This is a genomic window from Thalassospira sp. CH_XMU1420-2 (assembly GCF_037029325.1).
Classification (GTDB): Bacteria; Pseudomonadota; Alphaproteobacteria; order Rhodospirillales; family Thalassospiraceae; genus Thalassospira; species Thalassospira povalilytica.
In genome coordinates this window covers 57,672-288,357 of record NZ_JAYMEG010000002.1, presented here as the reverse complement: position 1 = coordinate 288,357, position 230,686 = coordinate 57,672, and the positions used below count along the sequence as shown (strand labels likewise).

213 protein-coding genes (2 of these 213 only partly in view) are annotated in these 230,686 nt (G+C 55.7%); 103 read left to right on the top strand and 110 right to left on the bottom strand.

Going from position 1 to position 230,686, the window contains the following annotated elements; genetic code table 11:
• The 5 genes from WA429_RS06015 to WA429_RS05995 all read left to right on the top strand — a co-directional run.
• On the top strand, positions 1-1,130 hold the 3' portion of the coding sequence (locus tag WA429_RS06015; protein ID WP_287465650.1) for a vWA domain-containing protein. 58 nt of this gene lie to the left of the window's left edge; 1,130 of the gene's 1,188 nt are visible here — the last part of the coding sequence; its start codon lies off the left edge, out of view; its stop codon occupies positions 1,128-1,130.
• 135 nt (positions 1,131-1,265) lie between these two features.
• Positions 1,266-2,315: a glycerophosphodiester phosphodiesterase gene (gene glpQ, locus WA429_RS06010; RefSeq protein ID WP_101247533.1), complete on the top strand. Its 1,050-nt coding sequence runs from the start codon at positions 1,266-1,268 to the stop codon at positions 2,313-2,315.
• A gap of 127 nt (positions 2,316-2,442) precedes the next feature.
• Positions 2,443-3,045, top strand: coding sequence for an NAD(P)H:quinone oxidoreductase (wrbA, locus tag WA429_RS06005; RefSeq protein WP_068517507.1), 603 nt, complete (start codon positions 2,443-2,445; stop codon positions 3,043-3,045).
• A gap of 177 nt (positions 3,046-3,222) precedes the next feature.
• Complete coding sequence (locus WA429_RS06000; RefSeq protein WP_287465652.1) at positions 3,223-4,086, top strand: pirin family protein; 864 nt, start codon at positions 3,223-3,225, stop codon at positions 4,084-4,086.
• 177 nt (positions 4,087-4,263) lie between these two features.
• Positions 4,264-5,022: a substrate-binding periplasmic protein gene (locus WA429_RS05995; protein WP_287465654.1), complete on the top strand. Its 759-nt coding sequence runs from the start codon at positions 4,264-4,266 to the stop codon at positions 5,020-5,022.
• Between the two features lie 63 nt (positions 5,023-5,085).
• On the opposite strand, the gene WA429_RS05990 is transcribed toward WA429_RS05995, so the two are convergent.
• The 3 genes from WA429_RS05990 to WA429_RS05980 form a co-directional block, all read right to left on the bottom strand.
• Positions 5,086-6,081 carry a TapB family protein gene (locus WA429_RS05990; RefSeq protein WP_287465655.1) on the bottom strand — a complete coding sequence of 332 codons (996 nt, stop codon included), beginning with the start codon at positions 6,079-6,081 and terminating at the stop codon, positions 5,086-5,088.
• Positions 6,082-6,191: 110 nt separating this feature from the next.
• Positions 6,192-6,968 (bottom strand): hypothetical protein, encoded by a 777-nt coding sequence (locus WA429_RS05985; RefSeq protein ID WP_287465657.1) that lies wholly within the window; start codon positions 6,966-6,968, stop codon positions 6,192-6,194.
• The gene (locus tag WA429_RS05980) at positions 6,965-7,543 is read right to left on the bottom strand and encodes a sigma-70 family RNA polymerase sigma factor (protein WP_287465658.1); all 579 of its coding nucleotides are present in this window, start codon (positions 7,541-7,543) and stop codon (positions 6,965-6,967) included. The genes WA429_RS05985 and WA429_RS05980 overlap by 4 nt, the downstream gene beginning before the upstream one ends.
• Positions 7,544-7,675: 132 nt before the next feature.
• Here WA429_RS05980 and WA429_RS05975 point away from each other — a divergent pair, with 132 nt between their 5' ends.
• The gene (locus tag WA429_RS05975) at positions 7,676-8,500 is read left to right on the top strand and encodes a hypothetical protein (RefSeq protein ID WP_287465659.1); all 825 of its coding nucleotides are present in this window, start codon (positions 7,676-7,678) and stop codon (positions 8,498-8,500) included.
• A gap of 217 nt (positions 8,501-8,717) precedes the next feature.
• On the opposite strand, the gene WA429_RS05970 is transcribed toward WA429_RS05975, so the two are convergent.
• The gene (locus tag WA429_RS05970; RefSeq protein ID WP_114113399.1) at positions 8,718-9,932 is read right to left on the bottom strand and encodes an NADP-dependent isocitrate dehydrogenase; all 1,215 of its coding nucleotides are present in this window, start codon (positions 9,930-9,932) and stop codon (positions 8,718-8,720) included.
• Positions 9,933-9,943: 11 nt separating this feature from the next.
• Between WA429_RS05970 and WA429_RS05965 the strand changes: the two genes are divergently transcribed.
• Both WA429_RS05965 and WA429_RS05960 read left to right on the top strand, forming a co-directional pair.
• Positions 9,944-10,285 (top strand): hypothetical protein, encoded by a 342-nt coding sequence (locus WA429_RS05965; protein WP_156480812.1) that lies wholly within the window; start codon positions 9,944-9,946, stop codon positions 10,283-10,285.
• Positions 10,286-10,363: 78 nt separating this feature from the next.
• Positions 10,364-10,534, top strand: coding sequence for a hypothetical protein (locus WA429_RS05960; protein WP_156480813.1), 171 nt, complete (start codon positions 10,364-10,366; stop codon positions 10,532-10,534).
• A gap of 128 nt (positions 10,535-10,662) precedes the next feature.
• Here the strand turns inward: WA429_RS05960 and WA429_RS05955 are convergent, their stop codons facing one another.
• Positions 10,663-11,301, bottom strand: coding sequence for a TetR/AcrR family transcriptional regulator (locus WA429_RS05955; protein ID WP_068517641.1), 639 nt, complete (start codon positions 11,299-11,301; stop codon positions 10,663-10,665).
• Positions 11,302-11,396: 95 nt separating this feature from the next.
• Here WA429_RS05955 and WA429_RS05950 point away from each other — a divergent pair, with 95 nt between their 5' ends.
• Both WA429_RS05950 and WA429_RS05945 read left to right on the top strand, forming a co-directional pair.
• Positions 11,397-12,500 (top strand): HlyD family secretion protein, encoded by a 1,104-nt coding sequence (locus tag WA429_RS05950; RefSeq protein ID WP_068517516.1) that lies wholly within the window; start codon positions 11,397-11,399, stop codon positions 12,498-12,500.
• Complete coding sequence (locus WA429_RS05945; protein WP_323133576.1) at positions 12,500-14,101, top strand: DHA2 family efflux MFS transporter permease subunit; 1,602 nt, start codon at positions 12,500-12,502, stop codon at positions 14,099-14,101. Before WA429_RS05950 ends, WA429_RS05945 begins: the two co-directional genes overlap by 1 nt.
• A 361-nt stretch (positions 14,102-14,462) precedes the next feature.
• On the opposite strand, the gene WA429_RS05940 is transcribed toward WA429_RS05945, so the two are convergent.
• The 8 genes from WA429_RS05940 to WA429_RS05905 all read right to left on the bottom strand — a co-directional run bounded on the left by WA429_RS05940 (position 14,463) and on the right by WA429_RS05905 (position 22,791).
• Positions 14,463-15,443: an EamA family transporter gene (locus tag WA429_RS05940; RefSeq protein WP_287465661.1), complete on the bottom strand. Its 981-nt coding sequence runs from the start codon at positions 15,441-15,443 to the stop codon at positions 14,463-14,465.
• A 219-nt stretch (positions 15,444-15,662) separates the two neighbouring features.
• Entirely contained in the window at positions 15,663-16,511 is an 849-nt protein-coding gene (locus tag WA429_RS05935) for a carbohydrate ABC transporter permease (protein ID WP_287465662.1), read from the bottom strand.
• Positions 16,508-17,392, bottom strand: a complete 885-nt coding sequence (locus WA429_RS05930; RefSeq protein ID WP_443082675.1) for a carbohydrate ABC transporter permease — start codon at positions 17,390-17,392, stop codon at positions 16,508-16,510. The genes WA429_RS05935 and WA429_RS05930 overlap by 4 nt, the downstream gene beginning before the upstream one ends.
• Before the next feature lie 101 nt (positions 17,393-17,493).
• Positions 17,494-18,759 carry an ABC transporter substrate-binding protein gene (locus WA429_RS05925; protein WP_287465664.1) on the bottom strand — a complete coding sequence of 422 codons (1,266 nt, stop codon included), beginning with the start codon at positions 18,757-18,759 and terminating at the stop codon, positions 17,494-17,496.
• Between the two features lie 16 nt (positions 18,760-18,775).
• Positions 18,776-19,897, bottom strand: coding sequence for an ABC transporter ATP-binding protein (locus WA429_RS05920; protein WP_287465665.1), 1,122 nt, complete (start codon positions 19,895-19,897; stop codon positions 18,776-18,778).
• Positions 19,894-20,679, bottom strand: coding sequence for a DeoR/GlpR family DNA-binding transcription regulator (locus WA429_RS05915; RefSeq protein ID WP_287465666.1), 786 nt, complete (start codon positions 20,677-20,679; stop codon positions 19,894-19,896). The genes WA429_RS05920 and WA429_RS05915 overlap by 4 nt, the downstream gene beginning before the upstream one ends.
• A gap of 260 nt (positions 20,680-20,939) precedes the next feature.
• The gene (locus WA429_RS05910) at positions 20,940-22,010 is read right to left on the bottom strand and encodes a cytochrome-c peroxidase (protein ID WP_068517524.1); all 1,071 of its coding nucleotides are present in this window, start codon (positions 22,008-22,010) and stop codon (positions 20,940-20,942) included.
• Positions 22,011-22,206: 196 nt separating this feature from the next.
• Positions 22,207-22,791, bottom strand: a complete 585-nt coding sequence (locus tag WA429_RS05905) for a TIGR00730 family Rossman fold protein (protein WP_068517525.1) — start codon at positions 22,789-22,791, stop codon at positions 22,207-22,209.
• A gap of 397 nt (positions 22,792-23,188) precedes the next feature.
• Here WA429_RS05905 and WA429_RS05900 point away from each other — a divergent pair, with 397 nt between their 5' ends.
• The 4 genes from WA429_RS05900 (at position 23,189) to pssA (ending at position 27,316) form a co-directional block, all read left to right on the top strand.
• Positions 23,189-24,166, top strand: a complete 978-nt coding sequence (locus WA429_RS05900) for a hypothetical protein (protein ID WP_287465668.1) — start codon at positions 23,189-23,191, stop codon at positions 24,164-24,166.
• Positions 24,167-24,461: 295 nt separating this feature from the next.
• Positions 24,462-25,580, top strand: a complete 1,119-nt coding sequence (locus WA429_RS05895; protein ID WP_206927958.1) for an Ig-like domain-containing protein — start codon at positions 24,462-24,464, stop codon at positions 25,578-25,580.
• A 177-nt stretch (positions 25,581-25,757) separates the two neighbouring features.
• On the top strand, positions 25,758-26,456 hold the full coding sequence (locus tag WA429_RS05890; protein ID WP_068517643.1) for a phosphatidylserine decarboxylase: 699 nt from the start codon (positions 25,758-25,760) through the stop codon (positions 26,454-26,456).
• The gene (pssA, locus tag WA429_RS05885; RefSeq protein WP_068517528.1) at positions 26,456-27,316 is read left to right on the top strand and encodes a CDP-diacylglycerol--serine O-phosphatidyltransferase; all 861 of its coding nucleotides are present in this window, start codon (positions 26,456-26,458) and stop codon (positions 27,314-27,316) included. Before WA429_RS05890 ends, pssA begins: the two co-directional genes overlap by 1 nt.
• Before the next feature lie 114 nt (positions 27,317-27,430).
• On the opposite strand, the gene WA429_RS05880 is transcribed toward pssA, so the two are convergent.
• The 5 genes from WA429_RS05880 to WA429_RS05860 form a co-directional block, all read right to left on the bottom strand.
• Complete coding sequence (locus WA429_RS05880; protein WP_287465670.1) at positions 27,431-28,360, bottom strand: hypothetical protein; 930 nt, start codon at positions 28,358-28,360, stop codon at positions 27,431-27,433.
• Positions 28,361-28,449: 89 nt separating this feature from the next.
• Complete coding sequence (locus tag WA429_RS05875) at positions 28,450-29,376, bottom strand: TIGR02285 family protein (RefSeq protein ID WP_287465672.1); 927 nt, start codon at positions 29,374-29,376, stop codon at positions 28,450-28,452.
• A 340-nt stretch (positions 29,377-29,716) separates the two neighbouring features.
• Positions 29,717-32,920 (bottom strand): efflux RND transporter permease subunit, encoded by a 3,204-nt coding sequence (locus tag WA429_RS05870; protein ID WP_101247511.1) that lies wholly within the window; start codon positions 32,918-32,920, stop codon positions 29,717-29,719.
• Positions 32,921-32,943: 23 nt separating this feature from the next.
• Positions 32,944-34,116 carry an efflux RND transporter periplasmic adaptor subunit gene (locus WA429_RS05865; protein WP_101247510.1) on the bottom strand — a complete coding sequence of 391 codons (1,173 nt, stop codon included), beginning with the start codon at positions 34,114-34,116 and terminating at the stop codon, positions 32,944-32,946.
• Positions 34,117-34,229: 113 nt separating this feature from the next.
• Positions 34,230-34,814, bottom strand: a complete 585-nt coding sequence (locus WA429_RS05860; protein ID WP_068517533.1) for a PadR family transcriptional regulator — start codon at positions 34,812-34,814, stop codon at positions 34,230-34,232.
• A 397-nt stretch (positions 34,815-35,211) separates the two neighbouring features.
• On the opposite strand from WA429_RS05860, the gene WA429_RS05855 reads away from it, so the two are divergent.
• The 3 genes from WA429_RS05855 (at position 35,212) to WA429_RS05845 (ending at position 38,940) form a co-directional block, all read left to right on the top strand.
• A complete protein-coding gene (locus WA429_RS05855) occupies positions 35,212-36,681 on the top strand; it encodes a helix-turn-helix domain-containing protein (RefSeq protein WP_287465673.1) in 1,470 nt (489 codons plus the stop codon).
• On the top strand, positions 36,678-38,009 hold the full coding sequence (locus WA429_RS05850) for a helix-turn-helix domain-containing protein (RefSeq protein ID WP_287465674.1): 1,332 nt from the start codon (positions 36,678-36,680) through the stop codon (positions 38,007-38,009). The genes WA429_RS05855 and WA429_RS05850 overlap by 4 nt, the downstream gene beginning before the upstream one ends.
• A 169-nt stretch (positions 38,010-38,178) precedes the next feature.
• The gene (locus WA429_RS05845) at positions 38,179-38,940 is read left to right on the top strand and encodes a methyltransferase family protein (protein ID WP_287465676.1); all 762 of its coding nucleotides are present in this window, start codon (positions 38,179-38,181) and stop codon (positions 38,938-38,940) included.
• A gap of 149 nt (positions 38,941-39,089) precedes the next feature.
• Here the strand turns inward: WA429_RS05845 and WA429_RS05840 are convergent, their stop codons facing one another.
• The 5 genes from WA429_RS05840 to WA429_RS05820 form a co-directional block, all read right to left on the bottom strand.
• A complete protein-coding gene (locus WA429_RS05840; RefSeq protein WP_068517535.1) occupies positions 39,090-39,437 on the bottom strand; it encodes a hypothetical protein in 348 nt (115 codons plus the stop codon).
• Between the two features lie 523 nt (positions 39,438-39,960).
• Positions 39,961-40,752, bottom strand: coding sequence for a 7-carboxy-7-deazaguanine synthase QueE (queE, locus tag WA429_RS05835; protein WP_287465677.1), 792 nt, complete (start codon positions 40,750-40,752; stop codon positions 39,961-39,963).
• Positions 40,749-41,105 (bottom strand): 6-carboxytetrahydropterin synthase QueD, encoded by a 357-nt coding sequence (gene queD, locus WA429_RS05830; protein ID WP_287465678.1) that lies wholly within the window; start codon positions 41,103-41,105, stop codon positions 40,749-40,751. The genes queE and queD overlap by 4 nt, the downstream gene beginning before the upstream one ends.
• Positions 41,106-41,194: 89 nt before the next feature.
• Positions 41,195-41,947, bottom strand: a complete 753-nt coding sequence (gene queC / locus WA429_RS05825; protein WP_068517649.1) for a 7-cyano-7-deazaguanine synthase QueC — start codon at positions 41,945-41,947, stop codon at positions 41,195-41,197.
• A 180-nt stretch (positions 41,948-42,127) separates the two neighbouring features.
• On the bottom strand, positions 42,128-43,063 hold the full coding sequence (locus WA429_RS05820) for a class I SAM-dependent methyltransferase (RefSeq protein WP_287465679.1): 936 nt from the start codon (positions 43,061-43,063) through the stop codon (positions 42,128-42,130).
• 142 nt (positions 43,064-43,205) lie between these two features.
• On the opposite strand from WA429_RS05820, the gene WA429_RS05815 reads away from it, so the two are divergent.
• Positions 43,206-44,762 carry a hypothetical protein gene (locus tag WA429_RS05815; protein WP_287465680.1) on the top strand — a complete coding sequence of 519 codons (1,557 nt, stop codon included), beginning with the start codon at positions 43,206-43,208 and terminating at the stop codon, positions 44,760-44,762.
• A gap of 100 nt (positions 44,763-44,862) precedes the next feature.
• Here the strand turns inward: WA429_RS05815 and WA429_RS05810 are convergent, their stop codons facing one another.
• The 5 genes from WA429_RS05810 to WA429_RS05790 all read right to left on the bottom strand — a co-directional run bounded on the left by WA429_RS05810 (position 44,863) and on the right by WA429_RS05790 (position 51,205).
• A complete protein-coding gene (locus tag WA429_RS05810) occupies positions 44,863-46,215 on the bottom strand; it encodes a flagellin N-terminal helical domain-containing protein (protein ID WP_287465681.1) in 1,353 nt (450 codons plus the stop codon).
• A gap of 345 nt (positions 46,216-46,560) precedes the next feature.
• Entirely contained in the window at positions 46,561-47,736 is a 1,176-nt protein-coding gene (locus WA429_RS05805; protein WP_287465683.1) for an HNH endonuclease, read from the bottom strand.
• On the bottom strand, positions 47,733-48,443 hold the full coding sequence (locus WA429_RS05800) for an OmpA/MotB family protein (protein ID WP_101247504.1): 711 nt from the start codon (positions 48,441-48,443) through the stop codon (positions 47,733-47,735). Before WA429_RS05800 ends, WA429_RS05805 begins: the two co-directional genes overlap by 4 nt.
• A gap of 3 nt (positions 48,444-48,446) precedes the next feature.
• Entirely contained in the window at positions 48,447-49,970 is a 1,524-nt protein-coding gene (locus tag WA429_RS05795; protein ID WP_114113419.1) for a hypothetical protein, read from the bottom strand.
• Positions 49,971-50,521: 551 nt separating this feature from the next.
• A complete protein-coding gene (locus tag WA429_RS05790) occupies positions 50,522-51,205 on the bottom strand; it encodes a DUF5610 domain-containing protein (RefSeq protein ID WP_206927943.1) in 684 nt (227 codons plus the stop codon).
• Positions 51,206-51,657: 452 nt separating this feature from the next.
• Here WA429_RS05790 and WA429_RS05785 point away from each other — a divergent pair, with 452 nt between their 5' ends.
• Together WA429_RS05785 and WA429_RS05780 are read left to right on the top strand one after the other, a co-directional pair.
• Positions 51,658-54,660, top strand: a complete 3,003-nt coding sequence (locus tag WA429_RS05785) for a leucine--tRNA ligase (RefSeq protein ID WP_287465685.1) — start codon at positions 51,658-51,660, stop codon at positions 54,658-54,660.
• Between the two features lie 134 nt (positions 54,661-54,794).
• Positions 54,795-56,084, top strand: coding sequence for a nucleotide sugar dehydrogenase (locus WA429_RS05780; RefSeq protein ID WP_287465686.1), 1,290 nt, complete (start codon positions 54,795-54,797; stop codon positions 56,082-56,084).
• 8 nt (positions 56,085-56,092) lie between these two features.
• Here the strand turns inward: WA429_RS05780 and WA429_RS05775 are convergent, their stop codons facing one another.
• The 8 genes from WA429_RS05775 to WA429_RS05740 are packed head-to-tail and all read right to left on the bottom strand — an operon-like array spanning position 56,093 to position 64,129.
• Positions 56,093-56,467, bottom strand: a complete 375-nt coding sequence (locus WA429_RS05775; protein ID WP_287465688.1) for an MmcQ/YjbR family DNA-binding protein — start codon at positions 56,465-56,467, stop codon at positions 56,093-56,095.
• The gene (locus WA429_RS05770) at positions 56,464-57,624 is read right to left on the bottom strand and encodes a glycosyltransferase family 4 protein (protein ID WP_287465689.1); all 1,161 of its coding nucleotides are present in this window, start codon (positions 57,622-57,624) and stop codon (positions 56,464-56,466) included. Before WA429_RS05770 ends, WA429_RS05775 begins: the two co-directional genes overlap by 4 nt.
• A complete protein-coding gene (locus WA429_RS05765; RefSeq protein ID WP_287465691.1) occupies positions 57,621-58,373 on the bottom strand; it encodes a glycosyltransferase family 2 protein in 753 nt (250 codons plus the stop codon). The genes WA429_RS05770 and WA429_RS05765 overlap by 4 nt, the downstream gene beginning before the upstream one ends.
• Positions 58,366-59,880 carry a hypothetical protein gene (locus tag WA429_RS05760; protein WP_287465692.1) on the bottom strand — a complete coding sequence of 505 codons (1,515 nt, stop codon included), beginning with the start codon at positions 59,878-59,880 and terminating at the stop codon, positions 58,366-58,368. Before WA429_RS05760 ends, WA429_RS05765 begins: the two co-directional genes overlap by 8 nt.
• Positions 59,865-60,608, bottom strand: a complete 744-nt coding sequence (locus WA429_RS05755; RefSeq protein WP_287465693.1) for a hypothetical protein — start codon at positions 60,606-60,608, stop codon at positions 59,865-59,867. The genes WA429_RS05760 and WA429_RS05755 overlap by 16 nt, the downstream gene beginning before the upstream one ends.
• On the bottom strand, positions 60,605-61,792 hold the full coding sequence (locus WA429_RS05750; RefSeq protein ID WP_287465694.1) for a hypothetical protein: 1,188 nt from the start codon (positions 61,790-61,792) through the stop codon (positions 60,605-60,607). The genes WA429_RS05755 and WA429_RS05750 overlap by 4 nt, the downstream gene beginning before the upstream one ends.
• The gene (locus tag WA429_RS05745) at positions 61,785-63,005 is read right to left on the bottom strand and encodes a glycosyltransferase family 4 protein (RefSeq protein ID WP_287465695.1); all 1,221 of its coding nucleotides are present in this window, start codon (positions 63,003-63,005) and stop codon (positions 61,785-61,787) included. The genes WA429_RS05750 and WA429_RS05745 overlap by 8 nt, the downstream gene beginning before the upstream one ends.
• Complete coding sequence (locus WA429_RS05740; protein ID WP_287465696.1) at positions 62,996-64,129, bottom strand: glycosyltransferase family 4 protein; 1,134 nt, start codon at positions 64,127-64,129, stop codon at positions 62,996-62,998. The genes WA429_RS05745 and WA429_RS05740 overlap by 10 nt, the downstream gene beginning before the upstream one ends.
• Before the next feature lie 170 nt (positions 64,130-64,299).
• On the opposite strand from WA429_RS05740, the gene WA429_RS05735 reads away from it, so the two are divergent.
• A complete protein-coding gene (locus WA429_RS05735) occupies positions 64,300-65,817 on the top strand; it encodes a WecB/TagA/CpsF family glycosyltransferase (protein ID WP_287465697.1) in 1,518 nt (505 codons plus the stop codon).
• On the top strand, positions 65,814-67,940 hold the full coding sequence (locus tag WA429_RS05730) for a GumC family protein (RefSeq protein ID WP_287465698.1): 2,127 nt from the start codon (positions 65,814-65,816) through the stop codon (positions 67,938-67,940). Before WA429_RS05735 ends, WA429_RS05730 begins: the two co-directional genes overlap by 4 nt.
• Before the next feature lie 282 nt (positions 67,941-68,222).
• On the opposite strand, the gene WA429_RS05725 is transcribed toward WA429_RS05730, so the two are convergent.
• On the bottom strand, positions 68,223-69,599 hold the full coding sequence (locus tag WA429_RS05725) for an O-antigen ligase family protein (protein WP_287465699.1): 1,377 nt from the start codon (positions 69,597-69,599) through the stop codon (positions 68,223-68,225).
• 136 nt (positions 69,600-69,735) lie between these two features.
• Between WA429_RS05725 and WA429_RS05720 the strand changes: the two genes are divergently transcribed.
• The 4 genes from WA429_RS05720 (at position 69,736) to hrpB (ending at position 74,856) form a co-directional block, all read left to right on the top strand.
• Complete coding sequence (locus WA429_RS05720) at positions 69,736-70,875, top strand: O-antigen ligase family protein (protein ID WP_287465701.1); 1,140 nt, start codon at positions 69,736-69,738, stop codon at positions 70,873-70,875.
• Positions 70,853-71,929 (top strand): hypothetical protein, encoded by a 1,077-nt coding sequence (locus WA429_RS05715; RefSeq protein ID WP_287465702.1) that lies wholly within the window; start codon positions 70,853-70,855, stop codon positions 71,927-71,929. The genes WA429_RS05720 and WA429_RS05715 overlap by 23 nt, the downstream gene beginning before the upstream one ends.
• A 3-nt stretch (positions 71,930-71,932) precedes the next feature.
• A complete protein-coding gene (locus tag WA429_RS05710) occupies positions 71,933-72,274 on the top strand; it encodes a hypothetical protein (RefSeq protein WP_287465703.1) in 342 nt (113 codons plus the stop codon).
• A 77-nt stretch (positions 72,275-72,351) separates the two neighbouring features.
• On the top strand, positions 72,352-74,856 hold the full coding sequence (gene hrpB / locus WA429_RS05705) for an ATP-dependent helicase HrpB (protein ID WP_287465704.1): 2,505 nt from the start codon (positions 72,352-72,354) through the stop codon (positions 74,854-74,856).
• 14 nt (positions 74,857-74,870) lie between these two features.
• Here the strand turns inward: hrpB and WA429_RS05700 are convergent, their stop codons facing one another.
• The 13 genes from WA429_RS05700 to WA429_RS05640 all read right to left on the bottom strand — a co-directional run bounded on the left by WA429_RS05700 (position 74,871) and on the right by WA429_RS05640 (position 87,788).
• The gene (locus WA429_RS05700; RefSeq protein WP_287465706.1) at positions 74,871-76,142 is read right to left on the bottom strand and encodes an amidase; all 1,272 of its coding nucleotides are present in this window, start codon (positions 76,140-76,142) and stop codon (positions 74,871-74,873) included.
• Positions 76,139-77,272, bottom strand: a complete 1,134-nt coding sequence (locus tag WA429_RS05695; RefSeq protein ID WP_287465707.1) for a M20 family metallopeptidase — start codon at positions 77,270-77,272, stop codon at positions 76,139-76,141. Before WA429_RS05695 ends, WA429_RS05700 begins: the two co-directional genes overlap by 4 nt.
• A gap of 44 nt (positions 77,273-77,316) precedes the next feature.
• Positions 77,317-78,033, bottom strand: a complete 717-nt coding sequence (locus tag WA429_RS05690; RefSeq protein ID WP_206927923.1) for an ABC transporter ATP-binding protein — start codon at positions 78,031-78,033, stop codon at positions 77,317-77,319.
• Positions 78,034-78,035: 2 nt separating this feature from the next.
• On the bottom strand, positions 78,036-78,821 hold the full coding sequence (locus tag WA429_RS05685; RefSeq protein ID WP_068517566.1) for an ABC transporter ATP-binding protein: 786 nt from the start codon (positions 78,819-78,821) through the stop codon (positions 78,036-78,038).
• 1 nt (position 78,822) lies between these two features.
• On the bottom strand, positions 78,823-79,974 hold the full coding sequence (locus WA429_RS05680; protein WP_287465709.1) for a branched-chain amino acid ABC transporter permease: 1,152 nt from the start codon (positions 79,972-79,974) through the stop codon (positions 78,823-78,825).
• Positions 79,975-79,977: 3 nt separating this feature from the next.
• A complete protein-coding gene (locus WA429_RS05675) occupies positions 79,978-80,898 on the bottom strand; it encodes a branched-chain amino acid ABC transporter permease (RefSeq protein ID WP_068517571.1) in 921 nt (306 codons plus the stop codon).
• A 106-nt stretch (positions 80,899-81,004) separates the two neighbouring features.
• A complete protein-coding gene (locus WA429_RS05670) occupies positions 81,005-82,177 on the bottom strand; it encodes a branched-chain amino acid ABC transporter substrate-binding protein (RefSeq protein ID WP_068517573.1) in 1,173 nt (390 codons plus the stop codon).
• A gap of 246 nt (positions 82,178-82,423) precedes the next feature.
• Positions 82,424-82,987 carry a cupin domain-containing protein gene (locus tag WA429_RS05665; protein WP_287465711.1) on the bottom strand — a complete coding sequence of 188 codons (564 nt, stop codon included), beginning with the start codon at positions 82,985-82,987 and terminating at the stop codon, positions 82,424-82,426.
• Between the two features lie 365 nt (positions 82,988-83,352).
• Positions 83,353-83,832 carry a transcription elongation factor GreB gene (gene greB, locus WA429_RS05660; RefSeq protein WP_287465713.1) on the bottom strand — a complete coding sequence of 160 codons (480 nt, stop codon included), beginning with the start codon at positions 83,830-83,832 and terminating at the stop codon, positions 83,353-83,355.
• A gap of 99 nt (positions 83,833-83,931) precedes the next feature.
• Positions 83,932-85,197 (bottom strand): MFS transporter, encoded by a 1,266-nt coding sequence (locus WA429_RS05655; protein ID WP_228194244.1) that lies wholly within the window; start codon positions 85,195-85,197, stop codon positions 83,932-83,934.
• A 78-nt stretch (positions 85,198-85,275) separates the two neighbouring features.
• Entirely contained in the window at positions 85,276-86,223 is a 948-nt protein-coding gene (locus WA429_RS05650) for a LysR family transcriptional regulator (protein ID WP_287465714.1), read from the bottom strand.
• Positions 86,224-86,325: 102 nt separating this feature from the next.
• Positions 86,326-87,492 (bottom strand): DUF3095 domain-containing protein, encoded by a 1,167-nt coding sequence (locus WA429_RS05645; RefSeq protein WP_287465716.1) that lies wholly within the window; start codon positions 87,490-87,492, stop codon positions 86,326-86,328.
• Between the two features lie 77 nt (positions 87,493-87,569).
• Positions 87,570-87,788 (bottom strand): SlyX family protein, encoded by a 219-nt coding sequence (locus tag WA429_RS05640; RefSeq protein WP_068517582.1) that lies wholly within the window; start codon positions 87,786-87,788, stop codon positions 87,570-87,572.
• 66 nt (positions 87,789-87,854) lie between these two features.
• On the opposite strand from WA429_RS05640, the gene WA429_RS05635 reads away from it, so the two are divergent.
• The gene (locus WA429_RS05635) at positions 87,855-88,421 is read left to right on the top strand and encodes a class I SAM-dependent methyltransferase (RefSeq protein WP_287465717.1); all 567 of its coding nucleotides are present in this window, start codon (positions 87,855-87,857) and stop codon (positions 88,419-88,421) included.
• A gap of 27 nt (positions 88,422-88,448) precedes the next feature.
• On the opposite strand, the gene WA429_RS05630 is transcribed toward WA429_RS05635, so the two are convergent.
• The 3 genes from WA429_RS05630 to WA429_RS05620 form a co-directional block, all read right to left on the bottom strand.
• Positions 88,449-88,715: a GDCCVxC domain-containing (seleno)protein gene (locus tag WA429_RS05630; protein ID WP_287465718.1), complete on the bottom strand. Its 267-nt coding sequence runs from the start codon at positions 88,713-88,715 to the stop codon at positions 88,449-88,451.
• Positions 88,702-89,676, bottom strand: coding sequence for an NAD(P)-dependent oxidoreductase (locus tag WA429_RS05625; RefSeq protein ID WP_082817708.1), 975 nt, complete (start codon positions 89,674-89,676; stop codon positions 88,702-88,704). Before WA429_RS05625 ends, WA429_RS05630 begins: the two co-directional genes overlap by 14 nt.
• A 245-nt stretch (positions 89,677-89,921) precedes the next feature.
• Positions 89,922-90,335 carry a tellurite resistance TerB family protein gene (locus WA429_RS05620; RefSeq protein ID WP_082817709.1) on the bottom strand — a complete coding sequence of 138 codons (414 nt, stop codon included), beginning with the start codon at positions 90,333-90,335 and terminating at the stop codon, positions 89,922-89,924.
• 364 nt (positions 90,336-90,699) lie between these two features.
• On the opposite strand from WA429_RS05620, the gene WA429_RS05615 reads away from it, so the two are divergent.
• The gene (locus WA429_RS05615; protein WP_231856672.1) at positions 90,700-93,837 is read left to right on the top strand and encodes a sensor domain-containing protein; all 3,138 of its coding nucleotides are present in this window, start codon (positions 90,700-90,702) and stop codon (positions 93,835-93,837) included.
• A 121-nt stretch (positions 93,838-93,958) separates the two neighbouring features.
• On the opposite strand, the gene WA429_RS05610 is transcribed toward WA429_RS05615, so the two are convergent.
• Positions 93,959-94,603, bottom strand: coding sequence for a Crp/Fnr family transcriptional regulator (locus WA429_RS05610; protein WP_101247479.1), 645 nt, complete (start codon positions 94,601-94,603; stop codon positions 93,959-93,961).
• A 189-nt stretch (positions 94,604-94,792) separates the two neighbouring features.
• On the bottom strand, positions 94,793-95,239 hold the full coding sequence (locus WA429_RS05605) for a DUF2946 family protein (RefSeq protein WP_068517587.1): 447 nt from the start codon (positions 95,237-95,239) through the stop codon (positions 94,793-94,795).
• Positions 95,240-95,639: 400 nt separating this feature from the next.
• On the opposite strand from WA429_RS05605, the gene WA429_RS05600 reads away from it, so the two are divergent.
• Positions 95,640-96,209: an HdeD family acid-resistance protein gene (locus tag WA429_RS05600; protein WP_286886905.1), complete on the top strand. Its 570-nt coding sequence runs from the start codon at positions 95,640-95,642 to the stop codon at positions 96,207-96,209.
• A gap of 123 nt (positions 96,210-96,332) precedes the next feature.
• Positions 96,333-98,243: a heavy metal translocating P-type ATPase gene (locus WA429_RS05595; protein ID WP_287465722.1), complete on the top strand. Its 1,911-nt coding sequence runs from the start codon at positions 96,333-96,335 to the stop codon at positions 98,241-98,243.
• 29 nt (positions 98,244-98,272) lie between these two features.
• Here the strand turns inward: WA429_RS05595 and WA429_RS05590 are convergent, their stop codons facing one another.
• The 6 genes from WA429_RS05590 to WA429_RS05565 form a co-directional block, all read right to left on the bottom strand.
• Positions 98,273-99,529 (bottom strand): PDDEXK-like family protein, encoded by a 1,257-nt coding sequence (locus WA429_RS05590; protein WP_206927915.1) that lies wholly within the window; start codon positions 99,527-99,529, stop codon positions 98,273-98,275.
• Between the two features lie 221 nt (positions 99,530-99,750).
• Positions 99,751-101,127 (bottom strand): PepSY-associated TM helix domain-containing protein, encoded by a 1,377-nt coding sequence (locus WA429_RS05585; protein ID WP_287465723.1) that lies wholly within the window; start codon positions 101,125-101,127, stop codon positions 99,751-99,753.
• A 127-nt stretch (positions 101,128-101,254) separates the two neighbouring features.
• A complete protein-coding gene (locus tag WA429_RS05580) occupies positions 101,255-101,674 on the bottom strand; it encodes a DUF2946 family protein (RefSeq protein ID WP_287465724.1) in 420 nt (139 codons plus the stop codon).
• A gap of 103 nt (positions 101,675-101,777) precedes the next feature.
• Positions 101,778-103,106: a glycosyltransferase gene (locus tag WA429_RS05575; RefSeq protein WP_287465725.1), complete on the bottom strand. Its 1,329-nt coding sequence runs from the start codon at positions 103,104-103,106 to the stop codon at positions 101,778-101,780.
• 100 nt (positions 103,107-103,206) lie between these two features.
• Positions 103,207-105,987 carry an ATP-dependent DNA helicase gene (locus tag WA429_RS05570; protein ID WP_068517595.1) on the bottom strand — a complete coding sequence of 927 codons (2,781 nt, stop codon included), beginning with the start codon at positions 105,985-105,987 and terminating at the stop codon, positions 103,207-103,209.
• 77 nt (positions 105,988-106,064) lie between these two features.
• A complete protein-coding gene (locus WA429_RS05565) occupies positions 106,065-108,350 on the bottom strand; it encodes an AAA family ATPase (protein WP_287465726.1) in 2,286 nt (761 codons plus the stop codon).
• 109 nt (positions 108,351-108,459) lie between these two features.
• Here WA429_RS05565 and WA429_RS05560 point away from each other — a divergent pair, with 109 nt between their 5' ends.
• On the top strand, positions 108,460-109,329 hold the full coding sequence (locus WA429_RS05560) for an AraC family transcriptional regulator (protein WP_287465727.1): 870 nt from the start codon (positions 108,460-108,462) through the stop codon (positions 109,327-109,329).
• Between the two features lie 312 nt (positions 109,330-109,641).
• Positions 109,642-110,673 (top strand): substrate-binding domain-containing protein, encoded by a 1,032-nt coding sequence (locus tag WA429_RS05555; protein ID WP_287465728.1) that lies wholly within the window; start codon positions 109,642-109,644, stop codon positions 110,671-110,673.
• Positions 110,674-110,686: 13 nt separating this feature from the next.
• Here the strand turns inward: WA429_RS05555 and WA429_RS05550 are convergent, their stop codons facing one another.
• From WA429_RS05550 to WA429_RS05535, 4 genes are all read right to left on the bottom strand, one after another.
• Positions 110,687-111,283 carry a LysE family translocator gene (locus tag WA429_RS05550; protein WP_068517600.1) on the bottom strand — a complete coding sequence of 199 codons (597 nt, stop codon included), beginning with the start codon at positions 111,281-111,283 and terminating at the stop codon, positions 110,687-110,689.
• 233 nt (positions 111,284-111,516) lie between these two features.
• Positions 111,517-111,969, bottom strand: coding sequence for a YqaA family protein (locus tag WA429_RS05545; RefSeq protein ID WP_101247471.1), 453 nt, complete (start codon positions 111,967-111,969; stop codon positions 111,517-111,519).
• Positions 111,970-112,088: 119 nt separating this feature from the next.
• Complete coding sequence (pdxA, locus tag WA429_RS05540) at positions 112,089-113,111, bottom strand: 4-hydroxythreonine-4-phosphate dehydrogenase PdxA (protein WP_101247470.1); 1,023 nt, start codon at positions 113,109-113,111, stop codon at positions 112,089-112,091.
• Between the two features lie 33 nt (positions 113,112-113,144).
• The gene (locus WA429_RS05535; protein WP_287465730.1) at positions 113,145-114,149 is read right to left on the bottom strand and encodes a 2-keto-3-deoxygluconate permease; all 1,005 of its coding nucleotides are present in this window, start codon (positions 114,147-114,149) and stop codon (positions 113,145-113,147) included.
• 210 nt (positions 114,150-114,359) lie between these two features.
• Here WA429_RS05535 and WA429_RS05530 point away from each other — a divergent pair, with 210 nt between their 5' ends.
• Both WA429_RS05530 and WA429_RS05525 read left to right on the top strand, forming a co-directional pair.
• The gene (locus WA429_RS05530; RefSeq protein WP_068517607.1) at positions 114,360-115,148 is read left to right on the top strand and encodes a DeoR/GlpR family DNA-binding transcription regulator; all 789 of its coding nucleotides are present in this window, start codon (positions 114,360-114,362) and stop codon (positions 115,146-115,148) included.
• Positions 115,141-116,178, top strand: coding sequence for a four-carbon acid sugar kinase family protein (locus WA429_RS05525; protein WP_287465731.1), 1,038 nt, complete (start codon positions 115,141-115,143; stop codon positions 116,176-116,178). The genes WA429_RS05530 and WA429_RS05525 overlap by 8 nt, the downstream gene beginning before the upstream one ends.
• A 97-nt stretch (positions 116,179-116,275) precedes the next feature.
• On the opposite strand, the gene WA429_RS05520 is transcribed toward WA429_RS05525, so the two are convergent.
• Positions 116,276-116,701: an organic hydroperoxide resistance protein gene (locus WA429_RS05520; RefSeq protein ID WP_068517610.1), complete on the bottom strand. Its 426-nt coding sequence runs from the start codon at positions 116,699-116,701 to the stop codon at positions 116,276-116,278.
• A 148-nt stretch (positions 116,702-116,849) separates the two neighbouring features.
• Positions 116,850-117,893 (bottom strand): alpha/beta hydrolase, encoded by a 1,044-nt coding sequence (locus WA429_RS05515; protein ID WP_287465733.1) that lies wholly within the window; start codon positions 117,891-117,893, stop codon positions 116,850-116,852.
• Between the two features lie 418 nt (positions 117,894-118,311).
• Between WA429_RS05515 and WA429_RS05510 the strand changes: the two genes are divergently transcribed.
• Positions 118,312-118,767, top strand: a complete 456-nt coding sequence (locus WA429_RS05510; protein ID WP_082817715.1) for a MarR family winged helix-turn-helix transcriptional regulator — start codon at positions 118,312-118,314, stop codon at positions 118,765-118,767.
• Between the two features lie 88 nt (positions 118,768-118,855).
• Here WA429_RS05510 and WA429_RS05505 read toward each other — a convergent pair whose 3' ends face one another.
• From WA429_RS05505 to WA429_RS05495, 3 genes are all read right to left on the bottom strand, one after another.
• Positions 118,856-120,919 carry a methyl-accepting chemotaxis protein gene (locus tag WA429_RS05505; RefSeq protein ID WP_287465735.1) on the bottom strand — a complete coding sequence of 688 codons (2,064 nt, stop codon included), beginning with the start codon at positions 120,917-120,919 and terminating at the stop codon, positions 118,856-118,858.
• Positions 120,920-121,146: 227 nt separating this feature from the next.
• Positions 121,147-121,566, bottom strand: coding sequence for a DUF1801 domain-containing protein (locus tag WA429_RS05500; protein ID WP_336107195.1), 420 nt, complete (start codon positions 121,564-121,566; stop codon positions 121,147-121,149).
• The gene (locus WA429_RS05495) at positions 121,566-121,979 is read right to left on the bottom strand and encodes an MAPEG family protein (RefSeq protein ID WP_287465737.1); all 414 of its coding nucleotides are present in this window, start codon (positions 121,977-121,979) and stop codon (positions 121,566-121,568) included. The genes WA429_RS05500 and WA429_RS05495 overlap by 1 nt, the downstream gene beginning before the upstream one ends.
• Positions 121,980-122,401: 422 nt before the next feature.
• On the opposite strand from WA429_RS05495, the gene WA429_RS05490 reads away from it, so the two are divergent.
• A complete protein-coding gene (locus WA429_RS05490; RefSeq protein WP_101247465.1) occupies positions 122,402-123,994 on the top strand; it encodes a lysine--tRNA ligase in 1,593 nt (530 codons plus the stop codon).
• 126 nt (positions 123,995-124,120) lie between these two features.
• On the opposite strand, the gene WA429_RS05485 is transcribed toward WA429_RS05490, so the two are convergent.
• Positions 124,121-124,987: a LysR family transcriptional regulator gene (locus WA429_RS05485; RefSeq protein WP_287465738.1), complete on the bottom strand. Its 867-nt coding sequence runs from the start codon at positions 124,985-124,987 to the stop codon at positions 124,121-124,123.
• 167 nt (positions 124,988-125,154) lie between these two features.
• Here WA429_RS05485 and WA429_RS05480 point away from each other — a divergent pair, with 167 nt between their 5' ends.
• The gene (locus WA429_RS05480; RefSeq protein WP_287465739.1) at positions 125,155-125,904 is read left to right on the top strand and encodes a hypothetical protein; all 750 of its coding nucleotides are present in this window, start codon (positions 125,155-125,157) and stop codon (positions 125,902-125,904) included.
• A gap of 82 nt (positions 125,905-125,986) precedes the next feature.
• On the opposite strand, the gene WA429_RS05475 is transcribed toward WA429_RS05480, so the two are convergent.
• The gene (locus WA429_RS05475) at positions 125,987-127,042 is read right to left on the bottom strand and encodes a hypothetical protein (protein ID WP_206927899.1); all 1,056 of its coding nucleotides are present in this window, start codon (positions 127,040-127,042) and stop codon (positions 125,987-125,989) included.
• A gap of 42 nt (positions 127,043-127,084) precedes the next feature.
• On the opposite strand from WA429_RS05475, the gene WA429_RS05470 reads away from it, so the two are divergent.
• The 3 genes from WA429_RS05470 (at position 127,085) to WA429_RS05460 (ending at position 129,297) form a co-directional block, all read left to right on the top strand.
• Positions 127,085-127,471: a hypothetical protein gene (locus tag WA429_RS05470; RefSeq protein ID WP_336107194.1), complete on the top strand. Its 387-nt coding sequence runs from the start codon at positions 127,085-127,087 to the stop codon at positions 127,469-127,471.
• A 44-nt stretch (positions 127,472-127,515) separates the two neighbouring features.
• A complete protein-coding gene (locus WA429_RS05465) occupies positions 127,516-128,106 on the top strand; it encodes a TetR/AcrR family transcriptional regulator (protein ID WP_068517630.1) in 591 nt (196 codons plus the stop codon).
• A 600-nt stretch (positions 128,107-128,706) separates the two neighbouring features.
• Positions 128,707-129,297 (top strand): DUF4136 domain-containing protein, encoded by a 591-nt coding sequence (locus WA429_RS05460; protein WP_068517631.1) that lies wholly within the window; start codon positions 128,707-128,709, stop codon positions 129,295-129,297.
• A 109-nt stretch (positions 129,298-129,406) separates the two neighbouring features.
• Here WA429_RS05460 and WA429_RS05455 read toward each other — a convergent pair whose 3' ends face one another.
• The 9 genes from WA429_RS05455 to WA429_RS05415 form a co-directional block, all read right to left on the bottom strand.
• Complete coding sequence (locus WA429_RS05455; protein WP_068517632.1) at positions 129,407-130,282, bottom strand: branched-chain amino acid aminotransferase; 876 nt, start codon at positions 130,280-130,282, stop codon at positions 129,407-129,409.
• Between the two features lie 133 nt (positions 130,283-130,415).
• Entirely contained in the window at positions 130,416-133,622 is a 3,207-nt protein-coding gene (locus WA429_RS05450; protein WP_287465740.1) for a CHASE domain-containing protein, read from the bottom strand.
• A gap of 208 nt (positions 133,623-133,830) precedes the next feature.
• Positions 133,831-134,451 (bottom strand): S24 family peptidase, encoded by a 621-nt coding sequence (locus WA429_RS05445; protein WP_068518747.1) that lies wholly within the window; start codon positions 134,449-134,451, stop codon positions 133,831-133,833.
• Between the two features lie 69 nt (positions 134,452-134,520).
• Positions 134,521-135,831, bottom strand: coding sequence for a four-carbon acid sugar kinase family protein (locus WA429_RS05440; RefSeq protein ID WP_287465741.1), 1,311 nt, complete (start codon positions 135,829-135,831; stop codon positions 134,521-134,523).
• 2 nt (positions 135,832-135,833) lie between these two features.
• Positions 135,834-137,105 carry a ribulose-bisphosphate carboxylase large subunit family protein gene (locus WA429_RS05435; protein ID WP_206927896.1) on the bottom strand — a complete coding sequence of 424 codons (1,272 nt, stop codon included), beginning with the start codon at positions 137,103-137,105 and terminating at the stop codon, positions 135,834-135,836.
• Between the two features lie 3 nt (positions 137,106-137,108).
• Positions 137,109-137,648, bottom strand: coding sequence for a VOC family protein (locus WA429_RS05430; RefSeq protein WP_101247457.1), 540 nt, complete (start codon positions 137,646-137,648; stop codon positions 137,109-137,111).
• 10 nt (positions 137,649-137,658) lie between these two features.
• On the bottom strand, positions 137,659-138,936 hold the full coding sequence (locus WA429_RS05425) for a TRAP transporter large permease (RefSeq protein ID WP_287465743.1): 1,278 nt from the start codon (positions 138,934-138,936) through the stop codon (positions 137,659-137,661).
• Positions 138,933-139,469, bottom strand: coding sequence for a TRAP transporter small permease (locus tag WA429_RS05420; RefSeq protein WP_197460778.1), 537 nt, complete (start codon positions 139,467-139,469; stop codon positions 138,933-138,935). The genes WA429_RS05425 and WA429_RS05420 overlap by 4 nt, the downstream gene beginning before the upstream one ends.
• A gap of 132 nt (positions 139,470-139,601) precedes the next feature.
• Complete coding sequence (locus tag WA429_RS05415; protein ID WP_101247455.1) at positions 139,602-140,612, bottom strand: TRAP transporter substrate-binding protein; 1,011 nt, start codon at positions 140,610-140,612, stop codon at positions 139,602-139,604.
• 149 nt (positions 140,613-140,761) lie between these two features.
• Between WA429_RS05415 and WA429_RS05410 the strand changes: the two genes are divergently transcribed.
• The 26 genes from WA429_RS05410 (at position 140,762) to WA429_RS05285 (ending at position 160,672) form a co-directional block, all read left to right on the top strand.
• Positions 140,762-141,796, top strand: a complete 1,035-nt coding sequence (locus tag WA429_RS05410) for a LacI family DNA-binding transcriptional regulator (protein ID WP_068517990.1) — start codon at positions 140,762-140,764, stop codon at positions 141,794-141,796.
• Between the two features lie 87 nt (positions 141,797-141,883).
• On the top strand, positions 141,884-142,372 hold the full coding sequence (locus WA429_RS05405; protein WP_287465745.1) for a hypothetical protein: 489 nt from the start codon (positions 141,884-141,886) through the stop codon (positions 142,370-142,372).
• Positions 142,373-142,774: 402 nt separating this feature from the next.
• Positions 142,775-143,215: a hypothetical protein gene (locus tag WA429_RS05400; RefSeq protein ID WP_101247590.1), complete on the top strand. Its 441-nt coding sequence runs from the start codon at positions 142,775-142,777 to the stop codon at positions 143,213-143,215.
• Positions 143,203-143,739, top strand: coding sequence for a hypothetical protein (locus WA429_RS05395; RefSeq protein ID WP_287465746.1), 537 nt, complete (start codon positions 143,203-143,205; stop codon positions 143,737-143,739). Before WA429_RS05400 ends, WA429_RS05395 begins: the two co-directional genes overlap by 13 nt.
• Positions 143,740-144,009: 270 nt before the next feature.
• Positions 144,010-144,249, top strand: coding sequence for a hypothetical protein (locus tag WA429_RS05390; protein WP_287465748.1), 240 nt, complete (start codon positions 144,010-144,012; stop codon positions 144,247-144,249).
• A gap of 2 nt (positions 144,250-144,251) precedes the next feature.
• Complete coding sequence (locus WA429_RS05385; RefSeq protein ID WP_287465749.1) at positions 144,252-145,889, top strand: portal protein; 1,638 nt, start codon at positions 144,252-144,254, stop codon at positions 145,887-145,889.
• Entirely contained in the window at positions 145,886-146,146 is a 261-nt protein-coding gene (locus tag WA429_RS05380; protein ID WP_287465751.1) for a Bbp19 family protein, read from the top strand. The genes WA429_RS05385 and WA429_RS05380 overlap by 4 nt, the downstream gene beginning before the upstream one ends.
• Complete coding sequence (locus WA429_RS05375) at positions 146,143-146,844, top strand: capsid assembly protein (protein ID WP_287465752.1); 702 nt, start codon at positions 146,143-146,145, stop codon at positions 146,842-146,844. The genes WA429_RS05380 and WA429_RS05375 overlap by 4 nt, the downstream gene beginning before the upstream one ends.
• Positions 146,845-146,982: 138 nt before the next feature.
• Positions 146,983-147,798, top strand: a complete 816-nt coding sequence (locus WA429_RS05370) for a phage capsid protein (RefSeq protein WP_287465753.1) — start codon at positions 146,983-146,985, stop codon at positions 147,796-147,798.
• A gap of 61 nt (positions 147,799-147,859) precedes the next feature.
• A complete protein-coding gene (locus tag WA429_RS05365) occupies positions 147,860-148,135 on the top strand; it encodes a hypothetical protein (RefSeq protein WP_287465754.1) in 276 nt (91 codons plus the stop codon).
• A gap of 89 nt (positions 148,136-148,224) precedes the next feature.
• Positions 148,225-148,839, top strand: coding sequence for a phage tail protein (locus tag WA429_RS05360; RefSeq protein ID WP_287465756.1), 615 nt, complete (start codon positions 148,225-148,227; stop codon positions 148,837-148,839).
• A 78-nt stretch (positions 148,840-148,917) separates the two neighbouring features.
• A complete protein-coding gene (locus WA429_RS05355; RefSeq protein ID WP_287465757.1) occupies positions 148,918-149,517 on the top strand; it encodes a phage tail protein in 600 nt (199 codons plus the stop codon).
• A 73-nt stretch (positions 149,518-149,590) separates the two neighbouring features.
• The gene (locus tag WA429_RS05350) at positions 149,591-150,169 is read left to right on the top strand and encodes a hypothetical protein (protein WP_287465758.1); all 579 of its coding nucleotides are present in this window, start codon (positions 149,591-149,593) and stop codon (positions 150,167-150,169) included.
• A gap of 156 nt (positions 150,170-150,325) precedes the next feature.
• Positions 150,326-152,257 (top strand): hypothetical protein, encoded by a 1,932-nt coding sequence (locus WA429_RS05345; RefSeq protein WP_287465760.1) that lies wholly within the window; start codon positions 150,326-150,328, stop codon positions 152,255-152,257.
• Entirely contained in the window at positions 152,257-152,706 is a 450-nt protein-coding gene (locus WA429_RS05340) for a hypothetical protein (protein ID WP_287465761.1), read from the top strand. Before WA429_RS05345 ends, WA429_RS05340 begins: the two co-directional genes overlap by 1 nt.
• A gap of 4 nt (positions 152,707-152,710) precedes the next feature.
• Positions 152,711-154,147 (top strand): hypothetical protein, encoded by a 1,437-nt coding sequence (locus WA429_RS05335; protein WP_336107190.1) that lies wholly within the window; start codon positions 152,711-152,713, stop codon positions 154,145-154,147.
• Positions 154,148-154,240: 93 nt separating this feature from the next.
• On the top strand, positions 154,241-155,338 hold the full coding sequence (locus WA429_RS05330; RefSeq protein WP_287465764.1) for a phage head spike fiber domain-containing protein: 1,098 nt from the start codon (positions 154,241-154,243) through the stop codon (positions 155,336-155,338).
• A gap of 3 nt (positions 155,339-155,341) precedes the next feature.
• Positions 155,342-155,659, top strand: a complete 318-nt coding sequence (locus WA429_RS05325) for a hypothetical protein (protein ID WP_287465765.1) — start codon at positions 155,342-155,344, stop codon at positions 155,657-155,659.
• A 56-nt stretch (positions 155,660-155,715) separates the two neighbouring features.
• Positions 155,716-157,275 carry a phage terminase large subunit gene (terL, locus tag WA429_RS05320; protein WP_287465766.1) on the top strand — a complete coding sequence of 520 codons (1,560 nt, stop codon included), beginning with the start codon at positions 155,716-155,718 and terminating at the stop codon, positions 157,273-157,275.
• Positions 157,276-157,566: 291 nt separating this feature from the next.
• Entirely contained in the window at positions 157,567-157,872 is a 306-nt protein-coding gene (locus WA429_RS05315; protein ID WP_068517887.1) for a hypothetical protein, read from the top strand.
• A 23-nt stretch (positions 157,873-157,895) separates the two neighbouring features.
• A complete protein-coding gene (locus tag WA429_RS05310; RefSeq protein ID WP_287465767.1) occupies positions 157,896-158,033 on the top strand; it encodes a hypothetical protein in 138 nt (45 codons plus the stop codon).
• A 185-nt stretch (positions 158,034-158,218) separates the two neighbouring features.
• Positions 158,219-158,533, top strand: a complete 315-nt coding sequence (locus WA429_RS05305; protein ID WP_068517888.1) for a hypothetical protein — start codon at positions 158,219-158,221, stop codon at positions 158,531-158,533.
• Positions 158,526-159,002, top strand: coding sequence for a cell wall hydrolase (locus tag WA429_RS05300; RefSeq protein WP_287465768.1), 477 nt, complete (start codon positions 158,526-158,528; stop codon positions 159,000-159,002). The genes WA429_RS05305 and WA429_RS05300 overlap by 8 nt, the downstream gene beginning before the upstream one ends.
• 12 nt (positions 159,003-159,014) lie before the next feature.
• Positions 159,015-159,503 carry a 3TM-type holin gene (locus WA429_RS05295; RefSeq protein WP_287465769.1) on the top strand — a complete coding sequence of 163 codons (489 nt, stop codon included), beginning with the start codon at positions 159,015-159,017 and terminating at the stop codon, positions 159,501-159,503.
• On the top strand, positions 159,500-160,090 hold the full coding sequence (locus WA429_RS05290; protein WP_287465770.1) for a helix-turn-helix domain-containing protein: 591 nt from the start codon (positions 159,500-159,502) through the stop codon (positions 160,088-160,090). The genes WA429_RS05295 and WA429_RS05290 overlap by 4 nt, the downstream gene beginning before the upstream one ends.
• Positions 160,091-160,096: 6 nt before the next feature.
• Positions 160,097-160,672 (top strand): PIN domain-containing protein, encoded by a 576-nt coding sequence (locus WA429_RS05285; protein WP_287465772.1) that lies wholly within the window; start codon positions 160,097-160,099, stop codon positions 160,670-160,672.
• Between the two features lie 12 nt (positions 160,673-160,684).
• Here WA429_RS05285 and WA429_RS05280 read toward each other — a convergent pair whose 3' ends face one another.
• Positions 160,685-161,071 carry a hypothetical protein gene (locus tag WA429_RS05280; RefSeq protein ID WP_287465773.1) on the bottom strand — a complete coding sequence of 129 codons (387 nt, stop codon included), beginning with the start codon at positions 161,069-161,071 and terminating at the stop codon, positions 160,685-160,687.
• A 207-nt stretch (positions 161,072-161,278) separates the two neighbouring features.
• Positions 161,279-162,190 carry a PhzF family phenazine biosynthesis protein gene (locus tag WA429_RS05275; protein WP_287465774.1) on the bottom strand — a complete coding sequence of 304 codons (912 nt, stop codon included), beginning with the start codon at positions 162,188-162,190 and terminating at the stop codon, positions 161,279-161,281.
• Between the two features lie 73 nt (positions 162,191-162,263).
• Between WA429_RS05275 and WA429_RS05270 the strand changes: the two genes are divergently transcribed.
• Both WA429_RS05270 and WA429_RS05265 read left to right on the top strand, forming a co-directional pair.
• Positions 162,264-163,181 carry a LysR substrate-binding domain-containing protein gene (locus WA429_RS05270; RefSeq protein ID WP_287465775.1) on the top strand — a complete coding sequence of 306 codons (918 nt, stop codon included), beginning with the start codon at positions 162,264-162,266 and terminating at the stop codon, positions 163,179-163,181.
• A 37-nt stretch (positions 163,182-163,218) separates the two neighbouring features.
• Positions 163,219-163,587, top strand: a complete 369-nt coding sequence (locus WA429_RS05265; RefSeq protein WP_101247432.1) for a DUF952 domain-containing protein — start codon at positions 163,219-163,221, stop codon at positions 163,585-163,587.
• A 132-nt stretch (positions 163,588-163,719) separates the two neighbouring features.
• On the opposite strand, the gene WA429_RS05260 is transcribed toward WA429_RS05265, so the two are convergent.
• Positions 163,720-163,995 carry a hypothetical protein gene (locus tag WA429_RS05260; RefSeq protein WP_101247431.1) on the bottom strand — a complete coding sequence of 92 codons (276 nt, stop codon included), beginning with the start codon at positions 163,993-163,995 and terminating at the stop codon, positions 163,720-163,722.
• 367 nt (positions 163,996-164,362) lie between these two features.
• The gene (locus tag WA429_RS05255) at positions 164,363-165,475 is read right to left on the bottom strand and encodes an NADH:flavin oxidoreductase (RefSeq protein WP_287465778.1); all 1,113 of its coding nucleotides are present in this window, start codon (positions 165,473-165,475) and stop codon (positions 164,363-164,365) included.
• A gap of 208 nt (positions 165,476-165,683) precedes the next feature.
• On the opposite strand from WA429_RS05255, the gene WA429_RS05250 reads away from it, so the two are divergent.
• From WA429_RS05250 to WA429_RS05240, 3 genes are all read left to right on the top strand, one after another.
• Positions 165,684-166,067 carry a winged helix-turn-helix transcriptional regulator gene (locus WA429_RS05250; RefSeq protein ID WP_101247586.1) on the top strand — a complete coding sequence of 128 codons (384 nt, stop codon included), beginning with the start codon at positions 165,684-165,686 and terminating at the stop codon, positions 166,065-166,067.
• 101 nt (positions 166,068-166,168) lie between these two features.
• The gene (locus tag WA429_RS05245) at positions 166,169-167,332 is read left to right on the top strand and encodes a quinone-dependent dihydroorotate dehydrogenase (RefSeq protein WP_287465781.1); all 1,164 of its coding nucleotides are present in this window, start codon (positions 166,169-166,171) and stop codon (positions 167,330-167,332) included.
• 5 nt (positions 167,333-167,337) lie between these two features.
• Entirely contained in the window at positions 167,338-168,222 is an 885-nt protein-coding gene (locus WA429_RS05240; RefSeq protein WP_287465783.1) for a TIGR01459 family HAD-type hydrolase, read from the top strand.
• A gap of 17 nt (positions 168,223-168,239) precedes the next feature.
• Here WA429_RS05240 and WA429_RS05235 read toward each other — a convergent pair whose 3' ends face one another.
• Positions 168,240-168,938: an HNH endonuclease gene (locus tag WA429_RS05235; protein WP_287465785.1), complete on the bottom strand. Its 699-nt coding sequence runs from the start codon at positions 168,936-168,938 to the stop codon at positions 168,240-168,242.
• An 82-nt stretch (positions 168,939-169,020) separates the two neighbouring features.
• Here WA429_RS05235 and WA429_RS05230 point away from each other — a divergent pair, with 82 nt between their 5' ends.
• Positions 169,021-169,179 (top strand): hypothetical protein, encoded by a 159-nt coding sequence (locus tag WA429_RS05230; protein ID WP_336107188.1) that lies wholly within the window; start codon positions 169,021-169,023, stop codon positions 169,177-169,179.
• 129 nt (positions 169,180-169,308) lie between these two features.
• Positions 169,309-169,767: a pyridoxamine 5'-phosphate oxidase family protein gene (locus tag WA429_RS05225; protein ID WP_287465788.1), complete on the top strand. Its 459-nt coding sequence runs from the start codon at positions 169,309-169,311 to the stop codon at positions 169,765-169,767.
• Positions 169,768-169,796: 29 nt separating this feature from the next.
• On the opposite strand, the gene WA429_RS05220 is transcribed toward WA429_RS05225, so the two are convergent.
• Positions 169,797-170,669 (bottom strand): DMT family transporter, encoded by an 873-nt coding sequence (locus WA429_RS05220; protein ID WP_287465789.1) that lies wholly within the window; start codon positions 170,667-170,669, stop codon positions 169,797-169,799.
• Positions 170,670-170,822: 153 nt separating this feature from the next.
• Entirely contained in the window at positions 170,823-171,677 is an 855-nt protein-coding gene (locus WA429_RS05215) for a D-amino-acid transaminase (protein ID WP_114113490.1), read from the bottom strand.
• A 391-nt stretch (positions 171,678-172,068) separates the two neighbouring features.
• Between WA429_RS05215 and WA429_RS05210 the strand changes: the two genes are divergently transcribed.
• Complete coding sequence (locus WA429_RS05210) at positions 172,069-172,977, top strand: arylamine N-acetyltransferase family protein (RefSeq protein WP_287465790.1); 909 nt, start codon at positions 172,069-172,071, stop codon at positions 172,975-172,977.
• Positions 172,978-173,062: 85 nt separating this feature from the next.
• Here the strand turns inward: WA429_RS05210 and WA429_RS05205 are convergent, their stop codons facing one another.
• The 8 genes from WA429_RS05205 to WA429_RS05170 all read right to left on the bottom strand — a co-directional run bounded on the left by WA429_RS05205 (position 173,063) and on the right by WA429_RS05170 (position 180,989).
• The gene (locus WA429_RS05205) at positions 173,063-173,842 is read right to left on the bottom strand and encodes a substrate-binding periplasmic protein (RefSeq protein WP_287465791.1); all 780 of its coding nucleotides are present in this window, start codon (positions 173,840-173,842) and stop codon (positions 173,063-173,065) included.
• Between the two features lie 245 nt (positions 173,843-174,087).
• Complete coding sequence (locus WA429_RS05200) at positions 174,088-175,203, bottom strand: ABC transporter ATP-binding protein (protein WP_287465793.1); 1,116 nt, start codon at positions 175,201-175,203, stop codon at positions 174,088-174,090.
• Between the two features lie 13 nt (positions 175,204-175,216).
• The gene (locus tag WA429_RS05195; RefSeq protein WP_101247420.1) at positions 175,217-176,068 is read right to left on the bottom strand and encodes a carbohydrate ABC transporter permease; all 852 of its coding nucleotides are present in this window, start codon (positions 176,066-176,068) and stop codon (positions 175,217-175,219) included.
• Between the two features lie 12 nt (positions 176,069-176,080).
• Complete coding sequence (locus WA429_RS05190) at positions 176,081-177,022, bottom strand: carbohydrate ABC transporter permease (RefSeq protein WP_068517908.1); 942 nt, start codon at positions 177,020-177,022, stop codon at positions 176,081-176,083.
• Positions 177,019-178,287, bottom strand: coding sequence for an ABC transporter substrate-binding protein (locus WA429_RS05185; protein WP_250284314.1), 1,269 nt, complete (start codon positions 178,285-178,287; stop codon positions 177,019-177,021). The genes WA429_RS05190 and WA429_RS05185 overlap by 4 nt, the downstream gene beginning before the upstream one ends.
• Positions 178,288-178,319: 32 nt before the next feature.
• Positions 178,320-179,507, bottom strand: a complete 1,188-nt coding sequence (locus WA429_RS05180) for a PLP-dependent transferase (RefSeq protein WP_287465796.1) — start codon at positions 179,505-179,507, stop codon at positions 178,320-178,322.
• Positions 179,491-180,213: a FadR/GntR family transcriptional regulator gene (locus tag WA429_RS05175; protein WP_287465797.1), complete on the bottom strand. Its 723-nt coding sequence runs from the start codon at positions 180,211-180,213 to the stop codon at positions 179,491-179,493. Before WA429_RS05175 ends, WA429_RS05180 begins: the two co-directional genes overlap by 17 nt.
• A gap of 389 nt (positions 180,214-180,602) precedes the next feature.
• A complete protein-coding gene (locus WA429_RS05170) occupies positions 180,603-180,989 on the bottom strand; it encodes a c-type cytochrome (RefSeq protein WP_287465798.1) in 387 nt (128 codons plus the stop codon).
• Between the two features lie 232 nt (positions 180,990-181,221).
• On the opposite strand from WA429_RS05170, the gene WA429_RS05165 reads away from it, so the two are divergent.
• The 6 genes from WA429_RS05165 to WA429_RS05140 all read left to right on the top strand — a co-directional run bounded on the left by WA429_RS05165 (position 181,222) and on the right by WA429_RS05140 (position 187,286).
• The gene (locus WA429_RS05165; RefSeq protein ID WP_287465800.1) at positions 181,222-181,953 is read left to right on the top strand and encodes an enoyl-CoA hydratase/isomerase family protein; all 732 of its coding nucleotides are present in this window, start codon (positions 181,222-181,224) and stop codon (positions 181,951-181,953) included.
• Between the two features lie 265 nt (positions 181,954-182,218).
• Complete coding sequence (locus WA429_RS05160) at positions 182,219-182,701, top strand: sigma-70 family RNA polymerase sigma factor (protein ID WP_068517914.1); 483 nt, start codon at positions 182,219-182,221, stop codon at positions 182,699-182,701.
• The gene (locus WA429_RS05155) at positions 182,698-182,844 is read left to right on the top strand and encodes a hypothetical protein (RefSeq protein WP_287465801.1); all 147 of its coding nucleotides are present in this window, start codon (positions 182,698-182,700) and stop codon (positions 182,842-182,844) included. Before WA429_RS05160 ends, WA429_RS05155 begins: the two co-directional genes overlap by 4 nt.
• Positions 182,844-183,950 (top strand): FecR family protein, encoded by a 1,107-nt coding sequence (locus WA429_RS05150; protein ID WP_287465802.1) that lies wholly within the window; start codon positions 182,844-182,846, stop codon positions 183,948-183,950. Before WA429_RS05155 ends, WA429_RS05150 begins: the two co-directional genes overlap by 1 nt.
• 190 nt (positions 183,951-184,140) lie before the next feature.
• Positions 184,141-186,555 (top strand): TonB-dependent siderophore receptor, encoded by a 2,415-nt coding sequence (locus tag WA429_RS05145; RefSeq protein WP_101247413.1) that lies wholly within the window; start codon positions 184,141-184,143, stop codon positions 186,553-186,555.
• Between the two features lie 143 nt (positions 186,556-186,698).
• Positions 186,699-187,286, top strand: coding sequence for a HupE/UreJ family protein (locus WA429_RS05140; protein WP_287465804.1), 588 nt, complete (start codon positions 186,699-186,701; stop codon positions 187,284-187,286).
• 106 nt (positions 187,287-187,392) lie between these two features.
• Here the strand turns inward: WA429_RS05140 and WA429_RS05135 are convergent, their stop codons facing one another.
• From WA429_RS05135 to WA429_RS05110, 6 genes are all read right to left on the bottom strand, one after another.
• Positions 187,393-188,316, bottom strand: a complete 924-nt coding sequence (locus WA429_RS05135) for an ABC transporter permease (protein WP_068517918.1) — start codon at positions 188,314-188,316, stop codon at positions 187,393-187,395.
• A 7-nt stretch (positions 188,317-188,323) separates the two neighbouring features.
• The gene (locus WA429_RS05130; RefSeq protein ID WP_287465805.1) at positions 188,324-189,103 is read right to left on the bottom strand and encodes an ABC transporter ATP-binding protein; all 780 of its coding nucleotides are present in this window, start codon (positions 189,101-189,103) and stop codon (positions 188,324-188,326) included.
• Positions 189,104-189,202: 99 nt separating this feature from the next.
• Positions 189,203-190,189 carry an ABC transporter substrate-binding protein gene (locus WA429_RS05125; protein WP_287465806.1) on the bottom strand — a complete coding sequence of 329 codons (987 nt, stop codon included), beginning with the start codon at positions 190,187-190,189 and terminating at the stop codon, positions 189,203-189,205.
• Between the two features lie 229 nt (positions 190,190-190,418).
• Complete coding sequence (locus tag WA429_RS05120) at positions 190,419-190,820, bottom strand: VOC family protein (protein WP_287465807.1); 402 nt, start codon at positions 190,818-190,820, stop codon at positions 190,419-190,421.
• A 3-nt stretch (positions 190,821-190,823) separates the two neighbouring features.
• Positions 190,824-191,987, bottom strand: coding sequence for a hypothetical protein (locus WA429_RS05115; RefSeq protein ID WP_287465809.1), 1,164 nt, complete (start codon positions 191,985-191,987; stop codon positions 190,824-190,826).
• Between the two features lie 358 nt (positions 191,988-192,345).
• The gene (locus WA429_RS05110) at positions 192,346-193,014 is read right to left on the bottom strand and encodes a TetR/AcrR family transcriptional regulator (protein WP_068517925.1); all 669 of its coding nucleotides are present in this window, start codon (positions 193,012-193,014) and stop codon (positions 192,346-192,348) included.
• Between the two features lie 181 nt (positions 193,015-193,195).
• On the opposite strand from WA429_RS05110, the gene WA429_RS05105 reads away from it, so the two are divergent.
• Together WA429_RS05105 and WA429_RS05100 are read left to right on the top strand one after the other, a co-directional pair.
• Entirely contained in the window at positions 193,196-194,317 is a 1,122-nt protein-coding gene (locus tag WA429_RS05105; RefSeq protein ID WP_287465810.1) for an efflux RND transporter periplasmic adaptor subunit, read from the top strand.
• Between the two features lie 11 nt (positions 194,318-194,328).
• On the top strand, positions 194,329-197,475 hold the full coding sequence (locus tag WA429_RS05100) for an efflux RND transporter permease subunit (RefSeq protein WP_068517927.1): 3,147 nt from the start codon (positions 194,329-194,331) through the stop codon (positions 197,473-197,475).
• Between the two features lie 228 nt (positions 197,476-197,703).
• Here WA429_RS05100 and WA429_RS05095 read toward each other — a convergent pair whose 3' ends face one another.
• Positions 197,704-199,308, bottom strand: a complete 1,605-nt coding sequence (locus WA429_RS05095; RefSeq protein WP_287465812.1) for an FGGY-family carbohydrate kinase — start codon at positions 199,306-199,308, stop codon at positions 197,704-197,706.
• 193 nt (positions 199,309-199,501) lie between these two features.
• On the opposite strand from WA429_RS05095, the gene WA429_RS05090 reads away from it, so the two are divergent.
• On the top strand, positions 199,502-200,311 hold the full coding sequence (locus tag WA429_RS05090) for an HAD family hydrolase (protein WP_287465813.1): 810 nt from the start codon (positions 199,502-199,504) through the stop codon (positions 200,309-200,311).
• A 402-nt stretch (positions 200,312-200,713) separates the two neighbouring features.
• On the opposite strand, the gene WA429_RS05085 is transcribed toward WA429_RS05090, so the two are convergent.
• Positions 200,714-201,445: a FadR/GntR family transcriptional regulator gene (locus WA429_RS05085; protein WP_068517929.1), complete on the bottom strand. Its 732-nt coding sequence runs from the start codon at positions 201,443-201,445 to the stop codon at positions 200,714-200,716.
• Positions 201,446-201,664: 219 nt separating this feature from the next.
• On the opposite strand from WA429_RS05085, the gene WA429_RS05080 reads away from it, so the two are divergent.
• The 3 genes from WA429_RS05080 (at position 201,665) to WA429_RS05070 (ending at position 204,593) form a co-directional block, all read left to right on the top strand.
• A complete protein-coding gene (locus WA429_RS05080) occupies positions 201,665-202,651 on the top strand; it encodes an aldose 1-epimerase (protein WP_068517930.1) in 987 nt (328 codons plus the stop codon).
• 134 nt (positions 202,652-202,785) lie between these two features.
• On the top strand, positions 202,786-203,502 hold the full coding sequence (locus WA429_RS05075; protein ID WP_068517931.1) for a FadR/GntR family transcriptional regulator: 717 nt from the start codon (positions 202,786-202,788) through the stop codon (positions 203,500-203,502).
• A gap of 191 nt (positions 203,503-203,693) precedes the next feature.
• On the top strand, positions 203,694-204,593 hold the full coding sequence (locus tag WA429_RS05070) for an SMP-30/gluconolactonase/LRE family protein (RefSeq protein ID WP_287465814.1): 900 nt from the start codon (positions 203,694-203,696) through the stop codon (positions 204,591-204,593).
• A 90-nt stretch (positions 204,594-204,683) separates the two neighbouring features.
• Here WA429_RS05070 and WA429_RS05065 read toward each other — a convergent pair whose 3' ends face one another.
• Complete coding sequence (locus WA429_RS05065; RefSeq protein WP_287465815.1) at positions 204,684-205,448, bottom strand: 2-keto-4-pentenoate hydratase; 765 nt, start codon at positions 205,446-205,448, stop codon at positions 204,684-204,686.
• 281 nt (positions 205,449-205,729) lie between these two features.
• Between WA429_RS05065 and kdgD the strand changes: the two genes are divergently transcribed.
• The 9 genes from kdgD (at position 205,730) to WA429_RS05020 (ending at position 215,498) form a co-directional block, all read left to right on the top strand.
• Positions 205,730-206,656, top strand: coding sequence for a 5-dehydro-4-deoxyglucarate dehydratase (gene kdgD, locus WA429_RS05060; protein ID WP_068517934.1), 927 nt, complete (start codon positions 205,730-205,732; stop codon positions 206,654-206,656).
• Positions 206,657-206,900: 244 nt separating this feature from the next.
• Entirely contained in the window at positions 206,901-207,893 is a 993-nt protein-coding gene (locus WA429_RS05055) for a TRAP transporter substrate-binding protein (protein WP_068517935.1), read from the top strand.
• A gap of 108 nt (positions 207,894-208,001) precedes the next feature.
• Entirely contained in the window at positions 208,002-208,547 is a 546-nt protein-coding gene (locus tag WA429_RS05050; protein ID WP_068517936.1) for a TRAP transporter small permease, read from the top strand.
• Entirely contained in the window at positions 208,548-209,837 is a 1,290-nt protein-coding gene (locus WA429_RS05045; protein ID WP_068517937.1) for a TRAP transporter large permease, read from the top strand.
• Positions 209,838-209,871: 34 nt separating this feature from the next.
• On the top strand, positions 209,872-210,666 hold the full coding sequence (locus WA429_RS05040) for an NAD-dependent epimerase/dehydratase family protein (protein ID WP_068517938.1): 795 nt from the start codon (positions 209,872-209,874) through the stop codon (positions 210,664-210,666).
• Positions 210,667-210,814: 148 nt separating this feature from the next.
• Positions 210,815-211,339 (top strand): RNA polymerase sigma factor, encoded by a 525-nt coding sequence (locus tag WA429_RS05035; protein ID WP_068517939.1) that lies wholly within the window; start codon positions 210,815-210,817, stop codon positions 211,337-211,339.
• Between the two features lie 75 nt (positions 211,340-211,414).
• Positions 211,415-212,500: a FecR family protein gene (locus WA429_RS05030; RefSeq protein WP_287465817.1), complete on the top strand. Its 1,086-nt coding sequence runs from the start codon at positions 211,415-211,417 to the stop codon at positions 212,498-212,500.
• 108 nt (positions 212,501-212,608) lie between these two features.
• The gene (locus WA429_RS05025) at positions 212,609-215,008 is read left to right on the top strand and encodes a TonB-dependent receptor (RefSeq protein ID WP_287465819.1); all 2,400 of its coding nucleotides are present in this window, start codon (positions 212,609-212,611) and stop codon (positions 215,006-215,008) included.
• Between the two features lie 79 nt (positions 215,009-215,087).
• Positions 215,088-215,498, top strand: a complete 411-nt coding sequence (locus WA429_RS05020) for a hypothetical protein (protein ID WP_287465821.1) — start codon at positions 215,088-215,090, stop codon at positions 215,496-215,498.
• Positions 215,499-215,533: 35 nt separating this feature from the next.
• Here the strand turns inward: WA429_RS05020 and fhuB are convergent, their stop codons facing one another.
• From fhuB to WA429_RS05000, 4 genes are read right to left on the bottom strand one after another with little or no spacing between them, the layout of a single operon-like run.
• The gene (gene fhuB, locus WA429_RS05015; RefSeq protein WP_287465823.1) at positions 215,534-217,519 is read right to left on the bottom strand and encodes a Fe(3+)-hydroxamate ABC transporter permease FhuB; all 1,986 of its coding nucleotides are present in this window, start codon (positions 217,517-217,519) and stop codon (positions 215,534-215,536) included.
• The gene (locus tag WA429_RS05010; protein WP_287465824.1) at positions 217,516-218,451 is read right to left on the bottom strand and encodes an ABC transporter substrate-binding protein; all 936 of its coding nucleotides are present in this window, start codon (positions 218,449-218,451) and stop codon (positions 217,516-217,518) included. The genes fhuB and WA429_RS05010 overlap by 4 nt, the downstream gene beginning before the upstream one ends.
• 3 nt (positions 218,452-218,454) lie before the next feature.
• Complete coding sequence (locus WA429_RS05005) at positions 218,455-219,402, bottom strand: iron-siderophore ABC transporter substrate-binding protein (RefSeq protein ID WP_287465825.1); 948 nt, start codon at positions 219,400-219,402, stop codon at positions 218,455-218,457.
• 53 nt (positions 219,403-219,455) lie between these two features.
• Positions 219,456-220,232: an ABC transporter ATP-binding protein gene (locus WA429_RS05000; RefSeq protein ID WP_228194149.1), complete on the bottom strand. Its 777-nt coding sequence runs from the start codon at positions 220,230-220,232 to the stop codon at positions 219,456-219,458.
• A 299-nt stretch (positions 220,233-220,531) separates the two neighbouring features.
• Here WA429_RS05000 and WA429_RS04995 point away from each other — a divergent pair, with 299 nt between their 5' ends.
• Positions 220,532-221,443, top strand: a complete 912-nt coding sequence (locus tag WA429_RS04995; RefSeq protein WP_287465827.1) for an SMP-30/gluconolactonase/LRE family protein — start codon at positions 220,532-220,534, stop codon at positions 221,441-221,443.
• Between the two features lie 24 nt (positions 221,444-221,467).
• On the opposite strand, the gene WA429_RS04990 is transcribed toward WA429_RS04995, so the two are convergent.
• Positions 221,468-222,682, bottom strand: a complete 1,215-nt coding sequence (locus WA429_RS04990; RefSeq protein WP_228194147.1) for an ROK family transcriptional regulator — start codon at positions 222,680-222,682, stop codon at positions 221,468-221,470.
• A gap of 128 nt (positions 222,683-222,810) precedes the next feature.
• Here WA429_RS04990 and WA429_RS04985 point away from each other — a divergent pair, with 128 nt between their 5' ends.
• From WA429_RS04985 to WA429_RS04955, 7 genes are all read left to right on the top strand, one after another.
• Positions 222,811-224,049 (top strand): extracellular solute-binding protein, encoded by a 1,239-nt coding sequence (locus WA429_RS04985; RefSeq protein WP_068517948.1) that lies wholly within the window; start codon positions 222,811-222,813, stop codon positions 224,047-224,049.
• Between the two features lie 92 nt (positions 224,050-224,141).
• The gene (locus WA429_RS04980; RefSeq protein WP_068517949.1) at positions 224,142-225,026 is read left to right on the top strand and encodes a carbohydrate ABC transporter permease; all 885 of its coding nucleotides are present in this window, start codon (positions 224,142-224,144) and stop codon (positions 225,024-225,026) included.
• A gap of 2 nt (positions 225,027-225,028) precedes the next feature.
• A complete protein-coding gene (locus WA429_RS04975; protein ID WP_068517950.1) occupies positions 225,029-225,877 on the top strand; it encodes a carbohydrate ABC transporter permease in 849 nt (282 codons plus the stop codon).
• Between the two features lie 5 nt (positions 225,878-225,882).
• The gene (locus WA429_RS04970) at positions 225,883-226,932 is read left to right on the top strand and encodes a carbohydrate kinase family protein (protein ID WP_287465830.1); all 1,050 of its coding nucleotides are present in this window, start codon (positions 225,883-225,885) and stop codon (positions 226,930-226,932) included.
• Between the two features lies 1 nt (position 226,933).
• Positions 226,934-228,031 (top strand): ABC transporter ATP-binding protein, encoded by a 1,098-nt coding sequence (locus WA429_RS04965; RefSeq protein WP_287465831.1) that lies wholly within the window; start codon positions 226,934-226,936, stop codon positions 228,029-228,031.
• 122 nt (positions 228,032-228,153) lie between these two features.
• Entirely contained in the window at positions 228,154-229,722 is a 1,569-nt protein-coding gene (locus WA429_RS04960; protein ID WP_250284260.1) for a YbaY family lipoprotein, read from the top strand.
• A gap of 219 nt (positions 229,723-229,941) precedes the next feature.
• Positions 229,942-230,686: the 5' portion of a response regulator gene (locus tag WA429_RS04955; RefSeq protein ID WP_287465833.1), read on the top strand. The gene runs 1,838 nt beyond the window's last position; 745 of the gene's 2,583 nt are visible here — the first part of the coding sequence; the start codon lies at positions 229,942-229,944; the stop codon falls past the right edge of the window.

Genomic DNA, 230,686 nt, shown 5'->3' with positions numbered 1-230,686 from the left:
AATATCTGACGCTGCTTGAGGCGGTGGAAAAGGGACTGGCGGGCTATTCGGTTGAGGATTTCTATTATCTGGCGCGTGCGGCCCTGGTGAAGGATGAACGCCATCTTGATAAGTTTGACCGGGTGTTTTCCGAACATTTCAACGGCATTGCCGATCTGGCTGCGGGCATGGACGAAGTTGCCCAAACTGATATCCCCGAAGAATGGCTGCGCAAGCTGGCCGAGAAATTCCTGACCGACGAGGAAAAGGCCGAAATCGAAGCCCTTGGCGGCTGGGAAAAGCTGATGGAGACGCTTAAACAGCGTCTTGAAGAACAAAAGGGCCGTCATCAGGGCGGCAATAAATGGATTGGCACGGCCGGAACATCACCGTTTGGTGCCTATGGCTATAACCCCGAAGGGGTGCGGATCGGACAGGACAAATCCCGGCATCGGCGCGCGGTCAAGGTCTGGGACAAGCGCGAATTCAGGAACCTTGATGACAGTGTCGAAATCGGTACGCGCAATATCAAGGTCGCCCTGCGGCGTTTGCGTAAATGGGCGCGGACCGGGGCGGCAGACGAGCTTGATCTGCCCGGTACGATCACATCAACCGCACGTCAGGGATGGCTTGATGTGCAAATGCGCCCGGAACGTCATAACGCGGTCAAGGTCTTGATGCTGTTTGATGTTGGCGGATCAATGGATGACCATATCAAGGTCTGCGAAGAACTGTTTTCCGCGGTTAAAACCGAGTTCAAGCATCTTGAATATTATTACTTCCACAATTGCCCCTATGAAGGGTTGTGGAAGGATAATGCCCGGCGTTGGAACGAGCAGGTTTCGACATGGGATGTGATCAATACCTATGGCGCGGATTACAAGCTGGTGATTGTCGGGGATGCAACCATGAGCCCCTATGAAATCACCTATCCCGGCGGGGCGGTGGAACACTGGAACGAGGAAGCCGGTGCGGTCTGGATGCAAAGACTGCTTGAACATTTCACCCATGCGGCCTGGATCAACCCGCAACCGGAAAACTGGTGGCGCCATCATCAGTCGATCCAGATCATGCATAAACTGATGGAAGGCCGGATGTTTCCGCTGACGCTTGATGGATTGGATCGCATGACCGGGGAACTTAACCGCTAGGCCCGCGTTACCCGGATAGAGTAACAGTTTCATGAAGATTGCCTCGGGAAGCCCGACAGGGATTTCTGAGCCGTGAAACCGCGCCTATAGTCCAGAATCCCCGAAAAAGGGGCCGTGATAAAAAGGAAATCTGGGATGCCGGTGAAAAATTTGATCAAGTCGAGTGTTCTGGCCGTCGGGCTGTTGATGGCTGGTTCTGTCAGCCTGGCCCAGGCGCAGGATATCCAGGCCGAGCAGGTCGTGATCGCCCATCGCGGGGCATCGGGATATTTGCCCGAACATACACTTCCGGCCAAGGCGCTGGCCTATGGCATGGGGGCTGATTACATCGAACAGGATGTGGTGCTGTCCAAGGACGGGGTCCCTGTGGTCCTGCATGATATTCATCTTGATACAACCACCGACGTTGCCCGCAAATTCCCCGATCGCAAGCGGGATGACGGGCGCTATTACGTGATTGATTTCACCCTGGCGGAGCTCAAATCCCTGACGGTGACCGAACGGTTCAAGGCCGATAGCGGCAAGCAGGTCTATGAAAACCGCTTCCCCGGTGATTTCGCCATGTTTGAAATCCCGACCCTTGAAGAAGAAATCAAACTTATCCAGGGCCTTAATCATTCGACCGGCCGCGATGTCGGCATTTATCCGGAAATCAAGGACCCGGCATTCCATCGTGGCGAAGGTCAGGATATTGCCAAAACCGTGATCTCGGTTCTTGAAAAATGGGGCTATAACAACCCGAATTCGAATTCGTTTGTGCAATGCTTTGACTGGGCCGAGACCCAGCGCATTCGCAACGAACTGCATTACCAGGGCAAGCTGGTGCAGCTTCTGGGCGAGAACCGCTGGGGTGCACCGGCAGGAACCGATTATGACTATCTGAAATCGGGCGAAGGCATTGTTGAAATGGCCAAGGTGGTCGACGGCATCGGTCCGTGGTTGCCACAGGTGATTTCAGGCCTTGGTGAAAATGGCAAGGCCACCATGACCCCGACCCTGATTGCCGCCCAGCGCGCGCAACTGCTTGTTCATCCCTATACCCTGCGTGCCGATCAGCTGCCGAAATGGGCCGGGGATATGAACATTGCCCTGACGGCGATTTTTGATGATGCCGGGATCAATGGCATTTTCACCGATTTCCCTGATCAGGTTGTCCAGTTCCTGGCGCGCAATCCGGCATCCTGACCGGTCGGCGCGCCGGTTCGCACGATATTTTCGATTTTCGAAGCAGTCTGTTTCCAATCTGAGCGTTATCAGACAGGCACAGGCAGGTCATCATTGCTGTTCATGAAATTCAACCAAGGAGGCAGAAATGGCAAAGGTACTTGTTCTTTATTATTCGATGTATGGTCACATCGAAACCATGGCAAATGCCGTGGCAGAAGGCGCACGTGGCGTTGCCGGAACGCAGGTCGATGTCAAACGCGTTCCTGAAATCATGCCCGAAGATGCGGCCAAGGCCGCCGGCGCGAAACTTGATCAGGTGGCACCGGTCGCATCCGTTTCCGATCTTCCGGAATATGATGCCATCATCTTTGGCGTGCCGACCCGCTTTGGCAACATGTCCGCCCAGATGCGCAATTTCCTTGATCAGACCGGTGGTCTTTGGGCCAAGGGTGCACTGATTGGCAAAATCGGTTCGGTGTTTGCATCGACCGGCACCCAGCATGGCGGTCAGGAAACCACCATCACCTCGACCCATACGACGCTTTTGCATCATGGCATGGTGATTGTCGGTGTGCCCTATAGCTGTTCGGGCCTGACCAATATGGACGAAATTACCGGTGGTTCGCCCTATGGTGCAACAACGCTTGCCGGGGCGGACGGATCGCGTCAGCCGTCTGAAAACGAACTTGATATTGCCAAATTCCAGGGCAAACACGTTGCCGAACTCGCCGCCAAACTGGCGGGCTGATTTTCAGGCTTTATCACGATCAAATGGCAGTGCCGGTTTCCGGTGCTGCCATTTTTTTGTTGCCGTTCGGTAAACAATCAGATGCCTGATTACGTCTTGTTTGGCGACAGTTTTGTGCGACAGTGATGGATATGAAATTCACCCGGTGGCTGCACCGGCACGCACAGGAGATTTGACATGTCTGACACAGTGGCAAATGCACGCGCCGTCAAACGGGTTTTGCGCGCCATGGATACATCTGATGGTGCGGGGGTGTCGCTGAAACGGTCAATCGGAACGCCGCAGCTTGATATGCTTGATCCGTTTCTGATGCTTGATTCCCTGTCGACCGACAATCCCGATGAATATATTGCGGGCTTTCCCGAACATCCCCATCGCGGTTTTGAAACCGTGACCTATATGGTCGAAGGGGCCATGCGCCACAAGGACAGCATGGGCAATGAAGGCATCCTGCGGTCGGGCGGCGGACAATGGATGACAGCCGGCAGCGGCATCGTCCATTCCGAGACACCCGAACAGGAAAATGGTCTTTTGCAGGGCTTCCAGCTTTGGATCAATCTGCCGGCCAAGGACAAGATGATTGATCCGCGCTATCAGAATATGGAACCCGATGAATTACCGGAAATCGAACCGGTGGCGGGTGCGCAATTGCGCTTGCTTGCGGGATCGATGCATGGGGCAACCGGGCCGATCAACGGCATTTCGACCGATCCGGTCTTTGTCGATGCCAAACTTGATGCCGGGGCCGAAGTCACCGTGCCCCTGCCCAAAGGGCACACTGCGGTGGTTTATGTCTTTATCGGCGATGCGGTGGTTGGCAGTAAGGATGTGCCGACCCATCATCTGGCCATTCTTGACGATGGTGATGGCGTGACCCTTAAGGGCGGCTCGGACGGCGGGCGTATGCTGGTGATTGCCGCCCGTCCGATCAATGAACAGGTGGTCCGCTATGGCCCGTTCGTCATGAGCAGCAAACAGGAACTCATGCAGGCCTTTGACGATTATCAGCGCGGCACTTTCGTGCGCAAGGCGGCATCGTGATGATGCGCTGATCGAAAAAAAATCTCCGATGAATTCAACGCAAAACGCCCTGATTTTCGTGATCAGGGCGTTTTGCATGCGGCTAAAGGATAGCATCGGGTACAGGGCTGTTGCCTTGAAACCGCGCCTCTGCTGTCTAACCTGTAAAAGGAACGCAACAAAAGGATAGCGATCCGCATGAACAGGTCGCACTGGCGCGCATTGAAATGGGTTTTGATCCTGTGGGGGAGCATCCTTGCCGTCTCCGCCCAGGCCAGGGAGTTGCGCTTTGTCACCGGCGATGCCTTTCCCCCCTTTACCGACCGCGATATTGCCGGTGGCGGCATTGTTACCGAGATCGTGCGCACGGTGTTCGAACGCGCCGGATATGAAACCGTCACCATCATCTGGCGTTCATGGCTTAAGGGATATGAATTGACGGTCGAGGGAAATGTCGATGGCACATTCCCCTATGCCTTTACCCGTACCCGCGCCAAATCGGTGCTGTTTTCCGACCCGATCACCAGCCTTAAGGCCTATGGCTGGTATTCGCGCAACGGGGCAAGTTTGGATGACAAGGTCGATCTTCTGGGCAAAAGCCTGTGCCTGCCGCTGGGTTATGCCGAACTTGGCTATGCCGGGCGGCTTTTTGGCAATGGACAGGCAAAACGCGTGTCGCCACCCGATATGAAAACCTGTTTCAAACTGCTTGATGCCGGGCGCGTTGACAGCGTCATCAGCCCGATCCCCGAAGCCCTGGGCGCAATCCAGGCCGCTGGACTGCCCTTTGACGATTTCGGCCATATCGAAGAAGGCCTGTCGGACATGCCGCTTCATTTCATTGTCGGCAAAAACAATGCTGATGCGGCAAAAATCATCGCCGATTTCAATGTTGGCTTGTTGCAACTACGTCAAAGCGGCGAACTGGACAGCATCCTGGCCACGGCGGAATATTGACGGGCAGGGCAGTCGAAAATGCGCCGGATCCGGTTTGCATCCAGTTCAAGGCACCGGCCGATTTCACATCTCTGTTGTCTTCACTTCAGCAACCTGATCTTCAATCACCCAACCCGTTTCCGTACGGCACGCCGATTTGACCTGTTGGCTGGTGCGTTTGCGGGCGGTCAATTCTTGACGATACGTTCTACACCAGATGCCTTTGTCGGTTTGAACGGTTTTGATGGGTGTGACCACAATCTCGATTGATCCGGCATGCGTTTTTTCTGCGTCGCCCGAGTTGTTGTTCTCAAGTGCAGTTTGAACGGTTTTGGCCAACTGCTCCTGTGCGTTTTTCGCTATTTTTGTTGGTGCGGGGCCATAGGTCAGAAGTTCCTCGCTATGATCGGTTCCCGAATTCCAGGAACGATCACGTTTGACATAAAAGCCGATCTCGGGCGCATACCACCATTTGGTGGTTTGCATCCACCACTGCTTATAATAGCGCGAACATTCGATGACATAGGTGTCAAAGGTGCCGGCAGGGACTTCGATCCGTTCGGTTGCGGGCACCTTGCAGGTCAGCCACTGGTCATAGCTGTTGACCTTGCCGGTGTCGGGATCGATGTTTTCGGACTTGGTCGAAACCCGAACCATCTTGTCATATTCAAGTGGCCACAGGGATTGCGAGCCCTCCTTGATGGTTGTGGTACCCGACCGTTTGCGGTCTTCCTTGTCGGTATAGGACCATTCCAGATTGGGGCCGGTGAAATCGGCACTGGTTTCAAAGCGATAGTCGCCACCACCATTCCAGACAAAGTTATCGCCGCTTATTTTTTCGACATAGATTGCACGACCACTATCAAAGACAAAGGCATCACCAATTCCGAAATCGGGGAGGGTGGCGGGCGCCAGTGCGGGACCGGTATTTACCGTCTTCTCGGCATATTGCCCCATACCGTCATTCAGTTCATTCAGCTTGGCACCAAAATCATCAAGGGTCTGACAGGCCCCCAATGATGAAAGGCCCAAAACGCATGAAAGCGCCCCGAAGTGACGCGAAAGTGTCGGCATCTTCATAGTCCTGATCCTGCTTATTCTTTTTGGTCGATATTTGCGTCGTGTTTTTTTGTTGTGTCGTTGAGCATGACAGACAAGGACGAAGCCCCGCCTTCGTCCCAACCGGGAAATTACAATTTATGATCTGGTGCGGGCGGTTCCAGATCAGGCAAATCAACGCCCGGGATCAGGCGATAAACCGTTTCCCATTGACCTTCGCCGGTACGACATGCCCGCCCGTAGAAAGCTGTTTCACTGCCCGTTATCTGGTCACCGGCGAAGCTGACCTGGTATTCGCGGCAGAAACGGCCTCCTTGTCTGAAGGTTCGAAGGGGCTCGATCAAAGTTTCGGAACCGCCTTTCTGGTCGCTATCCAGTGCTACATGGCGAATTTCACCGCTGAGTGTCTTTTCCAAAGTCAGGCTGATTTCCTGATCAAGAACCGGATTGCCGATCGGGGAAAAGGCCGTCATTTGTGCCGCGTTTTGTGATCCGCTTGCCTGCGGGTCATTGACAAGATTTTCGTTAAACCAGTTACCACCAACGAATGCGATCAGGACGGCGGCGGCCGCACCGATACCGGTCCAGATTGCATTATTGTTGTTCGCGGCACGTGGTCCCGGATGCACATTGCCTGCGTCATGCATGGTGCCACGTTTTTCAACCGGCTTCTGATCAAGGATATCCTGGATGCTGTTGCTCAGCTCCGGATAGACGTGATCATCAAGAAGTCGATTGGACTGGTTGCGCAGAACAACTGCCTGTCCGGCCATGATATTGAACTGGCGGCTCAGCTCCGGGCAATTGGCGATCCGGTTTTCAAGCTTTTGGCACTCGGCCGGTGCAAGTTCGCCGTCGATATAGGCTGACAACAGAATGTAGTCCTGTTCCATAAGTTCAGTGGTCATGGCGAACCTCTTTGGATGCCGTCATTATTTGTCAAATTGCTATCATCGTCATGCAGGGCGGAAAGTGTCTTGCGGGCCCGTGCAACGCGGCTCATCACGGTTCCATCGGGCACGCCCAGAATGTCAGCTGCTTCGCGATAGCTGTACCCTTCAATCAAGACCAGTGTCATGGCCGCACGCTGATCTTCGACCAGTGATGCCATGGCAGATTGCAAAAAGATCCGGTCGGTTCCGCCATGTTTTTGCATGGGCATGACGGTGTCACGCGCATCTTCAAACGAAACAACATTGCCGCGTCTTTGGTCGCGACGTTTCTCATCGATCCAGCTTGTCTGGATGATGCGATACAGCCAACTGTCAAGCCGGGTGCCAGGCTCAAACTGATCAATACGTTCGACGGCCTTGATATAAGCAGTTTGCACCAGATCCTCTGCTGCCACCGTATCGCGAGTCAGAGACCTTGCAAATCGCATGGCACGCGGGAGTAGGCCGGTCAATTCTGAGCGAAGTGCAGTCTCCAAACCAAAAGTCCCATTTCCGAATTTGTGGTCCTGTTGTCTAGATAACGCCTGCATGTGGCTATTTCTTCCGTCACAGATGAAAAAAATATTTGGAAATTATTTGCCGGGGGGTGGAAGAAATTGTTCAGCCGGTGCGTTGTCCCTGCAAACAATGCGAAATCCCGGACAATGGACAGGAGACTGAAGATGACGACCGAAATGAAAAAATCACTTCGCACCAAGATTGTGACGGCCGGAATTCTTGGTTTTGGCGCTTTTGCGCTGGTAGCGACGCCGGTCTCTTTTGATCTCTCGAAAATGGATCTGACCGATAACGCAGCCTTTGCGCAGAGCAATGGCAACGGTGGCGGAAACGGAAACGGAAACGGCGGTGGCAACGGAAACGGTGGTGGCAATGGCGGCGGTAACGGAAATGGTAATGGTGGCGGCAACGGCGGTGGCGCGAATGGCGACAGCGGTTCTGGCGGCCCCGATGGTCCGGGTAACAGCGGCAATGCTGGTGGCAATGGTAATGGCGGTGGTAACGGAAATGGCAATAGCGCGGATGGTCCGGGCAACAGTGCCGCTGCACGGTCCAATGCAAAGAGCCTGGGTCTTCAGTCCAATGGTTTAGGTCGTAGCGCTGCGACAACAGACGAAGGTGAAGAAGGCGAGGAAGCCGAGCTTAATGGAAAATCGATGCCACGTGGCATTACCAACGCACCGGGTCTTGCGGGTGCGCTTCCTCCCGGTATCCAGCGTGTCTTTGGCGCACCGGCTGGTCCTGACGTTGATCCTGATGTCGAACAGGAAATCATTACCCATGGCTGGAAAGAACTGACCCGTCCCGACGCTGGTGATGATGGTGATACGTCAGACGATGGCGAACCGGACACTGGTGATACGGGTGACACCGGCGATACTGGGGATACTGGGGATACTGGGGATACGGGAGACACGGGCGATACAGGCGATACCAGTGACACGGGCGATACCGGTGACACTGGAGATACCGGCGAAACTGCCGCATAATAATCCCATTCAAGGCAGCTGATCCTGCTTTGACCGCCGCGACCCGTATCCGGGTCGCAAAACTGGAAACCCCGTTAGGTCCCCCGGCCGACGGGGTCCTTTTTGTTCGGACCAAACAGACATCATTGCCAATCAGGAAATCCGTCGAAAAAAGCCCCTGCCGGTTTCCCGGCAGGGGCTTCTTTATTTTGGCAAACTGCCAGTCTGATCAGATGGATCAGGCCATTGCAGCTTTCAGACCTTCGTCCAGTTTGTCGAGGAACTGGGTGGTGGTCAGCCATTTCTGGTTCGGGCCGATCAGCAGGGCCAGATCCTTGGTCATGAAGCCGGCTTCGACGGTGTCGACGCAAACTTTTTCAAGGGTTTCGGCAAACTTGACGACTTCCGGGGTACCATCGAACTCGCCACGGTACTTAAGACCCTGGGTCCAGGCAAAGATCGACGCAATCGGGTTGGTCGAGGTTTCTTTGCCCTGCTGGTGCTGACGGTAGTGGCGGGTAACGGTGCCGTGTGCAGCTTCTGCTTCGACGGTCTGCCCATCCGGGGTCATCAGAACAGAAGTCATCAGGCCGAGCGAGCCGAAGCCCTGTGCCACGGTGTCGGACTGAACGTCGCCGTCATAGTTTTTACAAGCCCAGACGAAACCACCGTTCCATTTCATCGCACATGCAACCATGTCGTCGATCAGGCGGTGTTCGTAGGTGATGCCTGCTGCTTCGAACTTGTCTTTGAATTCGGTCTGGAAGACTTCTTCGAACAGGTCCTTGAAGCGGCCGTCATAGGCTTTCATGATGGTGTTCTTGGTCGACAGGTAAACCGGCCAACCGAGCGACAGACCATAGTTCATGCAAGCACGTGCAAAGCCCTTGATGGAATCGTCAAGGTTATACATCGACATCGCAACGCCCGAAGACGGGAAGTCGAAGACTTCGTGTTCGATGGCTTCGCCGCCGTCTGCCGGCTGGAACTTGATGGTCAGTTTACCTGCGCCCGGAACTTTGAAGTCGGTCGCACGGTACTGGTCACCAAATGCATGACGGCCAATAACGATCGGCTGGGTCCAACCCGGAACCAGACGCGGAACGTTCGAGCAAATGATCGGCTGACGGAAAACGGTACCGCCGATGATGTTACGAATGGTGCCGTTCGGCGACTTCCACATCTTTTTCAGGCCGAATTCTTCGACGCGCTGCTCATCGGGGGTGATGGTTGCGCATTTGACGCCAACGCGGTGTTCCTTGATGGCATTTGCCGCATCAATGGTGATCTGGTCGTCGGTCTCGTCACGTTTCTGAACCGAAAGATCGTAGTATTTCAGGTCAACGTCGAGATAAGGCAGAATCAGTTTGTTTTTAATGAAGTCCCAGATGATCCGGGTCATTTCATCGCCGTCAAGCTCGACGATCGGATTCTTAACTTGAATCTTGCTCATAGAATACTCCCTTGCTGGCCGCTGCCGACTTGCAGCGCGGCTGCCATTCAAGATGGTTAATCTTTGTCTTCCGGCGCGCGAGGGAGCGCCCTGGCCGCGTCGGGAGCCCGCAACATACAGGAAGCCACCAGAAAATCAAAGAGGGCGACGCAACATCATTACTTTCTTTGATGAAATCGCCGCTTTCTGCGTGCGGAAGCGCCGGTTTTGCCCGCTTTGAACGTGTGAAAAAGGGTAAGTTTGTCCGTGATTTACGCGGTTCTTTTTCAAAAACCGGTCCGGGGGATTTGAAAATGTGTCGTGCAATCATTTTCACGCCCCCTGTGATCAGGATCAAGGAAGCCGTCCTTTAAACAGGTCTAAAGTGATGGCGTGACGGGAAACAGACCAAGACTCCGATATCGTCACATCTGGAAAAAAAGGGGATAGACATGATCATGACGACCGAAAACATCATCATTCTTGTCGTATGTGTGATCGGCTTTTGTCTGCTGGGGTTCGGCTTTAACAACCGCAATCAGAATTGGGGCGTTGCCCTGATGTGGGTTGGGGTTATCACCATGCTGGGTCCGATTGCCTATCGCTTGCTGACCTTGTTCTAAGCCGGCCATCCAGCAAAGAACAAGCAGGCAAGCACAATCAGAAAAAGGGCAAATAAAAGATGGCAAAACAGGGTCGGGGGGCCATGTTGCCGGATGTCTTGGCCCGAATGTCAAACCCGCAATTGGGGTTATTCCATTTTTTGGGGATCAAGCCCGTAACCGCGCAGGAACATGTCAACTGCGGCAATCACATGGGCATGCAAATCCTTGGCCTGCGGTTCCCAGCCGACATAGGTCATCTGCCGGAAATCGTAATCCGCCTTGAGCAGACTGGTAAAGAACACAGCCGCCTGTTTCGGATCGTTTTTCGGAAAATTGCCTTCGGCCATCTGGCGTTCGAAAAAGGATGTGATGATCCGCCGGCCGGTCATCAGGCCGCTTTCATAAAACACCTTGCCCAGATGCGGGAAACGTGGAACTTCCGATAAAAACAGCCGCATATACCGGATGGTGTCGGGCGTGGTCAGAAGCGTCATCAATGTTTCGCCAAAATGGATCAATGCCTGGCGAAGCGGCAATTGCGACAGTTCCAGATCCGCCATGATCGATGTGACTCGTCCCGTGCAATCGCGAATGACCGCTTCAAACACACCGTCCTTGTTGCCAAACAGCTCATAGATCGTGCGGCGTGACCCGCCGGCCTCGGCCGTGATCATTTCCAGTGTCGTCCCCGCAAGCCCATGTTCGCAAAACAATTCCCGCGCGGCCTCGATCATGGCTTCGCGGCGTTTGAGCGTTCTGGGATCGATCTTTTTGGCTTCAGACAAACGTTTGTTCCAATTCGGCACTTGACGGTTGGTACTGATTGGTACCATAAAGACACAAATGGTACTGATCAATACCAAAAGGATTTACCAAGACGATGAGTGTGAAGAAAATCATTCTGCCCCTGATCGCAGCGGCGATTATCGGTGGCGGTGGATATTACGGGTTCTATTGGGTGACCGAGGGTCAGTACTTCGAAGGTACCGACAATGCCTATTTGCAGGCCGATGAAGTCGCCATTTCCCCCAAGGTATCGGGCTATGTCGGTGAGTTGGCGGTTGCCGAAAACCAGCCGGTGCGCAAGGGCGACCTGTTGCTGACCATCAAGGACGAAGATTACCGGCTTGAAGTCGCACAGGCGACTGCAACGCTTGAAGCCCGCCAGTCCGCGGTTACGACCATGGATGAACAGATCGCCTTGCAGGAAGCCGCAATCTCGCAGGCCGAGGCCAATCTGCGCATTGCCCAGGTCGAACTCGACCGCACGACCGAAGATTACGAACGCTACAAGGATCTTGTGCAAAAGGGTGCGGCCAGCCGTCAAAAATTCGATTATGCAAAGGCCGACCGCCAAAAGGCACAGGCACAGGTTGCTGCTGCCAATGCGACCCTGTCGGTCGAAAAAGGCCGGCTTGGTGTGCTGCGCGCACAAAAGATCGAGGCCGAACGCGCGGTAACCCAGGCCAAGGCTGCCCGCGATGTCGCGATGCAGGCGCTTGAAGATACCAAAATCTATGCACCGTTTAACGGGGTTGTCGGCAACCGGTCGGTTCAGACCGGGGCGCTGGTGCAGCCGGGTGAACAGCTTCTGGTGCTGGTGCCGCTGCCCGGTGTCTATGTGGTCGCCAATTTCAAGGAAACCCAGATCGAACACATGGCCCATGGCCAGAAGGTCAAGGTATCGGTTGATGCCTTCCCCAATGCCGATATCACCGGCACGGTCGAAAGCTTTGCCCCGGCAACCGGCGCACAATTCAGCCTGCTGCCCCCGGAAAATGCCACAGGCAACTTCACCAAGATCACCCAGCGTGTGCCGATCCGTATTTCGCTTGATGACAGCAAATGGGCGGCTGCCCTGCGCCCCGGTCTTTCGGTGGTGGTCGATGTCGATACCCGCGATCCTGACGGGTCGCAGCATGTGGCGGGCAGCGGCCTTGCGCAGAATGTGCTTCCGGCAACGGAAGTATCGGAGCTTAACTGATGAGCAGTGCCACCAATACCGGTAACCCGTCTGCCATGCCCCAAGCGGGCGATCATGCCGGTCATGTCGACCGGGCCAAGCTGATTGGCTGGGTGGCAATGGTTGTCGGTATGTTTCTGGCGATCCTTGATATCCAGATCGTGGCAAGTTCGCTTGAAAACATTCAGGCCGGCCTGTCGGCAAGCCCCGATGAAATCGGCTGGGTTCAGACAAGCTATCTGATTGCCGAAGTCGTGATGATCCCGCTTTCGGGGTTCTTGTCGCGGCTGATGTCGACGCGCTGGCTGTTTGTGATCTCGGCCATCGGGTTCACGGTGATGTCGGTGGCCTCGGCCTTTGCCTGGTCGATTGAAAGCATGATCTGGTTTCGCGCTGCCCAGGGATTCCTTGGCGGGGCGATGATCCCGACCGTGTTTGCCACGACCTATATCATTTTCCCGCCCGAAAAGCGGAACACCGCATCGGTGATGATCGGTCTGATTGCCACCATGGCGCCGACCATCGGTCCGACCCTTGGCGGGTTTTTGACCCAGTCGCTTTCATGGCACTGGCTGTTTCTGATCAATGTGTTGCCGGGCCTTGCGATTGCCGCTGTGGTGGCGATGACGTTGCGCGTTGACCGCGGGGACCCATCGCTTCTCAAGGGGTTTGATCTTTGGGGGCTTCTGGCGATGGCGGTGTTTCTGGGCAGTCTGGAATATGTTCTGGATGAAGGCCCGAAAGATGACTGGTTTGATGAAACCGCGATCATCTATGGCACCATCGTATGCGTGATTGCCGGCATCTATTTCTTCTGGCGGATGTTTACCTATGACAAGCCGATTGTTGATCTGAAATCCTTTGCCGATCGCAATTTTACCATGGGCTGCGTGTTCAGCTTTACACTTGGCGTCGGGCTTTATGGCAGTGTCTATATCATGCCGCTGATGCTAAGCCGTGTGCGCGGTTATGACAGTCTTGAAATCGGCATGATCATGGCGGTGACCGGGATTGCGCAGTTCCTGTCGGCACCGATCGCCGGGAAAATGACGGCCAAATATCCGCCGCGGGTGGTACTTGGCATCGGGCTTGGTCTGTTTGCCACCGGTCTTGCCATGCATGGTTTTAATAACAGCGAAGTGTCATTCAATGAACTGATCCTGCCGCAAATCGTGCGTGGTGCGGCTTTGATGTTCTGCATGTTGCCGGTGACCAATCTGGCCCTTGGGACCTTGCCGCCCGAAAAGATCAAAAATGCCAGCGGGCTGTATAACCTGATGCGCAATCTTGGCGGGGCAATCGGGATGGCGGCGATCAATACGCTGCTTGATAAGCGCATTGATTATCATTTCTCGCTTCTGTCCGAACATATCAATCCGGCCAGCACCGCCTTCAAGGAATATCTGGCCACCATGATGGCGCGTTATTCGGAAATGGGCATTGCCGATCCCAAGGCCGCTGCAATGAAATTCATCGTCAATCTGGTGACCCGCGAAGCATCGATCATTTCGTTCAACGATGTCTATCTTGCGATGGCCGCTACCTTCTTTATTGCCTTTTTGCTGTTGCCTCTTGCCCGTCCGCCACGGGCAACTGCGGGCGGCGGTGGTGGCGCACACTGATCACAAAGGATCCAAAAAGCCGAAATCAGGCCGCACAAGCATTGCCCCGACCCCGCGAGCTTTTCCCGCTCGAGTGCGGCCTGGCCGGTCCCCGTCCCCCGGGGGCCGGCATTTTTGTTCTGGAAATGGAAACACCCGGGTGGGGACCCGGGTGTTTCGACCTTTCGGGGGAGACTCCGAAAGGGACAAGATGCGATTGGCACGTAACGACCGGGGAAGTCGTTTGGTGCCACCCTGGGACAAGGCGATACGCATCTTGCAGGGATCGACAACACAAAAAGCAACAGGTCAAAACTGCGCCAAAAACCGTGCCAAAGAACGCGCCAAAAATGCAAAGGGATCGGGTCCTGGCCTTTTGGGGTTAGCCTGCATTTTCCGGTGTTGCAGCCGCCGCCGCGATCCGGTCCTGTGCCCTGCGTTTGGCCGCATGACGATGTTTCGATACTGTTATCTGAATAATCCCGATCATCACCAGAAGGGAAGAGATCCAGAACACACTGTCATGGGTCGGCATCGGGGTGAGCGCGAACTGTGCCGCGACCATTTCAAGACCAAGCAGCACAAAGGGCAGAACGCTGGTCGACAGGATGTATTTTTCAATGCCGGCGGTTTTGATTGATCGCAGCGACAGCACCATCGCCGGTCCGCGAAACAGGATCCCGATCAGAAGTCCGGCAATCAGCGTTTCGGTGCCAAACAATCCGCTGGTCGAAATATAGGGTATCGGCACCGGACTGATCGCGGCGATCAGGGGCGGCACAATCAGAAAGATCGATGCGGTAATCAGCAACAGCACCCCGGTAAAGCGCAGATGCGCCCAGGTATCCTTGATCTGGTTGTCGGGATGAAGTTCGGCCAGAACCGATGATGAAATCGCCGTGACCTCGGATGCCAGCATCAGCAATACCGCAGGATTGCCAAATCCGCCCGGCAGATGCCAGGCCAGCCAAAGCGCCCCGCAAATCAGGGTCGCATGACCAAACCATTCATATCGCCCGGGCGCCCGGCCCAGAACAAAGGTCGCGGCAAGGGCGGCCAACGGCATGCCGGTCTGGGACAAAATGCCGCTTTCCGGTGCGCTGATATATAAAAGCGACGCCGTCCAGGTAACCCCGGTCATGACACGCAAAAATCCATATGCCCAATTGATCGGCAGGGTGAATTGCCGCCACGGGATGCTGCGCCCCGGTGCCAGAAGCACAAGCGCGATCCCGCCAAAGACCAGCTGCCAGCAGGTCATGGCATAGGGATCAATATCAAAACTGGTAAGCGCAATGCGGTTGCATACCAGAAGCATGGCCCAGATGAATGTGGTGCCAAACAGCAGGAACAGGACAGGCATATGAAGAATTCTTAAAAATTATGATGGCGAGGGTCATGATGCATGAATTGCATGTTTTTGACGACGAAAATTTAATCCGACCAGAAGCCTGAGCAGAAGTCCGGCCAGAATCCTGTGGCGCAAAACGATGCCGCGATCAAAGCAAACCCCGCCGCGGCTTGGGGACGCGACGGGGTGTTGTGTCCTGATTGTTTGACGGGGACGGGGGAACTGGCCCCCTTACCGGATGCCCGCGCGCAGGAAGGCCTGGATAAACTGGCGCTGGAAAATCAGGAATGCGATCAAAAGCGGCGCGATGGTCATGATGGTCGCCGCACTGATCACCGAAATATCAACCCCGGTTTCCGGCGCGCCAAACAGCGACAGGCCGACGGTCAAGGGCCGGGTGTCGGGTGAATTGGTGACAATCAATGGCCACAGGAAATTGTTCCAGTGTGTGGCGATCGAGACCAGCGCATAGGCCAGATAGACCGGCTTGGCCGCCGGGACATAGACCTTCCACAAAACGCCCATCCAGCTGCAACCTTCGATCCGGGCGGCTTCTTCAAGTTCGACCGGGACCGATTTGAAGGCCTGTCGCAACAGGAAAATGCCAAAGGCACTGGCCATATAGGGCAACCCGATGCCAAGGGCGGTGTCAAACAGGCCAAGCTTGGAAACAATGGCATAGTTTTCGACAATCAGGACTTCGGGCAGGATGAAAAGTTGCAGTAATACGAGGATAAAGATCGTATCGCGGCCCTTGAATTCAAAGCGCGCAAAGGCAAACCCCGCCAGCGTGCAAAGAACCAGCTGCCCGGCAAGGATCAGGGTAACCAGAATGACCGTATTGGTGAAATAGCCAATCCACGGCACCGCATTCCAGACATAGGTAAAGTTCTCGAATGTCAGCGGATTGGAAAAATCCAGACCAAGTGCGGTGCCCGATGGCTGCAAGGCCGCCCATGTCGCAAACAGAAGCGGCGAAATCCAGACAATCGCCAGAACCCAGGCGCCAAGGGCATCGAGAACCTTGTCAAAATCGGGCAGGGCGCGTTTGGCAGGATGCGAAGTAAATGCAGTATTCATCGGTAATGGGTCCGTTTTTCAACCAGTCGGAACTGCGCGACGGCAACAAGGCCAAGTGCCAGAAGAACAAGGATGGTCATGGCAGCCGCATGCGGGCTGTCGAAATAGGCAAACGCCATTTCCCAGATCCAGTACAGGATCAGTTTGGACGCATTGTTCGGGCCGCCCTTGGTCAGGATGAACAGATGGTCGATCAGTTTGACCGAATTGATCATCGCATTGACGAACACAAAGATCGTGGTCGGCATCAAAAGCGGTAAAAGCACACGGCGTGTATAGGTCCAGCGACCAGCCCCTTCGATCCGGGCGGCTTCACGCAAATCAGGCGGAATGGTCTGAAGGGCTGCCAGGTAAAAGATCATGAAAAACCCGGCCTCTTTCCAGATCGTCACCACAATCACCGCGGCAAGGGCGGTATCGGGCTGCCCCAGCCAGTTGGTCGGCGATGCCCCGAAAAATCCGGTGATCTGATCAATAACCCCAAGATCGGGCGTATAGAAAAACAGCCACAAATTGGCCGCCGCAATCATCGGCAGGATGGTCGGGGTGAAATAGGCACTGCGCACGAATGATCGGGCGGGAATACGGGCATTGGCCCACAGCGCCATGATCAGCGCAAAGATGATCGAGACCGGAATGGTCACCCCGGCATAGATCAGATTGTTCCACACCACGGTCGCAAATGTCGGATCGGCAAACAGGTCTTGATAGTTTTCAAACCCGGCAAAAGCCGACGGGCGGCGCGTCGTGCCCCGGGTAAACAGGCTGTGCCAGAATGTTGCAATGGCCGGGTAAAAGGCAAACAGGCTCATCAATGCCAGGGCCGGTGCCGCAAGCATCCAGCCATAAAGCGCAAGCCTTTGTTTTTGAAGTCTTGCCATGTCATTCATGGTCGGCACGTCCGTCAAAATGGATTAAGCAAAATCACAAAACAAAAGTGCCGAAGCAGGCATTGGGGGCCCGCTTCGGCGTGCAGATCGGGTTAGTGGAACGCCCGAAGAAGACGGTTTGCTTCGGCCTGTGCACCTTCAAGGGCTTCTTTCGGTGATTTCTCGCCGGTCAAAGCCGCCTGAATGGCGTTGTTCAGACCTTCGCGGACGCGCGCCGTGTCATAGGTCGAGAATTCCGGGATCGCGACTTCAAGCTGATCACGGGCAACAACGGCCTGCGGGAATTCAGCCGCATAGGATTTCAGGGCATCGGTTTCATAGGCGTCCGGCGTGACACCGACATAGCCCGTGGCAATCGACCATTCCGCCGCACGTTCCGGTGCAGTCATGTATTTGATCAGCGCAAGGGATGCTTCTTTCTGTGCATCGGTCGAGTTTTTGAACAGATAGAAGTTACCGCCACCGGTCGGAGAACCGGGCTGTTTGTGTTTCGGAAGCATCGCAACGCCGAAATCAAATTTGGCTTCGCGTTTGACAGCCGACAGGTTGCCGGTCGAATGCCACATCATTGCGGTCTGGCCCTGAACAAAGGCCTGACGCAGCGTACCCCATTCAATCGTGCCTTCGGGCATGATCTTTTCTTTGGTGGCAAGGTCGCGCCAGAATTCAAGCGCCTCGATCACGGCCGGATCATCGAAATAGGTTTCCGTACCATCCTTGCTCATCAGTTCCTTGCCATTCTGGATGGCAAAGCACTGGAACATCCAGTACGGATAACCGGTCGACGGCACCATAAGACCCCATTTGCCGTCGTTTGAAAGGGCCTTGCCAGCCGAGACCAGTTCTTCCCAGGTGGCCGGTGCGTGTTCCGGATCAAGACCGGCTTCGCGGAACATGTCCTTGTTATAGTACATGACAATGGTTGAACGCTGGAACGGGATGCCCCAGGTTTTGCCATCGACTTCACCATTGGCCATCAGGGCCGGATAGAACGAGTTGAGCCATTCCTTGTCTTCGGCGGTTTTGACAACATCATCAAACGGTACAATCAGGTCCTGTTCGATCAGGTCATAAACATCGATCGAGAACATGACCGAAAGCTGTGCCGGATCGCCGCTTTTAAGGGCGGAAACCGCACGCAGACGGGTATCGTCATAGTTGCCGGCATAGATGGCATTGACTTTGACATCCGGGTTTTCGGATTCAAAACCTTCGATCATGCCGTCAATAACGTCGGTCAGCGGGCCGCCAACCGCGATCGGGTAATACATGGTCAGTTCGGTTGCGGCAAAGGCCGGTGATACCGCCGTTGCCATCAGTCCGGCCGCAAAGGCGGCACTGGTTACGATGTTCCGCATGGATTTGTTTTCCCTGTTACAAACTCGGAATTGCAGTGTCAGTGTCGAAGGAGGTATTTGGTTCGCGCGCTGCTTCGCGGGTCGCCGTCGGTGCAAGACGTTGACCGTCTTCGCCAAACCAGTGGGCCGCAGCGCCAGCCCAACTGAGCGAAACCTGTGTGCCCGGTGCGATATGGACCTGACCGGGCAGGCGGGCGGTGGCCCCGGATGTTCCGGGGATCGCGACATAGACAAATGTCTCTGCGCCCAGAAATTCACTGCCGGTCACCGTGGCGGAAATGCCCCACGCCTTCGTGCTGGTGTCTGTGCTCAGAACCAGGTCTTCGGGGCGGATGCCAAATGTCAGGCGCCCGGCATCGGTTTTTGGCGGAATAACCGCATCGGGAAGTGCAGAGGCCGGAAGCAACGCCATGGGCGGGCTTCCGACAAAACCGGCGGCAAAGGCCGTGGCCGGTTGCAGATAAAGATCGGCCGGATTGCCCGCCTGTTCGATACGGCCATCCTTCATCAGGATGACGATATCGGCCATGCTCATGGCTTCGGTCTGGTCATGGGTGACATAGACAACCGTAATGCCAAGGCGCTGTTGCAGATCGCGGATATCCTTGCGCACCGAATGGCGCAATTTGGCATCAAGGTTTGATAACGGTTCATCCATCAGACACAGCGGATGCCCGGCAACAATGGCGCGTGCAAGGGCAACGCGCTGGCGCTGGCCGCCGGAAAGTTCGGCCGGTTTGCGGTCTTCATATCCTTCAAGCCCGGTGACATTAAGCGCCTCGGTCAGGCGGGACTTGATTTCGTCCTTGCCGGTTTTGCGCACCTTAAGGCCAAAGATGATGTTTTCGGCAACGCTCAGATGCGGGAACAGCGCATAGGATTGAAACACCATCGACAGGCCGCGTTTTGACGGCGGAACGTTTGTGACATCCCTGCCATCAATGGCGATTGTGCCATGATCGGCGGTTTCAAGACCGGCAATCAGACGAAGTGTCGTTGATTTGCCGCAGCCCGACGGCCCCAGCAACACGACAAAACTGCCGCGCGGAATGTCGATGGACAGATCATGGACCCCGTTGCCGCCGTTAAAAACACGCGAGACGGACCTGATCTGGATGAAAGGCGTTTGGGCAGTCATTTTGAAGTTTCGCTTTTTGCAATTTGCAGACGGGCGTGGACGTCCTGACGGTTGAACAGCGGGTCGAACACCCCGCCGGGGATGCCATCGACAACAATCACGTCCGGGTCGGTGATGTGTCCGCCCTTGGCCGGGGCCGGGCGGCCGAATTTCGATTGATCGGCAACAAGGATGGAATTGCGGCAATTGCCGGCAATGGCCTGACGCAACGACACTTCGCGATGGTCAAAGTCGGTCAGTGTGCCATCGGGTTCGATGCCGCCAACCCCGAACAGGCCGTAATCGACCTTGTAATTGTTGAACATCGTTTCGGCATCCGGGCTGATGACGTCACGATCAGGCAGGCGCAGCGTCCCGCCGGGAATGACAATCCGGTTGCCGGTATTGTTGCCAAGGGCCATGGCCGCATTGAGATTGTTGGTAATCACCGTCAGATGACGATGTTCAACAAGGTTCAGTGCGACGAGTTCCAGCGTGCTGCCAATCCCGATCAGGATCGATGCCCCGTCCGGGATCATATTGGCGACATGAAGCGATATGGCGTGCTTGGCGGCGATATTGGTGACCTGGCGACTGTCATAAGACAGGTTCATGCCCGGTTCCCCGGCATATTCAACACCGCCATGGCGGCGGCGCACCAGATTGGCATCGCTTAGCATATTGACGTCGCGGCGGACCGTTTGCGGCGTCACGTCAAAATGGGCCGCCAGCTTGTCGATCGAGGCAAAGCTGTCACGGCGCAGAATGTCGATGATGTCGCGTTGTCGTGCAGAAATATTCATTTGATCGTTCAATTTGTTGCTTTGAACATGAAAACGATCATACGCGGCTTCGTTGTCACTAAGATTTCAGAAGCATGACATTCATATGAATGTTGCCAGAATCCGTTGAATTGGCGGAATTATGCGGATTTTTGATGCCTGTTGTGCAAATGCGCCCGCCGATTGTGCGGGTGAACATAAAAAAAGGCCGCCTTGCTGCGGGCGGCCTTGAGGTTGCCGGATCGGATGACAACCGATCCGGGCTCTGGGGGACGTGATGATCAGTTCGCGATCATCGCTGCGGGTTTCGGGGTTGTCGGGCTGCTGACCGGCAAAACCGGATATTCAACGCTTGGCGTTTCCCCGGTCAGGGTATGCAGGAAGGCGGTGATGGCCTGGACTTCGGCATCATTCAGTTCCGTGCCCAACTGGGACGAACTCATGATTGCGACCGCCTGTTCAAGGTTCCAGACCTTGCCGGAATGGAAATAGGGGGCGGTCAGGGCAATGTTGCGCAATGGCCCGGCACGGAAAACATAGTCATCGGTCGCCGTCTGGGTAACTGCAAACCGTCCCTTGTCATCGGGCGGCAGGATTTCGGCCCCGGGCTGTTCGACAACGCCGAACGGATAATAACCGGTGCCGCCGACATTCACCCCGTTGTGACAGGATGCGCAGCCGGTATCGATGAACAGTTCAAGCCCGGCCAGCTCGGTTTCGGTCATTATGGTGTCATTGCCTTCGAGGAACTGGTCAAACCGTGATGCCGGGGTGATCAAGGTTGCCTCGAATGCTTCGATCGCCATTGCCATATTGTCAAAGGTGACCGGGTCGTTCTGCCCGGGGAAGGCGGCATTGAACTGTGCGACATATTCGGGCATCGAATTCAGAACCGTCACAACCCGTTCGGGGGTGCTGGCCATTTCGACCCCGGCCTGAACCGGGCCCTTGGCCTGTGCTTTGAGGTCTTCGGCACGACCATCCCAGAACTGGGCTTCGTTAAAGACGGCGTTGTAAACGGTCGGGGCGTTGCGCGGGCCTTTCTGCCAGCCATGCCCGATCGATGTTTCAAGATTGTCATCGCCGCCCATGCCAAGATTGTGACAGGTATTACACGAAATGATCGCGCTGGCTGACAAGCGCGGATCAAAAAACAGCTTCTTGCCCAGATCGACTTTTTCGCGGGTCACGGCATTTCCGGCGATGGCGGGAACCATCGATGGAATGACTTCGAAATAGTCTTTGGCACTTTCGCGGAGCTGGGCGGGATCAACGGCAAATGCGGCATTGCTGATGCCAACCAGTGTGCCGCCAGATATCAGGATCGTCGCGAGAAATTGATGCGGTCTCATGTTCTCTCTCCCAATTGGTGGAGAAAGTACAAGATCAAATTCTACGCCGGCGTGTGGTGATTTACATCAAGATTCAGAAAATTATTTAATATCAACAAGTTAGTTGAAATTTGACTAAATCGAAATTTTACGGCTTGTTCTTGTAATATTGCGGATATTGCCAATGGACCGCAAACGGCCCATTGGCATGACCGGATCAGAAAAGCTTTTCGCGCGGGTCGAATTTCGGTGCCGGTTCGGCCGAAAGCTGTTCAAAGATTTCATCAAGCGTGTTGGCGACGGTATAGAGATTCTTGTGGCTTTCGCGGGCAAAGCCTTCATCAATGATGCCGTCAATCATGTCAAAGCACTTGTCCCAATAGCCAAGCGCATTCAGGAACACCATCGGTTTGTCATGAATGCCAAGCTGACGCAGGGTCATGGCTTCGAATGCTTCATCAAGGCTGCCAAGACCGCCGGCCAGCGTCACGAAGGCATCGGAACGACGGAACATTTCAACTTTGCGCTGATGCATGGATTTGCAGACAATCAGTTCCGAAAGCCCGGTATGACCGACTTCGATATCATGCAGATGTTCGGGGATGATCCCGATCACTTCGCCGCCATTTTTCATGACGCCATCGGCAACAGCCCCCATAAGGCCGATACGGCCCCCGCCATAAACCAGCGCGATGCCCCGTTCAGCCATCATTTTGCCAAAGGTGATGGCATTTTCCATATGCTGGGGATTTTTCCCGTTCGAAGCGCCGCAGAATACACAGATTGATTTTACTTTAGTCATGGCGACCTGCCTTTTGTTTCTTGTTTCGCAGGTAGCGGGGCGATTTTGGTGCTGTCGCCCCGTACGGAATTTGAACATAGCCGATCAAATCGCCAAGAGGTCAGGAATTTCCGCATGACAGCAATTTAAATTTCAATGACGCTATTGCGCCGTATTTCCGTTGCTTTTGTTTGTCACAACGGCCCGGCCATCCGGCAATCTGGTGAAACGATCCGGCGATCGGGCCAACTGTTCGACATAACGGGCTGATCGCGCGCGCTGCTTGCGCTGTGCGGAATTCGCACGAGAGTTAACAAGTTATGAACCTGATTGTGGGATGGGTAATGCTGTGCACATCATCGTGCCCGGCAAAAGCAACAGATAACCAACCAACGAAAAGAAGGCAGGATCGCCCACCGTGTTTGTCGACAATCCCTTATTACTTGCCATTCTGGTATCGGGCATTATTGCCGCGGTTCTGATGCTTGCGCTGTGGCTTGGCCTTGAACGGGCGGTGGCGCGCCGTCTTGTTCTGGGCGCGATTATTCCGGCAGTCGCGGTTGCCGTGCCAGCCGCAATCGGTCTGCCCGATACTGCGCGCGGGGGTGTCGGGGCGGCGTTGCTGATGCTGGTTCTGGGCGGTGTCTGTGGCGCGATCCTTGATTTTTCGCGATTGTCCGAACGGGTATGTCTGGTGGTTTCGGCGGTATTGCTGCTGTTGGGGGCATGGCTTGTGCTTGCGGCCCCGATCAGCGGGCTTTCCTATCATCCGGGCGGGATCAAGATCCTGGCATGGTTGGCCTTTCTGATTATTGGCGGCTGTTTCCTGTGGGTGACACGCCCGGACTTTGATCAGGATGACGACCCTTCCGACAAACCGGCAAGGGGCAAAAAATCCAAGACGGCCAAAACCCGAAATACCAAATCATCCACCCAGGATGCCGGTGCGGGACCCGCGGGCGATGCCAAGCCTGGCCCGGTTGCCATGCTCATGACGCTGGCATTGGGGCAGGGGATCATTGCCCATCAATTCGGCCTTGGCCAGCATGTGGTGTTTCAGGCCGCCCTGTGGATCGCACTGGTGGTTGCACTGGTGTCGGAAAAGGCCGCCCCGCAATATCGTGCGACGGTGTGGCTGGGCGTTGTCGGGGCCCTGATGGCCAGTGCGGCGGCGATGATGATCCTGATGCCGGCATCATGCTTTGCCTTTGCGGTGTTGTTGCTGGTGGTGTCGGCCGGGCGCGGTGCGGCCCGGATTGGCGCATTGGTGCCCGATGCCAATCCGGCACAGGCCGTGGTGGTGCGCAGCGTGATCCGGTTCGGGGTGCTGGTTCTGCCCCTGATCATGACGGCACTGGTTGCCTATGTCGCAGCCCAGATGGCCAGCAGCCTGTAATCCGGATCCGGGCGGTGGCGCGTGACCGGCGATTGATGATTGCTGTGGCGATTTGACTGATTAAGCATTCTGTTATTTAAGCAAACAGACTGATTCTATTCATCTTTACCTAACGGTTGCGCGATATCGTTTGTTCGTTACGTTATGGAAACTGTGATCTGAAAGTAGTACAAGTTTCTAATTAACGCGTCCAAAGGGGTTGTTTGAGGGGAATATGGCAAGCAATTCCAACGATTTGGCCGCGACCATGGGGGTAAAACCCTGATAACATAAACATCGTTCAAGGATATTTCCGGTGAAACGACCCTATATCCTCGTCATTGTCGGCGTTGTACTGATCATTGCGGCGATTGCGCTGAATTACATGTTGACCCAAAGTGCAGATGAAGACACTGCGCCGGTCACACAGGCGCCCGCGGTTACGACCACAGATACCTCTGAGGTCAAGGCTCCGGAACCGGCAGCATCGCCGGAATCTTCGGCACCGGAAATCACCAATCCAAGTTTTGATGTTGTGCGCATCGGTCCGGACGGCAATGCCGTGATCGCCGGTCGTGCCGCCCCCAACAGCAAGGTCCGCATCCGCGAAGGCGAAGAAGTCATCGGCGAAGCAACAGCTGACGAGCGTGGCGAATGGGTCGTGCTGCCGGGCAAGCCGCTGGCAAGTGGCGACCGCGAACTTTCCCTTGAATCCGAAGATGCTAGCGGCACGGTTGCCAAGGCCGACGACAAGGTCGTGGTGCTGATCCCCGATGCCAAACCCGATGCTGCAACGGCGGACGGCGGATCGGAAGGTAACGCTGAAACGGCGGAAACCAAGGAAGAAAGCGCACCGATCATCGCCCTTAAGGTTCCATCCGAAGGCGACGGTGCCGCAACCGTACTTCAGGGTCCGGCCAAGCTTGAAGAACCGGTCGATGCCAAAAGCGAAGATGTCGGCACTGACGAACCGGGCATGCCGCGCCTGTCGATCGATGTTGTCGATTATGACGAACAAGGCCGTGTTGCCATGTCGGGCAAGGCTGACATGAACCACAGCGTTCAGGTCTATCTTGATAACCAGCATGTCGGGACCGCCCCCGCCGATGAAAACGGCAACTGGGCGCTGACCATTGGCGAGCCGATCGAACCGGGCAATTACACCATGCGTGCCGATCAGCTTGATGATACCGGCAAGGTGACAGCGCGTGTTGAAATTCCGTTTGAACGTGCCCGCCCTGATGAAATTCTTGAGCCGGGGTCACGCTATGTCGTTCAGCCGGGCAACAGCCTGTGGCGCATTGCACGGCGCACCTATGGTGACGGTTTGAAATACTGGGTGATCTATCACCAGAACCGCAAGCAGATCCGCGATCCTGACCTGATCTATCCGGGCCAGATTTTCGCCCTGCCCAACGAAGAAAAAGCTCAGTAAGCATCGCTTTTCTTTTCGAGGCGCAAAACACATGATAAGTGTGTTTTGCGCCTTTCGATTTTTTGGCGAACAGTTTTGTCGGGTTGCGTTGCCCTTTGTCATCACTAGATGCTAAGAACGCGCCCGCATGATACCGATGGTATCGATTTGATATGCCCGATCCATGGCAACCAGGGAATTAAGACTTTGAAATCCGTTCTTGTACCGATCAATCCTGAAGGCTGGAAATTCGTTGCGATTTTCGCGGCAATTACTGTGGGCTTGTTCCTGATTGCGGAACCATTGGGCTGGATCGGCGTGATCCTGACGCTGTGGTGTGCCTATTTCTTCCGTGATCCGGACCGCATCACCCCGACCGATGAAAATCTGGTGATTTCGCCGGCCGACGGGCGTGTCTGCATGATTTCGCAGGCGCCGTTGCCCAAGGAACTGGAACTTGACGACAAGACCCCGCGCACCCGCGTTTCGATCTTCATGAACGTTTTCAATGTCCATGTGAACCGTTGCCCGGTGAATGGCGAAGTCGTTGGCGAGGCCTATGTTCCGGGCAAATTCGTCAATGCCGAACTCGACAAGGCATCGGAAAACAACGAACGCCAGATCCTGCTTGTCCGTGACAAGGAAGGCCGCGAATTCGGTGTTGTCCAGATCGCCGGTCTGGTCGCGCGTCGTATTCTGTGTGATGTCGGTACCGGATCGCAGCTTAAGGCTGGTGAGCGTTTCGGCCTGATCCGTTTCGGGTCGCGCGTTGATGTCTATCTGCCCGAAGGTGTGTCGCCGAACGTGATTGTCGGTCAGACCACGATTGCCGGTGAAACTGTTCTTGCCGATGTTTCGGTCAAGGGCAAGGAAGCCGCCGTCGGGGAGATCCGCTAATGGCTGGCGGCATCGAACCGACCCGTCGTCCGCGTCGTTTCAAGGCGATGTCGCTTACGCGGCTGGTGCCCAATGTGGCGACGATCATGGGTATGTGTGCCGGTTTGACCTCGATCCGCTTTGCGATGCAGGATCGGTGGGAAGCCGCGGTTGCCGCCATTCTGATTGCCGGGATCATTGACGGCCTTGATGGCCGTCTGGCCCGGATGCTTAACGCGTCAAGCCGCTTTGGCGGCGAACTCGACAGTCTGTCGGATTTTGTCTGCTTTGGCGTCGCACCGGCGATGATGCTTTATTTCTGGTCGCTCCATGAATTCGGTGGCATCGGCTGGGCTTTGTCGCTGCTGTTTGCGGTTTGCATGATGCTGCGTCTGGCACGGTTTAACACCCAGATGCTGGGTGAACCGGAACTGCCGACATGGGCTTATCGCTTCTTTACCGGGGTTCCGGCCCCGGCGGCAGCCGCCCTTGCCATGTGGCCGATTGTCCTGACCTTCCAGTTTGGCGAAGGCATCTTTGACAGCCCCTATATCGTTGCACCTTATGGTGTTCTGATTGCCGGTCTGATGGTATCGCGCCTGCCGACCTTCAGCTTCAAGAAGGTCAAGGTCCCGCGCGCATGGGTGTTGCCATTGATGCTGGCCTTCGGGGCGTCGGTGGCGTTTCTGGTGTCCTCGCCGTGGCTGACGCTTTCGGCGATTGCCGCGATCTATTTCATCACCTTCCCGCTATCCTATCGTTCCTATCGTCGCATGGGTGTCGAACATCAGCAGGAACAGGATACCCCGGACGAAGAAGATGACGATGGCGAACCCGATGACGACCCCGATGAGGGACTTAATCGCGTCCATCAGAACTGATCCGAATTGATCCGCAAAAAGCCGACAGTTTTGTCGGCTTTTTTCGTTTGTGACGGCTGTGGAAACTGTGTGGTAAGGCGGAATACGTATCGGGACGCAAAGGCGTCATCCGCCTTACTGATCAATCACCTGTGAGAGGCTTGAACCGGGTGCACGCTGATAGTTGCGCAGTTTCTGCTGATAGCGGATCTGGTCCTGTTCGGACAGGGACGAGGCATAAAACCGGGTCCAGGGCATGTCGGGATTGTCTTTGACCAGGGTATTGATCGCGGCAACGATTGCATCGCCGACCACGGTTTTGCTGCATGCAATCGATGCCGGTATCAGATGGTCATTGCCCGCGATATGCCGGCTTGAAAAGATTTCACCGGGCAGTTTGGTGCGGCGGTAATATTCTGCTTCGGCGGGCAGATACAGCGTCCAGTCCAGCCGGCCAAGCGCAATAAGCTGCAAGAAATTGGCGTCATTGCCAATAAAGCTTAGGCCCGGATTGTTGATGTTTCGCCGCAGGATTGCGTCAATCGTTGCCCCGTAGGAACGCTGCGAGCGCAAGGCACCATTAAGCTTGCCAAACGTGATCATGCGTTCAAGATCGATTTCCCCATCCGGACTGAGAAACGGCTTGATCTGTTCTTCGCGGTGCGGGTTTGTGATCAGACTGACGGGAAGGTGTGGGAGCACCGCTTCGCTGAAATGCAGGAACTTTTTGCGTTCTTCGGTCGGGTTCATGCCGATATTGCAATAGGTGCCCGGCCCGGTAATGGTTTTGACCAGCCGGGGCAGGGGAATGATTTCCTTTTGATGCTGATAGTCGGGAAGGCGGGCGGCAAACCAGTCCAGAATGTCCACCCCGTAACCGACAATCGCCCCGTCCTTTTCAAGCATCGCGGGCGGCAGGGGTGTCAGCGCCCAGGTGACGGGTTGTTTGGTCTGGGCATGGGCGGGCATCCCCGCCCCGACCAAGGTCAGGCAGATTGCCAAAAACAGCACAGCAAAACTGGATCGCGCAACCCGGCGCACATGACGGTTCCCGATGGGGCGCATTATCATTTCTCCCCGTTCAAGCAGGAAATTCAACTGCTTACTTATAAGGGAATTCGGGGCGCTAAATGCAAATATTTATTGGTAAAATTCTATTTTTCCGGCCGGTGATGATATTGCAGCCGGGCTTCGAACTGGTTGGGATTGATGAACTGGTCGCGTGCGGCCTTGAACCAGTCGCGGTCCTGCGGGCTTAGCCATTCGGCATAGAAATCGGTCCAGGGCATGGACGGGTGGTCATCGACAATCCTGTTGATTTCGGCAATGGCTTTGCGTCCGGCCGGGGTGTTGGCACAGCCGATGGTCGCTTCGAGCAAGGTGGTGCTGCCGGCAATCGGAAGTGCCTTGATTTTTAGGTCCGGGGTCTGGTCGCGGCGGTAAAATTCGGCCTCGGACGGGAAATACAGCGTCCAGTCAATGCGATGAAGTTCAAGCATGCGCAGGAATTTGGTGTCATCGGCGACCTGCATGACATGGACATCATTGCGATGGGCCATCAATTGTTTGTCGACCTGCGTGCCATAGGCCCGGCCGATGCGGATAGCCGTCGTAAGATGCTGATCCGATACAAGACGCGACAGTTCGACATGGCCGGCATCATCAAGATAGGGCGCGAACAGGTCCTGGTCTTCGACCCGGATGACAACCGAAATCGGCAGATGCAAAAGGATCGTCTTGGCAAAGGTAATATATTCGCGGCGTTCCGGGGTGGGGATCAGGGTCGCCGAACAGCGCAATTCGCCATCGCCGCTTTTCATTTCGGCCAACAACCGGGCAAGTGGTACTTGCAGGATTTCGTGGTGATAGTGCGGAAGACGCTGGGCAAACCAGTTCTGGGTATCGGCGGCGTATCCGGTCAGTTCGTCCTGATCTGTGATAAAGGCCGGGGCAAAGGGCGGCACAGCCCATGTGAATGTCGGACTGTTTTGCGCCCGAACATCACCGGATGCCAGCAATATGCACAGCCATGCCCCAGCCAGCAGGCACAAGCTGGTCGGGCCGAGTTTACCCCTCGCCATTGCAATCCCCTGTTCCCGATTACGAATTCTTTTTTGTATTTTGTTTAACGATACACGCAACTTCCTTAGCAAAGTGTGTATTAGCTTTGCCCGGCATTGCATTGCAACAACGGCCTGTCTACGCCTTTTGTCGAAGGCAGAACGCTGATTGCGCATGTGAATTCGTTTATACGTATATTTCGATATATTGTCTTGAAGGTAAATGGTTAGGGTCCGTGTTTTCTTGGCCGGAAAATAATTCACCAAAATAAATCACCAAAATAAATCACCGGCCCCCGGGGAAGGGGGCCGGTGTAACCGCGCGGCGGGGTCGGGGGAAAAAGTCGCGCGGCTATGCGGATCAGGCCGTCGGGCCGGACTGATTTTTGGGACCACGACCAAGCCAGGTCGCACTGACCGATTTCACCCACGGGCCAAGATGGCGGAACTTGCCGCCAAGCTTGTGACGCATCATCAATGCGCAGGGCGTAAAGATCAGGGTCAGGGCCGTGGCAAAGGCCAGACCGAAAGCGATCGAGGTCGAAAGCTGTACCCACCACTGGGTCGACGGTGCGCCGATTGAAACATCCCGGGCGGCAAAGTCGATATTGATCTGAAGCACCATCGGCACCAGACCAAGAATGGTGGTCACCGTGGTCAGCATCACCGGGCGCAAACGCTGTGCACCGGTTTGCAGGATGGCGGCCTCGATGCTTCCGGCGGTGTGTTTAAGCCGGTCAAAGGTATCGATCAGAACGATATTATTGTTCACAACAATCCCGGCCAGTGCGACGACGCCAATCCCGTTCATCACGATCGAGAAGGCCTGCCCGGTGATCATAAGCCCCAGGAACACACCCGCCGTCGACATGATGATTGCGATCATGATCAGAAGCGAGCTCGAGATGCTGTTGAACTGCGTTACCAGAATGATGAACATGATGAACAGCGCGACCGTAAAGGCATTCATCAGGAAGTCCGCAGACTTTTTCTGTTCTTCGTCCTGTCCCTTGAATTCGACCGAAATCCGCGGATCGATATCAAGCGTCTTCATCCATTCCTTGACCTCGCCCAGTTTGGTATCAACCAGCACCCCGTCCTGAACATCGGCCTTGACGGTCAATGCACGGCGGCTGTCCACACGGGTCAGGGTCCCGGTTTTGGGTTTGGGAGTACGTGTGATGAAGTTCGACAGCGGCACCAAACCCTTGTCGGTCACGATCTGAAGGTTTTCAAGTTCATCAAGCGATCGGTACTGTGCGGGATAGCGCCCGACAATATCGATTTCCTCGGTTGAATCATCCGGACGATAGGTCGAGAAATTGATGCCGTTGGTCACCAGTTTGACGACATTGCCGATCTGGTTGATATCGGCCCCGAATTTAAGCGCCTGGGCACGGTCAACCGTATATTCCCAGTCAATGCCCGGGGGCGATTTGCCGTCTTCGAAGTTATACATGCCGCCCATTTCCTGCAAACCGTTGACCAGCATGGTCGCGGTTTCATCCAGAAGTTCGGGATAGAAGGAACGCAGCTGTATCTGGATGTCCTTGCCCTGGGGCGGACCTGCTTCCTGGGCGCGGACTTCGACATGGATCCCGGCAAGATCGGCCGTTTCGGCCAGAATGCGTTTTTCGATCTCGGTTGCCTTGGGGCGGTTCTGCCAGTCGGCATATTCAAGCTGCACGACACCGATCACATCTTCGGACGCCTCATTGCCTCCGGCATTCTTGCCCGACCGGGCATAGACCGTATCAAACCAGTGTTCGCCTTCGTGACGGGCATCAAGGTCAAGAATGCGGTCCTCGACTTCCTTGAGCAACGCATCCTGTTCATAATAGGACAGGTTGCCGCGCGCACGGACCTGGACAACGGCGACTTCCGGTTCAACCGCCGGGAAGAATTCAACACCCTTGCCCAGCACGCCAAACGCACCCCAGACCACAATCAGAATGACAAAGGCCGCAGGCACCACCAGCCAATAGAAGCGAAGTGACGTCCTGAGCATCCGGACATAAAGCCCGGTGCCGCCCTTGACCTTGTGAATATCATCGGCATGGTCAGCGGCAATGGCTTCAAGGCTTTCATTGCTTTCACTGCCCGGTTTGCCAAACCATGCCCCGACCGTCGGGACAAAGATCAGCGCCATGACAAGCGATGCCGACAGGGTAAACAGAACCGTAATCGGCAGGAATTTCATGAATTCGCCGACGATATCGGGCCAGAATGCCAGCGGCAGGAAGGCCGCAAGCGTGGTGGCGGTCGATGCAATGATCGGCAATGCCATGCGTTTTGCCGCAAGCGGATAGGCTTCCTTGCGATGCAGGCCGTCGATCATTTTGCGATCGGCATATTCGGTGACAACAATGGCGCCATCCACCAGCATCCCGACCGCAAGGATCAGACTGAACAGAACGACGATATTGACCGTCATGCCTAGCGCCCAAAGGATCAGGATCGCTGTCAGGAACGACCCCGGAATGGCCAGCCCGACCAGAAGTCCCGACCGCCAGCCCAGCGACCAGATCACCACCACCATCACCAGCAGGATCGCCAGGATCACACTGTTCTGAAGATCGGTCAGCATGGTGCGGATGTCAGATGACTTGTCCTGTGAATAGCTGACCGTCAGGTTGGGCGGAAAGGCTTGCTGTGCCTCGGCCGTGGTGGCCTTGATCGCATCGATGACCTCGATGATGTTTTCACCGACACGTTTGGAAACCTCGATCGCGATTGCCGGTTCGCCATTCAGACGGGCAAAGCTTTCGGCATCCTTGAAGGTTCGGCGCACATCGCCGATATCGCGGAACCGGATGACGGAATCCCCGTCAACAATCAGCGGCATGTCAAGAATGTCGGACACGCTTTCAAACAGGCCGGGCACCTTGATGTTGAACCGTCCGGTGCCGGTATCGACCGCCCCGGCGGCGACAAGCGCGTTGGAATTGCGCACCAGCGATACGATATCGATGCCGTTCAGGCGATAGGCCTCGACCTTCATCGGGTCGATGACAAATTCGACCAGTTCTTCGCGGTCCCCGGCAAGATTGGCTTCGAGAACCGCCGGGATGCCTTCGATTGAATCCTTAAGGTCACGGGCCATGCGCAGAAGCGCACGTTCGGGCACATCCCCCGAAAGGGTCACGACCAGAACCGGGAACAGCGACAGGTTTACTTCGTGAACTTCGGGATCGTCGGTATCTTCGGGCAGTTCGGATTTGGCGATATCGACCCGTTCACGGACATCTGCCAATGCCTCGTCGATTTCAACATCGGAATAGAATTCAAGCGTCACCGATGCCCCGTCCTGATAGGACTGGGAACTCATTTCCTTGACACCTTCGATCGAACGCAATTCCTGCTCCATCGGGCGCAGCAACAGCCGTTCGGCATCTTCGGGCGAAACACCGTCATGATGCATGGTGACATAAAGAACCGGGATCTGGACGTCCGGATCGGCTTCTTTCGGGATGGTGTTATAGCCAACCCAGCCCGCCGCCAGCAGCAGGATCAGAACAAGGATGACGGTTCGCGACCTGTTTAACGCGTGATCAATCAGGGACATTTTCTATCTCCTCATGCACGCGCTTATTGCGCGGTCCGTTCCGAAAGTGTCGTGGCGGTATCGGCATTGCCGGTCGCGGATGCCGCCGCCGGTGCCGGTGCAATCGGAAGACCGTTTTCATCGGTTTCCAGATGCACAACATCGACAATCGCACCTTCCTTGACCCAGTCATGGCCAACCACGATCAGCTCGAACTCCTGGGGCAGGCCGCCGATCCAGACGCGGTCACGCGATCCGCCCTGCAATTCTGCGGGCAGGAAAACGACCTTGTTGCCGTCGGTCACGGCCCGGACACCAAGTTCACCGGCATCATTAAGGGTCAGAACCGATGGCAAAACCTGATGGGCGCGCTTGGTGCCGACCGGGATTTGCAGCTCGGCCGTCATGCCGTCAGGGATATGCTGATCGCGATTGTCGATTTCGACTTCGACCCGGAATGTGCGGGTATTGTTGTCAGAAACCCGCGCGGTATAGCGCACAATGCCATCATGACGAGTGCCGTCATAAAGCGTCACACTGGCAAGCTGGCCCAGTTCGATGGCGCCGATCGAATGTTCGGGAACCTGTGCAACCACCAGCATCGGGTCCGTCTGGATCAGGGTCGCAACCGCATCGCCAATCGACAAAAGGTCGCCGACCTCGGCCGGGCGCGTTTCGACGATACCGTCAAATGGCGCACGGATTTCGGTATTGTTCAACTCGGTCCGTGCAATGGTCAGATCGGCCTTGGCTTCTTCAAGCAATGCCAAAGTCTGGGCAACACCGGTTTTGGAGCGATAGTTCTTTTCGGCCAGACTTTTGGCCGCCGAGTGTTCAAGTTCGCGCTGGGCGACAAGGGCGCGCGCCTTTTCGACCCGTGCCAGCCGGTCATCAACGGCAAGTTTGGCAATCAGGTCACCCTTTTTGACAGCCTGGCCTTTGGTGGCGCCGATTTCGATCACGCGGGCTTCGGTTTCTGCGCGGATATCAACGGAAATGACCGCTTCGGTCCGCCCGGAAATGCGCAGATAATCGACATGATCGACCGCCTTGCTGGTAATGGTGCGGACAGAGGCGCGCGGTTTGGCGGTTTCCTCGGTCGCGTGTTGTTCGGACGGGTTTGCGGCCTCTGCGGAATCTTCACCGAGATAGGCGCTGCCGATCCAAATAACGGTCCCCAAGACCAGTAAAATTGCGATCAGGCGTGAAGCGTTCATGTTCTTGTTCCCTCAAATATTCCGGTGACGGAATGCGTCCTTGGCACTTGGCAGGCACGTCTTTTTGCGTCAATTCGCAGCAGGTCGGGCTGTTTCCCGATCACATATGGCGATCAGGGTTTCCGCGCCTTGAAGTTTCGCAATTCATCAAGCAGGCCCTGTTTGTTTTCCCGGATGAATTTCAACGTCGCGTCGCACATTGCCTGTCCCAGTCCGGCAACAAAACAGCATCCCGGTTTGGGATTGCCATTTTCATCACGGCCATAGGTTGACGGGCTTCCTTGCTTGTCTTCGTTATCCGGATCGATCTGGTGGCTCATCAATTCATGACGGGCGGCAAATTCATCAATCAGGGCTTCGGTCAATTCGATCGGCATTTCTTCGGCAAAGGTCAGCATGAACAGAATGTCCGAACGATAACGATCCTCGGCCGGGCGTGTTTGCAGCAGGGTGCGCAGGAATGTCCGGCGGCCTTCCTGGGTCAGTTGATAGACCTTCTTGTCCGGGCGGTTTTCCTGTTCATGTTCGACAAACGTAACCAGGCCATCCTGCGTCAGTTTGGTCAGGGCCGGATAGATCGAGCCAAGGGATGCGATTTGAAAATGGCTGAAAGTGCCATCCTCGAACATTTTGCGAATTTCATATCCCGTTGCCTCGCCACCCATCAGGGCGCCCAGACAGAGTGTGCGTACGTCCATCTTCTGTTCTGTGTCCTTGTTTCTTCCCCCGGACTGATCACGACATGGCGGGGGAAGGTGCCAAAATCGTTATATCAGTCCGATATATGTCGGACTATCATATATCAGTTCGATACAGTCAATCGAATATGATAGAAATTTTTATGACACGGACTCTACCTGGACGATTGGTGCGGGCGATCTGTTACATAACAGGATCGCGCATCAACCGGCCGCGTCGGGTCGGTGTCTGTTCGGGAATGTGACGCAAAGCGGTGTGCGATGCGTCCGTCTGTGCATAGTCGGACGCCTTTTGTGTCCGATTGTGTCTATTGAAACGATATAGTCGGTTTGTGCGGTAAGCTTGCGCCAAACCCGGATAACAGCAGACCGCAGCAAAGATCAGGAGCACACCGGAATGACCGGTTGGACGGAATATATAAGTATCACCGTGGCCGTCGTTGGATTGATACAGGCAGTTTTCCTGTGTCTTATTCTGCGTTCGGAAGGTGCGCGTGCCTTCGGGGCGAACCGCTGGATGATGATTTTCATCTTTGCGATTGCCTGCAACCTGATCGAAGACGTTATCGAACATTTTGTCTCCCCCGATGTCGATCGGGCGCTTGAACTGTTTTTCGGTCCGATCAATTTTGTCATCGCCCCGGCGATCTATCTTTATTTCCGCGAAATTTCGGGCAAGCCATCGCGGCGGCCATGGATCCATGCGATTTTGCCAATGGTGGTGTTTAACCTGATTGCCTGGATCATCACCCATGATGGCGGGCGGACCATTGCCCTTGATGGTGGCTATACGGTGCGGCAACTGATTGCCGTGTTCTGCTGGACGGCGATTTTTGTCCAGATATCACTTTATATTGCGCTGCTGTGGCGTGTCGCATGCCGCTATTTCCAGCAAACCCAGGAACAGCTCGGGGCTGACCGTGATCTCATGCGGCGCTGGATCGGGGTTATTCTTGGCGGATTGACGCTTGTTTTTGTCACGGTCGCGATTGGCAAGATTGTGGGTCTTTATCTGCCGCGCAGTACCGAAATGTTCGGCACTGAAATGGCCTTTGTCGCGGTTCTGTTTGCCATGACATATGAAATTGCCACAAGGCCGGCCCTGTTTGTGATGGCCGACTGGCCATCCGATACCGATATCGATGATGCCGATGAAGGACCTGTCATCATCCGTCAGGACCGCTTCTTGCGATCAGGCTATCCTGATCCGGTTCCGGCATCGACACAGTTATCGTCATCGGCACCTGCATCGGCGCAGGGGCAGACAGCCCAAAAAAACGATGACCCGATCACCAGCCCAGTCACAAACCCAGTCACCAGTCCGGTCACCAGTCCGGTGCGTCCGCTTCTTGACGAGGAGGGGCTGACACGTGCCATTGCCCAGTTAACGGACATTCAAAATCGCGGCGACATATTGCTTGATCCGCTGGTTTCCCTGCCAAAGCTTGCGCGTGCGGTCGGGGTGACCCCAAATCAGCTATCCTATGTTCTGAACCATCATATCGGGCAAAGCTTCTTTGATTTCGTCAATGCGGCGCGCATCGCCGAAGCGCGGTCTGTTTTGTTGCTCGAACCGGATCGCACCATTCTTGATATCGCGCTGAGTGTCGGGTTCAATTCGAAATCGACCTTCAATCTGGCCTTCAAGAAAATCACCGGCGAAACGCCAAGTGCATTTCGCGAAGCTGGGCGCGACAATGCTGTTGCGCCCCCCGCGGATCAGTCCCTTGATCAACTGGCTGATCAGCCAGCCGCGACCAAGATTGCCGCGTCACTGGCCCAAAAGGCGGCCGTACTTACCAATCCCGGTTCCGGTCCCAATCCCGGCAACGGGGACACAGCACAAGGTGCAGTTGGCAAATCATGAGCAACGGGGTGCTGGATTATCTTGATGTGACAATTGCCGTGGTCGGGCTGTTGCAGGGCGGGTTTTTGTGCCTTTTGCTCAGATCCGAAGGCGTGCGCGCACTTGCCGCCAACCGGTGGATGATGCTGTTTCTGTGTTGTCTGATGCTCAATCTTCTGGCCGATGTCGGCGACACATTCGGATCCGATCAGGTGCAGGACCTGATTGTTCTGTTTTTCTTTCCATCCAATTTCGTGATTGGTCCGGCGATCTATCTTTATTTCCGGGAACTGTCCGGAACGCCGGATCGTCGTGCGTGGGTGCATTTTGTTCCGGCCGCGGTGATTTTCAATCTGCTGGCCTGGCTGTTCACCATTGATGGTTTCGGGGCGGTTCCGGCAACAAACGAACAGTCGGTGATTGTTGAAACGGTCAAGGCGGTGTGCTGGTTGGCGATTTTTGCGCAGGCGGCGTTTTATATTCATCGCCTGTGGCGGTTGTCAGAAACCTATTTCCGTCAGACCCAGCAACAACTTGGCGCAGACCGCCGGGCCATGCGGCGCTGGATTGCCGTCATTCTGGGCGGTGTTTGCCTGATTTTCGTGACCGTCCTGTTGAGCCGCATCATCGCGTTTTACATTCCGGAGTCGATGGCAATGACGGGAACCGGCCTTGCCTTTGTGCTGGTTCTGTTTGCCATGACCTATGTGATTGCAACCAGACCGGCACTGTTTGTCATGGCCGACTGGCCCGATGGTGACGCAGGCAAAACCGCACCCGCACGGGCAACCACGCCAGCAATCCCCGCAACCACCGGCCGGGCGCAAGTCGCATCGCCAAACCCGGATGATAATCTGGGCGATGACGCCGGGGATGAGGTGCGTGACAGCCCGGATGCTGGCCTGCATGGTGGCCTGACTGGTGGCCCGGAACGTGCGACGGCATCTGACGTCCGGCCGACACCTTTGGATGCCGCACGGTCGCTGCTTGATGATGACGGGGTGGAACGGGCACTTGCCAAACTGGCCGATATCCGGGCACGGCGGGAATTGTTGCTTGATCCGCTGGTATCCTTGCCAAAGCTTGCCCGTGCGGTCGGGGTGTCACCCAATCAGCTTTCCTATGTTCTGAACCGGCATCTGGGGCAGAATTTCTTTGATTTCGTCAATCAGACCCGGATCGAAGAAGCCCGTGCGGTGCTTGTGCTGGAACCGGAAAGAACGATCCTTGATATCGCGCTGAGCGTCGGGTTCAATTCCAAATCGACCTTTAATCTGGCATTCCGGAAATTTACCGGCGAAACGCCAAGTGCGGTGCGCGATGCCGCTTTGAAAAACACTGCCGGGTAACGCCGTCCGTCCCAAAAAAGGTGGCGATGGTTTTGGCGGGTAAATCGGCAATAAATGCCGTTGCCTGCGACCGAAACGGCATCCGAACGACCGGATACGCAGCACCGGACGCCAGATGGACCGGGCAGGGGATAGGGATTCTGTGTCACAAATTCACAGGAGCCCGCAAATGTCCCCGGCATCATTTTCTCCGCCATCATTTTCCTCGGTCACAACCGACGAGCGCGCACAAGCCTTGTCGTGCCAAACGCCATTGCCGTTGCCACGCATTGCCCGCTGCGATGCCCATCACCGCGAAATGGCAAACCCGTCCGCCGGGGATGCCGATTTGCAACGTCTTCAGCGTCGGCGCAAAAACGTGATCCGGGTCGGGATTGGCGGGCTTTTGCTGCTTGTGTTGCTGAGCCGTTCTGTCCTACCGGTGGACAGTCCCGCCCATGACGGGGTCGAGGCCATCGGCCTTGCGGCCATTGCGATCTGTATTTTTGGGCGGGGGTGGTGTTCGCTTTATATTGGCGGGCGCAAAAAGACCGAGTTGGTGACAACCGGCCCTTATTCGATATGTCGCAATCCGCTATATCTTTTCAGCATCATCGGCGCGTTTGGCATTGGTGCTCAGACCGGAAGCCTTGTGATCGCGGTGCTGTTTGCGATTTTGTGCTGGCTTGTATTTCGGGCGGTTGTTCTGCGCGAAGAAGCCCATCTTGCCGCCCGGTTCGGGGTTGCATTCACGCGCTATAAAAACCTTGTGCCGCGGTTTCGCCCGACCTGGCATCGCTGGCGTGACGAGGCCGATCTGGTGTGCCGGCCATCGCTTTTTCTAACGACCACGCGCGACGCGCTTTGGTTCTTGATGGCAATACCGGTGTTTGAAGGGATCAAGATTTTGCAGGATCACGGCTGGATCGTGCCGGTCATTCATGTGCCCTAGGGGGAGGGCGGTTTGGGACCGGTAAAGTCCGAAAACTCGGGAAATGGCCAGAAATGACTGCGAAAAATCAGCCGGGATGCGCCGGGACGCGATGGCGCAGTTTTCAGTGATGACGGCGATGGCGCGATAGGCTGCATCGTGCGGGCGTGTTACGCCGCGTCATTTTCGGGCAATCCGCCAAATGATTTGATCATCTTGTTGCGTTCATCTTCGCGCAGCGGATCGGAATCAAGGGCCAGGGCCGCCTCAAGATCGCGCGGATTGACCGTCAGGACCTTTTCGCCCTGATCCTGCTTTCCGGTCCGCCTTGTGTCGCCATCCGACCAAAGATGCAGATGGCATTCCAGTTTGATATAGCTGCGCGTTGCGGCCTCTGTATCAAGCTTTTCAAGTGTATCGACGTCATATTCACCCGCTGGCAGCAATCCGTCATGGCAGGACAGATGGAACGGATGAAAGAACGTCACCGTGCGATGGGTTGTGCGGGTAATGCTCATGATCATGGCTCCTTCGAGCATCCGGAAGATGACCGCGTGCGGGGCTGATCTGGTTTTTATTGTGAATGCGCCCCCTTGCGGGCGATCAGGGTCCGGCAATGAAACCGGGTGCTGTGACCGTCCGGCTGCTCAAACCGTCGGGTTGATGATAAAGCACCTGCAAGACCCGCCCACCGTTACGGCACAACCGGGCTTGCATATTATATATGGTATGGTGATTGCCAAAACGCAAATTGGCGCTTTGGTGTTGCCAAGCCCAAGCCCAAGCCCAAGCCCAAGCCCAAGCCCCAAGCTCCAAGCTAGGCCTGCGCCCAACAAGCCCCAAGCAACGCCCCGCTCGGCCAACACCCACGCCTCATGCGGGATGCTGATGCCTCGGCCATCGTTTGCTGAGGTTCAGCAAGTGGCCCATGTGCCGTATGCCGTGTCTGTGTATCCAGTGCCGAGTGATAGATTCCGGGCTTGGCGTGCCGGGTGGACTGTGCCGTTTGCGGGCCCAGCACGCCCGGTACAAGTTGTCGGCTTAGACTCCGCGCAGATTGCCCCAGACATGGACGTGCCATTGCGGCAGAACACGGACATCAAACCACTGGCGTTTGGCGATTTCATCGACCAGCCAGCGATAGCGGGCGGTCAGGGCCTCGATATCAACGCCGTCTTTGCCATCCGGATGCGGTTCGGCGGGGGTTGTGTTGACCGGCTGCACACAGACCGGAATGCCAATGTGAAGGTTCCTCACATAATCGGCAAACATCAGGTCGGCCTCGTCACGGACCGGGAATTTCAACGTAATTGCCGGACCATCGAGCATCCCGCGGGACTGCGCGGCATCAATGCAGGCGGTCAGGGCATCGGCATCAAAACTGGTTGAGGCACTGGGCGGTTTCGGGCTGATCGTCAGGTAATTAAGGTCGGCAAACCAGTCCTTGGCGATGCTGCCCTGGGTTTCGATGGCAAAGGTGAAACCTTCCTGCTTGCCCATGGCAATCAGGGCGCCCAATGGCTGGATCGCCGGGTTGCCACCCGACAGGGTGATCAGGATCGGCTTGCCACCTGAAAGTTTTTTGACGTCCTCAAGAACCTCGGTCGCACTCATCGGTTTCCAATCAGCCCGAAAGGCCGGATCAACCGCATAAAGCGTATCGCACCAGGAACAGCGAAAATCACAGCCACCGGTGCGCACAAATACGGTCGGCACCCCGATCAGCGCGCCTTCGCCCTGAACGGTCGGGCCGAAAATCTCGGAAATGCGTATTTTGCCGCGATGTTCAGTCGGGTCCGACATGGCTGCCAGATTGCGATCAATCACCGTCATGGACGATATTCCGCCCAGGTTTTCGGTGTTTCGGAAACGCGCACGGCGCTGACTTCGGGCCAGCGATCATGGGCCCATTGATAAAAGAACAGGGCAAGCTTTTCGGCGGTCGGGTGATCATGGCCCAGAACCTCGTTCAGGTGACGATGATCAAATTCATCATCAATCAGCCGTTTAAGCGGCCTGAGTTCGCGGTAATCGCGCACAAAACCGCGGGCATCGAGGTTTGCGCCTTTAAGCTCGACCTCGACGATATAGTTATGGCCATGCAGGCGCGAACAGGGGTGATCGGCTTCCAGCCCGGCCAGTTGGTGGCTGGCGGAAAAGGCGAATTGTTTGGTGATGGTGAACATCAATCTGTCTTTCATGGCGCGACAGGCCGGGTGCGAGCCGGATGGAAATCCATCGGCGCAAGCCCGGTCAAATCACTGTATTTCAGGAATTATTCGGCGGCGTTATTGGATGCAGATGCCGTTTCATGTGCGGCAAGCTGGCGCGCACGGTGATCGGCGCGGGCCTGTTTCCAGTATTCGCGATCGACATAAACGGTCGGGTCCTTGACCCCGGCCAGTTCAAGGGCCTCGCGCCGTTCGACACAGGTGCCGCAACGACCGCAATGGGTTTCCCCGCCCTTGTAGCATGACCAGGTCAGATCGACCGGCACGCCAAGCCGGCCGGCTTCAAGCGCGATATCGGCCTTCGAGACATTGACAAACGGCGTATAAAGCGTGACGTCGCGAACCCCTTCAAGGGCGTGGTCCTGCATGGCCTGGAACGATTTGATGAAATCGGGACGGCAATCGGGATAGATGAAATGATCCCCGCCATGAACGGCCGCGGCAACCGCATCGGCCCCGGCACTGGCCGCCGCCCCAAAGGCCACTGCCAGCATGATGGCATTGCGGTTGGGCACCACGGTGACGCGCATGGTTTCTTCGGCGTAATGGCCATCGGGCACATCGATGTCATCACTGGTCAGTGACGACCCGGTCAAAAGCGCACCAACCGGGGTCAGATCAACAATGTGATGTTTGACGCCAAGATCGCGTGCAGTGCGCGCAGCGAAATCGAGTTCCTTTTTATGGCGTTGGCCATAATCGAACGAAATCAGGGAATGCAAATTGTGCTCGGCTGCAACCTTATAGGCCAGCGTGACGGAATCCAACCCGCCAGAGCAGACGACAATCGTCTTCATAATCATATGTCTTTCGTGTTTTTAACCTGGTGCTACGACAGGGAAGCAATCATCGCTTCAGGGCGGGCATGTGCCATGATGGCCGCCAAAAGGCAAGCAAAAATCACCGCATGCAACCATGCGTTTGGCGCAGGAATGCTGCGATTTTGGCCTTGTCATGTGATGGGAGGCGGGTGTCTGTCAGGCCCGCTTGGCGCTAAGCACATGAAAACAAATCGGAACCTGAAAATGGCCGTCTTCGATATAGGGTGAAAGTGTTTCAAATATCGCCGCATCAATCGCACCGCGATCCATATCCGATGCATCGCGCAGCACATTGCCAAACAGCATGTCCATTTGCGGTTTCCAGAACGGGACCTTTTCGGGGATGCGTCCGGCCGGGCTGTGGGTGGTGGCGGTAATGCCGGTAAAGCCCGCCGTTTCCATCCGGTCCATGGATTGATCGATATTGCCAAACGAAAACGGATCAAGCCCGGCCTGATCAAACCCGATGCCCAGAATATTGCCCAGAACCGCATCCATCGCGGCAAAAAGCGGGTTATCAACCATCGGTGCCCACACCATGTAAACTGCCCGCCCGCCGGGCCGCAGAACCCGGTGGCTTTCCCGCAATGCCTGGTCCGGATCATTGCAAAACATCACGCCAAACCGACAGGACACGACATCAAAGCTTTGATCGGAAAATGGCAGATTTTCCATATCGGCCGGGATCACGGAAATATTGGCGATGCCTTCTTCTGCCGCCCGCGCGGCCAGCCCGTCACACATTTCGGGCACGATATCGGATGCGGTTACATGCCCTGATGCGTGGGGCGTGTTAGCGCTAACATCGTTGCTGTTCGCCGGTCCTGCGTCATTCGCAGCCCCGCCACCCGTTGTCGTTTCGCCGGTCGGTGCCGCGAGTGCTCGGGCAAAGGAAAAAGCCGGTTCCCCAACCCCGGACGCCAGATCAAGCACATCAAGCGGCGCATCACCGCGCAACCGCGCCAGGGTCTCAAGATCCGCGGCCTCGATCATATGGCGGTTGATTTTCTCGGCCGCCGGGGCAAGCCGGTCCGCCCAGTTGATCCAGTCAGAAGAAAGGTGCTGCCAAGTGTTCGGGGAATTGTTGGTCATGTCGATCCGGTCTTTTTCTGATTGTGGTTTTGACAATAGGATCAAATCCTGCCGGACGCAAAGCCTGCAACGGGATTTTTGTGCCCTCACAAGCATTTCGCCTGTCCGTCGATAAAAGGTTCGCAGCGATGGCAGGTAACAGATGGGTCAGGCACAAGAGGATGGTTTCAATATCTGGAGAATGGCCGGATCGATCATTCTGATCGCGCTGACCAGCGCCTTTTATTTCGGCTTTGTGATCACGCTTTTTGCCGGGTTTACCGCCGATATTCAGCGCGATGCACTGCGCCGGGAATTGGGGGCATCGTCCCCGGGGACGCTGGAACGGCTGGTGCTTCAGGCCTATCACGAGGCCGTCGCCCTTGAGGAACAGGCAAGATTGCGCGCAAGCATCCGCGAACTTGACGCCCGCGCCCTTCAGGACACACGCAACGGTCTGATCATGCAAAAGGATGCTGTACTTGCCTGGTGGGAAGCCTTTGACGGCTATTCCCGACTGGCCGCGACCGTGACAAAACACCGGGCGTCCTTTGATGGCGACTTCACCGCAGTCTTTTCCGATGTCATGAATTCGGCCTATCAACTGGTGTCGGACCAGAAATCGGCCGTCACCATGGACGGGGCGCCCACACCGCAAAACAGGGCCAATAGCAGCGGCATTGCCGGGAATGCCGGCAATCCTTTTGCTGCTGCTGGTGCTTCTGATGCGGGTGGCGGTGCTGGCGCTGGCGTTAGTGGTGTTGATAGTGCGGGCAGTACCGATCAATCCGGCGGGGATGTGGCACCACCGGATTTTCTGGTCGATGAAATCACAACCGACACAACGCGCCAGGCCGAGGCCGCCGAAGTGATGGCCAGTTTGCATGTGCTGCTTGATAAGCCGAAATTCACCAAGGATGCCTCACCGGCCCTTGTCGAACAGGTCAATCTGCAAGTCGATGCCATTCGCGCCGCGATGATCCGTTATGACGAGAAAAATGCCCGCGCACAGGTCGAATGGGCAAATATTCATTCGGAAAACCGGCATGCGGCACTTTTGCGCAAAAGTCTGGAAAACGAACTTGAAGAAACACAGGCGCAATTCATCCATCAAGGCGATGATTTGCGTCTTGAAATGCAGTCGCTTGTCGCGCTGTTTCAACATCCGGTCGGGCGTATCCTGTCCTATCTGATCCAGCTTCCGACCATCATGCTGACCTTGCTGGTCACTGTGGCCGCAGGTGGGCTTGGTGCGGTGGTGGCCTTTACCCGGCAGAACTTCGGCCGCCCGGTTGTGCCATATCCCGCCGGTTTCGGTGCGGGGCAGGATAATGGAATCAATGACGCCAATGCCCGTAATCCTGATGCCCTAACTGCCAATACGGGCCGAACGGATGTGCAAAGACAGGGCTGGACACATCTGGGGGAACGGGTGTTGCCCGCCGCCCGATTGTTTGTCATGACCGGAGAAGGCATAGCCGCCGCCATGGCCATTTTCCTGTGTGCCGAGGCCGGGATGCTGATGGTCAGTCAGGGCGGACCGGATGGCACCGGACAGATTGATATCAGCCCGTTTCTGGTGACCTTCATGGCGTTCGTTTCGGGCTTTATGGCCGAGGATGCCTTTGCGCGCATTCAGTTTGCCGGCAAAAAGATCTTTCGCATGCCCGGTGACGAAGGCGATCACGATCCCAAAAATCCCGATACGCCAAAGCCATAAGGCAAAAGAAAACCGGCGTGCAATGACGCCGGTTGAAGTTTCGTTGGATAAATGCAGGCACGCTTTAACGGGGCGAGAAACCGGTCGAAAAACGGCGCGATCAGCCTTGCAGCAGGCGCAAAAGATTTTGCGGCATCTGGTTGGCCTGGGCCAGCATGGCAACGCCGGACTGCACCAGGATCTGCTTTGATGTGAAGATCGTCATTTCGGCTGCGACATCCAGATCAAGCAGGGTGGATCGGGCTTCTTCGACATTTTCAAGCATGGTGGCAAGGTTCTGCCCCGCGAAATCAAGCCGGTTCTGATAGGTGCCGACATTGGCGCGCGCGCGTTGCAGATCGTCAATCGCGCGGGTGACGACCTCGACCGCGTTCTGGGCCGATGCCGCGGTTGAAATGGCATTGACGCCAAGATCATCAAGCCCGTCTTCGGTGCCGGCCGCCCCGGTGCCAAGGGCGGCACTGTCAACTGACTGAAACGAGATCGCCAAGCGGTCATTGGACGTATTGCCCGCCCCGATCTGGAACGAGATATTGGCCGGCAGTTTCTGTCCGTTATCGGCCAGCATGCGCACGGTGCTGTTATCGCCGGGCGTCGCACCGCCGCCAATCACCTGTGCGGTGGCAAAACCGTCCGCCCCGGCCCCGTCGGAACCAAGGGTGATGGTGTTGGCGATGATGGTGCTGATATTGTTGTTAAGATCAAAGCTTAGCCCCAGCTCGTCAAAGGTCAGTGTTGTCTTTTCACCGGCCGACAGGGCCTTGGTCCCGCCGGTGGCAAAATCGGTGACATCAATGCTTTGCACCCGGTCATTCACGCCATCAATCGTCGTGACGACATTGATCAGTGCCGAATTCCCGACCTTGATGAAATGAAGCTTGAATGAGTTGTCATTGACACCGTTATTGTTGGCATCCGTCGCCCAGTAATTGTTGTCGGTAATCGCAATGCCATCAAACCCGTTGGCCGGCGAAATGTCTTCGCCCTGGTTGCCCGAATTCAGGTTGGCATAGTCAAGCGACACATCCCCGCCATCGCCCAGCAATTGAATACCGTTGAAATTGGTCGAGGACGAAATACGGTCGATTTCGTCGCGCAGCTGGGTGAATTCGTCATTGAGAAAGCCGCGTTCGGTATCGGACAGGTTGCCCGACGATGCCTGCACCGCCAGTGTCTTCATCCGCACCAGAATATCGTCAATGGTGGCCATGCCGCCATCGGCGATCTGCAACATCGAATTGGCCTGACCGACATTGACGGTGGCGGTTTTAAGGGCCTGGGCCGTGGCATTCAGGCGCGCGCCAATTGCCATCGAAGCCGCATCATCACGCGCGGAAACCACACGCGTTCCCGAAGAAAGTTTGGCAAGCGAACGGGTTGCCGCAGCATCGGACGCCGTAAGGTTCCGATGGGCAAGGTTCGCCGCATAGTTTGATATTATATTCAAAGCCATGACGCAGTTCCTACCTGAACAAGCAAGGCGTAAAGAAGATTACGATAAATAACGTGCGACGCCCTACATGAGCGTTTTCGCATCTAGATCCTACGTGACTTTGTTCGGGAATACAAGTGTATAGGGTTTCAAATGTGTCAGTATAAGGTTTTGATTTTTAACGATTTAATTCAGGACTATTCTTGAGTGTAGGCCGCGTGAAATCCATATTCCCCACAAAAAAACCGGTGACCATGGCCACCGGTTTTGTGTTTTGCAGAAGGTGGTCTGTCCGGGGTAATTATCCGGAGGAATCATTGCGCGGTGGTACAGGTTCCCAGATGTGCACAGACTTCATTCTTCGCGTCATTTTTTTAGTTTTGAGACGATCGCGAAAATCTCTTCCAAGTATACTGTATGGGTGGGGGATGTTTTCACCCGGTCCACTCCAGATACTTTCATTTTATAGTCTTCGTGAGAGGTGATTTTCTGATCTAGAAATGTCGCGAGCATCGTTTTGCGCAAAATTCCCTTGGACGGTTCGACATCTGGATGATTATTCGCGATTTTTGTACGGAGATTTATCAGCTCCTGGCGCACTTCAGCCACTGATGCTGACTTACGTGCTGCCCTCGGCGCAGCTTTTCGGCTTGCGGAGGAATGCTTCGGCTTCATTCTTGAGCCGGGTTTAGAGTTCCGTCTAAGGTCTGTAATTGTTGAACGCACTTCAGGCTTGACGTGCATGTGTTTGTGCATTGGTTGTTCAGCATGGCAGAGTGCACAGAGTACTTCGAGGTTTGACGGAGAGTTGTCGCCCCGTACACCGTTCTTGTGATGCACGTGAAGCAGTTTTCTGTTCTCCGGCGCAGAGCAATCAACGTGACATGATTGGCAAGTCCAGCCTGTCTTTCTTCTTAGCTCTGCAGAGAGATCCTGCCAGTCCTCAGAGTAACCAATAGGAGGAGCTGTAACGTCGCTATATTTTGGTTTCGACTTGAAGAGCGAACGGTATTCTTCGAAGAACTCCGCGATGTCAAAATTGGCGACTAACTCGTTTCGGGCACGTTGCTGCAAGCTGTTGTAGTTTTTGTAGTTCAGTTTCTTCATACAGTTCTTGCAAGCATGAAGATCTGCTTGGACGCGTCCCTTTCTGGGAGGATAGTCTTCTTCAAACTCTACATTGAACGTGCCAGATGTATTGGACGTGACTACGTATCGATCAAATCTTCCCTGGCCACGCATTTTGTCGAGTGTTGAACACTCTGCGACGTGAAATTTCGGGGAGTTTTCCGGTTCGTTTAGCAGTGTGTATTCAGATCGTCTCGGTTGAAGAATGTAAAGTAGAACTTGCTCCCCTTTGTAGGTCAGAAGACCAAGCGGTCCAGTTTCTACTTCTTCGATATTAACTTCGAGACTTTGCCAGAGTATCTGACGAATATCAGGTGCCGCAAGTTTTGCTGCATTGCTTGACCATTTGATAGCGGTAGCACCCATCCTACGAACGAGGGCATCAAGTTCCGGAAATTTGATGTCTAGTTTCATTCGCTTGCCTGCAGGATATTCACGATCTTCTGTTCAGCATTGGTTCTTACGCGGAACTCTACACGACGGGACAAGTCGGCGAGTTCTTCACCTTGTTCATCCAAAATTGGATTGCTTGACGAGAGGCCATTCGCGGTGATGTTCGCTATCGCCCAAGTCCGGTATGCCGCGATCTCGGGAAGTTCGAGCACGAACTGCAGGACAGACCGTGTTCTGCCTTGCGACAGTTCCATGTTCTTGAAATAGGCGTCGATTGGGCTCGTTGCTCCGTTCCATGCAGAGGAAGTATGACCTTCGATGCGTACCTCCGCTAACTCGTTTCGGTATTGGTCGAGCACAGCTAGGTAGCGCGGGAAGAAGTCCCGCAGGATGTCTTTGAATTGATCGTTTAATACAGCCTCACCCGATGAGAACAGAACACTTGGTTCCTTGAACCGGATAGACAGAGTTTCTCGATCTAGCGAGGCATCCCACTTGGGAAGATCGTCTGAAAACTCCTCGCTGAGGTCATTATACAGCGCGTTCTGCGTCTCGTTCCAAGTGACGGCAATAGCCTCGATACGCTCTTTCTCGGTGACGATATCTTTCATGTAACTAATAGCGATGAAAAGGAAAACCACCATAAGTCCAGCCATCAGGTCTGAAACGGAGATCCAATGGTCTTCGTCATTTTGACGGCGATTTTGGAAAAGATGATTGATTGCCATCGTTTACGCTCGCGACGGTGCTCTTGAGGCGACATTAACCAGTTCGCGAAGTTTTTCAGTTAACGGCGCGTAGTCTTGCACAAACTGATTGGAGAGAGAGGTAAGATGACTGCCCATCGCCTCAATGGTTTGTTTGATCTCTTCTTGCATCTGGTGGTCAAAGGTACTGAATGATTCTTTGATGACTCCATTCGTCTCTGACATGTTTGTGACCACACTTTCTTGCAGTGAAGTGATGGTCTTGCGCATTTCTCCAGTTTGCTCTGTGATTGCCCGTGAAAGTTCTTCTGAGAGTTGGGTTCCGATTTTCTCCACAGTGCTGTGTAGTGCTTGGGCAGATTGATCGAGTGCAGAGGGAAGGGCGGTCATTTGAGTTTGAAGATTTTCAAGTGCTTCTTCGTATTTTTCTGTTGTTTGTTTGAAAGCGCTTTCTGATGTTTCGATTGCGCGGGTGATGGTTTCTGTCTGGCGCGACAGTGTCGAGGCGGTAGTTTCAGCAGCCTCCGTTACTGCATTACTGAAGTCGACGGTTAGTTTTGAAACTGTATTCTCGATCTGCGGCAAGGCCTCAACTGCTTGGTTGCGAATTTCCGCAAAGGAAGACAGGTGATCTTCAAGTTGGTTTAGCTGGGTTGCAGTAAGGCCGATCACTTCCTTCAGATTATCCATTGAGTTCGGAATTTCTTCGGCAGATTCCCGGATGGCGACAAGAGACATTTCCGATTTCGAAATGGCTTCCTGTGACAGTTCAATTTGGGAGATCAAGTCGCTCATTTGTCGCTTGTGCTCATCTTGCCAGGCGAGCAAATTGCCGACTGCCTCATTGAGGTGTTTGAAGTTCTCGCCAAATTGTTCAGTGATCTTGTCGTTAAAGTCGCGAATGACGTTATTTAGGGCCTCGATCAGTTTCTCGGAACCGTCCTCGGCTACCTTCTCTGCAAATGCCTTAAACTCCGCCGCCAGTGTTTCAAAACCGGCATTGATGGATTTCACCTGATCGCTGCTTGTATCTTGAACGGATGTTCTCAATTTTTGTAGCTGTGTGATCAACGAGCTGTCTGCATCGCCGACAATAGCGGATTTAAGTTCATTAAGGTTGCCGTCAATCTTGGAGTTGCCCGTCTTCGTTTCGGTAAGAAGATCATGCAATACCGCGATAAATGCAGCCGCAGAAACGTCAGAGGGGGCTGTCTTTCTGAACTCAACGGTTTGGGATAGTTTTAGAACAACAGCCAGAAACATCCCCAAAATGCTTGTGGAGAAGGCAATCTTCATTCCAGAGAGCAGAGCAGGAACGCTTTCGTCAATGTTTTGGACGTCAAACTGAACCAAGCCGATGTAAATGCCGGTGAAAGTGCCGATCACACCAATTGTGGTCAGCGCGTTTGGTGCGTAGCGCGCAAATCCCTGAAGCCGCTCAATTTTGAAGGCCCCTGATACAAATGCGATTACAAAAATCGCAAGCATTGTAAGGATGAACTTGAACGACACAGGATCGTCGATTGGCGCAAGAACATAAGAGAGCATGTTGTTCCCTCAATTCGGTTTATCAGTAGTTCAGATTTCATACATAAACCGACCTTCTAAGATTGAAAATAGCTCCGTTGCTGCTCGTAAGGGTAGGTGTTTGTTGCGTTTAGTATATCGGGTTTAGTCATTCATCGCGGAGCAATGGATTGAGGTGCTTACACCCTATTATGCATGGCTTTTAGATGAGGCCTATCAATGTCGGGATGTGGCAGCAGTGAATTTTGCCAGGCCCAGTGATATTTGGCGCCAGAGTCTTCAGTTCCATTTGCGCTCTCACTGTTTCTCGGCATAGCCGCTCATATTCAGCAGGATCTGCTTGGTCAGGGGGCTGGCGTTCGACCAAACGGAAGTCCTGGGCCTGTCTAACCCTGAGGGGATAGCCGAAGCCGGGATGCGCGAGGAATTGGGGGGCTGCTCTATGACATCCGGAAAATTGTTGAAGTCTTACGACCCATCAACTTGTGGAATCTGTTCCGTATTATCTGAAAAATAAAACCGGCGAAACATGTCGCCGGTTTTGTTCTTTTAAGATGTCTTATAGAGAGATGTTAGCCAGTGGTGCCGTAGCGCGGGGTGTTGCGCTGGGCGTTGGTGCCGGCTTCGGCGTAGGCCTGGCTTGCCTGTGCGGTCTGGGTGATCTGCGATTGCAGGACCTGTTCATCGCGTTCAGGCGTTATGGATTCGGCGGCTTCTTCTGACGCGCTTGAGTTATAAAGCTCGGTCAGGCGCTGCTCGATCGATTTGAGGCCTTCATTCAGGCGTTCTTCGGTCTCGGTGATGTTGCCGTTGATTTCTTCGTTAAGGGCACCAAGGCCTTCGAGGAATTCGCGGGCGTCATCAAGACCCTTCTGGATGCCTTCGCTGGCCTTGTCGAAAATCTCGCGGGCTTCGGCTTCTGAATCGGCGTTTGATGCGATCAGGTCGCCAACCCGGGCCAGAATGCGGTCGGCCACGGCTTCGGGGGTGTATTCGCCCGGATCGACATTGCCGATTGAAATGCCGGTCGAAGACAGGCTTTCATTAATCGCAGAGACGATCTGATCCGTGGTCAGGCGGTTGGCCGACCCGGATGACAGGGAAACCGACGTTGCCGCAGCAAAGGCCGAGGTTCCGTTATTGCCGGTTTTTTCAGAATCACTCTGACCGGGAACAAAGGATTGGGCCGAGCGCACCGAGTTTCCGGACTGGGCACCCGATTGCTGGGACGTGAGGCCGCCAATGGTGATATCCATAATCGTCCTCCCTGGACGAAGTCTTTTGAGAGCTGTGCTGGCAATCAGCACTTTTGCCAGACGGAAAATGCACAATTTTTCATGCGCGATCAGCTGTCTGGCGAATTTCACCCCCTAATATGGCATGGTATGGGTGAAAAATCCAGTCCTGACACACAAGTCGGGGTTGATGGGGGCGCAAGGGAGCTGTGCAGATTGTCATGGCAGTTGCGCGAAAATCGTCTGCATTTCCGCTGATTTCAGTCGATCTGATGTTGCACAGTGATCAAAGCGCGCTTATGAACACTGCTGAGGGCGTAAACTTGTTCACATGACGGTCGCGCAAACGGATCGGCATCATGTGAAAGAGTTTGGCACCCAATATTATTTTAAAACCCGGTTCGGGATGGCGGGCGCGATGCGAAGCGGTGCCCGGGCCACCGACGGGTGTGACAGGCAGGAGTTGAGAGAGCGTGGCGAACTATCAGGAAAGTGCGCGGGAATTTGAAAAGCGCTGGCAGGAATATTGGCGGGAAAACGATACCTATCGTACCCCCAATCCCGGTGATGCCGACTTTGATGCTTCGAAAAAGAAAAGCGTCATCCTTGATATGTTCCCCTATCCAAGCGGGGTTGGCCTGCATATCGGTCATCCGCTGGGTTATATCGCGACCGATGTAAAGGCGCGGTTCGAGCGCATGCGCGGTCACAATGTTCTGCATTCCATGGGCTTTGATGCCTTTGGCCTGCCGGCAGAACAGTTCGCCATCCAGACCGGTCAGCATCCGCGCATCACGACCGAAGCCAATATCGAAAATATGCTGCGTCAGCTTCAGGTGATTGGCCTGGGCCATGATCCGCATCGCCGGTTCGCCACCACCGATGTGGATTATTACAAATGGACCCAGTGGATATTCCTTCAGCTTTTCAACAGCTTCTATGACCCGACTGTCGAATGGAAAGGCCCGCAGGGTCAGACCATCACCGGCCGTGCCCGCCCGATTGCCGAGTTGCGCCCGCTTCTGGAAAGTGGTGAATGGTTGCTTGACGAAGATGGCGTGCCGCAGCCGAAATCCGTAATTGGCGAAGGTGTCAAAGCCGAAGGCAAAGAGATCGACCGGGCAATTGATCGCGGGCGTCTGGCCTATGTCGACGAAGTTCCGGTCAACTGGTGCCCGATGCTGGGCACGGTTCTGTCGAACGAGGAAGTCACCAACGAAGGTAAATCCGAACGTGGTGATTACCCGGTCTATAAACGTCCGCTGAAACAGTGGATGTTGCGCATTACCGATTATGCCGATCGTCTGGTGGCGGACCTTGAAGGGCTTGATTGGCCCAATGGCGTGGTCGAGATGCAGAAGGGCTGGATTGGTCGTTCTGTTGGCGCGCGGGTCAATTTCCCGGTCAAGACCGTTGATGGTTCGGACGAGAAAATCGCCGTTTACACCACCCGTCCGGATACGATTTTTGGTGCGACCTATATGGTTTTGGCACCGGAACATCCGCTGGTGGACAAGCTGTGTGCCGAGGATAAAAAGGGCGATGTTGCTGCCTATCGTGCGCAGGCTTCCGAGCTTAAGGCCGTTTCGGCCAAGGATGATGCCGAACGTGAAAAGACCGGTGTGTTTATCGGCGCATATGCGACCAACCCGGTGACGGGTGAAGAAATTCCGGTCTGGATTGCCGATTATGTCCTGATGGGCTATGGCACCGGGGCGATCATGGCGGTTCCGGCCGGCGATCAGCGCGACTTTGAATTTGCCCATAAATTCGGTCTGCCGATCAAGGCAACCACCAAGCCGTCCGAGAGCTGGCTTAAGGATAATGCACCGGCCGATGCGGGTGATCTTGACGGGGCTGCGTTGGCGGCGCTTTATGAAGCAAATCCGGGCAGCTTCAAAACAGCCCAGACCGAAATTGGCGAGACGATCAATTCCGCCAATGACGAGGTTTCGATCAACGGTCTTTCGACCCCCGATGCCAAGGCCAAAATCATCGAATGGATGGAAGCCAAGGGCATTGGGCGCGGTCGCGTGCAGTATAAACTGCGTGACTGGCTGTTTTCGCGCCAGCGTTATTGGGGCGAGCCGTTCCCGGTTCTGTTTGATAAGGAAACCGATCAGGTTCACGGCATTGCCGAGGCAGCGCTTCCGGTCGTTCTGCCGGAAATGACCGATTTCAAACCGCAATCGAACGAAGACCCGAATTCCGAGCCGGAGCCGCCATTGGCACGTGCCAAGGAATGGATGGAAGTCACCGGTATTGTCCTTTGCGATGGTTCGGTTCTTCCGGTTGATGCGGCTGTGGGTTCAACATACGCCCATGACGGTGCGGAATATGAAGTGCGTGCGTTCAAACGCGACGCCAACTCCATGCCGAACTGGGCGGGGTCGTGCTGGTATTATCTGCGCTATTTCGATGCCAAGAACGATGCGAAATTCGCGTCAGACGATGCGGCAGCCTATTGGGCGAACAGCACCGACAAGGATGGCAAGGCACTTCCGGGGGCGGTTGACCTTTATGTCGGCGGGGCGGAGCACGCAGTACTTCACCTGCTGTATTCGCGTTTCTGGCACAAGGTTCTGTTTGATCTTGGCTATGTCGCAACGCCCGAGCCGTTCCAGAAGCTGTTTAACCAGGGCATGATCACGGCTGATGCCTATACCGATGCGCGCGGTGTTTATGTCGACATTCATGATGTCGAAATGCGCGATGTCGATGGCAAGAAAGTCCCGTTCAATGCCAAGACGGACGAGCAGCTGACGACCGTGCCGGGCAAGATGGGCAAACGGTATAAAAACGGCATCCCGCCCGAGGAAATCTGCGACCAGTACACCATCGATACGTTCAGAACGTACGAGATGTATATGGGCCCGCTTGACAGTTCCAAGCCGTGGCAGTCCGATGCGATTGTCGGCATGATGCGGTTCCTGTCCAATGTCTGGAAAGTTACCACCCAGATGGAACGCACTGACAGCGTTGACGGCAAGATCGAAACGCTTGTGCATAAGACCATTGCCAAGGTGACCGGCGATATTGCCGATCTTCGTCTGAATACGGCGATTGCCGCCTTGATCGAACTGACCAATGCGCTGACCAAGCAGAATGCGGTTCACGATGACCATGCCAAGGCTTTGGCCTTGATGGTTGCACCGTTTGCGCCGCATCTGGGCGAGGAACTGATGAGCCGGATGGCTTCGGATGAATTCGGTGCCAGGAAATCGGTGATCAAGTTCGACTGGCCGGAATTCGATGCCGAAAAGGCCAAGGATGACGAGTTCGAAGTCCCGGTTCAGGTCAATGGCAAGAAACGCGGTTCTGTCATGGTGGCCGCCGATGCCGATCAGGCGACGGTCGAAGCCCTTGCCAAGGCGGACCCGAATGTTGCGCGCCATCTTGAAGGCATGCAGATCGTCAAGGTGATCTATGTCGCCAAGCCGACACCGAAACTGGTCAATATTGTCGTGAAGGGGTAAGTCCCGTTCACGCAGCGATTTCAAGGCAGGGCATCAGAAATTCTGATGCCCTGTTGCTTTTTGATCTCGATTATTGACGGTTGAGATGAGGCTGGCTAGAAGTCAGTTCAGCATATCTTAGTAAGGGTTGAGTAATGAGCCACGGGCGCAAGATTTCTGTTATCGGTTTGGGCTATGTCGGGTTGCCGGTTGCGGTTGCATTCGGAACGTCGATCGGGCGCACTGTTGCCTTTGATATCAACAAGGCCCGTATTGCCCAGCTCAAGGCCGGACATGATGCGACGGGCGAAGTCGATGATCACGAACTGGCAGCAGCCGACCTGTTGTTAAGTGACAATCCCGAAGATCTGCGTCAGGCCGATTTCCATATCGTCACCGTGCCGACCCCGATTGATGGGTCGAACCGCCCGGATCTTTCGCCGTTGCGTTCGGCATCGAAAACCGTTGGTGCCATCCTGAAAAAGGGTGACATCGTGGTCTATGAAAGCACGGTTTATCCCGGGGCGACCGAAGAAGAATGCGTTCCGATCCTGGAACAGCTTTCGGGCCTTACGGCCGGGACCGATTTCACGGTCGGCTATTCCCCCGAACGCATCAACCCGGGTGATCGCGAACATCGTTTCACCACCATTACCAAGGTCGTATCGGGTCAGGATCAGGCGACCCTTGATATTGTCGCCGAGGTTTATGGCAGTGTCGTCACCGCAGGCATTCACAAGGCGCCGACCATCAAGGCCGCCGAAGCCGCCAAGGTGATTGAAAACACCCAGCGCGACCTCAATATCGCGCTGATGAACGAGCTGTCGCTGATCTTTGACCGGGCGGGCATTGATACCCGTGATGTGCTCGAAGCAGCCGGCACCAAGTGGAACTTCCTGAAATTTACCCCGGGTCTGGTTGGCGGTCACTGCATCGGTGTCGATCCCTATTACCTGACCCACAAGTCAGAAGAGCTGGGCTATTACCCGCAGGTGGTTCTGGCCGGTCGTCGCGTGAATGACGGCATGGGCGAAGTTGTCGCCAACAAGGTGATCCGGGCCTTGCTGCGTGAAGGGGCGACCAAGAACCCGACCGTGACCGTGCTTGGCCTGACCTTCAAGGAAGATGTTCCCGATATCCGCAATACCCGCGTGATTGACATCATCCGTTCGCTTGAAGATGCCGGGATCAATGTTCAGGTCCACGATGTTCACGCCGATGCCGAGGAAGTCACCCACGAATTTGACGGTTTGAAACTGTGTGGTGATGATGATCTGAAACCGGCAGATGCGCTTGTCCTTGCAGTGTCGCACAAGGAATATGTCACCAAGGGCTGGCCGCTTGTTTCGGGGCTTCTGAAAGACGGCAAGGGCTTTGTCGCCGATGTGCGTGCGGTTCTGCCGCGTGACGCGGTTCCGGCCGGTATTGATCTCTGGCGTCTGTAAGCCCGGATTTAATCAGGTTCATCCTGATAAAGATCAAGCTCGCGCTGCATTTTCTTCGTCAAACCCTTGGCGACAATGCGGTGCGAGCTTTTTATATGATCGCAAAGATCCGCATCGCCAAGACCCGGCACATCATGATGCTGGATCCATTTCATGCCCCTTGATGCCAGATAGGGGGCAGGGCGCAGACCCGGCATTTCTTTAAGCACCTCATAGCCGATTTCAGATGTCTTGAAGGTGATGCCAAGGGTTTCGTTCCGGGTCCATCCGGCAATGGCAAAGACCTTGCCGCCAACCTTCCAGACATCGGCACCACCCCATTGCACAACATGCGTGGTGTGGGGCAGTGATTTGCAAAAGGCATTGAATTCTTCGCGGGTCATTTGCGGTCATCCGGATTGGGGTTCCCGGCATTCTGATGGGTGGTGCCGGTGATGGGAAGTGTGTTTTGCAAAACATCCATAACCGTCATTTGGATTTGCTCGGCAAACCGCGCGCGGTGAAAGCGGTTCTGGCACATCGTCCAGGCATTTCGACGGATCATGTCGGTGCGGGCGGGATCTCGGGTCACGTCGATGATAGCACGGGCAAGCAGATCGGGATCGCCTGACGGGCATAGCCAGCCGGTTTGACCCGGGATGACAAATTCCGGCAATGTGGCGATATCGCTGGTAATTACCGGAAGGCCCGCTGCCATCGCCTCAATCACGACAAGCGGCTGGGCTTCGTTGGCATAATTGGTTGGCAACACAAACAGATCGCAGTTGTGATAAAGGGCCGTGCGCGCATTCGGGGCAATCGGGCCGACATAATTTGAAAATGTTCTGATGCCACAGGATGCCAGAAGGGTGTCGAGTTCGGCCGTGGTCATATCACCCGGTGCCCCGGCAATGGTCAGGTCAAAGGAAACACCACGTTTACCGAGCAGCGCACACGCCGCGATCAGGGTTTCAATCCCCTTGGCGCGAAACAGATTGGACAGCCATAAAATGCGCACAGGCGATGCCGGATACCAATCAGGGCCGGGCGGCCCGGCAAAGGCATCATCATCCAGGCAATTGGCAATGATAACGGAACGGCAATCCAGACCGGCAATTTCAGAACGCAGCGTTTCACCAAGCAAAATAGCGGTCTGGCCGGAAAAGACCCGTTTTTGAAACCATGCTGACCCTGCGGTTTGGCGCATGGCGCAAAGACCACGGCCATGCAGATGGATGATGGCGGGAACGCCAAACAATTTGGCCAGCAAGACATAAAGGCAATCACGGTAATAGGCCCCGCCCGTCGGGGCAAAGCAGATATAAAGGGAATCCCGACCGGGAAGGGCAAAAACAAGCCGGATGGCAAGCCAAAGCGCACGCAGGATTTTTCCAGCAGTTGGTCGGGCGATGTCTGAAAGCTTGTTGGCAAAGCGCATTTCGATGACATGCGTGTCAAACTTTTCCGATAGCGCATCAATCGCATGCCGGTTCATTTTGGCTGCCCCGTGCATGGGCGGGGGCAATTGAACCATGGCAACAAGCCGGTTGCGTTTTGTCATCCCCCGGTCCCCCGCGCAATACCAAGTTTTGTGCGCATCATCGCCAATATCATCCAGTGTGAAAAACCGATATCGGCCCGATAACGGTCCAGAACAGTTTGCAAGGTCGCCCGATAGATATCAGACGGGATCGCGGCATAAAAACGTTCGGCCGGATCAAGGTTGCGGGCCATGAATGGGGTGTCGAGCTGCCAAAACGATGCGCCAGCCCGGCAGGCCGCGCGCAAATAGAAATCAAGATCGATACAGCACGGAAGGTTGGTGTCATAGCCGCCCGCACGAACCCAGATATCGCGGTGAAACGCCAGGGATGAGTGATGGAACGGATTGCTGACATAAAGGCGGGACGGGGCAATTTTCCGTGATCCTTTGCGCCGGATGACTGGCCGGTCCGATTGCGCCGGGGTGAATGACAGTGCGTCCGGTCGGGTGGCAAGAAAGTCCGCCTGTGCGTCGAGACGACCGGGAAGTGACAGGTCGTCAATGTCCTGAATGGCAATCAGGCCGGTTTTGCAATTGCTGATGGCCAGATTTAACGCCGCCCCGCGCCCAAGCCGTTTGGCTGTGACCAGCTTTATCCGGGCATCTGAACGAAGGATGTCTGGCAATACAAGCGGCGGATTTGATCCATCATCAAGCAGAATGGCGCGATCTTGCGCGCGCAGTGTTTGAACAAGGTTGCTGGCAAATCCGTCGATAAAACGCGATCCGTTATAGATGGTTGTGATGACCGTGACCGGATCAGTCATTTTGCCCGTTCTCCCACCGGATGATAAGGGTTGCCTTGTTTGTCTTCGGGGCCGTGATGCGATGGGCCGGGCCGGCAACCGTAATCGCGTCATTGTCATCAAGCACGATCGGGTGGTCGCACATCAAACGAATGCCGGTTTGCGCGATGGACAGTTCGGTATCGGAAACGCGGTTCAGCTTTACATCCGCGGTGGCGAGAACGCGCAGCAAATCGGGTTTTGGTGAAAGTCGTTCATCGCAACTGTCTGTAATCCGGATTTCGGTATCGTCAAAATCAATGATCCGCTGCCCTGTTGTTCCCGCCAATTGAAAGGTTACAACAACCCGCCGGTCCGATTGGCACGTGGCAGTGATAAAACGTGCAACCGTGCCATCCCGGGTCGCCGGAAGCGGTATGGTCGCCGGGACATACAGGCTTGGCTGCTCCTGTTCACCGCCGGTCGGCGGGAACAGGAGCATCGCACCGCTCCCTTTTCCCAATACAATGACAGGTGAGGGCGTCACATCAAATATCCGGGCGCCGGAAAGAAGCATCTGTGCGTCATAACGTGCCGATGTGGTGGTAAAAATCATCCGGGTTTGGTGTGGATGATCGGTCGGCGTGCTTTGCGGCGTTTCTGGTGAAAGTCCGGCTGCCTGCAACAGCCAGTAGCCGCCAAAAGCCAGATAATCGTCATGACGGTTATAACCATACCAGCCCGGTGTTAAGCGGTTGGTCGGACCGGGGTTTTCGGGAACAGCGCACGGTGCAAGAAGATTGAGTGGCAAGGTCGCGGCATTTAGCATGGCATCTTCGATGCGATAAAGAACCGCATCGGCCGCGTCATGAAAACCGTATTTCAACAGAACATAAAACGCACAGACCGCCCCGAAGCTTTGCCCCGCACCGCGACCAGCCAAATTCGCATATCCGTGGTTTTGGCAAATGCTAGCAATCAGATGCGTTGCCTTGCGTGCCAGTGCCTGATCGGTTCGGTTAGCGCTTTGCGACAGCAGGGCCGCGCAAAAGGCATGATATTGCGCGGAAAAGCATCCGGGTCGATCAAGAAACAGATCGGATCGCCAATAACGCATGCGAATAAAGCAGCGATGCAAGGAAGCAAACAACCGGCTGAATGCGCCCGACGTTTTTGCCTGACGGTTGCGCAATTGCAGGATCTGCCAGTTTGCGACATCGGGATTTTGATTGCGGGCATTTTTCAGGATGGCGCGACGGGCGGCTGCCGACATGTCCGGCATTGAAAGCAAGGCATATTCGATGAATTCACGGTGATAGGTTTTGTCGGGAATTTCGCGTTGAAGGGCGGTTTGTGCACGGGTGATCTGTCGATGATACTGATCGCGGTCAAGCCCGGACCAAAGCGCGCAGGCAAAAGCCTTGCCGTAAAAATCGGGAAGCACGAAATCGCCATCACGTTTTTGACGGCAAACCAATTCATCGGCGATGATTTTTGCCAGTCTGAGACACCGGTTGGTCATCCCGGCATGGGTCAGTGGAAGTGACATGTGACCTCCATCCCGAGTGTCTGACCAGCCGTGAGCTGGTTAAGCGGTACGGCCTGAATTTCCGGGCAATGTCGACCCCGACGTTCGCGAAGCCGCCATAAAAATCGCCGAACCGGTCCAATCCGCCAAAGCTGTTTGGCAACCCAATCCGGGGCGGAAAGGGTAAAGAACCGGTTGGCCCAGCGCAGCCAGACCTGATCAACCGGGCCGGAGGGTAATAGACGGGCATGAATGATCCAGTGATCATCACGATCACGCAGATAAAGATACGGATCAAACCGTCCCGCGCCATCGGATCGGGTCAGGGTAAGGATTGCCCGATGGTTGGCATGGCTGACCAGTTCGGCCTGTCTGACAGGGTAAAGACGGTATTTGTCGCTATTGGCATGTTTAAACGATTGATCGGCAATTATGCCGCGATCAATGCCGGTTTTGGCAAAGACAAACCGGATCACCGCATCCTGAAGCATGATGTCATCGAGGGCGGTGAAGCTTGCCGACACGGCAAGGCATCGGGGGGCCACAAGATGCGTTTTCAGATCAATCTTTAACCGCCCGCCCGACAGATGCCAGATATTGCCGGTGTTATGGGCGTTGCGCGCGGTATCGGTCAGGGTGACAAAAGAATGCCGATCCGAACATTCAATGCCCCAACCGGCAAACGAGATATCGCCAAATTGGCCATCCATAACGCGGTTATCGGTAATCGTAACGTCGAGTTTGCTCATGTGCGCACATCCTTGCGCATCAGCCAGACCTGACAGCCCGCCAGTATGACGCACAACACACCGAGCCTGATCTGGGCGATGATCATAAGGTTTGCCAACAAGCCCGGCGTTTTCATTGGTTCGGAAAACAGCGGCAGCGTTACAAACAACAAGACCAGAAGAAGCCACCCCAGCCAGATCACCCGACCGCTTTCCTGCAAGACAAGGCATTGGCGAATGATGATGGCCAAAAGAAGCGGCCAGAACGCGCCGGTGCGCAGGATTGCGACAAGTTCCATGTCCGGTTCTGCATAGATCAGATGTGCGATCAGGTCGGGGAAAAACACCAGCAACATGGTGACAGATGCCATCGGTACAAACAGCCAGAATTCCCGTATCAGCCCTTCCTGGCCTTTGGCAAACAGGGTGGCCGCAATCGCAGTTATCAAACCGGCACAGAACAGAAAGACACGTTGTGCAAGGAACAACGCGTGCGATCCATCCCCCAGCAACACAAAATCAAGGTTGGGCAGGAAACCGGCCAGAAGCGTAAAGCCGATCAGGCCGCATATCTGTTTGATATCAGGTTCGGGCGGGACCAAACGCGTTTGCGGTTTGCTGCGCAAGCGTGCTGCAAAGCAGATTGATGCAATAAAGGCCGCGACCGAGATCGCCGGTGCGATGGTAAACAAAATGAAATTGTTGCTTGTTGCGACGGCCAAAAATGCAGTCCCGATACCGGCAAGCTGGGCGATCACGGCAATCTGGCCAAGATGGGAAAATGCTGTCCGGGCGGTAATGATCCAGTCGGGCGACAGGGCCGCTGCAATCGGCATGATCACGAACGGCCAGTGGATTGGAAGGACAAATTCCGGCCGGGTCCCAAGCAGCGCAATCGCGGCAAAGGCGACCAAAAGCCTGAAAGTGACAACGAGAATAGCGGTGGTGTGCGCCCCGGTCTGAACCAGCCGGATCAAAAGCGGGCCGGTGCCCGCCTGTGTTGCGGTAACGGCAAGTCCGGTCATTGCCAGTATCGCAAAATACCCGCCAAGCATGTCTGGCGCAAAACCATGCCCGATCAGCAAAAGAATGATCATGCCACCCAGTCTGGCGATCAGGTTCGCCGCGACCATCCATAACGGAAACAGACTGGCCGTTATTGCCAGAATGACTTTATCAATGACTTTATCGATGGTTTTATCCATGGCGTGACAACACGGCTTCATAGGCCAGATCAACCCGATTGCCATAGCCGGTGACAAGATCCCGGCTGATCTGATCCCGGGCGGCGTGCGACAGGTTTTTGCGCATGGCCGGATTTTCAATCAGGGCCGACAGGGCGGTTGTCATTGCATCGGCATCGCGTGGCGCAATGATCAGGCCGCTTATGTGATTGATTACCGGGCTTCCGGCGTCAAAGGTGGTGACAATGGCGCATCCGGCTGCCATGGCCTCCATCACGGCAAGGCTGCTGCCTTCTGACAGGCTGGGAAACACGAAGATGTCAGAACCGAGCATCCGGTCGGCGACCACGGATCGGGGTTGGGGACCAAGCCATTCACAGCCGTCTGGCAGATTGGCCAAAAGAGGTCTGGCACAAGGTTGCGCAGGCCCGATCAGGGTCAGGCAAATGCGCAGGCGATATTTGGCCCGAAGGGTCGACCAGGCGCGCAGAAGATGGGCAATCCCCTTGGCCAATGACAGATTGCCAACATAAAGAAGCCGGATAACCGTCTCGGTGCGACCGGCGCGACCGGTGCGGGCGCGGTGGACAAGTTCCTGGCATTGCGGGGATATGAAGGGCACCAGATAAATCTTGTCCGGATTGATGCCACATGTTTGCAGACCGTATGCGACCGCATCGGACGGTGCCAGAACCGCATCGGCAAACTGTGCTTCACGGGTTCTGCGACGGGCAAGGAATGCGGAAATTTCGCGATATGTCAGACCATGTGACTGATATTCTGCGGCAAGTTGGCGATGCCGGGTCGGGGCCAGTTGGCCGGTAATATCGGCAATGGTCACCATACCGCGTGCCTTGGCGCGGCGCATGGCAGGAAGGCTGTAATTGCCCTGACCGTGGAAAATATCGGCCTTGGGATTGTGAAGCGATGCCAGAACCGACAACGGTATGTCGGAATAAAGATTGGCGGCGGGCAGGCGCAATTTTCGGGCGATCTGCCCCATAAGATCGGGCATCAAATGCCGACCGGGAACTTGTGCAAGGACGGGGTCGGTCGCGCGCGATGGCGGGGTTGGAAAGCCATGCCCGTCATGTCGCCAGAAACTGTCCCAACGGATGAGGCGGTTCTGCCGGGCAAGGTAACCTGCGAGAATTGCCGACTGATCAACCCGGCTGACTATCCACACAGATGGGCCGGTTTTGGACGATGTCGGAACCGGGTGGATCAATTCCATTGGCAATGACCCCGGTTCCTGGCGATGCCGTGACAAACGGCCTGCCACAGAGTGTCGGCATGATGTTGGGCGGTGTTGGCGGTAATCCGGCTTGCCTGTCTTTGCCGGGTTTGACGCCAAAGATCAGGATTGCTCAGAAGGTTTGAACAAGCCGATACCCATGCCGATGGCGCGTTCGCCAAAAGGGTGTCATCGGGATCGAGAATATCGGGCGCACACCCGACAGCATCACTGGCAAGTGCGACCGCGCCACATGCAATCGCCTCAACCACGCCAAGGCCATAGGCATCATTGTGGCTTGGAAACAGGCAAAGTCTAGCCGCACCAAGATGTGCGGGAAGCTGTGGCGGGGGAAGTTGACCCCATGTTTGGGTGATGTCGGCAAGACCTGTACGGCGAAGGCGATACTTGATCTTCCGGGTATCGGTACATCCGAAAATGCCGATCTTATGCACAATGTTTGATCGCACCAGTCTTGCGGCAATTTCAAGGAAGGCGTCGAAGCCTTTGCGGCGAGTTGTCCGACCACACCACACAAGATCAAAGGGGCGTTCGAAAAAGCCGCGATTGGAAAGAGTGACCGGGATCGCATCATTGCCAAAGGACACGGGTATCGGCGTAACAAAGATATCTTCGGCGTTGGCGCCGAGGGTGGAAAACCAGTCTTTGCCGCGTGTGCTGGCAGCAATATGGCCATCAGCCGTGCGGACCATCTGGCGGCGGATGTAACGACGCACCGGATTGTCATAAAGGGCGTCCGATGCGGACCATCCGTCAAACTGGACAATGACGGGAATGCCGGATTGTGCGGCGAGATTTCGCGCCCGCCATTGCGCCATGCCAAACCCGGCAAGGATCAGGATATCGGGCCTTGTTTGCCGGATGGCCTTTGTGACACCGACCGGAAAAGTCAGATTGCGATTTTCACCGAGATATAGATTCAAACCGGCAAGATTGATCTGCGCAAACGGGGGCGTGCGGTCGGACCAGTTGCGTTGCGGTTCTGTGCGGCTGGTGCAGATAACGGTCAGGCCGCCACCGGCGTTTCGGGCGTGGTGATGCAGGGCGCTGTAACTGTCAAACCGGTACGGCGCAACAATGTTGGTCAGCAACGCTATTTTCACCAGAAGCTCATCCGTGGATGCTGTTGTTGCTGTTTAATCAATCATAAGTTACCTTTTCCATCAACGATACAAAAGTGCAGCCATGGGCATAAGTATCTATGGATGCTGAAAAAAAAATGTGATCTGGTTGGATTTCCGGGCAGTTGGTTCTGGACTGGCGGGGACGATGAATGCGACAGGGGAAAGCTGCGATTTTCGGGTTGCGTCTTGATCTCAGGCAGCGCGAAAAACTATGCGCAGATATCTGTAATTGGCTGGCATCTCGTGACCGGTATGCCAATGGTCCCTGTTTTCGACAGCAATCCCTGAATGCATTGAAATTGCCACAGGCACGCGACGATGTCCGGTTGTTTCGGGCATTGGCAAATGCCGACAGCCTGAATGCCGATGGCATGGGCATTGTTTGGACCGCGCGGCTTTTGGGCATCAAGGTGCCCGAACGGGTGACCGGCATTGACGTCATGACCGCATTGTTGCCCCGGTTTGAAAAACAGGGGGTGCGGATTTTCCTGCTTGGGGCGCGCCCCGATGTTGTGCGCGAACTTAGGGCGCGCTTGATGCGCCGTTATCCCGATCTTCAAATTGCCGGCATTCATCACGGATTTGATCCCGATGACGCCAAACTGGCCGCGATTGTCCGGCAAAGCGGGGCGGACGCGGTCTTTGTTGCCCTGCCATCGCCGCGCAAGGAGATCTTTGTTGACCGGTTTGGTGAACAGACCGGGTGCGGCTTTATCATGGGGGTTGGCGGGGCATTTGATGTTCTGTCGGGCCGAATAAGGCGGGCACCGGTTGTCATGCAAAAGGCCGGGCTGGAGTTTTTGTGGCGGATTGCCTGTCAGCCCCGATACATGTTGCCGCGTTACGGGCGCGGGCTTTGGGCATTTGCGCGGCTGGTGATGCCGAAAATCATTGCCCATCGCGTCGGGCACATGCCCGGTTGGGTCAGGCTGGCGGCAATGATCACACTGGCAACACCGGTGATCCTGTTTGCGCGTGATGGCGGTTCGCAAGTCATCACACCTGCCGCCGATGCACCCCCGGCTGTGCCCACCGATGCGCGCCCCGGGATTGAAACCCCGGATATGCGCACGCAGATCGCAGAAAAGATCAGCGCCCTTACCACCCCGCAGGACGTCCGGGACATGATTGATCGGCTGCTTGATCTGGCGCTGTTTGGCGAGACGGCGGAAATGACCGATCAGGCCGATGCCCGTCAGACCGATAACCGTCAGATCGATTGGCAGAGTGCGGATGCAACGATTTCGGCGGTGCTAAAAATGATGGAGGTGATCCTGAGTGCTGCGGGGGGAAACGGTTTTTTGGTCGAGGCGGTTTTTGGCGGCGTGTTAAAGCAGCTTCTTGGTCTGCATCCGGAACCAAGCCGCCTGACCCGCATGATTGAAAATGATGTGCCGACCCTTGCATCACGCTTTTTCGGTGACGGGGCCGTTCGGTTTGTGCCGGGGGATGACCGGTTTGATGATGATATTGCGGTTGTCGAAACAGGGATAAGCACCCCTTCATCGGGCATAACCGTTCCGCAGGCCCAAGTCCGCCAGGCAGTTTCCTATGACGTCATTTACCGCGTTGTACAGACAGGCGGGCAGGCCAGCCCGGTCTGGCAGGATCTGGTGGACGAGCTTGGCGATGCGACATTTCAGCAGGAGGATGTCAGTCCAAGATGACGGGCCCATCATTTGAACAGTTTGACCCGTCCTTGCGTGAACTGGTTGCGATCTTGTGGCGGCGACGTGGTGTCGCAATTCTTGCCTTTGTCATTGTACTGGTGGCGTTGCTTGGCGTGATTGCCAACTGGCAGCCGGGATATCGTGCGACGGCGGAAGTCGGCCTGATACCGGTTGTCACGGCGTCTGGTGATCGCGCCAGTGACGGCGCAGGCCCCCGAGCCGGTGAATTGACCGCCCAGCAAATCGAAACCGTGATTGCCGAAATGCGCAGCGAGGAAACCCTGGCGACCGCCCTGGCGGTCCTGCGCGGTGCGGGCATCGGTTTCGATCCGGTTGGTGTCGAAAACAGTTTGGCAAATGATCCTGCGCCCCGAACAGGGACATCTGAAACGGGTGCAATCAACTGGTTGCGTGCCCGGTTCGGGGCCGAACGGATCGGTCATTCCGCCGTGATTGAGGCAAGCTTTGTCGCAACGGATGCGACCGTCAGTCAGGTCGCCCTTCAGGCAATTGTCGAAAGCTATGTATGGCAGCGTGAAGATCGCCAGAAACATGTCATTCGATCCCGTCTTGAGGATGCGGACAGTCAGCTTGCCACCGCCCGCGGCGACCTTTTTGCCCGCGAAGGTGATTTGCTGGCCTGGCAACAACAGGCCGGGATGCTTGATCAGGAAGAAGGCGCATTGATGCTTGAACGGATCTATGCGCTTGACGAGCAGGCCGAAAAAATCGGTCAGGAGGTTGCAACCCTCGAACTGGCGGCCCGTCGCCGGGCAATGGCAAACGGGCTTGACGATCTTTTGGCCATTCCCGATATCGCCGGGCATCCGATGGTCGCACAGCTTTCGCAACGCTATGAAACCGAACGTCAGGAGTTTGACAGGCTTGATCAGCGTTATGGGCCCAAACACCCGATAATGCAGGGCCGCCAGAAGGTGCTTGATGATCTTTATGCGCAACTGGTGGATGCGGCGCTGACGGTATCGGGTCAAATGGGGGATGCACTTGCCAGTGCGCGGGAAAGGCTTCGTCTGATCACCGGGCAACGTGATCTTTGGCAAAGCCGATTGAATGACCGCCATTCCCGCACACAAGGCCAGGGCCAATTGCAGCGTGCGGTGGCATTGGCGCGTGACAATGTCGATCAACTTTCCCGGCAAGTTCAGACATTGCGCCGTGAACTGGCATCCTTTCGCGGCGATTTGGAAATTCTGCAATCACCGACCCTTCCGGTGTCGGCGGAATTTCCGGCCAAACGCGATCTGATGGCGCTGGCCATCATGGTGGCATTGTTTGCCGCGGTGATTGCCGCTTTGTTGCGGCACTATTTCGATCAAACCATTGCCGATGATTTCGAACCGCAAGACGTTTTGGGCGTGCCGCTTTATGCGCGCATCCCCGCCCGCAATATGACGGATGGCAGGGGCCTTGCGACGGATGCCGGGGGTGATGACGCAATCGGGCATCTGGCGGTTTTGATGCGCATCGTTGATCAGAACCGAAAACCCCCGCCAACCGGATCAACCGCGCAGATCATCGCCATCGGATCGGCACAAACCGGCGAAGGCAAAAGCCACATCGCCCACGCACTTGCATCATGTTTTGCCGGGCTTGGTCACAAAACCCTGCTGATTGATGGGGACCTTCATGATCCGACCGGCGGGGAAAATACCAACCGCGTCTTTGCCAATCTGGTCGCCCTTCTTTCCGGCGAGACGGATGTGACCGGATTTAAAGACGCCGCTGCCAAGGCCGACGGGCAAACCGGGCAATATTGGCATCTGGGGGCAAGGATGGCGGTGCCCGGATCCATCGCGACCGGACTGATTGAGCGACATCTGGGACCGCTTGTCGATCAATTGCGTGATCAGTTCGATTACATCATCCTTGATACGCCGCCGATCCTGTCGGTTGCGGACGGGCTGGTTGCCATGGGGCTTGCCGATGTCAGGCTGTTTGTTTTGCGACACGGATCAAGCAAAAAGCGCGACGCCAAGGACGCGCTTGATCGTCTTGCCACGGCGGGAATTGTTGCCAGCGGCATCGTCTTGAATGGCGGCCCGGCGCGACCGGCCTATGGACGGGCCGATATGGCCCAAACGATGGGGGACCGGGTATGATGCGGGGCATGATGCGGGGCATTGTGATGGCCGGGGCACTGGTCGTGATCCTTTATGCCGGCTGGCAACTGGCGACAGAAGCGGCTGCATTTCGCAAACTTGATGACCCGCGTGCCGGATTTGCCAATGCAAACGGATTTGAAGCCGCCCTTCGCACCGAGGCATTGCACAAGGCACTGACGACGGGGGACCCGAAAATCCTTGATCACATCATCACCGATCAGCGTAGCCATGCCCCGTTCGATCCGTTTTTGATGGCGGTTTCCGCCCTGTCGGGGATGGTTAGGGATGATCGTGATCTGCAACGGCGTGCGGCCCTGTTTGACCGGGCCTTGTTGCTTGCCCCGCATGACCGGCGGATACGGAAGATGCGCGATGCCGGGCAATTGATGCTTCAAACCCGGCCCCCAGAATGGCGACAACCGGCAAAATCAGGGCCGGAAGCCCGATGACCCAGTCAAATATCGTGCTTGTCAGAAACAGACTGATCACGGCTATCACAAGCCCCCGAAATGGCTGGTTCCATGTGGCACGCATGATCAAGGCTGCACTGAAAATCACGGCAATTGCCAGTGTCAAAACGACCGGCACCCCAAAGACAATTGCACCATCAAGCCACAGGTTATGCGTACTGAACCAGTTGGCATCTTTATTGAGTTCCGGGGTCGCAAAATGACCCATGACAAGGGCAATGCTGTCTGGTCCGAAGCCGATGAACGGTCGATCGGAAATGGCCCGAAGGGCCGTCGCCCAGGCATCATCGCGCTGGATCAGGTCAAAGCGTGTCAGATCATGAAACCGCGATACCAGTTCAGGCACACTAACCGATGCGACAAACCCGATGCCGATCACACAGAAACCGGCAAAAAACAGCTTTCCCCAATGCCATGCGCGCGTCGATCTGCCCGGATGCCGGGCAAAGCCGATCATGAAAAAGGTCGCGATCAGAACCACGACAAATGCCAGGCGCGAATGGCTTTGGGTCATGGCTGCGACAAACAGGATGGCAAGCGCAAGATACCCGCCCGACTGATCAAGGCGTCGTCCAATCGGCACATGATGACGGGCACCAGCATCAGCGCCAGCATGACGGTAATTGGTATGGGGGACCATAAACAGATAGATGCTGGCGATATATCCGATCCCCATCAATCCGCCAAACGCACTGCGATTGGCAAGGCTTCCGGTCCAGTCCCCGATATGGGCGGTCTTGGCAAACCAGAATGTTGTTTGTGCGTCAAAAACCGCATCTCCAAGCGCCAGCACCATCTGAAGGGTGCAAGCAATGATGATGGCATGCAAAATTGCCAAAAGCCCGCCATTGGGGGCCTTTTGCGCGATCAGGGATATCAGGGTGACGGTCGCGCAAAGCCAGATGATTTCAAAGGTCTGATTGATCCATGCCGCGGGGTACAGGGCAACAAAGGGAACATCAAACGGAAAGGCTTGAACCGGCCAGACCGGGGATGCCTGTATGATCATCCAGATGACGATAATGGCGGCAAACAGCCAGACACCGATCACGTGGCGGGGCAGGGATATGGTGCGCATTCGCCAGCACATGGCGATCAACCCGACCCCGGTCAGGAGGGCGAGAACCGCAATCGCCCAAGGCCGCCCCCCGCCCAGCATCACGGGGGCAAGAATGATTTCCGCCATCAGACAAAACTGCGCCAGTCGCACCATCGACCTGTGCCAATCTGCTTTGAAATTAAGGAGATGACCCTAGCCCAATTTGATCGGCCTGTCGCCAGCCAAACCGGCGATCCTGACCACAAGCAACGCGGGGATTGCCATGAACGGCAATAGGCAGACCGCATCATTTGCCAAACCGGGAATTGGCAAACCACACTTTGGTAAAACCGATCGCCATTCCGGCCAGAATGCCCGGCGTCGATTGCCGATATGGGTGGTGATTGCGGGCAACGGGGTAATGGCAACATCATTCTGGTTGCTGGGGGCCGGGGGGATGTTGGCCAAGCTGGTTTTGCTGGTCTTTTGGGTGCTGATGGTGGCGGGTTCGCTCCGCACGATCCGGCTTGGCCCCGGGTTGCTGACCGGTTTGCTTATCCTTGCCGGGGTGATCGGGCTAATCATGTTCGGGAACAGCACAGGTGGCGCAGGTGATGAAAAGATCCGCCTGATCGGCAATCTGATGATGGTGCCGGTCGGGCTTGTGGCCGGGGCGGTGATCGGGCGTGATTGTTTGCGCATCCTGATGCCCGCCATGCTGTTTTACCTGATCCTTTCAAGTTCGTTTTATCTGACCCATGAAGGGGCGCGGCTAAATCACGCCTTTTTGTTTCTGGGGTTTTTTGCCCTTTGTTCTGTTTGCAAATTTGGCCATTGGCGCTGGTTGATGATGGCGACTGCGGGTGCGGTCTTTCTGTCCCAAACCCGGATTGCCGTGATTGCGATGCTGATCAATGCCGTTGGCATGATCCGGTTTTCACGGGCGATGACGTGGATTGCGGGATTGATCCTTGTGGGCATTGTTGCCGGGGGTGTGATGGCGTATCTGCCCCGTCTTGTGATGACCCATGACAGCGGGCGACTGGCATTCTGGAAGATGTTTGCCGAAATCTGGCGTGACGGATCAGACGGCCAAAGGTGGCTTGGCTTCGGGGCCGGGTCGGTGGAAGAAATCCTGTCACAGACCGCATCGTTCGGATCATTTGGCGCACTTCACAATGATCATTTCCGTATTCTGTTTGAAACCGGGATTGTCGGCGCGTTGCTGTGGGGGACTGGATGGGTTGTCGTGATCTTGATGGTGCGCCAGACGCGGTTGGCGGTTTGTATCTTGCTGTCGGTTTTCGTCACCATGATTACGGACAACAGTCTGAATTACGGGCATTATCTGATCTGTTGTGCGATTGCGGCCGGGATCAGCGCGCAAGAAGGAAAGAATGGTGAACCGGTCCGAAATGATTGATATCCGCGATCGGGTTTTGGCCAGAATGGCGCAAGACGATTTTGCCGGTGCCGATCCGTTTGACGGGCTTGAAAGCCGCCTGTTTGCAGCAAGCGGGCTTGGCCGGTTTCGGGTATGCCGACTGGTCTGGCTTCAGGCGATCAAGCGCGGACCACGCTTTTTGCGCCGGTTGGCCGATATTGCCCCGATGATCAATCCCAAGACATTGGCATTGCTGAACGGGGCAGGCGACGGCATCAGGCTTGGTGATTTTTCAGACCGGTTGCGTTCCATGCAACAAGCCGATGGCGGGTGGGCTTATCCATTTGAATGGCAGGCGCGCGCCTTTCACGCCAAACGACATCAAAGCAATGCAATCGTTACAAGCTTTGTCATGGACAGCATCTGCAAGGGCGGCGTCACCCCCGATGACCCCGCCCTGATCCGGGCGGCAGATTTCATCGCACGGGATATTTGGCGGGATGGGTATTTCGCCTATTTCGCCCATGACGATACCGAAATCCATAATGCCAGCCTGTGGGCGGCCTTTGCCCTGAACCGCATCAGGCCGGGAAATGCGAAATCGGAATGCGCGTTGCGCCGGGTTGTCGATGCCCAGCAACGCGATGGCAGCTGGGCTTATGGCACACGCGGGCATCATGGCTTTGTTGACGGGTTTCACACTGGCTATGTGCTTGATCTTTTGGACCGGTTTCGGGCAGTGGGTGTAGATGGCCTTGATGACGCGATTGCACGCGGATGGGCATTTTATCGCAAAGCCTGCTTTGACGATGCGGGCATCCCGCGCAGCTATGCCGGCCGGGGCGGATATCTTGATGCCCATGCGGTCGCGCAGGCAATGGCAAGCCTGTGCAGGTTTGGTGATCTCGGGGGGGCAATCCATGTGGCAGAATGGGCGGTGCAGACCCTTTATGATCGCAAACGCGATGTGTTTTATGCCGGGATTGGACGGTTGGGGCGCGATAGGCGCGTTTATATGCGCTGGACACAGGCCTGGATGGTCTGGGGGCTGTCAATCGTGATAGAAGCAATGAAACCCACGCAGCAAGAATGACCAATGCCGGAATTTGATCCAACCGCACCGCTTTCATTTGCCCATCCCGATCCGGACCGCCCGGCAAAGGAGGCGGCTTTGCGCGCCGTGTCCGAGGATGCCTTTCGCGCGCTTTATGCAATCACGCGGGCCGAAGCCACGCGCATGAAGGCCACTGGCGATATGGAGGCGCTTTATGGCCTGACCCGCGGGATGAAGACCCTGCAACGGATTGGCGGGGAACGCGGGATCATTCTTAAAGCAACCCGCATCGGCTTTCTGGAGGGGGCGGGGATTGAAGTGCCCGGTGATTTTGATCAGATGGGGCAAGCCGAAATCGTCAAGACGTTTGAAGGCGGAAACTAGTCCCGCGCGCTGATATTGCGGGTAGGGCGGCTTTGCGTCATAAACAGCCAGAACCCTGCTGACTGATGAAAGCCAACATGCCTGAATTTCCAGCCCTTCCGATTGATACCGTCCTGCCTGATCTGTGTGCGGCGCTGGAAACCGGGACCAATGCGGTTTTGCAGGCCCCGCCGGGCGCGGGTAAGACGACCAAGGTGCCCTTGGCGTTGCGTAATGGTGGATGGCTTGGTGATCAGAAGATCATCATGCTCGAACCCCGAAGGCTTGCCGCCCGTGCGGCTGCGCGCCGTATGGCGCAGCTTTTGGGCGAAGGTGTTGGTGAACAGGTTGGCTATCGCGTTCGGTTTGACAGCAAGGTATCGGCAAAAACCAAAATCGAGGTCGTGACCGAGGGTATTCTGGTCCGGATGATCCAGGATGACCCGGAGCTTTTAGGCATTGGTGCGATCCTGTTTGATGAATTTCACGAACGGTCCCTTGATGCCGACCTTGGATTGGCGCTGGCGCTGGAAACCCAGGGCGCGCTTCGTGATGATCTTCGCATCCTTGTAATGTCGGCAACCCTTGATGGTGGGCCGATTGCATCGCTTATGGGTGATTGTCCGGTAATCACGTCCGAAGGGCGCGCTTTCCCGGTCGAAACCCGGTATTTCCCGCCCAAGCCCGATAAATGGGGCAATGTCCGCATTGACGGGGAAATGACCGCCGCGATCAAAACCGCCCTTCGCGAGGAAAGCGGATCGATCCTTGCCTTCCTGCCCGGTCAGGGGGAAATCACAAGGGTTGAGGCAGCCCTTAAAGAGGCGGTGGGCAATGATACCATCATCGCCCCGCTTTATGGCGCGATGGATGCCAAGGCACAGGATATCGCGATCCAGCCCGCACCGGATGGCAAGCGCAAGGTGGTTCTGGCAACCGCGATTGCCGAAACGTCGCTGACCATTGATGGCATTCGCGTTGTGGTCGATAGCGGGTTGCAACGCCTGCCGCGTTTTGATCCGGCATCGGGCATGACCCGCCTGATCACGGTGAAATCATCACAGGCAAGTGCCGAGCAACGCCGTGGTCGTGCCGGACGTCTGGAACCGGGTATCTGTTATCGTCTGTGGGCGGAAAACGAACAACGTGCCCGCCCAGCTTTCACCGCGCCGGAAATTGCCGAGGCCGATCTGGCGCCATTGACGCTGGAACTGGCCCGTTGGGGTGTCACAGATCCCAAAAGCCTGCCGTGGCTTGATGTGCCCGAAGCCGCCAAAATTGATCAGGCCCGCGATATTCTGCGCGGGTTGGAAGCGATTGATCATGAAAATCGGATTACCGCGATGGGGACGGCGATGGCGGGCATACCGGTCCATCCCAGACTGGCGCACATGATGTTGCGCGGGGCGGCATTGGGGCTCGATCAGGTTGCCTGTGCCTTGGCTGCCCTTCTTTCGGATCGGGATTTCATGCGCGGGCGCGGGGCGGATTTACGGTTGCGCATTGATGCCATCCTGCGCGGCCATGCGCCCAAAATGATCAGTGAAGCCGCCAAGCAGCTTGCCCGCAGGCTGGGCGATGTCATGCGTCAGGCCAACCTTCCAAAAGGCAAGGACACAAAGGTTGATAGCACGGACGAGGTCGGGTTGCTTTTGGCCTTTGCCTATCCTGACCGGATTGGCGAACGGCGCAAGGGGGCTGATGCGCGTTATCGTCTGTCGGGTGGGCGCGGCGGCGTTTTGCCCAATGAAGACAGCCTTGCGAGTGAGGCCTATATCGCGGTTGCCGAACTGGATGGGCAGGCACGTGAGGCCAAGATATATCTTGCTGCCCCGGTGGCGCGCGCAACCCTTGAAACCCATTTCACCGATCAGATTTTCGAAGGCACAGAGGTTTTCTGGGACACGCAATCAGATGCGGTACAGGCCCGCTGGCAACGCCGGATCGGTGCATTGGTGCTGGATGAAAAGGCCACCCATGACGAAGCCGATCCCGATGCGATTGCAACGGCGATGATCGAAGGCATTCGCAAGATCGGTCTGCATTGCCTGCCATGGGATAAGGCATCGGAAGGTCTGCGCCAACGGTTATCTTTCCTGCATCGGGTCGATGGGGATCATTGGCCCGATATGTCTGATGACGGGTTGCTGGGATCGCTTGAAGACTGGATCGCGCCCTATTTGAACGGCATTACCAAACGCGGGCAACTTAAACAGATCAATCTGTCCGAGGCATTGCTGGCCGGGATCGACTGGAACCAGCGTCAGGAACTCGATCGTTTGGCACCGACCCATTGGCAAGTGCCGACCGGATCAAATATCCGCATTGATTATAGCGGCGAAACCCCGGCCTTGCCGGTGCGGATGCAGGAAATGTTTGGCGCGACCGAAACGCCAAAGGTTGCCGGTGGCAAGGTTGCCGTGACCTTGCATCTTCTGTCCCCAGCCCAGCGCCCGATCCAGGTGACAAGTGATCTGGTGGGCTTCTGGAACGGGTCCTATGCGCAGGTCAAAGCCGAGATGAAGGGACGTTATCCCAAACATTACTGGCCCGATGACCCGCTTCAGGCGGAACCCACACGCCGGGTTAAAAGCCGGATGTAGGTTCCCGCCCGAAATCAAAGATGACGGGAAACCCAGTCCGCCGCCTTAAGCATGCGGGCATCGTCGCCAAAGCGGCCAATTACCTGCAAGCCGACCGGCATGTTGTTCGGGCCAGAAAGGCCCGGAATGTTGATGCAGGGCACGCCAGAGAATGTCCAGATACGGTTAAACACCGGATCACCTGTGGCATTCAGGCCAAGCGGGGCCTCGCCCGGGGCACTCGGACAGATCAGGATGTCATAAGCGCCCATGGCATCGGCAAGGGCCGTGCGGCTTTGCTTGGCCTGTTCCAGTGCCTTGTCATATTCAGATGTCAGAACCTTCATCCCGGCATCAAACCGTTCGCGGAACTTTGCGCTGACCTGACCCGGGTGGTTTGAAACATCATAAAGACCGGTGAAACTGACTTCGTAATCCATCGCAATGCCATGGGCATTGGCAAGCGTTTCAAAGATTTCGGGCAGGGCAAAGCTGGAAACTTTCGCGCCGGCCTTGCCCAATCTGGTTGCGGCATCTTCAAGAAGCGACTGTGTCGATGCCTCGGCCGCATCCCATTGCGGTGTCTGGCAAAACCCGATGGTGGGGACGAAATCATCGCTATCCTGATGCATGGCGAGTTCGGGACGACGCCCAAGGATAGAAGCAAGGAAACCGGCATCCTTCACCGTGCGGGTCATAACCCCGAGGTGATCCATCGATGGCGCGAGGGGACGGATGCCGGTTAACGGCAAGAAGCCGTAACTGGGTTTATAGCCAACAGCCCCGCAATAGGATGCGGGACGAATGATCGAACCGGCGGTCTGGGTGCCCAAGGCGGCCGGAACATGGTAATCGGCAACGGCCGCGGCCGAGCCACTTGATGACCCGCCCGGTGTGCGCCCAAGGTCATTGGGATTGGCCGTTTTACCCGGCTGGAAATAGGCAAATTCGGTCGAAACGGTTTTGCCAAGAACAATCCCGCCGGCATTGCGGATGGTTGCAACGCATGCGGCGTCCTGTGCCGGTTGATGGCCGTCATAGATCGATGATCCATAGCCCGTGGGCATATCGGCGGTATCAATCAGGTCCTTGATCCCGATGGGAAGACCCGAAAGCGGACCGGTCGCAGGATTGCTGGCCCGTGCCTTGGCGCTGTCAGCATTGATATGCATCCATGCGCCAACATCGCCTTCACGTTCGGAAATACGATCCAGGCAGGATGCCAAAAGCGTTTCGGGCGTCAATTGACCGTCGGAAATCGCACTGACCGCATCCAGAAGCGACAATCTGTTTGGTTGTGACATCATTGATTGTTCCAGTTTTCGGCCAGTGTCCGGTAAATGCCAACCGCCTCTTCGATCCGCGAGACATAGCAAAACTCGTCGGTCTGATGGGCCATGGCGGCTTCGCCCGGGCCAAGAATGACAGTTGGGGCAAAGTCATAGGCACGGGTGAAAATCGACGCATCGGTGAAATAGGCCGCGGTCTTGTTGACAATCGGGTTGTCATGAAGCGGTGCAACCACCTCGAACACCGACTGCATCCACGGATCTTCCGGCGACGTCCAGACCGGTTCCAGATTGACCGTCGGGGTCAAGGTCACCTCATCCCCCAGATAGGAAGCGAGCTGTTTCAGAATGACATCATTATCCTGACCGGGGATGGTGCGGACATCGATGCCGATTTCGGCCCGGTTGGGCACGGAATTGACGTTGATGCCGCCATCAACCGTCCCGACATTCAAGGTCGCGGGCCCCATGACCGGATGGCGGGCAACGTTGAAGTCATAGTCTTCAAGCTTGGTGATCGCACGCGATGCCTTATAGATGGCGTTAACGCCAAGTTCGGGCATCGAACCATGGGCGGTAACACCATCGGTTACGGCCTTCATCCACAAGGCCCCCTTGTGCCCGACATAGGGATAGTTCGATGTCGGTTCGGCGACAACGATGGCACCGGCCTTGCCAATTACATCGCCAAGGCCCGCGATATAGGCCGCACCTTCGCACCCGGTTTCCTCGCCCGCAGTAATCAAAAGAACCACACCGGGACCCTTGGCCAGATCAGAAGCAATTTCAATCACGGCGGCGACAAATGCCGCCACGCCCGATTTCATGTCGCTTGATCCGCGACCATAAAGTTTGCCGTCCGCAATATCGGCACCGAATGGCGCCATCGACCATTCGGTGTGACCCAGCGGGACGGTATCAAGATGGCCGGTAAAGCAGATCGGCGGATGGGTTGCCGACCCGCCGATCCGGGCAATCAGATTGGTTCGACCCGGTGCAAAGTCATGATAGGAAATGTCAAAACCGTTTTTGGCCAGAAGACTACCGACATATTCGACGCAATCCTTTTCGGGATTGACCGGATTGACGGTTTCAAACCGGATCAGTTGACGGGTCAGTTCGACCGCATCAATTTTGGTGTTGGGCACGTTGTTTCCTCTGCGTTCTTTGGGCGCTGAATTTCGAATTTGGATCAGCCGAAATAAGCCTCGTGGACTTCCTTGTTTTCCGACAGTTCCTGTGCCGTGCCTTCGGCGACAACACGCCCCTGCGACATCACATAGCCGTAATGGGCGATGGCCAGCGTCTGGTGCACATTTTGTTCAACAAGGAACACGGTGATGCCCTGATCGTTGATCCGTTTGATGATGTTGAAGTTTTCTTTGACGAACAGTGGCGACAAACCAAGGGACGGTTCATCAATCAACAGGACCTTGGGGGCCGCCATCAGGCCGCGCCCGATGGATACCATTGCCTGTTCACCACCCGACATCGTACCGGCCAGCTGATTGCGGCGTTCCTTGAGACGGGGGAAAATCTCGAACACCTGATCCATGCGATCGCGCAGGACGGCTTCGGTATTTTCCTGATAACCGCCAAGACGCAGGTTATCGACCACCGTCATTTTCGGGAACACCTTGCGGCCTTCGGGAATGCAGGCGATGCCCGCCGAGATGATCTTGTGGGTCGGAAGCCCGATCAGGCTTTCTCCGTCAATCTGAATGTCACCGGAACGCGGTGGCGTCAGACCAAGAATGGCGCGAATGATGGTCGATTTACCCGCACCGTTTGATCCCAGCAGACAGGTGATTTTGCCTGCAGGAACCTTAAGCGACACGCCTTCGAGAACGTCGGCGGAATCATAGGCTGCATAGATGTCTTTGACTTCAAGTGCACTTGCCGTGGCCATGATTATTCTCCCCCCAGATAGGCTTCCTGGACAAGCTTGTCCGAGGCGACGTCACGATAGGCGCCTTCACAAATTTTCTGTCCGAAGTTCAAGACAATGCATTTGTCTGTCACACGTTCGATCATGCCCATTTCATGTTCGACCAGAATGATCGAAAGACCATCGATCATTTCGCGGACTTCAAGAATATCATCCATCAATTCGCGGGTTTCTTCGTGGGTCATGCCGGCGGATGGTTCATCAAGAAGCAACAGGCGCGGGTGACTGATCAGCGCCCGGCAAATTTCAATGCGGCGACGATCAATCATGCGCAGGCTTCCGACCGGATCGAACATCTTGTCGGCCAGGGCCGGATCAAAAATCTTAAGAAGCTTGCGGGCTTCTTCGTGATTTTCCCGGATCTGTTCGCGAAGGGCCTTGCGCTTGAAAATGTTGAACAACAATCCCTGATCAAGGCGCTTGTGATTGCCGATCATGATGTTGTCAAAAATCGACAATTCAAGGCACAGGCGCGAACGCTGAAACGTGCGGGCAACGCCGGCTTCGTAGACTTTCTGGGCAGGCCAGCTTGTGATGTCCTGTCCGAGAAATTCGATGCTGCCGCCATTGGCTTCATAGATGCCGGTCAAAACATTGAACGACGTGGTTTTACCCGATCCGTTCGGCCCGATCAGGCCGAGGATCTGGCCATTGGTAAGTTCCATGTCGAACTTGTTGAGTGCGACGACACCGCCGAAACGCCGGGTCAGTTCGCGAAAGGCCAATACGGTTTCTTGTTGCTGGGCCATATCAACCTCTCCAGCCTGGAATATATGCACGCAAACCACGCGGAAGGATGCCCTGCGGACGGAACAGCAGGATCAGGATCATCACCACCGCATAGATCAGGAACCGGTATTCCTGAATGACCTGAAGCTTTTCAGGCAGCAGAACGACAAGACCGGCAGCAAGGATCGTGCCCCACAGGCTTCCCATCCCGCCAAGCAGAACAATCGAAACCAGAATAAGGGAGTCCGAAAATGCAAAGTTCGACGGCGCAATAAAGCCAAGCATCATGGCGTAAAGCGCGCCAGCCGTTCCGGCCAGGAAGTTGCCAAGGGTAAAGGCAACAATTTTCCAGCGTTTGATGTCGATGCCAAAACAGGCAGCAGCGGTTTCATCAAGACGTACGGCATCGAAATTCAACCCGATCCACGACCGTTCGATACGACGCATCAGAACAAAGGTCAGAATGACCATGACAAGAGCCAGGATCACGTAGTTCAGATAGAATGAAAGTTCGATGTTTTCGGTGATTTCGATGTTGTTGTTGAAATCCCAACCAAACAGGTTCATGCCCGAAACGCCCAGTCCCTGCGGACCGCCAAGCGTGTCATTGACTTCAAGGAAGGTGCGGAACAGAAGCCCAAAGGCAATGGTGACAACCGCCGCATAATGGCCACGTGTACGCAGAACCGGAATAATCAGCACCGATCCGACAATGGCGGCAATGACGCCCCCCAGAATGATGACCAGCAAAAGCGGAATGGATGTATCGCCAAGAACAGCGGCGGTATAACAGCCAACCCCGAAGAAGGCCGCACCGGCAAAGTTGACGACACCGGTATAGCCGAACTGCATGTTCAGCCCGCAACAGGCAATCACGTACAGCATGACAGTCGCGATCATCAGCAACGGGAAATGGTCTTCGCGGAACCAGAAAATAACGACCAGGGTTGCGGCAATCACCGCCGCATTCATCAGCCGTTCATTACGCGAAAGCGATTGTGCGATTGACCGGGTAAAGCCGAACTTTGCACCGGCAAAGACCAGGGCAGCAGCGAATAAAATCAGTGCGAAAATCTCGGCCTGTTCTTCGATGGCGATGAATGTGATCGTGAACGCCGCCACAGCAGCGGCCAGCAGAACAATCACGGCCTTGTCTTTGAACGATTGCGTCATTGATCAGACCCTTTCGCTTGTTTTTTCGGCGATCAGGCCGGTCGGGCGCCAGGCGATGATGGCAATGACCACTGCAAACGCGAAAACGTCTTTGTATGCACTGGCAAAGGGCAGGGCGACGGCACCAAGGGTCTGCAATCCGGCAAACAGGAAGCCGCCAAGAATGGCGCCATAAATGTTGCCAAGACCACCAACGATGGCGGCACTAAAGCCGATCACGCCAAGCAACAGGCCCATGCCGAAGTTGATTTCATTGTAGTAAAGACCGTTCATCACCCCGGCAAAGGCGGCAACACCGGACCCCAGCGCAAAGGTCAGAAGCACGATCATCTTGAAATTGATGCCCATGCATTTGGCGGTTTCTTCATCCTGGGCCACAGCACGGATCGCCAGACCAAGACGGGTGCGATTGATCAGGACATTGACGCCAATAATGACCAGAAGTCCGCCGATCAGAAGGATCACGCTGTCCGCGCGCAATGTGAAAGATCCCAAAGACCAGGATTCCGTCGGCAACAGCGACGGAAAGTGTTTGGGGTTGGAACCGTCGGGATAAAACAGACGGATCGCTTCGCGCAGAACGGTGCCAAGCATAAGTGTCACCAGCAGCGTATTCAGCGGCGGTGCCGATTTAAGCGGAAGCACAAGATAACGCGCAATAATGGCCCCGAGAATGGCCATCGACCCGACAGCAATCACCAGAACACCGACAAGCTGAATGAACGCGTTATCGATCCCGATCGCGGTCATACCGAGATAGGTCGAAAAACCCGCAAAGGTGCCGACCATCAGGACATCACCATGAGAAAACTTGATGACATCAAGCACACCGAAAAACAGCGTGAAGCCAACAGCAACAAGGGCATACATCATGCCAAGCATCATGCCGTTAACAACAAACTGACCGAGAAGGCCCACATCCATGGCCAACCTACCTCTTTGATTTGATTAGTTGAGTTTCTTGCGAAGAAAACAGCCCGTCCTTCCCCGTCAGGAACAACCCGACAGGGAAGGGAGCGTTTCAACCGGCTTATTTGCCTGCGAGCTTGCGCTTGCCTGTTGCGTATTCGCTGTCTTCCCAGACAACCCATTTGCCGTCCTGGACGACATATTTGGTGATGGCCGCAACGGTGTTCTGACCGTGATCATCGAACGAGATTTCGCCGACAATTGACTCATACCCGTGGATGTCACCAAGGTATTTGGTCAGTTTTTTGCGGTTCGGGCCGACTTCCTCGATACCATCAAGAATCAGGTTCATCGCCGCAAACGCAAACGGTCCATAGGCTTCTTCGGATTCAGCAAAACCGGCTGCCTTGTATTTTTCGGTGAAATACTGGCCACCTGGCAGTTTGTCGACCGGTGCACCTTCAAGGAAGCTGACCACGCCTTCGGACAGGTCGGCACCGACACCGTCAATAAAGGAGTCAGACTTGATGCCCGAAACGCCCTGGAACTGTGCAGTGATGCCAAGTTTTTCCATCTGGGCACGGATGCGCACGCCAAGCGGGGTCAGACCACCGAAATAAATGACATCCGGGTTAAGCTGCTTGGCTTTGGTCAGTTCGGCGGTAAAGTCCTGCTGATCGGCCGGAACACCGAAATCAGCAAGGATTTCGCCACCGTTCTGGGTCAGGTATTCAGAAAAATACTTGTCGTGGCCTTTGCCGTAATCGGTCGTGTCATGAATGATGACCCAGGTTTTGTAACCCTGTTCCGTCATGAACTTTGCCGCAACATCGTTCTGGTTGATCATCGTGCCGTTGACACGGTGAATTTCCTTGTAGTCATTGCCATAGGTGACGTCGGGCAGAACCGCACCCCAGACCGACATTGGCAGGTTGAATTTGTGATAGATATCAACCGCGCCCATTGCGACCGCCGAACAATAATGCCCGACAAGGCCAATGATCGATCTGTCTGCGGCAATTTTGGTTGCGACCTGAACGCCAACGTTCGGTTTGCATTCGGAATCCATTGCAACCAGCTCGTACTCGTATTTGGCATTCGGGTCGGCATTGCGAAGCTGAACTGCCAGTTCTGCCGAGTTACGGCCACCCACACCCACTGCGGAAACACCGCCGGTCAGCGGGCCGATAAAGGCAACTTTTACCTTGTCTTTGGCGTCGGCGAAATGCGCGCCAGCGGTCAGCGCCATCGAGAATGCAATCGCCGAAACAGCCGATTTGCTTAGAAATTTCATAAAGATAAGCCCCCTGTTGGCTTTTTTGAAAACAGCCCGGAAAGACCCTTTGAAAAGGGTTCCGAGGTTTCGCCAGCCACATCGATGCGAGAGTTATGTTTCTTCCCGAACCTGGGTCATTTTGACCTGGCCACCTTGTGTGCGGTGGGTTTGCGAGTTAGCCAGCAGGGGGCATACTGACCAAGTCTTTCCTATTGGTCAAGTCACTTGCCTAATACGCAAGTAATTTTACTTAGGCCTGAAAAATCAGAAGGTCGGCGGGGTGTTGACCCAGAGAACCCGGGTTTCGTTATCCGTCGGATTGCGATAGCCATGTGGCATTCTGGACGGGAAGAAGAATGAGTCGCCCGGCATCAGATGGTATTCGACGCCATCGACATTCAGATCAAGTTCACCTTCGAGCACATAGCCAAGTTCTTCGCCTTCGTGAACGATGGTGCCCGAACTGCCGCCACCGGCGCGGACAATATGGATCGTGCCAAACAACAGATGCCCCGATGACGGGGAAACCAGCGTTTCAAGGCTGACACCTTCGCCCGGACGGATGTTGCTGGTATGCAGGACCTGTCTTGTTCCCGCACGCGAAACGATGCTGTCACTGGCTTCGCTGAACAGGGCGCTGATGGATGTTTCCAGTACCGCGACAATGCGATGCAACAGTTGCAGCGACGGTTTGACCTTGTCGTTTTCAAGTTTTGACAGGAAGCCTTCGGAGCATTCGACCTGATCGGCAAGATCGCACAGTCTCATTCCTTTGAGCTTGCGTGCATGGCGCAGTTTCATGCCAATCGGGAACGTAGAATCACTCATTTTCAATTTCCGGCCGTTTTCTTGAATGTCGATAAAGTTCGTCAGAAATCACGTATTTCGGGGGAAGCAATCCATCTTCAATCCGCCGCGTTTTACGACCCAATCATGGGCGCGAATTGATTGATTGCGCAAGACTTCTCAGCACAAATTGTTTCATCCTGCCCGCCAAAGTAACGATTTGACGTCCATTCATGACGTCTTTTTCTGACAAAAGATATGCAACTTTTGCCAGAAAAAGATGCCAGAAAAAGATGCCAGAAAAAGATGCCAGAAAAAGATGCCAGAAAAGCGGCCAGAAAAGCTAGAGGCTGAACATGGGCCTGCATGTGCCGATTGCTGGCAAATGATACGGGAATTCCTGCCGGTCAGGCAGGATAGCGGATATCGAGGATTTCCAGTTCGTCCTCGCCACCCGGGGTGCGGACCGTCACGACATCGCCGACACCCGATTTCATCAGGGCGCGGGCGACCGGGGAAATCCAGCTGATCTTGCCATTCAGGCTGTCGGCCTCGTCCTCGCCGACGATGCGGATGGTTTTTTCCTCGTCACGGGAATTGACGTAAGTCACCGTCGCGCCAAAGAAAATGCGGGAATGATCGGGCTGTTCTTCGGGGCGGACAACCACCGCATCCTCGATCCGTTTGCGCAAATAGCGCACCCGGCGGTCAATTTCGCGCAGACGCTTTTTGCCATAGATGTAATCGCCATTTTCCGAACGATCGCCATTGCCCGCCGCCCAATGCACAACGGCAACCACTTCGGGCCGTTCCTTTTTCCAAAGGTGGTCGAGTTCGGATTTAAGGGCTTCGAGGCCCTCGGGCGTGATGTAAATCGGTCTGTCCATGACCGGCTTTTACCCCAAAGAACCTGACGCGAAAAGACCGTAAAAAAGGGGCGACCTGCCAAAACAGATCGCCCCGGTTTTGAGATATTCACGCAGTGATCAGGCCGCTTTGGCCGTGCTGCGCAATTCCTTGTCATCAATCGGCATATGGACGAGGGCCGCGAAGATGCCAAGCGCAACCGATGCCCACCAGACCGCATCGAAATTGCCGGTCAGGTCATAGACAATCCCGCCCATCCAGGCGCCAAAGAAGGCCCCGATCTGATGGGACAGCATGACGATGCCAAACAGGGTCGCCATATAGCGCGGGCCGAAAACCTGTGCGATCAGGCCACTGGTCAGCGGCACGGTCGAAAGCCACAACGCCCCCATCGATGCCGAAAACAGCAAGATGGTTTCAGATGTTTTGGGCGCAAAGATAAAGGCGACAATCACAAGGGCCCGCATGCCGTAAATCACCGACAGGCCATTTTTCTTGCGCCATTTGCCACCGGCCCAACCGGCCGTCAGGGTGCCAAAGATGTTAAACAGCCCGACCAATGCAAGGCCTTCGGCGGCGACAGAACGCGGCAAGCCGCACAGTTCGGTAAAGGTCGGAAGGTGGGTGGCGATCACGGCAATATGGAAACCGCAGACAAAGAAACCGGCATTCAAAAGCAGGAAGCCGCGATGTTTGCGGGCCTCGTGGAAGGCCGCAGCCAATCCTTGCGGGCCAAGATCGGGGGCCGCGGTCGGGCTGTTGCCTTCGGCCTTGCCGGTCAGCGCAAAAGCGGCCGGAACAATCAGCATCGAAATCGCGGCAAGAATGGCAAGGGTCGTGACATAGCCAAGCGATCCGTTAAGCGCCTGTGCAGTCGGTGCCATAATGAACTGGCCAACCGAACCACCGGCCGATGCCAGACCAAGGGCGAAGCTTCGGCGTTCCGGGCTGAATACCCGGCTGATGGCAGCAAGGATCACCGGGAAGCTGGTGGCACCAACCCCGGTCCCGATCAGGAAGCCCGCGGTCAGGTGCAATTCGCCGGGCGATGATGACGTGCCCATCATATAAAGGCCAAGACCATATAAAACCGATCCGCCAATCAGGGTACGCGTGGTGCCGAACCGGTCGGCCAGCGCCCCGGCGATCGGGGCCGAAATCCCCCACATCAGGTTCTGGATGGCAAAGGCCAGACCAAAGGTGGCAGCATTCCAGCCGGTATCATTGAGCATGTCGGGAATGAACAGGCCAAGCGACTGTCGCACGCCAAGGTTCAGCGACAGAACAAGGCAGCCGCAAAGCAGAACCAGCCACGGGAACCATTTGGTCGCGCGCATGATGGTCATGCGTCCCGGACTGTTTTGCGGGCTTTGGGTGGGGCTCATCAGGTGTCCTCCGAAAGGCAGATTGCAAGTTGGTGGCGATTGTGGCGGCGGATCGTCAATGCGTCCAATTCATTCGGTTCATGATGCTGATAACATTCGTGCATGATCGAGGTTGGACATCTCGCCGGCCCGAATGACGATTTCACCAACCTTGTCGATAATGTCGTTAAGGTCCCCGCTGGAGGCCCGCCTAATCAACGTGATTGCCATGCCCCAGTTCATGCCGGGAATATCAAGAATGCGGATGCGGTCATGGGCGGGACTGTGCATGCAAAAACGCCGCGCCATGATGCCATAGCCGGCCCCGGCAGCGACCATTTCGATTTGCAGTTCAAGTGCCGATACTTCGAGAACGGAATTGAATTCCACCCCGTTCTTGTGGGCCCAGGCATTGCCAAGGGCACGAAAAGTGCATCCTTCGGGCATCAGCACCATCGGGTGTCTGGCAAGTTCGGCGATGGTGGTCGGGTGCTGACGGGCCGATTTCGGACCGATGGCAACGATATGGTCATCAAGCAGGGTTTCCGGCAGCAAGCTTACCGGAAGGTCGCGGCTTTGAACACCACCGACAATGCCGTGCGGGCCGTCAAGCGACAGCATGGCATCGATTTCACCCCGGCGCAAAAGCGGCAGAAGTTCGGCCGACCAGCCGCTTTTGATCGTAAGTGACATGTCGGGGAATGCCTGATGGAGATCGCGCAATTCGCGGGCGGCAAGCAGCGGGGCGGCACCGTGACTGACGCCCAAGCGGAACGGACCATGACAGCGCGCCATGCCGGTAACGGAATCACTGAACCCGTCAAGCCTGCGCAACAGATCGCGCGCCTCGGTCAGGGCGCGATGACCGGCCGGGGTGGGTTGCAGCGGCTTGGTCGAACGGTCAAACAGCGATGTGCCGATGCGTTCTTCAAGGCGTTGAATACGCCGGGTCACCGCAGGCTGGGTCAGGCCCAGCCGGTTTGCCGCCCCGTGAAAGGATTGGGCATCGGCAACAGCAATCAATGCTTCGAGTTCGCGGGTATCCATGATCCATATCCACAGCTGCCAAGGGTCGCGACAGTGTCATGGATTTTTTATCGCGATGCAATCAATCTATTGGTTCGAAATGATTGATGCATTTCATGCATGTTATGCGGGATCAGTATCGGGAATTTTGGCCTTATAGGCCGATGCCGCGGCAGTATAACCGCCTTCGCCGCCATCCAGAAAATGGAAATGGGCATCATTGGTGATGGACGGCACGATACAGGTCATGATTGCGGTGCGCTGACGATGAAGGCCAAAACGGATATCACCGCGATCTTCGGCAGCCCGCAAAAAGGCATCGATTTCTTCGCTACGCTGTACCGTGCAATTGACAGTCATCCAAAGACCATCCCCGAACTTGCGAAAATCGGTGTTGTAGCCGGTAAAGTCGCGATAGCGTTTGGGGTCAAAATCCCCCAGTTTCCAGCCGGTTTTCATCAGAACCAGCGCAATCAGCGAAATATAAAGTGCCTTGATCCAGGCCTTGAGATAGCCGCCTTCCTTATGCTGGGTCGCCAGGGCTTCGAGTTTCAGGCCCTTGGGCGGAAAGGAAAAGTCGGGACCGCGCGCCGGGATCGGGCTGCTTTTGCGCGGGCTGTCATCGAGAATGTCAAAAAGGCCGGTGACGACGTGATCAAACCGGGCGCGGTCATCGGCGGGATGGACAATGATCGACAGGATATGGTCGCTGCCGGTTGCGCGGATCGGTGACCAGCGACAGGACAGCCCCGACAGATCGGGCCGGGTGCCCGGCGGGGCTGGCGGGATCTTGTTATGGCCTGATTTCATCTGGTCTTCGGCCCATCTGAGGCCGCGACCATTGAACATGGCATAGGATACCGGCGGTGAAACGGCAAAGCGCGCCACCCGCACATCGCGGCCGGTCGCGCGGATATCGGCAATCGGCACCAGCGCGATGCGCAATTCAAAGCCAAGGGTTTCGCGCGCCCATGTCGCGGTTGCCGCCATTGCGTCACGGACCGCATCAATGCGGTCGGGCGCACAGGCAAAACTTGCACCATCGCCGCCAAACATGAACGGATAGTCGGAATGACCCAGCGCATTGCCAACCGCACAGATCACCGATGCCCCGACCATATTGACATCCTTGAACCGGCCCGCGGCAATGGCCCCGGTCGATCCGACAATATCGGATGTGCCAACCCACCAGTCATCGGGAATGGACCGATAGACAGACCCGTCAAGAACCTTGGCAAAGTCGTCAAAGACGGGAATGTCGAGATAAGGGTTGGCGTTGGGGCTGGTCACGTCTTTCTCGCAAACTCGGTGGTGGGGCGCGATCGGTCAGGGCTCAGCCAAAAGATCGCGCGAAACGAAGCCCGTCCTTAATAATGGGGCGGCGGGGCGTCGTCTTCGGGGGCTGTACGCAGAAAATCGATCATGCGTTTAATATCAGAAGACATCAGTTTGTTCTGACGTTCGAGAAGATCGATGCGGTCCCACTGGGATTTGATCATGTCAGAAAGGTCGCTTACCACGGAATCCATGTGGGCGAGCTGGGTTTCAAGTTCGGTGATGCGGTTTTCCGTATCGTCGTTATGCATGCTTGTATCTTCTGGATTTGGATGCCGCCATATGGCAGGACTGTGATTGAACCTGGGTCGGAACCCATGGCGGACAGTAACATATTTCGCGGATATATGACGGATTTATCGGTACTTGTTTTTGTTGTGATCATTCTGGCCCTGATTGCGATCTATTCGGTTCGCCTGCAATCGGTGCCGATGCCGACTTTGCGTTCTGCGGCCGATGAAATTATCGCCTATATCCCCGCCGATGTCCGGTCGGTGACCGATTTCGGGTCGGGCTGGGGGGATCTGGCGATCGCGATTGCGCGGGCCCGTCCCGATATTTCGGTCACCGGGATTGAACTTTCGCCCGTTCCCTATGCGATCAGCCGGATGCGCGCGGTTCTGGCGGGCAAGCCGAACCTGCGTTTTATCCGTGGCGATTTTCGCAAACTTGATCGCGATCCCGGGGATGTGGTGGTGTGTTTTATTGATCCGCGTGTGATGACCGATGTGGGCGATGTCTGTTCGCAGCGTCTGGGCGACGGAGCGATTGTCATATCGCGCGGCTTTGCCATTCCCGGCTGGCAGGCGTTTGGCGAAGTGCCGATGAAAACCAGCACTGATCGCCTTTACCTGTATCGGTTCGGCAAACATAAACCGGCCTGATGATGGCGGGGAAAATCGTGCGACAGCCTAGTCGTGCGGTGGGACACCCGACGGGGTCGGGGCGCAGCAATCGGCATGTTTGCCATGCAGCTGTACCGGCGGGCAGGGGACGGTGCCGTATGAACAATACACACAGCAATCCCCCGGAAGCGGGCGCAAAACCGCACCGCATCCCGTGCAGTCATAGAAATACTGGCAGGCGTCGGTCGGCATGGTTTCGGTACTGACATGACCGCATTCCGGACAGGTCAGTACCGATGTCAGTTCGATGCGGTTTTCGTCAGTCTTCTTCATAGACTTTGATCAGGGCCGAATGATCCAGATCACCGTCCCCCATGGCGATGACTTCGTCATACAGTTCCATCACCAGACGGGTGATCGGCAATTCAAGGCCAAGCTCGCCTTCGGAGAAATCAAGCGCCTGATAAAGGTCCTTGCGCTGGGTGACGACCTTGCCGCCCGGTTCGAAATTGCGTTCGATCATGCGTTCGCCATGTTTCTGCAAGATCGCAGAATCGGCAAAGCCCCCGGTCAGTGCCGAGCGCAGCTTGCCAAGATCGACACCGGCTTCATCAGCCATGGAAAAGGCTTCGGCGACGGCGCCGATGGTAATGCCGACAATCATCTGGTTGGCGGCCTTGGCGATCTGACCTGATGTGACATCGCCAACATGGGTCACGCGGGCCCCCAGAACTTCAAAGACGCGGTGGGCGCGTTCGAAATCTTCGGGATCAGCACCGACCATGATCGACAATGTGCCGTTTTCCGCACCATGGGTTCCGCCCGATACCGGGGCGTCAATCCATTTGCCACCGGCATCTTCGACCGCATCGGCAAACCGGCGTGTCGCATCAACTGCCGTGGTGCCCATATCGATGACGATTGTGCCTTCTTCCATGCCGTCAATAACTCCGTCTTCGCCCAGAAGGACGTTTTCAAGGGCCGGGGTGTTGGCAACACAGATGATGACGATATCGGCATCGGACACGGCATCGGCCGGTGTGCCGGCCGTTGCAATGCCAAGATCTTCAAAGGCATTGAGCGTTTCGGGATTGCGGGTATTGACCGTCAGGTGGGCACCCGCCTTTTCAAGGTTCAGCGCCATCGGGCGCCCCATCAGTCCAAGTCCGATAAAGGCAATCTTTTCCCCGGAAAGAGCAGTCATGACAGCAGTCCCTTTTTGGCGGTGGGCGAAAACAGTTACGTCGATACGCAACCGCACCTGCGCCGGACGGGCACATGTGCGGCAAAACATGTTGGCAAGGCCATATCACATTGCGGCATGGATGAAAGCTGCGATTTCAAGGGGACCATGCCCGAAATGCGCTTGTTATGCCACAACTTCAATCAGACGGGGCCTCGTTCTTTCAGGTAATGCTGATTTATGATGTTGTGTTTTGTGTTGTCCCGTGCGGGACGGTTACGGTCGGCAGAGCCGGGCGATCCGGACCATACATTGAGCATAACAGTGAGCATACAGTCTGGTGTGCCGGTTCGGTCTTAAAAATCGCCGGGGCGGACATAGCGAGCAGCCATGGCCCGTTCGATTGCCGCACCCACAAGCCGATCGATATCAAGCCGGTGACGCAGGAGTTCAAGGATACGCAATTCTTCCTGGCTGATTTCACCGTCAGACAAAACAATTTCGCAGGCAAAGACATAGGCGGTCTCGCGCAATTTGCGCGGCAGGGCGTCGCGAATCATCGTCAGGGCACGGTCCATCCCGTCTTCTTCGCCAAGCAGACTTGCGCAATCGCGGGCAACCGTGGTCACCCCGTCATTGTCAAACCCGGCAAAAATCGGAAGGTAACGCACCCGGCGTCCCATCGCAGAAAGTTCGGCATCGGTAATGTCGTTATCGGCGGCCGAAACCATAACCATTGTGTAGATCAAGGCGTCCTGATGCGAAATCACGTTGGTTACTCCTTTCCAATATGGGTGTCAGAAACGCGTCTCTGCGGACATTTGACGGGGATACCGCCAAACTGTGACAACCATTAGGCGTTCAAATGGTAAGCTGATAACAATTTACGGGCAACAGTTAAGCAATTAAATTTTTTGGATTTTAATGATTGCGTAGGAAAATCTGGCGCAATCTGTTTGCGCCGGTCACGCGGGGGTTAAAAATGCGTCGAATGACGCACGTGTCTCGGGCAAAATAAAAAAAACACGTCGGATCAAAATAATAGCGAAATAAAGTGGCTGCCTGCTCTCTTTGGGGAAAAATTGCCTTTGCAGTGCATGGGGTAGCAGTTATGGTCTCGCAGCGATAACGAATATGACGATTAAAGCGGATATGGGAGACATCAAAGCAATCAATTCCGTCGACACATTGGCGGCATTGATCAGCCACCTGCGTATGCCGGCTGGATTGTTTGATCCTGTCCGCAAGCGACTTCTTGTCAATTCGTTATGGATTCCCTGGTTCGACAAGGCCCTGGAAGAGTCCGAATGGCACAAGATCGATGATCTTGGCTGCCTGGCGCAGCTGTTGCCCGATCTGGCAGACGAAATCCTTGAAAAAGGCGGTTATCACAGCCGCACATCAGAGGTCAAAGGCACTGACAGGGTTCTGTTTGGCTGGAAATTGACCGTGGGCGGACAGGATTATATCCGTCTGCTGGTGATGGATGATGATGTGTCTTCGGGCATGGGCAGCCTGATTTCGCCGCAACCGGTTTTGATTTTCGAACGTGGCGGTGCGTTGCGCTGTGCCAACAGTGCGGCCGAACAGGTTGCACTTGAAATGGGGTTTGTCACCCCGTTTGCCTTGGCCCATCCCAGCGATCAGCGCGCCCTTGTCGATCATGATGGACCGCAATTTGATGCGGAAAATTCGCGCACGGTCCATTACGGACAGCGTTTCTTCCAATGGCAATGCATGCCGCTGTTCGGGGCCGATTTCGTGGTTCTGTTCGGACAGGAACGCACCCGCGAGGAAAGCTATCGCCGCGCGCTTGAACATGCGGTTCACGGGATCATTGAACTGAGTGCCGATGGCACCATTACCAGTGTGAACGAAGAAACCGCGAGCCTGTTTAATTATGATTCCGTGCGCGAGGTCATGCAGGCCTATTTGCGCCGTCCGGAATCCTTCTATGCCCAGGACAGCGACCGTATCCAGTTGCGCCGTGATCTGGCGAACGGCATCGGTGTTCAGGCCCGCGATATTGAAATGCGCCGCTCGGACGGCAGTCAGATCTGGGTGCGCTTCAACGCAACCGAAATCCGCGGCGAGGGCGGCGGGCTTCTGGGATATAGCGTCACAATTACCGACATCACCAAAAGTCGGCAGGCGGAATATGACCTGCGCCGTCGTCAGGAACGCTATCGCGCGTTGGTCCAGACCGCGGGCAGTGTCATCCTGTTTTTGGATTCCGAAGGACGCATTCTTGAATATAACCGCGAATGCGAATGGACTTTTGGCTATTCCTGGATGGAGGCCGCCGGTCAGAACTTCTTTGATTTTCTGTTGATCGAAAGCGACCGAGCGCGGGTGCGCATGGCTGTGCGCCGCCTGTTATCGGGTGAAATCATCAAGGATGAAGTGTTTTCGTTCAAACGACGCGACGGGGAAATCCGCCTGTTGCAGTGGAATGCGCGTGCGCATTTCGGCGAGGATGGCGATGTTGCCGGTGTGATCTGTATCGGGCAGGACGTGACCGAAAAGCTTGCGGTTGAACGCGCGCTGCGCCATGCCGAGGAAAAATTCCGCGGGATTTTCGAAAACTCTGCCGAAGGTCTTTATCAAAGCCGACCACTTGGCCCGGTCCTGTCGGCCAACCCGGCCTTTGTGTCGATCCTGGGATATGAATCCGTTGATGAATTGATGGCCCAGGGTGAGGAACTTCAGCATCATTACCTTAATCCGGTCAGCCGGTTGCGCCTGACGGGGCGGTTGATGCGCGATGGTGCGATCCACGGTTTTGAAACCGAACTGCGCCGAACGGATGGCAAGATCATCTGGGTCGAGGAAAATGCCCGTCTGGTCCGCGATGAAAAGGGCCGGCCGAGCCTGATCGAAGGATCGATCACTGACATTACCGACCGCAAACGCAGCGAAGCCCGCATTCAGTTTCTGGCCCATCATGACGGGTTGACGGGGCTTCCCAACCGCACCCTGTTCCAGGAACGCCTTGCCGCGGCGGTCGAACGGTCCAAACGCGAACGGCGCAATTTTGTGCTGATGATGTTCGATCTTGATAACTTCAAGGATATCAACGACACGCTTGGTCATCCTATCGGCGACCTACTCTTACAGGGGGTGGGGGAGCGCATGCGCGTCTGTCTGCGCAACGAGGATGTGGTGGCCCGGCTTGGTGGTGACGAATTTGCGGTTCTTATCCATGAACCGGGTTCGGTCGAGGAAGTCACCTTTGTCGCCCAGCGTCTGATTGAACGGGTTTCCGAACGCTTCATGCTTGATGGCAACGAGGTCCAGGCATCGACATCGGTCGGGATTTGCATGTATCCGCAAGATGGTCGCGACGAAAAGGACCTTTTGCGCAATGCCGATCTGGCGCTTTATTGCTCCAAGGCCGAAGGCCGCAACCGGTATCATTTCTTTGAGCCGAAATTGCAGGTCGAGGTTCAGGAACGCAAGGCGATGGAACGCGATCTGAGCCATGCGATCGAAAATGATGAACTTGAACTGTTCTATCAGCCGATCATTGATATGGGCGGGCATCGCATCATCGGGATGGAGGCACTTGTACGCTGGTTCAGCCCGTCGCGCGGGCCGGTCAGTCCGGTCGATTTCATCCCGGTGGCCGAACGCATGGGCATTATCGGCGATATCGGCAAATGGGTTTTGACCCGTGCATGTGAACAGACCCGCGCCTGGCGCGATGACGGATATGGCGACTTGACGATTTCGGTCAATCTGTCGCCGCTTGAACTGGCCCGTCATGAAGATCTGATCGAAAGTGTCGGCGAAGTTCTGTCGCGGTCGGGGCTTAATCCGCGCCAGCTGCAATTCGAAGTCACCGAAGGTGCGGTGATGGACAACCCGCGCGAAGCGGCCATCACATTGGGCATTTTGCGTAATCAGGGCATCCGGATCGCGATTGATGATTTCGGTACCGGCTATTCGTCGCTGGCCTATCTGAAACGGTTCCCGGTCGACAAGATCAAGATCGACCGGTCCTTTATCATTGATATCGACAGTTCAGACGGCAATGCCGCGATTGTGCGTGCGGTGGTGTTCCTGGCACGGTCATTTGGCATGGCGGTCAATGTCGAAGGCATCGAAACCGAAACCCAGCTTGAACATATCGCATCCGAGGGTGTCGACGAAGTTCAGGGCTTCTATTTCAGCAAGCCGGTTTCGGCAACCGATATGGAAGCGTTGCTCAAGGCCAACAAGATCGCGCCGACGCACTTCCCGCTTAGCGGTCATGGCAATACCGCCCACTAGCCCGTTAGCCTGCTAACCCAATAGTGTCGTGGGCCATTTCCCGAAAACAAGGAAAAAAAGGCGCATGACAAAATGCCATGCACCTTTTGGTTTGATCGGCTTGGATGGCCCTTACCGTAGTTCAGGCCGCGGATTGTTGCGGGGCTTCGCCCGCCCCCTTGCAGAGCTTGTCACGATTGATTTGCATGACGGTCGGCAAGGCCGGGCTTTTGGAAATGGCCCCTTCACGTTTGAGATTGGCGATCATGCGACTGGCCGTTTCGGTCGTGGTCGCAATGATATTGCCAAGCTTTTCACGGTTGGGCAGGGCAACCTGATCCTTGTGCGACGCCCAAAGCAGGAACCGACAGATGCGCCGCATCGCCGATCCGGTGCCGAAGCTTATTTTAAGCTGCTGGGCGTCCATGACCTCGGTCGCAAGCAGTGACATGACCGCAGCCTGTATATGCCGATCCTTTTGCTGGGCGGCTTGCACCCGCTGGATCGGCAGGCGTTTGATGATCGATGGTGCAATGGTTTCGATCACCAGTGACGGATCACTGACTGCGAGCATCTCAAGCCCGATAAAGTCACCGGGGCGATAAACCCGGCAGACCTGTCTTTCGCCGTCTTCTGTATATTTGCACCGAAGCGCAAGGCCGCTTGCCAGAAGATAGATATAGGTCTGATCTTCGGCATGGTGGCCGATGCTGGCATCTGCGGGCAGGTTAAGAGCTGCCGGTTCCGCCAGTTTTTCAAGCAGTTCAAAGGCGTCTTGTTTGTTCATGGGTTGTCCCCCATTGGCAAAATCAGGATACGCGGCAAGTGCGGGGTCGCGTATCGACACCAGTCTTTTGACCCGGCATGGCATCCGGGATGGCCCGATTGGATGGGCAAGGACAACTGTTTCAGGCACGGATTCCGGGCGTCTGGATACATCAGTGGCGCAAAACCGCCCAACGCAGCCGAAACAAAATCAGATCAAAGCGGGCGGGGCGCGCGGTGATGCCGCAATCGGGCAGAAATCATGCAGGCGGGCCGTAATATGAAGGGCCGTAACCTGATTTGACAGCCGGATGCGGTGAACTTGCGGAAGTTCCGGTTCGACGGGCATGCCCACGGCATGATTGCCAAGACCGCAACTGGCGCACTGGAAGCCTTCATAAGCGTCCGAGCTGTGCGGCGATGTGCCGCCATCCTTGGCGATCTCGGCGGGAACCGAAATGGTTTTGATGCCGTTTGCCGTACAGATGATCAACGGCACATAGGTCACATCGGAAGTTTCAATGCCGCTTGGAACCGATGCAAGGGCGACAGGCGCATGCATGAACCCGAACATCAGGGCGTTCACCAGCAACAGCCACCCGACAAAGAGTGACAGTGTGCGTCGAACGACCGGTATGGTGTTTCGGGTGGTTCTCACGGCTTTCTATCCAGATTGGAAAGATACGGATTTTCAATAGACCTTTGAAACCGGCCTGTCAAAGCCTGCATTTGTGAACCAGTTATCACTATTTCTTTATAATACTTCCAGAAAGCCCCGCAATGGCAGGCCACCCGTACCCTGTGCATCCGCATGACCATCAGGTGGTGCAAAACAGGGGTGAAATTTTTTCGCCAAAGGCCGGGTTTCAAGACCTTGCCGGGGCGGTTTCAGGGCCGGTTATTAACCCCGGTTTTGGTTGGGGATAGTGCCAATCGCATCACCAATCACAGCCTCCCAACATGTTGCAATTCATAAACTTTTGTATTCAGTCGGAACAAAATGAACTATTTTGAGTTGAAGCTGTTGATACAAACCGCAGTCAGGCAGGAGCAAGCCAATGACCCAGATCGTAAATGACGGCACCCCGGAAATGCGCGGACTTCTTGACAAGGGCCGCAAGCGGCTTCGCAATATTGGCGTGGTCATGCTGGTGCTGGGGATCCTTGCGGTGGCGTTTCCGTTTGCGACCACGATTGCGTTCAAGACGATCATTGGCTGGCTGTTTATCATTGGCGCACTTGGCCATTTTTACGGGGCCTGGAATGCCGATACCCCGACGCGCCGCGGTGTTGATATCATTCAGGGGCTTGTATTTGGCGTGATCGGTGTGTGGCTGGCGTTCCTGCCGCTTGGCGGGATTGTGACACTGACGGTGTTGCTGGCAATCGGCTTTATCCTGCATGGCGTGTTCGAGCTTGTCATGGGGATGTGGCTGCAACAGTTTCCCGGCTGGAAATGGATGCTGTTTTCAGGCGCGATCGCCATTCTTGCCGGTATCCTGATCTTTGCCGAATTGCCAAGTTCGGCCACCTGGGCGATCGGATTGCTTTTGGGCATCAATCTGTTGTCATCGGGCTTCAGCTATTTGATGGTGTCGATGGCAATGGGCAAGGTCGCGCGCGTCTGACCGGGGTTTGATCGGGGTTTGATCGGTCTTTGATCCGTCTCTGACCGCCTTTTCGCTGTTTTCTGAACGCTGGCGTTATCATTCATTTTACGCCATGATAATGTAATGATGTTCGGAGGCGGCATGACGGATCACGCAATTGACAGGGTTCTTGTGCGGATTGATGACGTCCTGTCTGCGCCCGCGCTGAACCGGGCCATTCTGGCGGTGACGCTGATTGCCATGGCGGGGCATTTTGTCCTGATGTGGGGCGCACCCGAGCAGATCGGGGCATATCGAACGGCCGACATTCCACTTTTTATCCTGTTTGTATTGGGCGGGTTGCCGATCCTCGGGCAGCTTGCCATCAAGTTGCTCAGACGTGAAATGGGGGCGGATTTTCTGGCCGCCATTTCCTTAGTCACGGGCATTGTGCTGGATGAATATCTGGCGGCCAGCCTGATCATTCTGATGCTGACCGGCGGGCAGGTTCTTGAAAGCTTTGCCATGCGCAAGGCATCCTCGGCCCTGAATGCGCTGGCACGCCGCATGCCCAGTGTCGCACATCGCAAGAATGCCGATGGCGATATTGCCAACATTGCCATTGATGATATCGCAATCAATGACCTGATTGCGGTCTTTCCCCATGAAACCGCCCCGGTCGATGGCACGGTTGTCGACGGGCATGGCACGATGGATGAAAGCTATCTGACGGGGGAACCCTATGTCGTGTCAAAGGCACCGGGAACGGCAGTCCTTTCAGGTGCGATCAATGGCGAGGCGGTCCTGATCATCCGGGCGGAAAAACGCGCACGTGATTCCCGTTATGCCCAGATCATGAATGTCATGGCCGAGGCCGAACAAAAACGCCCGCATATCCGCCGCCTTGGCGATCAGATCGGGGCGTGGTTTGCCCCGGCGGCTTTGTTGTTTGCCATTATTGTCGGGTATCTGAGCGGGGATTCATCGCGGTTTCTGGCGGTCCTCGTGGTGGCGACACCCTGTCCGCTTCTGATTGCCATTCCGATCACGGTGATGAGTGCGATTTCGATTGCTGCACGGCGGGGCATCGTTATTCGCGACCCGACCGTACTTGAACGATTGCCGACCTGTCAGACCGCGATTTTTGACAAGACCGGCACCCTGACCTATGGCCGACCTGAACTGGTCGATGTTTTGGCAGGGCCGGATTTTGATGCCGATCTGGTGTTGCGTTTGACGGCCGGGCTTGAACGTTATTCCAAGCATCCGCTGGCATCGGCGGTTCTCAAAGAAGCCCGGCTTCGCAATTTGCCCCTTGATGAAGTCTCGCACGCAACCGAAAAACCCGGACAGGGTCTAAGCGGGCAGGTCGACGGCCATGATGTGGTGGTGACCCATCGCAACAAGATGGTGAAATCCGATCCTGACATCGCAGCCCTTCTTCCGGAAACAGCGGCGGGGCTGGAATGCGTGGTGCTGATTGACGGGCAGTATGGCGCGACTTTTCGTTTCCGCGATACCCCGCGGGCCGAGGGCGAAAATTTCGTCGGGCATCTGGGCGCGATCCATCATTTCAAGAAAGTCATGCTGCTGTCGGGCGATCGCGAAAGCGAGGTCAGCTATCTTTCCGACCTTCTTGGCATCCGCGACAGCCTTGCCTCGCAAAGTCCGGAACAGAAAGTCGCCATCGTCCGGGCCGAGGCTGCCAAGGCTCCGACCCTATTCATGGGCGATGGCATCAATGACGCCCCGGCACTCGCTGTTGCCACGGTCGGCATTGCCTTTGGCAAGGAAAGTGCGGTGACCGCCGATGCGGCCGGGGCGGTCATCCCCGAAGCATCGCTTGTGACCGTCGACGAGCTTCTTCACATCAGCATGGCAATGCGCCGCATCCTTTTGCAAAGCGTGATTGGCGGTATGGTTTTATCCATCCTTGCCATGGGCTTTGCCGCCGCAGGCTATATCACCCCGGTCGCCGGTGCGCTGTTGCAGGAAGGCATTGACGTGATCGCGATCCTCAATGCGCTCAGACTGGCGATCCGGCACGATATTGATGCCGATATTCGAGAATGAAATATTAGAACTCTTCGCCGGGCGTAAAATTAACGTTGTTCGACATCAAGTTCATTCAACATATTTTTTAATTCTTCGACGGCTTCCAGGAACTTATCCCGTTTTAATTCTTTGCTTATCCAAGCTAAGAATTTCGACTTTATGTCTTCTTCTTCCTCATCAAGGAGGTTCTCTACCCGGAAGCTAGACCGTGATTTGTAGGGTTTGATGAAGGACGTTGGGCGTTTTTTCCATTCCTGCTTGAATGGAGGCATGCTTGCACGGTCCCAGACTTTGTCGGCCCAACTATCAGGAGCTCTGCCTATCGTAATGTGAAGCTCGGCATTTTTTGTCCAGAACGTAACCTCACAGAGTAGGTAGCGACTGTTTGTGCCCCAAGCTGTCCCGCCGCTGTTTTCGGGGATATCCCAAGCCTTTGGAAGGAAACGTACCAATCCTTTGTGGTTTGGTGCCAAGACGATTCCCAGCTCTTCTTGGTTGGTCGCGAGCACATCCTCCATAATTCTGGATGCTTCAGAGCGAGGGTCATCAATATTTTTAAGTATGAAATCAATAGCCTTTTTATGGCTCTTATAAATTTGACGAGCCAAATATGAAGCCCTGTTGTCGTCCATGAAATCCTCCGACAATAGTTCTAGATACTGTTGAATTAGGAATTTCGGTTCGGGTCCAATGATGTCTGTTTTTTCTTCAAGACAGGATTTCAGGACCTTCTCAATTACCGTGTACTTACTGGAAATAAATTTCCGATCTTCAGGTTCTTCGTCATTTTTTGTGAGGAAGATAAACAGAAGATGTTCAGCGCTGGTATATCGCTTCTCAACATAACTGCGGTAATCGTTAAGTTGATTCTTGCGTTGAGTTGCATTGACCTTGTTCTCAATGCAAATAACCCATTCGTCACGATTTTTAGGGTGGATGACGATCAGTAAGTCAATGTTATTGGTTTCTCTTGCAACTTCTACAAATTCAATTTCAAGCGCATCTATTTCAATCGGCGAAGGTAAATCAGACAAAACTTCCAGATTGTGTTCGGCTTCATAAACAACCTGCATTAGCCAACGACGAATAAAGGTATCCGAAAGGCTGTGGTTCTCACTCGGTGTCATGAGCCATGCAAGCATATTGGAATGCCGAATTTCATGACGGGCCGCTTTCAAGACATGAAATATATTGAAACGCGATAGAATAGCTTCCAATTCGGAGAGCTCTGGACAGTCCATTATTAATTTAGTGAGAGCATCTTCGGTCTCAGCGTCAATTTCGCATATGCTTTCATTTACCATTGAAAGTGGCCTCGTTGCTGATTTGCGTGATGTCTCGCGCTGTCGCGGAAATAACTTTGGGTGCAAATCTTAATACAAGCAATATCTAAAATTAGGATTGAGCTGGTGGTGCGCAGGGCAATCGAAGCGCGATTTTTTAAAAAATTCTTCTGCAAGCGGACGTCGGATGAAAAGTTGTGCAACCCGAGTTTAACCCGGGCTGCACCTGTTTTCGTGCGGGATCAGGCAGTTCTTTGCCTGCGTTGCGGACGGACAACGAACAGGTAATCAAGCAGCCAGATCACAATCATGGATGCGCCGACCATCGGATAGATGATGCCGCCAATGGCAAGGATCACGGTTACGACCGTAAGGTTGCGGGTATCACGCGGCATCGGCGGGACGCCAAGTGCGCCAGCCGGGCGGCGTTTCCACCACATGACGCCCGCAGATACCGACATGAAAATGATCAGGGCACAGATCACCAGCAACAGGATCTGGTTGGTGATGCCAAATTCCTGGCCCAGATGGACATTGATGCCAAATTCCATGATTTTGCCAAATGGCCCGTAATCGCCATATCCCATGTCGATCAGTGGCCGGCCGGAATATTGATCAAGGTGAATGACCCGTTGCAGGGACAGATCATCAGGATAGATCGAAGCGGAATAAACGCCGGTTTCCCCGCGCGGGAGCGAGATGGCATAGCCCGGTGTCAGGCCCATTTCGTTGAAAATCGACATCGCACGATCAATGCCAATCGGGCCCGGATTTGCGGTTTGTCCATTCCCGCCATCAACCGATTGCGGCAGCGGGATGTTTTCGTTGGTCCAGCTTGTTTCGCCAAAGGCCTCGATCATCGGGATGGTTGAAAGTGGCACATCCACCCGCACCCCGGATGGGTAGCCATTGGGTGTGCCATTGGCAAATTCGTTGGCATATTTGCCCCAGAAGACCGACCAGAACATGCCGGTTCCAGCCATGAAGATGATGAAAATGCCAATAAAAATGCCGGTCACCGCATGGGCATCACGCCACCAGCGCCGACGTTTGGGCGTGTCGCGCAGCGTGACAACACCGCCTTTCTGATCACCGCGCGGCCACCACAAATAGGTACCAGTCAGCACAAGCAGGATCGCCCAGCCCGATGCAATTTCAATCACATAGTTCGGGATGGTGCCGAATTCGGCCAGACTGTGGATACGCCGAACCACCCACATCAAAGTGGTGCGATCGGGCATGTGGCCCAAAACATCCCCGCGATAGGGATCGACATAGACAGCTTCGCGTCCGCCAGCATCGGCGGCAATCACGATCTCGCTGCTGCGCGTCGGATCGGCGGGCGGCATCACCTTGACCGGGGTGCCCGGAACGGCAAGAAGGGCCGCGTCGATCTGTGAACTCATCGGAAGGGCAGCATTGCCTGATGCCTCAACAAATTTAAGGTCGGCGTGATACCAGTCGTCAATTTCATCGCGATAAATATAGGCCGCGCCGGTGACCGCCATCAGGATCATGAAGGGTAAGATCAAAAGACCGGCATAGAAATGCCAGCGCCAGACAGCGCGATAGAGGCTTGTATTCCCCTGGTTTTCAGGGGATCGGGAATTGTTGGTCATGTTTCTTGTCCAGATGCGTGCATTCCCGGTCGAAACGTTGTCGACCCGGTAAAGGCACTTGAATTTCAGGAAAAGCAGACCGGAAAACGCCACGACCGATGGATCTGATCCGATCGGGTGCGTTTTCTCAGACGTGCTTGATTACAGGACAGGAAACAGCAGGCGGGGCACGCGGCGACGGGGCAATGGCGCAAAAGCCATGCATTGTCGCGGTGATATGAAGGGCGGTGACGGCGTTGCTAAGCTCGATCGTGGCAAGCTTGGGCAATTCCGGTGCGACAGGCATGCCAAAGGCATAATTGCCCAAACCACACAGCGCACATTCATAACCATCAGGTGTATCGGCATTTTGGGCCGGTTCATCGGGCAGGCCGTCGGCACGGACCAGAATGGTTTTGAAGGTGGAGCCGGTACAAATCACAATCGGAATGCGAACCACGCCATCCATCATGGATGCCAGCGACGCCCCGTTGGCCTTGGCCATCGGAATATGCATGAAGCCGAACATGATGGTATTGGCCAGGAACAGGACACTGACCAGCGCCAAAAGGCACTGTCTGCAGATCAGGCTGATATGCCAGCAGCGTCGCACGTATCGCGTTCCATCACGGTTTGACCATGATGCTGTTTATGGGGTTTGGGCGCTGCTGTCAAAGGCTTGCAGTCCGGGTGTGGTCGGTTTCTTCGACCGCACGGATGATTTCGGCAATTGCTGTGTTGATCCCGTCTTCGGACGCAATCCTGCCCGCGAGATGTTGGGCATTGGTGCGATAGGACTGCGTTTGAAGAACGGTCTTGATCCGGTCTGCCAGAATTGCGGCATCGAGTTTTGCGGGTTTTATCGGCTTTGGTGCAACGCCCAGCGTCCAAAGGCGTTTGGCCCAGAATGGTTGATCGCCAAAAAACGGAATGATGATTGACGGGCGACCGGCGCGAAGGGCCGCCGCACAGGTACCAGCGCCGCCGTGATGAAGAACGATTTTGACCTTGGGAAACAGCCAGTCGTGGGGAACCTCGCGCACCGCAAGGATATTGGATGGCCAGTCAATGTCATCCATACCACCCCAGCCGGTTGCGACAATGGCTGCCAGATCGGGTTTGCCGGTTTGTGCAACGGCATTTGAAATCATCTGTGCCATTGCGGTCGGATCATTGCCATGCATCGATCCAAACCCGATATAGATCAGGTTCTTGTGGCGTTCGACAAAGTCTTGCAACGCCTGATCGGGCATGCCGGTTTGCGGATCGGTATCGAGAAACCAGTACCCCGTGACACGGGCATGTTCCGGCCAGTCGGACGGGCGCGGGATCACGGCGTTGCCAAAGGCATGAATGATCCGAAGGGCACCGGACTGGCATGATTTCACGATGTCCAAAGACCTGCCATCAATGCCGTTCTTGCGTCGGGCCGCCCAGCGACAAAATTGCCGACGCAATGTTGCGTTCAACAACCTGTAAACAAGCTTGCCGGTCAGATGGTTATAGCATCGTGCGAACCGGTTTCGCAGACCAGTATCGGGGACGCCCATATGGGGATAATCGCCGGTCGGGATAAAGCACGGGATCAGTTGCGCCATGACCACCGGAATGCCGAAATGATTGGCAATCGGAAATGCGCCAAAGGTTTTGGGATGAAACACAATGACGTCGGGTTTGTTCTGATCAATTGCGCGGAAAATATCATCGATCAGTCCGTCCTGAAGTCCGCGCGCCTTTCTGCCAATCGCAAACAGAGAAATCAGTTTTTGCAACCATGATGCTTTGGGATCGGACGCTCGGCCAAAGTGCGGATCATCCATAAGCGCGATCAGCGCATCGCCAAGGGCCGCGAATTCAAGATTGTGATCGGTAACAAAACCGGCGAAGCGTTCAGGGGCGGCAAGTGTGACCCGATGCCCGTTTTCGATGAGACCACGGCCAAGGGCGACAAAGGGCTGCACATCACCGCGTGTCCCATAGGTCATCAGCATGACATGCATGATCTATCCTTTTTGCCGTTCGCAAAAGCGGTTCACGGATCAGAAGCCTGACAGACTTTAATACCCAATTCCGGCAGTGAAAAGGCGGTCGGACGGATGATCAGTTTTCGCTGTTCTGCACATTGCCAAGGAAAAGGCGCGTCTGTTCAATCGCTTCGCGCAGGCCAACGCGCTGGACTTCGACATCTTCGGGGAAGGCGCCCAGAAGCCGTGATGGCATGCGGTTATCAAGCAGGACAAACACACCGCGATCCTCGGCGCGGCGGACAAGCCGGCCAAAGGCCTGCTTCATGCGCAGGCGTGTGAGCATGTCGTCATACCGTGCGCCGTGGAAGGCCGATTTGCGCGCACGGTGCAGGATATCGGGGCGCGGCCAGGGCACGCGGTCAAACACGATCAGACGAAGGCTGTCACCCGGGACATCGACCCCGTCACGCACCGCATCGGTCCCCAGCAGGCAGGCATCGCGTTCAACCCGGAAAATATCAATCAGGGTCGAAACATCCATGCCGTCAATATGTTGCGCCAGCAATTGCAGGCCCGCATCATCCATCGGCCCGGTCAACCGTTCGTAAATTGCGCGCAAGCGTGAAATCGCGGTAAACAGGCCAAGCGCGCCACCCCCGGAGGCCAGAAACAGTTCGCGATAGGCCGCGGCAATATGGTCCGGGTTATCACGGCCCAGATCATTGACGATGAAAACGCGGGTCTGTTCGCGGTAGTTATACGGGCTTTTCATCGCCGCCCGGATGGCCGGAAGCGGCATGTGCGATGCCCCGGTGCGGTCTTCGGCCACGGCCCAGTCAAAATCTTCGTCCCCGGTGCCATCGCGAAGGGTCGCGGACGTCACCACCATGCCATGCGCGGTGGGGGCCAGCGCCGATGTCAGCGGCAATGTCGGGTCAAGATAATGACGATGCATGCCGACATCGAAATCACGGCCAAACTGGCGTTCAATCGCAAACCAGTCGACAAAGCTTTGTGGCGTTTCTTCGACCAGGGATGCCAGCATTTCACGCCATGCCGCAACCTGCATGATCGCGCGGCGTTCAAGGGATCGGATCGCGGCATCAAGGCGCTGACGTTCGGCACTGTCAAGTTCATCGGCCTTTTCATCAAGCATATGGGCGATGATCTTGATCAGCGATCTGGCCGGTTTTTCCATCGCTTCAAGCGCGCGGTCAAGGTCGGCCGCACTGGCAAGGACTTCGTTCAAGGCCGGTTTGCAATCGGTTTCAATCGAATAGCCGCGATCCCCATCAGCGGACCGTGCCATCACCTGTGCACGCACATGGGCCAGAAATACTTCTGCCGGGCCCTTGGCATGTTGCGATCCGTCGTGAATACGGCCAAGCCATCCCTGTTCGGGAAGACATTGGGCGGCAACAATCACGGCGTTGACCGCATCGCGCAATTCATCGCGATCATGGATCAGGGTTTCAAGCCGCTGTTTCAGGCCGCGCGCACGCGACGATCCCTTTTGCTCGGCCCCCAGCAGCCAGCGGCGCAATTCCTGTCCTTCCTGCCCGGTCAGGTGGGATGAAAATGCCTTATCGGCTGCATCAAACAAATGATGGCCTTCGTCAAAGACGTATCGCGTTGGCATGGAGCTGTCATCAAGCCCGCCCAAGGCCGCCTGCACCATGACAAGGGCATGGTTGGCCACCACGATTTCAGCGGAACGGGCGCGACGCACGGTTTTTTCGATAAAGCATTTCGAATAATGCGGGCAGGCGGCATAGATGCATTCGCCGCGCTGATCGGCCAGCGCCCCGGTAAAGCGATTGCCCAGAAGCTCGGTCAGCCAGGCGGGGAAATCCCCACCGACCATATCGCCATCGCGGGTGGTCGATGCCCATCTGGCAATCAGGCCAAGCGGGGTGGCCTGATGGGGTTGCTGGGCCAGCGGGCGCTGGGCTTCTTCGAAGTTCAACAGACAGAAATAGTTTTCCCGACCTTTACGCACCACGGCCTTAAGGCGCTTGTCCTTGGGATCGTCATAGAGGCGATCCAGTTCCTGATCGATCTGACGTTGCAGGTTGCGGGTATAGGTCGAAATCCATACCGCCCCGTCATTTTTCTGTGCCCAAAGCGATGCCGGTGCGACATAGCCCAGCGTCTTGCCGGTGCCTGTTCCGGCCTCGGCCAGAACGATATTGGGCGCACCATCATGAAGGCGCGGGCCAAAGGCCGAACAGACAGACGATGCATAATCGGCCTGTTGCGGGCGTTCCTCGGCCCCTTCGCCCAGAAGTTCTTTCAGGCGCTTGCGGGCATCTTTGGGATCAACCGGATAATTGGCGGGTGGCGGTGGCGGGGCATGTTCGGCCCACTCGCCAAGCTTTTTCCAGACTTTAAGCCCTTCATAAACCGCATAGCGATGCGGGCCATCGCCATCCGCACCAAGGGCGGCCAGAACCGAAACACCCCACGGCCAATGCCCGCGTGCCATCGGCCATGCGATGGATAGGGCCGGGCCGCGTTTGTTGCGATGAAGGGTGGCAAGTTCCTGCAAAAGCCGTTTCATGGCTTCTGCCAGGGCCTCGGCCTGACCGATCAGGTCATCGGCCGGTTTTTGCCCGGTGGCCAGCGCAATGCCGCGCGGGGTCGGTACGCAAAACTGTGCCGGGCGGACAAAGGCAAACAGTTCGAGCAAATCATGTGCGGCAAACGGATCAATTTTCAAACGCCGCGCACAGGCCGGGGTATGGACCAGAATGGGCCGCGTTGCGCGTGCCCGCTTGGCCGCGGCCCCGTGCGGCAGTTCCTCGATCTCGCCATCGGGTGACAGAAACACAGCATGACGCAATCCAACGACCATGACAGGTGCATTGGGCGGCATGAAACGCGGCTGGGCTTCTTCGGAACGATCATCGAACATTTGGGGCACTATAAGCAGACAGTGCGGTAGACGCTACAGCCATTTCACGAATTTGTTTGATGCTCGCGTGGTCATTTTCAGCCAATCGTTCCGCAAGCTTTGCACATTCGTTTGTAGTGATCTTTAGACACGTTTTCGATGAAGCCAATCGCAGCCTTTGCGGCGCTTATGGCATCTTGAAGGGTTAAGTCCGGTAATGTCCCAAACCCTTCAATGGTTCCATGTGACTCTACTTGAATCAGTCTTTCGAGAGCTTTGATATCTATTTGGTCTTTAACTGTCTCGTGATGCTCCATCAATGCAGCTGTAAAGTTAGGCTGTCCGGGAGAGCAAAACGTTGTGAAAATATCAAGTAGCTTCCGAGTAGCATTGGGAAGCAAATAGAGGTAATCAGTTTCTGCTTTCGCTGCTGCAGTTCTAACCAATTGAAACAAATAATGATATTCGCTTTGGTGATTTGCCATTAGTGGATGCATTTTCGCCAAGTTGGTGCGCCTCTCTGAGCCGTCTGCTGGGCTTCTGCAATCAAGGGAGAGCAGTGCTATCTCAGCCGCGTTTCTATGCTCCAAGTTCTGAAACTCACGCTTCACCATATTCATGAAGGCGGTATTATGAGTCAGTACAATAAGTTGTTGGCACTTCTTTGTTTTGCGAAATAAGAGGCTAAATGCATGGGTTCTAGCTGAGGCGTCCAAACTGGAAACTGGATCGTCGATAACTAGAACTAGATCTTTCAATTTTCGGTCATCTGCTTCCAGTTTGGTTAGAAAGTAGGAGAATGCAATTGCAGTTTTCTCCCCTTCACTTAGGTGTAGTGCTGCTTGTCCGTCTATTCGGATGATTTTATAGCCACCCGTTTCTTGGGCGGTTAAGTATATGTTTTTATGCCCTAGGTAGGAGAATAGTAGGGCGTTCAACCTTTCAGCTCCGATGCCATGATCCTGTAGTTCATTTTGAAGCTCGTCGGTTTTGACCTTTAAACTACGTAGCTCGTCTCGAGAGCTTACGAGCTTCATTTCGTACTTGTTTAAATCTTCTTGCAACGAGTCCCAAGTCGCCTGGTTCGAGGCGAGGACGTGTCTTTCCAAGCTTTCGAAAGCTAGTTTTTGCTCATTTCCAAACGTAATGGCTTGCTCATTGTGAGCACCTACCAGTTTTTCCGCTTTCGATGCTTCCGATAGAAAGTCTTTTACGATGTCATTGATATCGCTTTCAAGCGTTGGAAGCGGGCTTCCAAGTGAATTGAGTGACGGATCGAGTTTTTCTTTAAGTTTGAAAATTATGAACTTTCCAGCCTCGCCGATTTTACTCGTATGTTTGCGAAGGCTTTTAAATGCCGCTGTATACTCTTCTTTAAAGTTGGATTCTATTAGTTCAGGTGGCGGGAGGTTTGAGTAAAATGACCTTAGGTTATCTAAATGCTTTTCGCCAAGTTGGATTGCAGATTTCAGTTCGTTTGCTGCATCATCCCACGCATCATTAAAAATCGACTTGAGAAAATTCCGCCTTTCCTCTGTGAACGGGTTTTCGCATAAAAGGCACTGATTTAGTTCGTGTTGATCGTGATACTCAAGGCCGCGTTTAATCCATGCTATCGCTTCCTGATGTTCTTCCAATGCTTCAACAGCCATCTCAGCAGAGCTGCGCATTATGAGCTTTTGACCAGAACTAAGCCATGACTGTAAGTCTTCCGGCAATGTGAAGGAAAAACTGATCTTATCCGGAGGAAGTTTACGCATAAGTGTTTCTTGATTGCGGGCTATTTGTTTTTCAGATGCTAGTAAGCTCTCTTCAAACTTGCTGCCTTTGTAGTGCGCTTGAATTTTTCGAGCATCATAAGCTTGGGTGTAAACGCTCTCTGGTGTCATTTCGCGAATTTGCTTGGCAACGCGGGTCTTGAACTCTTTTAACTGCTTTTCGGAGCTTTTCTGCCGACTTTCGAGCTCGGATATCTCTTTTGTAGTGGCCTTAAGCTTAGTGGAACTCTCGTCATAGGCCTTCTTTGCGCCGACTTTTTTTTCGCTTACATAAAGGATTCCTTGGGAGGAACTGTCGTCCCAGTTGAAGTTTCTCTCCACAAAATCGGTGTTGAAAACCAACAAGTTTGAACCGAACGGAGGCTGGTCCAAAGTTTGGATAATTGTAGTGTTTTCTGAGAGCTGTATTTTGAATGAGCAAGAGTTGGGTAGTTTGGGGTCGATTGTGCCCTTCTCTAATGAACTAAGTATTCTTGATAGAGTGGTTTTGCCAGTGCCGTTGAAGCCAAACACGAGAGTTCGGGGTGCAAGGCGAGCCCCAGCGTCAGCTGTGTAATCTCTCCATATACCGGTGTTCTTGATTTCGATTATTTGCTCTATAATCAATGGAGTTCACTCTCGGATCGATTTGTTTAGAAAGTCCGGAATTATAACCCGCGGAAGATGTATTGGGTAACAGAATTAAATCTAAAAGTGATGTTTCTGTGAGGGGCTGATGTTTCAGAAGTCTAGCACGCAGCCCTCACAGCATTTCTGGCGCGACCCGGCTTTGCCGTTTGTCGAATTGCGGCGTGTGGCGGACGGGCATGCGGTTTGTTACGAACGCCACAGCCACGATACCTTTTCGATCGGCACGGTGAAGGACGGTTACAGCACCTATTGGAACCGTGGCAAAACCCATGAAACACAAGAAGGATCGGTGGTGATCCTTAATCCCGAGGATGTTCATGGCTGCAACCCGGTCAAGGGGGCGGACTGGTGCTATGACATGCTGTTTGTTGATCCCGACTGGCTTTTGGATTTGCAGGTTGAAATCGATGCCGATGCGGCCGGCAAGTTTGCGATGTTTTCCGATACGCTAAGCCATGATCCTCATCTTTATGGCGGGTTGCTTGATCTGGCCGATACGCTGGTCAATGCGGATATTGATATTCTTGGCAAGGAAACGGCACTGGTGTCGTTCTTTGGCGATCTGCATGTGCGGCTGAACCGGCGCGGGGTGCTGGACGGGACGGGCGGGTCGGGCAGGTCGGGCGGGTCGGTGCATGACCGCAAAATGATCCGGGTCGGCGATTATATCCAGACCCATTATGCCGAAACCATCAGTCTGGATGATCTTGCCGATCTGGCGGGCTATTCGCGGTCCTATCTGGTGCGGGCGTTTAAAAAGACCTTTGGCATGACGCCCTATGCCTATCTGATCAATTGCCGGGTGCAGCGCGCCCGTCATGCGCTGAGGCGCGGGGAAAAGATCGTTGATGTCGCACTTGAAACCGGCTTTGCCGATCAGGCGCATTTTCAACGCATGTTCAAACGCCTGATGGCAACCACACCACGCCAATATGCGCGCGTGCAGGCGGCCTGATTTTTCTGATCTTCCGCCTCAATGACCCGTTGATCCGACACCCGGTCAACCCCGGTGCGCGTTTGTGTGTTCGTGTGCAATCCGATATGGCCCGGCGATCCCGGATGAGGCCGGGGGTGGAGCGGGTGCAGTCAGGGCGGGGTTCAGTGTTTGGTTGGTTTTGATTTAAATCTCATTGATCTTAATCAACCAAAACGTGTTTCATTTTAGTTATTCTATTTTAAAGAAGGGGCGAACAGATAAATCGGGCGCGGCTTTTGGCATGGATCGGGGTGCCAAAAACCAGCCGCGCCGAAAAGGAGACCGTTTGGAATGATTTCCTGTGTCAGGGCCGGTTTTGGTCTTCAGTCCTTGTTGTTGGTGGTTGTAGCGATCAGCATTTTAGCAGGCCCGTCGCGGCATGCCATGGCCGGGCGGGTTTTTGCCCTGATCACCAAGAATGTCGGTGATCCCAATTTCATCGAGGCCTGGCGCGGATGCAATGATGCTGCGCGCATCAAGGGGGATCGGTGTGTGCATCTGGGTGGTGACAATCTGGGATATTTCAGGGCCCAGAACCGCGCGATCGAAGATGCGGTTGGCGAAGGCTACAGCGGCGTTGCCATTTCGGTCACCAAATCGGAATTCATTGCTGAAAACGGTCTGCCCAAGCTGATTGAAACCGGTGTGCCGGTCATTACGTTTGATTCCGATCTGATTGCGCCGTTTCACCATCTCAGACAGGCTTTTATCGGTGTGGAAAACCATCTGATCGGGCGGATGCTTGCCCGTGAATTGCAAAACCGCCTGCCATTTGGCGGGAATGTCTGTTTGATGAGTGCCGGGCCCTATGATCCCAATCTGAATGAACGGATCAACGGGTTTCGAAGCGAAATCAGAAAAACGTCCGATCTGGGCAGTCAACCGCCGTTAAATGGAAGTGGCGGCTGGTTCGAAAGCCCGCGCTGTCCGTGGTTCAACAAGGACAATCTTGATCTGGCGATGACGCAGTTCCGCCAAAGCATGCTGGATGACAGGCTTGATGCCTTTATCACGGTCGGATCATGGCCGTTGCATGATCCGCAGCGATATGTGCAGACCTTTCGCAATTTGCCGGCAGAAGCACGCCAGAACCGGCCGTTGATCCTGATTGGCGGGACAGGCGCGCCAACACCCGAACATGTGTCGATCCTGCGCGATAAAATGGTCGACGGGCTGGTGGCGATTGATTTCTATAACCTTGGCAATGTTGTCTATCACTATCTGGTGTCACTGACGCAGGACAAGGTGCTGGGCGATCTGCCGATTGTTCAGCCGCACTTTATCGGGGAGGATGCCTATAGCAACAAGGACGACACCCAGTAATCGCACGGTCGGCTTATAGCGTCAGATAGATCGCACTTGCCGCCAGCAGGGCCGCCATGATGCGGTTAAAAATGCGGATGCGGGCGGGATTCCCCAAAAAGCGTGACAAAAACGCCCCGGCATAGGCCCAGCAGGCAACAGAAGCAAAACAGATCACGAAATATATCGCGGTAAATTCCCAGATCAGGGTCGGCGCACCGGACGCGGCATAGGCGCCCATCCCGGCGATTGATGCCAGCCACGCCTTGGGGTTAAGCCATTGCATCACGGCACCGGTCATGACCGACGGGCCCGTGCCGGCATCGGATTTTCCCAACTCGCCATTTGATGAAAACAGCTTCCAGGCCATGAATAGCAAGAAGGCAACACCGGCCCACTGAATGATCGTGGTCAGCTGCGGAAAGGTTTCAAGCAACTGATGCAGGCCAAGCCCGATCAAAAGCAGCAAAAGGCAAAAGCCCGCCGTCGCCCCGAAGACAAGACGAAGCGAAGGGCGAAACCCGTACTGGACGCCGGAACTCAGCACCAGAATATTGACCGGGCCCGGCGTGATCGAGGCGGCGAGCGCGAAACTTGCCATGGAAAGATAAAGGCTGAGGGTGGCGGTCATCGGATGTTTCCTGCTGGCTGGTGTCCGCTTTGTGGGGCCGGAGCGGTTAAATTGTTGGAGGCAGGATGAGACCGTTTTGCCGTGATTTATTGAACGATATTGTCCTGTCGGGAATTTTGCCCCGGCGGATGCAGTGCCCAAGCGGATTGCCCGTGCCGACTGCCCAAGCAGATTGCTCAAACCGGTGGCCCAAGCCGATGGTTTGTATCAGTGCAGGGTGTGCCGTGATGGCATTATGACAGCATCGATGCCAGTGCCGATGCCCCGCCGGCAATCATGGCATAGCGCGCGGCCTTGCCAATGGTGACCAGGATCAGAAACGGGACGAAACGGACCCGCATCACCCCGGCAAACAGGGTCAGCGGATCGCCAATGATCGGAAGCCACGCCAGAAGCAGCGACCAAAGCCCGTATTTCGAAAACCATCGTGCCGCACGATCAAGTGCCGCGCCCGATACCGGGAACCAGCGACGATCGCGAAACCGGTCGATAGAAAGGCCAAGCGCCCAGTTGATGATCGATCCGATGACATTGCCCGCAGTCGCAATCATGACAAGCAGCCAGACCGCGTGATCCCCCTTGGCGACAAGGGCGCCCAGTGCCGCCTCGGACGTGCCGGGCAGGATGGTGGCCGAGGTCAGGGCAGAAAAGAATAACCCGGCAAAAAGGGCGATATCGGTTGTCATCGCACCGGATTAGCCTGCTTTTGCGGCGCGGTCCAGCATCGAAGACATAAAAAAAGCCCGGCTCATTGACGCCGGGCTTTGGTCGGTCCACCCCCAGAAGCGATAATCTGAAAAACAGATTATGCCGCAGGACCGATAGCGCGATCATTTGGTGCCAGCTGAACCCCATAACGGATGGCCGCGATCAGGCTTTCGTAACGGGCAATGCCCTTGCCGGCGATGTCGAATGCGGTGCCGTGATCGACCGACGTGCGGATAATTCCGCCCTTAAGACCGACGGTGATATTCACACCTTCGTCAATCGACTGCACCTTGACCGGGCCGTGACCCTGATCGTGATAGCAGGCCACCACGACGTCAAAATCACCGCGTGTCGCACGGTAAAACAGGGTATCGGCCGGAAGCGGGCCCTGAACATCAATGCCTTCCTTTTGGGCGCGTTCGATGCCGGGGATGAGTTTTTCCTCTTCCTCGCCCTCGCCAAACAGGCCGTTTTCACCGGCATGCGGGTTGATGCCGCAAACGGCAATGCGCGGTGATGTCTGACCGGCCTTGGACAGGGTGTCATGGGCCAGCCGGATCACCTGATAGGTCCGTTCCGGGTTGATGCGGCGGATGGCTTCGATCAGACCAACATGGGTGGTCAGATGAATGACCTTCATCTTTGGGGTCGCCAGCATCATCGAATAGCTTTCGGTCCCGGTCAGTTCCGCCAGGATTTCGGTATGGCCGGGGAAGATATGGCCACCGGCATGCAGGGCTTCCTTGTTGAGCGGAGCGGTGACAATTGCTGCCACGCGCTCTGCCTTGGCCATATCGATGGCGGCACTCAGATATTCAAAGGCGGCATGACCGGCCTTGGCATTGACTTCGCCAAACGGAAGATCGGCAAGATCAAAGCCCGGATCGGCACAAAGAACGGTGCCCATTTCCGGTTCTTGCGGAACCGGATCGGTTGGCAGGAACGTCTTGATGTCGAATTTTGCACCGACGATATCGCGGGCGACGGCCAGTTTGCCTGCATCGCCAATAACGATCGGGCGGGCCATTTCGTAAGTTTGCGGATCGGCAACGGTGCGTGCAACGATTTCCGGACCTACGCCGCAAACATCGCCCATGGTGATTGCTACGATCGGTTTCATGTTTTTACCTTCTTTTATCTGCGTGCCGGGTGATCAGGCGGTGGTTTCGCCCGACCCGGTTGTGGTTTCTGCCTGCTGGTCGGTCATCCCGGTCAAGTCGGTGCGGCGAACAAGGAACGAGATATAGATCGGCAGCAAAATGGCCGTTGTCACGGTCGATGCCGCGACCTGAACGGTTGCAAGATCGGCCAGCTGGCCAAACAGCGGGTTGGCCGCCGCAATCGCCATCGGGGTGGCAACAGCGTTACCGGCGGTCGATCCTTCGGATGCGCCGACAATCGGGTTCCATTTCATGACACGGAACACGATATAGCCCGCAGTACCGGTAACAAAGACCGTCAGGATACCGATCAGAATGCCGGCAAGGCCGCCTTCGATGATGGCCTGGAAATTGATGCCCATGCCAAGCGCAAAGGCAAAGAACGGGATCAGCATGTCGCTGCCCTTGGCAAGGAATGCGCGCAGTTCATGATCAAGGTTGCCAAGCACCATGCCAACAACAATCGGCAGCAGCACGGCAACAAACGAAATGATCGAGAAGAAGCCTTCGACAAAGCCCATCGCACCAAAGACCGTCAGTGCGATCATGGTCAGGAAAGGACCGTCATTCAGGGCAAGGATGGAATAGGCAGCCTTGTCATCGGCGCGTCCGTACTGACCGACAATCGCGACATAAAGTCCGCCGTTCGAGTTGGTCATTGCCGCGATGATGGCAATCGGCACCATGCCAAAGAACAGGCCGCCACTATCGGCCATGGCATAGGCCAGAAGACCGACCGCAGCACCGGTAATCCATTTGACAACCAGAAGGGTCGCGCCCTTGGCGGCCGCCGTTCCGACATTTGACAGGGTGATCTGGGCACCGGCACAGAGCAGGAAAAGTGCGATCAGTGCGCCAGCACTATTGACGAAAAGGGCTTCGGTGAAATTGCCGATGCGCAGCAGGTCCGGCGCAAAGGTATTGATGGTCGCGCCAAGCAAAAGCGGGACAATCATCATGCCGCCAGGAATGCGTTCGAGTGTGTGTTTGATTTTCATGGGTTCCTCCCGAAGGACCGCTGTGGGGAAATTAATTTCCCGATTGATTTTGATTGATCGTGGGAGAAATTGACACTAAATGGAATTTATTGGAAGAAAATATTCATAAAAATATCCAAAATTTGTATCCGTTGGGTGATTTTGGAAGATATTGGCTCGTCTTGGCGTGCGGAGATGTGCTAACACAAAGAAAAAACCAAGGAGGCGTTCATGTTGCCAGCCAAGCGACGTGCCAGAATTATCGAATTCCTGCGCCGGGAGGAAATGGCGTCACTCAAGGAACTGGCCGAACGGCTGGACATGTCGGTGTCCACGATCCGGCGCGATGTTGAATATCTGTGTTCCACCGGGCATCTGACACGCACCCATGGCGGGGCGATGATGAATGTCAGCGACCGCAAGGGGTTCGAACCCGAAGCCGCGATTTCATCCGAACTGGAAAGGGATGCCAAGAACCGCATCGGCCAACGTGCGGCTGCACTTATTCAGCCCGGTCAGACCGTTTTGGTAGATAGTGGAACAACCACCCTTGCCGCGGCACATGCCATGGTCGAACGCGATGTGCCTTTCACCGCCTTTACGAACGATCTTTCGATCGCGTCGGTTTTTTCCCAAAGCAACACGATCAATACATTTGTCGCGGGTGGGAATGTGCGCCCCGGTTCATCGACATTGCTGGGGGCGTCGGCTGTGCGCATGATCGAACAGCTTCGCGCCGATGTCGCGATCATCGGGGCCCACGCGGTTTCAAACGATGGTCTTTCGGACAGTTCAATCGAGCTGTGCGAAGTCAAACGCGCAATCATTTCGGCGGCGGAATTCGTGGTTCTGCTGGTCGACAGCAGCAAGTTTTTCAGCCGCAGCTTCAGTCTGTTTGGCGGTCTTGAGGAAATCGGACTGATCATTACCGATGACCGGATCAGCCCGGACATGCTCAAGGAACTGAAACAAAGAAACATACCGGTCGAAACGGTATCGCAAGAGGTGCCCAATGAGTGACGTGCGTATTCTGGCCGATGATTTGACCGGTGCACTTGATGCCGCTGCCCCGTTTGCATCGCCTGATGCGCCGGTGCGCCTGATTTTGTCGGATGGCGGAATGCTTGGCGCCAAGGTGACGATCAGCAGCGAAAGCCGCGATCTGCCCGAAGATCAAAGCAGGGCCGCGGTCGGGCGAGCCTTTCAGTTGCTTGGCGATGGCGGGGATAATGTGAATCGCACGGGTCAAGATCGGGCCTTGTGGTTTAAAAAGGTCGACAGTGTCCTGCGCGGCAATTCGATCCTTGAAACCATCGAGATGATGCGATGCGGGGCGTTTTCGACCTGTATCTTTGCACCGGCCTTTCCCGAAATGGGCCGCCGGACACGCGATGGCATGCATGAAGTGCGATCCGGCAATGACTGGGAACCGGCATCGGTCCATGATTTGCGCCAGGCGTTTGCCGATTTTGGTGTCGAAGCACAGATATTTTCACCCGGGAACCCGGTCAAGGGCGTTGTGATCGGCAATGCGGTGACGCAATCAGATCTTGATGTGCTGGTGGCGCGCTGTCGCGATGTGCCCGACATCCTGTGGGCGGGAAGTCGCGGACTTGCACAGGCACTGACCCCGGAATTCACAAGCCGCCCGCAACCGCGGTTATCCGTCATTGTGGCCGGTACGGCCCATCCGGTGACCCGAAAACAGATTGCAAATGCCGTGCGTCACGGTCTTGGATCCGTCGCGAACGGGCCGGTCCTGCTTGATCCGGTGCCGACGGCAAAAAACGCCGAGGAAACAGTCGCCGCACTGATGGAAGAAGTCCCGAAACTTTCGGTGCATCCGGGAACCGGTCTTATGGTGATTGGCGGGGATACATTGTCGGCCATTCTTGCGGCCAGCGGCGCCCAATCGATGGAATGTTTTGGCGAAGTCGGGCCGGGATTGCCGGTGTCGCGCATTCTGGGCGGACAGTTTGACGGTGTCGATATCGTGACGAAATCCGGTGGATTTGGCGACGAAGCATTGATCGAACGCATGATCGCCTGAGCACGTCATAAAAAAGGCCCGGTGCGGGGGACACCGGGCCTTGCAACGCCGATCAGCTTTCGGGGGGAGTGCCGATCAGCAGGGGGGAGCCTTGTGATCAGGCAATGACCGATTTGACATCGACATTGCCGCGCGTTGCATTCGAATACGGGCAGATCTTGTGGGCTTCTTCGACCAGTTTTTCGGCCTCGGCCTTATCAAGGCCCGGAAGCGAGACGGTCAGGGTGACGGCAAGGCCAAAGCCGCCGGCCGAACGCGGACCGATCCCGACATCGGCGGTTACCGAAACATCGGCCGGGATTTTCGGGCCGCCCTGGGAAGATACGAATTTCATCGCACCGATGAAGCAGGCGGAATAGCCCATGGCAAACAGCTGTTCGGGGTTGTTGCCGTCGCCACCCGCACCGCCAAGTTCCTTAGGCGTGGTCAGCTTGACATCAAGCGAGCCATCAGCCGTTTTGGCGCGACCATCGCGGCCACCGGTTGCAGAAGCTTGTGCGGTGTATTTGACATCTACAGACATGGTTTTCATCCTTTGTTTGAACCGTGTTTCAGTTCTGGTTGACGACCCGGCTGTCCATCGCATCTTCTTGCATATGTCGCCGGGGGTGGGCAGGCGCAACCGCGCCTACCCGAAAGAGAGTGTGAAGGTTTCGTGTCAGACCGGGTGATCAGTTGCCATGAAGGGCCGTGTGCAGGTACTGGGCTGCCTGGGCAATCGCGCCTTTGGCGGCCGGGGTATCGGCAAGGGCATTAAGCATGACAAAATCATGGATCGTTCCGTTATATCGGGTGACCGTGACATCGACGCCAGCCTGGGACAGTTTGCGGGCATAGGCTTCGCCTTCGTCACGCAGCACGTCATTTTCAGCGGTAATCACAAGAGCAGGTGCCTGTCCGGAAAGCTGTTCGGCGCTGGCATGGATCGGGGTTATTTTCGGGTCCTTACGGTCAACGCCTTCGGGCAGGTACTGGTTCCAGAACCATTCCATTGCCGGCTTGGTCAACCATGGGCCATTGGCAAAGGCGCGATAGGAGCCATTGTCAAAATCGGCATCAGTCACCGGATAGAACAGGACCTGGGCGGTGATCGCCGGGCCTTTGCGTTCCTGGGCCAGAAGCGAGACCACCGCGGTCATGTTGCCCCCGACACTGTCACCGGCAATCGCAAGGCGGGTCAGATCGATATTAAGCTGTTCACCATGTTCGGCGACATATTTGGTCACGGCGTAATCCTGTTCGATGGCGATCGGATAACGCTGTTCGGGTGAACGTTCGTAATCGACAAAGACAAGGGCAGCATTGGCGCGCACGGCCAGTTCCCGAACCAGGCGGTCATGGGTGCCAGTATCGCCCATCACCCAGCCAGCGCCGTGGAAATAGACAATCGCAGGCAGGCGATCCTGATTTCCGGCCGGACGGATGATGCGGACTTTTGTCTGGCCGGTCGGACCGACGCCAAAGACGGTATCAGTAATATCAACGGCCGGTTTGGCAATTTTGCCGGACTGGGCACCGGACAGAACATTGCGGGCCTCGGTTGGGGTCAGGGTATAGATCGCCGGGCCGCCCGATGCTTCCAGGGCATTGATGAAGTTCCGGGTGGTCGGTTCAAGAACCGGTTCAGCAAAAGCAGCAGAAGAGGCAATCGCGGTCGAAAAGGCCAGTGCGGCAGATACTGCGGCGGTGGCAATTTTTGATTTCAATGGGCTCATGGGTCTGTTCCTTTGATCGGCCCGGTAGCGGGCGCTGTGTGTCTGTGTGGAATTATGTATCGCACACAATTTAATCGTGCACGATATAAAAAATGAAATAGCAGGCATGCAAATGAATCGCTTGTAATTAAATCGTGCACGATATAAATTATCAGGCTTTGTGTTTCACGCCGATCCGGATTGCGCCGAAGGTTTCGTGAAGCAAACGGCAGAAAGCTTGAGAAAAAAGCAGAAAAACCCGCAGGAAACCGGCAAGAAAGCCGAAAGTGATCCTGTAACGTCGCCCGAATGCCGGGCCGCGGGTTTGACCATAACCGCCGCCCGATATATGTCAGGGCAGCATATATACAGATGTCAGGACACTGTTTGGTGATCTGACAAAGACGCGATGTCCGACAGTTTCAGACAGGATGAACCGATGAAAGACACGTCCAAGGAAGACTTTTTGCAGCTTGAAAAGTTTCTGTGCTTTTCGGTTTATTCGGCAAGCCATGCCTTTAACCGGATCTATAAGCCGCTGCTTGACCAGATTGGCCTGACCTATCCGCAATATCTGGTGATGGTCAGCCTGTGGCAGGAAGACGACCAGTCGGTTCGCAGTATCGGTGAAAAGATGTATCTGGAATCCAGCACCCTGACACCGTTGCTTAAACGGCTCGAAGCCAATGGTCTGGTCATGCGCAACCGTGATCCCAATGATGAACGGTCTGTGCGCATCCGCCTGACAGAACAAGGCAAGGCATTGCGCGAAAAGGCCGAAGAAATTCCGACCTGCATTCTTGAGGCCACCGGCCTTGATATTGAAACTGCCAAGCGCCTTAATCGCGATTTGCGGGCATTGCGCGATCAGATCGAAAAACCGCGCCGCGCCTGATCATCTGGCCTGCGCAAGTGTCGGCACACCAAAACGGGGCGGTCATATGACCGCCCCGTTTCGCCACCACTCCCAATTCATTTTATGATTATGCAGCCTGTTTGTTATGTGTGGTGAGTGTATCGATATGGGCGCGCATCACTGCAAGATGGTCACCATCAAGCGGGAATTGCAGGATGCTGTGTCCGTCTTCATGGCGGGCAACACGGGCATTGATCGGCTGATTGATGCCATCAATCACCAGTTCGACCACTTCGCCCGGGCGCAGATCCGGTGATGGCGAAATCCGGACATGGGCACAGGAAATTTCCGACAGGGTGATATTCATCGTCTGTTCGCCAAATGTGATCCTGCCGCCGACATTGATGTCATGGACGCTGTAGGTGTCGTCATGAATGTCGGAATTCTGCACCGCAGCCAGGAAAATATCGACCTCGCGGCTCAGAAGGGCGGCTTCTTTGGCGGTGGTTTCTGCAACGGTGTGGACTTCGGATGCATTGCCGCTGACATCTTCGACCTGACCGCGGATTTCACCCATATTGCCGGCCACCCGTGTCGCGCTTTCCGATACAAAGGTCACGTTACGCGAAATTTCGCGGGTTGCGGCATTTTGCTGTTCGACGGCCCCTGCGATCCCGGTGACATATTCATCGATGCTTTCGATCACGGCAGCAACATCGCCAATCGCACGGGCCGAACGGTCGGCGACTTCCTGAATGCGGGTGATGCGCTGGGCGATTTCATCGGTGGCGTTTGATGTTTGTTTGGCAAGGGTTTTGACCTCGCCTGCGACCACGGCAAAGCCTTTGCCCATTTCACCGGCACGGGCGGCTTCGATGGTGGCGTTGAGTGACAGCATGCTGGTCTGTTGCGCGATCGAGGTGATCAGGCTGACCACTTCGCCGATTTCACTGGCCACTTCCTGAAGGTTCTTCATTTCTTCGCGCGAGACTTCGGAATGGCGCACGGCATCACGTGACACATCGGTAAAGTTGGAAACATGGTTCGAAATTTCTTCGATTGATGCCACCATTTCCTCGACCGCGGAGCTTAGCGAACTTGCATTGCCCGACGATTGTTCGGCTTCGGTGGCGACCGTCAGGGCCAGGTCATAGGTCCGGCCCGAATTGTCACGCACACCGCTTGCACGGTTTACCATGCTTTCGGAACTGTTGAGGATACGGCCGAAAACCGCACCGATCGAGGACCCGAACACGCTGACCAGATGGTTGCGTTCATCCTGGCGGCGCATTTGAAGGGCATCGATTTTCTTTTGTTCTTCTTCAAGTTCGCGGGCGCGAATCATGTTGGCCTGGAACACTTTCATTGCATCGCCGATATCGGCAACCTCGTCGCGATACTTGCTGGCCGGGATCGGGGTGTCGAGTTTGCCATCAGCCAGCGCGCCAAGTGCCGACGTCAGGTTCTTCATCGGGCCGGAAATGCTGCGTCCCAGCAGAACCGACAAGATGATGGCAAGCACGGTCGCCGCACTTGAAAGGATGGCGATCATGGTCTGACCGCGAATTTCATCCTGAAGGGCAACTTCCATCGAGGCACGGGTAAAGGCGGAGACTTCCGAAAGAAGGGCCTCGACTTCGTGATCAAGGACGCTTTGTTCTTCCTCGACCTTGATGACGGCCTGCTCGAATGTGGCGGCGTCATAATTGCCGGTGGTGACCTGATCAAAGATTTCCTCGATATGAAGTTCATAATCGAGATGTTCTTTTTCGATCCGTTCAAGCGCGATCAGGACTTTTTCAAATTCCGTGCGCGCCGCATCACTGAGATCACCGGCCAGGAAATCCTTGACCATCTGATGGGCGGTGGCGATTTCGTCGTCGGTCAGGTGGGCGACTTCGGTGAAATGCGCCCTTACGGACTCAAAGGTTTCGCTTTTGTCATGGGCGGAAATATTGGCGATCCGCAATGCCTTTTCCATCAGGATGGCCTGTTCAAGCTGATGCTGCGTGATTTTTTCCAGAATACCATTCAGCGGCAGGTCGCGATGGGCGACTTCTTCGAGCTCATGGCCGATAACCGACATGGTATAGACACCCACGGCACCCAGAATGCCGATAAACACGACCAGCATTCCAACCAGACTGTAAAGCCGGTGCGAAATACGTAAATTCTTGAAAACGCTTGGCATTGACCTTTATCCCCGATGTAGTTCCATCCATAAAAGTATAGGAAACTATCCATAGGTATATAATGCCATGGGATAGGAATATACCCTCATATGGGGAGGTATTTGTCCACACTCATACAACCACGCACCGCCATCGCGCGGCACACGGGCGTTTCAGGGGTATTTCAGGCGTTTTTTTGGGGTGTTTTTTCAGGCTTATTTTTTTTAACCGGCTGTATGTCGCTCCATCAGGCGCGCTTTTTGCGGTCCAGATGATAGGTCAGCGCCCATCCCAAAAGGGTCCTGATCGCATTTTCAGGAAGCGGCTGATCAAGGGCGAAGATGACCGCGCGATTGCCCGAACAGGTCAGTTCGGGGTGCAAAAGGCTGCGGGCGCGGTCAATCAGGTCAGTTTTGCAATCCAGGAAGATCATCACCTGATCGGGTGTCTTTTCCTTACAGTCGGCACGAATGGTGGTGCCCGATCCCGATATCGGGCGCCAGGCCGGTTCCCCCCATTTCAGGCTTTCTTCAATCGCACCAACCCCGTCCAGCCCGGCAGCCAGATCATGGATCATGTCGCGGATCCGGCTGATCTTTTCGCGGGCCGGGTCAGGGAAATGCGCGATTTTTGCCGTTATGGCGGGCGATTTTTGGTCAATGCCCATCACATGCCAGCAGCCATGGTCAGATTGCCAAATGTCTGAACCAGCAACCAGATACCGCAAATCACCATGGTGGCATGTTGCATCACCATGGCCGGCGGGATCAGGCGTTTGCTTGACCAGTTCAGGGTCCCGACTGCATGCATGATGCGCGCGGCAATCAGAATGATCGCAACCACCCAGATAATGTCAGACGTTGCCAGAACGGCCTCAAGCGCAAGCACAAGCAAGGTGCAAAGCGGTGCATTTTCAATGAAATTGCCATGGGCACGAATGCGCCGGCGCAGGATGCGGTCATCACCATCACCGGTCGCGATCCCCAGATCACGGCGGCGCAGCGACACAAACAAACTCAGCCCCGTAAGCATCAGGGCGAAAATCGCAACGGTACAGACGGTCACAGGAAGGGGCAGCATTGGCAAATTCCTTGTCTGATGGCACAGGATGCAAAGATCACGTCTCATACAACCATGCATTCGGGTTGCTATCAACAAAATGCCGGTATCGGGACGCTGGCCACCCCGAAAAGATCGGGGCTTTGCAATGATCTATCGGGAATGTACGGCAATTATCGGGCAGGCTTGGCAAAGCCGGGCCGACATGGCTGTTGCAGCCGGGGCCGGGCGGGGCTGGTGCGGGGCAGGGACGGGGCAAACGGGTTTGCATGAGGTCGCAGGCATGATGAATTCCGCGATTATTTGGCAGCCATGCGCAACAGATGCTTGATCTTGGGCGGTGGTGAGGTATAGCTTCGCGCACGCACGCGATCCGGGTGATCTGCCGTGCATTGGTTTTCCACGTTAATTTAACGATCCAACTGACAAACAAGGTTTCAAAAATGACAGCCGATCTTCGAGATGCCGCACTTAACAGCAACGTCTGGGCTTTTCAGGAAGCCAGCAAGCTGGTCAAGCGGTATAAACAGAAGGCGCCTGAAAAGGGCTATGTCCTTTTTGAAACCGGTTATGGTCCGTCGGGTTTGCCCCATATCGGCACCTTTGGCGAAGTCGCGCGCACAAGCTATGTCCGCCGCGCGTTTGAAACCATGTGCGATATCCCGACCAAGCTTTTCTGCTTTTCCGATGATATGGATGGCCTGCGCAAGGTGCCCGACAATATCCCGAACAAGGACATGGTCGCCCAGCATCTTGGCAAGGCGCTGACATCCGTTCCGGACCCGTTTGGCACCCATGAAAGCTTTGCCCATCATAACAACGCCAAACTGCGCGAATTCCTTGACGGTTTCGGGTTTGAATATGAATTCAAATCTTCTACCGAATGCTATCGTTCGGGCATGTTTGACGATGCGTTGCTGCGCGTTCTGGAACGCTATGACGCGATCCAGAAAATCATGCTGCCGACCCTTGGCGAAGAACGCCGTGCGACCTATAGCCCGTTCATGCCGGTCGAACAGGACACCAACAAGGTCCTGATGGCCAAGGTCACCGAGCTGAAACCCGAAAGCGGCACCATCGTTTACGAACATCCCGAAACCGGCAAGCTGGTCGAAACCCCGGTCACCGGCGGTCATTGCAAATTGCAGTGGAAACCCGACTGGGCGATGCGCTGGTATGCGCTGGGTGTGGATTACGAAATGGCAGGCAAGGACCTTATTCCGTCGGTCGAACTTGGCAACAAGATCGTCAAGGCGCTTGGAGGCACCCCGCCGGAAGGCTTCAATTACGAGCTGTTCCTCGATGAAAATGCCCAGAAGATTTCCAAATCCAAGGGCAATGGCCTGTCGGTCGAAGAATGGCTGACCTATGCGCCGGAAGACAGCCTGTCGCTGTTCATGTTCCAGAAGCCGAAAACCGCAAAGCGTCTTTATTTCGATGTCATCCCGAAAACCGTGGATGAATATCTGACCTTTGCCGAGAAGCTCAAAACCGAAACCGATCCGGCCAAAATCCTTCAGAACCCGGCCTGGCACATCCATGCCGGTACGGCCCCGGATCGCGACATTCCGCTGTCGTTTGGCATTTTGCTGAACCTGGTTTCGGTGTGTAACACCGATGACCGTGATCTGCTGTGGAAGTTCATTTCGCGCTATGCCACCGGTGCAACCCCGCAAAGCGCGCCGTATCTCGACAAGCTGGTCGGCTATGCGATCAACTATTATCGTGACTTCGTCAAACCGACGAAGAAATACCGTCCTGCTACCGAGGCCGAGCAAGCAGCCCTTCGCGATCTGCGCGATGCGCTGTCGAAAATCGAACCGGGCACCGATCCGTCAGACATCCAGACCGAAGTCTTCACGGTTGGCAAGAACCACAATTACGAGAACCTGCGTGACTGGTTCAAAACGCTTTATGAAATCCTGCTGGGTCAGGAACAGGGCCCGCGCATGGGCTCCTTCATTGCCCTTTATGGTCTTGAAGAAAGCGTTGCCCTGATCGACCGCGCCTTGGCCGGTGAAGATCTGGGGGCCTGATTTCAGGCCGACCGTTACCAAACATGACAAAGGCCCGCATCGTTGTGATGCGGGCCTTTTTGTTTCGGGGCGCTGGTTTGTTGCTTGTTAGATGCTACCTGCCGCCGGTTGCGTTCAGGTTGGCTGTCAACACCGGGTAAATTCGGCGATCAGTTCATTGGTTTCCGGTCGTGATATCTGATGGCGATAGCGCAGGGCGACCACATCGCGCGTGATTTCCATATCGCGGATCGGCAGCGATACCAGATCCTCCCCGGCCGGAATTGCCGTTGTCGGCAGGATCACGGCCCCGGATCCCTGACGCGCCAGTTCAATCAGCCAATCCACCCGATTGGAACGATAGGCCGCATACAGCACATGCCCCTGATCGGCACAGGCGGCATGAAGGGTATCGCGCATTTCGCAATTGGGCCGGTCCAGCATGTTGATACTGGCAAGATCGCCAAGTGAAACGCCATCGCACCGGGCAAGCGGATGATGGGGGGCGACGACAAGTTTATAGTCCTCACGATAGAGAGTATCTATGCGATATAGCGTCGGACTGGCCGGTTGGGCGGTGATGACAATGTCAAAATCACCATCACGCAACCCGGAAAACAACCCGTCAGCCGGTGCGATGATCAGTTCGATTTCGGCCTGTGGGATGCGCGTTATGAACCGTTCGACCGCCCTGGAAACTCTGCTATGGCCGATGGTTTCGCCGATGCCGATGCTGATCGGGACCCTGTCTAATCGGGTATGGCGGATGGCGTCGGCCTTGGCTTCGATCGTTTCGGCAAGAACCCGGGTCAGGCGCGGTTTGACCAGTTTTCCAAGCGGTGTCAGCCGGCACCCGGCCCGGTCGCGGATAAACAGGGGCCCGCCCAATTCATCTTCAAGCTTTTTGATCGCAGTGGTCAGGGACGGTTGCGACACGTTCGATGCATTTGCCGCATGGGTGAAGTTGCGATGTTCGCATACCGCCAGAAAATAGCGGATCTGGTTCATCTCCATGACTGTCTCCCGGTATTGTCACCTTTGACAGGGTCTTTCGATCAATATCCATAGTCAATGGCTATCGTAAAATAGGGCATCGGAATTGGCGCAAACTTGGCACGTCATGGGACAAGTGTGGCACGGGATATGCCCCGGTTGACCACCAATATTCAGGAGATCTGACCATGAAACCTGCCATCCTTCCAATCGTTTCGGCTTTGGCCTTTGTCGTGGCCGGCATGCCGGTTCGGGCACAGGAAAATGCCGCCGATCACCGTACCGCCAGCTTTATCGAAATGCCGGCCGCACCCGGTCAGGCCGATGCCTTTGCCGAATTTCTGGCCGATGCCGCGCCACTGGTGAAACAGGGCGAACCGGGAACCGCCCTTTGGTTTGCGCTTAAGGCGCAAGACACGCCACAAGACAAGTCACAGGACAAGCTGGCGATCTTTGATGTCTTTGTTGATGCATCGGCGCGCGATGCACATTTTGCCGGTGCTGTGGCCGCGGCGCTCAAAGACAATGCTGACAATCTGGTTGCGGGTGGCTGGGATCGCGGGGTTGTTGCCAATATCCGCAATGCCGACGTGCTTTCGACCAAGGATGCCACCGATCTTTACAGCGCAAAAACCGCAACATTCATCATGATCGAAACAGCACCGGGACAAAGTGACCAGCTGGCGGCCCTGTTGCGCGCGGCCGGGCCAATTGTTGCCAAAACCGAACCGGGCACCTTGTTCTGGGCGGGGTTGCAGATCGACAAGACGACCTTTGCCATCTTTGACATTTTCGCGGATGAAGCCGGCCGTGCGGCGCATTTTGACGGGCAGGTCGCGGGACTGTTGATGGAAAAGTCGGGCGATCTTGTCCGGGGTGGCTGGACGGACGGGGTTGTCGCCAATGTCCGGAATTATGACATCCTGGCGATCAAGTGATGCCGCTTTGCCAATCGGGATCACGATATACCAGATAACAAAGGCCCGCTTCATAATGAGGCGGGCCTTTGGTTTGCAATGCCTAACTTGGCGGAAGATAGCGCCGCCAGGCATGGGTTTCGAACGGGGCAAGAATGGTCTGACGGGCTTTTTGCCAGCCAACGCCAAATGCCATGACCAGCCCGCCAATGATAAAGCAGACCAGAACAATGGTGATCGACGGATCGATGGAAACGCCTTCGAACCCGGATTGCAGCAAGTAGCCGACATAGATCAGCGCGCTGATGATCGGGGACCGGCGATCAACAATCAGCGAAAACAGCATGGCAAGAACAATGACCGGCACCATCACCCAGGGTGATGCGTCAAAGGCAATGGCGACCGAATGGATGGTCATCGGGGCCCCCATGACATAAAGCCAGAAAGCACATTCCGCCCAGCCATTGATGCGATCAGGATCGCGACTGTCGATGAAAACCCCAAGCCCCAAAAGCAAAAGCCCGGTTGCGGTGATCAGGTAATGCAAATAGCTGCTGATGGCCGGGCCGACGGCGGCGGTCAATGCCGACCACAGGACGCCAAGGATGCCGGCGGCAATCAGCGCAAAGGAAACCGGCAACCGGTAACGCAGGAAAAAGCCGACCTGAAAGGCAAAGCCGATCACCGAAACCACAACAAGCACATTGATCGACCGTTTGCCGAAATCAACGACATCATCCAGCCCCGACATTTGATCGGGCGTGCTGGTCAGTGACATATAGATCGCAACCGCATACAGCATGATGGTTACGCCAAGCGATGCCATGATCGCAATCGATGGCAGGGCCGCCTTGAGCTTGCCGGCGATATATTCCGCCAGCACCACATAACCGGCAATCGCGACAAGCGGTGCCACCCAGAATGCCGGACTTGCGGCAAGCATGCCCCAAAGAATGAACCAGCCAATGCTGAGTGCGACGACGCCAAGGGCGATGAAAATGTCATTCATTCCGCGAAACAGGGTGAATTTCTCGGTCTCGGCGGCTTCGTGCGATTGCGCGATCAGGAAGCTTTCCAGTCTGGCAAAGGATTCTTCGCTGATGACGCCAGCCGCGATGGCGTTCCTGATTTCAGCGATGGAAAATTGTCGGTTTTTCATGGGGCGCGTGGTTCCGTTGGTTTTTAATGTCCGGACGCCTTGTTGATAGCGCCCAATGCCGACGGGATCAATTTTTACGAAATATCAGAAAAATCGCAATTTCACGTGATGCGGTTCCGCTGTGGTTGCAGCGCGGTTTCGCCGCAACGCCGGGTGGGCATGGTTTCCAAAGCATCGCTAATGGCTCACCGTTGCCGGGGTGCCGTCTCTGGGGGCGCCTTCGGGATGTTCTTTCCGGCACATCGTTTCCAGAGCATCGTTTCCGGAGCACCGTTCCCGGAACACCGTGTTCGGAGCATCGTTTTTTGGTACCGTCTTTTGGGCGTGGTTTTCAAAGGCATCGTCTTTGAGGCCGTTTGGGGAGCGCGGCATCGACCAATCTGCCTGCGTCGCGCAACCGGATGGTCGGCATTGACGATTTTTTATTGATTTCGTGCATAAGTCAGTTAACTGACTTTAGTGGGGCTGGATTGATGGCAGGCAAACTGACTTCCGGGGAAAAGCGTCAGAAACTGGCGCGTGCGGCGATGAATGTGATCTGGCGTGACGGGTATCACGCCGCCACCATCCAGGCCGTCGCTGACGAGGCGGGCCTGCCGGCCGGGGGCGTGTTTTATCGTTTTCCCAAAAAGCACGATCTTGCCCAGGCCGCCCTTGAAACCATGGAAAACGAGTTCACGCCGCTTTTGGCCAGCATCGCGCCCAATGGCACGGTGCGCCAACGGCTGTCGATCTTTTTTGACTATCTCGATGCGATGACCCCGCGCCGGGTCAGCCATGGCTGCCCGCTGGCAAGATTGATGCTTGACCTTCCGGCTGACGGGGCCTTTGACCCGGCCCGTCAGACCGGGCAGGCGGTATTTGACGGTTTGATCAATTGGGTCGCCGGGCAACTCGCCAGGGCCGGCATGGCCGATGAACGCGCAAGGACCGAAGGCCGCCGGATGATCCTGCGCTGGCAGGGGGCGATCATCCTTGCCCATTCCATGGCCGATCGCGCGATCCTTGATGATGAAATCCGTGACCTGCGCGATACCGCCAACCGGCTGATCGACGGGGCGTAAAGGGGCTGGTGGACGCGGCAGGTTACTGTTGAAGGATACCGACTGCCCGGGGCGTAGTGCTGCGGAGCATCACCGCCTCGGGACCTTAGCACCACGCACGTTAGCACCACAGCACCGCAATGCCGCAGCGTCTCCATGCCCTGAGCCAAGACGGCGAAGTGGCCGGGGATGGCCTGCACAGTACACCGGGCGGTTACAGCCGGTTGGATCCCGCGCACCGATTATGTCGGATGCCCAAGCCCAAGCTCACGCCCACGTCCACGTCCACGCTTAAAGCTCGCCGTCGGAAGCGCGAAGCCAGAAGTTTGAGGCCCCAAGCCTCACGCATCACATGCCCCACGCCCAAAGCGTGCGCCCTTATGGCCGGATCCGGAATGTTTATCTGACTGCGCCGGTCACCCGGCTTGCCGATTGGCATCAAGCCCGGGCGATGGCAGGGCTGTTGGGTGGGCGCGTCGAAGCGGGCGCAATTGATCGAAAAACACATACTGTCAGCATGCGCTTACCATTATTTTGGCAATTTATGATGGTGTAATTCCTGTTCTGAAACGTCATAGTAAGTAGCCAGAAAAGGCCGCAACAGGACAAAGGATACGGGACATGACAAAGATGAAACTTGTCATCGCGGGCGTGATGGCCCTGATGCTTTCGGCATGTGCCGCAAGCGGTCCGCGGATTTATACCGATGTTGATCCGGCTGCGGATTTCAGCCAGTTCCGCACATTCGCCTTCATGGAAGAAGCGGGCAAAAACGCCGAGGCCCAGTATCAGACCCTATCGGGACAGCGGATCGAGGATGCGATCAGCACCGCCCTTGAGGCGCGCGGTTATCGGGTGGATATCCACAATCCCGATATCCTGATCAACTTCCATCTCAAGACCCAGGAAAAAACCCGAAGCTCCCCGCCGGTTTATGTTGGCGGCTATTACGGATATCGCAGCGGCATGTATGTCGGCTGGCCGGGCTATGTCGAGCCAGGCTATGTCGATACCTATACCGAGGGTACGCTGACAGTTGATATGGTCAATCGCCGCACCAATCAGATGGTCTGGGAAGGCACGGCTGTTGCGCGTGTCACAAGCTCGGTACGCGAAGCCCCGAACGAAACGGTGCGCAACGCCGTGGCATCGATCTTTGCGCAATATCCCTATGTCGCGGGCAGTGGCGTTGCCGTGCCACCGGTACAGTGATCCAACTGTTCGCCGACAAATTGCCAAGAAGAACCACCAAACAGAAAAGGGCCGGAAAACCGGCCCTTTTTTTGTCGATACCGCCTTGTGGTCAGTCGGCGCTGGATGATCAGTCGGCACTGGCGGCGGTAAAGGCCATGTAAAGGTCCTGCGCGCGGCGCGTGATCGGGCCCGGCTGCAGGTTGCGATCATCAAGTTTGACGCATGGTGCGACCTTGTAATAGTTGCCGGTGCCAAAGATTTCGTCGGCGGCTTCGAGTTCCTCGTATTTGCAGGTTTTCTCGACCACCTCGACACCGTCTTCACGCAAAAGCGTGATCACGCGCTGGCGGGTCAGACCATTGAGGAACGTACCATTGATCGCCGGGGTATAAACCGTGCCATCCTTGGCAAAGAACAGGTTGGCATAGGAAAATTCCGCAACATTGCCAATCGGATCAAGCATCACACCGGTGTCAAAACCGGCATCAGTGGCCTCGGTCACGGCACGACCGACGTTCGGATAAAGACAGGCGGCCTTTGCCTCGGTCGGTGCACTTTCGGGTGACGGGCGGCGGAAGCTTGATTTGCGCGCGGTAAAGCCGGTTTCGATGGCGGCCGGGATTTCGGATACCGAAATGCACAGAACGAATTGCGCGCTATCAGGGTTCGGGGCCAGGAAACCGTCGCCACCATAGACAATCGGCTTGATATAAAGGGCCAGTTCCGGATCAAATTTCTGAACGCCGTCCTTGACCAGGGCAACGATTTCATCGGTGGTGATCGACGGTTTAAGCCCCATCAACTGCGCCGAACGCAGCACACGCGCACAATGTGGATAAAGATCGGGCATCTTGCCATTCATGCGGCGCGCCCCGTCAAACACGGTCGATGCCATCCACACACCATGGGTCTGCGGCCCCATGATGTTGGGGTTACCTTCGTACCATTCGCCGTTATACCAGGTCCAGGTGGTGGGGGTGCTGTCTGTGGCGGCGTGACCCATTCTTGTACTCCTGATTATTCTTGGTGGGAGCCGGGGACTGGCCCGGCTTTGCCTGTGGGGCGGTCAAATCCGGGCGTCAGAATAGGGTTTTTGCCCAAGGCGGGTCAAAGAAAACCTTGCGTGCGAATGGCTGCTATTCGTCTTGTGAGGACAGTGCTTCCCGGCGGCGGATCAGCATTCGGCTTTCGAGGCGCATCAGTTCGCGATTGATTGCCTTGATATCAAGCGGTTTGGTGCAGTGGGCGTCAAAGCCCGCTGCCCGGAATGTCGCCAGGTTGTCGTTGGAAATATCGGCCGTCAGCGCAAGGATCGGGATGGTTGCCTTGACCGGGTCTTCAAAGGCGCGGACCTGGCGGGTGGCTTCAACACCGTCAAGAACGGGCATGTGAATGTCCATCAGGACCGCGTCAAAATCATCTTGTGCGAGTTTTTCAAGCGCATCCTGCCCGTTGGCGGCCGGGGTGATGGTGTGGCCCTGCTGTTCAAGGAGCTTCTGGGCCAGAATGCGGTTGATTTCGATATCTTCAACCAGAAGCAGGTTCCAGCCGATCACGCGTTCCTTGTCCTGACCGTCAATATCCTGATCTTCGGTTTTTTCGATGGCGGCGACTGCCTCGGCCGAGCTGCGCGGAAGCGTCAGTTCGAACCAGAATTCACTGCCGCGGCCTTCGATACTTTCGGCTTTGATCTTGCCACCCATGGCCTTGACCATGCGCTGACAAATCGCCAGTCCAAGCCCCGTGCCGCCATATCGCCGCGAGGTCGATGTATCGACCTGGGCGAAGGCTTCGAAAATGGTTTCAAGCTTGTTTGACGGAATGCCGATGCCTTCATCACGCACGGAAATGCGGAATGACAATTCATCATCGGTCACCGATTTCGGGGTCACGGTCAGATGGATGTTGCCGAACTTGGTGAATTTGATGGCGTTGGAAACAAGGTTGGTCAGAACCTGTTTGAAGCGAACCGGATCGCCAATCACCCAGCGCGGAATGTTTGCAGGGATTTCCAGATGCAGCTGGTTTTCCTGTGCCCGTGCCGGGACAAGCATCATTGAGGTGACTTCTTCGCAAATCCGGTGCAGATCAAAGGGCACTTCTTCAAGAATAAGACGCCCGGCCTCGATCTTGGAGATATCAAGAATATCACCGATCAGCGACAGCACATGCCGCCCGGCCCCGCGAATGGTCGCCAGATAATCACGCAGCGTATCGACCGAGAAATCCTTGTCGAGATTGTCGCTGGCAAGCTGGGTATAGCCCAGGATGGAGGTCATCGGCGATCTGAATTCGTGGCTCATATGGGCGATGAATTCGGATTTTGCCCGGTCGGCCTGCTGGGCCTGGTTCATGGCACGTTCGGCGGCCTCGCGGGCGTCTTCAAGTTCCTTGGTGCGGCGTGCGACCAGATCAACGACATATTTTTCCGTGCGGTTGAGCGAGCGCAGATAAATCAGCAACAGGATGCTGACCATGCTGCCAAAGACAAAGATCGCCCAGGGCTGCCAGTAATACAGGCTGGCAAATCCGCTATGGGACGGATGCAGGACAATTGTCCAGTCGCGATAGCCGAATGTGAAGTTCGAGACATTCGGATTGAACGGGCTTTCCAGTTCCGATCGGATATGCTCCGCGGCGTAATCGGCCTGACGGTTGGTATAGATCAGCTGATCGTCGCCTTCGGATTTGAGGTCAGCCAGATGAATTTCAAAACCAAGCGGGATGCGTGCAACCCGGGCCGCGCGGGTTATCATATCGGTCAGGCGCAACACCCCGACCGCCAGCCCAAGCGCCGGGCCATTGGGGTTGCGGCGGTTTTCCACCGACAGGAATGCAAGCGATGTGACAACCGCCGATGACGATTGTACCAGCCGGACCGGCTCGGTCAGGGTGAGGTTGCCGGTTTGAAGGGCGGTTTCAAGCGCGCGCCGGCGGGTCGGTTCGCTGGCAAGATCAAACCCGACGGCTGCTTCATTGCCCGAACGCGGAAAAACAAAGAATATTGGGTAATAACCGTCGCGCTGTGCGGCAGGTTGCATTTCGCCGTCAACTTTTTCGCGAATGGCAAAGTTTTCAACCCCGCGCAGTGCCGCGTTTTCTTCGATCAGGGCGCGTGCCCGGCCTTCGATGAACGGGGCCCATTCAAGGGCGGCAACACCCGGACGGCGATTGATCCAGGGCGCGATCATCGCATCAAAGGTATTGGCAGACACACTGCCATGCACATCAAACAGCGTCTTGACCGCAATCAGCGCATCGGTCGCGCGGCCCAGTTCCTCGCGCAGGGATGCTTCAAATGCCAGACGGTATTGTTCGGTCGAAATGCGATCGGCTGTGACAAGCTGGTTATAGGTGTACCAGGATGCCAGACCCGAAACGCCAAAACCGATCACCCCGATCACCACCGACAGGGTGCGGCGCATGCGATGCACATCATCAGATAGCCGCCCGTCACGGGCCCGGGTGGTGACCGATGATATCCGCTCCATCCCCCCGGCAAGGAACAGGGTGCCAACCGAGATCGCAATCACATAGCCATACAGATTGCGCAGCCCGGCATTGATGCCCACCGTGGCAAAGGTGTTGTTGCCCAAGGCGGCAAAAACGATGATATCAGCCACAATGATCGCATTGATCAATGTCGCGCCCAGCAACCCGAACCGGGTCGCACCCCAGATGACAAAGGGCAGGGAGACAAAGATAAACAGAAATTCCGGCTTGGAAATCAGCGGCGTGGTCTGAACCGCAGAGGCAATGACAATGGACGCGATACAGATCAGCGCCAATTCCCCGTATTGCGACATTGAGCGTGGCGATGTCCGCCACTGCATCAGGCGCATGACAAGCGGCCCGACAACAATTGCCCCAACCAGATCACCCAGGAACCAGCCCTGCCAGATATCGGTGAATTTGTTGAAATCGCCAATGACCACAAGGCTGAGCGATGTGGTGCCAAACAATGCCGACAAGGCCGGGCTGCACAGCCCGCCAACCACAAGGAACACCACCATCTTGCGGAATTGGTCAAGCGGATAGTTGCCGCAAATCTGGCGAATAATCAGCGCCGGACCAAGGGCGGCAAGCGTATTGCCCGCGGCAATCAGAATTGAAACGGTCACTGACGGCGACGTTGCCAGATTGACCAGAAGGGCACCGATAAACACCGCAGGCGCATAGCGCCAGCCCCAGACAATCAATGCGGCAAGCGCAATGCCCGATGGCGGCCAGACAAGCGTGACACTGCTGCCAAAGAATGGCAGTTGCAAACCGGCATAGCCTGTCAGGAAATAGCCAAGTGCAATCACCAAGGTGCGTAAAATATACTGGCGTTGCAGCGTCAAACGATGTTCCTTTTCCCCATAAGGGGCACGTATGTGTGCCTTTTGCCATAATGTAAGGACGTGCAACGCGAATTTGAAGACGACCTTTGTGTAATCAAAGGTCTTTTTCCTGCAACCGTGTGGTGCGGATCACGCAAAAGCGACCAAACCCGGCGTTTGACGTGCCTCCCGCCAAACATCCGGCCTGAACATATCGGGAAAGCCGGTTCTACTGGCTGCACCACAAAACACGCGCCACCCAGTCAATCTGATCAGCCGGGACAAAGCGGTCTTCATAGGCGGGATTGAATGATTTCAACTCAACGCCAAGTGCGCCGCGCCGTACCAGTTCCTTGGCCATGACTTCGCCTTCGATCGTTTTGACGACCACGCGGTCATGGGGGCGGATATTTGATGCCGGGCTGACAATGATCAGATCGCCGTCACGAAACACCGGGGCCATTGAATCACCTGAAATGCGAAGGCCATAGGCCGTCGGATCATGCAGGGCCGGAAAGGTGATATCTTCCCACGATCCGCCAACCGGATAACCGGCATCGTCAAAAAATCCCTGATTTCCGGCCTGGGCAAAGCCGATCACCGGAATGCGTCCGGCCCCGTTGCCATCGACCAGTTCGGAGAATTCGCGAAAACTGACATCGGTGACCGACAGTACCTTGGAAATGCTTTCGGTCGAAGGCCAACGCGCCTTGCCTTGTGATGTGGTGCGTTTGGACCGGTTGAATGTGGTCGGGTCAAGCTGCGCCAGTCGCGCCAGTCCCGACGGCGTCAAACCGTGGTCTTCGGCAATCTGGTCAAGGGCGGCCCATATTTGTTGATGTCGGATCATGGCCCATCCTAACAGGGGATCAGCATCGCGTCGAAGGAATTTATTCCTGATTTCACGGGCGTTTCGCGGCTAGGCGCGGGCGGTGGCAAGACCGACAACGTTATCAAAAAGACCGGGCTTTCCCATCTGTCCGCCTTTGAGCAGCATGGGCAGCTGATCAAGGTTTTTCTGATCCGCATGGGCGCGGATGATCGGTGCGCCGGCATCGAAATCCGCCACAAAGGACAGGCTTTCAATACCCAGTGCCTGAACCGCCAGGCTTGATGTGTCGCCCCCGGCAATCAGCAAGAAACCCAGCGATACCGACCGGCTGATATCGGCAATGAACTCTGCGCTGGCACGGGCAAGATTATGGCTGCTGATCTGGTGATTGCGATCATCGGACACCGCAACCAGAAGGTTCTTGCCAGCTTCAAGGATCGACAGGCAGTTGGTTCGGGCGCGATTGCGGGCATCGCGGTCCCCAAGATCGGATGGCGATATTTCGATCTTCTCATATCTGGTGGCCAAAGCGACCTGTTCGGCGGTCAGGGGTGATCGGCTTCCGGCAAAGGCAAAGACCGGGCCATCGCGGCGAAGCGCCCTTGCCGCCGGTGGTGTCGGGGCAAAGGAGGGGAAAAGAGCCTGTGCGACACTGCTTGCACCAATGCACAGGATGACCTCGGAGCGGGCAATATCACGCAGGGCTTCGCCAATGGTCAAAAGATCGTTTTCAGTGGTGACATCAAACAGGGTTTCGGTTTCCCCATCGGCGATACGGCGTCTGATTTCGGCAATCAATGCCACGCGACCCTGCGCAATGATAGTGAAATCAATCAGCCCGACTTTTGCCCAGCCCTGATTGGCCAGATGGCGTGGCAAATCAGCTTCGCGCATCGGGGTGACCGGGTGGTTCGCCATCACCGGATGGCGGTCGATGCGATGGATTTGTCCCGATCCCATGGCGGCAAACAGATTGCCCAAAAAGCAATAACGTCTGAGTGACGGCTGCCCGCCAATGATTGCCTTCCAGCGCGCCCCGACCGATTGCGCATAGCGATCGGCAATGGCCGCGATATTGCCGGTTTCGGGCGCACTGTCAAAGGTCGAGCAGATCTTGAAATGATAGAGGCCGCAATCGGCTTTTGCCAGCTGACCGGCAAGTTCGCCGATGGTGGCAACGCCGTCTTCGACCCCCATAGCACGAAGCGACGTTGCAACACCAAAGGCATCAAGGCTGTCCGGGTCAGAACCCGACGACCCGTGACCATCATCGTTTTTGTGGTCCGACATATCGGGCGCATTCAGATACAGACGCGCAGAAAGCCCCGCACGGGTAAGCGTTGCCAGCGTATCGGACGCCCCTGTAAAATCATCGGCACAGAAAACGAGTTTGGTCATTGTCAGCCTCGTGCCCCGTAAAATGCCAGTGCCTCTGACAGGGCCGGGTTGGTTTTGGCATGTTGTTCAAGGCTGATACCGGCTTCGCAGGCTTCCCATGCCTGACGCAGGCTGGTGATGCCCGCGGCCGGGCCGGACGGATGGGCAAGAATGCCACCACCGGCCAGGAACATGAAATCGGCCGACCCGACGGCCTTGTATGTGGCCGGAACGGTGCCAGCCCACTGGCCCGATGAAAAGACCGGAAGAACACGGTCTTCATCGCCGTTGCCAGCGGCAAGCGGTTCGCCGCACAACTGGGCCGAAGATGCGACTTCGCTGTCCTCGTCACAGAATTTGCCACCCATGCCATGGACATGCATGTGGTCCATCCCGGTCAGACGATACAGCGTCTGATAGGCCGGAAACGCCATGCCGATCATCGGATGACGCGACAATGCGCCAAACCCGTTGCGATGACCATGCAGGACAAGGCTTGTTGATTTGCGAAGGGTCTGAAGGGCCGAAAGACCGGCCCAGTTCATGCTGACCATGGCGCACGATCCGCCTTCTTTTTCAATAAGGTCGGCATGGCGGCGCATGGCATCGGTTTCATCGGTGATGTTAAAGGCGATCATCACATCACGGCCGGTGCGATCCCGATACCGGCGCACCCGGTCCATGACGGCGGGAATGCGCTCAGTCAGCGGGGCCGATGCCGGATTGGCGCAAACTTCGTCATCCTTGATGAAATCCACACCGGCTTCGCAAAGCTGATCGACCAGATTGGCGATATCGTCACTGCGCAAGCCGACATTCGGCTTGATGATGGTGCCAAAGAACGGGCGGTCCTGAACATTCATGCGGTCGCGCGTGCCTTTGGTCCCGGCAACCGGATAATCATAAAGGTCGCGATAGGCCTTGGGCACTGTGACATCAATCAGCTTAAGCCCGGTAACTTCGCCCAGATCATAAAGATTGCCCGATACCGTTGCGGCCAGTGTCGCAAGGTTGTGGCCGATATTGCCGGTCGGGAAACCAATGCGGATTTCAGCCCGGCGATAGGGGCCGGTGACGCCACGTTCTGCCAGATAGGCGCTATGCAGGCTGGGATGATTGACCGGGGTCAGTTCGCGGATCGACAACACGCGCGCCGCACAGCGTTCGCGCAATTCATCGGTTTCACCAGCCACGCGCACGAATGTCCCGCTGCTTTGTTCGCCAGCCATGATGGTGGCGATCTTTTCAGGGTCCATCGGCGTTTCGATAAGATAGCGGGCTTCGATCAAATCCATGGCTCAGATTTCCGAAAGCGACGGGAAAGGACGGATCGGATCGGAGCCATCCCAGTCAATCGAGGCTTCGTAGATCGACTTGAACAGGCGGCCTTTCGGGCCGACCACTTCGGACAGTTCGATCACGGTGCCCGGATGCATTTCCTTGTCGAAATAGACAAAGCGACCATTGTCACCGACCTTGCCGCTCATTTTGACGTTGAAGCCCTTGCTTTCCATCAGGGCAAGGTCGTCATCAAACTTCTCGGTCCAGTAGGCGACATGTTGCAGGCCGGTATGACCGGCTTGCAGGAAGTCGCGATACATTGACGGTGCGTCATTGCGGGTCTGGATCAGTTCGACCTGGACATAGCCGGAATTGGCAAGTGCGACCGAGTTGTGCACGTCATGGGACTTGCCGTCATACTGATAATCTTCGATCGGCACGCGCGGGTTATAATACCAGGGGCCGACACCCATGGTCGTCGACCAATATTCCATGGCCGCTTCGATATCGGGTACGACATAACCGAGCTGGCGAATTTCGCCGAGAAATCTGCTCATGTTTCCTCACTTAATCCAGAAGGTTGGGCAACCACACAGAGATTGCCGGTATGCAGGTCACTGCGAGCAGCGACAAAAACAGCGGTAACAGGAAGGGCAGGGCACCCCGGATCACCCGGTGCAGCGGCATCTTGGCGATGATGCTGACCATATAAAGGCTCATGCCGACCGGCGGGGTCAGAAGCCCGATCATCAGGTTGAGAACGAACACAATGCCCAGCTGAAGCGGATCAACACCGGCCGCCGTCATGGCAGGTGTTATGATCGGTGCAATGATCAGGATGGCGGCAATCGATTCCAGGAACATGCCGACCAACAGCAACAACACATTGACGATCAAAAGCAGTACCAGCGGATCACTTGACAGGCCGAGCAGGAATTCGCTTGCCGTCGCGGGCAGGCGGTCCATGGTCAGAACCCAGGCAAACAGGGCCGCAGTGGCAACAATAAACAGAACATTGCCCGTGGCATCGACACTGTCGCGTGCCGCAGTCAGAACCCGTTTGAGATCAAGCTGGCCATAGATGAATTTGCCGATCAGAAGCGCATAGGCCACCGTCACACCGGCAACTTCGGTCGGGCCGAAATAGCCCGATACCAGACCGCCGATCAACAGAACCGGGGCGGCAAGGGCGGGCAGCGAAATCACGAATTTGCGCGCAAAGGCGGCAATGTTGAATTTGACCTCGTCACGCGGCAGCTTGTAGATGCGCGCCATGACCGCAACCTGCGCCATCAAAAGAATGGTGATCAAAACGGCGGGCACGATCCCGGCAATCAGCAGCTTGACCGCCGATACGTTTGAAACGGATGCAAAGATAATGATCGGAATGCTGGGCGGGAAAATCGGGCCGATGGTCGCGGCCGCCATGGTGATGCCCGATGCAAATTCCGCCGAATAGCCCTGTTTGCGCATCATCTTGATCTGAACCGCACCAAGCGCCCCGATATCGGCAAGGGCCGCACCCGACACGCCCGAGAAAATCAGACTGACCAGAACGCTGACCTGTGCGGTACCGCCGCGGATCCAGCCGACCATCATGCGCACCAGTTCAAACAGATGGTTGGTCACGCCTGACAGGCTTAAAAGATTGGCCGCAAAGATAAATAGCGGCACGGCCAGAAGCGGGGTTGAATCAAGGGCATTGACCGTGCGCTGGGCCAATACCGCCATTGGCAGGTTGAACAGGATCATGACAACCGCCGATGACAGGCCAAGACAGACCGCAATCGGCACCCGGATGATCATGAGTGCGAGAAACAGGATAAGAAGGGTTGCACTCATCATTTGCGGGAATCCCCAGAAGGCGTATTCGCCGAAACGTGATCGGCCATTTCTTCGGCGATGGCATCGGCAATCGGGTTGCTTGCGTCTTCGGTTTCATAATCGGTTGCCGGTTCGGTGCGCGTGACCAGACGATAGATCGCAATCACCAGCAGCAGCACAATCGCAACCAGAACCGGGGCATAAACCGCATAGTTCGACAGTTTGAGCGACGGGGTGGAAAATTTGCCCGCACGGATCAGAAACTTGTAAAGACCGAATGTGAAAATCGCGGCAAACAGGGTGATCAGCGCATAGTTCGAAAACCGCAGGATCGCCTTTCCGGCCGGGCGTAGCGCACTATAAAGCAGATCAATCGCGATATGGCGGTTGTGCAGCATCAGGGCCGGAACGGCAAAGAACACCAGGGCAATATTGGAAATGCGCGACAGTTCATCCGCCCAGGGCAGGCCAAGATCAAACAGATTGCGCAAGATCACCTGACCGACCACCAGCACTGCCATCAGACCCAGCATCAGCATGGACAAAGCGGTCATGATGCGACAGATGCGGTCCAGTCCCCGGTAGATCGGGGAATTCCTGTACGGCATAACGATACCTGAATAAAAGCGGGAAAAGGGCGGGCGACATCCTTGAACACAAGGTTCCCTGACGTCGCCCTGATCGTCTTATTTTACAGCAGCGATTTCTTCGAAATACTTGCTGTATTTTTCGTCAAAGCGCTCGTGGACCAGTTTCTCCACACCTGCGCGGAAGGCTGCAACATCAAGCCCGTCATCCGGACCAATGATGGTCATGCCGGCATCTTTAAGCTTCTGAAGGTCGCTTGCCTCGTTTTCGAGGATCATTTTCGATGCTTTCTGACGGACGGTTTCGGCCGCCTTGTTAATGGCATCCTTGATGTCTTGCGGGAAGCTCTGCCACAGGTCTTCGTTGATCACGACGATTTCGGCCGCCGAAATATGGCCGGTCAGCATCATATGTGTCTGAACATCATAAAGTTTGTGGTCAACCGCAACGTTTACCGGGTTTTCCTGGCCCTGAACGATGCCGGTGGCAAGGGCGGTCGGGACTTCCGACCAGTCAACCGGAACCGGTGCCGCACCTAGACCTTCGACCGCGGTCAGGTAAACCGGGGACGGAATGGCGCGGATTTTCACCCCCGACAGATCAGCAGGCGTCTTTACCGCCATATTGGCGGTCAGCTGACGGGTGCCGAAATAAAACGCATACAGAACGCGCATGCCGGTATTGTCGATCAGACCCTGATTGAGATCCGCCATCACCGGGGAATTGATATCGACCACTTTCATCAGGTGATCGTAATCGCGATACAGATACGGGGTATCAAGAACGCCGAAATCCTCGTAAAGCGAGCTGATCGCACCGGCCGTATTGTGCGACAGCGCGATCGAACCCATCGAAACGCCTTCGGCCAGTTCCTGGATTTTGCCAAGCTGGGACGACGGATAGACATCAATCTTGACTGCGCCATTGGTGTTTTTGGCGACTTCTTCGGCCAGCCAGTCAGCCTGCATGCCGACAACACTGGTCGGGGAATTCATGTGGCCGTAGCTCAGTTCATATTCCTGCGCCTGTGCGGCATGTGCCATGACCGTAAAGGATGCGGCAGCCGCAAGGGTCGTGGCGAGATGGCGAAACTTTTTCCGGATGACCATGGTTTCCTCCCGTGATGGTCTATGAGTGCTTTTAACCTGAATCTGCTCGGGTGTGTTTTTGTTTTCCCTTGAATAGTTGCAGAATACGTGAAACATTTTGCCTCATCAAACATCATAAAATGATGCGTTTTGATGTTTTTGAGGATAGAATGCCAAAGACAACCGGACCTGTAATCAAGGATATTGCTGACCTTTCCGGTGTTTCGCCGGCAACGGTGGACCGCGTTTTGAACAAACGTCCGGGGGTGCGTGAACGCACGGCAAAACGGGTTTTGCAGGCCGCAAGCGAACTTGGCTATTTGCCCGAAAATGACATGGCCGAAGTGTTCCGGCCCAAACCGATGCGCGTGGTGTTTTTGTTGCCGTCGGGCACGAACCCGTATCTGCAATTGCTGGGCGACCGGATCAAGGCCGCGGCCGAGGCAACGACGGGCTATAACATCCGCGCAAAGTGCTTTTTCATCGACAGTTTCAATCCGCAACTTCTGTCCGAGGCACTCCGCCAACATGGCGAAAAGGCAGATGGCATTGCCTTTATGGCGATTGATCATCCGCTGGTGCGCGAAACCGTGTCCGAACTTCAGAATGCCGGAAAGCACATGATTACGGTGGTTTCCGACATTTCGGGCGTGCCGCACGCGGCCTATGTCGGGCTTGATAACCGTGCGGTGGGGCGGACAGCCGGGTATTTGCTGGGCCGTTTTAACGGTCAGAAACGTGGACGGGTGGCGATGATTGCCGCCAGCCGCACCTATCGCGCCCATGAAGAACGTGAAATGGGCTTTTTAAGCCTGATGGAAGAAGAATTTCCCGAACTGCGCGTGGTCGCGGCCCGCGAAGGCCATGATGATCGCAGCGAAAACTATCTGCACACCAAATCCCTGCTCGAAGAATATCCTGATCTGGTCGGGATTTATAATGTTGGCGGGGCGTCGGACGGGGTGGCGCGCGCCTTGCGCGAAAGTGGCCGGGGGCGCGATATTGTCTTTATCGGTCACGGACTTACGCCCGATACACGCCGCTTCCTGCTTGAAGACATCATGGATGTCGTCATCACCCAAAGTCCGGGTGTGATTGTCCAGAATGTGCTGCGAATCTTTGAAAACCTGCGCGCCGGCCATCCGGCCGACCGCGACGTCGCCAAACTGACCATGGAAGTGGTGGTCAAGGAAAACTTGCCATAACTTAAATTTAGCACGTGTTTTTCTCAAACGAACTACTCCTCTATGTTATCCTTCTGAGAAACGGTAACGTGCTATTGGAAGAGCGCTATGGTTGATCTTGGTTCATTGGCTTCCGCTTTGTCTTCGCTAAATGCTGCTAGTGAAATTGCAAAGAGTATCGTCGGATTGCGAGATGCAAACCTGATGAACGAAAAAATCATCGAATTTCAGGCAAAGATTTTGGAAGCCAATAGTGCAGCACTGTCCGCTCAAACTGAGCGAATGACACTGTTGGAGACAATATCAGAACTTCGGAAAAAGGTCGAAGAGATTGAGGTGTGGGTCAACGAAGAGTCTAGGTATCAGCTAACAGATTTTGGCTCTCAGACTTACGCCTATTTGCTTAAGCCAGATATGGCTAATGGGGAACCTGAGCATCGTCTTTGTGCATCGTGTTTTCAGAAGAGAGTTAAATCCATACTCCAGTTTCAGGACACCGTCTTAGAGCAGCATGTGTACCTGTGTCCGAATTGTACGGGTGAATTCAGATTTGGACGAAAAGTGATACCTCCGATCACAAACGCTATAGGGTTCTAGCGGTGCAAAGAGGAGGGTATCATTTCCTATAAAGCAATGTTGATCTTCAAGAATAGGAAATTAATCCTTTACAATGAGAACAAAAAGGGATTATAGCTTGTGCATCAACACCGGAACTGCATCCAGAAATAGGGGCTGAACTGTCGATCTGACGGACAGGGGCAGCTTTGAAAATGCAACGGGCTTGAACCGTTGCCGGAATTGGGCGGTTTGACCGTCTGTGGGGAAATCACAAACCTGTATCCATTGATGCGACGCGCACGTTTTGTGCGTGCGATGGGATGTCTTTGCCTTTTTCAGGCCGGTTACGGCCCGATCAGGGGTTCGGCACGGGTCTGGGACGGCACCCGGGGGATTGCATGGTCGGCGTTGCAAGGAGAATTCAGCAAGCAGGAGGGCGACGTGACCGAACAACGACTTTTTCCCAAACCATTGTCAGAACGTGAAATTACGCCCTTTGCCAGTGCCCGGCAGGCGTGGTTCTGGTTCGTGCGATGTCAAACCGCACGGATCGAAGGGGCGCGCGTGGTGGCCGATGCCGGCGAGGTGGTCCGTCCATGCGATCCCGATGATGTCTATAACGCGGTGATGCGTCTGAAACAGGCCGGAACATTGACCGACCGGCATTTGCAAGTGCTGGAATATTTCGGGCTGGTCGAACGCGAACCCGATCCCCGTGATCCGCGCGAAAAGGGCAAGGATGGCCTGTGGCGGCATGCGATGGCGGCGCTTGAAAATGTGTTGATCAGCCGGGGCATTGTGACGCGCCGCCGGGATGAAGATTTCCATCATGACGAGGTGATGGTCGAACTGGGCGGGGATTTGTCACCATGCGGGATCTGATTTTTGAACAGGCCCGGACGGCCGGAATGTCCGGGGCGTCAATTGACGGGCGCGCAGACGCCGGAATGCCGCTTGATCAATGGGTTAGCCAATCCACATCCGAGCGCGAAGTATCGGTTCTGGTGGTGTTTGCCGATGCCCCGGAAAAGCGGTTCTTGCGGATGCTGAAACCCGGATTTCGCCATTGTTTCGTTCTGGTATCGGGGCTGCGGGCCGGGGAATGGATCTGTCTTGATCCGCAAAGCCACCGGGTGAAATGCGAAAGCTGGTGCTATTCCCCGATCTTTGATCCGGCAGCCTATTACCGCGGGATCGGGCATCATTGCATCTGGGCGCATTACCCGCAAATCGTCACGCGCAAGGTCCGGTTCGGCCCGATGAGCTGTGTCGAGTTGGTCAAGCGATTGCTGGGCATTTCGGCCTTCTGGATTGTCACGCCCTGGCAGCTTTATCGATATCTGTTGCAACAAGGTGAGCAGGCAGCCGGAACCGGTCAGGTTTATTTTTCTGAAAAATGTTCTTGATTTGTTCTTTTTGTGGTGCTATAAGAGACAAATCAACGCCAGAACTGCGCCCGCAGGGTTCCGACCCTTGCGGGCGTTTTTGTGTTTGGCCGCATGCTTTTGGCTGCAAGATTTTGGTCACAAGATTCTGGATCGGGCTTTGCTCCTGTGCGGGCGGGTCTTCGTTCCTTTCGAGCGGCTGTTTTGGGCGCGCTCACCCCCGCAAAGGCGGGGGACGGTGCAACATGCACGTTTGCAACCATCACCAAACTTCATAACCCGGAGACCGCAATGGGAAGCCTGTTTTCAACGCCAAAGCCAACAGCGTTTGGCAACCCGGTCGCAGCAACCAGCAGTGAAACCGGGACCGATACGCAAGCCAGTGCCGAAACAACGGCCAGTGACGCCCGCAAGGAAGCCCTTGAACGGCGGCGATATGGGCGTTCGAGCCTGATCACCACAAGTTTTCGCGGTCTTTTGAATGACCGGATCAGCGGGCTTGGCGGTGGCAAAAATCTGTTGGGGGAATAGGGATGGCAAAAAGATCGCGACATGCAGCACGGCGGGCCCGCGCGGTGCCGCCAGCCACGCACAGCAACGCAACCGCGAATGCCGGTTTGGCCGATGACCCGGGCCTGGGGCATATGTCCGGGGCCGGTTCGGATGCGGGTAACAACGGCGGCGGACAGATCAGTATTTCCGGCCTGCGCAACCGGTATCAGAAGGTCGTGGCAAGACGGCGCAACTGGTTGTCCCATTGGCAGGAATGTTATGAATTTGCCCTGCCGCAACGCAATGGCGCGGCTGAACAGACAAGCGGGGGCAAGCGCCTTGACCGGGTTTTTGATGCAACCGCGCCCGACGCAGTCGAACAGCTTGCCGCAAGCCTGATGGCCGAAATCACCCCGCCGGCCGGTGGCTGGTTTGATCTGGAACCGGGCGGCAATGTTCCGGGCGATGATCGACAGGTTCTGACCGAACAGCTTGGCCGTGCGGTCCGTATTCTTCAGGGGCATTTTGACCGGTCAAACTTCGCGGTCGAAATGCATCAGGCATTTCTGGATTTGGTGACGGCGGGAACGGCGTGCCTGCGCCTTGAAAAGGCCGATCTGCACAGCCCGTCGGCCTTCCGGTTTGCTGCCGTGCCGTTGCGCGATCTGGCGTTTGAAGAACGATCAGACGGCAAGATGGATGCGGTATTTCGCAAGCTGTCGCTGACCCGCGATGAAATCAGGGCAAACTGGCCCGATGCCGTGAATGTTCCCGAACGCGAGGCCGCGCAGGATGGCGAAAATAGCCAAAAACGTTTTGCGGTGATCGAGGCGGTTATTCCGGCCGCAAACGGGCAACCCGGCTATGACATTTGCGTCTTTCACGAGGAAGGCAGCACATCGCAAGGCGATCTGATCTATCGCGGGCATTTTGATGTGTCGCCCTATATCGCCTTTCGCTGGATGAAGGCGCCGGGCGAGATTTATGGCAGATCGCCGGTGATGAAGGCGCTTCCTGATATCAAGACCGCGAACAAGGTGGTGGAGCTGGTGCTTAAAAACGCGTCGATCGCGGTGACCGGCATCTGGCAGGCTGATGATGACGGGGTGCTGAACCCGGCCACCATTCGCCTGATCCCCGGAAGCATCATCCCCAAGGCCGTCGGATCAGCGGGGCTTAAGCCGCTTGATGCGCCGGGCCGGTTTGATGTGTCCGATCTGGTGTTGTCGGATTTGCGCGATCGCATTCGTCGATGCCTTCTGGCCGACCGGTTGGGACAGGTGGATCAACCGGGCATGACCGCGACCGAGGTGCTTGAACGGGCATCGGAAAATGCCCGGCTTCTGGGGGCGACCTATGGCCGGTTGCAGGCGGAATTGCTTTATCCGTTGATCCGGCGGGCACTTTACATCCTGAGCCGAACCGGGGAATTGCCCGACATTCCGATTGACGGTGATGTGGTGGTTTTGCGCCATTCCGCACCATTGGCGCAATTGCCAAGACGGGTGCAGGCAGGCCAGGCGCTTGACTGGTTATCACGGATCGCAACCCTTGGCCCCGATGCGTTGGGCGAGGTCGATCTGCCGGTGATGGTGCGCTGGCTTGCCGATCAGTTTGGCGTGCCCGACCATTTGTTAAAGCCTGCCTTACCCGCGCTTGTGACGGAGGAACTGGCATGAGCCGCATCAATGGCTGGGACTGGTTCGAACCACAAGATGACGGATTGGCAGAAGATGGTCGCGATCACTGGCAATCGTGTTTTGCCTCTGATGCCGGGCAAAAGGTCATCCGTGAACTTGAACGTCAGATCCTGCAAACCGCCCTTGGCCCGGATGTCCCGGCCAGTGCGATCTGGATGCGCGAAGGACAAAGAGCACTGGTCTTGCAGATCACACGTCTTGCCAGGACCGAGATAAAAGGGGGAAATCGCAGATGACTGACGCAGCATCACACACCCGGATGCCCGAAAGGGATGATGTTTCCGATAACGGTTCGGATGCCGGTTCCGGCGCAACCGATCTTTCCGCATCACAAAGTTTAAGCCTGCAAACAGACCCGGCCAATGCGGGACTATTGGGGGATGAACCGCAAGATTTGCCTGATGGGGCAGGTGTTCCGGATGTTCCTGCCAGTGCCGAGGATTATGTGATTTCGGTCGATGATGTGCTTGGCGGTGTGGATGCCGATCTGAATACGCGATTGCATGCGGCCGGGTTCAGCAATGATCAGGCCCAGCTGGTTTATGATCTGGCTGGTGAAATCCTGGGTCCAATGATGGCCGATATGGATCAGGCAACCCGGCGGGCAGCCGATCGCGCGGCCCTTGCCCAGCAATTTGGCGGTGCGGCGCAATGGCAAAAGCTGGCCCCGCGGATCGAAAAATGGGGGCGGGCCAATTTGCCCGATGCGGCATTTGATACGCTCTGTCAGACCCGTGACGGGGTGCTGGCGCTTCATCGCATGATGACACAGGCCGGTGAGGCCCGTCTGGGGCAGGGTGCCGGCGATGGTGATCCGTCCGATCTGCGATCGGAAATTCGGGCCAAGATGAATGATCCGCGCTATTGGCGGGATCGTGATCCGGCCCTGATCGCCGAAGTCCAGGCGGGGTTCGCCCGCCTTAACAATACCTGATCCGTTACCTGCTTTGACGAGGGATAACGACGACATCACGGGCAGACGCCTTTGGTGATCGGGGCCATGTGTCCCGATCATGAATTCTACGGATCCTGTTTTGGGATATCTCACATTTGATACAGGGGGTTAGTGATAATGAGCGATACGATCGATCAAAGTTTCATTGATCATTTTCAGGCCGATGTGCATCAGGCCTATCAGCGCATGGGCTCGAAACTGCGCAATACGGTGCGGGTCAAGAACGCGGTCAAAGGCGCAACCACGGTTTTCCAGAAAGTCGGCAAGGGCACGGCAACCACCAAGGCCCGCCATGGCAAAGTGCCGGTGATGAATGTCGATCACGAAGCGGTACGCTGCGATTTGCGTGATTACTATGCCGGGGACTGGGTTGATGCGCTTGATGAACTTAAAATTAACCATGATGAAAAGATGGTTCTGGCCAATGCCGGGGCCTATGCGCTGGGCCGAAAAACCGACGAGCTGATCATCAATGCGCTGGTGCGGACCGATGATGTTGTTCTGGTCAATGCCGAGGGCATGACCCTTGAAAAGGTGATGATGGCGTTCGAGGGACTTGGCGAACGCGATATTCCCGATGACGGACAGCGTTACGGCATTGTCGGCTGGAAACAATGGGCGGAACTGCTTCAAATCCCGGAATTTTCCAATGCCGATTACATCGGTGATGATGATCTTCCCTGGAAGGGGACGCAGGCCAAGCGTTGGCTTGGTACCCTTTGGATGCCCCATTCCGGCCTTCCGGTGGCAAGCGGTATCCGATCCTGCTTCTGGTATCACCGCACGGCCATTGGTCATGCCATTGGCTCGGAAGTGCAGTCCGACATTACCTGGCATGGCGATCACGCGGCGCATTTCGTCAATAACTCGATGAGTCAGGGCGCGACCCTGATTGATGGTGCTGGCGTGATCTGCTTGCAGGCACAGGAATAGGTCGTCAGGTGCGTTAGCAACCTTAACTTTTCCTAACATTGAAAATCACAGGAGCCCGTGAATGGCAGAAGGTTTCAAAGCCAGAAACCTCAGTGTTCTGGCCTATGCCAACGGTTTTACGCTTTGGCATTACATTACCCCGGATGTCGCCGCCGATGTTGATACATCGGGCTATTTTGCCGATGCACGCGACATGCTGCGCGTCGGTGATTTCATCATCGCCAATACCAACCGGGACGCCACCATGTCCGGTGGCCTGTTCGTGGTCGCAAGTTCCGGTGCGGCGGGCGTTGATGTCCGCGACATGACCGCGGTCGGCACGTCCAATACCGACTGAGCCAACATCTTTTTCCATCTTCCTCCCTCGACGCGACCCCGGTGGTATCGGCCATCGGGGTTTTCTTTTTCCAAGCAAGGAGACTGCCCATGCAGGGTAATAGCCCGGTCGAATGTGAAATCCTCAATGTCATTCAGGGGGCCGGCATCTGGCCCGATTGCGATGACAAAACCCAGCTGCTTCAGGCGATCAATACCCTGATTTCCGGCGGCGGCAATGGCGGTGGTAACACCGTTATCATTGGCAGCGAAATCGGCACGGTCTCGGCATTTGCCATGCCGACGGCCCCGGAAGGCTGGCTGGTCTGTGATGGTTCGGCCATTTCGCGCACCGACTATGCCGATCTGTTTGCGACGATTGGTACGCTCTGGGGGCATGGTGATCAGGTTTCGACCTTTAACCTTCCCGATTTGCGCGGTGAATTCGTCCGTGGCTTTGATGATGGTCGCGGTGTGGATGCCGGGCGTGTGTTTGGCTCTGCGCAGGTTGATGAGCTAAAGAGCCATAAGCATACAATCATTGATCCAATTGTATGGATAAATGTTGGTGGCGGGTCCGATCCGTCTGTTTGGAACATTGATGTGCCAAACACAACGCTGTCACGCGAGACTGAGGCGAGCGGAGGAGTTGAAACCCGTCCGCGCAACGTGGCGATGACCTATGCGATCAAGGCGTTCTATCCGACGGCTGCGACAAGTCAGTAAGCGTCAGTTTCCTACTTTTCCCGCCCCGGCAGGCGTTGCTTGCCGGGGTTCTTTTTGCCCCACGATTGGAGAATTCATATGCAGTGTTTGAGCCCGGTTGAAAGTGAAGTTCTCAATGTCGTTCTGGCCGCGGACATTGTGCCTGACCGCATGGATGACACCCAGCTCTTGCAGGCGCTGGAAGCCCTGTTTGGCGGTGGTATGTCGGGTGGCGGTTCGGTTCCGGTGGCGACGGTGTTGCCGTTTGCCGGGGCTGTAGCGCCGGACGGCTTTTTGATCTGTGACGGTTCCGAATTGCTGGCAAGCGAGTTCGAAAACCTGTTTTCAGCGATCGGTATTACCTATGGCACCGGTCAGGCAGCCGGCAGTTTCAAGCTTCCCGATCTGCGTGGCCGCGTTCCGGTCGGTGCCGGTCAGGGCGATGGCCTGACGGAGCGTGCCATCGGCGCGATTGGTGGCGCGGAAATGCATCAGCTGAGTGTCGATGAGATGCCATCGCATGATCATGCTTATGATGTTCTGAACATGGCTACTGGTGCTGGATCAAACGGTCATGAAGTTCATTCCAAGCCGGCCAACACGCAGCCGTCAGTGCATAACACTCGTCTTTGCGGCGGCGATCAGCCGCACAACAACATGCAGCCGTTTGTGGCGATCAATTACATCATCAAGGTGTGATTGTCGCACGACTGTGACAAGCCTTGCGGGGCCCGGATTTCCGGGCTCCGTTTTCTTTTGCGGAGGTTTTTTCATGGCACTCGGTGATATCGCGCTTTGTGCGCGCGCCATGGTGATGATCGGGGCAAGTCCGGTCTCATCCTTTGACGAAGACAGTGCCGAGGCCGAAATTGCCCGGCTGCTCTATCCGACGATCCGCGACGGGATGCTGGCAAGCTATCCTTGGCGGTTTGCCGCGCGCGGCGCGTGGCTTGCGCGATTGGCAACGGCGAATGACGGGCGCGATCCCGGCGATGGCAGCGCGTTATTTGCCCTGCCACGCGATTTCATCCGGTTGCTGTCACTCGAAAATGAGGGCGGGAAAATCACCCGGTTCGAACTGCGCGACCGGGCCGTGCTGTGTGCGGGGGAAACGGCGTATCTTTCCTATGTCGCCCGACTGGCCGAGGGCAGTTTTCCACCGTGGTTTGATCTGGCCCTGATTGTGCGGCTGGCAGCGGAATTTTGCCTGCCACTGACCGAAAGCAGTGCCAGGGCGGAATATCTGTTCAAGCGATCGGAAGACCAGTTTCGCGAAGCCCGCCTTGCCGATGCCCAGCAATCCACCCCGCATGCGATTGATGATTTTTCGCTGATATCGGCCCGGGGGTAGGCCGGGGGATAGTCCCGGGATAGGCAGGCACGGATCGCTTTCGCGGCAATGACATGGGGCACAACCGATACATGGAACGAATGTCAGTTCGGCAGAGGCGGGAAATCTGATCCGCAAGTTCATCATCACACGCGACAGTCAAGCAGGGAGCGGCCAATGGCCCGCAGGGTTTTTGAGAAAAACACCTTTTCGACCGGGGAACTGGCACCGGAATTGTGGGGGCGTTCGGATCTGAATGCCTATGCCAACGGGGCGGCACGTTTGCGCAATGTGTTTATCGAGCCGTCCGGCGGGGTAAGACGCCGTCCGGGCACGCGCCTTGTTGGCGAGCTTGACGGGCCGGTGCGTCTTGTTCAGTTCGAATTCAATACCGAACAGACCTATATCCTGGCCTTTGGTGATCAGAAGGCCTTTGTGTTTGAAAACGGGGTCAATACCGTATGGTTTGAAACCCCGTTCGGGCCGGAACATCATGATCTTTTGAACTGGACGCAAAGTGCCGATACGCTTTTGGTGGTTCATCCCGATGCCCCGCCGGTGCGCATCAGCCGCACACAGGCCGGAAGCTGGCAGGTGACGTCCTGGGCCTGGCGGGCAACCGATCAGGTCACAAGCCAGCCGTTTTACAAATTCATCGACCCGGCAGCGACCATCACACCATCCGCCACCAGCGGATCGGTGACCCTTGTTGCCAGCATGGATATGTTTGACGCCAACCATGTCGGAACCCTGTGGCGGATTGCCGGGATCGAGGGCGAAATAACCGCCGTTGGCGACGCCCAAACAGCAACCATGACCCTTAAGGGCAGTTTGGCGGATAGCAATGCAACGGTCGATTTTGCCGAGCAGGCCTTTTCGGATGTGCGTGGCTGGCCGCGCAGCGTGACATTCCATCAGGACCGGCTGGTGATTGGCGGATCACGTGATTTGCCCAACCGGCTGTGGATGTCGCATTCGGGCGATCTGTTCAATTTCGAACTGGGCGAGGGGCTGGATGACGAGGCGATTGAATTCGCCCTTCTGGCCGATCAAGTCAATGCGATTACGGGGATTTTTGCCGGTCGCCATCTTCAGGTCTTTACCAGCGGATCGGAATGGATGGTGACGGGGGATCCCCTGACACCGGCCAATATTCAGGTCACCCGTCAAACCCGTATCGGCAGTCAAAGCCATCGCACCGTGCCATTGGTCAATATTGACGGGGCGACGGTATTTGCCGGGCGCAGCGGGCGCGAAATTCGCGAATTCCTGTTTACCGATGTCGAGCAGGCCTATGGATCGGCCGATCTGGCATTGCTGTCACGTCATCTGGTCAAGGACCCGATTGATCAGGCCTTTGATGCCAATCGACGGCTGTTGCATGTGGTGATGGCAGATGGATCGCTTGCCACCCTGACCCTTTACCGGTCCGAGACCATTACCGCCTGGTCGGCACAGCAGGTGGCGGGGTGTGATTTCACATCGGTCGCGGTGTCGGGCGGGGATGTCTATGTCAGCCTGAAATGCGGGGATCGATACTTTCTGGCCCTGTTTGATGAGGCATGCGGGTTTGACTTGCAAATCAGCCAGTCGGTCCAAACGGGCGAAGAACCGCGCCGGCATTGGGGACAGCTCGGCGCGCTTGAAGGGATGGAAATCAATGCCTGGGGCGATGGTGTTCTGATCCCCGGGCTTGCGGTGGCGGGCGGGACGGTGACCTTGCCCGGCGATGTCGGGGCGGTCACAACACTTGATGTCGGTTTGGCCTTTGCCCATGAAATCTTTGCCCTGCCACCGGCGGCATCGGATGGCAGCCGCCCGCACGGGGGCAATGCGGTGCGTCTGGTGTCCCTGACCTTGCGGCTGCAACAAAGCGGGCAGCTTCGTGTGGATACCGGGCGCGGCCTGCGTGATGTCGCATTGCCGGTGGCGCTGGTATCGCCGGATGATCCGGACGGGCTTTATAGCGGGGATATCACATTGCGAAGTCTTGGATGGCGGCGCGGAAGCGGGGGGACCATCCATTCGGGTTTGTGGCGGATTGCCGGGGATTTTCCCCGGCCTTTTTTATTGCTGGGATGTGCATCGGAAATGGGGGTGAATGACTGATGGGTGGCTTTACATCAATCGTGCCGATGGCGGCATCGGCCTTGCAGACCGGACAACAGATCCAGGCCAATCAGGCCAGTACGCAAAGCCGGATTGCCATGCTTGATGCTGATCGCAAGGCCGAACTGGCCGAAATTGACGCAAACCAGAAACAAAAGGATGCCGATCGCGAAGATGCCCTGCGCCGCAGGCAGGCGACCCTGCGTGCCAGACAGGGGGCATCGGGACTGATGGCCGGTGGCAGCGGATCTGCCAGTGCGGTGCTGGCCGGTTATGAAAAGGCCGCGCGCGACGATCAGCAGGCAGATGCGTCCGAGGCCAGTCGCAAACGCAATCAGATCAATGCCAGTGCAAGCTGGCGTGAAAAGTCGCTGTTGCGCACCGCACAGGATGATACGACCGCCCGGCTGAGTGCCTGGTTCGCGCGGCGTGACGGGTTGGGGGGATAAGGATATGGGAACGGTCTTTACCAATCAGATGACCGCATCACGCCAGTTCGAAGGCGATGGGGCGCGCGATGAATTTCCATTCGATTTTGATGTGTTTGACAGCGGCGATGTCGCAATCAGCCTTGATGGCGAAACTGTCGAGACCGGGTTTCACGTTACCCTTGGCCGATCAGGGACGGGGGCGGGATCGGCGGCGGCCAGGGGGGCGGGCGGCATCGTCAAATTTGAAACCGCACCGGCATCGGGGGTTCGGGTCGATATTACACGCGCCTTGCGGTTGCGCCGCCTGAGTTCCTATGACGCCATGTCGGTACCGCGCGGTGATGCGATTGACCGTGATCTTGATTTTGTGACCGTGGCAATCGGCGATATTGACCGGGCGCTTTCGGGGGCCTTGCACCTTGATGCGGCCGATCGCGATCAGGCATCGGCGAAACTTCCGGCGATCGCGCCGGGGCGTGTTCTGATCTGGAATGACGAGGGGGATGGTCTTGCCAATGGCCCGGATGCGAAGGATATCGCCAATGTGGCCGGCAACGCGACCCTTGCCCAGGCGGCGGCCAATCGGGCGGAGGCCGCCGATGCCCGGTCGCAAACAGCCCTGGCATCCTTTGGGCGTGATCATGCCGGTGCGATGCTTGATCTTGATTTTCGCAGCGGCAATGCCCTGAGCTGGGAGGATGAGCGCCGCCAGCCGGTGATTGATGCACCCTTGAACCGGATCATGGATATCCGTGAAACCGGCGCATTGGTGCGATTGTCAAACGGGGCGCGGGTGACATTGCCCGACGCATCGATTGCACGCAACGGGGTGCGTTATCGTCTGTTTAACGGGGATGGCACACAGGTCGATATCGCAGCGGCCAGCGGGGATGTGATTGCACCGGTCCATGGCGGGGCAGAAGGCGGGATTTATCCGCTGCCGATCCGGGGGGATATGGTTGACCTTGTCTGTGACGGGATCACCGGAGGGCGGTGGTTTGCCTGTCCGGTGCGCGAAAGCGGACCGGTCGTCAAGCTGTTGCGCACCGCATCGCAAAGCATCCCGGCCGGGGGTGCGTTCCTGATTGAGTGGGATCAGGTGGTCGAAGACAGCCACGGGCTTTATGACGCCGCCAGTCATGGCCTGACCGGGATGGCGCCGGGATTTTACCATATCGATGTCGGGGTAAGTTTCCCGGTCACCAGCGAAGCGGTGATGACCACCCTGTCACTTGAACGGTTCAATGGCACGGACTGGAACATCCATCTGCAATCCAATGACATCACCGCGACCGGAAGCGGTGCCAATCACAGCTTGCGGCTTGGCGGTGTGGTGCGCATTGCCCCGGGCGGGGCAAGCGGGCTCAGGATCCGGTTGCGCCACAGCGATGATGTGACCCGCATGATCGCGGCCAGTGATCTTTTGAGCTGGTGGCATCTGCACCGCATTGGCGGGTAGCACAGCCTGTGTGGCGTGACTGCTTACCCGCTTACCTGTTTGCCTGGGCGGCGGGCAGAAATTCCTGATTTCGATTTCAAGGAGATGCATCCAATGGGATTGCGGTATCAGCCGCTTGCGGCCGCCATGACGGTGGCGCGGGCATCAAGCAAAATGATCGGCGGTGAAAACGGATTGATCACGACCCTTGGCAATGATCAGCCGGGGTTTGATCATGACCGGCTTGGCCGGCGCAAGGGGCTTTTGATTGAGGGGGCGGCAACCAACTTGCTGCGCTATTCCCGCGATTTTTCCAATGCACTTTGGGAAAAGAACGCCGGTGTAAGTGTTGCGCCAAGTGCGGTTGCTGCCCCGGATGGCAGTTCGGACGCCATGTTGCTTGACCTTCCGGGCGGGGCCGATGGCCTTTATCAGAATGTCGGGTCGCTGATCAGTGGGGATGTCTATTGTTTTGCCATCTGGATGCGCGCACTTTCGGGAACGGTTGATGTCACCCTTGGCGGGATCAATGGGCCGTCAAGCCATAACATCAGTCTTGATGAAACCTGGCAGCGTGTGTGGATCTCTGAACCAGCATCGGGCACTACGCGCTATCCGAAGATCAGTACGGCGATCTCGAACCTTCCGGCATCGGTGCTGATTTGGAATGCGCAACTTGAAGCCGGACCCGCACCGACATCCGATATCATCAGCAACGGCATCCCGGCATCGCGGGCCGCCGATAAGGTGACGCTTGATCCGGCTGACTGGTTTGCCCAAGGGGCCGGGACAATGGTGTTTGATCTGCATACTGCCCCGGCATGGGCTGGCATCTGGCGGATCGCACAGCTTTATTCCGGCAGTCTCAATGATGATCATCTTGATCTTGGCTATGACAGCGATGCCGGTCAGTTGCGCATATCCTTGCGCCGGGATGGTGTGCCGATCGTTACCCAGTCGCTTTACGGGGCGCTGTCACCAGATACCCGCCACCGCATTGCGCTGGCCTGGGAGGATGATGTTATTGCCGTGGCCCTTGGCGGCAGCGTTTTGAAAACCCCGTCGGGCTTTGCTATGCCGCGCAATTTTTCCAATATTGTGCTGGGATCCTTTGGCGGAACGGACAAGCATATGAACGGGCATCTGCGCAATCTGGCCTATTGGCCGGTCAGGCTTTCGGATGCGCGCCTGTCTGATCTTTCGGTGGTTTAGGTCATGGGGAAGGCCAGAAAAACCGACCCGGTTGCCGCCCTTCGCACCCGCCTTTTGGCAGAGCTCCCCGATGATATCGCACAGGCGCGTGATGCCTATCAGCGCCTTGCGGGCGAGGCCGCAGGCATCATGGATGCCAAGGAATTTTCCACCCATCAAGGGGCGTGCAAGGCCGCCCTTGGTCATCTTGAAAGCCTGATCAAGTTGCTGCGCTGGGCGTGTGATGGGGCGGAAAGTTCGGCAGCCGATACGGAAGGTGGCACGGTACGTACCATTGATCAGCTGATAACGGATGCAAGACGTACATTACAAGATACGTGACGCCGCGGGTCGTGCTTTCACGGGAATGACGGTTGTTTGACGGGGAGGGGTGTGGAATGACGGCGCAAATGCAATCCGCGCGCTTTGCCGAATTCGTCTGGATCTGGGATCAGGTTCTGGGGCTTGGCTTGCCATCCCATCATAGGAAAATGGCCGACTGGCTGGAGGAGTGCTGGAACGCCGGGCGGCGCGAGATGTTGCTGATGGCGTTTCGCAATTCCGGGAAATCAACGATTGTCGGGCTGTTTTGTGCCTGGTTGCTCTATCGCGATGCCGATTTGCGCATTCTGGTTCTTGCGGCCGACCTTGATCTGGCCAAAAAGATGGTGCGCAATGTCAAACGCATTGTCGAACGCCACCCGTTATTGGCGGGGATTGTGCCCGACCGTCTGACCGACTGGGGCAGTGAAAGGTTCACCGTGGCGCGGCCCGGTGTGTTGCGCGATCCGTCCATGCAGGCTGTTGGCATTGGCGGCAATATCACCGGATCGCGCGCCGATATCGTGATTTGCGATGATGTCGAAGTTCCCAAAAACAGCGATACCGCCCATAAACGCAGCGAGCTTCGCGAAAAACTGTCCGAGATTTCCTATGTCCTGTCGCCCGGCGGCGCACAGCTTTATGTCGGAACCCCGCACAGTTACTATTCGATCTATGCCGATGAAATGCGCCCGGAAACCGGCGAGGTCGCGCCATTTTTAAATGGTTTCTCACGTTTTGTGCTGCCCATCGTCAATAAGCATGGGGCATCAAACTGGCCCGAACGGTTTGATCAGGCGGCAATCGCCGCGATCAGGGCGCGCACGCCAGCCCACAAGTTTCAAAGCCAGATGATGCTGGAAATGGTTGCCCCCAATGCCGGGCCGTTTGATCCGGCGCGTTTGCATTATTACGACGATCTGGCCGAAATCGAATATGCCAATGGCCGGATGCGGCTTGGCATCGGGGATCGCACCATGGTCGCCAGTGCCTGCCACTTTGATCCGAGCTTTGGCGCAGCCAAGGGCGACGGGGCGGTGGTGGCCTGCGTCTATATTTGTGATCAGGGGGAATACTGGCTTCATGATATCGCCTGGTTGCGGGCAAGAAGCCCGCTTGAGGGCGGGCAAAAAGGCGATGCCCCGTGGCGTGACGAGGCAAGCCAGCTTTGTGCACAGGTCGGGGCATTCATGGCGCGTAACCATCTGCCATCGGTGCGGATCGAGACCAATGGCATCGGGCGGTTCTTGCCCAATATCCTGCGGCGCGAACTTAAAGCGATCGGCTGGGCGGCAAGCGTCGTAGAACATTATGAAGCCACCAACAAGGTGACCCGGATCGAGGATGCCTTTGGCGCGGTGATGGGGGCGGGGCTGCTTCATGTCGGGGCGGCTGTGGTCAAAACGCCGTTCCTGCGACAGTTGCGCGAATGGCATCCCGCCAGTTCTGGTCATAACAGTGCCGGTCATAACAGTGCTGGGCATAATGGTGTTGGCCATGATGACGGGCTTGATGCGGTGGCGGGATGCATTTTGGCCGAGCCGGTCCGTTTGCCACGGGTCGATATGCCGCTGCTTCGCGCCGACTGGCGGCGAAATGGCGGGGCTTTCCGGGCGGAAAACCGTTTCAATCCGTAAGGGTCGGCTTGCAAACCCTGACGGGAGAAAAAAAATTTCTCGCAATGCCAAGTAGTTAGCTCGGCGGTGTATCACATTTGTGAAATATTCATGGAATTTTCAGCTTTGATCCCTACGTTTATTATATGAAAGAATAGTAGAGAGTTTTTAAACCTATACCAAAGCGTAGAGTGCGCCGCGCAAAACAAGTTTATAAACCCGGAAACGGCCAGATCGATTTGTTGATCAATTTAGCAGTCCAGGACAACAAGACGCCCCTGTGGGCGCACCTGACTGTCAGGAGGCCTGACCATGTGGAAGAAACTAAGCTTGATGGCTGTAATGGCAGGTGCCGTTGCAGTTGCGATCCCGGAAACACAGGCGTCTCCGGTTTGTGGTGACCGCAGCAAGGTTATCGACAGCCTGAGTGCCAAATATTCCGAGGAACCGGTTGCGGTTGGCGTTACCTCGAACGGTGGCGTGATCGAGGTGCTCAAGGCGCCGGACGGGCAGACATGGACGATCCTGTTTACCTATCCGTCCGGGCCAAGTTGCCTGGTGGCCTCCGGCGAGGCCTGGCAGGATCTTGAAGCAAAGATCAAGGGACCTGCTGCCTAGGACTGCCTCTGCCTTTCGGGGCCGTGATCAACGGTCTTCCTTGGCTTGGGAACCAGTCACGGTCACTGGTACGGTTACTGGCACTGGCACTGGCACTGGTACTGGTACTGGTACTGGTACTGGCACACGCACAGGAACGGCGCCGGATGGCGCCCGGGTGATGCCAGAACGGGACAGAGACTGCGCATGGATGGTGCGGCCGGATCGGAGCACCCCGTCTATACAAGTTTTATGCCGATCATCTAAGCCGGGGGTGTTGCCCCGGTCGTGATGACCTCCTTGAACTGACCTGCAAACCAACCGGTTTGCGGGTCTTTTTTTTATCGAAATCACGAGGCCCCGGAACATGACCGAGCTTGCCCAGCCTGTCGATGTGATCTGGTGGATCACCGCGGTCGAAATTCCGGCTGTGGCCAGCCTGTTCTGGCTGCATTGGCGGATGCGATCGGAATTGCTGACCCGGATCGAGGATCAGCGCAGCCGCCATGATGCCGATTGCGGTGATCTGCGCGCCGATCTTGCCGACTTCAAGCTTGATGTGGCGCGCAACTATGTCTCGATCCCGTATCTCAAGGACATTGAAAAACGCCTGACGGGGCATTTGCTCCGGATCGAGGCCAAACTTGACAGCCCGCTTAAAAAGGAACCGGTCCATGACTGATCTTATGACCCGCCCGATTGTTGAATCCGAAGCCTTGCCTGACACATTGCCCGAAACATTACCCGATGCCGAAATCCTTGCCCGCACCCTTTATGGCGAGGCCCGCGGCGAAGACCTTGCCGGGATCGAGGCGGTGGCATCGGTGATCCTCAACCGTGTGGCCTTTGCGCGCAAACGCGGGCGCTATTGGTGGGGCAATGACATCAAATCGGTGTGCCTCAAACCCGGTCAGTTTTCCTGCTGGAACGCCAATGATCCCAACCGCAAGAAATTGCTCGCGATCAACCCGCGCGATCCGGCCTATCGCCTGTGCAAGCGCATCGCCAAACGCGCGGTGGCCGGTGATCTTGCGGATCAGACTGAGGGGGCGACGCATTATCACACCCATGCGGTTGATCCCTATTGGGCGCGCGGGCAGGTGCCGGTTGCGGAGATCGGCAATCACATATTTTACAAAAATATTGGATAGGGGAGGTATCACGTGATCCCGGCATTGCTTGCCCAGATCGGCCTGCCGCTTTTGATCAAGGCGGTGGGTGCGGGGCTTGATCATATCGACAATCCGATCGCCAAAACCGCCGCCGACGGCCTTAAACAGGTCGAACAAGCCGTCAGCAAAGGCGATGTTACACCGGCCCAAATCCTTGAAGCCAACCGCCACACTGAACGCATGGCCGAAATCGAACTGACCCGCGATACCGAAACGCTGAAATCGGTCAATCGCACCATCCGGGCCGAGGTCGCCAGCGAAGATGCGTTCGTGCGGCGCTGGCGGCCAAGCTTCGGCTATGCTGTCGCACTCACCTGGATCATGACCATGGGCGCCATCGCCTATGCGATCATCCTGACCCCACTTCAGGCCCCGGCGATCATCGCCGCACTGGTCAATACCAGCCCGATTTGGGGCATCGCGCTAGGGGTTTTGGGGGTGAGTGTGGTGAAAAGGAGTGCTGATAAGAAGATTACGTGATTTCGAATATTTCGATTGTTTCGAATATTGCGTTTACGGAGGTCTTGTCTTATATATTGGGCACCCCCTTTGACCAGATGCGGAAGGGGGATGTCGCGGGAAATGGAGAATGCGCAATGTCGGCAATACGAAAAGATGATTTTGGTGGCCGCTTGCCAACGCAGATCGAAAGCGCAACAGCCGACCAGCTTCGCCAGATTATTGCCTCTCAGGCAAAGGAGGGCGAGGACACCAAGCTGACTGTGATGCGTGGAGAGGGCGGGGCGGAAACCATCACCCTCAGTCCGGCCCTGACAGAAAGCCTGATGAATTTGTTGCGTCTTGTTTCTGGCCGTCAGGGTTTTCAGATGATCCCGCTGTCGGCAGAACTGACGACACAACAGGCGGCAGATCTGCTGAATGTGTCCCGGCCCTATTTGATCAAGCTGCTTGAAGCGGGCGATATCCCGTATGCGACCGTTGGACGGCATCGCCGGATCAAGGCAGAGGAGTTGTTTGCCTATAAAGCCCGGCGGGATGCAGAGCGCGACGATGCTTTGTCTGAGTTGGCGAAGATGGACGCAGAGCTTCTTCTGAAAGGATACTGAGCGCGTATGACATATCGGGCAGATCATTTTACAGCGCTTCTTGATGCCTGTGTTCTGGCCGATGTGTTCAAGCGGAACTTGCTACTCAGTCTGGCGCGAGCTGAGCTTTTTCGTCCGCGCTGGAGCACCCAAATCCTTGATGAGACCGAACGGGCGATCCTGAAAATTACCAAGGGTGAAGCTGATGGCAAAAAGCAGCGTGCGGCAATTGAGCGGGCATTTCGGGATGCCTGTGTGACCGGTTATAGTGCGCTCATCCCGGCGGTGACGTTGCCAGATGCAGATGATCGCCATGTTCTGGTAGCGGCAATTCACACCAAGGCGCAGGTTCTGGTGACAGATGACCTCAAGGATTTTCCGCCCGATGAATTGGCGAAGTTCGGAATCGAGTTAAAGTCATCTGACGAATTCATCGCGGATACGATCACACTTCATGAACAGACAGCGTTCGGTGCGATCAAAGCCATGCGGGCGCGCTACCAAAACCCGGCCCTTACGACAGGGAAGATCATTCAGTTTGCGGAAAGCCGTAGTCTGCTGTCGACGGCGCTCTTGCTCAAGGAATATGAGCAATATTGGTGATCGTCACCCAGGTCATTTGGTGTGCTTTAGAAATGTGTCAATATCTTCGGGTGCATATCCCAATAACTCCCCCATCCGTGCTGAATCTGCGTCGTGATCCTTGACCGTTCCGACGCATAAATTGCGCGACATGATCAGGGCTTCTTCGATCCGCCATTCTTCGCCGGGCAGGGCGAAGAACAGGTAGCGCATTTCAAAGGGCGGGCGCGGGATGATTTCTTCAACACGGATGATGGTGCCTGCGGCGACATGCGGGGCGAAATCGGCGTCGGGGAAATAGTCGCTGACATGAAGGGCTTCTGAAAACATTGCCATCGGCTTGGTGCCGGCCAGCATCAATTCCAGTTCGCGGTCATTATGCGGGCCGATGCCCGGCGGCAATGTCAGTTCATCATCCATCATGCTTATCCGCATTGTGTCAGCCAATCGTCGCAGCGGCGTGGGGCGTCGTCAACGATGATGTCCTGTCTTGGGCTGTTAGCGTCGCCATCAAATTTACCTGTGGGTAAATAATTGCTGCTTGTGGCTTGGGTTTGGGGGATGTTTGCCGACGGGTAGAATGCGGGTGCTTCCACGACGGCAGAAGCACCCGGGATGGTGGGCAGATCAAAGGGTGATGTTCAGGCTTTTCATTACCTTGCCCTGACCGCCGGCCAGAAGGCCGGTGATGCGGTGGTCTTTGAGGTCCAGCGTAACCTTGATCTGGCTTGGTGAGGGTTGGGCCATGAATGCACCCTGGGCGATCAGGAAGGTGTCCTTGTTCATGTCCAGAAAATCATGAAGCACACAGGCAAGCGGGCCGGCGGCCATGCCGGTGGCGGCTTCTTCGGCGATGCCATAGCGCGGGGCGAACATGCGGGTGGTGGCATCAATTTCCGCATCACCGGTTTCGGTGGTGAAGATGTAATAGCCGATCAGATCAAGTTTTTCGCTGATCGCGTTGATGGCGTCCTGATCGGGGGTGATGTTGGCAAGGATTGCTTGGTCCCTGACCGCCAGCACGATGAAATTATTGCCGGTATTGACCAGAACCGGGCGGGCGCGGTCATCAAGATCATCACTGGCAAGGCCGAGTGATTTCAGAACATCGCAAAGTGTGACGCCCTTATCAGACCAGTTAGCCGCAGGGGTATAGGTCGGCGCAAGCTGTTCCATATAGGCCATGCCGCGATCAAGAATGATCTTGCGCGGGCCATCGACAGTTTCCTTGGATGTTTCGCCATCGCCAAAGCGTTGAAGTTCGGCCAGATAGGAAAAGGTCGCGATGGTGGCATGACCGCAATGGGCGATGCGTTTGGTCGGCGTAAAGAAATCAAGCCTGATGCCGCAGGTCTCGGATTTCGAGACAAAGGCGGTTTCCGACAGCCCGACCTTTTGCGCGATCAAAAGCTTTTCATCGTCACTATAGCGGTCGGCATCCAGCACCACCCCGGCCGGGTTGCCGCCCGCGCCATCTTTGACAAAGGCATTGACGATCTGAACCGGAACGGTCCGGGTGATTTCTTGATGTATGCTCATAACTATTTTCCTGCTAAAATCTTTGTTGATCCTATTTTAGAAATCAATTCACAGATTATGAATTCATATATAAATGAAGAAATCTCATGAAAAGTCGCGTGCAGGCCTGATGGCCAAGGCCAATCAGAATGCCCCGCTTTTGGCGGCGATTGCGCGGGAAAACAGTTTCAGCAAGGCGGCCGAAATACTGGGCGTGCATCAATCGGCAATCAGTCATCGGGTCAATCTGTTGGAAGGGGCACTTGGCTTTTCGCTGTTTGATCGCACCACGCGCCAGATCACCCCGACGGCATATGGGCGTATTCTTTGTGCCGCGGCGATTGAGGCCATGGCGGTCTGGGATGGGGCGTTTGATCGGCTCGAAAAGTTCGAAAACCGGGGGGCGGTGCGCTTGTCGGTGTCATCGTCGCTGGCGATGAAATGGGTGTTGCCGCATTTGGGAGGTGCGGCGGAGGCGGGGCTTGAAATCGCCCTTGATGTCAATGACCGCCCGGCTGATTTCCGGGCGGGCGTAATTGATGCCGCCATCCGGTTTGGTGTCGGGCCCTATCCGGGGCTGCATTCGACCCTGCTTAAAAAGGCTGAAATAATGCCGGTGGCCCGGCCGGGATATTGTGATCCCGGTGCGACCCTTGAAATGATCGCCGGTTTGCCATCGACCACATTTCTTAAAGACGTCGCGGGGGAGCGGGATGATACCGATTTCAGTTGGGCTTATTACAAGGATCAGGCGGGGCTGAGCATTGAGACGGATGCGCGCCACATTGCCTTTGATCGTGCCGATCTGGTGTTGCAGGCGGCAATCAACGGTATGGGCATCGGGCTTGGCCGGACCCTGCTGGTCGAGGGCGATATTGCCCAGGGCTTCCTTGTGCCGGTCGGGCCAGCGGTTGCGATGAAGTCGGCCTATTGGCTGGTGTGTGGTTCCGATTTTGCCGGGACGGAGCGCTATGCGACGCTTCTGGGCTGGCTTAAAAGCCAGATGAAATAGGCTTGCCGTTTTGGGCGGGCCTGCCTAAATTCCGGCCATGACAAATACAGAACATGAAATCATTTACCGCGTGCTGGGATCGGATGAATGGGCGGAAGCCCTGGCATCCGGGCAGTATGCCGGTGCGCCGCACGATATTGCCGATGGCTTTATCCATTTTTCGACCATTGATACGCTGGCGGCAACACTTGCGCTGCATTACACCAAGCGCGACGGGTTGAAGCTTTTGCATGTGCCGGTCGCACCGATCAAGGCCAAGCTGAAATGGGAACCGGCCCGCGGTGGTACGCTGTTCCCCCATCTTTATGATGTGCTGGCCGTTGCGCATGTAACGCGGGTTGATGATTTGCCCCTTGATGCGAACGGTGTTCACATCCTGCCCGAAGATCTGCAACAGACGCAGTGATCAGACGATCATAGGGCGTGAAAATGCGCCAAAAGCAAACGGGCAGTGCTGTGATCAGCGCTGCCCGTTCTGTCTTGTGTTCAGTTTGCGTCGTATCGTTTTTACGTTGGTCGTTTTTATTTTGATGTTGGACTAGCCGTTCAGCAGTGTCGAAACTTCAAAGCAGACCCCGGCCAGGATCACCAGCACGGTGACACCCGACAGAGTAAAAGCCGCAAGATTGGGAAAAGGGCTTCTTTTCAGGCGGTTTTGATATTTGGTGTCGTCATCAACAAGAATGTTGGGGCCACGCAGCATAACGCTCGGCTTTTCGACCTCATCATTGGAGGCCCAACGATGCCGGTTTTCCGGCAGATAAACGCGGTTGCGTTCTTTGGTATTTTCCGGGTTTGCCATGTTTGTCTTCATGTCCATCAACTTCTTTTTATCGGTTCCCAGCCCGTTCCGGCGGCTGTGATGATTGCTGTTCCTGATCTATGGAATACCAAATACTATCCCAAAGATCAATAAAACTATACCAATGTATATTTATAAAAATTAAAGTTCGTCCAAAAATCGCAGTTTTCTGCTGGTTTCGTGATGGTATAGGGTGATGCCGATGAGGATAGGTATAGTGCCGTCAGACCCCGAAACAGGGGTGAGAAGAACGAATCCGATGGATGGAAGCCGTAGTGATGGTTGCATTCAAAAAGACCGGGCAGCGCCGATGATGGCGCTGCCCGGTTTCTTTTTGCGTATGGGGGATACGCATATGCGGTTTCGGGGGATGTTTTGATCAGACCAGTTCGGCCAGGGCCGCAGGATTGAAATCCTCAAGCTCGTCAAAGGCACCCTTGGCGACCTTGTTGGGCCACTGGGCATCCGTGATCAGCGCACGGCCAACCGCAATCAGATCAAATTCGCCGCGTTCCATACGTTCGACCAGACCGTCAAGGTTGGATTTTTCGGATGCTTCGCCCGAAAACGCGCCGATGAAGTCCGATGAAAGCCCGACCGAGCCCACCGAAATGGTCGGTGCGCCGGTAAGCTTTTTGGCCCAACCGGCAAAGTTAAGGCCCTTTTCGCCATCAATTTCAGGGAATTCCGGTTCCCAGAAACGACGCTGGGATGCATGGATGATATCGACACCGGCCTCGACCAGCGGGGCCAGCCAGGACGTCATTTCATCAGGCGTGGTTGCAAGGCGGGCGGTGAAGTCCTGTTGCTTCCACTGGCTGACGCGCAGGATGATCGGGAAATCCGGACCAACCGCGGCACGCATCGCAGCCACGACTTCGCGGGCAAAGGTTGCACGTTCGGCAATGGTTTTGCCGCCAAAGCGATCGGTACGCAGGTTCGTCCCCGACCAGAAGAACTGATCAATCAGATAGCCGTGTGCGCCATGAATTTCAAAGGTGTCAAAACCGGCATTCTTGGCATCAAGGGCGGCCTTGGCAAAGGCGGAAATGGTATCGGCAATATCGGCATCGGTCATGGCATTGCCGCGCGGCTGATCCGGGGCCAGAAGGCCCGACGGGCTTTCGACCGGGGCATCGGGTTCCCATTCGGTAAAGGCGCGGGTCGATCCGGTGTGCCAGATCTGCGGGCCCATTTTGCCGCCTGCGGCATGAACGGCATCGGCAACCGATTTCCAGCCGGCAATTGCCGCATCACCATGGAAAAACGGAATGCCCGGATCATTGCGCGATGCCGGACGGTCAATCACCGTGCCCTCTGACAGGATCAGGCCAACGCCGCCTTCGGCGCGCTTGCGGTAATACTCGGCATTGATCGCACCGGGAATGCCGTTTTCGGCCTTGGTGCGGGTCATCGGTGCCATCACGATGCGGTTGGGAAGCTCAAGGGTTTTAAGCTTGAAAGGCTGAAACAGAACATCTGTGTTGGTCATGTGCGGAAATCTCCGTCTTTTGAAAGTCTATGATGGTGACTAGATATATGATATATACCTGGTGTCAATGAGGCACCTGAACGAAACCAGGTATACTCAAGGAAACCGCACATCCCCGGTTGAGCCGCAAAAAGATGAACCGCAAAAACCGGTGCCGGAAGGGTAATCCGGGAAGAACAAGCAAAAAGGGACGGGAAAAGGACAGGTCATGGAAATGAAGGAATGCTCGATCAAGGAATTCCGCGCCGATTGCCCGTGTCGCGGCCTGTTTGACCAGATCGCCGATAAATGGTCGATGATGATCCTGGCGGTTCTGGCCGATGGGCCATTGCGCTTTAACGCGATCAAGCGCGGGCTTGAAGGCATCACGCAAAAGGCCCTGACCCAGACACTGCGCAAACTTGAACGCAACGGCATTGTCGCGCGCAATGTGATTGCGACATCACCCGTGGCGGTCGAATATGAAATCACCCCGCTGGGCCGCACCCTTATTGGCCCGTTCAAGGCGCTTTATCTTTGGACCAAGGAAAAGATGCCCGAAGTCGAAGCCGCCCGGGCGGCGTTTGACGAACGGATGAATGAGGGCGTCTGACCAACCCGGCCGGTATGGTTGATGCTGCATTGATCCTTGCCCATCGGGGCCGGGGCGCGTAAGAACAGGACAGGTTGTCAAACGCAAAAGGAGCCTGTCGCGTGGGGTGGTACAAGTCACTGGTTTTGCCGATTGTCCGCTGGATCGATGCAGAGACCGCACATGGTCTTGCCATCTGGGCCTTGAAAAACAATCTGGTGCCGCGTGCGGATGACGCAACGGACGCGACCCCGATCCTTGAAGCCGAAGTTTTCGGGCGCAAATTTGCCAATCCGGTCGGGCTTGCTGCGGGGTTCGATAAAAATGCCGAAGTCCCCAATGCCGCCCTTTCACACGGGTTTGGATTTGTTGAAATCGGATCGGTGACACCTTTACCGCAACCGGGCAATCCCAAGCCGCGTCTTTTCCGTCTTTATTCCGACCGGGCGGTAATCAACCGCATGGGCTTCAATAATGACGGGGCGGAGGTCGTGGCAAGCAGGCTGCGCAAACGTGCGCGCCGCGGCATCCTTGGGGCCAATCTTGGCAAAAACAAATATTCCGAAGATGCCGCCGATGATTACGCCAAGGGGGTAGAGGCACTTGGCCCCTATGCCGATTATCTTGTTGTCAATGTATCATCGCCCAATACGCCGGGCCTGCGCGCCCTTCAGGGCCGGGCCCCGCTTGAAAAGCTTTTGAAATCGGTGCTGAAGGCACGCGACAAATTCGCCAAGGGTGTGCCGGTGTTGCTTAAGGTCGCGCCGGACCTGACCGATGAAGACAAATCCGACATTGCGAGTGTTGTGCTTAAGGTCAAAATCGATGGCATGATTGTCTCGAACACCACGATTGACCGGCCGGTCGGGCTTAATTCCTATGACCAGGATGAAAAGGGCGGTCTTTCCGGCCCGCCTTTGATGGCCCCATCGACCAAGGTTCTGGCTGATTTTTACCGCCTGACCGAGGGCAAGGTGCCGCTGATCGGGGTTGGCGGGATTGCATCGGGCAAGGATGCCTATGAAAAGATCCTCAATGGTGCATCCCTGGTGCAGCTTTATTCATCGCTGGTCTATCACGGGCTTGAGCTTGTCACCGAGATCAAGGAAGACCTTGCCCGCAGGCTGCGCAAGGATGGCTTTGCCAATGTGTCTGACGCGGTTGGTGCCGCCTTCCCGGAAATTTCGGGCAAGGGCATCCCGGTCGATGAGGCCCGCGACGCCAAGGCAGCACTTGAAGCCAAAACTGATGCCAAATCGGGCAACAAAGAAGATAAAAAGGACTGACCGGAATGAGCAAAGCCGCCCCCTATGAAATGATCAATGGCCTTTCGGAAGTGATCGGCAAATATGATGCCGTGATCCTTGATCTTTGGGGGGTGGTGCATGATGGGGTTGATCCCTATCCAAGCTCGATCCCGGCGATGAAGGCATTGAAAGAAGCCGGTATTCCGGTTGCTCTGTTATCCAACGCGCCGCGTCGTTCATCGGTCGTCACGGGCCGGATGGAAGATATGGGCATTGCAAGTGATCTTTATGGTCCGGCGGTGGCATCGGGCGAGATAGCCTATCGCCAGCTGGTGGATCGCACCGACCCCTGGTATGCGAAACTGGGCCGCAAGGTGCTTATGGTCGGCCCCGTCCGCGATATGTCGATGTTTGAGCATCAGGATGTCGAAATCGTCAAGACGGTTGAAGATGCCGACTGGGTCCTGATTACCGGCCCGAACGAGGATCATGATCCGGTTTCGAAATATGAAGACCTTTTGCATGCGCTTAAGGCGCGTGACCTTCCGGTTCTGTGCCCGAACCCGGACCGTGAAGTGATCCGTGGTGGCGTGCGCATCATCTGTGCCGGTGCAATTGCCGGACGGTATGAAGAACTGGGCGGTGATGTGCGCTGGGAAGGCAAGCCGTTCGCCAGTGCCTATGACTTCTGCCTGCAAATGTTTGACAAAGGCCCGGATGCCAAGTTGCTGGTCGTGGGCGACAGCATTTCGACCGATATCGCCGGATCAAACAATGCCGGACTTGATGTTGCCCTTGTCACCGGTGGCATCCACGCCGCCGAACTGGGCGCGCCGCGCGGCACCCTGCCGACCCGCGAAAAGCTTGACGCGCTTCTGGCCGCGACGGGCCGTCACGTCACCTATGCGATCGGGGATTTTTGTTGGTGAAGTAAGACCGGTTTTGGTTAGCGGAATTGAGACTGGAATATTGACCATCTCGTTATGAAGTTGGATTTTGTAGGTCCGTCTTTGGGAATTGAAACCGGTTTTCCGTCTAGACTGGGATAATCTGAATGACAATTTGGCCCAAACTTAACTTGCAACGTCTCGGGATCTATGGCGATCTGGTTTGCGTCAAATAAACGATGAAGGTCGGCCCGCAGTAAAATGCCGTTTCCAATAGTGTCGCTTCCGCCATTTGAAAACGGTTGTATGTGCGCGGCTTCCAAAGCATATGCTGTTCGGCATCCGGTAATCGCGCAGGAGTGTCGATAGTATCCCAAAAGCAATTCTCTGAATTTGGATTGAGCAGGTCTTGCCAACGTTCGGTAGTAGGTTGGCATAAGCTCACCGGCTTCTGGCGAGGTGCTTGATTGTCGTGTCGGAGAGAAAAGAGGATTCAGGGAATATTTAAACGTGATGAAGTTACGTTTCGGGGCCAAGCACCAGTTAATCTCGGAAATTAGCCAGTGAGGACCCCTGAATTTTTCCGGATGTTCTTTTGCCGCCAATTTGGCTATCTCGCGTAGCTGTTCGAGTGTCTTTCCTTCGTTTTTCTGAAGAAAGTCGAACTGATGCCAAGCGATGGTGCCAATCCTCTTGGGATTAGATTCTGTTAGGATTTGTAACATTGCATCAGGTGCAAAGTCTTTTGCTGAAGCCATTTTAGTGTCATCCTGGTCAAGCAAGTATATGTGAAGGGATTTTTACATGAACAGGATAGCTCTTTCAGACTTGTCCAAGCAATTGGATCTACGGAAGACCGAGCTTGGCTATTCCGGGCAGGATTATGTTGCGCGCAATTCCGGGGAATACCGCACCGAAAGCAAGCGCGCACTTTTGCGCAATATTGCGGCTGCGGCGGCGGAGCGTGGTGAAGAACCTGCCTTCAAGGCCAATTACTAATCCCGGCGCATATGGATGTGTTTGACCCGCTTTTCTGGTGAAAGGCGGGTTTGTTTTTATGGTCAGTACGCGGTTGAGCTGTCAAAATGTGCAGGCAAACCGGTCATAAAGACGTGCGAGTAATGCCCCATGCTCAATGATGAAATCCGTGATTATGCCAACCGCGCGGTCCTGTGCTGGTTGGCGACCAGCTCCGCGGACGGGCCATCGGTCAGCCCGAAGGAAATCTTTGCCTGTTATGGTGAAGACCGGGTCATCATTGCCAATATCGCATCCCCGCAATCGGTTCAAAATGTCGCACGCGAACCGCGTGTCTGCGTCAGTTTCGTCGATGTGTTTTCGCAAAAGGGCTGGCAGCTTTATGGCGAGGCCGTGCTGATGCGTCCGCGTGATGAGGGCTATGACCATCGCCACGCCATTTTGCAGGGCATGGCGGGGGATGCGTTTCGGGTTGGATCGCTGATCGATGTGCGCGTTACCAAGGCCAAGGAAATCCTTGCGCCGAGTTATCGCTTTAATCCCGATATGGACGAAGCCGCCATGCGCGCCGGTGCGATGATCAGTTATGGCGTAAAGCCCCGCGATTAGCGGGTGCGCCAAGGCGGGGCTTTCCTTGTTCAATGCTCTGCCACGCGCTTTTCGCGGAAGATGATGAAGATGCCGCTGGCGGTAATGATTGCCGCCCCGACAAAGGTCAGAAGATCGGGTGTTTCGCCCCAGAAGAACCAGCCAAGCCCGGTTGCCCAGACAAGGGCGGTATAGTCGAAGGGCGCCACAGTCGGGGCATCGGCAACCCGGAAAGCCTGGGTGATCATGGTCATGCCGCCGGTGCCGACAAAGGCAATGGCGATGAAAAGCCCGATATCCTCGACCCGGATCGGGGTCCAGAAATACCAGACGGTCGCACCGCTTAAGATCGTGCTGGTGAAGCTTAGATAAAACAAAAGCGTCCACATGCTTTCGCGGGCATCAAGCAGACGGGCGCTCAGCATCAAAAGTGCATAGGTAAAGGCCGTGGCGACGGGTAAAAGCGACACCGGTTCAAACGTTGCCGCACCCGGGCGGACAATCACCAGAACCCCGATGAACCCGACCATGACGGCCAGCCAGCGCCGCCAGCCAACGCGTGCAATCAGCACCGATGAAATGGCCGTGATAAACAGCGGGGCGACAAAGGCCAGTGCCGTTGCCTCGGCCAGGCCCATCAGATGGATGCTGGTAAAGAACATGATGGTTGCGGTGATCCAGATGACGGTGCGCATGAAATGCACGCCAACCCGGTTGGACCGAAGCCCGCCAAGCCCGACCATCTTGATGGCAAGCAGGGTGGCAAAGGGAAGCGCAATCGAATTGCGCATGAAGATGATCTGGATCGGGGAATAATGATCCATCAATCCCTTGGCCAAGGCATCATTGATGCAAAGCAGGGCGACACCGGCACACATCAGGATGATGCCGGTCATGTTATGTTGGGGCTGTTGAGCATTCATGGTTGGTGGCGCTTTCCCTTTTGATGGCATGTTTGTTGGGGCGTTTTGCCATCTGTCTTCGAGTGTTAGGGCAAACGGACAGGTTAGGCCACAAAGAAAAACGCCGCCCGGTTGCAGGCGGCGTTTGCGTTGGGACGCAGATGTAAGAGCCGATCAGAGCGCGGTGGCGCGGTTGGCTTCGATGTAAATCTCGCGCAGGCGCTTGGCGATCGGACCGGGAACGCCATCGCCGATTTTCTTGTCGTCGATTTCAACCACCGGGCAGACAAAGGCCGAGGCCGAGGTCGAGAATGCTTCTTTTGCATTCTGGGCTTCTTCAATCGTGAAGTGGCGTTCTTCGATCTTAAGCTGCAATTCCTCGGCGCATTTCAGGACCGATGCGCGGGTGATTCCATGCAGAATGTCGGTCGAAAGTTCGCGGGTTACAATCGTGCCGTCCTGGGTCACGATATAGGCGTTGTTGCTTGATCCTTCGGTCACAAAGCCATCGAGAACCATCCATGCATCATCGGCACCCTTGGATGCGGCTTCGGTTTTGAGAAGCGACGCATAAAGCAGCTGCACGGTCTTGATGTCGGACCGGCGCCAGCGGATATCAGGGAAGGTGACGATTTTCTGTCCACGTTCGGCCAGGGCTGATTTAATCAGCGATTTGCTTTGCGTGAACATAACGATGGTCGGCGTGGTTTCCGGGTTGATTGCGAAATCACGATCACCAGCCGACCCCCGCGAGACCTGAAGATAAATCAGGCCTTCGGTGATGTCGTTGCGTTTTACCAGCTCGCGGTGGGCTTCAAGCAGCTGATCGATATCAGGCTTGAAGGCAAATTTGAGTTCGGAAAGCGAGCGTTCAAGACGCTTCATATGACCCATGAAGTCAATCAGTTTGCCATCAAGCACCGAGGTCACTTCATACACGCCATCGGCAAACAGGAAGGATCGGTCAAAGATCGAAATCTTGGCTTCGGTTTCCGGCAAAAATTCGCCGTTCACATAAACAGTACGCATGGCAACTTTCCTGGGTCAGGAACGGATATGGCTATCCGTCTTTGTTTGATATGGCGACGTTTCCATCGGTCTGCCGGACGTTTTTCCGTGGCGGGGTGATCCCGGCGACCGTCTAAAATCGATTTAGTTACTGATTATCACAGGATGAGGGGCGCTGTCGTGCAAAAGCTGTGGATCATGCGTCTAATTGATTGATTGTTGCTTGTATGGGACGATAATGGCCGGTCATTGTTGTGATGTGGTCCCGAATATCGTCATATTGTCGAAGATTGTTCGATTTCGATGCCAAAAAGCAAAAAGACAATTTTTTCCTTTTGACCTTAACATTGGTTGAGGTTCTATCGTCCTGTTCCATGAGATGAAAATATCATCAGGAATATGGAGCCGATTGATGAACAGTCCCCAGCCAATAAGCCGTGACGTCACACCCGCCAATGATCACAACCGTTTGCAAAGTCGGGTCAATGCCAGTTGGGCAAAGCCGGTCCGCATACCGGTTAAGGAAGTCGATCTTGATGCCTATTTCGCCCGGATCGGTTATGACGGCCCGCGCGAAGCGACCCTTGAAGTCTTGCAAACCTTGCATGCCCTGCATCCGGCCAATATCCCGTTCGAAGCAATTGATGTCTTCAATGACAAACCCATCAGCATCGCGCCCGAAGATGTGGATCAGAAACTGATCCATGACGGGCGGGGCGGATATTGTTTCGAACAAAATTCCCTGTTCCGCCGGGTGTTGCGCAGCCTTGGTTTTGCGGTCGAGGGTCTGGCCGGACGGGTGTTGTGGGGCTATGGCGAAAACGATCTGCCACGCCCGCGCTGCCACATGGCCAACCGGGTGACCATCGATGGCGAGGCATGGCTGGCCGATGTCGGTCTTGGCGGATGTGTGCCGACCGCGCCCTTGCTGCTTGATACTGCCATGCCACAGGTCACCCCGCATGACACCTATCGCGTGACCAAGGGCGAGCACAGCTATTTTGTCGAACTTGAACGTGATGGTGTGTGGAAGGCAGTGCATGAGATCGATATCGCACCCGTGGCCGACATCGATTACGAGGTCATGAACTGGTACGCATCCGACCATCCCGACAGCGGGTTTTGCAAAACCCTGATGGTGGCGCGATCCGCCCCGTTTGCGCGGTTCACACTTCTGAACAATCGTCTGACCATCCGCCTTGTCACCGGCGAGGAAGAGCAACACAAACTTGCCGTTAGCGACATTCCCCAGACCCTGGCCGACATTTTTGGCATCGCGCCCAAGGAAAGCTGGAAAATCGCCTTTTCACGGTTGATATAGCGCCCGAAACCGCGGGCGGATGTGCGGTGTCTGCGGTTGGGCGTTGAAGCGTGGCAGGGAACCCCGGTTCCCTGCCGCTGCTATTCTAATAGCGCATCACCAGACCATATTTCTCCACCAGCCGGGCGAAGGTGCCGTTTTGATGGATGGTCAGAAGGGCTTCGTTGAACCGCACCAGCCAGGTTTCGGTATTCGGATAGTCCTTTGATGTCATCAGATGCAGCGGCGCATTGGCAACCAGCGGCGGATCAAGGGTTCGGAAATTTCGGGCGACTTCGGTGGGAAACATCTGATTGATCAGATGCCATCCCACCGTGGTTGCGGCCGGAAAAAGGTCAATCCGGCCCAGCATCAGGCGTTCAAAATTCTGCCTCTCGCTTAGGGCATAGTCGGTGTTAAGGCCGGTCTGCGCAAAAAGCGGCTCGTAATAATATCCCTGAATGCCGCCGATGATCCAGGGCTTGAGGTCCGATAGCTGGTCATAGGTATCGGGCGGCTGGTTCGTGTTGGCTTCATTCGGATCGTGATAGGCAAAAAACCGGGATTCCGAAAAATAGATCGGGTCGGAAAACAGGAACCGCGCATCGCGTTCGGGCGTGCGGGTATAGGGAAAGGTGCCCCAGGCCTCAAGATCGGCGACCGATTGTTCGCAGCGTTTCCATGGCTGAATATTCAAAACAAATGTTACCCCCATTTCCTTGCCGATTTCTTCAAAAAGGGCAGGCAGGAAGCTTTCTTCGACATCATCGCGCACATAGGGCGGATAGATGTTGGTGGTGATGACAAGCTTGTGGTTCGCCCCGGCGATGGTCGGGGCAAACAGGGCTATCATCAAAACAACCGCATATCGGATAAGGGCGATCATCAGCATGTCTCAAACACAACGCGATCTGAAACATATGGCCGCTGCCTGGCGCAATTTCACCGGTGCGTTGCGGTAAAATTGCGCGTGGGTTGAAAATCTTTGATCAATTCCCGTGTATCAAAGTCGGGGTCGGTGCCGGTGTCAGTGCCGGTGATACGGCCCGGGCAAAGGCAGAGGCATAAGTAAAGGGCGGGGAACTTGCTTCACCCGCCCTTTGTCTTTAACGGTGCCAGATCGTTGGTTGATCATTGACCGGCATGATCACCATGCGGTTCGCTTGCCGGGGGAAGACGTTTTTCCGATGCGCTGTCAAAGACATGGACCTTTGCCATATCAAAGGCGATATGGATGAAGCTATCAACCGCATAGGCCGGGCGATCCATGGTGAAAATCTTGATCGGTTTGCCCGCCAGCGTCACATGAACAAGGGTTGATAGACCCATCGGTTCGATCAGTTCGACCTTGGCCGGAAGGCCGCCATCGACATCCGATACGATGGTGATATGTTCCGGGCGGGCGCCCAGTGTCACCGCCTGATTGTGTTGGGCATCGCGCGCGGGCAAAACCGGCACCAGCGCACCGTCAGTCAAGCGGATGCCCGCACTGTTTTCCCCGACCTGTTCATAGCTTCCTTCCAGGAAATTCATGGCCGGTGAGCCGATGAAGCTGGCAACAAAGATGTTGGCCGGCCGGTCATAGATTTCGACCGGGCTTCCGACCTGCTGAATGATGCCGTCATGCATGGCGACAATCCGGTCGGCCATGGTCATGGCTTCGATCTGATCGTGCGTGACATAGACCGATGTGGCGCCAAGTCGGCGATGCAGTTTGCGGATTTCGGTGCGCATCTGTTCGCGCAGGCGCGCGTCAAGGTTCGATAACGGTTCGTCAAACAGAAACGCCTGGGGTTTGCGCACAATCGCACGCCCCATGGCAACACGTTGACGCTGCCCGCCGGAAAGTGCCTTGGGCCGGCGTTCCAGAAGGGCGGTCAGGCCAAGAATTTCGGCAACGCCTGAAATCGCATCGGCGATTTTTTCCCTGGCGGTTTTGCGCAAGGTCAGGGCGTAGCTCATATTTTCGGCCACCGACATGTGCGGATAAAGGGCATAGGACTGAAACACCATGGCGATGTCGCGGTCCTTGGGTTGCAATTCATTGACGACATTTCCGGCAATTGAAATATCGCCCGATGTGATGTCTTCAAGCCCGGCAATCATGCGCAGCAACGTCGATTTGCCACAGCCCGACGGACCGACAAGAACGATGAATTCCCCGTCCGAGATATCAAGATCAATGCCGTGCAAAACATCAACCGCGCCATAGCTTTTGCGCGCATTTGCAATTTGAATGGAAGCCATATGAAACGTCCTCTTATCCTTTGACCGCGCCAGCCGTAAGCCCCTGCACCAGATAACGCTGGATCAGCAGGAAGAACAGACAGGCGGGAATAAGTGCCAGCACACCGGCAGCCATCATCTGGCCGAAATCGACACTGAATTTTGAAACGAATGACAGAAGCCCGACCGGGAAGGTCGATGCGGACTCGCTGCTGACCAGCATCAGGGCAAACAGAAGTTCGCTCCAGGCGGCGGTAAAGACAAAGCCAAGCGTTGCGGCAACACCCGGAAGTGTGAGCGGCAGGATGATGGCCCGGAATGCTTCAAACCGGGTATTGCCATCAATCATCGCGGCTTCTTCAAGATCCTTGGGGATGCCGTCAAAGAAGGACTGCATCAAAAAGGTCGCAAATGGCACATTGAACGCCGTATAGACAATGATCAGCCCGGTCAGGCTGTCGGTCAGGCCAAGCGGGGCCAGAATTTTGAAGATCGGCGCAATCAGCATCACCAGCGGGAACATCTGCGTAATCAGCATCAATGCGACGATGATCACCTTGCCGCGAAAGGCAAAGCGCGAAAACGCATATCCCGTAAGGGCGGCCACCAGCGTTGTGACAATGGCGGTCGTGCCCGCGACAATCACGGAATTCAGGAAATAGTGCGGAAAGTTGCTTTGGGTCAGAACGAATGTGTAGTTCTCCCAGGTGGTGCGCGACGGCCACATCCGAACCCCCTCGGTATAAAGGATGTCGTTGGGCGTCACCGAAACCTTGAGCAACCAGTAAAGCGGAAACAGCGCAAAGATCACAAAGGCGGCAATCATCAGATAATGACTGCCCCAATAGAGCCATTTGCGCGTTGAAGTTTGTCCGGTCAGGGTCATGGGGCGGGGTTCCTAACTATCGGCATGGGTCATGGCACGGCGCAGCGCGATCACACTGAGCGCATAGGCCAGCAACAGAACCAGAAGCACCGCAGCAATCGCCGAGGCATAGCCGAAATCAAGCCGGCGGAAGGCCTGGGTAAAGATGTAGGAGGCAACGATCTGGGTGGAATCGGCCGGGCCGCCATTGGTCATGACGACAATCAGATCGGCGAAATTGGCAATCCAGATGGTGCGCAACATCAGCGTGATGGCAATGGTGGGCGCAAGGAAGGGCAGGGTGATGCTGATGAATTGCTGTCGGGTGGTTGCACCGTCGATGGACGCTGCCTCATAGAGTTCCTTGGGGATCGATTGCAGGGCGGCCAGCATGGTGATGGCAAAGAACGGAATGCCAAACCAGATATTGGCAATGATTGGCCCCCACATCGCAAGGTCGGGATCAGACAGGATATTGAACGGTTCGGCCATCAGGCCAAGCGACGTCATCCAGTGCGGCAGCGGGCCGACCACCGGGTTGAACATCCATGCCCAGTTCAGACCCGACAAAAAGGTCGGCACCGCCCATGGCAGGAACACCAGTGCCTGCACCAGTCGACGGCCCAGAAACTGCCGGTTCAGCAAAAGTGCCAGAATAAGGCCAAGGCTGAACTGAAACAGCAGGGATCCGAATGTCCACCATGCGGTATTGGCAAGTGCGCCCAGGAATGCCTGATCGGAAATCAGCGCTTCGAAATGGGCCGTGCCGACAAAACCGCCGCTGAACGGATTAAGGATGCGGATGTCACGAAAGGCGTAGCTCAGTCCAAGGATCAGCGGCATCAACATCACCGCGATGATCAGGACAAGGGCCGGCGAGACATAAAGATACGGTTCGATGATCCCGGAAATCTTCCGTGAGAATCCCCCCCGTCTTTCGACGGGGAGTTTTCCGGTTTGGGTTACAGTGGTCACTGATTTGCCTGCATCCAGTTTTTCTGTGCCGGGGTCAGATATTCTGCCCACTGATTGGCCAGTTCTTCCGGGGTGATCCGGCCCAGCATGGCTTCCTGACTGGTGCGGATGACCAGGCTGTCCTTGAAGAAGGCAAATTCTTCAAGATGGGTCGGCATGACAGTCGGATGAACGTCCGGGTCGGACAGTTCGGCGAACCATCCGGCAAATTGCGGGCTGGCAAAGAACGGATCGCTTTCGGCACCGTTATGGATCGGAAGGGCACCGATGCGCTTGTTCCAGGTCAGGTTGCTGTCCTTGGACTCAAGATGGGCAATCAGTTTCCAGGCTTCGTCTTTGTGTTCACTGTTTGAGAACATCGACCAGCCGGCATAACCGATGGTCGGGAATGCCTTGCCCGACGGGCCTTTTGGCATGGTGGTCACGCCAAAATCTTCTTCTTTCATGCGGCTTGAAATGGCGATCAGGGCGTCGGGGTCCTGATCAAGCATCGCACAGGTGCCCGAATAGAAACCGGCCACAATTTCGTTAAAGCCCCAGTTCAGGCTGTCTTTCGGTGCCAGGCCGTCCTTGTAGATATCGACCAGATATTCCAGACCATTTTTCCAGCCATCGGAATTGAAGGTGCTTTGACCGTCTTCGGTAAAGAAGTCGTTCGAACCGGCCATGGCCGCGCCAAACATCACCCAGCCATTCAGGCCACCCGGCCCGCCGCGCATGCAATAGCCGTATTTGCCCGGAAGATCCGATACCTTTTGGGCCGCCGCGCGGAAATCTTCGAGGGTTTCGGGGACTTCGGTCACACCGGCTTCTTCGAACAGTTTCTTGTTATAGAACATCGCCCGAAGATAGAAACCATAGGGCAGCATATAGGCGGTATTCCCCGCCGAGCGCGCAAATTCCAGGGCGCGATCATTCAGCGTTTCCGCGCCGTCCCATTTCGCAAGATAGGGTTCAAGACTTTCAAGCGCGCCATTATTGGCATAAAGCGTCAGCCAGGTATCGGGCATTTCGACAATGTCGGGGGTCTGACCGGCCGAAACCATGGTGGCGAATTTTTCGAAGGCCTGCCCCCAGGGCAGGGACGTGATTTCAACCGTCACACCGGGGTTGGCGGCCTCATACTCCGCGACCAGCCCTTTGAGCGTCTCGGTGCGTTCCGGGCTGGTGATGACTTCGACCAGCTTCAATGTGGTGTCGGCATAGGCCTGACTTGTTAGCGCAATAGTCGTTACACCTGCCAGTAGCGTTGTTTTCCAGTTCATGGTGAAGTTCCCTGTTTTAAACGATAGTGTTCTTACTTCAGGCTTGCCTCGATTGCGGTCGCCAGGTCAGACCAGAGGTCGTCGGCGCTTTCGAGACCGATATGCAGGCGGACCAGATTTTCGGGCACGCCAAAGCGCATCGCCGAATTGGGCCCGCCCACTTGCGCCCGCGTAACCAGTGCGGGGACAATCAGGCTTTCATGTCCGCCCCAGGACACGCCGATCTTGAAAAAGCGCAGCGCATCAACAAAGGTCGGAATGTCGACCTCGGGGGCGAATTCGAATGAAAAAAGTCCGGAAGAACCGCTTAGTCCCGGGGCGGCCGGATCCATCAGGCCGGGATAGTGAACAGCGGTTACTTTGGGATGATCGGCAAGTTTGCGGGCAATGATCATGGCGGAGCGTTGATGTTCGCGCATGCGTGCCGGAAGCGTGCGCAATCCGCGCAACAGCAACCACCCGTCAAAGGCCGAGAGTTTCGCCCCGAGATAAGGCAGGATCGTTGATCGTACCCGGCCGATGAAATCGTTGCTTCCGGCAATCACACCGGCCACCACATCGCTGTGCCCGCCGATATATTTCGATGCCGAATGAATGACCACGTCACAGCCAAGGGTGGCGGGCTGACAAAAAACCGGGGATGCCCAGCTGTTATCGATCATCGAAACCGCACCATGATCGCGCGCGATCTCGCACAGGGCCTTGATATCATGGGTGTGGAAGGTCCAGCTGGTCGGGCTTTCAAGATACAGCACCTTGGCCCCGGGCAGAATGGCGCGCACCGCATCAAGGTCGCGACCATCGACGTAATCGACGCTGACATTCATGTCGCGCAGGAACATTTCGAAAAACCGGAACGCATCGGGATAGCAATGTTCGACCGACACAATCCGGTCGCCCGGTTTGACCACCGACAGAACCGCCGATGAAATGGCGGCCATGCCGCTTGCCAGACCAAGGGCGTCTTCGGTCTTTTCAAGGGCGGTGATCTTTTCTTCGAAGGCACGGACCGTCGGGTTGAGCCCACGTGAATAGACCGGCCGGGTTTTGCGCCCGGCATAGGTTTCGACCATTTCGTCGAAATTCTCGAATGTGAACAGAGAATTCTGGAAAATGGGCGGTACCACGGCATTTGCGAAATGTTCCGCGTCATAGGCCACGACGCTTTCGGGGCTGCTGACAGTTTGCTTGTGATTGTTCGGATTATTGTTGTTCTTCATCAGACATTCTCACGATGTCGTTCTCGACGACTTCAAGGATGGCAAGGGTGTGCTGGCGGGCCAGTTCGGCATCGCCGGCAACGATGGCGTCAAACAGCATGCGGTGAAATTCAAAGGATGAACTTGCGAAATCGGGGCGGTTGAACGGCTGGGCAAAGAAGCTTTCGAATGCTTCGCGCATTTGTCCCAGAAGCTGTTCGAATAACGGATTGCCCGATGCCTTGTAGATCGACAGGTGAAACACCAGATCGGCCTCGCCAGCGGTGCCGAATTCAAGATGTTCGGCCTCCATCGCATCAAGGGCGGCGCGCATTTCGTTAATGTCCTGTGCGGTGGCGCGTTTGGCGGCCAGCATGCTGGCTTCGACTTCCAGCCCGCGGCGCACTTCAAGGGTTTGCAACAATCCGTCGCGCTGGGTGGCGATCGAAAGCGGCATGAACAGGGTCTTTTCACTGACCGGCCGCTTCAGATAGGTGCCCGATCCCCGCCGGATTTCGACAACACCCAATGCCTGCATATGGCCAATGGCTTCGCGGATGCTTGACCGGCCGACTTTCAGGCCTGCCATCAATTCGCGTTCGGGCGGCAACCGGTCACCCGGTGCCAGTTTGGAACTGACGATGAAATCGGTCAGGGCTTCAAGGATCGCATCACGGCGTCCCGATGTTTCAATGGGTCGAATGGTCGCTCCGTCCGCGTGCGGCACATCACACCTTCTTGTTTGTCATCACAGGTCCGGACTGCCGGGGTGAACTGTTCAATCTGGTCAGTCATCAGACGTCAGACCAATTTTTGCGTTGAATCGGTTCAAGTCAAGTTCAAATTCAACCAACCGGTGATTTATGGGGGGATTTGCAGGCTAATTCTCGGCTGGTTTGTGCAGGCGCGAAATTGCGATAAGCGCCGGTTTTCAAAGGGTGGGGCATGATGGTCGACCCGCACATACGCACACGCATTCAGGTTTGATCATGCGTCGGATTTTTATGGCCTTGGGGGACAAAACCGCAGGGAATCGGGCGGGCTTGGTCCGACGATGATAAGGCGGGATGGCGGACAGGATAAAATCCGGGATGACAGCACGGGTCAGGTGCGCGGTTATTTTCCGGCGTTGGCGCGGGCTTCCTGGCTTAAGGATTCCATATAGACCAGAAGATCGGCGATGCTTTCCGGTGTCAGGGTGAATTCCGGCATCGTCATATTGTCATGCGATACGGTGATGCCTTCTGCCAGTGCTTCTTCCAGATTTTCAAGCGGCCAGCGCAGACCGAAACTTGCCAGGGACGGCGCATCGGTAACGGCCGGATCCGGGGCCGGGTCGCCGTCAAACTTGGTGTGACACCGCAAACAGGTCTGCTCGGCAATGGATTGACCACGCGTGACATCGCCATGTTCTTCGCCCTTGCGTGACAGATAATCGCTGATTCCCCACATGCCCGCGGCAACGATCCCGGTCACAAGGATGACAAGGCTGATTTTCTGCATGGTGGATCTCCCCCGGTGGCGTGCCTGAAACGGGCCGTTTTCTTGTTGATATCAATCGACTTTACCACAGGTTGGTAACGAATTTCCTAAGCCGGTTGCCAGAAATCTCGGCCCGCATGCCAGATGTTGACGGTTGTTTTGGGGCGATGGTTCCTGTTTTCTATGTAAGTTGACGTTTACGTAAAAGTAAACAATGCTCTCGCGATATACCGTTTCAGGAGGGAGGCCCTTAATGGAAAACAGAATCACGTCAGAAACCAGCGATAACATCTGCACAATAAGCATCAATCGTCCCGAGAAACGTAACGCCCTTAATGAGGCGATGTTCGATGCACTCGCAAACGCCATGAACCACGCAAACCAAAATACAAATGTGCATTGCGTCATACTTCAGGGCGTCGGGCCACATTACAGCGCCGGACACGACATTGCTGAATTCGCCAAGCTTTGGCCCCAATCCCAAGACGGTGCGGTACGTCGCTGCATTTCTGCCTTTGCTCAACAATCCAAGCCGATGGTGGCCGCAGTAACCGGGGCAGCCGTGGGTTTCGGCGCCACAATGCTGTTACACGCAGACTGGGTTGTCGCAGGAGAAAGTACCGTGTTTAAGTTTCCCTTTGCGGATCTCGGTATCGTTCCTGAAGCTGGTGCAACGGCGCTTCTGGCGCGCAGGGTAGGGGACATGGTCGCACGAGATTGGCTTTTAAGCGCCCGTCGAATATCGGCAGAGGAGGCGTTGCACCATAGATTTGTTTCATGTGTAAAACCGGATGTCGATGTCCATGCAGCAGCCCGCGACTATGCTCTTTGCCTCGCAGCAAAACCTGCCGATGCATTGCAGACCAGCCGTCGCCTGTTAAACGAAGGGAGCGTGTTGTCTGCCAGCGACGCGATCGTGAAGGAGGTCGTCTGCCTGAATACTTTGATCCCGGCTGTGGCCAAGGCATCCAGCGGAAATTCATAAGTCTGTTACTGCCAAATAGGCCAGCTTGCTAACGGCGTTAACGACTTGGGCCTCCAGAGACCCGTTTGCCAATCAACAAGCAAAAGGCCAGCTTTTCTGGTGAAATTGCCAAACTTGTTGAAAGCAACAGTGCTGTCGCCAGTAAAAGTTATTGATAATCAGTATCACTTGCGATATGGCTCAAGCCGTGGGGAACGGAGCTTGAAAGGGCTGCGCATAAAGGAATGCCTGTTTGGCCGGTAATTCAACATCTTTGACATTGTTCATGCGCCAAAGACCGGCGCTTGTGAACTATGCCAGTTCGATCATCGGCAACCGTGTGTTGGCCGAAGATCTGGTGCAGGAAGCCTGGTTGCGGTTTGACGAGGCGTCCAAAGGCCGGTTTCTGGAAGACGCGACCGGGTATCTTTACCGGATCGTGCGCAATCTTGCCCTTGATAGCAAACGGCGTGATGCGCAGGAAAGCCGTGTTACCGGTGCGGTTGACTATGAAGTGATCGCCAATATTTCGCCCGCACAGACGCCGGACCCGGAAACCATCGTTCTTTACAAGGATGACTATGCCACCCTGATGCAGGCCCTGGCCGAGCTTCCCGAAAGAACGCGGATTGCCTGCGAAATGCATCGCTTTGGCGGGGCCAAGCTGCGCGAGATTGCCGAATTCCTCGATATTTCTGTTCCGCTGGCCCACAAGCTGGTGGCGGACGGTATTGACCATTGCCGCGAACGTCTGGGCGGTTGGCCATGAAGGTAATGCATGACCCGGTCATTCTTTTCAGTGTAGAAGATCGCATTGCTGCCCGTCTGGGTGGTGATCAGATGCGATTGCTGACAAGATATGTTCGTGGCACGGTCGATCAAATTGCCCGCCCGGACGGTGAAATGGTATGATGACAGGGATGACAAACCCGGCGCAAGCCAAGGCAGCAAAAGAAGCAACCGACTGGATTATCCGGTTGCAAGAAGCGCCCGAGGACCGCGAACTCAAGGCAGAATTTGATGCCTGGTGCGCGCAGGATCCGCTGCATCTTGATGTCTGGAATGCGACCAGACGCACCGCCGATCTGATGGCGGGGATCGCACCGCTTGGGGCGGATCAGGCCAAAGACGGCAAAGCCGACTGGCAGCGTTTTCTGGATGCCAGACGGGCATCCGAAGGCGATCTGGCCGATGCCAGAACTGCTGCTGGCGAAGATGCCATCGCAGCCCGGGCCGAAGAAACCGCCAAAGTCATCGCCGCCCAAAGCCGGTTTAAAAAACGTGGCAATACGTCCTGGCGCGGGATTGGTCTTGGCGGGCTTGCCATTGCCGCATCGCTGGTTGCGGCAATAATCGGGCCGCGAATTGCAACCGAAATGCAGGCTGATCATTTCACCAAGACAGCCGAAATTACCACGGTGACGCTGGCCGATAACAGCACTGTGACCCTTGCACCTGAAAGCGCGATCAAGGTGCGGATGGATGGCACCACCCGGTTTGTCGAATTGCTAAGCGGGGAGGCGTTTTTTGAAGTCACCCCCGATCCTCAAAAACCGTTTACCGTCGGTGCCGATGCCGTGACCGTAACCGTGCTGGGCACCGGGTTTGATGTGTCTGATACGGCGGGTCGGTCGAGTGTCGCAGTTGAACATGGGCTGGTCCGTGTTGAAAATGCCCCGACCGTGCCACTGGTGTCGGAATTGCTTGAAGCCGGACAACAGGCCCGGGTCAGTCGCGACGGGCAGGTCCGCCGGTCAACCGCCCCGGCAAGCCAGATCGCCGCATGGCGCCACAATCAACTGATCGCCCAGGATCAGCCGCTGGGTGAAATCGTTGACCGGTTGCGCCGGTATTATACCGGCACCATCGTCATTACCGATGCCGAACTGTCCCGTCAGACAGTGACCGGGGTTTATCGTCTTGATGATCCGGTATCAGCCCTGCGCGGGATGGCCCGTGCGCAAAAGGCAACGGTGCGTGAAATCACCCGTTGGTTGCTTGTCGTGTCGCCGTCCTGATCAAATACGGATCATGAAACGAGCCGGGAAAATCGCGTAAAACCGGGGCTTTCAGGCCGATTTTGAATTTTCTGAAACTTTTTTTGAAAAAACACTCAGCCGATCCGTTTTGTTTCATATCTCGCCATTGAGAAGCGTTTGCATTCTCAGTCTGGTTGGGGCATATGACGTAAAACGGAGATTAAGACGAATGAAGAGTGGGGGTGCAGACACGCTGCGTAATCGTGGACGTGTTGCAGTTATAGCCAGTGCCTTGATGATGACGACCGCCTTGGCGCCCGTCATGTTTGCAACCGATGCGACCGCCCAGGTCGCGGCAAACGGCATTGATGGTCAATATGCCTTTGACATTCCGGCCCAGTCGCTGACCAGTGCGCTTGCGCAATTCGGTGTTCAGACCGGGCTTCAGGTGACTGTGGATGGCGCGCTTGCCCGTAATGTGCAGGCCAGTGCCGTTTCCGGTACCATGCGTGCAGATACGGCACTTGAGGCATTGCTGCGCGGAACCGGACTGAGCTACGACATCACCGATGACGAAACCGTGGTGATCGAAGCGGTCAATACCGGCGGGGCCGCACAGGGCGAAGTTCTTGACCCGATCCGGGTTGAGGCGAATGGCGCAGAAGCATCGGGTCCGGATGTTGCCATTACCGAAAGCTTTGTCGCATCGCGCAGCCGCACGGCATCGAAAACCGACACGCCAATTCTTGATGATTCATCGGCCGTGTCCGTGATCACCCAGAAAGAAATGGAAACCCGCAACGTTCAGGACATCCAGCAGGCCGTTTCCTATACCGCCGGTGTCCAGGCCGCGGAATACGGGTCGGATTATCGCTATGACTATGTGCGTATTCGCGGCTTTGGCCAGACGTCGCTTAGCAGCTATCGCGATGGTCTTCCCATTCGTATCTACAACTTCACCAACAGCCGTCCCGAACCGTATGGTTTGCAGCAGATCGATGTGCTTAAGGGATCGACATCAAGCCTGTTTGGCCTGAATGGTCCGGGCGGTCTGGTCAATATGACGACCAAACGTCCCGAAGACGAAGCCGGCGGCGAAGTCTTTACCACCTTTGGTGAAAATCACCTGCGCGGTGGTGGGGATGTTACCGGTCCTGTGGTCGAAGGCAGCAACTGGACATACCGTTTGACCGGCCTTTGGCAGGATGCCGAACGCAGCCAGGATTATTCGCAGGATGACCGTCTTTATATCGCGCCGGCCTTTACCTACAAGCCCAAGGCAGGCACCGAAGTTACCCTTCTGACAAGTTACAGCGAACGCGACAGCGGCCTTGGCTATGGCTATCCGATCGGGATCGAAACCAGCCGCGATGCATTCTTTGGGGAACCGGATTTCAACAATTTCGACACCGAAGAAACCAATATCGGTTATGCGCTTTCCCACCAGATTACCGACAAGCTCGAATTTCGTCAGAACGCGCGTTACACCCATGTCGATCTGACCTATGAAACCATCTATCTCAATGACAGCACGCCGCTTGGCAATCGTAATGCCTTTGCGATTTATGGTGAACTTGACCGCTTCGGGATCGACAACCAGCTGCAATATGACACGGCGATCAACGATACCTTTGACAGCAAAACGCTGATGGGGATCGATTTCAACCGTGACCGGAACCGCGAATTCCGCCGCGACGGTACTGCATCGGCAATTGATCCGTACAACCCGTCCTATTGCGGGCTTTCCTGCATCACATTCACAAGCAGTTCCGACACCGAAATCACCCAGTCGACCTATGGTGCCTATTTGCAGGAACAGCTGACCATTGCCGATGACTGGATTGCGACGGTTGGCGGGCGCTTTGACTATGTTCAAAGTGACACCGACACCATCAGCAGCGGCACCACGGCCGAACGCGATGATCACAAGTTCACCTCGCGCCTTGGTCTGACCTATAAGGCGACCAACGAAGTTTCGATTTACGGCAATTATTCGGAATCCTTCCAGCCGGTCTATTCCGGTCTGGCGTCGCGCCCCGACGGGGTCAAGCCGCAGGAAGGTACGCAATATGAAATCGGCGTGAAATATCAGCCCGAAACCTTTGATGCGCTGTTTACCGCGGCCCTGTTTGACCTGACCCAGGAAAACGTGTCGCAGTGGAATTCAAGCACCAGCAGCTATAAGCAGATCGGCGAAATCAATTCGCGCGGGCTTGAGCTGGAAGGCAAGATGTCACTTGATGAACAGACCAACCTGACGCTTGCCTATACCTATCTGGATGCGGAAATCAAAGACGACATTACAGCAGCCAATATCGGCAATAGCCCGGCAAACGTTCCCGAACATCAGGCATCCGCATGGCTTGATTACACCATTCCGGGGCAGGGCTGGTTTGGGGATCTGACCCTTGGCGGTGGCATGCGCTATACCGGCGAACGTGCACGTAATGACGGCAATACCGAAACGCTTGGCGGATACACCCTGTTTGATGCAGCGGTCATTTATGCGGTGACCGATGATGTCAGCCTGTCGGTCAATGCCACCAACCTGACCGACCGTGAATATGTGTCTTCCAATACCTTTGGCAGCCGCTATTACGGTGATGGCCGCACGGTTCTGGCGACCCTTAAATACAGCTGGTAACAGCTGATCCAATCTATCTTCTGGCAAAAGGGCGGGGCACTTTCCCCGCCCTTTTCGTTTGGGATATTGGCATTGATCTGCTTGTATGATAATTTTTAAAAACTTCATAAATTCGAGTTTCAGATCATACAGGAGATTTCAGAATGCGGCATTCATCGCTTGTTGCCTTTGCCATGGCGGTTTTGGCGGCAACGCCGGCACTGGCCCATACCGGGGCGGGGACGGTTTCGGGTTTTGCATCGGGTTTCGGGCATCCGATCGGTGGTCTTGACCATTTGCTGGCGATGGTTGCGGTCGGCATTCTGGCCTCCCAGCAAGGGGGCAAGTCGGTCTGGCTTCTGCCTTTGTCCTTTGTCGGCATGATGATTGTCGGCGGCCTTCTGGGCATTGCCAATGTTGCCTTGCCGTTTGTTGAACTTGGCATTGTCGGTTCGGTGATTGTGCTGGGCGCGGTTATTGCCCTTGGTAAACATCTGCCGACCGGTGCGGCGATGGCGCTGGTTGGTCTGTTTGCGGTTTTCCATGGTCATGCCCATGGCACCGAAATGCCGGCAACCGCCAGCGGCATCGAATACGGGATCGGTTTTGCAGTTGCGACGGCGGCACTTCATGCCATCGGACTTGGTCTTGGCATGTCGGTTAAAAAGCTGGCCGAAAAGGCCGCCCCAGTTGCCGTGCGTGCCGGTGGCGGTGCAATCGCAGCAGCGGGTGTTTTCCTGCTTGCGGCGTGAATGCAGCCCGCGATGAACTGATATGAAAAACGGCCACCGTTCCGGATGGGAAGGGCGGCCGTTTTGTTTTCAGACCGATTGCATAGAGACGCAGACCGGGCGGTGGCTATTCGCGCAATTTCTCGCGTGCGGGTGCGCCGCCGCGTCCACGTTTCAGGCTGGGCAGGGCCAGCATGGCCAGAACAAACAACCCGGTCGCCAGTTTAAGATCGGGCGGTGGCATTCCTGCCGCCAGGCACAGCGACACCAGCTGATAATAAATGATCGCGCCGACAAAGGGCGCCAGAAGCTGGCGAAACACACTTTGTTTGCCAACAACGGCTTCGCCGATCATTAATGCGGCAAGACCGTTGATCAGAATGCCAAGCCCCATATTCACATCGGCAAAGCCCTGTGACTGGACCATTAATGCGCCACTGGTCGCCGAAAAGGCACTGGCAAGACCGACACCGACAATGGTGGAAACCCAGACCGAAATGCCCTGTGCCTCGGCCATGGCGGGGTTGGAGCCAACCGCGCGAAGGGCCGTGCCCTTTTCGGTTTTGAAAAACCAGTTCAGGGCGAGGAACACAGCCGCACCAATGATCCCGGCAATGATGATCTTGCTGACCGGGAAGCCCGGGGTAACGAACGGTGCCCAATTATAGACACTGTCCGAGCCAAAGATCGACAGGTTGGATTTGCCCATGATGCGCAGATTGATGCTGTAAAGCATCGTCATCATCAGGATCCCGGCAAGCAGGGTGTGAATGCGGAACCGCAGGTGAATAAGGGCCGTACAGCAGCCAGCCAGAAAACCGCACAACAGGGCCACGATGATCGCAAGCGCCGGGTTCATGCCCGCGGCAATCAGAACACCGCATACGCACCCGCCCAGCGGATAGGCGCCCTCGCTGGTCAGATCGGGGAAATGCAGGGTGCGGAACGGGATCATGATGCCCAGAACCACAAAGGCCAGAATAAGGCTTTGGGCAAGGGTCACCGGCACAAGGGCGACATAGCTGGTAAAGGTCGAAGACAGAAATTCCATCGTATTCTTAAGCCCCCAACATCATCGCATCGGTCTTGACCGCGAAATGATCGACCAGTTTTGCCACGGTGATATTTGCTTTTTCTTCGCCACCGATCTGAAGTTTGACGCGGCCGGCATCAAGCATGATGACGCGATGCCCGTAATCGACAGCGTGCTGCATATTGTGGGTCACCATCAGTGTCGTTAGTTTCAGGCTGTCGACCGCACGAACGGTTGCCTGCATCACCAGATCGGCGGTGCGCGGATCAAGGGCCGCGGTATGTTCATCCAGCAACAGCAGATCGGGCGATCCGCCAACCGCCATGATCAGCGACAATGACTGGCGCTGTCCGCCAGACAGAAGTTCCACCTTGGTGTTCAGGCGGTTTTCAAGACCAAGCCCCAGGGTGGATAACCGTTCCTTGTAATCGGCAAGCCGTTTGGCATTAAGCCCGCACGCAAGGGTGCGTTTTTTGCTGCGCAATTCGGCCAGAAGCATGTTTTCGGCAACCGTCATGCTGGCCGCAGTCCCCAGCATCGGGTCCTGAAACACGCGCGCAATCCGGGTGGCGCGTTTATGAACCGGGGTGTTGGTGACGTCATCCCCGTTAATCAGGATTTGACCGCTATCAAGGGGAAGCGCGCCAGACACGGCGTTCAGCATCGTGCTTTTGCCTGCCCCGTTTGATCCGATGACCACACCGAATTCGCCGGTTTGCAAGGTCAGGTCAAGATTATCAAGTGCCACCTTTTCGTCGGGTTGTCCGGCGTAAAAGGTTTTGCGTGCAGATCGGATTTCAAGCATCCGTCTTCTCCTTGGGCCATGTGTGACATGGCGAAATGGCATTGGCGCCGAAGGGAATGACCACTTGCGGCGCCAATGTGTGTTCAAGTCTGGACGAAATTATTCGACGATGCAGCCGCAATCGTTGAATTCAGCCGGAATTTCGATCCCGAAGGCCGCAGCAGCCGATTTTGAAATCATCGGTGCATGGGTTTCATAGGACGGGGCGGACGGCGGAATGTCGGCCGGTGATTTGCCCTTAAGGATTTCGGCTGCGATCTTGCCGGCATTCAGGCCGACCTGGCTGTAATCAACCGAGAAGCTGGCCGGAACGGTGCCATTGGCAACAGCCGAACTGTCAGAGTTGACAATTGGAACGCCGATCTGGCGGGCCGCGGCCGACACGGCGGCAATGGCGGGCTGAATCAGGTTCGATGCCGGGGTATAGATGACGTCTGCCTTGCCTGCGACCGATGTGATGCGCTGCTGGATGTCATTGACGTTATCAATGCCGACCGCAACGACCGAGAAACCGGCAGCCGGTGCCAATGCTTCGACCTTTTCAAGAAGGGCAACGTCATTGGCTTCGCCCGGGTTGTAGGGCAGGGCAAGGCGCTTGGCATCCGGAAGAAGCTTGCGGGTGAATTCCAGAACCGCTGCGATATCCTGAAGATCGGATGCGCCGGTCATGCCCTCGTCACCGGCTTCCCATGACGGGACCAGCTTGGCGGCAACCGGATCGGTCACAGCCGAAAAGACGATCGGAATGCCAGACCCTGCCAGCGCCTGTTTGGCGATCTGCGAAACCGGGGTGGTGATCGTATAGATCAGTTTCGGATTCTCGGATTGCAGCTTGGTGATCATCTGGGGCACCAGGGATGCGTCAAAGTTGGTGTGGCTTTCGGAATAGGAAACGTCTTTGCCCTCAACAAAGCCGTTTTCAGCCATGGCTTCCTTGAAGCCTGCAATCGCCGCATTAAGCTGCGGATGTTCGCCGAAATTGGCGATCCCGACCTTGATTTCCTCGGCCGATACGCTTGAGACGGACGCAAAAAGGCTGCCTGCCAGGACCAGTCCGGAAAGAAAGCCCGATTTGTTCATTTTCATTACCTGAAACTCCCTGATTCTTTTGGGCCGGCATTCGCTGCGCCGACCTTGAATGCGGATCATGCGAAGTTCCGAGATGAACGTCAATAATATGTATTTTTTCGAACCGACGCGGCCTTGAAAATCTGCGTGAATGTGCCGCAATCACAGAACGGGGTGTTCAGGCCACAGAGTAGGGCCGTGTTGGAAATGCAGGCTTGTTTCGATCCATGGTTTAACCAAATGCCGATCAGCCTGTGCAAAAGGCCCTGCTTGATATCGAAACCGAATTTTTCGCCGGGTCTTTGAGATTGGCGAACTGATAGTTATCGGCCTCATGGACCGGACCGACAGTCAGTCCGGCTGCAAGCAGATGGGCGCGAAACGCGACAACATCACGCACGTCAAAGACCAGCTTGATAAGAGCCTGACCTTCTTTCTGCCCCTTGCTTGCCGGATGCAGCATCAGGACCAACCCGCCGTCCGCCCGGCGCAATTCGGTGATGCGATCTTGTGGTCGTGCAACGACCTGATATCCGAAATAGGTGCTGTAAAATGACACCATTGCCTCGATATCCCGGCAATAGATCACAATGCGATTGCACGGCCCGGAAACAAGGTCCGAGGGGGCGGAGGCAGATGGTGCATTCATGTTCTAACTGCCATCAGCCGTGCGATAGACTGTCAGGCCGTTGACGACAATCCGGCCATCTGGAAGCAACTGACCGTCATATTCGGTTGTGCCTTGCGGGCCGGGGCGGCCAACCGCAAGACCGTTCACCGCAAAGGGCAGCAAGGCACCAAGAAGGGTCGGGCTGTCAGGGGTGCCCAGAAGGTCAACCAGCTTGTCCTGACCCAGCAATTTGAAATCAAAATCACCGGTAAAGCCATATCGTGCGGCGGCCTGGGCCATGAATTCGCCGGAACCAAGGGCCTCAAGCCCGCGGGATTCAACGTAGAATTCCTCGACCTTGACCGGGGCACCGTTCTGGGCGGCCTTTTGCCAAAGCGCATCACCGATCTGGCGACGGGCAAATCTGGGGGCGGTGCCGGTCAGGATATCGTGGAAGCCTTTTTCAATGATCGGTTTGGCTTCGCGCCAGGGCAGGCCGGTGCTGCTGCTTTTGACGCGCATGGTGCGCGGCTGGAACAGGCTGGGCAGCCATAAACCGTCATGGGCGTAATCAAGATGGGTTTCGCCGTTTTCGCCGGGATAAAGGGTAAAGCTTGCCGATTTGACTGCCCCCATTTTTTCGCGGTTGGGGCCGGTCCATTCGGCACCCTGCCAGGCAATGCGGGCCAGTTCCGGCAGCCACTGGATCATCAGGCCATTCATCATCCAGTGTTTGCGCGTCACCGGTTCGTCACCGATCAGGAAATCGGCAAAGCCGTCAAAGGTGACCGGGATGTTGCGCGCAGTGTCCCAACGCAGATAGCCCCCCGCATTGCGCATGGTCAGGTCACGCTGGTCACTGGTGGCTTCGGCTTCCATGCGGGCGCGTTCGGGCAATTTGACATCAAGATCAATCTGATCGGTTTGATCGGTGTCGCGCACCGTAACCGTGACCCCGTCCATGGTCAGTGCGCGGTCGGTCGAATAGCCGCGAAGATCAAGATAGACGCCATCATAGGTCAGAACCACGCCATCGCCGTCAACCGTGCGGGCATCACTTTCGGTTGCCGTGATGCCCGATTGCGTCAGGATTGCTTCAACGGCGGTGCGGGCCTTGTCGACCGTAATGGCCTGTGCACGCGGGGCAAGCGCAAGCATCAAGGTGGCGCACAAGCCAAAACCGACAAAAACACGACGTCCGGGCATCAGAAAACCCCTGCTTCTGGAATGGTGACAAACGCGACCCTGTTGCATTCAGTTTACATCGGTTTTGCGCATCTTTGGTGAACTGTTTGGAACGGTTGCAATCAATCACGGGGCATGCCCCGATTGCGGCACCGCAACGCCGGTTCGCCAAACACGCATCCGATGGCGCGCAACATCACACATGTCACGCCCTGCCAAAGCAACCGGATCCGGTCTTGTCAGGCATCCTGAAGGTCAATTTTGGTGAAGTTAGGGCGCCGTTTGGCGCGTTTACCATCCGGTCACCCGGATTGCTGACAGGATGCTGTCAGGAGGGGCAGGTTACAAGTAGCTGACTTTCATCGCAAAGCCGTCGTGATCAACTGTCACATCCGACCGTTTGGCGATGTTCGTCGGTGGTGATGCCACACAGGAAAATCTGCACAGCACGCGACACGCGGTCTTCAATCTCGCGGTCGGTCATCGGGGGTCTTGGATGATGTTTCATGATGCGTGATTGCCAGTCGCCGATCACCATGGCTTCGAACATTTCAGCGGCATGGTCGGGATCATTGATGCTGATGCGGCCAAGCTTTTGCTGGCGCGACAGGTAATCGGCAAGATGTTTACGTGTGCTGTCCGGACCGACTTCAAAGAATTTTTCGATCAGGGGTAGAAAGTGCTGGCCTTCGGAATACAGAATTTGAGTGAAGCGGGCGACTTCCTCGGTTACTATCTTGTGCGCCAGTTTGGTGCCGAAGTCCGTCAGTGCGTGACGAGGAGGGAGATCGGTTTCCAGCGAGATGTGTAATTCCGCGGAGAATTCCTGACAGCGTTCTTTCATGACAGCTTCAAGAAGGCCGTCCTTTCCGCCGAATGCTTCGTAAAGGGTTGTACGGGAGCCACCCGATTGCGAAATGACATCATTAAGTGTGACGCCAGCGAACCCCCGCTCCAGCAAAAGTTTCCAGGCCGCATCCATCATGGCGCGCCGTCTTGCAGACCCGCGAGTGGATTGTTTTTCAAGCTTTTCTGGCGTTTCACTCATGATTCTTGATTCTGTTGTTTTTGGCTCTTGATCGTGCAGTGCACAATGTGTACTGTACCGTACAGTATTTCGAAAAGCAATGACAAAGCGTTCCCGTTTTCATTGCTCGGGACTTAGAAGGAAAAGCAATTTGTCCATGCGATCTTGTTTGAAATTTGCCGGTGTGGCAGGACTTGCCTTGATGGTCGCTGCCTGCAGCGAGCAGAATGAAGGCGCTGAAAAACAGGCCGCTGCACCGCAGCAACAACCTGCAACCCAGGTTGGCACCGTTACTCTTGAAGCCCAGACCGTCGGTCTTGTCGAAGAAATGCCCGGGCGTACGATTGCTTTCCGTCAGGCGGATATCCGTCCGCAGGTCGACGGGATCATCAAGGAACGCAACTTCACCGAAGGCACCTTTGTTGAAGCCGGTCAGCAGCTTTATATGATTGATCAGGATGTCTATCTGGCCAAGGTCGATGCCGCACAGGCCGAACTTTCCCGTCAGATCGCCACCTTTGATCAGGCCACCAAAACCCGCAAGCGTTACGATCCGCTGATCAAGTCGCAGGCGGTCAGCCAGCAGACCTATGATGATGCAGTCGCCGCCGAAGCACAGGGCAAGGCCGCAGTCGCAGCAGCCCGTGCCGAGCTTGAACAGGCCCGCATCGATCTGGCTTACACCACTGTTACCGCACCGATTTCCGGTCAGATCGGATCATCCGATTTCACCGAAGGCGCGCTGGTAACTGCCAACCAGACTGCGAAACTGACCACGATCACCCAGCTTGATCCGATCTATGTTGATGTCACCCAGGCCGGGGGACGTCTGATGAAGATCAAGCAGGCCATCCAGAATGGCCGCATCAAGGGTGTTGAAAACGGTCAGGTCGAAGTTTCCCTGATCATTGACTCGACCGGTGCCGAATACCCGCACAAGGGCACGCTGCAATTCTCGGATGTGACGGTCAATGAAACCACCGGCACCATCCGGTTGCGCGTGGTCTTCCCGAACCCGGACGGAACGCTTTTGCCGGGCATGTTCGTGCGCGGTCAGGTCCGCCAGGGCCATCTTGAAAACGCATTCCTTGTGCCGCAAAAGGCCGTGATGCGTCGTCCGGATGGATCGGCTTATGTCTATGTCGTGGTCGATGGCAAAGTGGCGTCAAAAGACATCACCATCGAACAGTCCCAGGGACAGAACTGGCTGGTTTCGGCTGGCGTTGAAGATGGCGATCAACTGATCGTGGATGGTCTTCAGCGTATCGGGCCGGGCGCACCTGTTGCAGCCCAGCCTGTCGAAACCGCCAAAGCCGCCGAATAAGGGTTTATTCAATGGCAAAATTCTTTATTGACCGCCCCGTATTCGCCTGGGTTGTTGCCCTGGTGATTATGCTGGCGGGGGGACTTTCCCTGTGGCAGTTGCCGGTGGAACAGTACCCGTCAATTGCACCGCCATCGGTCGAGATTTCGGCTTCCTATCCGGGCGCGTCCGCGCAGACGGTGGAAAACACCGTGACCCAGGTCATCGAACAACAGATGAACGGGCTGGATTACCTGCGCTATATGTCATCGAATTCGTCGTCAAACGGTCAGGCATCGATCAAGCTGACCTTTGAACCCGAAGCCGATCCCGACATCGCACAGGTTCAGGTACAGAACAAACTGCAAGCTGCGATGTCGTCGCTTCCGACCGAAGTGCAGCAGCAGGGCGTGACTGTCAGCAAGTCATCGGGATCGTTCCTGATGGTTGTCGGCTTTGTGTCGGCTGATGGTTCGATGAATGCCGAAGATCTGTCCGACTTTGTCGTCTCCACGGTTGAAGATCCGCTTGGGCGTGTGAATGGTGTCGGTTCGGTCACCGTGTTCGGTGCGCAGCATGCAATGCGCATCTGGCTCGATCCGAACAAGATGCTGTCCTATAACCTGACGGTGTCCGATATCAGTTCGGCTGTCGAAGCCCAGAACACCGAAGTCACCGCCGGTCAGATCGGTGGTGCCCCGTCGGTTCCGGGCCAGCAGATCAACGCGACCATCACCGCCCAAAGCAAATTGCAGACGGTTGATGAATTCGCCAACATCCTGCTCAAGGTCGAAACCGATGGGTCGCAGGTCCGTCTTGGCGACGTGGCCCGCATCGAAATCGGTGGCGAAAGCTATGACGTGGTGGCCCGCTATAATGCACAGGCTGCAACGGGTATCGGTATCTATCTTGCGACCGGGGCCAACGCACTTGACACCGCCGAGGCCGTAAAGGCCCGTCTGGCGGAGCTTAAGCCGTTCTTCCCGCAAGGGCTTGAGATCGTCTATCCGTACGACACGACCCCGTTCGTGCAGGTATCGATCGAAGAAGTGGTTCACACCCTGTTTGAGGCAATCGTTCTTGTCTTCCTGGTGATGTTGCTGTTTCTGCAAAACTGGCGGGCGACCCTGATCCCGACGATCGCGGTGCCGGTGGTTCTGCTCGGGACATTCGGTATCCTTGCCGCATTCGGCTATTCGATCAACACGCTGACCATGTTTGCCATGGTTCTTGCCATCGGTCTTCTGGTCGATGACGCGATTGTCGTGGTCGAAAACGTCGAACGTGTGATGCATGAAGACGGGCTTCCGCCGCGCGAAGCAACGCGGAAATCCATGGGGCAGATTACCGGGGCGCTGATCGGTATTGCGCTGGTTCTTTCGGCCGTGTTTGTGCCGATGGCCTTCTTTGCCGGATCGACCGGGGCGATTTATCGCCAGTTCTCGATCACGATTGTGTCGGCGATGGCGCTTTCGGTGGTTGTGGCAATCGTCCTGACCCCGGCCCTGTGTGCCACCATGCTCAAGCCGACCCATACCGACCCGCTTGCGAAAAAAGGTCCGTTCGGCTGGTTCAACCGCGGCTTTGACAAGACCAACCGGTTCTATCAGGGCAGTGTTGATCACGTTGTTCATCGCAAATGGCGTTACCTGTTTGTGTACGGGATCCTTGTCGGCGGCCTTGCGGCCTTGTTCTTCCGCCTGCCGGGCTCGTTCCTGCCAGACGAAGACCAGGGCATCATGTTCTCGATGGTTCAGCTTCCGGCTGGTGCCTCGCAGGAACGCACGGTCGAGGTTCTCAAGAAGCTGGAAACCCACTTCCTTGAGAATGAAAAGGAAAACGTCCAGGGTCTGTTCACGGTTGCCGGCTTCTCCTTTGCCGGGAGCGGCCAGAACGCCGGTATCGCCTTTGTCAACATGAAGGACTGGTCGGAACGTACCCGCCCGGATCAGGCTGTTGGTGCGGTGATCGGTCGTGCCTATGGTGCCTTTGCCCAGATCCGCGAAGCCATGGTCTTTGCCTTTGCCCCGCCGGCAATTATCGAGCTGGGCACTGCAAACGGCTTTGACCTTCAGCTTGTGGATCGTGGCGGCAATGGTCACGACGCCCTGATTGCAGCCCGTAACCAGCTTCTGGGGATGGCGGCACAGGACCCGCGCGTGGCCGGTGTACGTCCGAACGGTCTGAATGACATGCCGCAGTTCAACATTAATATCGATCAGGAAAAGGCAAGCGCGCTTGCTGTCGACCTGGCGGATGTGAACCGCACCCTGGCTGCGGCCTGGGGGTCAAGCTATGTCAATGACTTCATCGAAAATGGCCGTGTCAAAAAGGTCTATATGCAGTCGGATGCGAAATACCGCATGATGCCTGAAGACCTTGATCACTGGTATGTCCGTAACGGTCTTGGTGAAATGGTGCCGATTTCGGCATTTGCCACCACGAACTGGGATTACGGTTCGCCGCGTCTGGAACGCTTCAACGGTCTGGCATCCGTCAATATTCAGGGTGCGTCGGGACCGGGCGTTGCGTCGGGTGATGCAATGGCGGCCATGGAAGAAATGGTTGCGAAACTTCCGGGTGGCATCGGCCTTGAATGGCAGGGGCTGTCCTATGAGGAACGCGAAGCAGGCGAACAGGGACCGGCATTGTATGCGCTGTCCATGATCGTGGTCTTCCTGTGCCTTGCAGCCCTTTATGAAAGCTGGGCGATCCCGATTTCGGTCATGATGGTTGTTCCGCTGGGTGTCCTTGGTGCGGTGCTTGCAGCCTTGCTGCGCGATCTGCCCGATGACGTTTACTTCCAGGTGGCCATTCTGACCACGATCGGTCTGTCGGCCAAGAACGCCATCCTGATTGTCGAGTTCGCCCGCGAACTTTACGACCAGGGCATGGGCCTTCTTGAAGCCACGGTGGAAGCCGCCCGTCAGCGTCTGCGTCCGATCATCATGACGTCGATGGCCTTCACCCTTGGCGTTGTGCCGCTGGCGATTTCGACCGGTGCCGGTGCTGCTGCCCGTGTGGCGGTGGGGACTGGCGTGATGGGCGGGATGATTGCGGCGACCGTGCTTGCGATCTTCTTCGTGCCGCTGTTCTTTGTTCTGATTGTTGGCACCTTTGCCAAGAACCGTTCAAAGCGCGGTGACGTCAAGGCCGCCCACGAACATCCGGCTGAGTAACCTGAACAAACAAGGCCGGTCCAATCTGGACCGGCCTTGTAAGGCATCGTGCTCGTGGCGGTGCAGAAAATGAATATCTTCTGCATGATCCCCCGACCCCGCCGTCGCGCGTGCGTAAGAAAGGGCCGATGCTTTTGCATCGGCCCTTTTGTTTTGACCCTAACCAAAAGTTGCGTCAAGCGCCTTTTGGTTAGGGCGTCCCGCGAACGGGGCAAGGGGAAAGAATTCTCAGCCGTGTTTGGCGCCCGGATTGCTCATGGCATCAAGGGCCTGGCGATGGGCATGCATCTGATGGAAAATGGCATAGCGCCGGTCGTGATCGGCTTTGGCCATCTCGTCGGGGGCATGCAGGGTTTCCTTGCCCGCCATCTGGCGCGCGGCACGGGCAAGACCGCCATCGGCATCAAGTGCCCCGGCCGCAAGCATTGCCGAACCCAGCAGAACCGGCTCCTCGCAATCGGACATCACAACGTGACAGCCGGTGACATCGGCATAAAGTTTGACCAGCACTTTGGATGCGGTATGGCCGCCACTCAGATGAATGTGGGTGATGTCATATCCGGTATCATTCAGCGCATCGATGATATGGCGCGTGCCATAGGCAATCGCACAGGCAGTTGCCCAGTAAAGTTTCAGGAAGCTTTCCTCGCTCTGATCAAGTGTCAGACCTGAAATCACCCCAAGGGCCTCGGGATCGGCAAGCGGGGACCGGTTGCCATGAAAATCGGGAAGAACATGCAGGCGCGGTGCAAGGTCGGTGGTATCCGCCATCAGCGGCAAAAGCTTTTCCCCGGCAAGCTTGTGGGCATCACGGCCCATGCCGTTGGAAAACGGATGCATGGCGACAACATGGTCAAGCAACGCACCGGTTGCCGACTGCCCGCCTTCATTGAGCCAAAGCCCCGGCGCAATCGCCCCGAAATACGGACCCCAGATGCCCTTGATGAAACGCGGTTCCTTTGACAGGGCCATATGACAGGTCGATGTGCCCGCAATCATTGCGAAATGCTGATCCAGATTGCCATCCAGATATTCGCCAAGGGTGCCAAGCGCACCGGCATGGGCATCAATCAATCCGGCCCCAACCACGCAATCGGTGGTCAGGCCAAGATCAGCCGCACCTTGTGCATCAAGGGTGCCGATGCGTTCGCCAACCGCCAAGGCAGGATCATGCATATTGATCTTGTCATTAAGGTCTTCCATGCCGATCACCGACAGGAAATCACGATCCCATGGTTCGTCCTGATGGGCCAGATACGTCCATTTGCAGGTGACAGTACAGCAGGACCGGGCGTTGCTGCCGGTTGCGCGGAATGACAGGAAGTCGGCCAGATCATAAGCCGCCCCCATCTTGTCCCAGGCCGGTTTGTTATGGCGTTTCAGCCACATCAGTTTGGGCATTTCCATTTCCGGGGACATGGTGCCGCCGATAAATTCCAGAACCCGCGATCCGGTCGCGGTGCATTCTTCGGCCTCGCGCACGGCACGGTGATCCATCCAGACAATCACATCCCAGTTATCCGCGCCGCCCGGCGTCACACCGAGCGGGCGGTTGTCCTGATCGCGGATGACCAGCGAACAGGTGGCGTCAAAACCGATGGCGGCGATTTTTTCGGGGGCGACAGCGGATTTTTTCAACGCATCGCGCACCGACTGGCAAACCGACTGCCAGATATTTTCCGAGTCCTGTTCGACAAAATCGGGTTTGGGGCGGTTCATCGCAATTGCATGGGCGGCACTGCCAAGCAGCTTGCCATTGGCATCAAACACGCCAGCGCGCGCACTGCCGGTGCCAACATCCACGCCGATGAAACAGGTGTCTTGGGGACTCATGGTCGGGTTTTCCTCCGCATTTCCCCGGCTTTGCAGATGGGACCGCGACTGCCGGATGTTGTTTTGAATGGTCTGATTGATCGCGATTTGATCAAAAGTTCAATAGTTGGTCAAATGTTCATTTTTGTTGACGCTGAAACATGTGATTGGCTAGGCTGCTTCCATCAGACAAATGAAACAAGCCAGGTTCAACATGGCCCAGGAAAACGAACAAGAAAACATAGATGGAAACGAAGCCAGCAACAAAGATGGACGCTTTGCCGGAAACGAAGACCAACGCCGCCCGGAACAGGGGCCAGCGTCACCTTCATCAATAGCCAAGCTGTTTGACGGCTGCAAGGTTGTGCTGTTTGACTGTGACGGTGTCCTGGTCGATAGCGAACCGATCTCGCTTGCGACCCTTGTTGATGTTCTGGATCATTTCGGCGCCCCCTTATCGTTTCGCGAGGTTGCCGACCGGTTCACCGGGCGATCAAGTTCGGCCCCGATCGATCATATCCGCAGCCAGACCGGCACCGATATCAGTGCCGAATTCAAACCGTTCTTTTATCAGAAACTGTTTGCGCGCTATGACACGGAACTGGCCAAGATCAGTGGCATTGATCTGGTGCTTTCGGCCCTGCGCAGCCGTGATCTGGCCTTTTGCATTTCATCAAGCAGTTCGGTCGAACGGCTGGAAAAAACCATGGTGGTCACCGGCCTTGGCCCTTGGTTCGCAGAACGGATTTATAGTGCCGATTTTGTCAAAAACGGCAAGCCGGCCCCGGATCTGTTTTTGCATGCCTGTGCCGATATGGGCTTTTCGCCGTCATCAACCATCGTCATCGAAGATTCCGTTGCCGGTGTTACCGCGGCGGTGGCAGCCGGAATGAAATGTATCGGCTTTGTCGGTGGCGGCCATTATGCCGGTCAGGAAACCGACGCGACCAATCGGCTTTACGATGCCGGGGCCGATATCGTGATTTCCGACATGACGGTTCTGGCCGCGGCTCTGGCCGACTGAGTGGATCGGGCCTGACCAAATCGTACCGGGCGGACCTGCCTGAACCGAACCGAACCGAACAGGACAGGACTGCTAAGGCTACCGGCGGCCCAAATGATTGCCTGACGACCGGTCAACGGCCCGGCCAATAGTGGCGGTGTTTGCCAAATGCCGTCATACGTTCTTCGGCCCCCGGAACCACTGATGCCTGGGACACATCATTTGCACGCCGGTTCGACAGGGCCCGCGCAAGGTCTGATCGGAATTTGCAGACAGTTCGCAAAGGATCGCGCCGGTGATGCCTTGCATCAGGTTGCCTGCGCTTCATTCATTCGCTTGCGCTATCGACGGATGCGTCTGGTCATTGATCGGGCGACCTTATCCAGTGGTGCGAAATCGTTTGATGACGCGCAATTGATCGGCTTATCGCTGGGTCAGCAGTTTCTGATAGCGGGTCTGGCTCAGGCTAAGGTGATCGCGCATGGCCTTGCGGGCGGTGTCATCGTCGCGGGCGGCGATTGCATCATAGATGCGCCGATGTTCACCCAGGATCATCTGCATATAGGATTTCTGGTCTTCGGCTTCTGGCGGGCGGCGGCGAAGCTGCGCCCGCGGGATGGTCTTGTCGCCCAGATGTTCGAGAAATTCGGCATAGCGGCGGTTATTGGTGGCCGCGGCAATCGCGCTGTGGAATTCGAAATCGGCCGGGGCGGTGGGTTCCCCTTTTTCCAGGGCACGTTCCATTTTTTCCATCGCTTCGAAAATCTTGGCCTGCTGGGCGACGGAACTGCGCATACAGGCAAGACCGGCGGCCTCGATTTCGACGGCCATACGCAATTCAAGAATTTCCAGAACGTCCGATACCTGGGCGTAATCGACTTCGAAAATCGATTTGTCATTGCTCCGGGTTTCCGGGGCCAGAACAAACACACCGGCCCCCTGACGCGGTTCAAGAAGCCCGTCGGCCTTAAGGGCGGCGATGGCTTCGCGAATGACGGTGCGGCTGACACCGAACCGCTCGGTCAATACCGGTTCGGTTGGCAATTTGCTGCCCGGTTCGCGCTGTCCGCTTTCAATTTCGGAACGCAGGCTTGCAATCACCTTTTCGGTCAGGGAAACTTTGCGGGGCGTATTTGACGCACTGGTCTTGTTCATTTTGCGTGTCCGATAAATCCGGTATAAAACAACCGGATATAAAAAAGATGCTCAGTGTTAAAGTTTAATTGGCGCTTTGGGCGACACCATCTTCAAATCGTCGTATGAGGATGGTGTGCGGGTCAGGTTTCATTATTTTGAGTAGTCATCGAATTCAAATTAATGAAACCTGATCCTAAAGTCATCATATGATTTTGGTTGGAATTGAGGCACCTGCTTATGTCCAAAAAGGGCGAACCGGAATACCGCTGGAACAGCGGCCCATTTCAGATTGGCATTGTTCCCCAGGGCGGGGCGATATCGCGGATCGACTGGATCCGTCCCGATGGCAAAGGCACCATCAATCTGTTGCGTCCGGTCACCGAACAGGCGCTGAAATCGGGAAACCCGTCAAGTCTTGGCTGTTTTCCGATGGTACCGTTTGCCAACCGGCTGGCCTTTGCCGAGTTCGAATTTGACGGCCGCATCGTCAAGGTGCCGGCCAACCGCCCGCCCAGCCCGCATGCGATCCATGGTTTTGGCCGGGCTGCGGAATGGACAATTGAACGTCCGACCGTCGACAGCCTGCGCTTCAATCACAAGCATGATGATCCCGAAAGCGGCTTTGTCTATGTCGCCTGGCAGGAATTCAAGGTAACGCCCGATGATGTCACCATTGAAATCGGTGTGCGCCATCTGGGCCGGACCCCGATGCCCTATGGTATCGGATTGCATCCGTGGTTCCCGGGTGGGGATGATGTTTCGGTCTCGTTTATTGCCACCGACTGCTTTGGCACGGACGAGGACATGTTGCCGACCACGCGCACGGTCATTGATCTTGGTCGGGACTTTTCCGATGGCAAGATGATCCGTCATAACCGCGGGCTTGATGTGCATTATACCGGCTGGCACCGCGAAGCCGACATGGTCTGGGAAGATGCGGGTTACAGTCTCAAGATGCTGGCAAGTGACCGGTTCTCGAACCTGCAATTCTATATCCCCGAAGACGGCAAGACATTTTGCGTCGAGCCGGTAAGCCATGTGCCAAACGTCCATAACCGTCCGGAATTCAAGGAATTCGGTGATTTGCTGGTGCTCGATAAAAATCAGACCCTGTCTGGCACCATGACGCTGATTCCGACCCTGCTGGCGCAGCCTGACAGTGGTCTGGTCGATGATGATGAAATCATCACACCGCAAAGCCGCGACTATTCACTGGTTGATTGATCCAGCCACTTTCAAACCGCGATCATCCCCCGATCCGTGATCGGTTCGGGGGCTTTACCCGTGCGGGAATAGTCGATAAAACTTACAAGTAAGTTTTACAAGATGACAAGTACTCACAGCGTCCGGGGGACGGGATGACCGAATTGCTGCTTAAGGTCCAGAAGCGCGAAAAACTTGCTGATCAGCTTTATGGTCAAATTCTTGAACAGATCGTTTCAGGCAATCTGGGCGAGGGGACGAAACTGCCCTCCGAGAACGAGATTTGCGCATCCTTTGGCGTGTCGCGACCGGTCGTGCGCGAGGCCTTGCGCAAATTGCAGTCCGACGGGCTGGTCTATGCGCGCCAGGGCGTTGGCTCCTTTGTGAAAAAACGCCCGCCCCAGGGGCTGATCGAATTTGGCGGGGTCAATGATGTGGCCGGGCTTTTGCGGTGTTTTGAAGCCCGTATCGCGATCGAGGGGGCAACAGCACGCATGGCGGCCGAGCGTGCGAGTGTGCGTCATCACCGTGAAATCGAAAATGCCCTGAAAACGCTTGAAGACGGGGTGGCTGCCGGTGACATTGCCGATAAGGCCGATCTTGATTTTCACATGGCAATCGCGCGCGCCAGCGGCAATGAAATCTTTCTGACCATTCTGAATTCGCTGCATGGGGTAATGCAGAAATCGATGAATGTGGCGTTGAATATCACCCGTTCCGGGTCGGCGGACCGCGCCAAACGCGTGCTTGCCGAACATCGTCAGATCTATGATGCGATTCTGGGCCGGGATGGCGACAGTGCCGAATTGATGATGCGTTATCACCTGCATCAAGCCCGCCAGCGTGTCACTGACCACGCCCGCGACATGTAAAATTTTCCTGCCCGATTGCGATCTGCCTGATGGCCGGTTTCCGGCGCATACCGGTCGTCTGCACTGCTGCATCAACGCATCACAGGTGATCGGGGTACCGACCCGGCTGGCAAATAATGTTGACAAGCACAGCCCCGGATGGGCACACCAGTATTCATTGAAATTGATCATATGAATTTTAAGGGGTGACAATGTCGGGCAATGATCAGGTGCTGTATCAGCCGGAAATCCTGCTGGATGAAACTTTTACCTTGGCGGAATGTCCCAATTGGGATGCCCGGAATAACCGGCTTTACTGGACCGATATCCTGAATTGCAAGCTGCATGCCCTTGATGTCGCATCGGGGCAGCGCCGTGTCTGGGAATTTGACAGCGAACTGGGCTGTTTCGGCCTGACCGATGCGGGGCGCATTATTGTCGCCCTGCGCAAGGATATCCTGTTCCTTGATCCCGAAACCGATGAACGTGTTGCTTTGTGCCGGATCGAAGATGGCATCAAAAGCCGTACCAATGACGGCAAGATCGGCCCGGACGGGGCGTTCTGGGTCGGTACGATGGATGACAATCCCGACAAGCAGCCGGTCGCGTCGCTTTATCGGATTACGCCCGATGGCGTGATTGATCAAAAGGCAACCGGCTTCAAGATTTCCAACGGCATCGCCTGGTCGCCGGACGGGGCGCAGATGTATCATTCTGATTCACGCGGGCCGTGGGTCAATCGATGGGATTTCGATGTATCCAGCGGTGCCATTTCCAACTGCACGCGGTTTCTTGATCTTGATGATACGCTGGGCCGCCCGGACGGGGCCGCGGTCGATATGGATGGCTGTTACTGGTCGGCCGGGGTGTCGGCGGGCAATTTGAACCGCTTTGCGCCCGATGGCACTTTGTTGCTGTCAATTCCGATGCCGATGCCCAATCCGACCATGCCATGTTTTGGCGGGCCGGATATGAAAACCCTTTATGTCACCAGCCATCAGGAAGGCTACAGTGCGGAAAAACGCGCCGAATTCCCCCATGCAGGCAAGCTGGTGTCGCTGCGCGTCGAGGTTCCCGGCGTTGCGGTTACGCGCTTTCGCGAAAAGGGCTGATGCCCGGCCTTTGACGCCATGAACCGATAAAACAAAAGCCATGCAGGTCGCCCTGCATGGCTTTTTCTGTACCGGGTCGCGATCTTGCGATCAGACCTTTTTGATCTCGGCGGTCACCGTACCCAGCCCGTCAAAGATTGCTTCGATCTTGCCATGCGGGCTGATGGTCGGAAGCGCGCAGGCCCCGGTGGTGATCACATCGCCGGCCTTAAGGCTTTTGCCCCGCTTGGCCAGAAAGCCGACCAGATATTCCAGTCCGCCAAAGATTTCCGGCCAGGCATCGGGATCATCATTGCTGGCAAGGATTTCGCCGTCGCTTTTGGTGGTGACCTTTCCACCGATAAAGCCAAGATCACGCCAGCCTTCGATTTCCTGTCCCAGCACGAAATAGCCGGTGGAATTCAGATCCGCCAGCGTCTGGATCGGGTCCTGCTTTTCATGATAGCGCCGGTCGGCGATTTCGATCGCAAGATGCATTGATCGGATGTGATCGAGGATGTCGCTTGATGTGGCATCCGGGGCCGGGGTGCTGTCCATGACCACGGCAATTTCGGCCTCGATATTGGGGAAATGCAGATCATTGGTGGTCAGTTGCGCCCCGTCCGAAAGAATGCGGCCATCCAGAAGCGGCCCGACCAGCGGTCCGTCAGCGCCGATTTTTTCCTGTGCCGCGCGGGTGGCAACCGCAAGCTTCCATCCCGCCTGTTTTGCCCCGCTTAGTGCAAGGGTGGCGTCCTGGATTTCATAGGCCTCGTCAAAGGCGGTCGGCGCGACGTCAGCAGGCAGCGGATCAATCAGGCGGTGATTGACAAAGGCATCGGCCAGAATGCGGCTGGCAGCAGAAATATCGGTCATTCCCGGTCTTCTTGGTTGTGAGTGTAAGGATCTGATAACCCGACCCTAATCGGCTTTGGGGGCAAAGTCATCATATCAATTGGTGCGATTCGCGCAGAATGACCGAAAATTGAAGTCGTCATACCAAAGTTCAGTGGTTCTAATATAACTCTAAAACCCTTGTGTTGCGCAGTTTTTATGGGCTTCGAGTTGCGCTATGTAATATGTTTGACAAAATAATATGATGAATTTATAGAGTCATCATAGTTGTTGTGACCTATTTAAGACTTGAAGGACGCTTGATGCATTATCTTGAGATGAAAAAGGCCATTGGTGCCGGGTTGCTGTCATTCCCGGTGACGCCTTTTGATGCCGAGGGCAAGCTTGACCTTGATGCGTATCGCGCGCATGTCGGCTGGCTGTCGCAATATCCCGCAACGGCATTGTTTGCAGCAGGCGGTACCGGGGAATTCTTTTCCCTGACCCCGGCCGAAGTCGTTCAGACTGTGCGTGCGGCCAAGGAAGTCGCCGGCGACACCCCGATCATTGCCGGGTGCGGTTACGGCACCGCCATGGCGGTTGAACTGGCCCGCGAATGCGAGGCCGCCGGTGCGGACGGTCTGCTCTTGTTGCCGCAATATCTGGTCGGGGCCGAACAGGAAGGTCTGTTTGCCCGGGTCAAGGCTGTCTGTGATGCGGTCGAGATCGGTGTGATTGTATATAACCGTGATAATTCGATCATTACCGCCGAAACCCTGGCCAAGCTGTGCGATGTTTGTCCGAACCTGGTCGGGTTCAAGGACGGTCATGGCAATATCGAAATGGTGACCAAGGTCTGCACGCTGATCGGTGATCGCCTGTCCTATATTGGCGGCATGCCGACCGCAGAAGTCTTTGCCAAGGCCTACAAGGCGGCTGGTGTGACCACCTATTCATCCGCAATTTTCAATTTCCTGCCGCAACAGGCACTTGATTTCTATGACGCGCTGACCCGTGACGATGATGAAACCATGAACCGGGTGCTCAAGGAATTCTTCTATCCGTATCTCGATATCCGCAATCGCGGCAAAGGATACGCCGTTTCCATCGTCAAGGCGGGAATGCGCGTGATCGGTCGCGATACCGGTCCGGTGCGCAGCCCGCTGACCGATTTGACCGACAAGGAACACGACATGTTGGCAGAGGTCATCCGCAATGCCTATGGCGATGGTGCGTTGCGTATGGCCTAGGCATGGCGGTGCCTTCACGGCCTGCCAGATATCCCGGCAGGTGGTTCTGCCGGGATCCTTATTTGCGACGCCAAAATAAAAATCGGGCGCGCACTGGACCGGAAGGTCTATTAGACTAGTTGTTAACTAATCTTACAGTTGTCCTTACAAGTTGGGAATTGTAAGATTATACGACAATAAGAAGTTCCCATCAGGGAAAACAAGGCTTTAACGCAAGTGACAAAATGTCTCGGGAGGACTCCAAATGAATAACTTTCTCAAAACCACGACACTGACGATTGCAGCGGCTGCTGTGTCGGTGGCGCTGGCATCGGGTGCACAGGCAAAAGAATGGCGCGGCTGGAACATCCATCCGCCGGAATATCCGGTTTCGACCGGCATGGAAGAATTTGCCAAAATCATCAATGAAAAATCCGGCGGCGAACTTGAAGCCAAGGTTTATCATGGTGGTGTTCTTGGCGATCAGCCTGATGCGATCCAGCAGGTCCGTCTTGGCGGTCTGGACTGGGCTGTGTTCAACCTCGGTCCGCTTGGTGAAGTTGCTCCCGAGGCGAACGTTGTTTCGCTGCCCTTCATCTTCAAAAACGTCGATGCCATGCACAAGGTCATGGACGGCCCGGCCGGTCAGCAGATCGCCGATGGCCTGATCAAGGCCGGTCTTCAGCCGCTTGGCTGGTATGATTCCGGTGCGCGTTCCTTCTATAACACCAAGCACCCGATCAATACCCCGGCCGATCTCAAGGGTCTGAAGTTCCGCGTCATGAGCAACGATCTTTATGTTCAGATGGTCGCAGCCCTTGGCGGCAACGCCACCCCGATGGCCTATGGCGAAGTTTACCAGTCGCTGAAAACCGGGGTGATTGACGGTGCGGAAAACAACTATCCGTCCTATGACAGCTCGGGCCATTTCGAAGCGGCGAAATACTATTCCGTGACCCAGCACCTGATCCTTCCGGAATGCCTGTGCATCAACAAGGCGCTTTATGACAGCCTGTCGGATGACGAAAAGAAAATCGTCCACGAAGCCGCTGATGCATCGGTTGAAGTACAGCGTGCCGCATGGGCCGCACGTGCTGAAAAATCCAAGGAAAAAGTCATTGCTGCGGGCATCGAAGTCAACGAGATCGCCGACAAGCAGGCTTTCCAGGATGCAATGCAGCCGGTCTATGACAACTTCCTGAAGTCCAACCCGGATCTGGCCGATCTGGTCAAAGCCATCCAGGATGCGCAGAAATAAAATATGAATGATTGAAAGGGCGGCGATGATATCGTCGCCCTTCTTTCTGTCTGTGCTACTTTCATATCCGGCTTGGATACGGATTAATCAATTTCTGGCGGCGCATAGATGTTTTCCAGCTTTATCAATTTGATCGACCGTCTGGGCGGCGGGATAGCCGGGGTTCTCAACCTGATCGGCGGTTTGGCGCTTGTGGCGCTTATTCCCAGTTTCGCCTGGCTGGTTTTCGGACGGTATGTTCTTAATGAAACGCCGACCTGGGTTGAACAGATCTCTCTGATCCTGATCGTTCTGATTACCTTTCCTGTGGCGGCAGCCGGGATGCGCGACAACAGCCATCTTTCGGTATCGTTCTTTCGCGATGCGTTGCCTCCGAAAATTGCCGCGATCGTCGCTGCCATCAGTTATGCCGCCATGGCGTGGTTCGGATACTGGATGCTGATGGGCGGTATGGATCTGGTGGCGTTCAACTGGGCCAAGAAAATGCCGATCATCCATATTTCCGATGGCTGGCGTTCGGTGCCGATGGCGGTGTGCGGGGCGGGGATCTTATTTTTCAGCGTTCTTCACATCCTCAAGATCATTACCCGCTGGAAAACCATTTCCAATGCGCGTTTTTACCACGACGATTTGCTGAACAAGGACGTTGAATAAATGGGCATGACCATTCTTCTTGGCGTATTTGCCATCGGTATCCTGATTGGCATGCCCGTTGCCATCGCACTTGGCATCGCAGCCCTTGGGGCCTTCTTTTTCGAAGGTCTGCCAACCCTGATCGCCTTCCAGCGCATCGGGTCGGGTATTTCAGCCTTTTCGCTTCTGGCCATTCCGTTCTTTATCTTTGCCGGCGAGCTGATGCTTCATGGCGGGATCGCGTCACGGCTGGTGCAGTTTGCAACCGCCCTTGTCGGAAGCCGGCGTGGCGGTCTTGGCATTGTGAACGTGTTTTCATCGATGCTGTTTGGCGGCATTTCCGGGTCGGCCGTTGCCGATACATCCGCGCTTGGCTCAATCCTGATCCCGGTGATGAAAAAGGAAGGTTACCGCGCCGATTATGCGGTCAACGTCACCGTGACCTCATCGATTGCCGGCATCATGATCCCGCCAAGCCACAACATGATCCTGTATGCAGTGGCCGCGGGCGGGGGAATTTCGATTTCCAAACTGTTCATGGCCGGTGTCGTGCCGGGCATTATCATGTGCCTGCTGCTTGGTCTTGCGACCTGGCTTGTCGCGATCAAGCATGGCTATCCGGCTGAGCCGTTTCCGGGCTGGCGGGTGGTCTGGCAGACTGCGGTGCGGGCCATTCCGGGCTTCTTTACCGCTGTGATCATTGTCGGCGGGGTTCTTAGTGGCGTGTTCACGGTTACGGAATCCGGTGCGATTGGTGTGGCCTATGCCCTGATCATTACCGGGCTTGTCTATCGCGAACTCAGCTGGGCAGGGTTTGTTGCCGCGGTCAAGCAATCGGCCAAAACCACGGCGCTTGTCATGTTGCTGGTCGGCTGTGCATCGGCATATGGCTATATGCTGGCTTTCTATCAGGTGCCCGATGCGCTGGCCGATGCGATTACCGGGATTACTGACAATCCGATCATGGTGTTGTTGCTGATCAATGTCATGTTGCTGATTGCCGGCATGATCATGGACATGGCGGCATTGATCCTGATCTGTACACCGATCTTCCTGCCGCTGGCGGTTCAGTTCGGCATGGATCCGATCCAGTTCGGCATGGTGCTGATGATGAATTTGGGCCTTGGCCTGTGTACGCCGCCGGTCGGGTCGTGCCTGTTTGTCGGGTGCGCGATTGGCGGGGTGAAAATCGAAAAGGCGGTTCAGTCGATCTGGCCATTCTATCTGGCGATCTTGAGCGCGCTTTTGCTGACAACCTATATTCCTGCGATTTCGATGACGCTGCCCAATCTTGTATTTGGCGCCAATTGATCGCGGACAGACACGCATATCAAAGAGGATAAAGATGAAACGTTTGCTGATTACCGGTGCTGGTGGCAACCTTGGGAAAATCTGCCGCGAAGGGCTAAAGGGCTATGCCGATGTCATTCGCCTGTCCGATATTTCCCCGATGGACCCGGCCGGCCCGAACGAGGAAGTCGTGCAATGCGACCTGTCTGATCGTGCGGCCGTGATCGAACTGACCAAGGATGTCGATGGCATCATTCATCTGGGCGGGATTTCGATCGAGGCGGCCTTTGATGATCTGCTTCAGGCCAATCTTGCGGGTACCTATAACCTGTATGAAGGGGCGCGTCAGAACGGGGTGGGGCGCATCATGTTTGCCAGCTCCAACCATGCAATCGGTTTTCACAAGCGCACCACCAAACTTGATGACAAGTCCGAACTGCGCCCCGATAGCCTCTATGGCGTGACCAAATGCTATGGCGAGGCGGTGGCAAGCTATTACTACGACAAGTTCGATGTCGAAACGGTATCGGTTCGTATCGGGTCGTGCTTTGAAAAGCCGCGCGATCGCCGCATGCTGTCGACCTGGCTCAGCCCGCGTGACTTCCTGTCGCTGATGAAGGCGATCTTTGATGCCCCGATGACCGGTCATCTGGTGGTGTACGGGGTGTCGGACAACAAAACCAAATGGTGGAGCAACGATCACGCCGATTTCCTTGGCTGGAAACCGCAAGACAGCTCCGAACAGTTCCGCGCGGAAATCGAAGCCGCCTTTGGCCCCGAAGACCGCCACGATCCGGCGGTGATCTATCAGGGCGGCGGCTTTGCCGCCAAGGGCCATTTCGAAGACTGATTTCGCGTCATCTTCGATCATTTTCCTTTTGGCAAAAGGTCCGCAATTGCGGGCCTTTTTGCTTTTGGCATTGACGGCGTGCCGGATCGAAGATAATCAAAGATGAAAATGATAACGGTTATCATTATCGGAAATCAGGTGCGGCAAAATGGCGGTCGATGACCGTTTTTGGGATTCCATCTTTCAGCAATATCATGATCGTTTGTTGCGTCAGGTTCAGAAATACCTGCCGACGCGCGACGAAAGCCATGACGTATTGCAGGATCTTTATGTGCAGCTGCGCCATCGCAATGTCGATCCGGCCCAGATTGCCAATCCGCCGGCCTATATGATGCGCATGGCGACCAATCTGGCGATTGATGCGCTGCGGCGTCATAAACGCAACCCGCTTGAATTCACCGATCCGGCCGAAATCAGCGACATGGAAGGGGCCGGGGCACAATCGGTCACCCCTGAACAGATCAGTGCCGATCGTCAGCGTCTTGATATCGTCAAGGCCGCGATTGACGAATTGCCGCCCCGGTGCCGCGAAGTATTTTTGCTGTGCAAGCGTGACCATCTGAGCCCGACCGAGGCCGCCGAACAGCTTGGCGTCAGCCGCAATATGGTCGAAAAGCATTTGCGTCAGGCGCTTAGACATTGCAAACAGGTGTTGGCGCGCCATGAAAACTGAACATCCTCAAATGACTGCGTTAAACGTCATCAAGATAACAAACCACGCAGCCAGAAGCCGGGTATCGACTTTGCCATGACAGAATTCCGCTATCCCGAAGACTGCCAAAGCAATGAAGACATTGCCGATTACTGGGCGGTCCGCCTTGATCAATCGGATTTGACCCCGGCCGAGGAAGCCGCCTTCAGCGCCTGGCAGGATGCCGATCCGGGCAATCCGCAACGTTTGGTGCGGGCCTGCCAGATCTGGCAAAGCATGGAAATCGCCGCAGCCGAGGACGGCGCGGCATTATCCGATAGCGTCACGCGTGACACCCGTGCCTCCATCGACACCCGCGCTGATGAGCCGAAGCCGGTCGATCTGGCCGGTGTGCGCCGTGATCTTGAACGGTTGGGCGCGCTGGAAGGCGGCAGTGGACGGTTGCCGGGCATGCGATCGGCCAAGCGGCCATTTCGCCCGGTTCTGGCAGTGCTGACCTGTCTGGTGCTGGTGGTGTTGTTTGGCTATTCGGCCTTTCAGCCCGATCCCGATCTGGTTGCAGCAGCAGACGCATCGGTGGTTGGTCAGATGCATGACCTGCCTGATGGATCGAGCATCTGGATGGAGCCCGGAACCCGGGTTGCCCTGAATTACAGCGACGCCCTTCGCGATATTACCGTTCTCGAAGGCGGCATTTTCATCAAGGTCGCAAAGGATGCATCACGTCCGCTGCGCATTCACCTTAACCAGGTCACGGCCATTGCGGTTGGCACCGCCTTTAGCGCGTCGAAATGGGGCGGGCATGCGCGGGTCGAAGTATCCGAAGGCACGGTCGATCTGGAAGACCGCAAGATGCGCTTGGCACGCCTGGTGGCCGGGCGGGCGGCATGGCAGGACGCGGACGGGGATCTTCATTTTGCCGAAGTCGCCCCCGAACGGGTTGCGCCATGGCGGGGTGGGCGCTGGATTGTTGATGATATGCCGATTGATGAATTGCTGGCGCGGATTGCGCCGCTGATGGGGGATGTGACCTTTGTTCGCGATCCGCGTCTGGGCGATATCACCGTATCGGGCAGCTTTGATATCAGCAAACCGCACAGCGCACATGATGCCTTGCTGGCTGCTTATGGTCTTGAAGAACGGGCGTTTCCCGCCGGTTTCAGAATAATTTCAAGAAAATAGAAAAAATGTGCTCCTCAAATCGGAACCCGGTTCGTCATGAGGGTAATAGTGATTTGCATTATTATCTTCGAACGATGGGGGTAAGCTTTGAAAGCTGAGAATTCTGGAATGTCGCGTCTTTGGGGAACCACGGCACTTGTCGCGACCTTGATGATGGCAACCGTGCCGATGGCATCGGCACAGGAAGGCACAACAACACCGCAACAGATCACGATTTCGGCGGGCGATCTGCGCGGCGCGCTTGATCAGCTGGCCGATCAGTTTGGTCTGCAACTGATTGTTCAGGGTGATCTTTCGGGCATGAGCAGCGGCGATGTATCCGCAACGCTTGACGCGCGTGATGCCTTGCAATTGCTGCTTACCGGAACCGGGTATCAGTTTGAATTCGTCACCGATGACAGTGTGCGTATCGCACCGGCAAGTTCGGGCGCGCTTGAAAATGGCGGTACCACGGTCCTGCCCGAAGTGGTGGTCAGTGCCACCCGTTCGCGCCGGTCGATCAAATCCATGTCGCCATCGGTTGTGGTGATCGGTCGGGATCAGATCGAAACCCAGATGGCCAAAAGCAGCGACATCACCAATGTCATCCGCAACACGGTGCCGGGTTTCATGTTTGATGATCAAAGCCTGATTTCCAGCACGGAAACCTTCCGCGGGCGTGATGTCCAGGTGCTGGTTGACGGGGTATCGCGCAACACGCCGCTCCGAAATACCAGCCGTATCCTGTCAATGATCGATATCGCCCAGGTCGAAAGCATCGAAGTCATTCCGGGGTCAAACGCGCTGAACGGGGATGGCGCGACCGGGGCGACCATCAACATCATCACCAAAACCGGCGAAGTCGGAAATAACAGCTTTGTCGTTGACGGGCATGTCACCAGCTATACCGACGATATTGATGACAGTTTTTCGCCGTCGCTGACATTGTCGGGCAGTGGGGGTGTCGGTGCGGTCGATCTTGCCGCAAGCGTCACCGCATCGAAATCGGGTGATGCCTTTGACGGTTATGGCAATCAGGTGCCGTCGGATGCGATGCTGGGGCAGGGCGGTTTTGACAATGCCGAAGACCTCAACCTGTTTGGCAAGGCGGGGCTGACCGTTGCCGAGGGTCATCGACTGTTTCTGTCGTCCGAAGTCGTCCGGTTTCGTCAGGATATCGAATATTATCCCGACCTGACCACCGATCCGGTCTCGGTGGATTATGACAATCCCTATCTTGCCCAGCCGCTGGAAGATGAAAGCCAGTATTTCACCGGCGGATATGAATATGATTTCGGCAAGATCGGGACCGGCGACCTTAAACTGTTTTACAATGACAGCTACAAACAGGCCGCACGCGCCGATTACCATGCCAGCTACAATCCGGCACTGGTGGCACTTGCCAATAGTGGTGCTGTCGAAGACCCGCTGGGCCAATCGGTAATTGATACGGTCAAATATGGTGTGAAGCTTTCGACCGATACCAGCCTTGATCCGGTGTATGACGGCCTGACCCTGACCTGGGGTGGGGATTTGACCCATGATGACATCAAATACCGCACGATCAGTGGCCGCGATATCGGCGCACCGATGGAACAGGATGGCAAGGCTGTCTTTGCCCAACTCAGCGCGCCGGTTACGCAGTTTGTCGATCTGTCGGGCGGGGTGCGTTATGAAAAATATGATCTGAAGGTCAAGGATTTCCTGCGTCCGAATTATATGCGCTATAACGCCGGTGTCGGTCAGGCGATCCTTGCCGCTGCGCAATATACCGGTGGCAACACGACCTATAGTGCGGTGACCTATAACGCATCGGCGGTGGTGCACTGGACCGACCGGATCGATACGTCACTTAGTTATAGCGAAGGTTTCTCTGTTCCCGATGTGGGGGCCTATACCCGCCGTGCCGGTTTCAACGGCGTGCCGATGAATTTCAGCGCCCTTGACGTCGAAGCATCCAAGGTCAAGACCTATGAACTGGCAGCACGCTATAACGGGCCCGATTTCCGCACGACCGGTGCCGTTTACATGAGCACCAATGAACGCGGCGATACGTTCGATGCCTCCACCAATGCGCTTAGCCAGCAAAAGGAACGCATCATCGGTGCCGAACTGACCGGCGAATATGATGTGACCGAGGATACCTATGTCGGGGCCCTGGCATCCTATGTCGAAGGTCGTTACGACAGTAACAAGAATGGCGATCTTGACAGCTGGTTGCCCAATAACCGCATCCCGTCCCCGTTCCGGTTTACCGGCTATGTCGACAGCTATGTCTGGGGCGATCTCAATATGCGTTTTGACGGCACCTATACTGCGCCACGCACCAAGATCGACAACAAGAAAGTCAAATCCAGTCTGGTTTTCAATCTTATGGGCAATTACCCGGTGCTTGGCGGCACGGCGCGCTTCGGGGTCGAGAACATCTTTGATGCCAGCTATGAAAACCCGGCGGCATCGGCCCTTCGCGGGTATTCGGTTGCCGGGCACGGACGCACAGTGACCATCGGTTTCCGGCGCGAATTCTGATCGCGACCGGTTACGGCAAAATTTGACCTTTACGGCCTGGCGGGATACCCGCCGGGCCCTTTGCACAAGGAGACCGGCGATGTTTCGTTCAAGCCAGCCCGCAGCCGACATCGTGCTGTTTGAAATGGTTGACCGTCAAAGTGATGCGGACGGGCAATCCTATCTGGCAGCCTTGCACGACCTTGCCCGGCGTCAGGACCCGGCGATCCTGATCCTGCGGGTTGCCGGCATGACGGAACAGGATCACGAAACCCGCAAACAGGCGGCTGCCTGGTTCAAGGAAAATCGCGACCGGCTTGGCATGTTCGCCAAGGGTCTTATTCGCGTCGATGAAGGCCATGACCATGGCGACGGGCATCTGCATGTTGATGATGCCCATGACGTCGAAAACAGCAACTTTGCCCGCATGCTGCCATTCCCGGTCAAACATGTGACAAGCCTTGATCAGGCATTTGCACTGGCGCAAAACTGGCCGCTTAAACCCGGTTGATATAGCACGTTCCGATGCGTGTGATATCGCGGTGATTATCGTTTGCGCACAGCCAGAATCATGAAATAGCTGGTTCCGATCAGGGCCGCGATCAGTCCGGTCGGAAGCTGTGCCGGATAAATCAGGTTACGGGCCAGCCATTCGGCCACCATCATCACATTGACCCCGATCAGGACCGCACCCAGCAAATGCCCGCCCGCCAGCCGATAGCCGGCAACACGGGCCAGATGCGGGGCCATCAGCCCGACAAAACTCAGCGGTCCGACAAGCAGGGTGGCACTGGCCGCAAGGATTGCCGCCAGCAGCATCATGGCAAACTGGAACCCCGAAATGCCAAGCCCCAGCGAAACCGACTGATCGGTGCCAAGGGACGCCAGTTCAAGCGGACGGCGAAGGGCAATGGCAACAATCAGCAACGCCGCCGTTACCCCGGCAACGATCATGACCTCGTTCATATTGGTGAAATAGGTCGTCCCGGCCAGCCATGACATCAGCATGGTGGTCTGGGTGCCGCTGCGGGTCAGCACAATGCGCACGATCGCCCCCAGAATGGCGGTCAGCGCCAAACCGTTCAGCAACATGTAATGCGGTGCATGGGTAAATTTGCGACACAGAACAAGCAGCACCAGCAACGATACAATTCCGCCGGCCGCCCCGATCACCATCAATTCGGCACGCTGTGCGAAGCCGAAAATCGCAAGTGCGATGATCATGGCAAGGGCGGTGGCCGAACTGACCCCGGTGATTTCCGGACTGGCCAACGGGTTGCGCCCGACCCGCTGAATAAGCGTGCCCGAAACCGCAAGTGCGGCCCCGCAAATCATCGCGGCAAAGGTACGTTCCGAACGGCCCAGCAGAATGTCGTAACTGTCACCATCAAGACCAAGCACCGCAAAGCCGTTGCCATCAAGCGAAATGAACAGCGAGAAACCGATACCCAGAACAAGCGTGATGCCCAGAATGATCGACAGGCCCAGCTTGGAAACGATTTCCTGATCGCTGTGCTGGTCTTCGCTTTGGGTGCCGGGCATGATCCGTGCCTTGCGCAGGATCAGGATGATGAACGGTGCCCCGAACAGCGCGGTCGCAGCCCCGGTCGGCAACACATCCCCGCCAAGACCGTTAAACTGTCGCACGATGAAATCAATGATCATCAGCACAAACCCGCCGGTCAGCACCGAATAGATCATAAGATCACGTGACCGGGTCAGTCCTGCGATCCGCAGGGCGGCGGGCACGGCAAGACCGACAAAACCGATCAAACCGGCAGCAGAAATCACCGATGCGGTGATGAAAACCGCAAAACCAAGGATCAGCAACCGCAACACCGTGACCTTGGCCCCCAGTGAATTGGCGGTGTCATCGCCCAGTGCCAGCAGATCAAGCGGCCGCGACAGGGCCAGCACCGCAATCATGCCAATGATTACGCGCGGCAGGATAAATTGCGTGGTTTCCCAGCCATTCTGGGCCAGATCACCCGCCCCCCACATGAAGACCGATTGCAGATATTGTTCGTTAAACAGCAACACGATCTGGGATGCGGACTGCAACAGCAGATTGACAATCATGCCCGCCAGAATAAGCCACAGCGTCGCATTGCCGCGTTTTGATGCAATCAGATAGACCGCGCCAAGCGCAATCATCCCGCCCGCCAGGGCAAAGGCTTCTTGAAAGACGGCCATTGATGCCGGCGCGACAAGCAGGAAAATGGTCAGGGCAAATTCAACACCGGCCCCGACGCCAAGTGTCGTCGGCGATGCCAGCGGGTTGCGCAGAACAGTCTGGATCGCCGCCCCGGCGAGAGCCAGACCCGCCCCGCACAGAAACGCCATCACAAGGCGGGGCAGGGTACTGTAATGAAACAGGATCTGGTCAAAGTCGGTTTCATCGGGGCTGAACATGACCTGCGTTGCCAGTCCCTTTTGCAGGAGCGGCCAGAAATCAGCGATCAGGATACCAATACAGGACAGACCAAGCGCGACCAGCAAAGCAGCCGGAATGTTCGAACGGGTGTTGGTCATTGATGCGGGCCGTTCTCGATGCTTTCGGTCAGAAGTTTCGCAAAGCGAAGTGATGACGGAACCCCGCCATACATCCAGACAACCGGAAGCTCATAGACGCGATTGTTGCGCGTGAAATCCATGAATTTCCACATCGGGGATGCGAACATCTTGTCCAGAATGGCATCGGGCACCGGGTTGGTATAGACGACACTTTGCTTGGCATAAGGGGCAATCAGTTCAAGACCACCACGGGCAAAGCCCCATTTGTTGACTTCACCGTGAAAGGCCATCGGCACATTCATTGCGGCCATCACCGAACCGGGCAGGCTGGTGTCGCCAAACATGCCGATCGTGCTTTCATCAAAGAAATAGATGATATTAAGTTGCTGATCTGGGCCAAGGGCCGCACGGGTGCGTGCCCCATATTCGGCCAGTTTCGCATCGACATCGGCCAGATAGGCCGCACCTTCGGCTTCGCGGCCGGTGGCCTTGGCGATTTTGCCAAAAACTTCGCGTGCGGCCTGGAATGCCGGACGGTTTTCTTCAAACATCCGCAATTGCAAAACCGGCGCAATTTCCGACAGTTTCTCATAATTGATCCCGATATCGGGAATGGTAATGATCAGGTCGGGCTTTGCCGCGCGCAGGGCCTCAAGATTGGGCGATGATCGTTGCCCAAGATCAACAAATTCATCGGGCAATGCCGGTTCTTCGACCCATTCGACATAATCAACCGGATCTGCAACCGCCACCGGATCAAGACCAAGCGCAATCACGGTTTCGGTAAAGGCCCAGTTGATGGTGGCAACGCGCTTTGCCGGCCCCGGCAGTTCAAGCGTTCCGCGTTCATGTTCAATGCGGATCGGATCGGCATGGGCCGATGTCGCACTTACGACGCAAAATGTTGCGGTGATCAAAATCCCGCCCAGAACAGTACGCAACAAAGCCATGGTTTATGATCCGCTTGCGGTGGTCGGGGTGCCGGTTACGGCATCGGCCAGCAGTTCGGCAAAGCGTGCGGCTGACAGGACCCCGCCAAAGGTCCAGCTTGATGGCACGGTATAAACATGACCATTGCGTGCAAACGGCATCGCCTTCCAGATCGCGGTGTCAAACAGGCGACTTTGGACCGTCGGGGCAATCGGTTCGACATAGGCAAAATGAACATCGCCAAGTTTCGCCAGATCGGAAACATCGCCGTTATGGAATGCCCAACCATTGACCTCGCCATCCCAGGCATTGGCAAATCCCATCCGTGCCAGAACCGACCCGAACAGTGATGTGGTGCCGTGAATGCGGAAATGGGCTTCGTCAAGGATGCGGACAACGGCGAATTTGGCATCATTGCCGACCTTGTCGCGGATGCGTTTGGCCGCGGCATCAATCCGGGCATTGACCGAGGTGATGACTTCTTCGGCCTTCTCGGATTTGCCCGTCAGCTTGCCAATATTGCGCAGCAGTGTTTCGGCCCGGTCAATGGCGGGTTCGCTGCTTCCGGTATTATAGATCGAATAGACCAGTGTTGGCGCAATGGCCGAAAGCTTGTCATAGGCCATCGCCACATCGGCACTGATGACAATGGCGTCTGGTTTGGCTTCGCGCAGGGCTTCGAAATTGGGTTCGCGCCGGGTGCCAAGATCGGCAAATTCGGCCGGAAGTTCCGGTTCAACCACCCACACGCGATAGCCGTCCGCTTCGGGAACGGCAACCGGATCAATGCCCAGTGCCAGGAAACTTTCGGTCAGCGCCCAGTTTGATCCGGCAAAACGGGTCGGCGTGGTGTCAAAGGTGACGTCGCCCATTTCATGGGTCATGGTCTGGGCGATGGCGCCCATCGATGACATGGCGGCAATCGTTACAAGAAAGCTTGCCGCAAACTTGCAAATCAGACGGGTGCGCATATGAATGTTCCTGATCCCTGTTGGCTGATCCGTAACCCTGTCGTCACAGCGCACTAGGCGACATAACTGACGAAACGGTCATGGTCCGGCAGATGGATGACATCAATGTCGGTTTGGAAAATGTCGCGAAGTGTTTCGCCCTGCATGAAATCGCGTGCGTTGCCCTGCCAGCAGGTCCGCCCGCCGCGCAATGCGACGATGTGATCGGCGAAACGCCCGACCATGTCGATATCATGCAAAACGGCAATCACGGTCAGATTGTTCTGATCTTTCAGATTGGCGACCAGTCGCAGAATGTCGCGCTGATGGCCGACATCAAGGGCCGATGTCGGTTCGTCCAGCAACAGCACCGGCGCATCCTGTGCAAGCAGCATGGCAAGCCACACACGCTGGCGTTCGCCGCCCGACAGGCTTGCGACCAGACGGTCGGAAAAGCCGGTGACATGGGTCAGTTCCATCGCCTGATCAATCTTGGCATGGTCTTCGTCGCGGTAACGGCCAAATGCCCCGCGCCAGGGATAACGACCAAATGCCACCAGTTCGCGCACACTCAGATGCGGCGGCACCACCGGATTTTGCGGCAAATAGGCGACCTTGCGGGCAAAATCGCGCGTGCCGTGATCTTCAAGAACCGCGTCATCAAGGGTGATGGTGCCAGCATGCTTTTTGTTCTTGCGCGCCAGAAGCTTCAAAAGCGTACTTTTGCCCGATCCGTTATGGCCCACAATGGCGCTGAACGCACCGGTCGGAAAATTGACCGTAATGTCATCAAGCAGCGTTTTGGGATTTTTGCCGTCACTCTTGAAGATGACGTCTTTCAGATCGAACATGTGCTGAAAACTCGTAAAAACTGTAATCGGGACGAAGTCCTTGAACCTGCTGGCCGGGATATCGACCCGGGACGATTGAAAACAATCGCCCCAATGTGAGAATGCCTATCAATTACTTGCAGAAAATGCAACCGAGTTGCGATTGCATTTGTTCAAAATCTTCGCGGCAAATTAAATCATCATACAAAATGACTTTTCAGAAGTTGCCATTCCGGGTAGCAATATGGATCAGGTATTTCCGGTATGGGGGAAGGGCTTTGCAAACAGCCCGCCATTACCGGAACAAAGCGGAAAACCGCATGAAATATCAGGGAGAAACCATGGCCAACGTGAAAACCGTCTTGCCAAACCTGCGCTGCACGCTGGGCGAAGGCCCGCATTGGGATGCCAAGGATGGCGTGCTGTACTGGGTGGATATTGTCGGAAAGACCGCCTTTGCCCTGCGTCCAAGTGATGGTGCGTCGCGCAGCTGGACATTCGATCAGCCGGTTGCGGCAATTGTCCCGCGCGAAAATGACGGGCTTCTGGTTGCCCTTGCCGATGGTTTGGCGTTTCTTGATGCCGAAAGCGGGGAAACAACGCCCTTTGTCGCGCCAGATCGCGACCATGCGGGCAACCGGTCCAATGAAAGCCGGGTGGACCCCGCGGGGCGGTTCTGGCACGGCACCATGCAAAACAATATCGGCCCGAATGGCGAAGACCTTCCTGTGACGGTTTCGACCGGGACACTCAACCGGGTGGGGCCGGACGGGGAAACAACCCGTTTCCTGTCTGATATCGGGATTTCCAATACGCTGCTTTGGTCGGCCGACGGCAAGAAGATGTTCTTTGGTGACACCATCAAGGATACGCTCAATGTCTATGACTATGACATGGCGACCGGGGTTCCAAGCAATCCGCGCGTATTCTTTGGCCCGCAGGATCGCGGTAATATGGACGGATCAGCGATGGATGCCGATGGCTATATCTGGAATGCGCGCTGGGGCGGCAGTTGCCTGATCCGCTTTGCCCCGGATGGCAGTATCGACCAGATCATTGATCTTCCGGTGACCCAGCCGACCAGTTGCGTGTTTGGTGGCCCGGACCTTAAGACGCTTTATATTACCTCGGCCTCGGTTGGGCTCGATGGCAATGACAACGAACTGGAAGGCGCGCTGTTATCGATCCGCACAGATGTCGCCGGTCAGCCCTGCACGCGATTTGCCGGATAGGGGCCGCGACGTTTCCCTGCTAACTCATCCTTTGGCATCCCGGATTTTCAGCATGTTCTGAAAGTCCGGGACCAGTTCATGATAAATCGGCAAGGCCGCAGCACCCATTGCCGCGGACAGCAGGTTGCCGACGCCTGCCTGCACCGGAAGTGCATTGCCAAGCGGGGTGCGACTGCCCGCAGTTTCAAGACGGCCAAGCTCGTCAAGTAACGCATCAAGGATTGACGCGGGCAACAAACCGCCCAGCATGACTGCCTGTGGATCAAGCATGCTGCCAAGGATTTGCACCGCCGTTGCCAGATGCGGCGCGGCCTGTTTGATCCAGCGTTTGACCGGTTCATCATCGGGTGACAGCTGTGCCAGACGATTAAGTGTCGTGTCATTCAAAAGCGCGTCGCGATCGGCCGCATCAAATTCATCATACAGCGCCAAAAGCGACACATAACGTTCAAGGCATCCCTTGCGTCCGCACGGGCAATCGCGCCCATGGGGTTCGACCGGCAAATGGCCGATCTCACCAGCCGCCCCGTTGGTGCCGTGAATGATCTGGTTGTCCATGAACAGACCGGCACCCAAGCCATAGCCGATAAAGACATAGACGAAATTTTCCAGTGTTCTGGCATTGCCATACAGCTTTTCGGAAATCGCGGCGGCATCGGCGTCATTTTCGGCAAATACCGGACAATCGATCTTTTCTGACATGGCGGCAACAATATCGAAATTTTCCCAGCCCGGGGCGATGCCGGTCGGGCCGGCAATGCCGACGGGCCCCGGCATCGCAATGCCGATCCCGATATTGCGTGCCGGATCAAGTCCGCAATCGGCAATGATTTTGCGGGTTGCCTCAATCAGCAATTCGACCGCGCGTTCGGGATTGGGATGGTTGAATTGCTGGCTGATGCGCGCACGTTCCTCGCCCAGAAGATTGACCAGTACGGCGTCAAACTGCGTTCCGGTCAGCTGAAATCCGATGGCATAACCGCCATCCGGGTTCAGGCGATAGGGGCGGGCAGGCTGACCACGTTTTTGACGAATCGGTTCGCCAGCCAGAAGAAGTCCCGTTTCTTCGAGTTCCCCGACCAGGTTCGAAATCGTCTGGGCCGACAGATTGGTGATGCGCGTAATATCTGCCCGTGACAATCCGTCATGGCGTCTGACCGCGTCCAACACCGCACGTCTGTTGTGATTCTTGGCGTGTAAAAGGTTGGTTCCCGTGACGCTCTTTGGTTGTTTTTTCATCTTTGCCATTGCCGCCCATTTTCTTTTGACTTATTAATTACATCAAATTGAATTAATAATAAAGCCTGTCCTCAATCAGGCTTGTCGTCTATCCAAGTCGTATCCTATGTATCAGGGAGATATAAATCATGAATATCAAGAATATCATGACGGGTGCTGCGATCGGCGTGCTGGCCGCATCGGGTGCCGCGCATGCTGATGTGACCCTCAATGCGCTGTTCATGGCGCAGGCTGCCTATAGCGAAGATGACATTCGCAACATGACGGCCGAGTTCGAAGCCGCCAATCCCGGCATCAAGGTCAATGCCGAACTGGTTCCGTACGAAGCCCTGCATGACAAGATCGTGCTGTCGCAAAGTGCCAATGGCTATGACGTTGTGCTGTATGACGTGATCTGGCCGGCGGAATTTGCGCAATATCAGCTGCTTGAAGATGTCACGTCACGCATCGATGACAAAACCCGGTCGGGCATTCTCGACGGTGCCTGGACCACGGTGGAATATGATGGTGCGCTGTATGGCATGCCATGGATCGCCGATACCAAGTTCCTGTTCTATAACAAGGACATGCTCAAAGCTGCCGGTTTTGACAATCCGCCTGCAACCTGGGAAGAACTGCGCGCACAGGCCGCAGCCATCAAGGAAAAGGGCATTGTCGACTATCCGCTGGTCTGGTCCTGGTCGCAGTCCGAAGCCGCCATTTGTGATTACACCACCATCCTTTCGGGCATGGGCGGTGAATTCCTTGATGCCGATGGCAAACCGGCCTTCAATACCGGTGGCGGTCTCAAGGCGCTTGAATATATGGTTGGCACCCTTGATGACGGCCTGACCAACCCGAATTCCCGTGAATATCTTGAAGAAGACGTTCGTCGCGTATTCTCCAGCGGTCAGGCGGCTTTCGCACTGAACTGGGGCTATATGTATAATCTTGCCAATGACCCGGCCGAAAGCCAGGTTGCCGGCAAGGTCGGCATTGCACCGGCACCGGGGACTGATGGTGTTTCGAAGGCATCGGCTGTCAACGGTTCGATGGGGCTTGGGATCCCGACCAAAAGCGGTCACAAGGAAGAAGCCTGGAAATATATTCAGTTCCTGACCTCGCAGAATGTGCAGGATAAATTTGCCAAGCTCAGCCTGCCGGTATGGGAAGCATCCTATTCCAACCCGGACGTGATCAAAGGCCAGGAACCGTTTGTCGAAGCGGCCAAAACCAGCCTTGCTGTCATGGCACCGCGCCCGACCATGGCATCCTATCAGGAAGCCTCATCGGTTCTGCAAGAAGCCCTTCAGAATGCGATGCTTGGTTCGGTCAAACCGGCTGATGCCCTGAATGACGCAGCCGAGACCATCTCGGACATGCAATAAGCGCGAAAGCGTCTTTTCGATCCAGAACCCGGACTTGTGTGATCCTCCTCCATACTTGTTCGGGTTCAAACTCCGGAGCCGAATGCACCGCTATGATTTCCTATCGTAAAACGGTGACGGCGTGGCTTTTACTGACCCCGATGATCGTGATCATCGTCGGGGTCAGTGGCTACCCGCTGATCAAGACGATCTATTACAGCCTGACCGGTGCGAAACTGATTGCGCCTGATGTCACCAGCATCTTTGTCGGCTTCGACAACTATGTGCGTGCGCTGTCTTCTTCCAAGTTTCTTGAAGCCATCTGGCACACCACCTATTTCGCCGTCATTTCCGTCGGGGCGGAAATGGTGATCGGTGTTCTGGTTGCGCTGTTGCTGAACGAAGCCTTTGCCGGGCGGACCCTGTTGCGCGCCATGCTGATTTTGCCGCTTGCGCTGCCGACGGTGGTCAACGCCATGATGTGGCGGCTGATCTATAACCCCGATTTCGGGGCGCTGAATGCGCTTCTGGTCCAGATCGGGATGCTTGATGCCTATCGCTCCTGGCTGGGGGACCCGGCAACCGCCCTTGATATGGTCATTCTTGCCGATGTCTGGAAAAACTTCCCGCTGGTGGCCCTGATTGCGCTGGCCGCTCTTCAGACCGTGCCCAAGGATTTATACGAGGCCGCCACCCTTGACGGGGCAGGGGTTTGGAACCGGTTTTGGCGCATCACCCTTCCGGCCATTCTGGGGCCGCTTAGCGTCGCACTGGTTTTGCGCACGATCGAGGCCTTCAAGGTCTTTGACATCATCTATGTCATGACCCGTGGTGGCCCGGCCAGCAGTACCAAGACCGTCAGTTTCTATGTCTATCAGGAAGCGTTTGCCTATATGCGCGTCGGTTCCGGGGCATCCTATGCGCTGATTGTTGTTTTGATCAGTGCCTGTCTGATTGCCGGATACATGTATCTGATCCGCAAGCAGGGAGAAGTGTGATTATGAAGGCATCCCTGACAAAAAAGATCTGCATCTATCTGGGGGCACTTGTTCTTGCCACCGTGATTGCGGTGCCGGTTTTGTGGCTGTTTATCATGAGCATCAGCTCATCCACCCATCTGACCACCTTGCCGCTGCAATGGTGGCCGGATGCGCCGACTTTTGAAAATTATCGCAATCTGTTGGTGTTTGCCGAAAACAGCCCGTCGGCCAGTTTCCTCTATGGCATTCGCAACAGCATCATCATTGCCTTTGCCGCGACCGGACTTTCGATCATTGCAGCCATTCCGGCGGCCTACAGCTTTTCGCGTTTGCCCGGACCGCGGCGCAAGAACCTGCTTTATGCGGTGATTGCGATCTTTATGTTGCCGCCTGTGGCAATCGTTTTGCCGCTTTATACGGTGATGAGTGCGCTTGGGCTTCTCAATACCCACTTTGCCCTGATCATTGTTTATTGCTCGATCCTGTTGCCCTTCACGACCTGGCTTCTCAAAAGCAACTTTGACACCATTCCGGGCGATCTTGACGAAGCCCCGATCATTGATGGTGCCAACCGGTTGCAGGCCATCTGGTATGTGATCCTGCCGATTGCCCGTCCGGCCCTTGGGGCGGCGGTGATGATGGCGGTGTTGCTGGCATGGGATGAATTTTTCTACGGGCTTTTGTTCACCAATGACATTCGGGCCAAAACCATCACCGTGGCGATTGCCGATCTGGCGGCCGGGCGTGTGGCGGATTACGGCCTGATTTCAGCAGCCGGAATTCTGGCGGCCGTACCCCCGGTCATTCTGGCCTTCTTCATGCAGAAAACCCTGGTGTCCGGACTTGCAAGCGGCAGTGTAAAGGGATGAATGCCATGACAAAATCATATCCGGGCATTCGTCCTGATCCGGCACGTCCGATCATATCGATTGGCACGATCAATGTGGATCAGTTGATGGGCCCCATCGCCCATTGGCCGCAACCGGGGACCGAGACCGTCTATCCCGATTATGAAATGCGGATCGGCGGGGGATGCGGTAATTTTGGTGCGGCTTTGATGGCGCTTGATGCCCATCAGCATATCGTCGTCAATGTCGGCAAGGACGCCATGGGCGACTGGCTGTGCGAACAGTTCGGACCGCTTGCCGATCACTGGCATCGCATCGATACCGTGACCTCGGTGACGTTCGGTCTGACCCATCCCGACAAGGAACGCACGTTCCTGTCAAACGAAGGGCACAGTTCGATCTTTGACGCGAAAATGGTGCGCGAAATGCTGTCGGGAACCCGGGTTGATGGTGCGATTGCACTGTTTGTCGGAACGTTTTTGATGCCCGGTCTGCTGCCTGATTGCGCCAGCCTGATGAAGGAACTTCATGACAGCAGCGCGATTGTTGCCCTTGATACCGCATGGCCGACCGGCGGATGGAGCGATGATGTCCAGACCCATCTTGAAAGCTGGTTGGGGTATGTGGATATCCTTCTGATCAATGATGCCGAGGCATCGGGCATTCTGGGCATTGCACAAACCGAATTTGCCCGCGATATAGAAACATATCTGGCCCGTATTGCCGATAAACTGCCATCCGATGCGATCATTGTGGTCAAACGCGGGGCAGCCGGGGCGACGGCTTTTGCCGGTGGCAAGATCCTGCATGTGCCCGTACCCGGACCGGTCGATGTTGTCGACACCGTGGGGGCAGGGGATTGCTTTAACGCGGGCTTTTTGATGGCGTTGCAGATGCAGGCCGCTTTGCCCGATGCATTGCGCGCCGGGATCGAAGTCGCCGGCAAGGCCATTGCCAGCAACCCGCGCAAATATCCCGAAATTTCCGATCTTTGCCCTGATGTCGCAGCGGTCCTGTCCGCGCCAGTGCCGACCGGCGAAGAAATCATGACATTCGACCAGGTGGAGAATAGCTGAAATGTCGTCTGTATCTTTGTTCAATGTCACAAAGTCGTTTGGCACAGCCGACATCATCAAGGGCGTGGATCTGTCGATCAGGGACGGGGAGCTTGTGGTTTTTGTCGGCCCGTCGGGCTGTGGCAAATCCACATTGCTGCGCATGATTTCCGGGCTTGAAGAAATCACCGCCGGTGAAATTCATCTGGGGGACAAGCGTGTCGATCATCTTCCGGCGTCTGATCGCGATATTGCCATGGTATTTCAATCCTATGCGCTTTATCCGCATATGACAGTCTCGGAAAATATCGGCTTCCCGCTTAAGATGGCGGGGTGGTCGAAATCCGATATCGATGCCAAGACCCGCGAAATCGGCGATGTTTTGCAATTGCTTCATCTGTTTGATCGCACCCCCAAACAGCTTTCTGGCGGACAGCGCCAGCGTGTTGCGATTGGCCGGGCTCTTGCGCGGAATCCCAAAATCATTTTGCTTGATGAACCGCTTTCAAATCTTGATGCGGCACTTCGCGTCGATATGCGGATGGAGCTTGCCCGTCTGCACCGCGAACTTGGGGCCACCATGATTTACGTCACCCATGATCAGGTCGAAGCCATGACCATGGCGGACCGGATTGTGGTGTTGCGTGACGGGATTGTCGAACAGGTGGGAACGCCGCTTGATCTTTATCTGCAACCGGCCAACCGGTTTGTTGCCGGATTTATCGGATCACCCAAGATGAATTTCTGGGATGCACGCAGTGACGAGAACGGGCGTGTTGTCATGCCATCGGGACTTGCGGTGGCAATGGGCGATCATGTTGCCGCCAACCGGTCCCTGACGGTGGGGGCGCGTCCCGAACATCTGGTTCTGTGCGACGAAGGCAATGCCGCATTAAAGGGCACGGTCTTGGCGGTCGAACATCTTGGATCGGATACGTTTGTTCAGCTTCATTGCGGGATTGGCGATCCGTCACAGATGGACGTCAATGTGCGTCTGGCGGGCATTGTCCGGGTTTCGATCGGCGATCAATTGGCCCTGACGATTGCCGATCAGGACAACTGGCATCTTTTTGATGGTGACGGCATTCGTCTTGATCCGCCTGCTGACAGGGCAGCCTGAACGCAAAACAGCAGCAAATAACGTGCCTTGCCCCTTTTTGGCCTTGGTTTTAGGTATTTTTGGCGGCAACATTGTGCGCATATAACTGCACAATCCAAAAAAACGAGCAAACTGGGGTCTCAATGAACTCAATATCGTCCGCGAAAATGTGGGTAAGGACGTTACTTGCCATTGGCATGGTCACGTTGTTATCGGCCTGTGCGGCATTTCAAACCAGCACGACCAGGGTCACCGGTTCGGTGACCTATCGCGAACGGATTGCGCTGTCGCCTGATAATGCGTTTCTGGTTGTCAGGCTGCGGGATGTATCGCGTGCCGATGCGCCGTCGGTTGAAATCGCATCCCTGCGTCAGCCGGTGTCAAACCCGCCGATGGTTTTTGTCCTGCCCTATGACGGATCGAAAATCGATCCGCGCATGACCTATGCGCTTGAAGCCGAAATCGTCAATTCCGACGGCGATACGCTGTTTCGCAATGATCAGGTCTATCGGGTGCTGACCGGTGATGCGCCAAGTGATGTGGAAATTACGGTGCGTCCGGTGTCACATACCCAGTCTGACGGGGCGCGCAAATTTGACGGTGCCGATACCGCGCGCGACATTGCCGCAATCGAAGCCCGCCTGCCATCCTTGCGGGTTATTCCCGGTCAGTATGTCGCATCCGATCATACCGTGACCTATAAGGCATATGTCTCGCCCGAAGGCGAACCGATGATGGTTGACGAGCATCGCGACCTTGGTGATTACGGCACCTCGGATGTGAAGCTTTATTACCGCAATGGTCAGCTGTTGCGGTTTTCGGAAAATGCCACGCGCGTCAATTATGACGGGGCGCAAAGCGACACGCCGCTGGAATACAGCTTGCAGCTTGATTTCGCGCAAGGCCGCTTTTCATCGGGGACCAAGACCGTCAATGGCGTGCAAAGCAATCCCGACGAACATGAAGTCAGCGGCGCCCTTGCCCAAAGCAAGGTGGCATTGAGCCGCATCGATGCGATGCTGGCCCAAATGAACAGCGATACCGCGAAGCTTGGCGGGTCCAAGGTCTTTGTCTGTGACGATCAAAGCCGTTTTTCGGTGACCTTCGAGCAGCGCATTGACCGCGCCACCGTCGAATTCCCTGGCCGCGAACCGTTATCGTTGGCCCGTATTCCGACCGGGTCGGGATATGGCTATGCCAATGATCTGTATGAACTGCGCGGCAAGGGCGAAGATGCGATCTGGCAAACCCCGTCTGGTGAAACCCATTGTGCCGTGTCTGCCGCACCGGTCGGCCTGGCATTGCCGCCGGGCAACTTTCCGGTGGTCAAGCTTGATGAGCTGAAATCGGCGGGCAAAGGTATCTGGACCGAATATTTCGCCGATCTGCAACCGGCGATTACGGCCTGCCTTGCGGAGAATCCGGGCGATCTGGTGTCGGTTCTCAAAGCTTGGCCGATGAACCACGGCATGGTCGGGGTGCGGACGGTGAATGGCAATGGCGGGCGTTATGACTGTCTGGTTCCGGCCGATGGCATGGGCACGGTTCATACCGAACTGGTGGAAACCACCACCAACATTCTACCGGGCGAGGACGAAGTGCGCTTTACCCCGGCCAGCAGTGCCTATCCCGACGGAAAATGTTTCAGCCATCAACGGCTTGAAGATGGCGCGGTCTTTCTGGGCTGGTTGTCAAAGGATTCCTGTTCATAGGAAATTGTGATCCAACTTGGTCGATCCCGACATTTCAAAAAGACGCTACGACATGCTCGTGCGTCTTTTTTTTGTTTGGCCATCAATGGCCTTCATCGCAAAGTAAAACTATTCTTATGAGTGACTTACAATAGGTTGGTACTGTATCTATATACACCCATAGGAACAATTTATCGCGAAATAATGTTTCCAGGGTTGTGTTCCTGGGGGAGTTAGTTGATGTCGGAAGATATGAAGCCGGACAAAGCTATGATCAGCGTGTGTGTTGTGATTGTCGCGCTGACTGGTCTGGGCTCATATGTGGTTGGACTTCCCGTTGTGAATGAAGTTCTGGGCGGTTGTGTCGTTCTTCTGACGATACTGGCATTTTACTGTATTTTCCGGAATACGACCCAAAGTGCGGAACGGGAACACAAAGACACACGTTCGGTTTTGCAGCGTGAGCTGGTCGAGTGTATTTACATGCTTCCGGTCCCGGCATTGGCGATTGACAGCAATCATCAAATCATCGGCTGTAACGGTCATCTGCGTGAGATTATCGGGCTTTCAAGCGAAACGATATCAGGGCTGAAACTTGATCTTCCTTCAAACGGAAAAGAAGGCGGGGCGAGCGATCAGGACGACGATGAATGGCCAAACTGGCTGGTTTCGGAACGCCAGTCCCTGAAAATTGGCAGGCACACGATATCGGGAACAGTAATTCTGGTTCCGCTTCGCAGCAGCACGGGCGAGGGGAGCGATGCGCTGGTCATCATCCGGCCGGAAGAAGACCTGGGCAGCATCCGCGAACCTGTTTCGATCGGTGTTCAGGGCAGTTTGAAGCTGAATGATGATGACCGGATGCTGTTGCGTGAACTCAGTCACGACATGCGGTCGCGCTTTCAAAACGCGTCAGGCATTCTTGATCTTGCGGAAATGAGCGCCGTCGGTCCCGATGCCCAACGCTATTTTTCGGGGTTGCAGA

Bases quoted from the DNA above. Each gene is read 5' to 3' on its own strand.
- WA429_RS05925 (WP_287465664.1), bottom strand. From the start codon at position 18,759: ATGCGGAACATCGTAACCAGTGCCGCCTTTGCGGCCGGACTGATGGCA.
- WA429_RS04980 (WP_068517949.1), top strand. From the start codon at position 224,142: ATGATTTCCTATCGTAAAACGGTGACGGCGTGGCTTTTACTGACCCCG.
- WA429_RS05195 (WP_101247420.1), bottom strand. From the start codon at position 176,068: ATGACCCTGACCGGACAAACTTCAACGCGCAAATGGCTCTATTGGGGC.
- WA429_RS05255 (WP_287465778.1), bottom strand. From the start codon at position 165,475: ATGACCAACACAGATGTTCTGTTTCAGCCTTTCAAGCTTAAAACCCTT.
- WA429_RS05365 (WP_287465754.1), top strand. From the start codon at position 147,860: ATGGCAGAAGGTTTCAAAGCCAGAAACCTCAGTGTTCTGGCCTATGCC.
- WA429_RS05905 (WP_068517525.1), bottom strand. From the start codon at position 22,791: ATGACTAAAGTAAAATCAATCTGTGTATTCTGCGGCGCTTCGAACGGG.
- fhuB (WP_287465823.1), bottom strand. From the start codon at position 217,519: ATGACCAACACCCGTTCGAACATTCCGGCTGCTTTGCTGGTCGCGCTT.
- WA429_RS05720 (WP_287465701.1), top strand. From the start codon at position 69,736: ATGAACGGCAATAGGCAGACCGCATCATTTGCCAAACCGGGAATTGGC.
- WA429_RS05510 (WP_082817715.1), top strand. From the start codon at position 118,312: ATGAAAGACACGTCCAAGGAAGACTTTTTGCAGCTTGAAAAGTTTCTG.
- WA429_RS05820 (WP_287465679.1), bottom strand. From the start codon at position 43,063: ATGACCAACAATTCCCCGAACACTTGGCAGCACCTTTCTTCTGACTGG.
- WA429_RS05215 (WP_114113490.1), bottom strand. From the start codon at position 171,677: ATGCGTACTGTTTATGTGAACGGCGAATTTTTGCCGGAAACCGAAGCC.
- WA429_RS05780 (WP_287465686.1), top strand. From the start codon at position 54,795: ATGAGCCACGGGCGCAAGATTTCTGTTATCGGTTTGGGCTATGTCGGG.
- WA429_RS05985 (WP_287465657.1), bottom strand. From the start codon at position 6,968: ATGACCACTGAACTTATGGAACAGGACTACATTCTGTTGTCAGCCTAT.
- WA429_RS05970 (WP_114113399.1), bottom strand. From the start codon at position 9,932: ATGAGCAAGATTCAAGTTAAGAATCCGATCGTCGAGCTTGACGGCGAT.
- WA429_RS05590 (WP_206927915.1), bottom strand. From the start codon at position 99,529: ATGGTAAATGAAAGCATATGCGAAATTGACGCTGAGACCGAAGATGCT.
- WA429_RS05325 (WP_287465765.1), top strand. From the start codon at position 155,342: ATGGGGAAGGCCAGAAAAACCGACCCGGTTGCCGCCCTTCGCACCCGC.
- WA429_RS05235 (WP_287465785.1), bottom strand. From the start codon at position 168,938: ATGGCTTCAGCAAAAGACTTTGCACCTGATGCAATGTTACAAATCCTA.
- WA429_RS05360 (WP_287465756.1), top strand. From the start codon at position 148,225: ATGCAGGGTAATAGCCCGGTCGAATGTGAAATCCTCAATGTCATTCAG.
- WA429_RS05930 (WP_443082675.1), bottom strand. From the start codon at position 17,392: ATGGCAAGACTTCAAAAACAAAGGCTTGCGCTTTATGGCTGGATGCTT.
- WA429_RS05600 (WP_286886905.1), top strand. From the start codon at position 95,640: ATGACCCAGATCGTAAATGACGGCACCCCGGAAATGCGCGGACTTCTT.
- WA429_RS05800 (WP_101247504.1), bottom strand. From the start codon at position 48,443: ATGGCAATCAATCATCTTTTCCAAAATCGCCGTCAAAATGACGAAGAC.
- WA429_RS05150 (WP_287465802.1), top strand. From the start codon at position 182,844: ATGACAGGGATGACAAACCCGGCGCAAGCCAAGGCAGCAAAAGAAGCA.
- WA429_RS05635 (WP_287465717.1), top strand. From the start codon at position 87,855: ATGGCGGACAGTAACATATTTCGCGGATATATGACGGATTTATCGGTA.
- WA429_RS05370 (WP_287465753.1), top strand. From the start codon at position 146,983: ATGAGCGATACGATCGATCAAAGTTTCATTGATCATTTTCAGGCCGAT.
- WA429_RS05270 (WP_287465775.1), top strand. From the start codon at position 162,264: ATGAAGAAATCTCATGAAAAGTCGCGTGCAGGCCTGATGGCCAAGGCC.
- WA429_RS05305 (WP_068517888.1), top strand. From the start codon at position 158,219: ATGACCGAGCTTGCCCAGCCTGTCGATGTGATCTGGTGGATCACCGCG.
- WA429_RS05040 (WP_068517938.1), top strand. From the start codon at position 209,872: ATGAAACGTTTGCTGATTACCGGTGCTGGTGGCAACCTTGGGAAAATC.
- queD (WP_287465678.1), bottom strand. From the start codon at position 41,105: ATGTTCACCATCACCAAACAATTCGCCTTTTCCGCCAGCCACCAACTG.
- WA429_RS05185 (WP_250284314.1), bottom strand. From the start codon at position 178,287: ATGAACTGGAAAACAACGCTACTGGCAGGTGTAACGACTATTGCGCTA.
- WA429_RS05000 (WP_228194149.1), bottom strand. From the start codon at position 220,232: ATGTTCGATCTGAAAGACGTCATCTTCAAGAGTGACGGCAAAAATCCC.
- WA429_RS05630 (WP_287465718.1), bottom strand. From the start codon at position 88,715: ATGAAGAAGACTGACGAAAACCGCATCGAACTGACATCGGTACTGACC.
- WA429_RS05870 (WP_101247511.1), bottom strand. From the start codon at position 32,920: ATGTCCCTGATTGATCACGCGTTAAACAGGTCGCGAACCGTCATCCTT.
- WA429_RS05280 (WP_287465773.1), bottom strand. From the start codon at position 161,071: ATGGATGATGAACTGACATTGCCGCCGGGCATCGGCCCGCATAATGAC.
- WA429_RS05165 (WP_287465800.1), top strand. From the start codon at position 181,222: ATGGAAAACAGAATCACGTCAGAAACCAGCGATAACATCTGCACAATA.
- WA429_RS05005 (WP_287465825.1), bottom strand. From the start codon at position 219,402: ATGCGCACCCGTCTGATTTGCAAGTTTGCGGCAAGCTTTCTTGTAACG.
- WA429_RS05805 (WP_287465683.1), bottom strand. From the start codon at position 47,736: ATGAAACTAGACATCAAATTTCCGGAACTTGATGCCCTCGTTCGTAGG.
- WA429_RS05065 (WP_287465815.1), bottom strand. From the start codon at position 205,448: ATGACCGATATTTCTGCTGCCAGCCGCATTCTGGCCGATGCCTTTGTC.
- WA429_RS05020 (WP_287465821.1), top strand. From the start codon at position 215,088: ATGTTTCGTTCAAGCCAGCCCGCAGCCGACATCGTGCTGTTTGAAATG.
- WA429_RS05275 (WP_287465774.1), bottom strand. From the start codon at position 162,190: ATGAGCATACATCAAGAAATCACCCGGACCGTTCCGGTTCAGATCGTC.
- WA429_RS05445 (WP_068518747.1), bottom strand. From the start codon at position 134,451: ATGATCCGACATCAACAAATATGGGCCGCCCTTGACCAGATTGCCGAA.
- WA429_RS05395 (WP_287465746.1), top strand. From the start codon at position 143,203: ATGCGGGATCTGATTTTTGAACAGGCCCGGACGGCCGGAATGTCCGGG.
- WA429_RS05330 (WP_287465764.1), top strand. From the start codon at position 154,241: ATGGGATTGCGGTATCAGCCGCTTGCGGCCGCCATGACGGTGGCGCGG.
- WA429_RS05915 (WP_287465666.1), bottom strand. From the start codon at position 20,679: ATGAATATTTCTGCACGACAACGCGACATCATCGACATTCTGCGCCGT.
- WA429_RS05665 (WP_287465711.1), bottom strand. From the start codon at position 82,987: ATGAGTGATTCTACGTTCCCGATTGGCATGAAACTGCGCCATGCACGC.
- WA429_RS05390 (WP_287465748.1), top strand. From the start codon at position 144,010: ATGGGAAGCCTGTTTTCAACGCCAAAGCCAACAGCGTTTGGCAACCCG.
- WA429_RS05350 (WP_287465758.1), top strand. From the start codon at position 149,591: ATGGCACTCGGTGATATCGCGCTTTGTGCGCGCGCCATGGTGATGATC.
- WA429_RS05680 (WP_287465709.1), bottom strand. From the start codon at position 79,974: ATGACGCAATCGTTCAAAGACAAGGCCGTGATTGTTCTGCTGGCCGCT.
- WA429_RS04990 (WP_228194147.1), bottom strand. From the start codon at position 222,682: ATGAAAAAACAACCAAAGAGCGTCACGGGAACCAACCTTTTACACGCC.
- WA429_RS05145 (WP_101247413.1), top strand. From the start codon at position 184,141: ATGAAGAGTGGGGGTGCAGACACGCTGCGTAATCGTGGACGTGTTGCA.
- WA429_RS05285 (WP_287465772.1), top strand. From the start codon at position 160,097: ATGACATATCGGGCAGATCATTTTACAGCGCTTCTTGATGCCTGTGTT.
- WA429_RS05155 (WP_287465801.1), top strand. From the start codon at position 182,698: ATGAAGGTAATGCATGACCCGGTCATTCTTTTCAGTGTAGAAGATCGC.
- WA429_RS05010 (WP_287465824.1), bottom strand. From the start codon at position 218,451: ATGGCTTTGTTGCGTACTGTTCTGGGCGGGATTTTGATCACCGCAACA.
- WA429_RS05035 (WP_068517939.1), top strand. From the start codon at position 210,815: ATGGCGGTCGATGACCGTTTTTGGGATTCCATCTTTCAGCAATATCAT.
- WA429_RS05595 (WP_287465722.1), top strand. From the start codon at position 96,333: ATGACGGATCACGCAATTGACAGGGTTCTTGTGCGGATTGATGACGTC.
- WA429_RS05460 (WP_068517631.1), top strand. From the start codon at position 128,707: ATGACAAAGATGAAACTTGTCATCGCGGGCGTGATGGCCCTGATGCTT.
- WA429_RS05480 (WP_287465739.1), top strand. From the start codon at position 125,155: ATGAAACCTGCCATCCTTCCAATCGTTTCGGCTTTGGCCTTTGTCGTG.
- WA429_RS05315 (WP_068517887.1), top strand. From the start codon at position 157,567: ATGTGGAAGAAACTAAGCTTGATGGCTGTAATGGCAGGTGCCGTTGCA.
- WA429_RS05560 (WP_287465727.1), top strand. From the start codon at position 108,460: ATGTTTCAGAAGTCTAGCACGCAGCCCTCACAGCATTTCTGGCGCGAC.
- WA429_RS05415 (WP_101247455.1), bottom strand. From the start codon at position 140,612: ATGGTCATCCGGAAAAAGTTTCGCCATCTCGCCACGACCCTTGCGGCT.
- WA429_RS05875 (WP_287465672.1), bottom strand. From the start codon at position 29,376: ATGGCGAGGGGTAAACTCGGCCCGACCAGCTTGTGCCTGCTGGCTGGG.
- WA429_RS05775 (WP_287465688.1), bottom strand. From the start codon at position 56,467: ATGACCCGCGAAGAATTCAATGCCTTTTGCAAATCACTGCCCCACACC.
- WA429_RS05465 (WP_068517630.1), top strand. From the start codon at position 127,516: ATGGCAGGCAAACTGACTTCCGGGGAAAAGCGTCAGAAACTGGCGCGT.
- WA429_RS05405 (WP_287465745.1), top strand. From the start codon at position 141,884: ATGGTTGATCTTGGTTCATTGGCTTCCGCTTTGTCTTCGCTAAATGCT.
- pssA (WP_068517528.1), top strand. From the start codon at position 26,456: ATGGCTGGCGGCATCGAACCGACCCGTCGTCCGCGTCGTTTCAAGGCG.
- WA429_RS05865 (WP_101247510.1), bottom strand. From the start codon at position 34,116: ATGAACGCTTCACGCCTGATCGCAATTTTACTGGTCTTGGGGACCGTT.
- WA429_RS05490 (WP_101247465.1), top strand. From the start codon at position 122,402: ATGACAGCCGATCTTCGAGATGCCGCACTTAACAGCAACGTCTGGGCT.
- WA429_RS05910 (WP_068517524.1), bottom strand. From the start codon at position 22,010: ATGAGACCGCATCAATTTCTCGCGACGATCCTGATATCTGGCGGCACA.
- WA429_RS05120 (WP_287465807.1), bottom strand. From the start codon at position 190,820: ATGAATGCACCATCTGCCTCCGCCCCCTCGGACCTTGTTTCCGGGCCG.
- WA429_RS05200 (WP_287465793.1), bottom strand. From the start codon at position 175,203: ATGGCTTCCATTCAAATTGCAAATGCGCGCAAAAGCTATGGCGCGGTT.
- WA429_RS05100 (WP_068517927.1), top strand. From the start codon at position 194,329: ATGGCAAAATTCTTTATTGACCGCCCCGTATTCGCCTGGGTTGTTGCC.
- WA429_RS05545 (WP_101247471.1), bottom strand. From the start codon at position 111,969: ATGACAACCGATATCGCCCTTTTTGCCGGGTTATTCTTTTCTGCCCTG.
- WA429_RS05265 (WP_101247432.1), top strand. From the start codon at position 163,219: ATGACAAATACAGAACATGAAATCATTTACCGCGTGCTGGGATCGGAT.
- queC (WP_068517649.1), bottom strand. From the start codon at position 41,947: ATGAAGACGATTGTCGTCTGCTCTGGCGGGTTGGATTCCGTCACGCTG.
- WA429_RS05045 (WP_068517937.1), top strand. From the start codon at position 208,548: ATGGGCATGACCATTCTTCTTGGCGTATTTGCCATCGGTATCCTGATT.
- WA429_RS05505 (WP_287465735.1), bottom strand. From the start codon at position 120,919: ATGCCAAGCGTTTTCAAGAATTTACGTATTTCGCACCGGCTTTACAGT.
- WA429_RS05685 (WP_068517566.1), bottom strand. From the start codon at position 78,821: ATGGCCCAGCAACAAGAAACCGTATTGGCCTTTCGCGAACTGACCCGG.
- WA429_RS05160 (WP_068517914.1), top strand. From the start codon at position 182,219: ATGCGCCAAAGACCGGCGCTTGTGAACTATGCCAGTTCGATCATCGGC.
- WA429_RS05340 (WP_287465761.1), top strand. From the start codon at position 152,257: ATGGGTGGCTTTACATCAATCGTGCCGATGGCGGCATCGGCCTTGCAG.
- WA429_RS04975 (WP_068517950.1), top strand. From the start codon at position 225,029: ATGAAGGCATCCCTGACAAAAAAGATCTGCATCTATCTGGGGGCACTT.
- WA429_RS05725 (WP_287465699.1), bottom strand. From the start codon at position 69,599: ATGGCGGAAATCATTCTTGCCCCCGTGATGCTGGGCGGGGGGCGGCCT.
- WA429_RS05070 (WP_287465814.1), top strand. From the start codon at position 203,694: ATGTCGGGCAATGATCAGGTGCTGTATCAGCCGGAAATCCTGCTGGAT.
- WA429_RS05770 (WP_287465689.1), bottom strand. From the start codon at position 57,624: ATGACAAAACGCAACCGGCTTGTTGCCATGGTTCAATTGCCCCCGCCC.
- WA429_RS05530 (WP_068517607.1), top strand. From the start codon at position 114,360: ATGTTGCCAGCCAAGCGACGTGCCAGAATTATCGAATTCCTGCGCCGG.
- WA429_RS05525 (WP_287465731.1), top strand. From the start codon at position 115,141: ATGAGTGACGTGCGTATTCTGGCCGATGATTTGACCGGTGCACTTGAT.
- WA429_RS05945 (WP_323133576.1), top strand. From the start codon at position 12,500: ATGAGCAGTGCCACCAATACCGGTAACCCGTCTGCCATGCCCCAAGCG.
- WA429_RS04965 (WP_287465831.1), top strand. From the start codon at position 226,934: ATGTCGTCTGTATCTTTGTTCAATGTCACAAAGTCGTTTGGCACAGCC.
- WA429_RS05710 (WP_287465703.1), top strand. From the start codon at position 71,933: ATGCCGGAATTTGATCCAACCGCACCGCTTTCATTTGCCCATCCCGAT.
- WA429_RS05795 (WP_114113419.1), bottom strand. From the start codon at position 49,970: ATGCTCTCTTATGTTCTTGCGCCAATCGACGATCCTGTGTCGTTCAAG.
- WA429_RS05755 (WP_287465693.1), bottom strand. From the start codon at position 60,608: ATGAGCAAACTCGACGTTACGATTACCGATAACCGCGTTATGGATGGC.
- WA429_RS04995 (WP_287465827.1), top strand. From the start codon at position 220,532: ATGAAATATCAGGGAGAAACCATGGCCAACGTGAAAACCGTCTTGCCA.
- WA429_RS05840 (WP_068517535.1), bottom strand. From the start codon at position 39,437: ATGAGCATTACCCGCACAACCCATCGCACGGTGACGTTCTTTCATCCG.
- WA429_RS05555 (WP_287465728.1), top strand. From the start codon at position 109,642: ATGATTTCCTGTGTCAGGGCCGGTTTTGGTCTTCAGTCCTTGTTGTTG.
- WA429_RS05500 (WP_336107195.1), bottom strand. From the start codon at position 121,566: ATGGGCATTGACCAAAAATCGCCCGCCATAACGGCAAAAATCGCGCAT.
- WA429_RS05205 (WP_287465791.1), bottom strand. From the start codon at position 173,842: ATGATCGCCCTTATCCGATATGCGGTTGTTTTGATGATAGCCCTGTTT.
- WA429_RS05815 (WP_287465680.1), top strand. From the start codon at position 43,206: ATGGGTCAGGCACAAGAGGATGGTTTCAATATCTGGAGAATGGCCGGA.
- WA429_RS05520 (WP_068517610.1), bottom strand. From the start codon at position 116,701: ATGTCTGTAGATGTCAAATACACCGCACAAGCTTCTGCAACCGGTGGC.
- WA429_RS05760 (WP_287465692.1), bottom strand. From the start codon at position 59,880: ATGTCACTTCCACTGACCCATGCCGGGATGACCAACCGGTGTCTCAGA.
- WA429_RS05075 (WP_068517931.1), top strand. From the start codon at position 202,786: ATGACCGAATTGCTGCTTAAGGTCCAGAAGCGCGAAAAACTTGCTGAT.
- WA429_RS05535 (WP_287465730.1), bottom strand. From the start codon at position 114,149: ATGAAAATCAAACACACACTCGAACGCATTCCTGGCGGCATGATGATT.
- WA429_RS05170 (WP_287465798.1), bottom strand. From the start codon at position 180,989: ATGCAGAAAATCAGCCTTGTCATCCTTGTGACCGGGATCGTTGCCGCG.
- WA429_RS05750 (WP_287465694.1), bottom strand. From the start codon at position 61,792: ATGGATAAAACCATCGATAAAGTCATTGATAAAGTCATTCTGGCAATA.
- WA429_RS05675 (WP_068517571.1), bottom strand. From the start codon at position 80,898: ATGGATGTGGGCCTTCTCGGTCAGTTTGTTGTTAACGGCATGATGCTT.
- WA429_RS04970 (WP_287465830.1), top strand. From the start codon at position 225,883: ATGACAAAATCATATCCGGGCATTCGTCCTGATCCGGCACGTCCGATC.
- WA429_RS05610 (WP_101247479.1), bottom strand. From the start codon at position 94,603: ATGAACAAACAAGACGCCTTTGAACTGCTTGAAAAACTGGCGGAACCG.
- WA429_RS05430 (WP_101247457.1), bottom strand. From the start codon at position 137,648: ATGAGCAGATTTCTCGGCGAAATTCGCCAGCTCGGTTATGTCGTACCC.
- WA429_RS05940 (WP_287465661.1), bottom strand. From the start codon at position 15,443: ATGCCTGTCCTGTTCCTGCTGTTTGGCACCACATTCATCTGGGCCATG.
- WA429_RS06000 (WP_287465652.1), top strand. From the start codon at position 3,223: ATGTCTGACACAGTGGCAAATGCACGCGCCGTCAAACGGGTTTTGCGC.
- WA429_RS05425 (WP_287465743.1), bottom strand. From the start codon at position 138,936: ATGATGAGTGCAACCCTTCTTATCCTGTTTCTCGCACTCATGATCATC.
- WA429_RS05730 (WP_287465698.1), top strand. From the start codon at position 65,814: ATGACGGGCCCATCATTTGAACAGTTTGACCCGTCCTTGCGTGAACTG.
- WA429_RS05745 (WP_287465695.1), bottom strand. From the start codon at position 63,005: ATGGAATTGATCCACCCGGTTCCGACATCGTCCAAAACCGGCCCATCT.
- WA429_RS05225 (WP_287465788.1), top strand. From the start codon at position 169,309: ATGCTCAATGATGAAATCCGTGATTATGCCAACCGCGCGGTCCTGTGC.
- WA429_RS05690 (WP_206927923.1), bottom strand. From the start codon at position 78,033: ATGGCCACGGCAAGTGCACTTGAAGTCAAAGACATCTATGCAGCCTAT.
- WA429_RS05180 (WP_287465796.1), bottom strand. From the start codon at position 179,507: ATGAAGAACAACAATAATCCGAACAATCACAAGCAAACTGTCAGCAGC.
- terL (WP_287465766.1), top strand. From the start codon at position 155,716: ATGACGGCGCAAATGCAATCCGCGCGCTTTGCCGAATTCGTCTGGATC.
- WA429_RS05515 (WP_287465733.1), bottom strand. From the start codon at position 117,893: ATGAGCCCATTGAAATCAAAAATTGCCACCGCCGCAGTATCTGCCGCA.
- WA429_RS05435 (WP_206927896.1), bottom strand. From the start codon at position 137,105: ATGGATTTGATCGAAGCCCGCTATCTTATCGAAACGCCGATGGACCCT.
- WA429_RS05570 (WP_068517595.1), bottom strand. From the start codon at position 105,987: ATGTTCGATGATCGTTCCGAAGAAGCCCAGCCGCGTTTCATGCCGCCC.
- WA429_RS05220 (WP_287465789.1), bottom strand. From the start codon at position 170,669: ATGAATGCTCAACAGCCCCAACATAACATGACCGGCATCATCCTGATG.
- WA429_RS05950 (WP_068517516.1), top strand. From the start codon at position 11,397: ATGAGTGTGAAGAAAATCATTCTGCCCCTGATCGCAGCGGCGATTATC.
- WA429_RS05880 (WP_287465670.1), bottom strand. From the start codon at position 28,360: ATGCGCCCCATCGGGAACCGTCATGTGCGCCGGGTTGCGCGATCCAGT.
- greB (WP_287465713.1), bottom strand. From the start codon at position 83,832: ATGGACAGACCGATTTACATCACGCCCGAGGGCCTCGAAGCCCTTAAA.
- WA429_RS05080 (WP_068517930.1), top strand. From the start codon at position 201,665: ATGTCCAAAAAGGGCGAACCGGAATACCGCTGGAACAGCGGCCCATTT.
- WA429_RS05615 (WP_231856672.1), top strand. From the start codon at position 90,700: ATGACGATTAAAGCGGATATGGGAGACATCAAAGCAATCAATTCCGTC.
- WA429_RS05300 (WP_287465768.1), top strand. From the start codon at position 158,526: ATGACTGATCTTATGACCCGCCCGATTGTTGAATCCGAAGCCTTGCCT.
- WA429_RS04960 (WP_250284260.1), top strand. From the start codon at position 228,154: ATGAACTCAATATCGTCCGCGAAAATGTGGGTAAGGACGTTACTTGCC.
- WA429_RS05655 (WP_228194244.1), bottom strand. From the start codon at position 85,197: ATGAGCCCCACCCAAAGCCCGCAAAACAGTCCGGGACGCATGACCATC.
- WA429_RS05650 (WP_287465714.1), bottom strand. From the start codon at position 86,223: ATGGATACCCGCGAACTCGAAGCATTGATTGCTGTTGCCGATGCCCAA.
- wrbA (WP_068517507.1), top strand. From the start codon at position 2,443: ATGGCAAAGGTACTTGTTCTTTATTATTCGATGTATGGTCACATCGAA.
- WA429_RS05380 (WP_287465751.1), top strand. From the start codon at position 145,886: ATGAGCCGCATCAATGGCTGGGACTGGTTCGAACCACAAGATGACGGA.
- WA429_RS05625 (WP_082817708.1), bottom strand. From the start codon at position 89,676: ATGTTTTGCCGCACATGTGCCCGTCCGGCGCAGGTGCGGTTGCGTATC.
- WA429_RS05345 (WP_287465760.1), top strand. From the start codon at position 150,326: ATGGCCCGCAGGGTTTTTGAGAAAAACACCTTTTCGACCGGGGAACTG.
- WA429_RS05990 (WP_287465655.1), bottom strand. From the start codon at position 6,081: ATGAAGATGCCGACACTTTCGCGTCACTTCGGGGCGCTTTCATGCGTT.
- WA429_RS05575 (WP_287465725.1), bottom strand. From the start codon at position 103,106: ATGCATGTCATGCTGATGACCTATGGGACACGCGGTGATGTGCAGCCC.
- WA429_RS05355 (WP_287465757.1), top strand. From the start codon at position 148,918: ATGCAGTGTTTGAGCCCGGTTGAAAGTGAAGTTCTCAATGTCGTTCTG.
- WA429_RS05810 (WP_287465681.1), bottom strand. From the start codon at position 46,215: ATGGCTTTGAATATAATATCAAACTATGCGGCGAACCTTGCCCATCGG.
- WA429_RS05050 (WP_068517936.1), top strand. From the start codon at position 208,002: ATGTTTTCCAGCTTTATCAATTTGATCGACCGTCTGGGCGGCGGGATA.
- WA429_RS04985 (WP_068517948.1), top strand. From the start codon at position 222,811: ATGAATATCAAGAATATCATGACGGGTGCTGCGATCGGCGTGCTGGCC.
- WA429_RS05860 (WP_068517533.1), bottom strand. From the start codon at position 34,814: ATGGACGTACGCACACTCTGTCTGGGCGCCCTGATGGGTGGCGAGGCA.
- WA429_RS05410 (WP_068517990.1), top strand. From the start codon at position 140,762: ATGCCAAAGACAACCGGACCTGTAATCAAGGATATTGCTGACCTTTCC.
- WA429_RS05140 (WP_287465804.1), top strand. From the start codon at position 186,699: ATGCGGCATTCATCGCTTGTTGCCTTTGCCATGGCGGTTTTGGCGGCA.
- WA429_RS05030 (WP_287465817.1), top strand. From the start codon at position 211,415: ATGACAGAATTCCGCTATCCCGAAGACTGCCAAAGCAATGAAGACATT.
- WA429_RS05095 (WP_287465812.1), bottom strand. From the start codon at position 199,308: ATGAGTCCCCAAGACACCTGTTTCATCGGCGTGGATGTTGGCACCGGC.
- WA429_RS05375 (WP_287465752.1), top strand. From the start codon at position 146,143: ATGACTGACGCAGCATCACACACCCGGATGCCCGAAAGGGATGATGTT.
- WA429_RS05585 (WP_287465723.1), bottom strand. From the start codon at position 101,127: ATGACCAACAATTCCCGATCCCCTGAAAACCAGGGGAATACAAGCCTC.
- WA429_RS05975 (WP_287465659.1), top strand. From the start codon at position 7,676: ATGACGACCGAAATGAAAAAATCACTTCGCACCAAGATTGTGACGGCC.
- WA429_RS05420 (WP_197460778.1), bottom strand. From the start codon at position 139,469: ATGACCGCTTTGTCCATGCTGATGCTGGGTCTGATGGCAGTGCTGGTG.
- WA429_RS05850 (WP_287465674.1), top strand. From the start codon at position 36,678: ATGAGCAACGGGGTGCTGGATTATCTTGATGTGACAATTGCCGTGGTC.
- WA429_RS05550 (WP_068517600.1), bottom strand. From the start codon at position 111,283: ATGACCGCCACCCTCAGCCTTTATCTTTCCATGGCAAGTTTCGCGCTC.
- kdgD (WP_068517934.1), top strand. From the start codon at position 205,730: ATGCATTATCTTGAGATGAAAAAGGCCATTGGTGCCGGGTTGCTGTCA.
- WA429_RS05240 (WP_287465783.1), top strand. From the start codon at position 167,338: ATGAGCAAAGCCGCCCCCTATGAAATGATCAATGGCCTTTCGGAAGTG.
- WA429_RS05475 (WP_206927899.1), bottom strand. From the start codon at position 127,042: ATGAAAAACCGACAATTTTCCATCGCTGAAATCAGGAACGCCATCGCG.
- pdxA (WP_101247470.1), bottom strand. From the start codon at position 113,111: ATGAAACCGATCGTAGCAATCACCATGGGCGATGTTTGCGGCGTAGGT.
- WA429_RS05485 (WP_287465738.1), bottom strand. From the start codon at position 124,987: ATGGAGATGAACCAGATCCGCTATTTTCTGGCGGTATGCGAACATCGC.
- glpQ (WP_101247533.1), top strand. From the start codon at position 1,266: ATGCCGGTGAAAAATTTGATCAAGTCGAGTGTTCTGGCCGTCGGGCTG.
- WA429_RS05995 (WP_287465654.1), top strand. From the start codon at position 4,264: ATGAACAGGTCGCACTGGCGCGCATTGAAATGGGTTTTGATCCTGTGG.
- WA429_RS05845 (WP_287465676.1), top strand. From the start codon at position 38,179: ATGTCCCCGGCATCATTTTCTCCGCCATCATTTTCCTCGGTCACAACC.
- WA429_RS05260 (WP_101247431.1), bottom strand. From the start codon at position 163,995: ATGAAGACAAACATGGCAAACCCGGAAAATACCAAAGAACGCAACCGC.
- WA429_RS05210 (WP_287465790.1), top strand. From the start codon at position 172,069: ATGAACAGTCCCCAGCCAATAAGCCGTGACGTCACACCCGCCAATGAT.
- WA429_RS05105 (WP_287465810.1), top strand. From the start codon at position 193,196: ATGGTCGCTGCCTGCAGCGAGCAGAATGAAGGCGCTGAAAAACAGGCC.
- queE (WP_287465677.1), bottom strand. From the start codon at position 40,752: ATGACGGTGATTGATCGCAATCTGGCAGCCATGTCGGACCCGACTGAA.
- WA429_RS05455 (WP_068517632.1), bottom strand. From the start codon at position 130,282: ATGGGTCACGCCGCCACAGACAGCACCCCCACCACCTGGACCTGGTAT.
- WA429_RS05440 (WP_287465741.1), bottom strand. From the start codon at position 135,831: ATGACCAAACTCGTTTTCTGTGCCGATGATTTTACAGGGGCGTCCGAT.
- WA429_RS05670 (WP_068517573.1), bottom strand. From the start codon at position 82,177: ATGAAATTTCTAAGCAAATCGGCTGTTTCGGCGATTGCATTCTCGATG.
- WA429_RS05735 (WP_287465697.1), top strand. From the start codon at position 64,300: ATGCGACAGGGGAAAGCTGCGATTTTCGGGTTGCGTCTTGATCTCAGG.
- WA429_RS05790 (WP_206927943.1), bottom strand. From the start codon at position 51,205: ATGGATATCACCATTGGCGGCCTCACGTCCCAGCAATCGGGTGCCCAG.
- WA429_RS05135 (WP_068517918.1), bottom strand. From the start codon at position 188,316: ATGGAATTTCTGTCTTCGACCTTTACCAGCTATGTCGCCCTTGTGCCG.
- WA429_RS05115 (WP_287465809.1), bottom strand. From the start codon at position 191,987: ATGCCCGGACGTCGTGTTTTTGTCGGTTTTGGCTTGTGCGCCACCTTG.
- WA429_RS05090 (WP_287465813.1), top strand. From the start codon at position 199,502: ATGGCCCAGGAAAACGAACAAGAAAACATAGATGGAAACGAAGCCAGC.
- WA429_RS05110 (WP_068517925.1), bottom strand. From the start codon at position 193,014: ATGAGTGAAACGCCAGAAAAGCTTGAAAAACAATCCACTCGCGGGTCT.
- WA429_RS05495 (WP_287465737.1), bottom strand. From the start codon at position 121,979: ATGCTGCCCCTTCCTGTGACCGTCTGTACCGTTGCGATTTTCGCCCTG.
- WA429_RS05980 (WP_287465658.1), bottom strand. From the start codon at position 7,543: ATGCAGGCGTTATCTAGACAACAGGACCACAAATTCGGAAATGGGACT.
- WA429_RS05960 (WP_156480813.1), top strand. From the start codon at position 10,364: ATGATCATGACGACCGAAAACATCATCATTCTTGTCGTATGTGTGATC.
- WA429_RS05700 (WP_287465706.1), bottom strand. From the start codon at position 76,142: ATGATGTCACAACCAAACAGATTGTCGCTTCTGGATGCGGTCAGTGCG.
- WA429_RS05385 (WP_287465749.1), top strand. From the start codon at position 144,252: ATGGCAAAAAGATCGCGACATGCAGCACGGCGGGCCCGCGCGGTGCCG.
- WA429_RS05025 (WP_287465819.1), top strand. From the start codon at position 212,609: ATGTCGCGTCTTTGGGGAACCACGGCACTTGTCGCGACCTTGATGATG.
- WA429_RS05250 (WP_101247586.1), top strand. From the start codon at position 165,684: ATGGAAATGAAGGAATGCTCGATCAAGGAATTCCGCGCCGATTGCCCG.
- WA429_RS05130 (WP_287465805.1), bottom strand. From the start codon at position 189,103: ATGCTTGAAATCCGATCTGCACGCAAAACCTTTTACGCCGGACAACCC.
- WA429_RS05855 (WP_287465673.1), top strand. From the start codon at position 35,212: ATGACCGGTTGGACGGAATATATAAGTATCACCGTGGCCGTCGTTGGA.
- WA429_RS05935 (WP_287465662.1), bottom strand. From the start codon at position 16,511: ATGAATACTGCATTTACTTCGCATCCTGCCAAACGCGCCCTGCCCGAT.
- WA429_RS05920 (WP_287465665.1), bottom strand. From the start codon at position 19,897: ATGACTGCCCAAACGCCTTTCATCCAGATCAGGTCCGTCTCGCGTGTT.
- WA429_RS05765 (WP_287465691.1), bottom strand. From the start codon at position 58,373: ATGACTGATCCGGTCACGGTCATCACAACCATCTATAACGGATCGCGT.
- WA429_RS05125 (WP_287465806.1), bottom strand. From the start codon at position 190,189: ATGAAAATGAACAAATCGGGCTTTCTTTCCGGACTGGTCCTGGCAGGC.
- WA429_RS05640 (WP_068517582.1), bottom strand. From the start codon at position 87,788: ATGCATAACGACGATACGGAAAACCGCATCACCGAACTTGAAACCCAG.
- WA429_RS05055 (WP_068517935.1), top strand. From the start codon at position 206,901: ATGAATAACTTTCTCAAAACCACGACACTGACGATTGCAGCGGCTGCT.
- hrpB (WP_287465704.1), top strand. From the start codon at position 72,352: ATGCCTGAATTTCCAGCCCTTCCGATTGATACCGTCCTGCCTGATCTG.
- WA429_RS05335 (WP_336107190.1), top strand. From the start codon at position 152,711: ATGGGAACGGTCTTTACCAATCAGATGACCGCATCACGCCAGTTCGAA.
- WA429_RS05085 (WP_068517929.1), bottom strand. From the start codon at position 201,445: ATGAACAAGACCAGTGCGTCAAATACGCCCCGCAAAGTTTCCCTGACC.